This window comes from Desulfuribacillus stibiiarsenatis, from assembly GCF_001742305.1.
Taxonomy (GTDB): Bacteria; Bacillota; Bacilli; order Desulfuribacillales; family Desulfuribacillaceae; genus Desulfuribacillus_A; species Desulfuribacillus_A stibiiarsenatis.
On record NZ_MJAT01000012.1, the window covers coordinates 57,672 to 288,357 of the forward strand.

Annotated in this window: 249 protein-coding genes, 13 tRNA genes, 2 riboswitches and 1 other annotated feature (2 of these 265 only partly in view); of the genes, 241 read left to right on the forward strand and 21 right to left on the reverse strand. The window is 37.8% G+C overall.

All coding sequences use genetic code 11. The annotated features are described in order from the left end of the window. The 9 genes in view from BHU72_RS05860 to BHU72_RS05900 are tightly spaced (at most 40 nt apart) and all read left to right on the forward strand, a layout consistent with a single transcriptional unit that may run on beyond the window. A protein-coding gene (locus BHU72_RS05860) for a methyl-accepting chemotaxis protein (RefSeq protein ID WP_069701707.1) crosses the window boundary here: on the forward strand, positions 1–1,341 show its 3' portion. 219 nt of this gene lie to the left of the window's left edge; only the last 1,341 of its 1,560 coding nucleotides appear in the window; its start codon lies off the left edge, out of view; its stop codon occupies positions 1,339–1,341. 11 nt (positions 1,342–1,352) lie between these two features. Beyond that, positions 1,353–1,613 (forward strand): STAS domain-containing protein, encoded by a 261-nt coding sequence (locus tag BHU72_RS05865; RefSeq protein WP_069701708.1) that lies wholly within the window; start codon positions 1,353–1,355, stop codon positions 1,611–1,613. Positions 1,614–1,628: 15 nt separating this feature from the next. Then, a complete protein-coding gene (locus BHU72_RS05870) occupies positions 1,629–2,009 on the forward strand; it encodes a response regulator (protein ID WP_069701709.1) in 381 nt (126 codons plus the stop codon). A gap of 36 nt (positions 2,010–2,045) precedes the next feature. Continuing rightward, positions 2,046–4,199, forward strand: coding sequence for a chemotaxis protein CheA (locus BHU72_RS05875; protein ID WP_069701710.1), 2,154 nt, complete (start codon positions 2,046–2,048; stop codon positions 4,197–4,199). Next, positions 4,190–5,038, forward strand: coding sequence for a CheR family methyltransferase (locus tag BHU72_RS05880; protein ID WP_069701711.1), 849 nt, complete (start codon positions 4,190–4,192; stop codon positions 5,036–5,038). Before BHU72_RS05875 ends, BHU72_RS05880 begins: the two co-directional genes overlap by 10 nt. 7 nt (positions 5,039–5,045) lie before the next feature. Then, positions 5,046–5,639: a chemotaxis protein CheD gene (locus tag BHU72_RS05885; RefSeq protein WP_069701712.1), complete on the forward strand. Its 594-nt coding sequence runs from the start codon at positions 5,046–5,048 to the stop codon at positions 5,637–5,639. Positions 5,640–5,649: 10 nt separating this feature from the next. Further along, positions 5,650–6,708, forward strand: coding sequence for a protein-glutamate methylesterase/protein-glutamine glutaminase (locus BHU72_RS05890; RefSeq protein ID WP_069701713.1), 1,059 nt, complete (start codon positions 5,650–5,652; stop codon positions 6,706–6,708). Between the two features lie 40 nt (positions 6,709–6,748). Beyond that, positions 6,749–8,884, forward strand: coding sequence for a methyl-accepting chemotaxis protein (locus tag BHU72_RS05895; protein WP_069701714.1), 2,136 nt, complete (start codon positions 6,749–6,751; stop codon positions 8,882–8,884). A gap of 14 nt (positions 8,885–8,898) precedes the next feature. Further along, the gene (locus BHU72_RS05900; protein ID WP_083248286.1) at positions 8,899–9,462 is read left to right on the forward strand and encodes a chemotaxis protein CheW; all 564 of its coding nucleotides are present in this window, start codon (positions 8,899–8,901) and stop codon (positions 9,460–9,462) included. Between the two features lie 303 nt (positions 9,463–9,765). Here BHU72_RS05900 and BHU72_RS05905 read toward each other — a convergent pair whose 3' ends face one another. After that, positions 9,766–10,641, reverse strand: coding sequence for a YqhG family protein (locus tag BHU72_RS05905; protein WP_069701715.1), 876 nt, complete (start codon positions 10,639–10,641; stop codon positions 9,766–9,768). Beyond that, the gene (locus BHU72_RS05910) at positions 10,625–12,328 is read right to left on the reverse strand and encodes a DEAD/DEAH box helicase (RefSeq protein WP_083248287.1); all 1,704 of its coding nucleotides are present in this window, start codon (positions 12,326–12,328) and stop codon (positions 10,625–10,627) included. The genes BHU72_RS05905 and BHU72_RS05910 overlap by 17 nt, the downstream gene beginning before the upstream one ends. A gap of 176 nt (positions 12,329–12,504) precedes the next feature. Beyond that, a riboswitch (glycine riboswitch) is annotated at positions 12,505–12,607 on the forward strand. Between the two features lie 198 nt (positions 12,608–12,805). Between BHU72_RS05910 and gcvT the strand changes: the two genes are divergently transcribed. From gcvT to efp, 12 genes are all read left to right on the forward strand, one after another. Continuing rightward, positions 12,806–13,915: a glycine cleavage system aminomethyltransferase GcvT gene (gene gcvT / locus BHU72_RS05915; protein ID WP_069701716.1), complete on the forward strand. Its 1,110-nt coding sequence runs from the start codon at positions 12,806–12,808 to the stop codon at positions 13,913–13,915. A gap of 93 nt (positions 13,916–14,008) precedes the next feature. After that, positions 14,009–14,401 carry a glycine cleavage system protein GcvH gene (gene gcvH, locus BHU72_RS05920; RefSeq protein WP_069701717.1) on the forward strand — a complete coding sequence of 131 codons (393 nt, stop codon included), beginning with the start codon at positions 14,009–14,011 and terminating at the stop codon, positions 14,399–14,401. A 1-nt stretch (position 14,402) separates the two neighbouring features. Beyond that, a complete protein-coding gene (gene gcvPA / locus BHU72_RS05925; RefSeq protein ID WP_069701718.1) occupies positions 14,403–15,749 on the forward strand; it encodes an aminomethyl-transferring glycine dehydrogenase subunit GcvPA in 1,347 nt (448 codons plus the stop codon). Then, a complete protein-coding gene (gcvPB, locus tag BHU72_RS05930) occupies positions 15,746–17,200 on the forward strand; it encodes an aminomethyl-transferring glycine dehydrogenase subunit GcvPB (protein ID WP_069701719.1) in 1,455 nt (484 codons plus the stop codon). The genes gcvPA and gcvPB overlap by 4 nt, the downstream gene beginning before the upstream one ends. Next, the gene (lipS1, locus tag BHU72_RS05935) at positions 17,201–18,100 is read left to right on the forward strand and encodes a LipS1 family lipoyl synthase (RefSeq protein ID WP_069701720.1); all 900 of its coding nucleotides are present in this window, start codon (positions 17,201–17,203) and stop codon (positions 18,098–18,100) included. It abuts the gene before it with no gap. Beyond that, entirely contained in the window at positions 18,097–19,095 is a 999-nt protein-coding gene (lipS2, locus tag BHU72_RS05940) for a LipS2 family lipoyl synthase (protein WP_069701721.1), read from the forward strand. Before lipS1 ends, lipS2 begins: the two co-directional genes overlap by 4 nt. 41 nt (positions 19,096–19,136) lie before the next feature. Continuing rightward, positions 19,137–19,949 (forward strand): lipoate--protein ligase family protein, encoded by an 813-nt coding sequence (locus tag BHU72_RS05945; RefSeq protein ID WP_069701722.1) that lies wholly within the window; start codon positions 19,137–19,139, stop codon positions 19,947–19,949. A gap of 64 nt (positions 19,950–20,013) precedes the next feature. Continuing rightward, complete coding sequence (locus BHU72_RS05950; RefSeq protein WP_069702026.1) at positions 20,014–20,355, forward strand: ArsR/SmtB family transcription factor; 342 nt, start codon at positions 20,014–20,016, stop codon at positions 20,353–20,355. A gap of 45 nt (positions 20,356–20,400) precedes the next feature. Continuing rightward, the gene (locus BHU72_RS05955) at positions 20,401–22,662 is read left to right on the forward strand and encodes a vitamin B12-dependent ribonucleotide reductase (protein ID WP_069701723.1); all 2,262 of its coding nucleotides are present in this window, start codon (positions 20,401–20,403) and stop codon (positions 22,660–22,662) included. Positions 22,663–22,779: 117 nt separating this feature from the next. Then, positions 22,780–23,229, forward strand: a complete 450-nt coding sequence (gene aroQ / locus BHU72_RS05960; RefSeq protein WP_069701724.1) for a type II 3-dehydroquinate dehydratase — start codon at positions 22,780–22,782, stop codon at positions 23,227–23,229. A 12-nt stretch (positions 23,230–23,241) separates the two neighbouring features. Continuing rightward, complete coding sequence (locus BHU72_RS05965; protein ID WP_069701725.1) at positions 23,242–24,324, forward strand: M24 family metallopeptidase; 1,083 nt, start codon at positions 23,242–23,244, stop codon at positions 24,322–24,324. Positions 24,325–24,334: 10 nt separating this feature from the next. Continuing rightward, positions 24,335–24,892, forward strand: a complete 558-nt coding sequence (efp, locus tag BHU72_RS05970) for an elongation factor P (RefSeq protein ID WP_069701726.1) — start codon at positions 24,335–24,337, stop codon at positions 24,890–24,892. Positions 24,893–24,993: 101 nt separating this feature from the next. On the opposite strand, the gene BHU72_RS05975 is transcribed toward efp, so the two are convergent. The 3 genes from BHU72_RS05975 to BHU72_RS05985 all read right to left on the reverse strand — a co-directional run bounded on the left by BHU72_RS05975 (position 24,994) and on the right by BHU72_RS05985 (position 27,599). Beyond that, positions 24,994–25,449, reverse strand: coding sequence for a DUF441 domain-containing protein (locus BHU72_RS05975; RefSeq protein WP_069701727.1), 456 nt, complete (start codon positions 25,447–25,449; stop codon positions 24,994–24,996). A gap of 119 nt (positions 25,450–25,568) precedes the next feature. Continuing rightward, positions 25,569–26,306: a phosphosulfolactate synthase gene (locus BHU72_RS05980; protein ID WP_069701728.1), complete on the reverse strand. Its 738-nt coding sequence runs from the start codon at positions 26,304–26,306 to the stop codon at positions 25,569–25,571. 96 nt (positions 26,307–26,402) lie between these two features. Continuing rightward, entirely contained in the window at positions 26,403–27,599 is a 1,197-nt protein-coding gene (locus tag BHU72_RS05985) for an MFS transporter (protein WP_069701729.1), read from the reverse strand. Positions 27,600–27,715: 116 nt separating this feature from the next. On the opposite strand from BHU72_RS05985, the gene BHU72_RS05990 reads away from it, so the two are divergent. The 33 genes from BHU72_RS05990 to spo0A all read left to right on the forward strand — a co-directional run bounded on the left by BHU72_RS05990 (position 27,716) and on the right by spo0A (position 56,416). Continuing rightward, positions 27,716–27,976 carry a YqhV family protein gene (locus BHU72_RS05990; protein ID WP_069701730.1) on the forward strand — a complete coding sequence of 87 codons (261 nt, stop codon included), beginning with the start codon at positions 27,716–27,718 and terminating at the stop codon, positions 27,974–27,976. Positions 27,977–28,036: 60 nt separating this feature from the next. Continuing rightward, complete coding sequence (locus BHU72_RS05995; RefSeq protein ID WP_069701731.1) at positions 28,037–29,275, forward strand: HD-GYP domain-containing protein; 1,239 nt, start codon at positions 28,037–28,039, stop codon at positions 29,273–29,275. 69 nt (positions 29,276–29,344) lie between these two features. Then, the gene (locus BHU72_RS06000; protein WP_069701732.1) at positions 29,345–29,668 is read left to right on the forward strand and encodes a CD1247 N-terminal domain-containing protein; all 324 of its coding nucleotides are present in this window, start codon (positions 29,345–29,347) and stop codon (positions 29,666–29,668) included. Positions 29,669–29,771: 103 nt separating this feature from the next. After that, positions 29,772–30,746 carry a stage III sporulation protein AA gene (gene spoIIIAA / locus BHU72_RS06005; protein ID WP_069701733.1) on the forward strand — a complete coding sequence of 325 codons (975 nt, stop codon included), beginning with the start codon at positions 29,772–29,774 and terminating at the stop codon, positions 30,744–30,746. Further along, on the forward strand, positions 30,739–31,254 hold the full coding sequence (gene spoIIIAB / locus BHU72_RS06010) for a stage III sporulation protein SpoIIIAB (protein WP_069701734.1): 516 nt from the start codon (positions 30,739–30,741) through the stop codon (positions 31,252–31,254). Before spoIIIAA ends, spoIIIAB begins: the two co-directional genes overlap by 8 nt. Positions 31,255–31,266: 12 nt before the next feature. Further along, positions 31,267–31,467, forward strand: coding sequence for a stage III sporulation protein AC (gene spoIIIAC / locus BHU72_RS06015; protein ID WP_069701735.1), 201 nt, complete (start codon positions 31,267–31,269; stop codon positions 31,465–31,467). 12 nt (positions 31,468–31,479) lie between these two features. Next, on the forward strand, positions 31,480–31,866 hold the full coding sequence (gene spoIIIAD, locus BHU72_RS06020; protein ID WP_069701736.1) for a stage III sporulation protein AD: 387 nt from the start codon (positions 31,480–31,482) through the stop codon (positions 31,864–31,866). A 12-nt stretch (positions 31,867–31,878) separates the two neighbouring features. Further along, complete coding sequence (gene spoIIIAE / locus BHU72_RS06025; RefSeq protein ID WP_069701737.1) at positions 31,879–33,054, forward strand: stage III sporulation protein AE; 1,176 nt, start codon at positions 31,879–31,881, stop codon at positions 33,052–33,054. 97 nt (positions 33,055–33,151) lie between these two features. Then, positions 33,152–33,841, forward strand: coding sequence for a stage III sporulation protein AF (spoIIIAF, locus tag BHU72_RS06030; RefSeq protein WP_069701738.1), 690 nt, complete (start codon positions 33,152–33,154; stop codon positions 33,839–33,841). A 9-nt stretch (positions 33,842–33,850) separates the two neighbouring features. After that, positions 33,851–34,438 carry a stage III sporulation protein AG gene (gene spoIIIAG, locus BHU72_RS06035; protein ID WP_069701739.1) on the forward strand — a complete coding sequence of 196 codons (588 nt, stop codon included), beginning with the start codon at positions 33,851–33,853 and terminating at the stop codon, positions 34,436–34,438. A gap of 12 nt (positions 34,439–34,450) precedes the next feature. Further along, on the forward strand, positions 34,451–35,014 hold the full coding sequence (locus tag BHU72_RS06040; protein WP_069701740.1) for a SpoIIIAH-like family protein: 564 nt from the start codon (positions 34,451–34,453) through the stop codon (positions 35,012–35,014). 141 nt (positions 35,015–35,155) lie between these two features. Next, positions 35,156–35,656: an acetyl-CoA carboxylase biotin carboxyl carrier protein gene (gene accB, locus BHU72_RS06045; RefSeq protein WP_069701741.1), complete on the forward strand. Its 501-nt coding sequence runs from the start codon at positions 35,156–35,158 to the stop codon at positions 35,654–35,656. Between the two features lie 10 nt (positions 35,657–35,666). Then, positions 35,667–37,007 (forward strand): acetyl-CoA carboxylase biotin carboxylase subunit, encoded by a 1,341-nt coding sequence (accC, locus tag BHU72_RS06050; RefSeq protein ID WP_069701742.1) that lies wholly within the window; start codon positions 35,667–35,669, stop codon positions 37,005–37,007. A gap of 81 nt (positions 37,008–37,088) precedes the next feature. Beyond that, entirely contained in the window at positions 37,089–37,499 is a 411-nt protein-coding gene (locus BHU72_RS06055; protein WP_069701743.1) for an Asp23/Gls24 family envelope stress response protein, read from the forward strand. 96 nt (positions 37,500–37,595) lie between these two features. Further along, on the forward strand, positions 37,596–38,162 hold the full coding sequence (gene amaP / locus BHU72_RS06060; protein ID WP_069701744.1) for an alkaline shock response membrane anchor protein AmaP: 567 nt from the start codon (positions 37,596–37,598) through the stop codon (positions 38,160–38,162). A 9-nt stretch (positions 38,163–38,171) separates the two neighbouring features. Further along, positions 38,172–38,393, forward strand: a complete 222-nt coding sequence (locus BHU72_RS06065) for a DUF2273 domain-containing protein (protein WP_069701745.1) — start codon at positions 38,172–38,174, stop codon at positions 38,391–38,393. Positions 38,394–38,472: 79 nt separating this feature from the next. Next, a complete protein-coding gene (gene nusB, locus BHU72_RS06070; protein WP_069701746.1) occupies positions 38,473–38,880 on the forward strand; it encodes a transcription antitermination factor NusB in 408 nt (135 codons plus the stop codon). Then, positions 38,873–39,850 (forward strand): tRNA (adenosine(37)-N6)-threonylcarbamoyltransferase complex transferase subunit TsaD, encoded by a 978-nt coding sequence (locus BHU72_RS06075; protein ID WP_069701747.1) that lies wholly within the window; start codon positions 38,873–38,875, stop codon positions 39,848–39,850. Before nusB ends, BHU72_RS06075 begins: the two co-directional genes overlap by 8 nt. Before the next feature lie 68 nt (positions 39,851–39,918). Then, on the forward strand, positions 39,919–40,773 hold the full coding sequence (locus tag BHU72_RS06080; protein ID WP_069701748.1) for a sulfide/dihydroorotate dehydrogenase-like FAD/NAD-binding protein: 855 nt from the start codon (positions 39,919–39,921) through the stop codon (positions 40,771–40,773). Further along, positions 40,764–42,167, forward strand: a complete 1,404-nt coding sequence (gltA, locus tag BHU72_RS06085; protein ID WP_069701749.1) for an NADPH-dependent glutamate synthase — start codon at positions 40,764–40,766, stop codon at positions 42,165–42,167. Before BHU72_RS06080 ends, gltA begins: the two co-directional genes overlap by 10 nt. A gap of 151 nt (positions 42,168–42,318) precedes the next feature. After that, positions 42,319–43,167 carry a bifunctional methylenetetrahydrofolate dehydrogenase/methenyltetrahydrofolate cyclohydrolase FolD gene (folD, locus tag BHU72_RS06090; protein WP_069701750.1) on the forward strand — a complete coding sequence of 283 codons (849 nt, stop codon included), beginning with the start codon at positions 42,319–42,321 and terminating at the stop codon, positions 43,165–43,167. Positions 43,168–43,235: 68 nt separating this feature from the next. Continuing rightward, complete coding sequence (gene xseA, locus BHU72_RS06095) at positions 43,236–44,510, forward strand: exodeoxyribonuclease VII large subunit (RefSeq protein ID WP_245671864.1); 1,275 nt, start codon at positions 43,236–43,238, stop codon at positions 44,508–44,510. Beyond that, entirely contained in the window at positions 44,494–44,739 is a 246-nt protein-coding gene (gene xseB, locus BHU72_RS06100; protein WP_069701751.1) for an exodeoxyribonuclease VII small subunit, read from the forward strand. Before xseA ends, xseB begins: the two co-directional genes overlap by 17 nt. A 2-nt stretch (positions 44,740–44,741) precedes the next feature. Next, on the forward strand, positions 44,742–45,632 hold the full coding sequence (locus tag BHU72_RS06105; protein ID WP_069702027.1) for a polyprenyl synthetase family protein: 891 nt from the start codon (positions 44,742–44,744) through the stop codon (positions 45,630–45,632). Positions 45,633–46,845: 1,213 nt separating this feature from the next. After that, positions 46,846–47,487 carry a hypothetical protein gene (locus BHU72_RS06115; protein WP_069701753.1) on the forward strand — a complete coding sequence of 214 codons (642 nt, stop codon included), beginning with the start codon at positions 46,846–46,848 and terminating at the stop codon, positions 47,485–47,487. After that, entirely contained in the window at positions 47,447–49,345 is a 1,899-nt protein-coding gene (gene dxs / locus BHU72_RS06120) for a 1-deoxy-D-xylulose-5-phosphate synthase (protein ID WP_069701754.1), read from the forward strand. Before BHU72_RS06115 ends, dxs begins: the two co-directional genes overlap by 41 nt. Positions 49,346–49,411: 66 nt before the next feature. Further along, the gene (locus tag BHU72_RS06125; protein ID WP_069701755.1) at positions 49,412–50,314 is read left to right on the forward strand and encodes a TlyA family RNA methyltransferase; all 903 of its coding nucleotides are present in this window, start codon (positions 49,412–49,414) and stop codon (positions 50,312–50,314) included. A gap of 86 nt (positions 50,315–50,400) precedes the next feature. Next, positions 50,401–50,901, forward strand: a complete 501-nt coding sequence (locus BHU72_RS06130) for a hypothetical protein (RefSeq protein WP_069701756.1) — start codon at positions 50,401–50,403, stop codon at positions 50,899–50,901. 4 nt (positions 50,902–50,905) lie between these two features. Beyond that, positions 50,906–51,754 carry an NAD(+)/NADH kinase gene (locus BHU72_RS06135; RefSeq protein ID WP_069701757.1) on the forward strand — a complete coding sequence of 283 codons (849 nt, stop codon included), beginning with the start codon at positions 50,906–50,908 and terminating at the stop codon, positions 51,752–51,754. A gap of 78 nt (positions 51,755–51,832) precedes the next feature. Further along, positions 51,833–52,279 (forward strand): transcriptional regulator AhrC/ArgR, encoded by a 447-nt coding sequence (gene ahrC / locus BHU72_RS06140; protein WP_069701758.1) that lies wholly within the window; start codon positions 51,833–51,835, stop codon positions 52,277–52,279. A gap of 21 nt (positions 52,280–52,300) precedes the next feature. After that, a complete protein-coding gene (gene recN / locus BHU72_RS06145) occupies positions 52,301–53,998 on the forward strand; it encodes a DNA repair protein RecN (RefSeq protein WP_069701759.1) in 1,698 nt (565 codons plus the stop codon). 155 nt (positions 53,999–54,153) lie between these two features. Then, a complete protein-coding gene (spoIVB, locus tag BHU72_RS06150) occupies positions 54,154–55,407 on the forward strand; it encodes a SpoIVB peptidase (protein ID WP_083248290.1) in 1,254 nt (417 codons plus the stop codon). Positions 55,408–55,606: 199 nt separating this feature from the next. Then, positions 55,607–56,416, forward strand: coding sequence for a sporulation transcription factor Spo0A (spo0A, locus tag BHU72_RS06155; protein WP_141709265.1), 810 nt, complete (start codon positions 55,607–55,609; stop codon positions 56,414–56,416). 63 nt (positions 56,417–56,479) lie between these two features. On the opposite strand, the gene msrB is transcribed toward spo0A, so the two are convergent. Together msrB and BHU72_RS06165 are read right to left on the reverse strand one after the other, a co-directional pair. Beyond that, positions 56,480–56,908 carry a peptide-methionine (R)-S-oxide reductase MsrB gene (gene msrB / locus BHU72_RS06160; protein ID WP_069701760.1) on the reverse strand — a complete coding sequence of 143 codons (429 nt, stop codon included), beginning with the start codon at positions 56,906–56,908 and terminating at the stop codon, positions 56,480–56,482. 249 nt (positions 56,909–57,157) lie between these two features. Continuing rightward, a complete protein-coding gene (locus BHU72_RS06165; RefSeq protein WP_069701761.1) occupies positions 57,158–57,598 on the reverse strand; it encodes a universal stress protein in 441 nt (146 codons plus the stop codon). 218 nt (positions 57,599–57,816) lie between these two features. On the opposite strand from BHU72_RS06165, the gene hcp reads away from it, so the two are divergent. The 14 genes from hcp (at position 57,817) to fur (ending at position 73,092) form a co-directional block, all read left to right on the forward strand. After that, complete coding sequence (hcp, locus tag BHU72_RS06170; RefSeq protein ID WP_069701762.1) at positions 57,817–59,463, forward strand: hydroxylamine reductase; 1,647 nt, start codon at positions 57,817–57,819, stop codon at positions 59,461–59,463. A 413-nt stretch (positions 59,464–59,876) separates the two neighbouring features. Next, a complete protein-coding gene (locus tag BHU72_RS06175; protein WP_069701763.1) occupies positions 59,877–61,178 on the forward strand; it encodes an HD-GYP domain-containing protein in 1,302 nt (433 codons plus the stop codon). A 14-nt stretch (positions 61,179–61,192) separates the two neighbouring features. Continuing rightward, a complete protein-coding gene (locus BHU72_RS06180; protein ID WP_069701764.1) occupies positions 61,193–62,383 on the forward strand; it encodes a THUMP domain-containing class I SAM-dependent RNA methyltransferase in 1,191 nt (396 codons plus the stop codon). A 325-nt stretch (positions 62,384–62,708) separates the two neighbouring features. Continuing rightward, complete coding sequence (locus tag BHU72_RS16635; protein ID WP_495657303.1) at positions 62,709–63,881, forward strand: anthranilate synthase component I family protein; 1,173 nt, start codon at positions 62,709–62,711, stop codon at positions 63,879–63,881. Beyond that, positions 63,878–64,801: an aminotransferase class IV gene (locus BHU72_RS06190; protein WP_069701765.1), complete on the forward strand. Its 924-nt coding sequence runs from the start codon at positions 63,878–63,880 to the stop codon at positions 64,799–64,801. Before BHU72_RS16635 ends, BHU72_RS06190 begins: the two co-directional genes overlap by 4 nt. A gap of 75 nt (positions 64,802–64,876) precedes the next feature. Beyond that, positions 64,877–65,743: a hypothetical protein gene (locus BHU72_RS06195; RefSeq protein ID WP_069701766.1), complete on the forward strand. Its 867-nt coding sequence runs from the start codon at positions 64,877–64,879 to the stop codon at positions 65,741–65,743. A 175-nt stretch (positions 65,744–65,918) separates the two neighbouring features. Next, entirely contained in the window at positions 65,919–66,473 is a 555-nt protein-coding gene (locus BHU72_RS06200; RefSeq protein WP_069701767.1) for an RNA polymerase sigma factor, read from the forward strand. Continuing rightward, positions 66,473–68,038, forward strand: coding sequence for a Gmad2 immunoglobulin-like domain-containing protein (locus tag BHU72_RS06205; RefSeq protein WP_069701768.1), 1,566 nt, complete (start codon positions 66,473–66,475; stop codon positions 68,036–68,038). Before BHU72_RS06200 ends, BHU72_RS06205 begins: the two co-directional genes overlap by 1 nt. Before the next feature lie 76 nt (positions 68,039–68,114). After that, positions 68,115–68,516 (forward strand): methylmalonyl-CoA epimerase, encoded by a 402-nt coding sequence (mce, locus tag BHU72_RS06210; protein ID WP_069701769.1) that lies wholly within the window; start codon positions 68,115–68,117, stop codon positions 68,514–68,516. A 67-nt stretch (positions 68,517–68,583) separates the two neighbouring features. Further along, positions 68,584–69,975: an acyl-CoA carboxylase subunit beta gene (locus BHU72_RS06215; protein WP_069701770.1), complete on the forward strand. Its 1,392-nt coding sequence runs from the start codon at positions 68,584–68,586 to the stop codon at positions 69,973–69,975. A 90-nt stretch (positions 69,976–70,065) separates the two neighbouring features. Then, complete coding sequence (locus BHU72_RS06220) at positions 70,066–71,190, forward strand: M20/M25/M40 family metallo-hydrolase (RefSeq protein ID WP_069701771.1); 1,125 nt, start codon at positions 70,066–70,068, stop codon at positions 71,188–71,190. Between the two features lie 59 nt (positions 71,191–71,249). Further along, on the forward strand, positions 71,250–71,822 hold the full coding sequence (locus BHU72_RS06225) for an NUDIX domain-containing protein (RefSeq protein ID WP_245671865.1): 573 nt from the start codon (positions 71,250–71,252) through the stop codon (positions 71,820–71,822). 78 nt (positions 71,823–71,900) lie between these two features. Further along, positions 71,901–72,527 carry a stage II sporulation protein M gene (gene spoIIM / locus BHU72_RS06230; RefSeq protein ID WP_069701773.1) on the forward strand — a complete coding sequence of 209 codons (627 nt, stop codon included), beginning with the start codon at positions 71,901–71,903 and terminating at the stop codon, positions 72,525–72,527. 91 nt (positions 72,528–72,618) lie between these two features. Further along, positions 72,619–73,092 (forward strand): ferric iron uptake transcriptional regulator, encoded by a 474-nt coding sequence (fur, locus tag BHU72_RS06235; protein WP_069701774.1) that lies wholly within the window; start codon positions 72,619–72,621, stop codon positions 73,090–73,092. Positions 73,093–73,156: 64 nt separating this feature from the next. Here fur and BHU72_RS06240 read toward each other — a convergent pair whose 3' ends face one another. Further along, positions 73,157–73,570, reverse strand: coding sequence for a c-type cytochrome (locus tag BHU72_RS06240; RefSeq protein ID WP_176720420.1), 414 nt, complete (start codon positions 73,568–73,570; stop codon positions 73,157–73,159). A 294-nt stretch (positions 73,571–73,864) separates the two neighbouring features. Between BHU72_RS06240 and BHU72_RS06245 the strand changes: the two genes are divergently transcribed. From BHU72_RS06245 to BHU72_RS06425, 37 genes are all read left to right on the forward strand, one after another. Then, a complete protein-coding gene (locus tag BHU72_RS06245; RefSeq protein WP_069701776.1) occupies positions 73,865–74,062 on the forward strand; it encodes a DUF4227 family protein in 198 nt (65 codons plus the stop codon). Between the two features lie 81 nt (positions 74,063–74,143). Next, a complete protein-coding gene (locus BHU72_RS06250) occupies positions 74,144–75,049 on the forward strand; it encodes a site-specific tyrosine recombinase (RefSeq protein ID WP_069701777.1) in 906 nt (301 codons plus the stop codon). Positions 75,050–75,080: 31 nt separating this feature from the next. Continuing rightward, entirely contained in the window at positions 75,081–76,253 is a 1,173-nt protein-coding gene (locus tag BHU72_RS06255; RefSeq protein WP_069701778.1) for a phosphopentomutase, read from the forward strand. A 15-nt stretch (positions 76,254–76,268) separates the two neighbouring features. Beyond that, the gene (locus BHU72_RS06260) at positions 76,269–77,084 is read left to right on the forward strand and encodes a purine-nucleoside phosphorylase (protein WP_069701779.1); all 816 of its coding nucleotides are present in this window, start codon (positions 76,269–76,271) and stop codon (positions 77,082–77,084) included. A gap of 48 nt (positions 77,085–77,132) precedes the next feature. After that, positions 77,133–78,464: a pyrimidine-nucleoside phosphorylase gene (locus BHU72_RS06265; RefSeq protein WP_069701780.1), complete on the forward strand. Its 1,332-nt coding sequence runs from the start codon at positions 77,133–77,135 to the stop codon at positions 78,462–78,464. A gap of 77 nt (positions 78,465–78,541) precedes the next feature. Beyond that, positions 78,542–79,876 carry a GAF domain-containing sensor histidine kinase gene (locus BHU72_RS06270; protein WP_218076108.1) on the forward strand — a complete coding sequence of 445 codons (1,335 nt, stop codon included), beginning with the start codon at positions 78,542–78,544 and terminating at the stop codon, positions 79,874–79,876. Next, positions 79,867–80,529 carry a response regulator gene (locus tag BHU72_RS06275; protein WP_069701782.1) on the forward strand — a complete coding sequence of 221 codons (663 nt, stop codon included), beginning with the start codon at positions 79,867–79,869 and terminating at the stop codon, positions 80,527–80,529. The genes BHU72_RS06270 and BHU72_RS06275 overlap by 10 nt, the downstream gene beginning before the upstream one ends. A gap of 46 nt (positions 80,530–80,575) precedes the next feature. Then, positions 80,576–80,953, forward strand: a complete 378-nt coding sequence (locus BHU72_RS06280; RefSeq protein ID WP_069701783.1) for a hypothetical protein — start codon at positions 80,576–80,578, stop codon at positions 80,951–80,953. Between the two features lie 112 nt (positions 80,954–81,065). Further along, the gene (locus BHU72_RS06285) at positions 81,066–82,343 is read left to right on the forward strand and encodes a D-alanyl-D-alanine carboxypeptidase family protein (RefSeq protein ID WP_069701784.1); all 1,278 of its coding nucleotides are present in this window, start codon (positions 81,066–81,068) and stop codon (positions 82,341–82,343) included. A 160-nt stretch (positions 82,344–82,503) separates the two neighbouring features. Next, positions 82,504–82,854: an anti-sigma F factor antagonist gene (gene spoIIAA, locus BHU72_RS06290; protein ID WP_069701785.1), complete on the forward strand. Its 351-nt coding sequence runs from the start codon at positions 82,504–82,506 to the stop codon at positions 82,852–82,854. 21 nt (positions 82,855–82,875) lie between these two features. Further along, positions 82,876–83,298 carry an anti-sigma F factor gene (spoIIAB, locus tag BHU72_RS06295; RefSeq protein ID WP_069702032.1) on the forward strand — a complete coding sequence of 141 codons (423 nt, stop codon included), beginning with the start codon at positions 82,876–82,878 and terminating at the stop codon, positions 83,296–83,298. An 8-nt stretch (positions 83,299–83,306) separates the two neighbouring features. Continuing rightward, the gene (gene sigF / locus BHU72_RS06300; protein ID WP_069701786.1) at positions 83,307–84,029 is read left to right on the forward strand and encodes an RNA polymerase sporulation sigma factor SigF; all 723 of its coding nucleotides are present in this window, start codon (positions 83,307–83,309) and stop codon (positions 84,027–84,029) included. A gap of 58 nt (positions 84,030–84,087) precedes the next feature. Then, entirely contained in the window at positions 84,088–84,693 is a 606-nt protein-coding gene (locus tag BHU72_RS06305; protein WP_069701787.1) for a stage V sporulation protein AA, read from the forward strand. Continuing rightward, complete coding sequence (locus tag BHU72_RS06310) at positions 84,693–85,115, forward strand: stage V sporulation protein AB (RefSeq protein WP_069701788.1); 423 nt, start codon at positions 84,693–84,695, stop codon at positions 85,113–85,115. Before BHU72_RS06305 ends, BHU72_RS06310 begins: the two co-directional genes overlap by 1 nt. Before the next feature lie 37 nt (positions 85,116–85,152). Then, entirely contained in the window at positions 85,153–85,599 is a 447-nt protein-coding gene (gene spoVAC / locus BHU72_RS06315) for a stage V sporulation protein AC (protein ID WP_069701789.1), read from the forward strand. A gap of 1 nt (position 85,600) precedes the next feature. Continuing rightward, complete coding sequence (gene spoVAD, locus BHU72_RS06320; RefSeq protein WP_176720421.1) at positions 85,601–86,617, forward strand: stage V sporulation protein AD; 1,017 nt, start codon at positions 85,601–85,603, stop codon at positions 86,615–86,617. Beyond that, positions 86,617–86,970, forward strand: a complete 354-nt coding sequence (gene spoVAE / locus BHU72_RS06325; protein WP_069701790.1) for a stage V sporulation protein AE — start codon at positions 86,617–86,619, stop codon at positions 86,968–86,970. Before spoVAD ends, spoVAE begins: the two co-directional genes overlap by 1 nt. A gap of 35 nt (positions 86,971–87,005) precedes the next feature. Further along, on the forward strand, positions 87,006–88,064 hold the full coding sequence (locus BHU72_RS06330) for an acyl-CoA dehydratase activase-related protein (RefSeq protein ID WP_069701791.1): 1,059 nt from the start codon (positions 87,006–87,008) through the stop codon (positions 88,062–88,064). Then, complete coding sequence (locus BHU72_RS06335; protein ID WP_069701792.1) at positions 88,006–89,127, forward strand: 2-hydroxyacyl-CoA dehydratase; 1,122 nt, start codon at positions 88,006–88,008, stop codon at positions 89,125–89,127. Before BHU72_RS06330 ends, BHU72_RS06335 begins: the two co-directional genes overlap by 59 nt. Position 89,128: 1 nt before the next feature. Further along, positions 89,129–90,106, forward strand: a complete 978-nt coding sequence (locus BHU72_RS06340) for an acyl-CoA dehydratase activase (RefSeq protein WP_069701793.1) — start codon at positions 89,129–89,131, stop codon at positions 90,104–90,106. Between the two features lie 176 nt (positions 90,107–90,282). Continuing rightward, on the forward strand, positions 90,283–91,599 hold the full coding sequence (lysA, locus tag BHU72_RS06345; protein WP_069701794.1) for a diaminopimelate decarboxylase: 1,317 nt from the start codon (positions 90,283–90,285) through the stop codon (positions 91,597–91,599). A 37-nt stretch (positions 91,600–91,636) separates the two neighbouring features. Then, a riboswitch (FMN riboswitch) is annotated at positions 91,637–91,770 on the forward strand. Positions 91,771–91,879: 109 nt separating this feature from the next. Beyond that, a complete protein-coding gene (ribD, locus tag BHU72_RS06350) occupies positions 91,880–92,992 on the forward strand; it encodes a bifunctional diaminohydroxyphosphoribosylaminopyrimidine deaminase/5-amino-6-(5-phosphoribosylamino)uracil reductase RibD (RefSeq protein ID WP_069701795.1) in 1,113 nt (370 codons plus the stop codon). Between the two features lie 9 nt (positions 92,993–93,001). After that, entirely contained in the window at positions 93,002–93,652 is a 651-nt protein-coding gene (gene ribE, locus BHU72_RS06355; protein WP_069701796.1) for a riboflavin synthase, read from the forward strand. Between the two features lie 21 nt (positions 93,653–93,673). Further along, entirely contained in the window at positions 93,674–94,867 is a 1,194-nt protein-coding gene (locus BHU72_RS06360; RefSeq protein WP_069701797.1) for a bifunctional 3,4-dihydroxy-2-butanone-4-phosphate synthase/GTP cyclohydrolase II, read from the forward strand. 43 nt (positions 94,868–94,910) lie between these two features. After that, complete coding sequence (ribH, locus tag BHU72_RS06365) at positions 94,911–95,381, forward strand: 6,7-dimethyl-8-ribityllumazine synthase (RefSeq protein WP_069702034.1); 471 nt, start codon at positions 94,911–94,913, stop codon at positions 95,379–95,381. Between the two features lie 55 nt (positions 95,382–95,436). Beyond that, a complete protein-coding gene (gene trpS, locus BHU72_RS06370) occupies positions 95,437–96,429 on the forward strand; it encodes a tryptophan--tRNA ligase (RefSeq protein WP_069701798.1) in 993 nt (330 codons plus the stop codon). Beyond that, positions 96,429–97,160 carry a segregation and condensation protein A gene (locus BHU72_RS06375; protein ID WP_069701799.1) on the forward strand — a complete coding sequence of 244 codons (732 nt, stop codon included), beginning with the start codon at positions 96,429–96,431 and terminating at the stop codon, positions 97,158–97,160. The genes trpS and BHU72_RS06375 overlap by 1 nt, the downstream gene beginning before the upstream one ends. A 15-nt stretch (positions 97,161–97,175) precedes the next feature. Continuing rightward, the gene (gene scpB, locus BHU72_RS06380; RefSeq protein WP_069701800.1) at positions 97,176–97,742 is read left to right on the forward strand and encodes an SMC-Scp complex subunit ScpB; all 567 of its coding nucleotides are present in this window, start codon (positions 97,176–97,178) and stop codon (positions 97,740–97,742) included. 272 nt (positions 97,743–98,014) lie between these two features. Then, complete coding sequence (locus BHU72_RS06385; RefSeq protein ID WP_069701801.1) at positions 98,015–98,653, forward strand: DUF2953 domain-containing protein; 639 nt, start codon at positions 98,015–98,017, stop codon at positions 98,651–98,653. Continuing rightward, entirely contained in the window at positions 98,646–99,041 is a 396-nt protein-coding gene (ytfJ, locus tag BHU72_RS06390) for a GerW family sporulation protein (protein WP_069701802.1), read from the forward strand. The genes BHU72_RS06385 and ytfJ overlap by 8 nt, the downstream gene beginning before the upstream one ends. Before the next feature lie 69 nt (positions 99,042–99,110). Continuing rightward, on the forward strand, positions 99,111–100,250 hold the full coding sequence (locus tag BHU72_RS06395; protein ID WP_069701803.1) for a D-alanyl-D-alanine carboxypeptidase family protein: 1,140 nt from the start codon (positions 99,111–99,113) through the stop codon (positions 100,248–100,250). Beyond that, complete coding sequence (locus BHU72_RS06400; RefSeq protein ID WP_069701804.1) at positions 100,247–100,834, forward strand: nucleoside recognition domain-containing protein; 588 nt, start codon at positions 100,247–100,249, stop codon at positions 100,832–100,834. The genes BHU72_RS06395 and BHU72_RS06400 overlap by 4 nt, the downstream gene beginning before the upstream one ends. Before the next feature lie 141 nt (positions 100,835–100,975). Beyond that, positions 100,976–101,515: a spore maturation protein gene (locus BHU72_RS06405; protein WP_069701805.1), complete on the forward strand. Its 540-nt coding sequence runs from the start codon at positions 100,976–100,978 to the stop codon at positions 101,513–101,515. Positions 101,516–101,602: 87 nt separating this feature from the next. Then, on the forward strand, positions 101,603–102,328 hold the full coding sequence (locus tag BHU72_RS06410) for a pseudouridine synthase (protein ID WP_069701806.1): 726 nt from the start codon (positions 101,603–101,605) through the stop codon (positions 102,326–102,328). A gap of 5 nt (positions 102,329–102,333) precedes the next feature. Continuing rightward, the gene (locus tag BHU72_RS06415) at positions 102,334–103,047 is read left to right on the forward strand and encodes a response regulator transcription factor (RefSeq protein WP_069701807.1); all 714 of its coding nucleotides are present in this window, start codon (positions 102,334–102,336) and stop codon (positions 103,045–103,047) included. A 63-nt stretch (positions 103,048–103,110) separates the two neighbouring features. Then, on the forward strand, positions 103,111–104,829 hold the full coding sequence (locus BHU72_RS06420; RefSeq protein ID WP_176720422.1) for an ATP-binding protein: 1,719 nt from the start codon (positions 103,111–103,113) through the stop codon (positions 104,827–104,829). A 70-nt stretch (positions 104,830–104,899) separates the two neighbouring features. After that, complete coding sequence (locus BHU72_RS06425; protein WP_301553496.1) at positions 104,900–105,724, forward strand: histidinol-phosphatase; 825 nt, start codon at positions 104,900–104,902, stop codon at positions 105,722–105,724. Between the two features lie 58 nt (positions 105,725–105,782). On the opposite strand, the gene serA is transcribed toward BHU72_RS06425, so the two are convergent. Next, positions 105,783–107,372, reverse strand: a complete 1,590-nt coding sequence (gene serA, locus BHU72_RS06430) for a phosphoglycerate dehydrogenase (protein WP_069701809.1) — start codon at positions 107,370–107,372, stop codon at positions 105,783–105,785. Between the two features lie 70 nt (positions 107,373–107,442). Further along, positions 107,443–107,677 (reverse strand) — a binding site (T-box leader). Positions 107,678–107,816: 139 nt separating this feature from the next. On the opposite strand from serA, the gene BHU72_RS06435 reads away from it, so the two are divergent. After that, complete coding sequence (locus BHU72_RS06435) at positions 107,817–108,845, forward strand: hypothetical protein (RefSeq protein WP_069701810.1); 1,029 nt, start codon at positions 107,817–107,819, stop codon at positions 108,843–108,845. On the opposite strand, the gene BHU72_RS06440 is transcribed toward BHU72_RS06435, so the two are convergent. Continuing rightward, positions 108,846–108,920: transfer RNA gene (locus tag BHU72_RS06440), tRNA-Gln, on the reverse strand. A gap of 177 nt (positions 108,921–109,097) precedes the next feature. Here BHU72_RS06440 and BHU72_RS06445 point away from each other — a divergent pair. The 17 genes from BHU72_RS06445 to BHU72_RS06525 all read left to right on the forward strand — a co-directional run bounded on the left by BHU72_RS06445 (position 109,098) and on the right by BHU72_RS06525 (position 115,574). Further along, positions 109,098–109,472 carry a hypothetical protein gene (locus tag BHU72_RS06445; protein WP_069701811.1) on the forward strand — a complete coding sequence of 125 codons (375 nt, stop codon included), beginning with the start codon at positions 109,098–109,100 and terminating at the stop codon, positions 109,470–109,472. Between the two features lie 347 nt (positions 109,473–109,819). Then, positions 109,820–110,311, forward strand: a complete 492-nt coding sequence (locus BHU72_RS06450) for an Lrp/AsnC family transcriptional regulator (protein WP_069701812.1) — start codon at positions 109,820–109,822, stop codon at positions 110,309–110,311. Continuing rightward, positions 110,308–111,498 carry an aminotransferase class I/II-fold pyridoxal phosphate-dependent enzyme gene (locus tag BHU72_RS06455; protein ID WP_069701813.1) on the forward strand — a complete coding sequence of 397 codons (1,191 nt, stop codon included), beginning with the start codon at positions 110,308–110,310 and terminating at the stop codon, positions 111,496–111,498. The genes BHU72_RS06450 and BHU72_RS06455 overlap by 4 nt, the downstream gene beginning before the upstream one ends. 288 nt (positions 111,499–111,786) lie before the next feature. Continuing rightward, positions 111,787–111,861 (forward strand) — tRNA-Asn (locus tag BHU72_RS06460). Positions 111,862–111,874: 13 nt separating this feature from the next. Then, positions 111,875–111,951: transfer RNA gene (locus BHU72_RS06465), tRNA-Met, on the forward strand. Between the two features lie 7 nt (positions 111,952–111,958). Further along, positions 111,959–112,033: transfer RNA gene (locus tag BHU72_RS06470), tRNA-Glu, on the forward strand. An 8-nt stretch (positions 112,034–112,041) separates the two neighbouring features. Continuing rightward, positions 112,042–112,117: transfer RNA gene (locus BHU72_RS06475), tRNA-Val, on the forward strand. Positions 112,118–112,149: 32 nt separating this feature from the next. Beyond that, a tRNA-Thr gene (locus tag BHU72_RS06480) sits at positions 112,150–112,225 on the forward strand. 3 nt (positions 112,226–112,228) lie between these two features. Continuing rightward, positions 112,229–112,314 (forward strand) — tRNA-Tyr (locus tag BHU72_RS06485). An 8-nt stretch (positions 112,315–112,322) separates the two neighbouring features. After that, positions 112,323–112,398: transfer RNA gene (locus tag BHU72_RS06490), tRNA-Trp, on the forward strand. Positions 112,399–112,418: 20 nt separating this feature from the next. Continuing rightward, a tRNA-His gene (locus BHU72_RS06495) sits at positions 112,419–112,494 on the forward strand. A gap of 3 nt (positions 112,495–112,497) precedes the next feature. After that, positions 112,498–112,572: transfer RNA gene (locus tag BHU72_RS06500), tRNA-Gln, on the forward strand. Positions 112,573–112,577: 5 nt separating this feature from the next. After that, positions 112,578–112,653, forward strand: a tRNA-Lys gene (locus BHU72_RS06505). A 42-nt stretch (positions 112,654–112,695) separates the two neighbouring features. Then, positions 112,696–112,778 (forward strand) — tRNA-Leu (locus BHU72_RS06510). A gap of 16 nt (positions 112,779–112,794) precedes the next feature. Beyond that, positions 112,795–112,870 (forward strand) — tRNA-Ala (locus BHU72_RS06515). Between the two features lie 121 nt (positions 112,871–112,991). Beyond that, positions 112,992–113,432: a YtxH domain-containing protein gene (locus tag BHU72_RS06520; RefSeq protein WP_069701814.1), complete on the forward strand. Its 441-nt coding sequence runs from the start codon at positions 112,992–112,994 to the stop codon at positions 113,430–113,432. Positions 113,433–113,555: 123 nt separating this feature from the next. Further along, positions 113,556–115,574: a methyl-accepting chemotaxis protein gene (locus tag BHU72_RS06525; RefSeq protein WP_069701815.1), complete on the forward strand. Its 2,019-nt coding sequence runs from the start codon at positions 113,556–113,558 to the stop codon at positions 115,572–115,574. A gap of 72 nt (positions 115,575–115,646) precedes the next feature. Here the strand turns inward: BHU72_RS06525 and BHU72_RS16245 are convergent, their stop codons facing one another. Next, complete coding sequence (locus BHU72_RS16245) at positions 115,647–115,802, reverse strand: DUF1540 domain-containing protein (protein ID WP_083248296.1); 156 nt, start codon at positions 115,800–115,802, stop codon at positions 115,647–115,649. A 496-nt stretch (positions 115,803–116,298) separates the two neighbouring features. On the opposite strand from BHU72_RS16245, the gene BHU72_RS06530 reads away from it, so the two are divergent. The 7 genes from BHU72_RS06530 (at position 116,299) to BHU72_RS06560 (ending at position 121,519) form a co-directional block, all read left to right on the forward strand. Then, positions 116,299–116,874 (forward strand): adaptor protein MecA, encoded by a 576-nt coding sequence (locus tag BHU72_RS06530; protein ID WP_069701816.1) that lies wholly within the window; start codon positions 116,299–116,301, stop codon positions 116,872–116,874. Between the two features lie 118 nt (positions 116,875–116,992). Further along, a complete protein-coding gene (locus BHU72_RS06535; protein ID WP_069701817.1) occupies positions 116,993–118,249 on the forward strand; it encodes a restriction endonuclease in 1,257 nt (418 codons plus the stop codon). Positions 118,250–118,395: 146 nt separating this feature from the next. After that, positions 118,396–118,782 (forward strand): 6-carboxytetrahydropterin synthase QueD, encoded by a 387-nt coding sequence (gene queD / locus BHU72_RS06540; protein WP_069701818.1) that lies wholly within the window; start codon positions 118,396–118,398, stop codon positions 118,780–118,782. A gap of 43 nt (positions 118,783–118,825) precedes the next feature. Then, complete coding sequence (gene queC, locus BHU72_RS06545; RefSeq protein ID WP_083248297.1) at positions 118,826–119,527, forward strand: 7-cyano-7-deazaguanine synthase QueC; 702 nt, start codon at positions 118,826–118,828, stop codon at positions 119,525–119,527. Positions 119,528–119,541: 14 nt separating this feature from the next. Then, positions 119,542–120,096, forward strand: coding sequence for a DUF366 family protein (locus BHU72_RS06550; protein WP_218076110.1), 555 nt, complete (start codon positions 119,542–119,544; stop codon positions 120,094–120,096). Between the two features lie 11 nt (positions 120,097–120,107). Then, entirely contained in the window at positions 120,108–120,851 is a 744-nt protein-coding gene (locus tag BHU72_RS06555; protein WP_069701820.1) for a 7-carboxy-7-deazaguanine synthase QueE, read from the forward strand. Between the two features lie 47 nt (positions 120,852–120,898). After that, positions 120,899–121,519, forward strand: a complete 621-nt coding sequence (locus BHU72_RS06560; protein WP_083248298.1) for a LysM peptidoglycan-binding domain-containing protein — start codon at positions 120,899–120,901, stop codon at positions 121,517–121,519. Between the two features lie 15 nt (positions 121,520–121,534). Here BHU72_RS06560 and BHU72_RS06565 read toward each other — a convergent pair whose 3' ends face one another. Together BHU72_RS06565 and BHU72_RS06570 are read right to left on the reverse strand one after the other, a co-directional pair. Beyond that, positions 121,535–122,230, reverse strand: coding sequence for a metallophosphoesterase (locus BHU72_RS06565; RefSeq protein WP_069701822.1), 696 nt, complete (start codon positions 122,228–122,230; stop codon positions 121,535–121,537). 13 nt (positions 122,231–122,243) lie between these two features. Further along, the gene (locus BHU72_RS06570) at positions 122,244–123,062 is read right to left on the reverse strand and encodes a RecX family transcriptional regulator (RefSeq protein WP_069701823.1); all 819 of its coding nucleotides are present in this window, start codon (positions 123,060–123,062) and stop codon (positions 122,244–122,246) included. A gap of 196 nt (positions 123,063–123,258) precedes the next feature. Here BHU72_RS06570 and BHU72_RS06575 point away from each other — a divergent pair, with 196 nt between their 5' ends. After that, entirely contained in the window at positions 123,259–123,621 is a 363-nt protein-coding gene (locus BHU72_RS06575) for a sirohydrochlorin chelatase (protein ID WP_069701824.1), read from the forward strand. Between the two features lie 91 nt (positions 123,622–123,712). Further along, positions 123,713–125,425, forward strand: coding sequence for a glycosyl hydrolase family 18 protein (locus BHU72_RS06580; RefSeq protein WP_069701825.1), 1,713 nt, complete (start codon positions 123,713–123,715; stop codon positions 125,423–125,425). Between the two features lie 16 nt (positions 125,426–125,441). Here the strand turns inward: BHU72_RS06580 and BHU72_RS06585 are convergent, their stop codons facing one another. Continuing rightward, on the reverse strand, positions 125,442–127,190 hold the full coding sequence (locus BHU72_RS06585; protein WP_069701826.1) for an Rqc2 family fibronectin-binding protein: 1,749 nt from the start codon (positions 127,188–127,190) through the stop codon (positions 125,442–125,444). 299 nt (positions 127,191–127,489) lie between these two features. Here BHU72_RS06585 and BHU72_RS06590 point away from each other — a divergent pair, with 299 nt between their 5' ends. The 20 genes from BHU72_RS06590 (at position 127,490) to spoVM (ending at position 144,788) form a co-directional block, all read left to right on the forward strand. Continuing rightward, positions 127,490–127,837: a PilZ domain-containing protein gene (locus BHU72_RS06590; protein ID WP_069701827.1), complete on the forward strand. Its 348-nt coding sequence runs from the start codon at positions 127,490–127,492 to the stop codon at positions 127,835–127,837. 47 nt (positions 127,838–127,884) lie between these two features. Further along, entirely contained in the window at positions 127,885–128,715 is an 831-nt protein-coding gene (gene dapF / locus BHU72_RS06595) for a diaminopimelate epimerase (protein ID WP_069701828.1), read from the forward strand. A gap of 113 nt (positions 128,716–128,828) precedes the next feature. Beyond that, positions 128,829–129,710, forward strand: a complete 882-nt coding sequence (locus BHU72_RS06600; RefSeq protein WP_069701829.1) for a YicC/YloC family endoribonuclease — start codon at positions 128,829–128,831, stop codon at positions 129,708–129,710. Between the two features lie 53 nt (positions 129,711–129,763). Next, positions 129,764–130,045 (forward strand): extracellular matrix/biofilm regulator RemA, encoded by a 282-nt coding sequence (gene remA, locus BHU72_RS06605; protein WP_069701830.1) that lies wholly within the window; start codon positions 129,764–129,766, stop codon positions 130,043–130,045. Positions 130,046–130,053: 8 nt separating this feature from the next. Then, the gene (gene gmk / locus BHU72_RS06610; protein WP_069701831.1) at positions 130,054–130,668 is read left to right on the forward strand and encodes a guanylate kinase; all 615 of its coding nucleotides are present in this window, start codon (positions 130,054–130,056) and stop codon (positions 130,666–130,668) included. A gap of 19 nt (positions 130,669–130,687) precedes the next feature. Then, the gene (rpoZ, locus tag BHU72_RS06615; protein ID WP_069701832.1) at positions 130,688–130,888 is read left to right on the forward strand and encodes a DNA-directed RNA polymerase subunit omega; all 201 of its coding nucleotides are present in this window, start codon (positions 130,688–130,690) and stop codon (positions 130,886–130,888) included. Positions 130,889–130,987: 99 nt separating this feature from the next. After that, positions 130,988–132,181 carry a bifunctional phosphopantothenoylcysteine decarboxylase/phosphopantothenate--cysteine ligase CoaBC gene (gene coaBC, locus BHU72_RS06620; RefSeq protein ID WP_301553498.1) on the forward strand — a complete coding sequence of 398 codons (1,194 nt, stop codon included), beginning with the start codon at positions 130,988–130,990 and terminating at the stop codon, positions 132,179–132,181. Between the two features lie 5 nt (positions 132,182–132,186). Then, positions 132,187–134,673 carry a primosomal protein N' gene (gene priA / locus BHU72_RS06625; protein ID WP_069701833.1) on the forward strand — a complete coding sequence of 829 codons (2,487 nt, stop codon included), beginning with the start codon at positions 132,187–132,189 and terminating at the stop codon, positions 134,671–134,673. Positions 134,674–134,692: 19 nt separating this feature from the next. Continuing rightward, positions 134,693–135,151, forward strand: coding sequence for a peptide deformylase (def, locus tag BHU72_RS06630; protein ID WP_069701834.1), 459 nt, complete (start codon positions 134,693–134,695; stop codon positions 135,149–135,151). Between the two features lie 38 nt (positions 135,152–135,189). Further along, the gene (gene fmt / locus BHU72_RS06635) at positions 135,190–136,155 is read left to right on the forward strand and encodes a methionyl-tRNA formyltransferase (RefSeq protein WP_069701835.1); all 966 of its coding nucleotides are present in this window, start codon (positions 135,190–135,192) and stop codon (positions 136,153–136,155) included. Between the two features lie 28 nt (positions 136,156–136,183). Next, on the forward strand, positions 136,184–137,008 hold the full coding sequence (locus BHU72_RS06640; RefSeq protein ID WP_069701836.1) for a DUF116 domain-containing protein: 825 nt from the start codon (positions 136,184–136,186) through the stop codon (positions 137,006–137,008). After that, positions 136,968–138,356 carry a 16S rRNA (cytosine(967)-C(5))-methyltransferase RsmB gene (gene rsmB / locus BHU72_RS06645; RefSeq protein WP_069701837.1) on the forward strand — a complete coding sequence of 463 codons (1,389 nt, stop codon included), beginning with the start codon at positions 136,968–136,970 and terminating at the stop codon, positions 138,354–138,356. Before BHU72_RS06640 ends, rsmB begins: the two co-directional genes overlap by 41 nt. Before the next feature lie 24 nt (positions 138,357–138,380). Further along, a complete protein-coding gene (gene rlmN, locus BHU72_RS06650; protein ID WP_069701838.1) occupies positions 138,381–139,421 on the forward strand; it encodes a dual-specificity RNA methyltransferase RlmN in 1,041 nt (346 codons plus the stop codon). Positions 139,422–139,439: 18 nt separating this feature from the next. Then, positions 139,440–140,225 (forward strand): Stp1/IreP family PP2C-type Ser/Thr phosphatase, encoded by a 786-nt coding sequence (locus BHU72_RS06655; protein WP_069701839.1) that lies wholly within the window; start codon positions 139,440–139,442, stop codon positions 140,223–140,225. After that, the gene (gene pknB, locus BHU72_RS06660) at positions 140,225–142,180 is read left to right on the forward strand and encodes a Stk1 family PASTA domain-containing Ser/Thr kinase (protein WP_083248301.1); all 1,956 of its coding nucleotides are present in this window, start codon (positions 140,225–140,227) and stop codon (positions 142,178–142,180) included. Before BHU72_RS06655 ends, pknB begins: the two co-directional genes overlap by 1 nt. 53 nt (positions 142,181–142,233) lie before the next feature. Then, the gene (gene rsgA, locus BHU72_RS06665) at positions 142,234–143,130 is read left to right on the forward strand and encodes a ribosome small subunit-dependent GTPase A (protein WP_069701840.1); all 897 of its coding nucleotides are present in this window, start codon (positions 142,234–142,236) and stop codon (positions 143,128–143,130) included. 19 nt (positions 143,131–143,149) lie between these two features. Further along, positions 143,150–143,800, forward strand: a complete 651-nt coding sequence (gene rpe / locus BHU72_RS06670; RefSeq protein WP_069701841.1) for a ribulose-phosphate 3-epimerase — start codon at positions 143,150–143,152, stop codon at positions 143,798–143,800. Beyond that, a complete protein-coding gene (locus BHU72_RS06675) occupies positions 143,790–144,419 on the forward strand; it encodes a thiamine diphosphokinase (RefSeq protein WP_069701842.1) in 630 nt (209 codons plus the stop codon). Before rpe ends, BHU72_RS06675 begins: the two co-directional genes overlap by 11 nt. 87 nt (positions 144,420–144,506) lie before the next feature. Then, on the forward strand, positions 144,507–144,680 hold the full coding sequence (locus tag BHU72_RS15850) for a hypothetical protein (protein ID WP_176720423.1): 174 nt from the start codon (positions 144,507–144,509) through the stop codon (positions 144,678–144,680). Positions 144,681–144,704: 24 nt separating this feature from the next. Then, on the forward strand, positions 144,705–144,788 hold the full coding sequence (gene spoVM / locus BHU72_RS16520) for a stage V sporulation protein SpoVM (protein WP_069701843.1): 84 nt from the start codon (positions 144,705–144,707) through the stop codon (positions 144,786–144,788). A gap of 183 nt (positions 144,789–144,971) precedes the next feature. Here spoVM and rpmB read toward each other — a convergent pair whose 3' ends face one another. Beyond that, on the reverse strand, positions 144,972–145,163 hold the full coding sequence (gene rpmB / locus BHU72_RS06685) for a 50S ribosomal protein L28 (protein ID WP_069701844.1): 192 nt from the start codon (positions 145,161–145,163) through the stop codon (positions 144,972–144,974). Positions 145,164–145,328: 165 nt separating this feature from the next. Here rpmB and BHU72_RS06690 point away from each other — a divergent pair, with 165 nt between their 5' ends. From BHU72_RS06690 to coaD, 7 genes are all read left to right on the forward strand, one after another. Then, complete coding sequence (locus BHU72_RS06690) at positions 145,329–145,691, forward strand: Asp23/Gls24 family envelope stress response protein (protein WP_069701845.1); 363 nt, start codon at positions 145,329–145,331, stop codon at positions 145,689–145,691. A 13-nt stretch (positions 145,692–145,704) separates the two neighbouring features. Beyond that, a complete protein-coding gene (locus BHU72_RS06695) occupies positions 145,705–147,363 on the forward strand; it encodes a DAK2 domain-containing protein (RefSeq protein ID WP_069701846.1) in 1,659 nt (552 codons plus the stop codon). 10 nt (positions 147,364–147,373) lie between these two features. Further along, complete coding sequence (locus BHU72_RS06700) at positions 147,374–148,237, forward strand: DegV family protein (RefSeq protein ID WP_245671866.1); 864 nt, start codon at positions 147,374–147,376, stop codon at positions 148,235–148,237. Positions 148,238–148,298: 61 nt separating this feature from the next. Then, on the forward strand, positions 148,299–150,347 hold the full coding sequence (gene recG / locus BHU72_RS06705; RefSeq protein ID WP_069701848.1) for an ATP-dependent DNA helicase RecG: 2,049 nt from the start codon (positions 148,299–148,301) through the stop codon (positions 150,345–150,347). 42 nt (positions 150,348–150,389) lie between these two features. Then, the gene (locus BHU72_RS06710) at positions 150,390–150,626 is read left to right on the forward strand and encodes an alpha/beta-type small acid-soluble spore protein (RefSeq protein ID WP_069701849.1); all 237 of its coding nucleotides are present in this window, start codon (positions 150,390–150,392) and stop codon (positions 150,624–150,626) included. Between the two features lie 385 nt (positions 150,627–151,011). Then, complete coding sequence (gene rsmD / locus BHU72_RS06715) at positions 151,012–151,578, forward strand: 16S rRNA (guanine(966)-N(2))-methyltransferase RsmD (protein ID WP_069701850.1); 567 nt, start codon at positions 151,012–151,014, stop codon at positions 151,576–151,578. Beyond that, complete coding sequence (coaD, locus tag BHU72_RS06720; RefSeq protein ID WP_069701851.1) at positions 151,575–152,069, forward strand: pantetheine-phosphate adenylyltransferase; 495 nt, start codon at positions 151,575–151,577, stop codon at positions 152,067–152,069. Before rsmD ends, coaD begins: the two co-directional genes overlap by 4 nt. On the opposite strand, the gene ylbJ is transcribed toward coaD, so the two are convergent. After that, positions 152,040–153,269 (reverse strand): sporulation integral membrane protein YlbJ, encoded by a 1,230-nt coding sequence (ylbJ, locus tag BHU72_RS06725; RefSeq protein WP_069701852.1) that lies wholly within the window; start codon positions 153,267–153,269, stop codon positions 152,040–152,042. The two genes, coaD and ylbJ, sit on opposite strands and share 30 nt — an antisense overlap. A gap of 59 nt (positions 153,270–153,328) precedes the next feature. Here ylbJ and BHU72_RS06730 point away from each other — a divergent pair, with 59 nt between their 5' ends. Together BHU72_RS06730 and BHU72_RS06735 are read left to right on the forward strand one after the other, a co-directional pair. Beyond that, complete coding sequence (locus BHU72_RS06730) at positions 153,329–154,147, forward strand: patatin-like phospholipase family protein (RefSeq protein ID WP_069701853.1); 819 nt, start codon at positions 153,329–153,331, stop codon at positions 154,145–154,147. Beyond that, positions 154,144–155,199, forward strand: a complete 1,056-nt coding sequence (locus tag BHU72_RS06735) for a SepM family pheromone-processing serine protease (protein WP_176720424.1) — start codon at positions 154,144–154,146, stop codon at positions 155,197–155,199. The genes BHU72_RS06730 and BHU72_RS06735 overlap by 4 nt, the downstream gene beginning before the upstream one ends. A gap of 41 nt (positions 155,200–155,240) precedes the next feature. Here the strand turns inward: BHU72_RS06735 and BHU72_RS06740 are convergent, their stop codons facing one another. Next, positions 155,241–156,455 (reverse strand): nucleotidyltransferase, encoded by a 1,215-nt coding sequence (locus tag BHU72_RS06740; RefSeq protein ID WP_069701854.1) that lies wholly within the window; start codon positions 156,453–156,455, stop codon positions 155,241–155,243. Positions 156,456–156,615: 160 nt separating this feature from the next. Between BHU72_RS06740 and BHU72_RS06745 the strand changes: the two genes are divergently transcribed. The 27 genes from BHU72_RS06745 (at position 156,616) to BHU72_RS06875 (ending at position 180,143) form a co-directional block, all read left to right on the forward strand. After that, the gene (locus BHU72_RS06745; RefSeq protein ID WP_069701855.1) at positions 156,616–157,146 is read left to right on the forward strand and encodes a YceD family protein; all 531 of its coding nucleotides are present in this window, start codon (positions 156,616–156,618) and stop codon (positions 157,144–157,146) included. A gap of 44 nt (positions 157,147–157,190) precedes the next feature. Beyond that, complete coding sequence (gene rpmF / locus BHU72_RS06750; RefSeq protein WP_069701856.1) at positions 157,191–157,364, forward strand: 50S ribosomal protein L32; 174 nt, start codon at positions 157,191–157,193, stop codon at positions 157,362–157,364. A gap of 114 nt (positions 157,365–157,478) precedes the next feature. Beyond that, positions 157,479–158,048, forward strand: coding sequence for a transcription factor FapR (gene fapR / locus BHU72_RS06755; RefSeq protein ID WP_069701857.1), 570 nt, complete (start codon positions 157,479–157,481; stop codon positions 158,046–158,048). A gap of 15 nt (positions 158,049–158,063) precedes the next feature. Further along, on the forward strand, positions 158,064–159,068 hold the full coding sequence (plsX, locus tag BHU72_RS06760) for a phosphate acyltransferase PlsX (protein WP_069701858.1): 1,005 nt from the start codon (positions 158,064–158,066) through the stop codon (positions 159,066–159,068). Next, positions 159,058–160,044, forward strand: coding sequence for a beta-ketoacyl-ACP synthase III (locus tag BHU72_RS06765; RefSeq protein WP_069701859.1), 987 nt, complete (start codon positions 159,058–159,060; stop codon positions 160,042–160,044). Before plsX ends, BHU72_RS06765 begins: the two co-directional genes overlap by 11 nt. Before the next feature lie 26 nt (positions 160,045–160,070). Continuing rightward, positions 160,071–161,021: an enoyl-[acyl-carrier-protein] reductase FabK gene (gene fabK, locus BHU72_RS06770; protein WP_069701860.1), complete on the forward strand. Its 951-nt coding sequence runs from the start codon at positions 160,071–160,073 to the stop codon at positions 161,019–161,021. A 3-nt stretch (positions 161,022–161,024) separates the two neighbouring features. Continuing rightward, complete coding sequence (gene fabD / locus BHU72_RS06775; RefSeq protein ID WP_069701861.1) at positions 161,025–161,969, forward strand: ACP S-malonyltransferase; 945 nt, start codon at positions 161,025–161,027, stop codon at positions 161,967–161,969. A gap of 49 nt (positions 161,970–162,018) precedes the next feature. Beyond that, on the forward strand, positions 162,019–162,759 hold the full coding sequence (gene fabG, locus BHU72_RS06780) for a 3-oxoacyl-[acyl-carrier-protein] reductase (protein WP_069701862.1): 741 nt from the start codon (positions 162,019–162,021) through the stop codon (positions 162,757–162,759). Between the two features lie 27 nt (positions 162,760–162,786). After that, positions 162,787–163,020 carry an acyl carrier protein gene (gene acpP / locus BHU72_RS06785; RefSeq protein WP_069701863.1) on the forward strand — a complete coding sequence of 78 codons (234 nt, stop codon included), beginning with the start codon at positions 162,787–162,789 and terminating at the stop codon, positions 163,018–163,020. Positions 163,021–163,145: 125 nt separating this feature from the next. Further along, entirely contained in the window at positions 163,146–164,387 is a 1,242-nt protein-coding gene (fabF, locus tag BHU72_RS06790) for a beta-ketoacyl-ACP synthase II (protein WP_069701864.1), read from the forward strand. 130 nt (positions 164,388–164,517) lie between these two features. After that, on the forward strand, positions 164,518–165,207 hold the full coding sequence (gene rnc / locus BHU72_RS06795) for a ribonuclease III (RefSeq protein WP_069701865.1): 690 nt from the start codon (positions 164,518–164,520) through the stop codon (positions 165,205–165,207). After that, on the forward strand, positions 165,207–166,259 hold the full coding sequence (locus BHU72_RS06800) for an elongator complex protein 3 (RefSeq protein WP_083248303.1): 1,053 nt from the start codon (positions 165,207–165,209) through the stop codon (positions 166,257–166,259). Before rnc ends, BHU72_RS06800 begins: the two co-directional genes overlap by 1 nt. A 56-nt stretch (positions 166,260–166,315) precedes the next feature. Next, positions 166,316–169,912: a chromosome segregation protein SMC gene (smc, locus tag BHU72_RS06805; RefSeq protein ID WP_069701867.1), complete on the forward strand. Its 3,597-nt coding sequence runs from the start codon at positions 166,316–166,318 to the stop codon at positions 169,910–169,912. A 15-nt stretch (positions 169,913–169,927) separates the two neighbouring features. Next, positions 169,928–170,983, forward strand: a complete 1,056-nt coding sequence (ftsY, locus tag BHU72_RS06810; RefSeq protein ID WP_069701868.1) for a signal recognition particle-docking protein FtsY — start codon at positions 169,928–169,930, stop codon at positions 170,981–170,983. 78 nt (positions 170,984–171,061) lie between these two features. Next, positions 171,062–171,403, forward strand: coding sequence for a YlxM family DNA-binding protein (gene ylxM, locus BHU72_RS06815; protein ID WP_069701869.1), 342 nt, complete (start codon positions 171,062–171,064; stop codon positions 171,401–171,403). A 12-nt stretch (positions 171,404–171,415) separates the two neighbouring features. Continuing rightward, positions 171,416–172,756, forward strand: coding sequence for a signal recognition particle protein (gene ffh / locus BHU72_RS06820; RefSeq protein ID WP_069701870.1), 1,341 nt, complete (start codon positions 171,416–171,418; stop codon positions 172,754–172,756). 39 nt (positions 172,757–172,795) lie between these two features. Further along, on the forward strand, positions 172,796–173,065 hold the full coding sequence (gene rpsP / locus BHU72_RS06825; protein WP_069701871.1) for a 30S ribosomal protein S16: 270 nt from the start codon (positions 172,796–172,798) through the stop codon (positions 173,063–173,065). Between the two features lie 21 nt (positions 173,066–173,086). Continuing rightward, positions 173,087–173,314 carry a KH domain-containing protein gene (locus BHU72_RS06830; RefSeq protein ID WP_069701872.1) on the forward strand — a complete coding sequence of 76 codons (228 nt, stop codon included), beginning with the start codon at positions 173,087–173,089 and terminating at the stop codon, positions 173,312–173,314. Positions 173,315–173,383: 69 nt separating this feature from the next. Beyond that, complete coding sequence (locus tag BHU72_RS06835) at positions 173,384–173,785, forward strand: YlqD family protein (protein ID WP_069701873.1); 402 nt, start codon at positions 173,384–173,386, stop codon at positions 173,783–173,785. Between the two features lie 22 nt (positions 173,786–173,807). After that, positions 173,808–174,332 (forward strand): ribosome maturation factor RimM, encoded by a 525-nt coding sequence (gene rimM / locus BHU72_RS06840; RefSeq protein ID WP_069701874.1) that lies wholly within the window; start codon positions 173,808–173,810, stop codon positions 174,330–174,332. Between the two features lie 30 nt (positions 174,333–174,362). Then, positions 174,363–175,094 (forward strand): tRNA (guanosine(37)-N1)-methyltransferase TrmD, encoded by a 732-nt coding sequence (gene trmD, locus BHU72_RS06845; protein WP_069701875.1) that lies wholly within the window; start codon positions 174,363–174,365, stop codon positions 175,092–175,094. 91 nt (positions 175,095–175,185) lie between these two features. After that, entirely contained in the window at positions 175,186–175,527 is a 342-nt protein-coding gene (gene rplS / locus BHU72_RS06850) for a 50S ribosomal protein L19 (RefSeq protein WP_069701876.1), read from the forward strand. A gap of 103 nt (positions 175,528–175,630) precedes the next feature. Then, a complete protein-coding gene (lepB, locus tag BHU72_RS06855) occupies positions 175,631–176,230 on the forward strand; it encodes a signal peptidase I (protein WP_083248305.1) in 600 nt (199 codons plus the stop codon). 27 nt (positions 176,231–176,257) lie between these two features. Continuing rightward, positions 176,258–177,121 (forward strand): ribosome biogenesis GTPase YlqF, encoded by an 864-nt coding sequence (ylqF, locus tag BHU72_RS06860; RefSeq protein WP_069701877.1) that lies wholly within the window; start codon positions 176,258–176,260, stop codon positions 177,119–177,121. A gap of 85 nt (positions 177,122–177,206) precedes the next feature. Further along, positions 177,207–178,025, forward strand: coding sequence for a ribonuclease HII (gene rnhB / locus BHU72_RS06865; protein WP_083248306.1), 819 nt, complete (start codon positions 177,207–177,209; stop codon positions 178,023–178,025). Between the two features lie 42 nt (positions 178,026–178,067). Then, positions 178,068–179,813, forward strand: a complete 1,746-nt coding sequence (locus BHU72_RS06870) for a TP0910 N-terminal domain-containing protein (protein ID WP_069701878.1) — start codon at positions 178,068–178,070, stop codon at positions 179,811–179,813. Positions 179,814–179,870: 57 nt separating this feature from the next. Beyond that, positions 179,871–180,143, forward strand: coding sequence for an EscU/YscU/HrcU family type III secretion system export apparatus switch protein (locus BHU72_RS06875; RefSeq protein WP_069701879.1), 273 nt, complete (start codon positions 179,871–179,873; stop codon positions 180,141–180,143). Here the strand turns inward: BHU72_RS06875 and crcB are convergent. Further along, entirely contained in the window at positions 180,128–180,508 is a 381-nt protein-coding gene (gene crcB, locus BHU72_RS06880; RefSeq protein ID WP_069701880.1) for a fluoride efflux transporter CrcB, read from the reverse strand. The genes BHU72_RS06875 and crcB overlap by 16 nt on opposite strands. After that, positions 180,501–180,899, reverse strand: a complete 399-nt coding sequence (locus BHU72_RS06885) for a fluoride efflux transporter FluC (RefSeq protein ID WP_069701881.1) — start codon at positions 180,897–180,899, stop codon at positions 180,501–180,503. Before BHU72_RS06885 ends, crcB begins: the two co-directional genes overlap by 8 nt. A gap of 61 nt (positions 180,900–180,960) precedes the next feature. On the opposite strand from BHU72_RS06885, the gene BHU72_RS06890 reads away from it, so the two are divergent. After that, positions 180,961–181,323: a YraN family protein gene (locus tag BHU72_RS06890; protein WP_069701882.1), complete on the forward strand. Its 363-nt coding sequence runs from the start codon at positions 180,961–180,963 to the stop codon at positions 181,321–181,323. Here the strand turns inward: BHU72_RS06890 and BHU72_RS06895 are convergent. Then, positions 181,301–182,389 carry an FUSC family protein gene (locus tag BHU72_RS06895; RefSeq protein WP_069701883.1) on the reverse strand — a complete coding sequence of 363 codons (1,089 nt, stop codon included), beginning with the start codon at positions 182,387–182,389 and terminating at the stop codon, positions 181,301–181,303. The two genes, BHU72_RS06890 and BHU72_RS06895, sit on opposite strands and share 23 nt — an antisense overlap. Positions 182,390–182,618: 229 nt before the next feature. Between BHU72_RS06895 and BHU72_RS06900 the strand changes: the two genes are divergently transcribed. The 6 genes from BHU72_RS06900 (at position 182,619) to ligD (BHU72_RS06925) (ending at position 189,308) form a co-directional block, all read left to right on the forward strand. Then, complete coding sequence (locus BHU72_RS06900; RefSeq protein ID WP_069701884.1) at positions 182,619–184,157, forward strand: YifB family Mg chelatase-like AAA ATPase; 1,539 nt, start codon at positions 182,619–182,621, stop codon at positions 184,155–184,157. 415 nt (positions 184,158–184,572) lie between these two features. Then, complete coding sequence (locus tag BHU72_RS06905; protein WP_069701885.1) at positions 184,573–185,049, forward strand: chemotaxis protein CheX; 477 nt, start codon at positions 184,573–184,575, stop codon at positions 185,047–185,049. 76 nt (positions 185,050–185,125) lie between these two features. Beyond that, on the forward strand, positions 185,126–186,496 hold the full coding sequence (gene lpdA / locus BHU72_RS06910) for a dihydrolipoyl dehydrogenase (RefSeq protein WP_069702041.1): 1,371 nt from the start codon (positions 185,126–185,128) through the stop codon (positions 186,494–186,496). A 90-nt stretch (positions 186,497–186,586) separates the two neighbouring features. Beyond that, entirely contained in the window at positions 186,587–187,435 is an 849-nt protein-coding gene (ku, locus tag BHU72_RS06915; RefSeq protein WP_069701886.1) for a non-homologous end joining protein Ku, read from the forward strand. An 11-nt stretch (positions 187,436–187,446) separates the two neighbouring features. Next, positions 187,447–188,397 (forward strand): non-homologous end-joining DNA ligase, encoded by a 951-nt coding sequence (gene ligD, locus BHU72_RS06920; RefSeq protein WP_069701887.1) that lies wholly within the window; start codon positions 187,447–187,449, stop codon positions 188,395–188,397. 14 nt (positions 188,398–188,411) lie between these two features. Continuing rightward, positions 188,412–189,308, forward strand: a complete 897-nt coding sequence (gene ligD, locus BHU72_RS06925) for a non-homologous end-joining DNA ligase (RefSeq protein ID WP_069701888.1) — start codon at positions 188,412–188,414, stop codon at positions 189,306–189,308. A 71-nt stretch (positions 189,309–189,379) separates the two neighbouring features. Here ligD (BHU72_RS06925) and BHU72_RS06930 read toward each other — a convergent pair whose 3' ends face one another. Next, positions 189,380–190,216 (reverse strand): ion transporter, encoded by an 837-nt coding sequence (locus BHU72_RS06930; RefSeq protein WP_069701889.1) that lies wholly within the window; start codon positions 190,214–190,216, stop codon positions 189,380–189,382. A gap of 179 nt (positions 190,217–190,395) precedes the next feature. Here BHU72_RS06930 and BHU72_RS06935 point away from each other — a divergent pair, with 179 nt between their 5' ends. The 46 genes from BHU72_RS06935 to frr form a co-directional block, all read left to right on the forward strand. Further along, positions 190,396–191,211 (forward strand): PAS domain-containing protein, encoded by an 816-nt coding sequence (locus BHU72_RS06935; RefSeq protein ID WP_069701890.1) that lies wholly within the window; start codon positions 190,396–190,398, stop codon positions 191,209–191,211. Next, entirely contained in the window at positions 191,177–191,878 is a 702-nt protein-coding gene (locus tag BHU72_RS06940; protein WP_141709269.1) for a PP2C family protein-serine/threonine phosphatase, read from the forward strand. The genes BHU72_RS06935 and BHU72_RS06940 overlap by 35 nt, the downstream gene beginning before the upstream one ends. 23 nt (positions 191,879–191,901) lie before the next feature. Next, entirely contained in the window at positions 191,902–192,993 is a 1,092-nt protein-coding gene (dprA, locus tag BHU72_RS06945) for a DNA-processing protein DprA (protein ID WP_218076111.1), read from the forward strand. A gap of 100 nt (positions 192,994–193,093) precedes the next feature. Further along, complete coding sequence (topA, locus tag BHU72_RS06950; RefSeq protein ID WP_069701893.1) at positions 193,094–195,178, forward strand: type I DNA topoisomerase; 2,085 nt, start codon at positions 193,094–193,096, stop codon at positions 195,176–195,178. A 20-nt stretch (positions 195,179–195,198) separates the two neighbouring features. Beyond that, entirely contained in the window at positions 195,199–196,518 is a 1,320-nt protein-coding gene (gene trmFO, locus BHU72_RS06955) for a methylenetetrahydrofolate--tRNA-(uracil(54)-C(5))-methyltransferase (FADH(2)-oxidizing) TrmFO (protein WP_069701894.1), read from the forward strand. Positions 196,519–196,729: 211 nt separating this feature from the next. Continuing rightward, positions 196,730–197,275 carry an ATP-dependent protease subunit HslV gene (gene hslV / locus BHU72_RS06960; protein ID WP_069701895.1) on the forward strand — a complete coding sequence of 182 codons (546 nt, stop codon included), beginning with the start codon at positions 196,730–196,732 and terminating at the stop codon, positions 197,273–197,275. Between the two features lie 22 nt (positions 197,276–197,297). Then, the gene (gene hslU, locus BHU72_RS06965) at positions 197,298–198,701 is read left to right on the forward strand and encodes an ATP-dependent protease ATPase subunit HslU (protein WP_069701896.1); all 1,404 of its coding nucleotides are present in this window, start codon (positions 197,298–197,300) and stop codon (positions 198,699–198,701) included. Positions 198,702–198,711: 10 nt separating this feature from the next. Beyond that, positions 198,712–199,491: a GTP-sensing pleiotropic transcriptional regulator CodY gene (gene codY / locus BHU72_RS06970; RefSeq protein WP_069701897.1), complete on the forward strand. Its 780-nt coding sequence runs from the start codon at positions 198,712–198,714 to the stop codon at positions 199,489–199,491. Between the two features lie 318 nt (positions 199,492–199,809). Further along, positions 199,810–200,214 (forward strand): flagellar basal body rod protein FlgB, encoded by a 405-nt coding sequence (gene flgB / locus BHU72_RS06975; protein WP_069701898.1) that lies wholly within the window; start codon positions 199,810–199,812, stop codon positions 200,212–200,214. A 2-nt stretch (positions 200,215–200,216) separates the two neighbouring features. Continuing rightward, positions 200,217–200,678 carry a flagellar basal body rod protein FlgC gene (flgC, locus tag BHU72_RS06980; protein WP_069701899.1) on the forward strand — a complete coding sequence of 154 codons (462 nt, stop codon included), beginning with the start codon at positions 200,217–200,219 and terminating at the stop codon, positions 200,676–200,678. A gap of 65 nt (positions 200,679–200,743) precedes the next feature. Further along, positions 200,744–201,055, forward strand: coding sequence for a flagellar hook-basal body complex protein FliE (gene fliE / locus BHU72_RS06985; RefSeq protein WP_245671868.1), 312 nt, complete (start codon positions 200,744–200,746; stop codon positions 201,053–201,055). Between the two features lie 32 nt (positions 201,056–201,087). After that, positions 201,088–202,623 (forward strand): flagellar basal-body MS-ring/collar protein FliF, encoded by a 1,536-nt coding sequence (fliF, locus tag BHU72_RS06990; RefSeq protein ID WP_069701901.1) that lies wholly within the window; start codon positions 201,088–201,090, stop codon positions 202,621–202,623. A 13-nt stretch (positions 202,624–202,636) separates the two neighbouring features. Continuing rightward, positions 202,637–203,647 carry a flagellar motor switch protein FliG gene (fliG, locus tag BHU72_RS06995; protein ID WP_069701902.1) on the forward strand — a complete coding sequence of 337 codons (1,011 nt, stop codon included), beginning with the start codon at positions 202,637–202,639 and terminating at the stop codon, positions 203,645–203,647. Further along, a complete protein-coding gene (locus BHU72_RS07000) occupies positions 203,640–204,461 on the forward strand; it encodes a FliH/SctL family protein (protein WP_069701903.1) in 822 nt (273 codons plus the stop codon). The genes fliG and BHU72_RS07000 overlap by 8 nt, the downstream gene beginning before the upstream one ends. 25 nt (positions 204,462–204,486) lie before the next feature. Beyond that, positions 204,487–205,779: a flagellar protein export ATPase FliI gene (fliI, locus tag BHU72_RS07005; protein ID WP_069702042.1), complete on the forward strand. Its 1,293-nt coding sequence runs from the start codon at positions 204,487–204,489 to the stop codon at positions 205,777–205,779. Further along, the gene (gene fliJ / locus BHU72_RS07010; RefSeq protein ID WP_069701904.1) at positions 205,779–206,222 is read left to right on the forward strand and encodes a flagellar export protein FliJ; all 444 of its coding nucleotides are present in this window, start codon (positions 205,779–205,781) and stop codon (positions 206,220–206,222) included. The genes fliI and fliJ overlap by 1 nt, the downstream gene beginning before the upstream one ends. A gap of 63 nt (positions 206,223–206,285) precedes the next feature. Beyond that, positions 206,286–207,158 (forward strand): magnesium transporter MgtE N-terminal domain-containing protein, encoded by an 873-nt coding sequence (locus tag BHU72_RS07015; RefSeq protein WP_069701905.1) that lies wholly within the window; start codon positions 206,286–206,288, stop codon positions 207,156–207,158. Between the two features lie 69 nt (positions 207,159–207,227). Then, on the forward strand, positions 207,228–208,868 hold the full coding sequence (locus tag BHU72_RS07020; protein WP_069701906.1) for a flagellar hook-length control protein FliK: 1,641 nt from the start codon (positions 207,228–207,230) through the stop codon (positions 208,866–208,868). Between the two features lie 11 nt (positions 208,869–208,879). Continuing rightward, positions 208,880–209,428 (forward strand): flagellar hook capping FlgD N-terminal domain-containing protein, encoded by a 549-nt coding sequence (locus BHU72_RS07025; protein WP_069701907.1) that lies wholly within the window; start codon positions 208,880–208,882, stop codon positions 209,426–209,428. 26 nt (positions 209,429–209,454) lie between these two features. Then, complete coding sequence (locus BHU72_RS07030) at positions 209,455–209,847, forward strand: TIGR02530 family flagellar biosynthesis protein (protein ID WP_069701908.1); 393 nt, start codon at positions 209,455–209,457, stop codon at positions 209,845–209,847. A gap of 71 nt (positions 209,848–209,918) precedes the next feature. Continuing rightward, a complete protein-coding gene (gene flgG, locus BHU72_RS07035; RefSeq protein ID WP_069701909.1) occupies positions 209,919–210,728 on the forward strand; it encodes a flagellar basal body rod protein FlgG in 810 nt (269 codons plus the stop codon). Between the two features lie 81 nt (positions 210,729–210,809). Continuing rightward, complete coding sequence (locus tag BHU72_RS07040; protein WP_069701910.1) at positions 210,810–211,037, forward strand: flagellar FlbD family protein; 228 nt, start codon at positions 210,810–210,812, stop codon at positions 211,035–211,037. Positions 211,038–211,055: 18 nt separating this feature from the next. Further along, positions 211,056–211,502, forward strand: coding sequence for a flagellar basal body-associated FliL family protein (locus tag BHU72_RS07045; RefSeq protein ID WP_069701911.1), 447 nt, complete (start codon positions 211,056–211,058; stop codon positions 211,500–211,502). Positions 211,503–211,569: 67 nt separating this feature from the next. Beyond that, positions 211,570–212,565 carry a flagellar motor switch protein FliM gene (fliM, locus tag BHU72_RS07050; protein ID WP_069701912.1) on the forward strand — a complete coding sequence of 332 codons (996 nt, stop codon included), beginning with the start codon at positions 211,570–211,572 and terminating at the stop codon, positions 212,563–212,565. Beyond that, positions 212,558–213,883, forward strand: coding sequence for a flagellar motor switch phosphatase FliY (fliY, locus tag BHU72_RS07055; RefSeq protein WP_069701913.1), 1,326 nt, complete (start codon positions 212,558–212,560; stop codon positions 213,881–213,883). The genes fliM and fliY overlap by 8 nt, the downstream gene beginning before the upstream one ends. A 25-nt stretch (positions 213,884–213,908) precedes the next feature. Further along, on the forward strand, positions 213,909–214,271 hold the full coding sequence (locus BHU72_RS07060; RefSeq protein WP_069701914.1) for a response regulator: 363 nt from the start codon (positions 213,909–213,911) through the stop codon (positions 214,269–214,271). 19 nt (positions 214,272–214,290) lie between these two features. Then, positions 214,291–214,914 carry a flagellar biosynthetic protein FliO gene (locus BHU72_RS07065; RefSeq protein ID WP_069701915.1) on the forward strand — a complete coding sequence of 208 codons (624 nt, stop codon included), beginning with the start codon at positions 214,291–214,293 and terminating at the stop codon, positions 214,912–214,914. Continuing rightward, positions 214,911–215,663 (forward strand): flagellar type III secretion system pore protein FliP, encoded by a 753-nt coding sequence (gene fliP, locus BHU72_RS07070; RefSeq protein WP_069701916.1) that lies wholly within the window; start codon positions 214,911–214,913, stop codon positions 215,661–215,663. Before BHU72_RS07065 ends, fliP begins: the two co-directional genes overlap by 4 nt. A gap of 17 nt (positions 215,664–215,680) precedes the next feature. Further along, positions 215,681–215,950: a flagellar biosynthesis protein FliQ gene (fliQ, locus tag BHU72_RS07075; RefSeq protein WP_069701917.1), complete on the forward strand. Its 270-nt coding sequence runs from the start codon at positions 215,681–215,683 to the stop codon at positions 215,948–215,950. A gap of 10 nt (positions 215,951–215,960) precedes the next feature. After that, positions 215,961–216,737 carry a flagellar biosynthetic protein FliR gene (fliR, locus tag BHU72_RS07080; RefSeq protein ID WP_083248309.1) on the forward strand — a complete coding sequence of 259 codons (777 nt, stop codon included), beginning with the start codon at positions 215,961–215,963 and terminating at the stop codon, positions 216,735–216,737. A gap of 26 nt (positions 216,738–216,763) precedes the next feature. Beyond that, positions 216,764–217,852: a flagellar biosynthesis protein FlhB gene (gene flhB / locus BHU72_RS07085; protein WP_069701918.1), complete on the forward strand. Its 1,089-nt coding sequence runs from the start codon at positions 216,764–216,766 to the stop codon at positions 217,850–217,852. 36 nt (positions 217,853–217,888) lie between these two features. Then, entirely contained in the window at positions 217,889–219,925 is a 2,037-nt protein-coding gene (flhA, locus tag BHU72_RS07090; protein WP_069701919.1) for a flagellar biosynthesis protein FlhA, read from the forward strand. Next, entirely contained in the window at positions 219,922–221,175 is a 1,254-nt protein-coding gene (gene flhF, locus BHU72_RS07095) for a flagellar biosynthesis GTPase FlhF (RefSeq protein WP_069701920.1), read from the forward strand. The genes flhA and flhF overlap by 4 nt, the downstream gene beginning before the upstream one ends. Next, a complete protein-coding gene (locus BHU72_RS07100) occupies positions 221,168–222,028 on the forward strand; it encodes a MinD/ParA family protein (protein ID WP_069701921.1) in 861 nt (286 codons plus the stop codon). Before flhF ends, BHU72_RS07100 begins: the two co-directional genes overlap by 8 nt. 18 nt (positions 222,029–222,046) lie before the next feature. Next, on the forward strand, positions 222,047–223,153 hold the full coding sequence (locus tag BHU72_RS07105; RefSeq protein ID WP_069701922.1) for a protein-glutamate methylesterase/protein-glutamine glutaminase: 1,107 nt from the start codon (positions 222,047–222,049) through the stop codon (positions 223,151–223,153). A 149-nt stretch (positions 223,154–223,302) separates the two neighbouring features. Continuing rightward, positions 223,303–223,767, forward strand: coding sequence for a chemotaxis protein CheW (locus tag BHU72_RS07110; RefSeq protein WP_069702044.1), 465 nt, complete (start codon positions 223,303–223,305; stop codon positions 223,765–223,767). Then, positions 223,767–224,384 (forward strand): chemotaxis protein CheC, encoded by a 618-nt coding sequence (locus BHU72_RS07115; protein WP_436796453.1) that lies wholly within the window; start codon positions 223,767–223,769, stop codon positions 224,382–224,384. The genes BHU72_RS07110 and BHU72_RS07115 overlap by 1 nt, the downstream gene beginning before the upstream one ends. Positions 224,385–224,414: 30 nt before the next feature. Next, positions 224,415–224,783, forward strand: a complete 369-nt coding sequence (locus BHU72_RS07120) for a hypothetical protein (protein WP_069701924.1) — start codon at positions 224,415–224,417, stop codon at positions 224,781–224,783. A 32-nt stretch (positions 224,784–224,815) separates the two neighbouring features. Next, positions 224,816–225,589 (forward strand): FliA/WhiG family RNA polymerase sigma factor, encoded by a 774-nt coding sequence (locus BHU72_RS07125; RefSeq protein ID WP_069701925.1) that lies wholly within the window; start codon positions 224,816–224,818, stop codon positions 225,587–225,589. 24 nt (positions 225,590–225,613) lie between these two features. Then, positions 225,614–227,080, forward strand: coding sequence for a flagellar assembly protein A (locus BHU72_RS07130; protein WP_083248310.1), 1,467 nt, complete (start codon positions 225,614–225,616; stop codon positions 227,078–227,080). 4 nt (positions 227,081–227,084) lie between these two features. After that, positions 227,085–227,399, forward strand: coding sequence for a hypothetical protein (locus tag BHU72_RS07135; RefSeq protein WP_069701926.1), 315 nt, complete (start codon positions 227,085–227,087; stop codon positions 227,397–227,399). A gap of 15 nt (positions 227,400–227,414) precedes the next feature. Beyond that, positions 227,415–227,939, forward strand: coding sequence for a DUF6115 domain-containing protein (locus BHU72_RS07140; protein ID WP_069701927.1), 525 nt, complete (start codon positions 227,415–227,417; stop codon positions 227,937–227,939). 167 nt (positions 227,940–228,106) lie between these two features. After that, positions 228,107–228,835 (forward strand): 30S ribosomal protein S2, encoded by a 729-nt coding sequence (gene rpsB, locus BHU72_RS07145; protein ID WP_069701928.1) that lies wholly within the window; start codon positions 228,107–228,109, stop codon positions 228,833–228,835. Between the two features lie 107 nt (positions 228,836–228,942). After that, on the forward strand, positions 228,943–229,599 hold the full coding sequence (gene tsf, locus BHU72_RS07150) for a translation elongation factor Ts (protein ID WP_069702046.1): 657 nt from the start codon (positions 228,943–228,945) through the stop codon (positions 229,597–229,599). 96 nt (positions 229,600–229,695) lie between these two features. Then, positions 229,696–230,433: a UMP kinase gene (gene pyrH, locus BHU72_RS07155; protein ID WP_069701929.1), complete on the forward strand. Its 738-nt coding sequence runs from the start codon at positions 229,696–229,698 to the stop codon at positions 230,431–230,433. Next, positions 230,417–230,686: the 5' portion of a ribosome recycling factor gene (gene frr / locus BHU72_RS07160; protein WP_069701930.1), read on the forward strand. Its footprint extends 285 nt past the window's final position; 270 of the gene's 555 nt are visible here — the first part of the coding sequence; the start codon lies at positions 230,417–230,419; the stop codon falls past the right edge of the window. The genes pyrH and frr overlap by 17 nt, the downstream gene beginning before the upstream one ends.

Here is a 230,686-nt window from a genome sequence, read left to right on the forward strand (position 1 = left end):
GAGTTTACGGGTCAACTGGACCACACGAAATGTGCATTTGGTACATGGTATTTTGATATTCTAAATGGTGAGCAATTATCCACGGCGCCTTTAGTATTCCAGGAAAAATTTCGTGAGATAGAGGAACCGCACAGAAAACTACATGAAACTGCCAGTAATATTAAAGCCATTCGAGCTGATGTAGCAAACCTTGACGCTAATACAATCGCTTTACAAATTTATGAGTTTGAGACGAAAACGCATTTAGCGGAAGTTAGAGCATTACTGGATGAATTAAATGTTATGCTTGGCGAAGACAAACAAGCATTAGCACAAACCGTTGCTTCACAGTATAGCTATGCAAAAATCATACTGATCGTGATGGCAACTATAGCAGTTATATTTGGTGCCATAGTAGCATTTCTACTCAATCGTCAAATTACTAACCCTGTCAATGATGTAGTATCATCCCTTCAAGACATGGCAGAACAAGGTGGAGATTTAACGCGCCGAATTTCTGTGCAGACAAAGGATGAAGTTGGTGATTTAGCGCATTGGTTTAATGCATTCTTAGAAAAGCTTCAAACTGTAATGATTCAGGTAAGAGATTCTACTGATTCTGTTACAGTAGCAGCTGAGGAAATATCTACAGGGAATCAGGATTTATCGCAACGTACAGAAGAGCAAGCAGCTTCTTTAGAGGAAATTTCAGGTAGCATAGAAGAGATGTCGAGCTCTGTAGAAAGTTCTTCTCAACACGCGGATCAAGCAGATCAAATCTCGCAGACTACTATGCAGCATATTAAAAAAGGTGAAATCGTAGTGAAAGATATGCAAGATGCCATGCAAGATATTACGAAGGGTAGTAAGGAAATAGCGGAAATTATTTCTACTGTCAATGATATTGCGTTCCAAACGAACCTATTAGCATTAAACGCTGCTGTAGAAGCAGCCCGTGCGGGGGAACAGGGCCGTGGATTTGCAGTGGTAGCGTCAGAAGTGCGAAACTTAGCAGGTCGTTCGTCCGAGGCCGCGAAAGAAATAGAGAAACTAATCAAGGCTAGTATTGAAAGAGTAGAACGTGGGAACAAACTTATGGATGAAACACAACAAGTTCTTAACGAGATTATTAGAAATACGCAACAAACTACTGACGTTGTTTCTGAGATAGCTGCGGCGCTGCGCGAACAAACGGTATCCGCGATCGATATTCGCAAAGCAATCGATGAACTGAATCAAGTAACGCAACAAAATGCTGCACTCGTACAACAAATTGCGAGTTCAAGCGAAGCAATGAATGGAGAAGCTATTGATTTAACGAAACTAGTAGAGTTATTTACATTAGAAGAGAACGAAGCGTAGGAGTGGTTGATATGCTTACTTTACCTGAATCATTAAATATATATAATGTTGCAAGTTATTTAGATACTTTAAAAGAGGTATTTGAATCTTCTAATTACAGAATTATGTTAGACGGCAGTTTGAATCAGGATATCGATGCCTCAGGGGTACAATTGCTACTAGCAGTCAACAAGACCTGTAATAAAAACAATGGAAGTCTTAAGATTCTAGGCCCTAGTCCGACTCTTAGCAAATATCTTAAAATAACAGGTGCAACTGAATTAATACAATAGGGGGCTTATAACAGAATGAATAAATTGATATTTATCGTGGATGACTCTAGAACAGTACGTGCTTCATTGGAATATACCTTGAAAAAGGATGGATATGAGGTAATTGCTGCAGAGGATGGGCAGGATGGATTGAACAAAATTAATCAATTAAACACGCAAGGGAAACGTCCTGCAATGATTATATCAGATATTAATATGCCAAATCTTGATGGAATTGGCTTTATAACAGAAGTGAAGAAGATACCAAGCATGAAATTTATTCCAGTTCTAGTGCTTACAACAGAATCTCAGGAAGAAAAGAAAATGGAAGGTAAGAAAGCTGGTGCAGCGGGCTGGCTCGTAAAACCATTCCAACCTGAACAGTTAATTGCTGTTGTGAAAAAATTTGTAAAATAATACCCATTTTCATGGAATTGCTAGGAGGTGGACTTTTTGTCAGAAGATTTACTCGAACTCTTCCTTGAAGAAACGCGCGAGAACATTCAAGTCGTTGAAGAGGGATTACTAGAATTAGAAGAATTTCCAGATAACGATGATTTGATGAATAAGGTTTTCCGAGCTATGCACACGGTAAAGGGTGGCGCAGGTCTAGTGGGGCTGGATGTTATTAATAACATTTCGCATCAATTAGAAAACCTACTAGATGCCGTTCGTAGAGGAGATTTACAGCTGAATCCAGATATGATAGGCGTTCTACTATCAGGTTGTGATCTATTAAAGCAAATCATGGATCAAGGTGACTTTGTAGCTACTAGTTTCCAATGTGACATTGACTCTTTGTATGCTAGATTGAAAATATTTCAAATTGTGAAGGCGGAAGTAAAGCCAGCCGGTGTTGCAGCACAATCTCGTAAAAAGAGTAGTAAGAATATCGTAAAAGTAAAACTGAAATTCCGAGAAGATATATTTGAAACGGGCACCGACCCAATTATGCTAATCTTAGAGCTAGAAGAGGTTGGTACGATTTTAGAAAGCTATTGTAACATCACGAAAATCCCAGACATGCAGGAGTTTGATCCGCACGCACTATATACATATTGGACAATAATTATCGAAACAGAAGAGTCAATCGATGATGTAGACAACATCTTCATCTTTGTAAAAGAAGAGAATGATATTTCTGTGGAAGACATTACGGATGAATACGCGAATTGGACAGAAGAAGAAAAGCGCACAGGAGAGCTTCTGATTGAACGAGGCTTAATATCTCAGGAAGATATTGAAGACGCTTTAAGGAAGCAGAAGAAAATAGGTGAGTTGCTCGTTGAAGAAGGTAAAATTTCAAAAGGGCAAATCGAGCAGGTAGTATCCAAACAGCAAGTTGCCAAGAGTCAAGAACAAACCAATACAATTCGAGTAGATACTACAAAACTCGAGAAAATCCTTAATCAATTAGCAGAATTGTTAATTGCTCAATCTCGTGTGAAAGAGCTCGTGCTTGCGAATCAAATACGCCAGACAGATCCAACAAAAGAGATTGCAAGGAATGGAAATGTAATTCGGGAAATTGCTTCAGCATTTGATGAAGTAGATACGATTATCCGCGTCGTCCAGGAAGAAGTAATGAATACGACAATGGTACCAATTGGCGGTACGTTCACACGTTTCCAAAGAATGATTCGAGATTTAGCGAAGGATATAGGTAAAGAAGTAAAGCTAGTCGTTGAAGGTAAAGAAACTGAATTAGACAAAAAAGTTATCGAGCAGATTGCCGATCCTTTAAAGCATTTAATTCGAAACGCGTTAGATCATGGTCTAGAATTCCCGGATGAAAGAGAAAAGAAAGGCAAAAATCGTGAAGGTACGATTGAGCTGAAAGCATCTCACCAAGAGGGAAGTATTGTGATTGAAATCTCTGATGATGGTAAGGGCATTGACGAGAAAGTGATTTTTGCGAAAGCAGTCGAAAGAAAACTGATCAAAGAAGATGCACAGCTAACGAAAAACGAAATGTATCAACTGCTATTTAAACCAGGTTTTACTACGGCGAAAGAAATTACAGATATCTCTGGTCGTGGAGTGGGTTTAGATGTCGTAATTACCAATATCAAACAATTACGCGGCACAGTGGAAATGGATTCCGAACTGGGAAAAGGTACGAAAACGAAAATAAAGCTACCACTGACCTTAGCAATTATCGATGGTATGATGGTCAGAGTTGGGGATGAACGCTATATCATTCCGCTCAATATGATTACGGAGTTTATAAAAGCAGACGAGAAACAAATCTACAAAGCAGAGGGCAAGGGTATTTTTATTCAGTTGCGTGAGGAATACCTACCATTTGCAGGACTATATCAGCTTCTTCATTTAGAATCAGAGTGTAAACATCCAACGGAAGGCATATTAGTCGTACTGCAGAATAACCAACGCAAGCTAGCTTTAATGGTGGATGAAATCGTTGGCCAAGAGCAGGTTGTAATTAAAAGCATGAAAGACAATATGCAGCAGATAGAAGGAGTCGCTGGGGTTACAATTCTTGGAAATGGTAAGGTAGCGATTATTCTTGACGTACCATCGATCTTTAAACTAGTAAAAAAGACAGCCTCTGAGCGAGCCAATATGGGAGAACCTGTATGGCAATAAGTCCTAATGATATTAGTCTATCAGAAAAAGAATATATTCAATTAAGAGATTTCATCTATAAAAAAATAGGTGTGAACTTAACAGAATCTAAGAAAACGTTAATTGTTTCCCGATTATCGAAGAGATTACGTGAATTGAATCTAGCATCGTTTGAAGGTTATTTTCGTTATATAGATACCCATAAAGATGAAGTGCAAGTATTGTTCAATCGATTAACTACCAATGTAACGAATTTCTTTCGCGAAAATCATCATTTCGAGTATCTTACGAAGCAGCATTTACCTAAGATTATGACCAGTGATGCGAAAGACAAAGTCTTACGCATATGGTCTTCTGCTTGTTCCACAGGGGAAGAACCATATACAATTGCCATGGTGATCGATGAGTGTTTATCGAAGTATCCAGGATGGCGCGTGGAGATATTAGCATCAGACATTAACACGGACGCCTTGAAAAAAGCACAAGAAGGTATCTATACGAAGCGAGAAATCCAAGGAATCTCTTACGAAAGATTAAAAGAGTACTTTAAATTAGGCGTAGGACCCAATGCGGGATTACTAAAAGTAAAGGACTCATTACGTAAATATATTACGTTTCGTCAAATTAACCTATCTGCCAATGAATACACGATTCAAGGGAAATTACACGTGATTTTTTGTAGGAATGTCTTTATATATTTTGATAAACCAACTCAGAATCAAATTACTACGCGTTTTGCAAATATGGTATTGGATGATGGTATATTGTTTCTCGGTCATTCTGAATCAATCCAATCAAATGCTAGTGCAAGCGCATGGAATTTAGTGCAACAAACGATTTACAAAAAAAACAGTAGGTGATTTCCAGTTGAAAAAAGGATTAAATAAACAGCTTAACAAGTTAACCTATGAACTATTCGCTGGAGATTACTACGCTACGAATGAACGCGATATCGTAATGAGTACTTTGTTGGGTTCTTGTATCTCCGTATGTCTGCTTGACACTGTGAATAAAGTGGCGGGAATGAATCATTTCATGCTGCCAAGTGCTGTGCGAGGGAATGATATCATTTTCAATGAAGACGCAAGGTATGGTATACAGTCGATGGAAATGATGATTAACGCCATGATGAAAAAAGGTGCTCATAGGTTGTACCTTAAAGCCAAGGTTTTTGGTGGCGGCAAAGTGTTAGACACGACCACGAGTAATGTAGCGAAATCTAATATAGAATTCGCAATTAATTATTTAAAGATGGAAGACATACCAATCCTTGCGAAGGATGTCGGAGGAGAATCCGGCAGGAAGATATACTTTTTCCCTGATACTTTCGAGATTTACCTAAAACGCATTCGCTATAATAAAACTTTGGAGCATGCAGTGGCAAGGGAAAGACAATTCCTTGATTGGATGAAGAAACAAAAGGCAAGCACAAATGATGATAACTTGACTTTATTTGATTGAAGGTGAATTTTTGAGCAAAATCCGAGTGTTAATCATTGACGATTCTGCATTAGTCCGAGAGGTTTTACGTAGAGTTCTATCACAGGACCCGGAAATAGACGTAGTCGGATCTGCTGTTGACCCTATTCAAGCGATTTCGAAAATTAAAGAGCTGAAGCCGCATGTCATTACTTTAGATTTAGAAATGCCAAAAATGGATGGTCTCACCTTTCTTAGAAAGCTGATGAACGTAGTTCCTCTGCCAGTCATTGTAATAAGCTCTAAAGCTCTCGAGGGCAGTGATGCAACGATTACGGCGTTAGAATTGGGTGCCGTAGATTTCATAACCAAACCAGCAGTAGGTGTGGGAGAAGGATTAGCGACGCTGCAAGGAGAAATTACTGAAAAAGTAAAGTGTGCAGCAACAGTCAATATGAGAGCATTATATAATACCAATAGAAAACGCATACTGCCTCCCTCAGAAAATGAAAGCATTTCTCAGAGGTCAACAATTAAGAATACCGATAAAATTATTGCTATTGGTGGATCTACAGGAGGTACAGTCGCAGTTCGGACCATCATGCAGGCCTTACCAGCAAATTGCCCTGCTATACTCATTACCTTACATATGCCAGCAGGCTTTACTAAGTCTTACGCAGAAGGACTTGATAAGGTGTGTCGAATGAACGTCAAGGAGGCGGAGCACGGGGAGCAAGTCAGGAAAGGTTATGCCTATGTTGCGCCAGGTGGAAAGCATATGCTTTTAGCTAAGAAAAACAATTCTTTCACGATTGAAATCACAGAGACACCACCCGTGAATCATCATCGCCCTTCCGTTGACGTAACATTCCAGTCTGTGGCAAACACTTCTGGTAGTAACACGATTGGTGTAATATTAACAGGAATGGGTAGTGATGGTGCCGTAGGATTAAAGACGCTGCATGATCGAGGCGCTTATACAATTGCTCAAGACGAGGCTACTTGTACAGTCTTTGGCATGCCAAAACAAGCGATTGCATTAGGTGCAACAGATATCGTATTGCCGATTCAGAAGATTAGTAATGAAATTGTTCAATTTTTGTCGCAATAATATATAATTCATCATCTAACTAATAAAGGAGCTAAAAAGTATGAATTTCAGAAGTATTAAGTTTAAGCTGATTCTAATTTTCTTAATTATTGGTATCGTTCCAGCATTGGCAATAAGCATCAGTAGTTATTTAGAAGCGCAAAGTAATATTCAAAAAGAGGTTATAAATAAGACACAGATGTATCTTGAACTGGTAAAGCATGACATTGATGCTACTTTTGCAATGAAAAAGAGTAGCGCAGAGAATCTAACAATTTCCTCTCAAGTGTTTCAAGGTTTTGATGCTTTAAGACAAGATAATTGGAATGTTGGTAGTGCACGATGGTTACCATACGAAGCGCAAATCGCTCCACTGTTTGAGAAGGCAGTTAAGGATAATGGTTTAGCATCAATTTTTATCGTACGTCCTGACGGACTCGTTGTATATAGTACGGATTCTAAATTACTTGGATTAAATCTTAGTCAACGCGGTTACATACAAAATGCGTTAAAGGGCGAAACTGGTTGGTCAGACCTTTTTTATTCTGACGCAGTAAAACAAAATATTCTTGCTTTAGGTACACCTATTCAACAAAATGGCACAACTGGCGACATAATTGCCGTTCTGAATATCGTTGTTGATGGGAACGGACTTGATAACATGCTTCATGGAAACTTACAGTCATTAGGTGAAACGGCAGATGCATATCTAATCGATACGGAAGGTCTGTTACTAACGAATACTAAATTTGGAGACTATCAAACGGATGCTGCTTTAAAGCAGACGATGCAAACAGACGCAGTTACACTATTATCTCCACAGATAAAATCTGGTAATTTGAACTTTGTTGAATACCTTGAGTATCTAGATTATGTAGGGGAACCGACAATTGGGAGCTTTGGAGTTATCAAACTTGGGGATACTCCAGTCGGTATGGTAGCGGAAATCTATCAATATGAAGCATATGCTGGAGTTGCCACTATGCGGAATTTTATGTTCGTTGTGATGGCGATTTCTATAATTTTGATAGTGATTGCAGGATTTATGTTCTCTTCAACATTTATTAAACCGATAAAGCACATGCAAGAAGTTTTAGCGCGTTTAGGTAATAATGATTTAACTGTAAGGGCTCAAGTAGATTCGAAGGATGAAATTGGGCAAATGGCTGATGACCTAAATAATACAATTGAAAGTCTTAACGATACAATCTTAAAGGTTCGTGAAACTGTAGAAACAGTATCCCATGGAGCAGGGGAAATTGCTGCAGGAAACCAAGATTTATCGCAACGTACCGAAGAACAAGCATCAGCTTTAGAGGAAATCTCTGCTACCGTAGAAGAAATAACATCCTCTTTAGAAACTTCTGCTTCTAATTCAGTTGAGGCAGATAACATCTCACAAACAACCCTTGGCATTGTCTATGAAGGGGAAAAAGTGGTCGGTCATTTAAAAGAGTCTATGAATGATATCACAAAGGGAAGTCAGGAAATTGCCGAGATTATCTCTACTGTTAATGACATTGCATTCCAAACAAACCTATTAGCATTGAACGCAGCAGTAGAGGCTGCACGTGCTGGCGAACAAGGGCGCGGATTTGCCGTAGTTGCTGCTGAAGTTCGTAACCTAGCAGGGCGATCCGCAGAAGCTGCAAAAGAGATTGAAAAGCTGATTAAGAACAGCATAGTAAAAGTAGATAAAGGGAATGAGCAGATGCAAGATGCTCAAGAAGTGTTACATCGTATTGTAGAAAATACGAAACGCACAACAGATGTTGTTGGGGAAATATCTTCATCCTTAAAAGAACAAACAGTTGCCGTAGCAGATATCCGTAAGGCAATTGAAGAGTTAAATCAAGTAACGCAACAAAATGCTTCACTGGTAGAAGAAATTGCAAGCTCCAGTGAAAACATGAGTAGCGAAGCAATTGGTCTGGCAGAGATTGTGAACATTTTTGATGTGGAAGTATCTGGTTCTAAGAATCAGGACATGAAATCAAAAAAATCTTCAGAGAAAGAATCACCGAAAAAGCAAGAGGTGAAAAAATCTACTCGTAAGAAAGACTTTTCACAAAAGGAAGCTGTTCGCCAAGTAGCAGCAACGGGTAAATCTAAAACAGCACGCCAACAAACGCAGGCGAGTAAAATAGACGAAGATGACTTATTTGATTTCAATGAAAGTGACTTTGAGAAATTCTAAAAGGGGGGAGTGCAATGCCGAATACTGCAGCTAAGCTAAATGACGGGTTCCAAAATTCTCGTTCTGAGTTTAACAAAGAAGGTAATGAACCGCAATTTGTAACGTTTCAGATTGGTCAAGAAGAATATGGTATCGATATCATGCTAGTGCAAGAAATCATCCGCTATGAGCGACCGACTAAAGTGTTTAACGCGAATCCATCGATTAAAGGTGTTATGAACTTCCGCGGGAATGTCATACCAATCATCGATATGCGCAAGAAGTTTAACCTCCCGAAAAGTGAGTATGATGAGCATACAGTCGTAATCGTTATTGAAGTAAATCAGAAAACCTTAGGGATGATTGTTGACCGCGTTTCAGATATTATTAGTTTCCCAGTCAAAGATATTCAGTATGTTGATCGAGAGTTTGCCGAAGATATGATGACTGAACATCTAAAGGGAATGGCGAAAACAGGGAAGAGAATCATAATGCTACTAGATCCTCTTCGAGTGATGTCTTTTGAAGAATACAAACAATTAAAAGAAGTTTCACTGAGTAGTTGTAATTCCGTGTCTGAAGAATCAGATGAAGAGTAAACGGGCTGGCGTACTATCTATACCAGTGTATCTTGAATAATAAACCTTAACGAAGAAAGAGAAGTCGCTGAACTGGCAACTTCTCTTCTTTAGTACATCAGAATTTATAAATTATATCTGATGTACATAGCTTTGCATTAGCAACACATCAGTAAATAAATTACTGTGTTTTTGCGTCAGTGCAACTAAGGCATTCACCTGCGTGTTAAGGACTTGGTGTATGCCAAGTTTTGTTTATATCATATAATCTGATATCTTTTTTCTGTTGTTTAGTAGTTTTTTTAGTGCCGATGATTTTTATCACTACACCATAAATATTAAAACAATCGAGTACGGGCTAATTTCAACGCGTGGACTGAATTGCCATTTTACTTCATCAATTCTTTGCTTCTTTTCGAAATTTAATACCTCTAATTCCTCCTGCAAATCTTTATAATCAGGTAAGCGCTGCTCATCTAACAATAAATCCTGAAGGGATTTTTGCTTTTCTTCTAGCTGTGTATCGAAATAGCTTTCAATTTGCCCGATTTCTTCCATCATCACTTGGCTTGCTTGCTTAGCCCATTTATGATCAATCTCAGTCACGTAATTACATAGGTCTTCTTCCATCATAGTGAAAGCTTTCTCATAAGTGATAGTAGGTTCTTGCAATAGACTATCATGGGGCTTCACTTCACTTAATGGGAACATCGTAATATTATTATAGAAATTCCGAAAAAGCTGCCCGGTTTGCATGTTTATTCCTAAAGAATATAAATGATCTTGTGTCTTGTCTGCAAGTAATGAAACTCTCATATTCATTAGTAAGTACGGACGAAGGGTTGAGCGACTCAGTCGCGATTTTGGTGGGAAATACTGATACAACCTGCCGATTTTTCCTCTTCTTCTGGCAGAGTTTAATATATTATGAAACCGAATGGAACCCATCGTAATGAGCTCACAGTCACTTTTATCTTCTGGTGGGTCGACCTTTGGGTCAAAGGCAAAATGCATAACAGTAGGTTCTGGTTGTTGTCCTAAGGAGTCTAAGTACATCCAATAATAGGGGCGGTGAATTAACTCCTTATCAACATCTACAGGTAATTTTACAGAAAAGATAGGATCGCTTTTATCACTGATAATTTCTGATTTCACTGCTTCGAAATATCGTTTCACAAAATGATCAGTTGAGAATGTCAAGGCATGCGCTCTCCTTTTCTAATTCTTTTTTAGCCTCTAGTATCTTTTCACCGAGTTCATTGATTTTTGCATTTAGCTCCTCTTTATTTTCGGTACGATAGACTAAATCTAATAGACTGGATTCAAGTTTTTGCCCCTTCGGCATATTTAATTTTGCTAAGATGCTATCTAATTCTCCTATGACCATTTCAAACATATTGATTTTTTCCTGTAAAAGAAATAGGATATGTTCTTCAATTGTGTCTTTCGTTGAGAAGTTGTAAATATGGACGTCGCGTGATTGCCCAAGACGATGGACACGTCCTATCCTTTGTTCTATACGCATCGGATTCCAGGGTAAGTCATAATTAATTATGTTATTACAGAACTGCAAATTGATGCCTTCTCCACCGGCCTCCGTAGCTACCATGACTTGCGCACGAGAAAAGAATAAATCCTTCATCCATTCTTTTTTTCCACGCTTGAAACCTCCGCGATATGGTACTGAGGAAATCTTATGATGAGCAAGAAACATTTGCAGGAATTCCTGTGTAGCACGGTATTCTGTAAAGACAATGACTTTATCATTGATATTTTTAATGATTTCTACTAACTTCTCCGCTTTAGCAATCCGTTTGACAGTTCTACAGATATCAATTAGCTTGCGAATTTCAGTGTCGAGGTGTGTTCCTTGCTCGACGGACTTTAACATGTGTACTAATGTTAAGAAAGTAGCATCGGTACTACTGCACACTTCACGTTGTAGAGTTAATAATGATAACATATTCAAATCGCGATGATTTCTAATAAAGTCAGTAATTGCATCGTATAGATTGCGTTCTTCATCAGATAACTCAACGGTAGTTGTATGGACATGGCGAGCGACAAATTCAACGCCTCCATCCCGCCGTTTGTTACGAATCATTACTTTATCGATGAGTTTTTTCAGATCTTCCTTGTTCTTTGGTTTCCGTTTCTTTTCTACAAAGTTTTGTAGGAAGTCTGTATAGTTACCAAGCTGACCGGGCTTCAAAAGTGTAATGAGATTGAATAGCTCATCAAGGCTATTTTGTACAGGTGTTGCCGTTAATAATAGACAGTATTTTTTCTTAATTTTATTAATGTTTTGCCAGTTCTTTGTTTTTCTGTTTTTCAGCTTATGGGCTTCATCAATGATCAACATGTCATATTCATTACTCAAAATAATATCTAAATGGTCTTCGCGCTTTGCAGTGTCGAGTGAAGCGACCACAATATCTGCATCCCAAGAATAATGCTTTCTATGGGCTGTAGCTTGGATTGCAAATTTCTCATTCAATTCTCTTGTCCATTGTAGAACTAGAGATGCAGGAACAAGAATTAGGATTTTTTTTACTAATCCTCTTAACATATACTCTTTTATAATTAAACCAGCTTCGATAGTTTTCCCTAGACCAACTTCATCAGCAAGGATTGCACGACCACGCATTTCACTAATGACTCGTTGTGCCGTTTTAATTTGATGAGGATATGGAATAATTTGCGGTAAATGCTTTAGACACTCTAATTGATGAAAATCTTTTGCCATTAGTATTTTTTCCGCTTCATGGGCAAGCTCTATAAGTGGCCAAGAATCAGAACGTTTCTGCTCCATATATTCATGGAAGTGATCATACAGCTGTCGATTAATGTAAATAGGAAAAAGTTCTGTTTCTTGTAAGACCTGCATGCTCTCTCCTCCTAGATAATCAAATTTCTCGAATAGTCATATTTCTACTAGCTTTGTCATAGTGTTAACGAAATCAATGGTTTTTATGCTTTTCTAGCATTTTAAAAGCTGGCATACAATCCATTGATTGCTTGAAAATTGATATGATATAATCAGGAAGAAAAAAATATTGCGAATGATTGTTTAAAGGAGAGTTGGCGAACTGCCACGCCGAAGGAGCAAGAAGGTTATTATCCTATAATCTTTGAATCTCTCAGGCCCACGTACTTTAACAAGACGCATCTCTGGAGAGTGCTATTGATATAGCCACCAAAGGGGTAATTACAAACTCTCAGGTATAAAGGACAGAGAAAAACGGATGCCGTTTTTCTTATGTCCTTTTTTTAATATCTTTTTTTATGAAAGTACCATGTATTCAAAGAGTATATTGTAACAATGTACACTTCTAAGAACGTATCAAGACATTAGGAGGCGACTATGGAAAACCTGCAAAAAACTCCATTATATCCACTGTATGAGAAGTATGGTGGTAAAATCATTGATTTTCACGGATGGGCATTGCCAGTTCAATTTCAAGGCATCATTGATGAACATCGGGCCGTTAGGACAGCAGCAGGGTTCTTTGATGTTTCTCACATGGGTGAAATCGTCATCAAAGGCAAAGATGCTGAAAGATTTATCAATCACCTTGTAACAAATGAAATTTCGAAAATGAGAATAGGTCAGGCATTATATGCAATTATGTGTTATGAGCATGGTGGAGCAATTGACGACCTCATTGTATATAAACTATCGGACATAGAGTTTCTATGTGTTGTCAATGCTTCAAATAATTCGAAAGACTATCAATGGATGATTACACAGAAGGAAACTGAAAGTTTCGATGTTGAAATTCTCAATCAATCCAATGATATAGCACAGTTTGCCATTCAGGGACCATTAGCAAGCCAAATCTTAAGACAAATGACGGACGCTCCTATCGATACTATTAAAAAATTCCGTTTCGAGCCACATTTAGATATATGTGGCACCCCTTGTCTTGTATCTCGCACAGGATACACTGGCGAAGACGGCTTTGAAATCTATGTAAAGAATGACAAAGCACTAGATTTAGCGGAGAAGGTATTACAAAAAGGAATGCCGATGGGGCTTTTACCGATTGGGTTAGGGGCTCGGGACACATTACGTTTAGAAGCGACTCTTCCCTTATATAGTCAAGAGCTCAGTGAATCGATTACACCAATAGAAGCTGGCCTAGAGAGGTTCGTAAAATTAGACAAAGATGATTTTATTGGTAGGCAAGCATTGTCGGTGCAGAAGCGAGAAGGTGTAAACAGTAAGATTATAGGGTTACGAATGATAGAAAGGGGAATCCCTCGATCTGGGTATCCAGTCTGTGTCGATGACAAACAGATTGGTTATGTGACGTCAGGCACCCTAGCCCCGACACTACAAGAACATATAGGTCTTGCTTATATTGTCAGTGAATATGCGAGCATTGGTCAAACCCTAGCCATCGAAATCCGCGGTAAAAAAGTTCTAGCAGAGGTTATTGAACTACCATTTTTGAAATCTAAAAACAAATAACCAAATAAACAAATCTATTAATAAAAATAATTAACCAAATAAATAAACAAGTCGACAAATAGTCAAATATACAAATTACATGGAGGTATTATGATGAGTGAAGTGAAGGTAGGTCTTACATACAGCAAACAGCATGAGTGGGTGTTACAAATGGAAGGCAATATAGTCAAAATTGGAATTTCTGATTATGCTCAAAATTCGTTAGGTGATATTGTATTTGTTGAACTTCCAGAGGTAGGCCGAGTCGTGAATGCGGGCGAAACAGTTGGTGTCGTAGAGTCTGTTAAAGCAGTTTCTGATATTTATATTCCACTGAGTGGCACAATACTTGCGGTGAATCAAACGCTAGAGGATCAGCCAGAGTTATTAAATGAATCGCCCTATGAATTAGGATGGATATGTGAGCTTGAGATGTCGGATGTTTCGGAGCTTAATTCCTTATTGCAGGCAGAAGAGTACCAGGAGCTTACGAAAGAGGAGGTATAACATGAGCTTCCGGTACATACCCAATACAGATGCAGATAGAAAAGAAATGCTTTCAGCTATAGGAGTAGCATCGGTGGAAGATTTATTTGATACGATTCCAGAGCCTTTACGTTATCAAGGCACACTACAAATTCCACCCGCTCAAAGAGAAGACGAATTGATGTTGAGTATGGGGGATTTAGCTAGGAAGAATGCAACGACAGATGAGTATGCAATGTTTCTTGGTGCAGGTGCGTATGATCATTATATTCCTAGCGTAGTACCGCATTTAGTGAAACGATCAGAATTCTATACGGCCTATACTCCATATCAGCCAGAAATTTCCCAGGGAATATTACAAGCTATTTTTGAATATCAGACGATGATTAGTCATTTAACGGGTCTACCAGTCGTCAATGCGTCAATGTATGATGGTCAAACAGCTCTAGCAGAAGCTGCCACTATGGCTGCAGCCAGCACAGGTAAGAAAAAGATTCTAGTATCCGAGACGATTCATCCGGAATCTCGTCAGGTCATTCAACTGTATTGTAAGGGCCAAGGGATTGAGGTTGAACAAATCCCTTGGAAAAACGGGCAAACAGATCTAGGAGCCCTCCAGAATATGCTTAATGAGAATGTAGCCGCTATGCTCATTCAATATCCCAACTTTTTCGGTGGTATTGAAGATTTACAAGCGATTCGTGAAATTATACATGCACAAAAAGCTTTGTTTGTTATATCAACTAATCCAATCGCGTTAGGCATGCTACGTTCCCCAGGAGATTTTGGTGCCGACATTGTAGTGGGTGAAGGACAGCCATTAGGGAATCCATTGTCATTTGGTGGTCCATACCTAGGTTTTTTTGCGACCACGAATTCGCTGATGCGTAAGATTCCTGGCCGTATTGTAGGTCAAACTTTCGATGCGCAAGGGAAGCGAGGGTATGTTCTGACCCTGCAGGCAAGGGAGCAACATATTCGCAGAGAAAAGGCGACCTCCAATATTTGCTCGAATCAAGCCCTTAATGCTCTTACTGCGACCATCTATTTATCTGCATTAGGGAAGACAGGTTTTCGTGAATTGAGTGAGACCAATATGCAAAAAGCACATTATTTATTTGATAGACTACACACAAACTCTAAAATAGAATTTCCTTTTAACACGCCGTTTTTTAATGAATTCGTGATTCAATTGCCGCAAGACATTGAGGAAGTAAACGCGAAGCTTTTAAAAAGAAAAATCATTGGCGGATATGACTTAGGAAAGGTCGCCATAGAGTTAGAAAGACACATGTTAATTGCTGTTACGGAAAAACGTACCAAACAACAAATGGATCAATTGGTTCAGGCATTGGAGGAGATTCTATGACACATCCCTTGATTTTTGAAATCTCCAAGGAAGGGCGAAGAGCAAGTACTGTTCCGAAGATGGATGTACCTTTTAAGGAATTGAATCAGATGTTGCCTGAGAACTTCATAAGGATACAGCCTGTAGATTTACCAGAAGTAAGTGAAGTGGAGCTAGTGCGCCATTATACTGCACTTTCGAGAAGGAATTTTGGTGTCGATAACGGCTTTTATCCATTAGGATCTTGTACGATGAAATATAATCCGAAAATCAACGAAGATGTTGCAGGTCTTTCGGGTTTTACTAATATTCATCCCTATCAGGATTCTTCCAACGTGCAAGGTGCATTGCAGTTACTATATGAGCTACAAAGAGATTTATCAGAAATCACAGGCATGGAGCAGTTTTCACTGCAGCCTGCAGCTGGCGCACATGGCGAGTGGGTGGGTCTGATGATGATTCGAGCGTATCATGAGGCTAGAGGAGAGAAGCGCACGAAGGTAATAGTCCCAGATACAGCCCATGGCACGAATCCTGCAAGTGCCACAGTCGCAGGATATGATGTCGTAACAATCCGCTCCAATTTATATGGGGCAGTTGACTTGAATGAATTACGAAAGCATTTAGATAGTGATGTAGCAGCCCTCATGCTAACCAACCCTAGTACGTTAGGTTTATTTGAAGAAAATATTACAGAAATTGCCGATATGGTGCATGCTTGCGGTGGATTGTTATATTACGATGGTGCGAATCTCAACGCTATCATTGGGCAAACTCGTCCTGGGGACATGGGGTTTGATGTTGTGCATCTAAATCTCCATAAAACATTCGCAACTCCTCATGGTGGTGGTGGACCAGGGGCGGGCCCTGTTGGTGTGGCATCAAAGCTTGTCCCTTATCTGCCAGTACCAAGGATTGAGAAACAGGAAGAACTATACTTTCTGAATTATGATGCACCACAGTCAATCGGTAAAAGTAAAGGATTTTATGGGAATTTTGGTGTGCTAGTGCGAGCATATGCCTATATTCGAACGATGGGGCCGGAAGGCTTACAAGCAGTTTCTGAGAATGCAGTACTTAACGCCAACTATATGATGAATGAACTGAAAAAGCACTACTACCTTCCGTTTGATCAAGTATGTATGCATGAATTTGTATTATCCGCATCTAATCAAAAGAAACAAGGTGTACGTGCTATCGATATTGCCAAGCGACTATTAGATTACGGTTACCATCCTCCGACAATCTATTTTCCATTGATTATTGATGAGGCGATTATGATTGAACCAACAGAGACAGAGAGCAAGGAAACATTAGACCAGTTCGTTCAAGTTATGATTAAGATTGCACAAGATATAATGGAGAATCCAGAGGAAATATTAGAGGCTCCCAAGACCACTTCATATAAAAGATTTGATGAAACGAAGGCTGCTCGTACTCCAATCGTAAAATGGCAGAAGGAGAATGTATAAATGGAACCAATCCTTCACATCGCTTCTCCATTAGTACAACTCTTGAGCGAAAGTTGGAAGGTTCGACAGATGAATTTTCCCATGACAATTCACTTCGATTACCCAGAGCGGACACCTGCTGTCAGCTTAACAGGCTCTCATTGTGAGCTTGATTGCGCTCATTGTGGAGGTCATTACTTAAAGGGAATGGCAGACAAGCAGACAGCACATCAAGCAATAGCAAGTAAAAGTGCACAGTCCTGTCTAATCAGTGGTGGCTGTAATCACCATGGAGCAGTCAATGTAATGAGTGAGATGCCTTATATCGAGTCATTGAAGCAACAGCTTCACGGTCATAAAACAGTAAATATGCATGTAGGGGTCATGAATCAAGAACAGATTCGCAAGGTCGCCGATGTTGCAGATATCGTATCATATGATCTCGTAGGAGATGATGAAACGATTGCGGAGGTATATGGTACGGATTGTTGTGTCAAGGATTACGAGGATTGCTATGTGGAACTCCGTAAACATACTCAAGTAGTCCCACATATATGTATTGGGCTACGCGGAGGAAAGCTAGGGCATGAATTCCATGCATTAGAGATTTTGCAACGGCATGGAGCGGAATCTATCGTTTTCATTGTATTCATACCTACTAAGGGCACAAGATATGCAGATAGACAGCCACCTGTTATAGAAGAAGTCATAGAACTGATTGCTAAGGCAAGACTTATGTTCCCGAATATTCCAATCTCTCTTGGTTGCATGCGTCCGAAAGGAGCCTATCGTGCGAAGCTGGACTGTTTAGCCATTCAAGCAGGAGTGAATCGGATGGTGATCCCTACTGCACCAGCGAGAATGCTAGCAGAACAACTGCAGTTAACGGCAATAAAGGGCGAGGAGTGCTGTGTGTTATGAGTGAAGCTAACCAACGGATTAAGGTTTCAGCGGGAACATTACAAGCACTTGGTATACGAAAGAGTCGTGTAGATGCAACATCTACAACTGCATATTTGTTATCAGAAGGTGAATGTCAGAATCGATGCTCCTTTTGTGCGCAAGCAACAAGCAGTCAGGCAAAAGCAAATGTATTAGGGAGAATTTCTTGGCCTGAACAGGATATCCAATCGATTGCAGCAAAGATAGAAACCGCGTATCAGCAAAAACGCGTGAGGCGTACCTGTTTGCAAGTCGTACGTAATCCTGAGGCGAAACAGTACATTGAAGAAGTTGTAGGAGCCATTACACAACAATCAACAATTCCAATATGCGTTTCTGCAGATATAAATAGCTTGGATGAAATTCAAGATTTACTAGATATGGGTGTAGAGAAAGTGAGTATTGCTTTGGATGCGGTCAATCCAAAGATTTTTCAATCAGTAAAAGGTGGCTCTTTAGAACATCGCCTCAAACTGCTAACGACTGCTGCGCAATATTTCCCGAATCGTATGAGTACCCACTTAATTGTTGGTTTAGGAGAAACTGAGCAAGAGATGGTGGAAATGATTGATAGACTCTTGCAAAAGCATATAACAATCGCATTATTTGCTTTTACACCCATTAAAGGAACGGCACTACAGTTTCAGCCTGCACCAGTAATTGGACACTATCGAAGAGTACAGATCGCCCTGTACTTATTAATGAACCACAAGACACAGTATGAACATTTACAATTCGATACCGCAGGTAAGATTATCGATTTTGGACTAACGAAACACCAAATAGTAGAGGTTTTATTGGATACGAGCGGCAAGGCGTTTGAAACGACTGGTTGTGATGATTGTAACCGACCATACTATAATGAGAAACCGGGAAAAACTTTATATAATTACCCATACGCATTAAATGTAGAGCAAGTGAAGCAAGCAATATTGGATGCGGAAATCATCGATGTTTCGGACTTGAAAAGTTAAGTTTTAAGAAAAATAGGTTTTACGAAGAGTAGGTGTTATGAATGGAAGAATGGCGGTTAATAATAGACCAGGAGCCACTTGCGGGAAGTATGAATATGGCAATTGATGAAGCGATTCATACCCTTTATACGAGTGTTAACAGACCTACTTTAAGATTTTATCAGTGGGCACGGCCAACAATTTCAATCGGATATTTTCAGTTTTTAGAGCGAGAGATTGATGGGCAAGCGCTAAAAGAGAGAAACATGGATATCATAAGAAGACAAACAGGGGGACGGACCGTCCTACATAGCAATGAAATCACCTATAGTATCGTTATACCAGAACAGCATGCGAAACTGCCCCCGGGGACGAATGATTCCTACCGAAAGATTAGCCAATGCTTGCAAGTAGGCTTTCGCTATTTACAAATAGAAACTTCGTGGAAATCTAATGTGGAAAAAATGCACCATCAGACATCTGCCTGCTTTGATACTCCAGCAAAGTATGAACTTCTCATCGATGGGAAGAAAATTGTCGGGAGCGCACAAAAGCGAGAAGCAGGAGTCATTTTACAGCATGGCTCGATACCGATAAAGAACCACGCGTATGATTTATTCGATGTGTTAAAGTTTGAATCCGTTGAAGAGCGGAAACATATGAGAAAAAGGTATGAAACAAAGGCGTCATACCTTGAAGAAGTTGTGTTAGGAGAAGTGTCTTCAGAACAAGTAATACACGCATTTTGCAAAGGATTTCAGGAGGTTTTCGCAGTGCATCTAAAGGCAGAAAGACTCTTAGATGAGGAAAAAAAGCTCGCCCTATCCCTAGTGGCAAATAAATATGGAACTCACCAATGGAATTATCGACGATAGTGAATTGCTAGAACGAAAGAATTACAGTATGATAATAAAAAATAGGCTAGGGGTGAATGTCCTAATGAATTTGCGTGTAGAAATGCTAAAGGCACTTGCGGATGAAACACGTCTGCAAATTCTATCGATGCTTTACGTAAGGGATTGCTGTGTGTGTGAGTTGACTTACGGATTAGAAAAGACACAACCATCTATATCGCAGCATTTGCGTAAAATGAAACATGCAGGGTTGGTTACGGAAAATAAACAGGGATCTTGGGTAATTTACTCTTTACGAAAAGACATTCCCCAGTGGATTCATTTGCTATTACAAGAAGTGAATAAACCAGAGGAAATATTTCATAAGATACAGCAGAGTGATTTGAATTTACCTTGTTCACTTCAAGGGAAAATCACCAATTGTTAATGTTACCATTTATTAAAGTTACCATTTCCAAGGGAGTGACGTTCTATGGAGCTCAGTCAAAATGCTAGAATCGTATTAGAAAAGCGATATCTAAAAAAAGAAAACGGACAAGTCATAGAAACTCCTGAACAATTACTGAAAAGAGTAGCGCAAAATGTAGCACAAGCGGATTATAATTACCAGAAAAGCCCTGAACAAGTGGCTGAAGTAGAGCAAGGATTTTTTGAAATCATGGATAGTTTAGAATTCCTACCGAACTCTCCGACGTTGATGAATGCAGGGAATGAACTGCAGCAGCTTTCGGCTTGTTTCGTACTTCCTGTAGAAGATTCGATGGAAGGTATATTCGATGCGTTAAAATATGCGGCGTTAATACATAAGAGCGGTGGTGGGACTGGATTTTCATTTTCTCGTCTTCGCCCGAAACATGATATTGTAAGGACAACGGGCGGGGTAGCGAGTGGCCCGCTTTCTTTTATGAAGATTTTTAATACTGCGACGGATGTAGTGAAACAAGGAGGCACTCGAAGAGGGGCCAACATGGCAATTTTAAGAGTGGACCATCCAGACATTATTGAATTTATAAAAGCCAAGAAAAATAAAGAAGAATTTACGAATTTTAATTTTTCTGTAGGAATTACACAATCATTTATGGATGCGGTTGTGAACAGTGAGAATTATCCGTTAGTTCATCCAAAACAGGGACATGTTGTAGAAGAGCTATCGGCACAAAAGGTATTTGACTTACTTGTAGAAATGGCCTGGGATAATGGTGAACCAGGGATTGTATTTCTAGATCGGATTAATCAGGATAACCCAACACCTGCAGTAGGAGATATAGAAAGCACTAATCCTTGTGGTGAACAACCACTACTACCCTATGAATCCTGCAATTTAGGATCAGTAAATCTTAGTAAGTTCGTGAGGAACCAAGCAATTGATTATGATCGGTTGAAGCAAGTGATACATACAGCCATACATTTCTTAGATAATGTCATTGATATGAATCAATATCCCTTGCCAGAAGTTGAGCAAATCACGAAAGCAAATCGCAAGATTGGTCTAGGAGTTATGGGGTTTGCCGATATGCTGATTCAATTAGGCCTGCCATATCAATCGACACAAGCAATTCAGACAGCGAAAGATGTCATGGGATTTATTCGTCAAGAAGCAAGAAATGCATCGAATACATTAGCTGAGAAGCGTGGCATGTTCCCAAATTTCCCTAATAGTATCTATCAGCAAGCAAGCAAGCATCTTCCGTTACGGAATGCAACACTCACTACAATCGCGCCAACGGGTACATTAAGTATCCTTGCCAGTAGCTCTTCAGGCATAGAGCCGCTGTATTCTATCGCGTTTACGAGGACAATTTTAGATGGGCAAAAGCTTGTAGAAGTCCATCCATATTTTAAAGAGTTAGCCGAGCAAAAGGGATTTTATTCAAAAGAGCTCATTGAAAGGATTGCGCGTACTGGATCAGTACAAGGATTCAACGAAGTACCGCAAGACATTCAAGCATTGTTCGTAACGGCACATGATATAACACCAGAAGCACATGTGCGCATGCAAGCGGCATTTCAAGAATATACAGATAATGCAGTTTCGAAAACAGTAAACTTCCCTCATGATGCAACTCAAGATGACATCAGTCAAGCATTTATTCTTGCTTACCAGCTTGGCTGTAAAGGAATTACAGTATATCGTGATGGTAGTAGAAGTGGCCAAGTTCTAAGCACATCGAATACTACTAAACAGACAACTAGCAATAATCCTATCCATACGCCTATCCATCCTATTAGTGAAACGCGTAACGAAAAAGCGATTATAGGTACGGAAGTTCGTCCTAGACCAGATACGACCTTTGGCCGCACGGAAAGAATTCCAACAGCTTATGGCAATATGTATGTAACGATTAATGAAGATGAATATGGAATTTGCGAAGTATTTGCCCAGACCGGGAAGTCAGGTGGCGATGCGGCTGCTAATAATGAAGCAATTGCACGATTGATTTCAATATCTCTACGAGCAGGAATTTCCGTTGAAGAAATTATCAAGCAATTGCGTGGAATTCGTGCATCATCGCCGACATGGTTTCATGGAGGAATGGTGTTATCAGGCCCTGATGGTATTGCGATTGCCCTTGAGCGCTACCTACATTTCAAGAAGACAGGGAAAGAGATGGAGCGTAATATCACAGCCATCGATTTAGCAACAATTCCAGAATGCCCGGAATGTAACGGCAAGCTACAGTACGAAGAGGGCTGCTCTAAATGTGTAAGCTGTGGATACTCAATGTGTCATTAAATTATATTCAGGAAGATATAAAGTTGAAATATATGTAGTTGAAATACACGTAGTTGGATTATTGTAGTTGAATATTTATTCACGTGATAGGTAGAAAAATATCAAGGGGGAAAAACAATGTTCGGGAAAATATTGGTTCTTCACGGAGCAAATCTTAACCGTTTAGGTAAAAGAGAGCCGGAGGTTTATGGTACACAAACATTAGCAGATATCGAACAGAATATTGATCTGTTTGTAAAAGAAAAAGGGTATACCATGGAAGCGTATCAATCGAACCATGAGGGAGCACTAATTGACCAAATCCATAACGCCGAAGGAAAGTATGATGGGATCGTTATGAATCCAGGGGCATTCACACATTACAGTATTGCTATACGTGATGCAATCAGCTCCGTCAAAGTGCCAGTAATCGAAGTGCACCTATCAAACATCTATAGTAGGGAAGAATTTCGTCATCATTCCGTTCTATCTCCAGTGTGTGTAGGTCAGATTACTGGTTTTGGAGCATATAGTTATATCTTGGGTTGCCAGGCATTAATTCAACACTTACAAAAAACAAAAGGATAAGGTGGGGAGATTTTGTTTCAAAATCGACTTGAAAAATTGCGCCAGCTTTTACAGAAGCAATCCCTTGATGCATACATTACTACGAAACAAGAAAATCGCCAATATATATCGAATTTTACCGGCACCAGCGGCTACTTATTGGTAACGGCTAATGATGCGGTACTTTTTACAGACTCACGTTACATGGAACAAGCGAAGGAGCAAATCAACAAAGGCGGTGTTTCCATACGAGTGATCGAACACGATTCGCTGTATTGGAAGACAATTGTTCAATGGCTACAGCAACAGAGTATTCAAGAGCTAGGATTTGATTCTTCTAATACTACTTTTGATACATATACACTCTGGAAAGAGCAATGGAACAACATCGATCTGAAACCTACGAATGACCTTATCGCGATATTACGTATGGTAAAAGATGCTTCAGAAATATCCGGTATCAAACAAGCTACTCAACTGACGGATGAAGCGTTTCAGTCAGTTCTTGGAATGATTCGACCAGGTATCCGTGAAATCGAGATTGCACTCGCCCTTGAATTCTATGTCAAGAAACGTGGTGCACAGCAGCTTGCCTTTGATATCATTGTCGCCAGTGGAAAGCGTTCCGCATTACCTCATGGAGTAGCAACGAATAAAATGATTGAGCCAGGGGACTTTATAACTATTGATTTCGGTATTAAGCTTAATGGGTATTGTTCGGATATGACTCGAACTGTCGTAGCAGGGAAAGCATCCAATAGGCAAAAAGAAATTTATCAGACAGTCTTGACAGCACAGCAGTTAGTACTTGATAATATAAAAGCAGGGATGACAGGGAAGAATGTGGATGAAATTGCCCGAAACTATATTTATCAAAATGGTTATCGTGGATATTTCGGACACGGCCTTGGTCATGGCCTAGGACAAGAAGTTCACGAAGGTCCAAGGTTAAGTCCTACCAGTGATACGATATTAATTCCGGGTATGGTAGTAACCGTAGAACCAGGAATTTATATTCCGAATTTCGGTGGTGTGCGCATAGAAGATGATGTTGTAATAGAAAATAATGGGTGTATGATTTTAAATTCTACCCCTAAGCATTTATTAGAACTTTAGGAGGATTCCAATGATTTCAACAAACGACTTTAAAACTGGTATGACAATTGAACTGGATAATCAAGCATGGCAAATCATCGATTTCCAGCACGTTAAACCAGGTAAGGGAGCGGCATTTGTAAGAGCAAAACTTAAAAATGTCAAAAATGGCTCTGTAAAAGAAAACACATTTAGAGCTGGTGAAAAGGTACCAAAGGCTTCTGTGCAGACAAAGCAAATGCAATATCTGTACAATAGTGCTGATGAGTATACTTTCATGGATACTGATACATATGAGCAAATGAATTTAAGTGCAAAGCAAATTGAGCGCGAACTTAAATTTTTATTAGAGAACATGAACGTATATGTGGTAATTTACAATGGTGAGGTAATTGGCGTTGAATTACCAAATACCGTTATCTTAGAAGTAACAGAAACAGAGCCTGGCATTAAAGGTGATACTGCGACTGGTGCTACGAAGAATGCTACAATGGAAACAGGCGTACTTGTACAAGTTCCTTTATTCATTAACCAAGGGGATAAGTTAATAATCGATACGCGCTCTGGATCATACGTTTCAAGAGCATAATATATAAATCACTCAATATTAAAAGAGAAAAAACTACTGCATCGAAACACGCAGTAGTTTTTTTATGTCAGATGTTACAAATGGCGAAGCTTGTATTCTTTCTATTTTAGGAAGTATTGGAATAGTTTCAAGAAGAATGCTGTTAACCCAGCGGCCATTAAAGGACCGACGGGTATACCTTTGAAAAACACAATGCCTATAATTGATCCTACCACTAATCCAACCATCAATTCTGGATCGTATTTTAATAACGTTAGCCCATGATAATTCATATATGTAGCAATAGCCCCACTTACTAAAGCTAGGATGCCAATCCAAGATGTAAATACATCTACAACATCTTTCGATTGTACTTTGCCGTTTGCAAAAGGCACCAGCACTGCCATCGTTAGAAATAATAACCCAACCTCTAAGCCTCTACGCTCAATCGCAGGGAAGTATCGTTCAAGGCTTGTCAATTTCATAATTAATAAAAAGCTGGCCGCAGTCGCTATAATGTGGGAGCGACCAATCAGACCAACTATTATTAGTATCACTAACGCGATTTGCCCACCCATTGTATCACCCTTATCTTCCTGTCCATTACTATACAATATGCAGAAGATAGTTTATTCATTACATGGATTGGATTTTATGTTATAGCTTAACGCAGTAGATTTTAGCAAGCAAAGAAACTTTATTTCAAACAAGTAAGCATGGTATCACTACGTAACCCTTTACGTAAAGTAGCTACCGATAGAATATCCTCAAAAGCGACATTTCCAAAATGGACATCCACACCTAATACGTTAATTATTGCAACCTGTTGATCCTTGCACGGAGCTTCCCATATAATATATCGTAGCAAGTCAGGTTCTTTAGAAAGTGTCTCAAGAACCTCTTCTTGAATGTTACCTTCATTATCATATAGCCCACTTGTCCCTGATTCACGTCCCTCTAAAATGACAAAATCAGCTCCAGCCTCTAAGTCATGTTTAATCGAATCTAATAAAGAATGGAAGCCTGTTTCTGTCTTTTTGCCAATTTCAGATAGAACTGTTAAGTCAAGTGATTTACCACGACGTATAAATTCATATTTTTCTTTATCAGGAATATCGACTGTACCATGGGAGATTTCCACACCAGTGAATTCGTATGAAATGATTTCTTCAAAAAAGACATCCGTCAGTTGTTTCACATAGGCTGCCTCAAATAGTGTACCTCCTGGGTATGCGATAATCTCATGATCTTTCAAAAGTCTATTCTTTTGTAATAGTGCCTCCGGCTGATATAAACAGCTTGTTCCAAATCCATATTTTACAAATTGCATATATGGTTTAGCAATTGCAATTTGATCTTTCATTTGATGAAATCCAATTCCTTTATCCATAACCATGGTATAGCCGTTACATTGTTTATCAAAAGATGAATACATAACAACACACTCCTAGTATTTCTTAGCAATAGCATATGCAAGAGATGGGTAAGAGTGTGTATTTGACTATATCATTTAGCTCGTGAATTTAGTATCTTAGCCACTTTTCTTTACTTTGATCACGAAGAAAGCAATGGCTGCAGTAATGCCAGCTAGGATACTCATAGCACCAAACATAATCTGGCTAGAAATCTTCATTAGAAAACCGAATACTGGGGGACCGATTGCAACCCCGAAGAATCTTACACTTCCGTATAATGATGTGACTAAACCTCGCTCTTCAGCAGAGATGGAGCCAGTGATAATCGTATTTAAGCAGGGAAGAACTAACCCACTACCGAAGCCTATGATCATTAAAGCAGACATTTGAAAATATGTATTAGTACTTATGATTGCCGCACCACTTCCAACAGCAATGACGATTAATCCTGTGACTGCAATTGATTTCATTTTCTTAGGTTTACTTTTTACTTTTTTACCAGTAACATATGAGGTCGTCGCCATGACAAGTAACGGCAATGCCAGTACAAACCCTTTGTACACACCATCGATATGATATTTCTCTTCCAAAATATCCGACAAGTAAAAAAGTAACCCAAACAAGATGAAAAGCGTGATGGAACCGGCTAAAAATGCTGCTAATAAAGTAGCACCTTGCTTGCTGAAAATTTTTAATATCCCTTTTAAATATTGTTTTACAGGTTGCTTATTGAGATTTCCAGAAGGCTCAGTAACCTTCATCCAAACAATGATGGCAAAAGGAATGCACAATAAAGGAAAAGCGAAGAACACTGCGTACCAGACAATCAGTGCAATTAAAGAACCGAGAATTGGACTTAGTACTTTTCCTAACCCATTAAATGCCTCAATGACCCCAAGTGCTTTACTTCTTGCCGCTCCTGTGAATATATCACTTGCAAGGGCCATCGCGATGGGAGCTGTTCCAGCGGCTCCAACGCCCTGTATTACTCGCCCAGCCATAATAACTGGATAAGAATTCTCTTTAAGAATTACAGCGCCTAATCCTGCGATTACGCCACCTAAAGCATAAACTAACAAGGCAGGTACAATTACTTTTTTCCGTCCATAATGGTCCGATAAATAGCCGGCAACTGGAATGACAATCCCTGCAGGAATTGAAAAAGCTGTAATAATAAGACTGGCTTCAAATTGTGAGATTCCAAGTTCATTTTTCAAGGCTGGTAAGACTGGAATCAACATGGAGTTTCCCAATACCATAACTAAAGGAACTAAACATAATCCAGCTAACGACCATTTCATCTTTTCATCCATGCTATTCCTCCATCTATGATACACAATTACTATGATTCGCTTATTATTTGTTAGTCGAGCATAACTCATGCGTAGCACGAATAAATATTATACAAACTCTAAGATAGGTGATAATAATGGAGAAAATCGCGTTAGGAATGGGATCTTTACGATTACTATCGGGAACAATTGAAGTAACGGCTGCTATACTTATGATTTATTTTGGCACTGTTGAACGAGCGATGATGATTAATGCAGGACTTGCCATAGTAGGGCCGACAGTACTGATATTAGTTACTGCCTTGGGGTTGTTTGGTCTAGCTGGTGAGATATCTTTCGTGAAGTTGGTGTTGGTTTTTTCAGGCGCTATATTGATACTCATAGGTTTATGGAAATAATGCTTTACATACTTTACGCTGCTAATATAGAATTAGAAAAGTTCTATATTAGAATAGGTGATGATAGGATGTGAGGACACGGGAACTTTTACTCTGAAATTAAAGCTTGCTGAAATCATTGATGCTTTTTCCCTTGCCCTTGACCTAGCGGAAGAGAAACAACTTGGTCATGCACGAAGAACTGCTTCGATTGCGCTTTTAATCGCCATGCATTATGGAGTAAAAGGCTACGAGTTGAATAACATCTATTACACCGCAATGTTGCATGACATAGGCTTATCTGAGCCCCTTGGGACGATAACTGCGACTGAGCAAGCAAGTGTGGTCAGGGGACACGCAATTAGTGGTTCTAAGATTGTAGCGAACATTCCATATTTAGAAAATATATCGCCATTTGTGAAGTACCATCATGAGCGTTGGGATGGGAAGGGCGAACCAGAAGGGCTTCGAGGCAAATTAATACCACTAGTTTCCCGTATTATTAATGTTGCTGACAGCATTGAGATGTTTGTCAATACAAAAGGGAGAGATACATATTCCCTGCAGAACTATTTACAAGCAGAAGCGGGGCGGAGGTACGATCCAGAACTCTGTAAAATTGCCTATGAACTTGTCCAATATAATGAGTTTTACGAAACGATGAGTCACCCGATTGCACTGCTTGAAGATTTACGTCCTCAAGATCAAGTCGATGTAGACAATGCTGGGTTATTACTAATAGGCAATGGTTTAGCGCAAGTAGTAGACAATAAGAGTAGCTACACCGCCAATCACAGTATTGAAGTAGCACAATTTTCTGTTGAACTTGGGCGTCATTTAGGATTTAAGGGAGAAAGGCTACATAAGTTAGAAGTAGCGGCTTTGTTACATGATGTGGGTAAACTTGGTATTCCTACGAAGATCTTGCACAAGACCAGCGGATTAACAGAAGCTGAGTTTCAGCAAATTACGTTCCATCCATATTATACAGAAATCATTTTAAGCCAGGTTAAGGGCTTTTCTGAAATCTGCTCTTGGGCATCACTCCATCACGAGAAGCTTGATGGAACAGGATATCATCGCCAATATGTAGCAGAGCAAATTCCTATTGAAGCTAGACTCATTGCAATTGCCGATGTATTTCAGGCGTTAAAGGCTGACCGTCCCTATCGAGCAGGCCTACCCTATGAGAAAATCATGATTATCATGCAAGAGATGGCGGATAAGTTACATTTAGATCCCGAGTTTTATGCTGAATTTACTAGCATAGCACCGAGCTTAATGGAAAATAATAGCGTGAAGAATACGTATTCATTATGAGTAAAAACCTAATTAAGAGGGATACTATGGTTGATTTTCAATATAGATTCCTTTTAAGGAGGTTTTTTTATGTTAGAGCGAATATCTTACATGAAGGGTTTAGCGGAAGGATTAGAGTTAGATTATCACACCAAAGAAGGTAAAATGATTAAGGAAATGATTCATGTGTTAGAAGATATGAGCCATGAAATTCAACACCTTCAAAGTTTATCTGATGAAATGGAAGATTATATTGTAGCAATTGACGACGACTTACATATCTTAGAAGAAGATTTCTACGAAGAAGAAATTGAAGAATTAGGTATGCATGACTATGATTATGAATATGAGAACGAACCTATATATCTTGAGGAAGACCTTGATATAGAAGACTACGAAGACGATATCATGTAAATGCAAGTCCACTAAAATAAAAGCCGCATGGCTTTTATTTTTTTTGTTCATGAAATTGGTCAAGCATGCATAGTTATAATGTAAAGTCCAAGGGAGGGAGAATATGTGGGCACAAGAAGTAGAAGAGATTCTACCGAAAGCGATTAGGGCATTATTTACAATAATGCCAAAAGGAAAAAAAGACGAAATACAAGAAATCAGAATACGCTTACACCAACCATTGGAAGTAAGGTTTTCACAATCGGGACTTTATGTGTCCGGCCCAAGATTCACAACGGATTATCGTGATGCGTACATCTGTACACGGGAAGACTGTATGCAAATGCTTCAGGCGATTAGCAACCATTCCATATATGCAATTGAGGAACAACTTCGCCAAGGCTACGTGACGGTTGCCGGGGGACATCGTGTCGGCATGACTGGGAAAGTCATAGCAGAGACGAACAAAATACGGACAATTCAAAACGTAACGAGCTTTAACATTCGTATCGCGAGGCAAGTGAAGGGCATTGCTACCCACCTACTACCTATGTTGTATGATTCCATACGGAAAAGGCCATATCATACGTTAATTGTTTCACCACCGCAATGTGGGAAGACAACATTATTACGAGATGTGATTCGAGAAATGAGTTTAGGAAATGAGCATTATCATATTCCAGGACATAAGGTTGCCGTTGTTGATGAACGTTCAGAAATTGCTGGTAGTATTAACGGTGTTCCACAATGTGACTTAGGGCCAAGAACAGATGTATTAGATGCTTGTCCGAAAGTAGAAGGAATGATGCTACTCATCCGATCGATGTCGCCGCAGATTATTGCTGTAGACGAAATTGGTACAAGTGCAGATGCATTAGCAATCGATGAAGTCATTCATGCGGGTGTACAACTTATTACTACAGTACATGCGCATAGTATAGAGGAATTGCTCGGGAGACCCACAATCAACGATATGCTGCAAAAGAAAATTTTTGAGCGATATGTCGTTCTAGGTCGAACACCAACTGTCGGGACGATTATAGGGGTCTATGATAAAAATCGATTAAAACTTACACAGAGGGGGGCTGGCGTTGGTTAAGACAGCAGCGATTATACTCGTCATTGTCTCCAGCACCATGATTGGCTTTCTGTTTGCCAATCGATTTGGTCAAAGGGTGAAAGAGTTACGCATTATTTATAGCGCACTGAAATATTTAGAAACTGAAATCATCTATGGCCTTACGCCAATTCCGATTGCTTTTGAAACGATTGGTTCTAGAATTGAGAAACCAATTGGTGAGATTTTCATCCAAATGAGTCAAGCATTGCGACCTTCCGATGTAACAACTGCACAAGTGTGGCTTGCGGCATGGAGGAAGAGCCATGGAATATTGTCACTTCGCGCACGTGATTATGACATTCTATATCAACTAGGGCACACATTGGGGCAAACGGATAAAGAGAATCAGATGAAACATATTAACATGGCCTTAACGTATTTGCAAAGTGAAGAAGCTGATGCACGGAATGACCAACAAAAGCATGAGAAAATGTACAAGTATTTAGGATTTTTGACAGGTATGATGATTGTCATTTTAATGATTTAGGGAGGTTTTAGGATGTACGAGGTCGATGCTATTTTTAAAATCGCCGGTATAGGGATTGCAATTGCGTTTATTCATACAATTCTCAAACAAGCAGGGAAAGAAGAGATTGCACATTGGACAACACTGATTGGGTTTATCATCATAATCTTTATGGTAGCTACCAAAATCAGTGATTTATTCCAAACAATCCGCCAAACATTTCTACTGCAATAAGGGGTGTGAACCTTGGAAATTTTACAAATTGTTTCCTTCGGTTTGGTCGCAACAATTTTAATCATCATTTTAAAAGAACAAAAACCGCAAATTGCTTTTCTACTATCAATCATCACGGGTGTATCAATTTTTATTTTCCTACTAGGGAAAATAGCAGTAATTATACAAACGATTGAAAAGCTAGCGTTTCAAGCAAATATAGATATTGTGTTTCTGGAAACGATTCTAAAAATCATAGGGATTGCCTATATTGCTGAATTTGGAGCACAAATATCACGGGATGCTGGGGAAGGTACAGTAGCGAATAAGATTGAACTAGCAGGAAAGATTTTGATTATGGTACTAGCACTACCAATTATAGCAGTGATTATAGAAACTGTGATTCAGCTGCTCCCTTAAGGAGGAGATTATTTGATACAAAAAGTCACGATAACATTTGTAATGATTGTCATAGCCCTGTGCATGGGTTACACAGCCGTCGATGCGGAATCGGTTACTAACTCCTTAATTGAAGAGCAAATCAATCGATTAGATACGGAAGGAATTGAGCAATACTGGAACCGTTTGCACCAAGAGTATGGGGGATATTTGCCAGATAGTCAATCGCCAAGTATATTTCAAGCACTACTTCCAGGGGAAGAACAATTTAAAATACGAGATGTTCTAAAGGGATTGTTACACTACTTATTCCACGAAATTGTGTACAATACGAAACTACTATCTAGTATTATTCTACTAACAGTTTTTAGTATAGTGCTAGAAAACGTTCAGAATGCGTTTGAAAGAAATGCTGTAAGTAAAGTTGCTTATGCAATCGCGTATATGGTGTTAATTGTACTAGCAATCAACTCTTTTCACGTGGCTGTATTCTATGCCCGAGAAGCAATAGACAGTATGGTCAATTTTATGTTCGCTCTTATACCGCTTGTACTTGGGATTATGGCGGCAATCGGAAATGTGACGTCTGTTGCAATGTTCCATCCGGTCATTGTGTTCGTAGTAAATATCATAGGTACTTTTATAAGTACGATTATATTTCCTCTGTTTTTTTTCTCAGCAGTCCTGAATATTGTAAGTGCTTTGACAGATAAGTATAAAGTAACACATTTAGCTAATTTTCTACGTACCATCAGCTTAGGTTTAATGGGTGTATTTGTAACTATCTTTCTTGGAGTACTATCAATTCAAGGCGCAGCGGGCGCTGTGGCTGATGGGATCACAATCCGTACAGCAAAATTCATCACAGGTAACTTCGTACCAATAGTAGGGAAAATGTTCTCTGATGCAGCAGATACAGTGATTGGTGCATCTTTACTATTGAAAAACACCGTCGGAATTATAGGGATGATCATCTTGTTGTTGATATGTGCCTTTCCGGCCATTAAAATCCTGACACTAGCGGTCATATTCAACTTTTCTGCAGCTGTGATGCAGCCGTTGGGAGATTCGCCGATTATCCAGTGCCTAAGTATCATTGGTAAAAGCCTAATATATATCTTTGCAGCAGTTGCTGTAGTAGGGCTCATGTTCTTTCTAGCAATTACGATTATCATCGCAACAGGAAATCTATCAGTAGTCTTACGCTAGGAGATCACTCAATTCAAGAAATCAATCTCTAAATTACCATTCTAAGATAATAAGAGCAAAGAATAGAAAAATGAAATTTATTGAAGGAGGAACAGTCATGGATTTCATTAGCGCTTGGTTAAAAGGTATTGTACTGATCATTTTATTTGCGACCTTTATGGACTTGCTACTGCCGAGTTCCTCCATGCAAAAATATGTGAAGCTAGTCATCGGATTAATCATTATCGTTACGATGCTTACGCCCTTGCTCATGATTTTGAAAAGTGATTACAGTTTTTCTACAGCAGAAATGTTGGACTGGCAGCGAGGGGAAAGTATTGTAGCAACAGCGATTGATGATGTTTCGCAGAGAATGCAACACGGACAACAAGATATGGCAGTGGTAGCTGTGGAAAACATGATTAAAGACGGTATTGGCATCGTCCTGGAGGCAAACCCCAACTACTCATTAGTGGATGTTGAGATGAAGATTCAGGAAGAACCCAATCAACAGTTCAAATTATCGAATGTAAGCGTATATGTGAAAGCTTCAAAAATTCATGAGAGTCATACGACTACACAACCTATAGAGCACGAGGTAACAGACGATAGTCACGAGCTCAACATTGATGTTCAAGAAGTCTCAGTCATTCAAATAGATTCGATTGAAATATCAAAACCATCCAATCAAACGAGTAAACAAATGAAAGTGAATGATTCAGAAATTAATGAAATAAAGCAATTGTTAAGCAAAAAACTGGAATGTAATCCCAATATTATCGACATTTATCTTGTAAAGGAAGAGTGAGGTGTTACAATGGATTTAAAAGGAAATATGACTCCAATGCGTTGGTTGGTGCTGCTAGGAGCAGTCGGAATGGTTCTATTAATAGTTGTAGCGGATTTTAATGTCTCACAAAGTTTGCCAAAAGAAACTAGCGAGCTTCTCTCCACACCATCAAAATTAACAATTGATACAGCAGGAATGAGAGAATATGAAGAGCTATACGAAAAAAAACTTGAAATAATTTTAGAAAAAGTTGCTGGAGTTGGTCAAGTTTCAGTAATGGTTAACATAGATTCTACAGAAGAGGTTGTTTTAGGATCTAACATCCGTTCAACGAAGAGAAATACTGATGAAACAGACCGACAAGGGGGGAATAGAAAAGTCACAGAATTAACGGAAGACAACCAAATTGTTATTTTGAGAGGTAATAATGGTGGTGAAACCCCTGTCGTGATGAAGAAACTCAAACCTAATATACGAGGTGTCATTGTCGTCGCAGAGGGAGCCAGCAATATTCGTACCCATGCTGTATTGTCAGAAGCAGTTCAACGAGCTTTAAATGTAGGTGCAAATAAAATATCGATTTTACCGATGAATACAAACGAAAAACGTCCATAAGGAGTTGATGAAATGAGCTTTTTTGTATTAAAGAAAGAAAAGATGTTTATCAGTGCGTTAATGGTTCTTACGCTGATGGTGCTTGGTTATTACGTGCAGGGAAATTTAACACAGCCAGTAGATGTAGTGCCTACTGAGGCGACTGCCGATAAAGATAAGGCAAAAGACGAAAATAATAAGGAAGAGAAAAAAGATGGGCAAGTGATTCTATATAACTCTCAAGATGATGCGTTTATCGAATATCGCTTATCTCGCGATTACGAACGCGCTCAATTGCTAGATGAATTACGTGTAGTGATGGCAGGAGTCAATGTCTCACCTGAAGAAGTTGCGAAGGCAAAATCATTATACGATCAAGTTATCGATGTAGCGAACATTGAAGATGAGTTAGAAGAGAAAATCATGGAGTTAGGCTATGAAGATTGCGTATATTTACAAGTAGGTGAAAGAGCACAAGTGATTTTACGTGCCGAAAAAATCTCTACAGAACAATACCTTCAAATCATCGATACGATTGGTGAGTTCACAGGACTTTCTCACGACAATATTGAAGTGAGTTACATTAAGCCTAATTAAGCAATATTAATACGAATTAATGGATAAGCCGGTGCAACCGGCTTTTTCTGTAAGTTTTCTTAAGCATTGCTTTTAATAAAGACAATCATTATAATGTTAATGTAGTTCATTATGTTTACGAACAATTGAGAGGTGGTTTGCATGTTTAATATTTCAGAAATTCGCGAACTTATTAAATTATTAGATAGCACAAATATAACAGAGTTAGAAGTTGAAAATGATGGATCCAAGTTATCTATCAAAAAGAATAAAATTGTAGAAGAGCGCGTAGATAGCGCAATCATACATAATGTATATCAGCCTGTAAAACCATTAGATATGCCAGTAGCATCTGTAGAAACTCCAGCGGCAACGGCGGCAGTTACGGCAGCTCCAGCTACGACACCAGAAAAGAAATCAAATCTACTGGAAATTAAATCACCAATGGTAGGTACTTTCTATTCTTCACCATCTCCAGATGCAGCAGCATATGTTAAAGTTGGCGATAAAGTATCAGACAAGGATACAGTTTGCATTGTAGAAGCAATGAAGCTTATGAACGAAATAGAAGCGGAATGCAGAGGCACAATCGTAGAGGTTTGTGTAGAAAATGGACAGCTTGTTGAATATGGTCAAACCTTATTTAAAGTCAGTGCAGAATAGGAGTGGCTATATGTTCGAGAAGGTATTAATTGCAAATCGAGGAGAAATAGCCGTCAGAATCATTCGTTCATGTCGTGAGTTAGGTATTAAAACGGTTGCCGTTTATTCGCAAGCAGATCAGGATGCATTACATGTACAATTAGCAGATGAGGCATATTGTATTGGACCTACGAGTTCTAAGGAATCGTATTTAAATATGACCAATATCATGAGTGTTGCTACTATTACGGGCTGTGATGCAATTCATCCAGGATACGGATTTATGGCTGAGAATGCTGATTTTGCAGAGGTTTGTGCTTCTTGCGGAATCACTTTTATCGGTCCATCACCTAGAGCTATTGAAACGATGGGGTCTAAGGCAACAGCTCGTGAAACGATGAAAAAAGCTGGCGTACCAATCGTACCAGGTACGGATGGTATTATCACGGATATCGAAGAAGCGCTTAAAACTGCTGAACAAATCGGATACCCTGTCATTGTGAAGGCTACTGCCGGTGGTGGCGGTAAAGGTATGAGGGTAGCGTGGAGTCCAGATGAGTTACACAAAGCGGTCTCTATGGCACAGCAAGAAGCGGCAACGGCATTTGGCAATCCAGGGGTATATCTTGAGAAGTATTTAGAAGAACCGAGACATATCGAAATTCAAATTCTTGCGGATAGCCATGGTAATGTGATTCATTTAGGCGAGCGTGACTGTTCGATACAGAGAAGGCATCAAAAGCTTGTGGAAGAAGCACCATCTCCGGCTATTGAGCCAGAGATTCGTAACCGCATGGGTGAAGCGGCTGTGTCTGCTGCAAAAGCAGTAGATTATGTCACTGCAGGTACTGTAGAATTTCTTTTAGATAAGCATGGACAGTTCTATTTCATGGAAATGAATACTCGTATTCAAGTAGAACATCCTGTTACGGAATACGTCACAGGAATCGATTTAGTGAGAGGTCAAATCCTTGCTGCAGCTGGTCACGAACTTGAAATTCGCCAAGAAGATGTGCAAATTAACGGTTGGGCGATGGAGTGTCGCATTAATGCCGAAGATCCTGACAAAAAATTCATGCCATCCCCAGGAACAATTACAACATATTTACCTCCAGGCGGTTTTGGTGTAAGGGTTGATAGTGCTGCATACCAAGGATATCAGATTACACCTTACTATGATTCGATGATTGCTAAGATTATTGTTCACGGAAAAACTAGGGATGAGGCGATTAATCGCATGCATAGAGCTTTATCTGAGTTCCGTATTGAAGGCGTGAAGACTACGATTCCATTTCATCTCAAGTTATTGAAGAATCCTGCATTTGTTGCTGGAGATTTTAACACAAAATTCTTAGAAATTCATACAATATAATAGGTGATTGCCTATAACGCAATTGAATTAGAGTAGTAGCTGTGATATAATTTGAGCACAGTAAAATCTTGGAGGTGTCAAATGACAATACCATCGGAAATGAAGAATTCCAATGAGTTAGGAAACATCCAAATCGCACCGGAAGTCATAGAGATTATAGCTGGACTTGCTACTGTTGAAATTGACGGCGTAGCAGGTATGAGTGGTGGAGTAGTTGGTGGAATTGCAGAGTTACTTGGAAGAAAGAACCTATCAAAGGGTGTAAAAGTAGAAGTAGGACAACGCGAAACAGCAGTAGATGTATCAATTATAGTGAAGTATGGTTCATCGATACCAGATGTTGCAATAGCAATTCAAGATAATGTAAAACGTGAAATCGAGAATATGACTGGTTTAACAGTAGTAGAAGTCAATGTTCATGTTCAAGGCGTTGACTTTAAGCAAGAAGATAAGAAAGAAGTAAAAAGAGAAGAAGATTCAAGAGTGAAATAAATACACAGAAAACCCCCTGACACCAGGGGGTTTCATTTAGTATGATACGCACATGCTTTGCTAGGTATAGCGAATACATAGGGAAGGAGTAATACAATGAATTTGCTAGATAAGATTGTTTTTTTCTTTTATAATCTAACAGTTGCATTTTTAGCCGTCCTATTTATGATTATCTCACTAAATTTAATTCCAATCTCTATGATTGGTGAATATTTCCATCAGCTATACAATAGTCCATGGCAATCTGTAGTAAGCAATGTTGTAATAGGTCTTATTTTCTTTATCTTTAGTTTGCGATTTATATTTATGAACACAAAGAAAACTAGAAAGTCGGACAACCGTGCTGCAATTACGCAAAGCACAGAGGTAGGAGAAATTCGAATCTCAATCGAAGCTCTTGAGACGATGGCTGAGAGAGTTGGCAGACAAATCATTGGAGTTCGTGAACTTAATGCTAAAGTGATCCCGACGGAAACAGGTGCAAAAGTAGCTGTAAAAGTGAGCTTGGATCCAGAAACGAATATTCCCGAAACGATGACGCTTTTACAAGTAAACGTGAAAGAGTATGTAGAAGGTTTTTCAGGTATCAGTATAGATAAAGTTTTAGTAGTTGTGAAAGATGTACTACCGAAAGCCGTAAATCAAAGATCTCCGTTAAAGTAGGTGTACAGGATGAAAGAGCAATTTACGCAGATACTATATTCACATACTGGGAAAGTCTTTGGAGTCGCTATTGGATTGATTGTTGGTTTTATTTACTTGTTTTTTGGACTGTTCAAAACTATTATTTTTCTTGCCTTTGTCACACTAGGGTTATATATTGGTAGCCGTATTGATCAACAGGAAGATTTACGTGATATTATTGAGCGGTTTTTACCCAATCATTGGCGGTAGTGGTATACCGCTTCTTTTTTTGCTAACAATATAAAGAAAACTTAGTTTAGAATATGAATGAACTTTTGGAGGATATAGGATGATTCGGAGACAAGCTAGAGAGAAGGCTTTACAAATATTATTTCAAATTGATATTAACCAAGGGGAACCACAAGACATTATTAGAGAACGATTTGAATTGGATGAAGTAGATGCGAATCATAGAGAATTTATTGCACAGATTGTAACGGGTACATATGAAAATTTGAACACAATCGATGAAAAGATCAAAAGTATTCTTAAAGGCTGGGATTTAGACAGAATAGGTAAAGTTGAACGTAGTGTGCTGCGACTGGCAATTTATGAGTTAATGTATTCTGATTTAGCACAGAGCATTATCATCAATGAGGCTGTTGAGTTAGCTAAGGTTTTTAGTACCAATAAGTCTGCTGGATTTATCAACGGAATTTTAGCGAAGATGGTAGATAAAGTGGATGGCAATGAATAAAGATTTAGTCATTGGCATCGATACAAGTGCATATACAACCTCACTCTGTGTGATTCATTTAGATACCATGGAAATTGTGTTTGAACGTCGCAAGCTATTGGATGTAGCACAGGGAGAGCGTGGATTACGACAGAATACGGCTGTTTTTCAACATTTGAAAAATCTGCCGTATTTTATTGAAGAACTATTTCAGAATATGAGTTCAGAGAGAATCGCCTGTATTTCGATTACGAATCGACCAAGATGCGCAGAAGGATCTTATATGCCTGTGTTTTTTGCAGGGGAAACGTATGCACGGGTGTTGGCAGCGAGTCTGAACGTACCACTCTATCGATTTTCTCATCAAGAAGGACATATAGCAGCAGGGTTAGCAACTTTAATAGAAGAAATATCCGTTGATACATTTTTAGCAATACATATCTCTGGCGGAACAAGTGAAGTGTGTAAAGTAAACAAAGAAGGTCATCGATATGCTATTGACCTGTTAGGTGGGACCAAGGATTTACATGCAGGTCAATTCGTTGACAGAATTGGCGTGAAACTCGGGTTATCATTTCCTGCTGGAAAGCAATTAGAGTACCTAGCTAGCGAATCGACAGAACATGTGGTATTACCATCAAGCGTTAAGGGTTTTGATTTTAGTTTTTCTGGACCAGCAACCAAGGCGGAACAACTGATTGATCTTGGTCAACACGCAGTACCCGACATTGCACGGGCGGTAGAGAATTGTATTGCTAAGACATTGGAAAAAGTGATTCTTCACGGGAAAGAGCAATTATGTATTAAGCATGTTTTAATTGTAGGTGGAGTCGCATCCAACACAAGGGTTCGAGAACAGTTGGTGCATAGGTTTTCTCATCGGGCGATGCAGGCACATTTATATTTTGCTGATAAGGACTATTCGACTGATAATGCTTATGGCACTAGTGTACTAGGTGCCCTGGAGCATAAAAGTTTAAATTTCCTTTAAGATTGTAATTGACAAAAACACCTAGGTATATAATCATAGTTTTATAGATATAGGAGGGAGAGATTATAATGTTTAAAGTGTTACGCAAAAAAGTTCTTTCTGACACTGGCAATGACCGAGTCGTTTTACTAGATATAGAGGCTCCGTTAGTTGCGAAAAAGCACCAGCCTGGCCATTTTATTATGTTAAGAATTGATGAAAAAGGGGAAAGAATCCCTTTAACAATCGCGGACACAAATTTGGAAACAGGTGCAGTAACAATTATCGCTCAAGAAGTTGGGATTACGAGTAAGCAACTTGGTAGACTTGAAGCTGGAGATTATATACTAGATTTTGTTGGTCCTCTTGGGCAAGCAGCACATTACCCTGAACATAAGCATGTAGTATGCATCGGTGGTGGATTAGGTGTAGCTCCATTATATCCAGAGGTCAAGCATTTGCATGAAATAGATTCCCATGTAACTACGATTATCGGAGCTAGAACTAAAGAAATATTAATTTTAGAAGAAGAGATGCGTAAACACAGTCATCAGTTTTATGTGGCAACCGATGATGGAAGTTATGGCACCAAAGGCTTTGTCACTACAGTTTTACAACAGATGATTGATGATCAACAACCAGTCGATTTAGTGATTGCCATTGGACCAATCCCTATGATGAAGGCAGTTGCAAATCTAACACGACAATATAATATTAAGACACTTGTAAGCTTAAATTCGCTGATGGTTGACGGTACTGGTATGTGTGGTGCCTGTCGTGTTACTGTAGGTGGAGAAACGAAATTTACTTGTATTGATGGTCCTGAGTTTGATGGTCATTTAGTAGATTTTGATGAGCAAATGCGACGATTGAATATGTATAAAGATAAAGAAAAGAGTGCATTAGCTTTAGAAGGTTGTGGAGGTGTAGGCAGATGTCACTAAACAATCAATCAAAACTTGGTGGTCGTCAGCCGATGAGTCTCCTTGAAGACCAACTACGCATATCCGGGTTTGGAGAAGTAGCACTAGGATATACAGAAGAGCAAGCAATTGCTGAAGCAAAGCGTTGTTTACAATGCAAGAAGCCGTTATGCCAACAAGGTTGCCCAGTAAATATTGATATTAAAGATTTTATCGGGCTTATAGCAGAAGGAAAGTTCTCAGAAGCTTGTGAAAAGATTAAAGAAAAGAACAGCCTTCCGGCTGTCTGTGGTCGTGTATGCCCGCAAGAAGAACAATGTGAGATTAAATGTATTGTTGGGATTAAAGGTGAAGCAGTAGCCATCGGTAGACTGGAACGCTTTGTTGCTGATCATGTAATGTCAATGGAACGTGAAAAGGTAGATTGTGCGATTCAGGCAGGTAAGAAAGTAGCTGTTGTTGGTTCTGGTCCCGCTGGTTTAGCTTGTGCTAGTGAACTAGCAAAACTTTGTTACGATGTTACCATGTATGAAGCATTCCATGAGCCTGGTGGAGTATTGATGTATGGGATTCCGCAATTCCGTTTACCGAAAGAGATTGTAAAAGAAGAAGTAGAATTCCTTCGCCAAATCGGAGTAAAGATTGAGTGTAATGTAATCATTGGGAAAACATTGACGATTGATGATTTGTTTGCCATGGGATTTGAAGCTGTGTTTCTAGGAACCGGTGCTGGACTACCATATTTCTTAGGAATAGAAGGCGAAAATTTAAACGGCGTATATTCCGCCAATGAGTTTTTAACAAGAGTAAACTTGATGAGGGCGTACAAGTTTCCGGAATATCGTACACCGGTCCACGTTGGCAATCGTGTAGCCGTAGTTGGCGCTGGAAACGTAGCAATGGACGCTGCTAGAACTGCTAAGCGTTTGGGTGCAGAGGTTCACATCATTTATCGTAGATCGGAAGAGGAAATGCCTGCTCGTAAAGAAGAGATTGAACATGCCAAGGAAGAGGAGATCCAATTCCAGACTTTATCAAACCCACTTCGATTAATTGGTGATGATAAAGGATATGTCACAGGAATCGTTTGTGAAAAGATGGAGCTTGGTGAACCTGATAGCTCTGGTCGTCGTCGTCCGCAACCAATCCCGAATTCTGAATTTACTATCGACATTGACACTTTAGTTGTAGCTGTCGGTCAGGGCCCTAATCCAATTGTTACCCAAGCAACACCGGAGCTACAGGTGAACAAGTGGGGAAATATTATAGTTGATGAACAAACAGGTGCTACGTCAATTCCGGGTGTCTATGCTGGGGGAGACGTTGTCACAGGGGCTGCCACAGTAATTAAGGCTATGGGTGCTGGTAAAATTGCAGCCGTTGGTATTCACGATTACCTGATTGCAAAAGAATAAAAAGAATAGTGAAAAAAAGAAAAGTAAAAAATAACAATAAAATTCTATAAATTTTCTTATGAGCGATACATTTCCCGTGTATCGCTCATTGTGTTGTGTTAAAATATTAAGTAAATGAAATAATTTGTGATATCGGGGGTACATATTTTTCATGGCAACTATTATTGATGGTAAAAGAATTTCTTCAGAGATACGGGAAAGTTTGCGAAAAGAGGTAGAATTATTAAAATCACAAGGGATGCAGCCGGGACTAGCTGTTGTAATCGTAGGTGAGGATCCTGCATCTCAGACATATGTTAGAAATAAAGCAAAAGCTTGTGAAGATATTGGTATATACTCTGAAAAATATGAGCTAGATGCTTCCATTACACAACACCAACTATTAGAAAAAATTGATGAATTGAATAGCGATTCTAGAATTCATGGAATTTTAGTACAACTCCCATTGCCAAAAGGCATCGATGAACAAGCGGTGATTGAAAGAATTTCTGCGGAAAAAGACGTCGATGGGTTCCATATTTTAAATGCTGGCAAATTACTTGTAGGTCAGAAAGGTTTTGTTCCATGTACACCGGCGGGTGTTATAGAAATGATTCGTCGAACAGGCGTATCCATGGCGGGAAAACATGTTGTAGTGATAGGTAGAAGTAATATTGTTGGTAAACCCGTGTCAATTCTTGCGCTCCAAGAAAACGCAACGGTAACGATTTGTCATTCTAAGACAAATAACTTACACGAAATGGTGAAGATGGCGGATATCGTCATTGCCGCTGTAGGTCGCCCACAAATGATAACGGGCGATATGATTAAAGATGGAGCCATTGTTATTGATGTTGGTATCAATCGTGTCGATGGCAAGCTAGTTGGTGATGTGAACTACAAAGAAGCTGAGGAGAAGGCGTCTTTTATCACACCTGTTCCTGGTGGAGTAGGCCCTATGACAATTACGATGCTATTGCAAAACACTGTGGAAGCTTGTAAACGTACAAATAATATATAACGTTATAAATTGAATTTAATGATGATGTAGCAATGAAAGCCATGAAAGCCTTGAAAGCCATGAAAGCAATGAATCGTAATGATGCAGTAAGGAGCATAGGAATGAAAGCGACTGCTTGGAGTGTTAGTCAACTTACTAAATATATAAAAAATATTTTTGAAAATGATTGGCAATTGACACAAGTGTGGGTACAAGGTGAGATATCGAATTTTACGCGTCATTCCAGTGGCCATATGTATTTTAGCATAAAGGACGATAAAAGCGTGATCCGAAGTATTATGTTTGCTGGTAATAATCGAGGATTACAATTTATCCCGAAAAACGGTATGAAAGTAATCATCAAAGGGTACGTTACTGTTTTTGAGCGTGATGGACAATATCAGTTATACGCTCAAGAGATGATTCCCGATGGAGTTGGGAACCTATATTTAGCGTTTGAGCAACTGAAGTCAAAGCTGAAACAAGAAGGGTTATTTGACGAACTCGATAAAAAGTTGATTCCTTTTTTGCCGAAAGGCATAGCCGTGATAACGTCTAACACAGGTGCAGCAATTCGCGATGTCCTTACTACTGTGAAACGAAGAAATCCATTGATTCCAGTATATGTGATTCCTGCGACAGTTCAGGGTGTGAACGCCCCAGGAGAGATTTGTCAAGCCATCTCTCTCGTTGAAACAAAGTGTGCACATCTCGTAGATGTCATACTGTTAGTCCGTGGTGGAGGTTCGATTGAGGAATTGTGGGCATTTAATGAGGAAATTGTGGCGAGAAAAATACACGAATGTTCAATTCCGATTGTAGTAGGAGTTGGTCATGAGACGGACTTCACGATTGCAGACTTTGTTGCAGATTTAAGGGCTCCGACTCCGACTGGTGCGGCTGAACTAGTTTCGCCACCACTACATGAGTTAAATCAAGGAATTATCGATAGAAGTCATCGCTTACAAGATTCTATGCATCGTATTATCAATCGCTTTCACGAACGATTGGCATATATGCAGAATTCGAAGGTGCTAACAAAGCCAGAGCTGATGTTTACAGAGAGAAAAACTCTAGTCGATTGGCTTACGACACAAATGCAGAACGCCATAGAAAATAAAGTTGAAAAATCGATTCATCAATATCAACTGCTCAATCAAAGATTAGACGATTTAAGCCCATTAAAAATCATGGGTAGAGGTTTTTCTATTATTCATAAGATAAAAACGCAAGAACAACAGCAGGAAAAAGAGTTAGTACTCTCTGTCAAACAAGTAAAAGTAAATGAACAGGTGAATGTTACGTTACTTGATGGAGAGTTACAATGCACGGTATGGGGGATTCAAAATGGCAAAAAAAAATGACATTACTTTCGATCAGTCATTAAAGGAACTCGAGGGGATTGTGAAACAGCTAGAATCGGGTGACATTCCTTTAGAAGATGCAATTGAGTTATACAAGAAGGGTATGATTCTATCGAAGCAATGCAATGAGAAGTTAAATGTAGCGGAACAGAAGGTCCAGCAAATTACGCTAGAAAATCAAACGCTAGTATTTCAACCGATGAAAGATAAGGAGGGGGAACTTTGTTAGACGTGACGCTCAAAGCTTATTTACAGGACAAAATCACAATCATTAACGATGCACTAGATAAGTATTTGGAATATAAGAAACCCCATCCTGAAGTAATCTATGAATCGATGCGATATAGTGTGTTTGCTGGTGGAAAAAGGTTACGCCCAGTATTTATGCTTGCTACCTGTGAGGCTTTTGGCGGAGACAGCCAAGTAGCAATTCCAGCTGCTTGTGCTGTAGAGATGATCCATACGTATTCGTTAATCCATGATGACTTACCTGCTATGGATAATGATGATTATCGTAGAGGGAAACTCACAAATCACAAAAAGTTTAATGAAGCCACTGCCATACTAGCAGGCGATGCCTTGCTTACAAAAGCTTTTGGCACAATATGTTTGACAGATGTCAATAAAGTTCATCCGAATGTAATTCATCAAATGCTTTGTGAGATTAGTACTGCTGCTGGGGCCGAAGGAATGGTTGGTGGGCAAGTTGCAGATATGGAAGCAGAAGGAAAGCAAATTGAACTCCAAGATTTAGAATATATTCATGCGCATAAGACGGGTGCATTGTTATCTGTAGCAATTCGTTGTGGAGCAATTCTAGCAAACGCTAGCCTGGAGCAGCAAAAGTATATTGGAATATTCGCCGATCAATTAGGACTCGCATTTCAGATTCAGGATGACATTCTCGACATTGTAGGCAACCAAGAAGTAATCGGTAAAAAAGTAGGCAGTGATATTGATAACAATAAGGCCACATACCCACGGTTGATTGGCCTCGAACAATCAAAAGCAAAAGTGCAGGAGTTGACAGAACAAGCGTTACAGGCGCTTGAACTAGCCAATTGTAAAGATTCAACATATCTTAGGGCAATTGCGAATTACTTGATCTCGCGTGAGTCGTAAAAGGGCAAAAAAAATACAGGAAAACCGTTGGTTTCCTGCAGAGAGAGTAGAAGTTTGTACACAAAAGTGCACTGAGAGGGAAAAATTCGTTAAAGAATTTTTAGTTCTCAAATTAGAACTAATATAAGCTTACTCTGAATTATTGCCTTTTACAATAGCAATTAAGGGCGGTTTTATTACTAGTGAGGCATAAGGTTTCATAGAAGAGTGAAATTGTCCGGAATTCTTTCATTTCTGTTGTTAATCAATCTTTAAAGTCTTTTAGCTGGTCGTAAGATGGGTTCTTGTTCGTAAGCATAGTTATAAACACTTGGTTGTTATTTGTTAAGGAATTTGAACTTTGGTATAATATATAAGTATTAGAGTGGTGCAGTATTCTAGTCAATCAATCCTCATTTGAAGGCGGGGCTAAAAATCCGCCAAAGGGCACATCGATGAAGTTCCTGGTGGCGGCTGCTGACGCCCAGTCGGGGGTCGTTACTGGGAGTTAAGGTTGTGGGGCGATCCACAATGGCATGTGGGCGTTGACCCTACTTCCGCGGAGGCCCAAGTGCGTGGTTGTGAATGATCGGTTCACGAGCATGGCTTGGGGTATGAACCTATGTTGCGAGCCATTTAGATTTAACAGCTTGTGTATAGCGTAGCCTGCCTTGAGTGATAGTAGAGGGGATATATAGAAACCTTGCTTTTCTAGGCCAAGAAAACAAGTCATAGTGCTATATGAAATCTATGTTGCAAAAGAGGCTAGGATGAGGTAATTGGTTGTCGAGGAAAACTCCTAGACTGTCCGAAAGAAGCTTCTTGGGGATTAGAGTGCGGACTAAGTGGCAATCTAGTATGACGATCGGCGACGACGCCAATAGGGGAATAAAGGGAAACCGCCATGTTGGCAACGATTTGGTTCCTCCTATGGGAAAACCAACTGGACCTAAGCCGCAATGTTTACCCAAGAAGCTACCACTCGTGATTTTACATAATAGCGAACTTTATAAGGCATTCACTTCGTCTGTAGACAAAGTGAATGCCGAGTTTTGTTTAATACTATCAGAAAGCATAAGTATTTTAATGAAGTTAGTATAGCTGTGCATTAGCAACACATCAGCAGTAAACTGCTGTGTTGATGCGTCAGTGCAACTAAGGCGTTCTCATCGCTAAAGCTTTGGCGAATGCCAAGTTTTCTTTATAAAACATAGAATGTTAAGGAGTTACCTTTTTGAATGATTTAATAAAGTCTACATTAAAATGGACGGTAAGAATTAGTATAATCACATTTTTTCTAGCTGCATTATTCACAGTACTTTCTAGTATTTTTGTAGAAAGATTGCACTGGTCTTATGGAGCTATTATTGTGCTGGTCATAATTTTGATCGGAGTTATCTTTGATACCATTGGAATTGCAGCTACTGCTGCTTGCGAAAAACCATTTCATGCAATGGCAACTAAAAGAGTTAACGGTTCAAAGGTAGCAATTCGAATTATCCGCAATGCAGATCAGTTTGCGAACTTCTGTAATGATGTGATTGGCGATATTGCTGGGATTATAAGTGGGGCAGCGAGTGCAGCAGTTATTATACAGGTATTGCTCACAATCGATAGTAATAGTACAATATTTGATAATACTATTAAAATTGGTGTAACAAGCTTAGTTGCAGCTTTAACTGTTGGCGGGAAATCAATAGGAAAAACAATCGCAATTCAATATAGTCAAGAAATCATATTTATGGTTAGTAAAATATTAAATATAGTTGAGATGAAGTTAAATATCAAATTTTTTGATAATACTAAGAAAAAGAAGCCGAAACGAGGGAATAGAATTGACCCTACTAAAGACGATAAGCAGTCCAGAAACTGTTAAACAATTGAATGCGAATGAAAAGAGGCAATTAGCAGCAGAAATTCGTGATTTCCTTATAGAAAAAGTATCAAAAACTGGTGGGCATCTAGGCCCAAACCTGGGAGTTGTTGAATTAACAATTGCTCTGCATAGTGTTTTTGAAAGTCCAAAGGACAAAATCGTATGGGATGTAGGTCATCAGTCGTACGTGCATAAAATCCTTACAGGGCGTAAAGACGAGTTCGAAGGTCTCCGCTGCTATAAAGGCATTTCTGGTTTTCCAAAATGTAAAGAGAGTGAGCATGACGTCTTTGAAACGGGTCATAGTAGCACTTCTATATCTGCTGCCCTTGGTATGGCAATTGCAGGACAATTAAGAAATGAGGAATATCATTCAATTGCAGTCATTGGCGATGGTGCGATGACCGGCGGAATGGCGCTAGAAGCTCTGAATCATGCAGGACATGGTGATGCCAATCTGATTGTAATATTAAATGACAATGAAATGTCAATTGCACCGAATGTAGGGGCATTATCTAACTATTTGACTAGAGTAAGAACAGACCCGAATTATTCAAGAGCAAAAGATGATATAGAGTTATTCTTCAAGAAGATTCCTGCCATTGGCAATACAATGCTAAAGACAGCAGAGCGTATTAAGGATAGTCTTAAGTATCTGTTTGTTTCTGGCATGTTGTTTGAAGAGCTAGGTTTTACATATCTCGGACCGATTGACGGTCATAACATAGAAGATTTAGAGATGACCTTTCAACAAGCCAAAAAATGCAAAGGTCCAATTCTAGTTCATATATTAACGAAAAAAGGACAGGGCTATGAGCCAGCAATTGAAAATCCGGATTTATTCCACGGTGTGGGTCCATTCTGCATCGATACAGGGAGACCAATCAAGGAGCCATGTCCACCAAGCTTTACACAGGTGTTTGGTGAAACACTCGTTGAATTAGCTGAGAAAGACCCTAATATTATAGCAATTACTGCAGCTATGCCAACTGGTACGGGTTTAAAGGCTTTTGCGCAGAAGTTTCCAAAGCGTTTTATTGATGTTGGAATTGCAGAACAACACGCTGTAACTTTGGCCGCTGGATTAGCAAGACAAGGTTTTCGTCCTGTGTTTGCAGTATATTCAACGTTTTTACAAAGAGGCTATGACCAAGTATTACATGATGTTTGCTTGCAGAATCTGCCAGTAATTTTTGCCATTGATAGAGCTGGGTTAGTTGGACAAGATGGTGAGACACATCATGGGGTGTTCGATATTTCCTATCTCAGACATATCCCAAACCTAACGATTATGATGCCTAAGGATGAAGAAGAGCTGCGCCAAATGATGTGCACTGCATTATCGATGCAATCACCAGTGGCAATACGATATCCTCGCTTAAACGGATACGGTATACCTCAATCATCGCTGAGTCCATTACTAACCGGAAAGATGGAATCCATTCGTCAAGGAAAAGACCTTACGATTGTCGCTATTGGTCCTATGGTTGAATTAGCAAATGAAGTCGCTAACGTGTTAGATGGAAAAGGGATACACACAACAGTGATCAATGGACGGTTTATTAAACCTTTAGACGGGGCAATGCTACATAATTTAGCTACAGGCGGAAGACCGATTTTCGTACTAGAGGAGCATGCTTTACAAGGTGGTTTTGGCAGCGCAATACTAGAATTCATGGAAAGCGAGCAGCTTGATACAAGTGTTGTGAGACGTTTTGGTATTCCAGACGAGTTTGTCGAACACGGAACTAGAGATCAATTGCTGGAGCAATTAGGATTAACAGCAGAGAAAATAGCCTTTCAGGCTCAAAAGCATTTACTTGAATATAATGCGTATAACAAAACAGCTTCTCTATAAAGGAAGCTGTTTTTCGCAATTGGAGAATGAGTGGCTATAGTATTTCATTACGTTAGGGGTAGCATAATGGCTAAAGAAAGAATCGATACTGCGCTCGTGAACTTAGGCTTTTTTGAAACTCGAGAAAAGGCAAAAGCAGCTATTATGGCGGGAATCGTGTATATAGGGAATGAACGAATTGATAAACCTGGGGAAAAGGTTGATGTATCAAAAGAAATTATCGTAAAAGGAAATATTCATCCTTATGTTGGAAGAGGCGGCCTCAAATTAGAGAAGGCTTTGAAACACTTCGCCTTGGATGTAAGTGGCGTGGTTATGATTGATATTGGTGCTTCCACGGGCGGTTTTACAGATTGCGCTTTGCAGAATCATGCTGCAAAAGTCTACGCCGTAGATGTTGGGTATGGGCAATTAGATTGGAAATTGAGAAATCATCCAGATGTCATTGTTCTCGAGCGGACGAATTTTCGTCATCTTGCGGTAGATGTCTTAACTGTTGGATCGCCTAATTTTGCAACAATTGATGTCTCGTTTATTTCGCTGAAGCTAATTTTTCCTAAATTATCAGAAATCCTAGTCCCTGAATCCAAGGTAGTGTGTTTAATTAAGCCACAATTTGAAGCAGGGAAAGAGCTTGTCGGGAAAAAAGGAATAGTCAGAGATCCCAAAGTACATCAGCAAGTGATTGAGGATGTCATCTCTCAAGCTACTCAATTTCATTTATACCTAGAAGACTTAACATATTCACCGATTACTGGTGGAGATGGAAATATCGAGTTCCTTGCATTATTCCAATTCCGACCGAATCAGTTGCAGAATCAACGGATAAGTTACAACAATCAATGCACAGAGAGTGACGACTATCGATGCACTGAAAATATGGAAGCGGAAACGATCAATCACATAAGGAATTACGAGTCTCTCATAGAGAAAACAATCAATGATGCGCACAATCAGCTTCAGTCGTAACAAATATTTGGAAAAAAAGGATTTCTAACTTTTGCCTCGAATATTCTACTCGAACACTCTAATCGATTGGCATGGAGGAGATCACTTTGCGATTTGAAGACTTTTTAGTTTTGGGTATTATATTTCTCATTGTGCTTTACAATATAAATAAAGGAAAAAATAAAATCACATACTCCAATATCCCGAAATCTGGGGAAGCACTCAAGCTATTACAGGACGAAGGATATGAAGTCATCTCTGGGAAAATACGTGTTCCGCTAGACATCAAATCTGACGGAAAGGATTATCAGTCAAGATTACTCGTCGACTTTATCGTCAATAAAGATGATAGGCAATACGTAGTGAAAATTAAGAATAAGAGGAAGCAAGAGCGACTAAGTGGATCATTTCTCCGGGATGAACTATTAAAATACCAATTAGCTTTTGGTGCGGATGGAGTAATTTATGTTGATGTAGAAAAACAAAAACTTCAAAGTGTATCTTTTGCATTTGAATATAGCAAAAGCTCAATGCTATCCTACTTTAAACTGCCAAAATGGATGTTTGTTTCTATAGCATTAGCCATTGTATTTCTTATATTGAGGTGATGTAGTGAAAAGAATTGGCATTATCGTGAATAAAAGCAAACCAAAGGCATGGATCATAGCTAGACAAATTATTCGTTCTTTAGAGCATCGAAATGTGAAAATAGTTATTGATGAATTTGTAGCAGAACAGCTAGGTCGAAGTGAGTTAGGTATTCCACTTTTCCAGATTCCTAAAGAGGCAGACATTATCTTTGCTTTAGGCGGCGACGGGACGTTATTAGGAATTGCCCGTGACTTTGCCCCTCATAATATACCGATTTTAGGAATTAACGTGGGGAATATGGGGTTTTTATCGGAATCAGAACCAGAAAACTTAGAGCTTGCCATTGATAAAGTTCTCAGTGGGCAGTATTATATTGAGCAACGAATGATGCTTGAAGCACAAGTGGTACGAAATGACGCGGTTATTAAACAGTTTATCGCGTTAAATGATGTAGGCATTGCTAAAGGTGCTTTTAGCAGAATGATTGAAGTCATTATGTTTTTGGAAGACAAATTCCTGCGATCGTTTAAAGGGGATGGACTTATTATAGCAAGTCCAACTGGATCGACGGCATATTCATTATCGGCTGGTGGGCCAATTGTGACACCAGATATTGATTTAATTCTTCTTACGCCAATATGCCCTCATTCTTTAAATGTTCGTCCGATGGTCATATCAGGGCATTCTACGATTCGAACAAAATTAGACGCAACACATGATGATTTAGGCTTAACAATTGATGGGCAACTAGGTTTCAAACTGGAAATAGAAGATGTAATTACAGTCAAAAAATCGGAATATAAAACAAATCTAATTCGTTGGCATGAGCACAATTTCTTTGAAGTCGTACGCCGTAAGCTGCATAATTAACTAGGAAGACTTGATACGCTGTAGAGATAAAGTATGCATCGATACATATAAAGGGAGAGCATAAGTAGGAGGCTGGCCATGAAGGGACAACGACTCTTGAAAATCAGGGAGTTAGTAAAAAATAAAGAAATTGAGACCCAGGATGAATTAGTTTTGGAGCTAAAAGCTATGGGCTTTCAAATCACCCAAGCTACAATTTCTAGAGATATTAAAGAGTTACAGCTGATTAAAGTACCAATTAGCGGTGGCAAGTATATATATTCACTTCCGAGTGAGCAACCATTCAATCCGAAGCAGAAAATTCGCAGAGCATTACTTGATAGCTTCGTATCCATTGATAGCGCGGAAAACCTGGTCGTAATGAAGACATTACCCGGTCATGCAAATGCCCTCGGTTCATTAATTGATGCACTGGGATGGCGCGAAATTGTCGGAACCATATGTGGTGATGATACGATTCTTATCATTGGCCGCGATAAAGAGCTTGCCTCTGAAATTCGCAATAAATTTTTAGAGATGCTGTAATTCCAGGGAAGGTGATATTCAATGCTACAAGCACTTTCAGTGAAAAATTTCGGACTAATAGAAGAGATGACAATTTCTTTTCATCATGGACTTCACGTCTTTACCGGGGAAACAGGTGCTGGAAAATCAATGATTATAGATGCACTAAGCGTCGTTTTAGGGGGAAGGGCTTCTAACGATTTTATTCGATATGGTAGCGAGAGCGCAACTGTGGAAGCACTTTTCTCAGTAAACGAGTCGTACGCAGAGCAATTGAAGCTTTTAGGAATTGAATTTGGGGAAGAGTTAGATTTAGCTGTCAGTCGTGAGATTCGGCATGGGAAAAGCATATGTCGTATCAACGGAAGAATGTTTCCAGTTCATGTACTAAAGGAATCGTTAGCAACTCTTGTGGATATACATGGCCAGCATGAACATCAGAAATTAGTAGATCCTAAACAACATTTAGATATTTTAGATGCATATGGGAAACGGGAAATTACGGAATTACTTAAAAACGTCCAAAAGTTGTATCAAGAATATAACGAGCAAAAGAAGAAGTTAAAAAAATTGCAAGAAACGGATATCAATCAATCTCAACGTCTAGAGTTCTTACAATTTCAATTAGAAGAATTGAAACAAGTGAGTCTTCAGATTGGAGAAGAAGAACAGTTAGAAGCTAAGAAAAAAATATTAGTCAATCATGATAAAATCCAAAAACATGTCCAAGGGATATTGAGCGCCCTAGCAGATGTAGATGATCGAAATGCGGTGAATGCAACATCATTACTAAGTCAATCAATTGATTCGTTACGGGAATTGGTTAAGGTCGACCAAGGGTTCGCCCCCCATATTGACTGTTTAGAAATTGCCACCGTTCAAATTGACGAAGTCACCAGAGCATTATGTTCAATGACGAATGAAAGCGAAGAGAATGATCAAGATATAGATCAAATCGAAAGCAGATTGTATCAATTACAACAAATCAAGCGTAAATATCGTATGGATATTCCAGATCTTCTTTTGCATCAGAAAAATATTGAACAAGAAATATTTACATTGCTAAATAGGGATAGCGTAATACAAGAAGTGGAAGCACAATTCAACATCACATTGGAGCAGTACCACGAGAAAGCGCGGACGCTAATGTTAAAGAGAAAACAGATTGCAAAAGCAATGGAAGACAATTTGAAAAATGAGCTGCTACAACTATTGTTACCTAATGTACAGTTTGAAATTCAATTCCTTACTCATTCTGAGCCTCGCTCCCATGGTACTGATGAAGTTGAGTTTCTCTTCTCAGCAAACGTAGGAGAACCATTGAAACCGCTGACAAAAGTGGCATCTGGGGGAGAACTGTCAAGAATCATGCTTGCTTTGAAAAATATTCTTGCAGAAGTGGATCAAACCCCGACCATGATTTTTGACGAGATTGATACCGGTGTTAGCGGAAAAGCTGCCCAAAAAATTGCAGAAAAGCTTGTCCAAGTTTCAAGGAACCGTCAGGTATTTTGTGTCACTCATTTAGCACAAATAGCTGCAATGAGTGATGTTCATATATTAATAAAGAAAAATAATGATATTAACAAAACATACACGAATTTAGATATCTTAAATGAAGAGCAAATTATTGAAGAATTAGGAAGAATGATTAGTGGTGAACATGTCACAACTAAGACTCTGGAAAACGCGCAAGAGATGCGTGAAATCGCAAAAAACACAAAAAATAAAACGAAATGATGTTCGTTCATTAACGTTTTTGGAAATACTTCTAAGGAAGTATTTTTTTTGTGCTTGTTCCATCATTTAAATAGCATGATGTTTCGAAGGTAAGGAAACTTTAATAGTAAGCTATACAGAAATTAGATGTAGGAAGGTGTAGGGGAGTGTGACACTTGTATAAAAACATAAAAAAAGGCTTTGGATTATTGCTTGTTATGGCGATAATCGCTGTCACTTTTAGTACACCGGTTCAAAATTTCCATTCCATTCCAGTTCAATTCAAAATGTTTGAAGGTCAAAGTACCGACCTCAACTTTTACTCAGTGATTGAGACCCACACGAACAATCAGGAAGTACTTGCGGTGAGTGGAACAGAGTTAAAGACAATTAAAACTGGTGTTTCAGAATTAACCTTTAAACTTTTTGGCGTTCTTCCAATTAAGAAGGTTCATGTACAAGTATTGCCTGAAACGAAGCTATATCCAGGCGGTCATTCAATAGGAGTGAAACTAAAATCAGAAGGTGTTATGGTAGTTGGTTTCTATTTGATTGATGGTGAAGATAAAAAGGTTTCTCCTGGAGAGCAGGCAAATATTAAAGTAGGTGACTACATTCTTAGCATCAATGGTGAGAAAGTAAATGATGTATCAATTATCAGTAAATTCATTGATACAGATAAGCCACTAGAAATGGAAGTAAGAAGAAATGATCGAACGTTTAAAACGGTAGTTGAACCAATGTATGACGCAAAAGCGAAGAACCATCGTATTGGGTTATATATTAGAGACTCTGCAGCGGGAGTCGGAACTTTAACGTTTTTTGACCCAAGAACGAAAATGTACGGAGCTTTAGGACATGTAATTACTGATATGGATACTGGGCAGCCAATTGAAGTAGGATCAGGGGAAATTTTCCCTTCCAAAGTTACATCTATAGATAAAGGGCAAAAAGGTAAACCTGGAGAAAAACGTTGTGTGATGGGGAATGACGATGAGCGTTTGGGAAATATAATATCGAATAACTCATTAGGAATTTACGGTAAGCTTACAGACGTTCCGAAGGATTATTTTGCGCAAGAGCCGTTACCTATTGCTTTGGCTCACGATGTGAAGACAGGACCAGCTAAAATTTACACAGTAGTCAATGGCGATAAAATTGAGCAATATGACATTGAAGTCGTAAATGTCATCCCACAAAGATTCTCTTCAACCAAAGGCATGGTTATCCGTGTTACAGATGAACGCCTATTGAATCAAACAGGTGGGATTATTCAAGGGATGAGTGGAAGTCCGATTATTCAAGATGGTAAGATTATTGGGGCAGTCACGCATGTATTCGTAAATGATCCTACTATGGGATATGGATGCTACATTGAATGGATGTTAAAAGAAGCAAATGATAATGCTAAAGTATTTGATGCAGCGTAATCAATAACCTTTACAAAGTTTCGACAAATATCGGCAAAATCACGTGAAATCACGCGGTTTTTGCCGATATTTTTGTTATTTTTTTTTGCAAAAAATGCAGGGAAAAGGCAAGTGGTTAGAGAAACTGTATGTAAATCATTACGTCTCTTCTTTATATTGTTTATATTTCGCAACGGATAAGAAACTGGGAGGAATTACTGTGAATACAACAAAAATAATACTTGCAGATGATAATCAAGAATTTTGTAATATGTTAGCAAACTATGTGAGTCAACAAGAGGACATGCAAGTTCTTGGTTTGGCTTATAATGGTAATCAAGCATTAGAACTCTTGGAAGATGATTTACCGGACTTATTAATCTTAGATATTATTATGCCGCATCTTGATGGATTAGGAGTTTTAGAGGCATTAAAGGAAAATCCTAAGTATGCCAGTATGAAAGTCATTGTGCTAACAGCATTCGGGCAAGAAAATATCACAAAAAGGGCGATTGATTTAGGGGCCGATTACTTCATCCTGAAACCTTTTGATATGGATGTCTTATTACAAAGAATCCGACAAGTCTCAACCCAAATGCAACAAACGATACAAATGTCGGATAAGCACTCATTTAATTTTACATCCACTAATAATTTTGCTCCGAAAAAGAAAAAAGTCGATGATATCAAAACATCTGTAACAAAGATGATTCATGAAATTGGAGTGCCAGCTCATATTAAAGGATATACATTTTTGCGTGAAGCAATCATCATGGTCTTTAACGATCCAGAATTACTAGGGTGTATCACGAAAATTCTTTACCCAAATATCGCAGACGCACATAATACGACACCACCAAGAGTGGAACGAGCCATACGACATGCCATTGAAGTCGCTTGGAATCGTGGGAATGTGGATATTCTTCGTCAATACTTCGGTTACACAGTCAATGCTACGAAATCTAAGCCAACAAACAGCGAGTTCATTGCGATGGTGGCTGATAAGTTAAGACTTGAGCAAGTAGTGTAAGATAAACCTCTATTTAAGATTATTTAATCCTAAATAGAGGTTTTATGTTTGTTGAATCTTATCTTATTCCTCAGAATCTTTATTTAGCTTTAATGCCGCGGAATTTATACAATACCGCATCCCAGTGGGCTTTGGACCGTCCGGAAACACGTGACCGAGGTGCCCGCCACAGCGACTGCAATGGACTTCTGTACGCTCAATTCCCATCATCGAGTAGTCTTTCTTGATTCCGACATGGTGTTCGTGAACCAGAGAGTGAAAGCTTGGCCAACCAGAACCTGAATCATATTTGTGTTCGGAATGGAAGAGTGGCTGTCCGCACCCGGCACACTGGTATTCCCCTGGCTCTTTACAATCATGATATTGGTTACGAAATGCGGGTTCAGTTCCATGATTTCTTAGTACATGATACGTGGGTGGTTCTAATAGTTGTTTCCATTCTTCGTCAGTTTTCTGAACCTCAAAGTGTTTGTTTTCACGATTAAGTACCATTTTGATTAACCACCCCTAGAGTTTTATCTCAGCGGCGTTTACTAATACTCCCACTTATCTAAGTGAGAGATAAGTGCCGCCAAGCTTCGAAATAAGTGCAACTAGAGTTCAGCCTGGAGTAAAAACTCCATCTGAACTAAGTTTTCTTTATATTGTTTAGTATACACTGATTAAACGTTATAGAAACACCTAACAATACGATAAAGAGTTTATAGGATAGTAAAAAAAGGCCTTGCGGCCTTCTTTAGTTTATTTCAAAACCATTACTGGACATTTCGCTTCGTTGATTAATTGAACGGTAATATTCCCTTTAAACAAGAAGTCAGCAAAAGAACTTTCTCCGTGATGTCCCACGATCAATAAATCCGCTTGGAAAGCATCGGCTTCCTTAATGATTGTCTTAATCGGATCACCTGTTGCAATTTTAATATGGTAAGGAATAGAGTTTTCTTCGAAAATCTTTACTACTTGATCAATGCGTGCTCTTACGTCTTCAAGAATCACATCTTCAACATGCACCCCAGCATCATCTAATAACATACTGACGTTTGATGGCATATTTGGGAACTCAGCTACAGTCAGTATTTGCACTTGACGGTCGTGATCTTCTTTAATTAATTGACAGATCATATTCGCTATTTTTGGACTTATTGGTGATCCGCTAGTAGGAAACAATATACGATTAAACATTAACCCCACTCCTTATGTATGGAAAATCCTTACTTCATTATATTACAACATTTTTTATTTTATTTCACTAAAAAAATGTTGCATAAACACAAAAATCATCACTAGGTATGATTTATCTCACAGCAATCTGTTTTGCTATCCTGTAATATTAGTTTCAGGAAGAAGACATGGTCTCCATGTTTAAAATAAAAAAACAAAATTACAGGAGGTTTTATAGTATGGATATGAAAATGTTTTGTTATCAATGTGAGCAAACGCTAGGTGGAAAGGCTTGTACAAAAGCAGGTGTTTGTGGTAAGGATGCAGATGTAGCAGCTTTACAAGATTTGCTGATTCACAATCTTAAGGGTCTTGCGTTTTATGGTCAAAAGTTAATTGAAAGAGGAGAAAAAATCAACCCTACGATTCAAACACTTATGGTGGATGGAGTTTTCTCAACATTAACAAACGTAAACTTTGATCCTGAGAGATTTTTCACATACAATACTAAGGCAGAAGCATATAAGCAAGAGTTACGTGCACTTGTTGGTAACATCGAAGGAGAAGTTCCAAGCGCTGCGTTATATCAGTCTCCAAATCGTGTAGATTTAATGATTGAAGACGGATTAAAGTTCGGCATTATGGCAGATCCTAGCATGAATGAAGATATCCGCTCATTAAGAGAATTACTAATCTACGGATTAAAGGGTGTTTCAGCGTATGCTCACCAAGCTGCAGCTCTAGGAAAAACGAACGAAGAAGTAAACAATTTCTTCTTCAAAGCTCTTAACGAAACATTAAAAGATGACTTGACTGTGGATGCATTATTTGGATTAAACATGGAATTAGGGCAAGAGAACCTAAAGGTAATGGAATTACTTGATAGCGTGCACACAGGAACATACGGTCATCCAGTACCTACAAAAGTGGCTGTAACTAAGAAAAAAGGACCTTTCATCGTAATTTCTGGTCACGATTTAAAGGATTTACAAATGTTACTTGAGCAAACACAAGGAACTGGCGTAAATATCTATACGCATGGTGAAATGATCCCTGCTCATGGTTACCCAGAATTAAAGAAATACTCTAATCTTGTAGGTAACTATGGTGGTGCTTGGCAAGACCAACAAAAAGAATTTGATAACCTTCCTGGGTGTGTGTTAATGACAACAAACTGCATCCAAAAGCCTCGTCCTAGCTATGAAGATAGAATTTACACTACAAGTGTAGTAGGATGGCCTGGAATTAAGCATATTGAGCAAGTAGATGGAAATAAAGATTTCTCAGCAATCATCAAACATGCAATTGAGCTTGGTGGATACACTGAGGACGAAGAAGAAAAGAACATCCTAGTAGGTTTCGGTCATAACACGACTTTAAGCCATGCTGGTGCAATTATTGAAGCTGTTAAGAGTGGAGCAATTAAGCACTTCTTCTTAATCGGTGGTTGCGACGGTGCGAAGCCAGGAAGAAACTACTTCACCGAGTTCGCAGAGAACACTCCACAGGATACTGTAATCTTGACACTTGCATGTGGTAAGTACAGATTTAATAAGATTGACTTTGGTACGGTAGCAGGTCTTCCGCGTTTACTTGACGTAGGACAGTGTAACGATGCGTTCTCAGCGATTAAAATTGCTGTTGCATTAGCGGAAGCATTCGAATGTGATGTTAATGATCTACCATTATCACTTGTATTATCTTGGTACGAGCAAAAAGCGGTAGCAATTCTTCTTACATTGTTATCACTAAACATTAAGAACATTTTACTTGGACCATCATTACCTGCATTCGTTTCACCAAACGTGTTACAAGTTTTAGTGGATAAGTTCAATATTCGTCCAACTACTAATGCAGAAGCTGATTTACAATCAATCTTAGGATAATCCCCTTATCCTAACGAATTAAAATCACTAGTTAACAACTAAAAAATAGATACTCGTAATAAACCCATGATTCTATATGTAATCATGGGTTTATTTGTTATAATATCAGTAAGTATAAGTTTTTAAATGTAGATAGTATAGCTGTGCATTAGCAACATATCAGCAGTAAACTGCTGTGTTTATGCGTTAGTGCAACTAAAGCGTTCTTAAAGCGAGACTTATGCAAGGCATATAGCGAGACTTATACTTTGCGTGCTTCGCTAAAGGTTGGCGAATGCCAAGTTTTCTTTATAATATTAAAATAGAAGTGGCAGTTTTGATAACTTGAATGACATTAAGAGAGTATAAATTTTAAAATTTCGAAGTTAGTATTATTACTATATAGAGTGAGAAGAAAAGTGGGAGATGATCTTGTGAAACGAGAGCTGAGGGTTTCATTATTTGACTTAGTGACCAGTTTGTCGAATGCGATGGACTTAGTTAGCCAGGATATTGTCAATCATCACAAGCGAGTCGCATATATAGCCTTAAAAATAGCAGAAGAGATGAATTTGCGGGTTAAGGATATTAATAACATTGTTCTTGCCGGTATTCTTCATGACGTAGGAGCTTTATCGTTTCGTGAAAGATTATTTGCAAGGGAATATGAATTTAGTAATGGGAATCTCCATGCAGAGGTCGGGTATCAGCTTCTTAAGGATTTTGCTCCCATGCAGAAAATGGCACAAATGGTTCGTTTTCATCATCTGCCTTGGAAAGATGGTGCAGGACAAAGTTTCGAAGGGGAAGAAGTTCCTATTGGTGGACACATCCTACACTTGGCTGACCGCGTAGAAATTCTCATTAATCGTAGGGAGGAAATCCTTGGACAAACGGAAAACATCGTCTCTATAATACAAAAAGGTGATTCTACGCTATACTGCCCTTCAGTGGTGGATGCTTTTTGTGGTTTAGCAGATAAAGAGTATTTCTGGCTTGATATTGTATCGCCAAATATTGAGCAAATTTTATCGCAAAGTACGGAGATTTCATCGATAGAACTAGATTTAATGGACATATTAGACTTTACAAGGATGTTTAGTCAAATCATTGACTATCGTAGTTCTTTTACAGCTACGCACTCCAGTGGTGTTGGTGCAACAGCGGAAGCAATTGCCCGGTTAATCGGTCTTTCCGAGCGCGAATGTAAGAAAATGCGGATTGCAGGCAACTTACATGACCTAGGAAAACTTGCAATCCCTAAAGAGATCTTGGAGAAACCAGATAAATTGCAAGTCAATGAGTTCAATGTGATTCGAAGTCACACATATCATACGTATCGAGTGTTGGATGCAATTCCAGGCTTCCGAGAAATTACGGAATGGGCTGCGTACCATCATGAAAAACTCGATGGTACAGGATATCCATTCCATATAAAAGGTGAAGATATTTCTTTAGGTGCGAGAATTATGGCAGTAGCTGATATATTTACTGCAATCACTGAGGATCGTCCATATCGAACTGGACTTGAGAAGGAAAAGGTATTAACAATACTTAAGAAAAAAGTAGAAGAAAATGCTTTAGATGAAAGAGTTGTCACTGTCTTGGAGAATCACTATGACGAAGTCAATGACATCCGATTCTGTGCGCAATCGGAAGCATATGCAGACTATCAAGAGTTTGGGAAAGAGAGTGCTGCAACAAAGTTGGATGAGTGTACAAAAACCAATGAATAAGGGGTTTACTATAAATGACTAAATTAGAATTAATTGCGACTACAACCTTCGGCCTCGAAGCAGTGGCTAAAAGAGAAATTATGCTGCTTGGATATGAAATCAAGCAAGTAGAAAATGGTCGTATAACTTTTATCGGGGATGAGTCGGCTATTTGCCGGAGCAACCTGTGGTTAAGAACAGCGGAAAGAGTTCGTTTGAAGATTGGTGAGTTTAAAGCATTATCGTTTGAGGAACTTTTTGAAAAGACTAAAGCACTGCCGTGGGCGGACTGGATTCCTGAGAACGGCCAATTTCCTGTTGATGGAAGATCAGTAAAGTCCAAATTATTCAGTATATCAGACTGTCAGGCTATTACGAAGAAAGCAATCGTAGAGAGTCTGAAAAAAACATACAAAACTGAATGGTTTGAAGAAAATGGTCCAATGTACCGTATTGAAGTTGCATTATTAAATGATATTGCTACTTTAACGATTGATACTACGGGGCTTGGATTACATAAACGCGGATATCGAAAATTGATTAGTGAAGCACCAGTGAAAGAAACGATGGCTGCAGCAATGATTCAGTTATCCAGATGGCACCCAGATCGTATTCTCATGGACCCTTTCTGTGGTTCTGGAACGATTCCGATTGAAGCTGCATTGATAGGTAGGAATATTGCCCCTGGAATCAATCGGAATTTTATTTCAGAAGAGTGGCCGCAAGTCCCGAAGAAATTATGGACAGATGCGAGAAAAGAAGCCCACGATCTTGCCGACTATGATCGTCCACTTAAGATTATTGGTACCGATATGAGTGAAAGAGTAATAAAAGTAGCGCGTCAAAACGCATATGATGCGATGGTAGATTCAGACATCCATTTTCAAACATTGCCGTTTCAAGAAATGCAGACCAAGAAAAAGTACGGCTACATTATTTGTAACCCTCCTTATGGAGAAAGACTTGGAGAAATCGATGAAATGTATGCTCTTTATAAAGAAATGGGACAAGTTTTTAGAAAGCTTGACACGTGGTCGCATTTCATTCTAACGGGCTATGAGAATTTTGAAAGTGCTTTTGGGAAAAAAGCAGATAAAAATCGAAAGCTTTTCAATGGGAATATTAAGACGTACTTCTTTCAATATTTCGGTCCTCGACCACCAAGAAAACTAACGGATTCAAGCGAAGAAGGGGTAACAGAAAATCACGATGATAGCTCAGAATAAGCAGTACCTGATTGACGATAAAACGTATACTCAATGGAAAAGTGAATATACGGTGATTCCTGTGATCAAGAAACTAGCGTTTCATGGGACAGTTATTGATTTATGCGATGCTTTTCCTTCAGAATATCAAATTTTATTACACAGTCCAAGGATCGGTAGATATTCATTTTATGCTGTTCGTAACGTTGCTTTTCTAACGGGGACTGAAAATGGAATTCAAATTAGCAATTCTGAAGGACAAGCTCCTATCAACATTGATGGTGACCCATTATTACTGTTAGAAGACTATTTTGTGAAATACCAAGGTCCAAGGGTATCGGTTGATATGCCTTTTTATGGTGGGTTAATTGGTTTCTTTAGCTACGATATTGCACGATATATTGAGAATTTACCGAACACGGCATCTGATGATCTTCGGCTGCCGTTATACTATTTCTCGCTTGTCAGTGATGGGATTGCTGTTGATCATCAGAACAATGAAATCTATTTATTTGCCAATGCACTAGATGATGAATCCTATCTTGATGTATGTGAGCGAATTGATGAGATAGAAAGTATAATCTTTAGTTCTTCTAATCCATCACATTCAGATAAGGACCAGTATAAAGATTATGCTATCCAATCTAACGATGAAGAAAAGATTATCGATGCATGTAACACGCGTGAGTATTTGGAAGAATCTTTTACAGAAGACGGATTCTGTGATGCAGTTGATAGAATCATTGATTACATAAAGGCGGGTGATGTGTTCCAGGTCAATCTATCGTTACGAAGAGGCTTACGGACACAAAATTCACCATTACAAATTTACCGTGCACTAGTTGAGAAGAATCCTTCTCCATATATGTCGTTTATTCAAACTCCAGAATTTGTAATTGCTAGCTCGTCTCCAGAATTACTTGTGAAGGTTAGAGGTTCAATGGTTGAAACGCGTCCAATTGCAGGTACACGCTCTAGGGGCCTCAATGAAGAGGATGAATCACGTTTAATAGATGAGTTAATGACCAATGAGAAGGAGCTCGCAGAGCACATTATGCTAGTTGATTTAGAAAGAAATGATTTAGGTAGGGTTTGTAAATATGGTACTGTAGAAGTGGATGAATTATTTGCCATTGAGAAATACTCACACGTATTACATCTCGTATCGAATGTTCGTGGTGAGTTAATGGATGATAAGAGTTTGTTTGATATCGTAAGAGCAGTTTTTCCTGGGGGTACAATTACAGGTGCACCAAAGGTCCGAACGATGGAAATTATAGAAGAATTAGAACCAGTAAAAAGAGGCTTATACACAGGATCCATTGGTTGGTTAGGCTTTCAACAAGATATGGAGCTGAATATCGTGATTCGTACAGCGATATTTAAGGATGGTTGGGCTTTTGTCCAAGCCGGGGCTGGTATCGTATACGATTCAATTCCGAAAAGAGAGTATAAGGAATCCATGAAAAAGGCAAGGGCATTATGGGAAGTCTTACATAGTTCAGGAGAATCCATATGAATACAATTCCGAATGAATTTGTGTTATTGAATGGCGAGATTCGATTAGCGTTGGACGCGAAAATCAGTGTATTTGACGGATCGATTCAATATGGATATGGCTTAATAGAAACACTGCGTACATATCGTGGTGTTTTCTTTGCATGGAACGAACATTATCTAAGATTAGTCAGAGGTTGCCAGCAACTTCATATGAAAGTCCCTTTTTCATTAGAGGAAGGTGAAAGATATTTGCTACAATTGCATCAAGCATACACCAAACAAGATATAAATTGTGATGGGGTATATCGAATGACTGTGACTCCTAACCTAGTCCTTAACTGGAATACCAGTCAACAGACTTCATTTTTTATCACTCGAAGAGAACTCCCAAGTCTGCCACACGATATTCATACGACCGGAATCGAAGTCGAGGTTTTACAAACCCTTCGAGCACCAAGTATTACCAATGAGCGAGTAAAGGCACTGCACATGACGGATTTAATTCTCGCAAGAAGAGAGCTACAAGTAAAAAATCCTAAGGCATTCGAAGGTCTTATGTTAAACTCTTCGCAATCGATTGTTGAGGCGACGTTTTCCAATCTTTTCGCTGTGTTGATAGACAATCAGAACAATACCCCTATCTTATGGACTCCTTCTCAAGAAGATGGTCCACTCGCTGGTGTCACCGGTGGAATAGTGAAAGATATTGCACGTACTGTCGGCTTAAAGGTTTTAGAATCGACGATGAAAATTGAGATGTTATCCCAATGTCGTGAGATATTTTTAACAAACTCCGTACATGAGATCGTGCCTGTACAGAGGGTATTATCCCATGGGCAGCAGGTATTTGAGAATCAAGAACGCGATTTCACTGTTTCTCATAAAATCTACCGCCAGTATAAACAGATGGTTGAATCCCAAGTCAAAATATCAAAATAATACATTAATAGAATAAAAATCCTCTCTCCTTCGCATACTAATCATGTCTATTACTACATGAAGAGGAGAACTGATATGGATACGAAATTAGGTATGTGGATAATACTTGTGATTTTAGCTTCATTAGTAACATATAACTTGACTCGTTTTTTCGTGAAAGAAACTATTAACATTTGCTTACGTTATCATATAGTGAGAAAAAATCTTCAGAAAAAGCCGTTACCGCAAATTGGAGGATTTGCTATTGCGTTAACTGCTCTTTTTTATTTATTTGCACTACACAATGGATTTCAATGGGTTTCTGCAATGGCTGTAAAGAGTGAAGTGCAACTGCTTACACAAGTTTTGATTATAAGCATATTAGGCTATGGATTCCTTGGATTGTTTGAAGACGTCGGTGGGAAATTAGATTTAATTAAAGGGGCTAATCAACATTTAGCACATTTGCGCAACGGGTACCTCTCTGCTACTTTGGTGCGCCAAACTTTTGGTTGCTTTTTAGCGCTGTTTATCAGTTCATTTCTTGCAAATGAAACGCTTTTATGGATTTTCGGTGCAATCATTATTGTTCTTTATACAAATATTTTTCATTTGTTGCGAGATCAACCGACAGCAACAGGCAAACTTTTTTTGATGCATCACTTCGTATTTTTCTTCGTATTTCCCCTGAAAGAGATTTGGATTCTAGCAATTCCAATCATCGTTGCAGTCCTCACGTATATACCTTTTGAGGCCAAGCAAAAGATGAACATTGGTAATATTGGTACGGCAATTCAAGGTTCATTATGTGCGATATACTGGAACTTTTCCGTGCCAAACATAACTTACCTAGGAATCATAACTAGTTGTCTTATCATTACTTTTCTACTATTAAAGAGAAATTTCTTACTCACGAATCCAACAAAGAATACAGTAAAAGAGACAAAAGCTACTATACAATAAATGATTACCAAAAACTATTGTATTGCCTAAAAACTAAAGGATGAGATAAAATAACTCCTGTTAAAGTGAAAAATTATGGAATTTATTACATGCTGAAACCTTTTCAGAACACACTTCGTCTAGTATGATAGATTTCATAATTGAATTCCTCACTTTTAAGGAGGCAAAAACTGCAGTGATCAGTGAAGAAATCGTTAATCTAGCAAAACAGGGCGACCGTGAAGCGCTGGTTGTCATTTTGAAAAATAGTGAAAATGCAATCTATCAAACTGCATATTATTTAACGAAGAACGAGGCAGATGCGAAGGATTTAACTCAAGATACTCTTTTACGAGTCTATCAAAAGTTTCATACCTATCAGGGTCAAGCTTCTATTAAAGTATGGGTACAGAGGATTACAACCAATATCTTTTTAGATAAAGTTCGAAAGAAAAAAGCTCAACTGTTCTCCCTTGACAACGAAGCTTATCAATATATTCCAGATGAGGGATACAGTGTTGAAGAACAGGTGGAAGGCCAGATGAAAAGCCAAGAAGTACGTGAAGCCGTACAAAAGCTACCAGAGCAATATAAACTTGTCGTTGTGTTACGCTATTTGCAAGATATGACGTATAAAGAGATAGCTGATATCTTGGAGATACCTGAGAATACAGTAAAGACCCATCTCTTCCGGGCACGAAAACATCTTAAAGAGTTACTACGAACTTCAATGTGTGGGGGGGTGTCATAATGCATTGCGAAAAATATGAAGTTAACATTCAACGGTATTTAGATAATGATTTGACAGAAGCGGAGATTGCGGAGCTTTTACAGCACTTAGAAGAATGTCCCGCTTGTAAACAAGAATATGATGAATTTCAAAAACTGCATCAGCAATTACTCGAACTTCCGCAAGTGACAATGGAAGATAGCTGTATTGATGACATTTTAAGTCGAATTGATTCAGGGGAAATAATACAGCAAAATAAGCAAATGGAAGAAAAGCCCAGTACAGAAGACGTAGTGAAACAACGACCGTTGTTCAATCGATATAAGCAGTATCTAGCACCAGTGGCAATTGCTGCTTCGATTCTGATTGCCATACTCATAAGCAATGGTTCGTTCCTAAATGGCGACCCATATGCAGGGGAAGCACCTCGGGTCATGGAAGACTTAGAGCTTTCGATGGAAGCTATACCAAGCCCAGCTGATCCTGCTAACGAGTTCACTAACGACGGCCGAGATGCTCGTAACTTCAGTCTTTCGATAGCAGAAGAACAAAGTCATATGAAAAAGTTTGGTGTGGATCGATCATTACTAAAAGACATGATGTTTAAGACAGAAGATATCAATCGTGCACCACGTGTCATCCAAACTTGGGTTGAATCATCCAAGGATATCTTCGCGGGACAATCCTATGCACTGAATGGAAAAACATACATTTTCGTTTCTTTAGGGAAGAAAACGACATCTGGTTTTGCGGTAAATATAGACAAAGTATACGTTTTAGAAGATGCATTATACATCTTCACAAAGATTAAAGAGCCTAGATTTAATGAGGTTGTGACAGAAACAACATCGTATCCAACAGCATTGGTGGTTGTGGATGGAGAGTATCAAAATGTGAATTTTAACGACTGGCAAGGGGCAGAAATAGAAGTTTGGATTCCAGAGATTTATGGTATAGAATCGATATCAGAATTCCAGCAGTCTAGCTCTGAACTCATTAAAGTAGCATCTCCACAAGCGAATGCAACTCTTAAGGATTCAATTATGATACAAGGCATTGCACGAACTTTTGATGCGACAGTCTACTATCGTGTCATTACAGAGAAGCAGGAAGAGCTTGCGAGTGGATCGTTCTTTGCTACGAAAGGGATTCCGGATTGGGGATATTTTGAGCAAGAAATATTCTTTGAATTACCGCAAAATCTTGCATCACAAGCGTATGTAGAATTATATGAATTAAGCTTACGAGATGGCGGGAAACTTGGCACGGTGACCATACCTGTAAAATTAGAAAATACTGAGGATCGGCAAGCGATACAGCAGAAACATTGGGTTAGCTATCTAGTCAAAGCAATTGATTCTGGCAAACAACGGATTCAAGTGGAACAATTATCAGTGGATGCTAGAGATATTAAAGCGCCGAATATGATTGATATGAAGAACATTCCGATAATCCGCGATATTTCAACAGATAAAGTAAATACTGCAGTAAAGCATGCAGCGTTTGCGGATATCCAGTTGAACACAGAAATTGGTGCGTTGTTCACACCCGAGGGAAAGCTAATACAAATATATATATTCGACTAACACCGCAAACGCGGTGTTTTTTTTGTTTTTTATACATAAAAATTATAGAAGACTTAAAGTGTTAGGAAGTGTTGCTATGAAACAATTACCTACTATTGATCATATTGGGATTGCCGTTGAAGACCTGGACGATGCGAAATATCTTTATGAATCTCTATTAGGTTTTCAATATATAGGTACATTTACTGTTCCAAATCAAAGGGTAAAGGTTGGAATTCTTCAGGCAGCAAATATCAGAATCGAATTACTGCAAGCAATCGATGAAGATAGCGTAATCCATCGATTTATACAGCAGAAGGGACCAGGTATACATCATATCGCTCTAGAGGTATCTGATATGCAGCATACGATCAAAACATTGAAAGAAAAGAATATTGAATTACTCGAGCCTGTACATGCGAAAGGTGTCAATCATTCACAAATTGTCTTTATCCATCCTAAATCAATGTCTGGGGTGTTATTAGAGCTATGCCAGTAGTTAGCTTTGCAATGAAAAAGCAGGACATTAAAAATTTTTGGACATGAAACATTGATGAGGTGAAACGATGGATAAAATGAGAGAGAAAATTAGAATATTGTGTGATCAAGATAGTTTTGAAGAAATTAATGCATTCGTGACATCAAGAATGAGTCAAGGCGTATATAAACAAAACAGCATGGGGGACGGTGTAATCACGGGTTATGCAACCATAGCGAATCGAAAAGTGTTTATATACGGACAAGATTTCACCTTTTGTGGCGGATCATTAGGAGAAATGCATGGCAAAAAAATTGCGCATTTATATGAGCTCGCGGAGAAATGTGGCTCTCCAGTTATCGGACTCATACACTCTGGGGGTGCAAGAATTAACGAGGGTGTCTTAGCCCTCGATAGCTATGGCCATATTTTTCGCAAAAACGTTGAATTATCAGGGAAAATACCGCAGATATCAATTATTCTAGGCCCTTGTGCTGGGGGAGCTGTTTACTCACCTGCTTTAACGGATTTTGTATGTATGGTAGAGAATCAAAGCCAGATGTTTATTACCGGACCGAAAGTCATTGAGGTAATATCTGGTGAAAAAATCATTGCCAATGATTTAGGTGGAACTAATATCCATGCCAATTCCAGTGGAGTGTGTCATTTAGTGCGAGAATCAGAAGAAGAGATGTTTCATTCGATTCAACAATTACTTGAATATATACCGCAGAATCATCAAGAATATCCTAGGAATATAGAGTACATAGGGGAACTCTATAATGAAATGCTAGAAGCATGTATACCATATGAGAAGAATAAGACTTACGATATGCGGAATATTGTATTAGAGCTAATGGATAATCATAGGTTTTTTGAAATCCAAGCAACCTATGCGAAGAACATTATGATTGGTTTTGGAAGAGTAGGTGGTCACACGATTGCCATAGTTGCCAACCAACCAAAATATCGAGCAGGTGGAATTGATATTGACGCATCCGATAAAGCTGCAAGGTTTATCAGATTCTGCGATTGCTTCAATATACCGATTCTTACTATTATTGATGTTCCAGGCTTTATTCCTGGTCAGCAACAGGAGGCACTAGGGATTATCCGACATGGAGCGAAGTTATTATATGCTTATGCAGAGGCTACTGTACCTAAGATCTCGCTAGTTGTAAGAAAGGCATATGGAGGCGCATATGTAGCTTTAAATAGTAAGAGTATTGGTGCAGATATGGTATTCGCTTGGCCAACAGCAGAAATATCTGTTATGGGACCTCAGGGTTTACAAGCTATAATGAAAGACACTAAGAACAGTCCTGATTCTGATCCAATGATAGCTGCTTCATATGGACTTATTGATGAAATCATAAATCCAAACGAAACAAGAAGGAAACTTAAAAGCGCCTTGATGTGTCTACAAACAAAATCAAATCCACAAAAGCATTCAAAAAAACATGGGAACATCCCATTGTAATAACGTCCTATTATAGTATGGGTACAATTGCAGAGTCCCTTCACGTTGTGATATCATGTGTTTACATTTTTAGAACAGGAGGCAATATTTGTGATCAATGAGAAACGACTTTTAGAGCAGTTTTTAGCATTGGTAAAAATCGATAGTGAGACTAGAAATGAGCGTTTAATCGTCAATGAGTTATTAGAGATAATTCAAAATATGGGATATAATGCAGTGGAAGATGATTCTGCTACAAAAGCACAAGTAGGAGCAGGGAATATTATTGTTACAATACCTGGAACGAAAAAAGCGAAGAGTATTATGTTTACAGCACATGTGGATACAGTAGTACCAGGTAAGAATATTCAGCCAGTCGTTAAGGATGGGTATGTGTATTCTTGTGGAAAAACAATATTAGGCTCAGATGATAAAGCAGGAGTAGCAGCAATCCTTGAAATGGCGCATGTCATTCGTGAGCAGCAAATGGAGCATGGAAATATACTTATAATCTTAACAGTTGGTGAGGAATGCGGTTTATTAGGGTCTAAGAACATCAATCGCGATCTTTTGAAAGCTGACATGGGAGTTGCCTTAGATAGTAACGGGAATGTAGGGCGAATTGTAATTCAAGGGCCAGTGCAGAAGACTTTACAAGCAACAATCACAGGAAAAGCTGCCCATGCAGGAGTAAATCCTGAAGATGGAATTAGTGCAATTGAAATTGCTGCTGAAGCGATTTACCACATGCCCTTAGGTAGAATTGATAAAGAATCGACAGCTAATATTGGAATCATTGAAGGAGGCAAGGCAACCAATATCGTCTGTGAATCGATAACTCTCAAAGGCGAAGCTAGAAGCTTAAATCGAGAAAAATTGGCCAGACAAATTTCAGCTATGGAAGCTGAACTTCATAAAGCAACGGAAAAACGCGGAGCTACTATAGCTTTAGATATTATCGAAGAATATCCAGAGTTTTCGTTTACAGAGCAGGATGAAGAAATAAAGATTGTGAAGAAAGCTATGGAGAACATTGGAGTTATCCCTGAGCTCGTGGGTAGTGGCGGCGGAAGTGATGCTAACATCTTTAACGGATATGGGATTCGCACACTAAACTTGGGTATAGGTATGGAGAATATTCATTCCGTCAATGAACGTATTGAAATTGAACAGATATATCAAGCATCTCGATTGCTTGTGGAAATTGTCAAGGTTGTTGCTGATCATGATAGATAAATAATTGGCTTTGTCGCTAATATATTCTAATGGCAGTAAAAGAGAAGGAGAATCATAGTATGGAAGAAAAACGCATAAAACGCCAACCAGTTTTTGATGGGAAATTGATAAAAGTGTATCAGGATACAGTACTACTTCCCAATGGCAAAGAAGCCAATCGTGAGGTCGTCGAACATCCAGGCGCTGTAGCAGTATTAGCAATTGACGAGCAAGGGCAAATCATAATAGTGAAACAATACCGTTACCCAATGGCACAAATATCTTTGGAAATTCCCGCGGGAAAATTAGAAGAGAATGAAGATCCACTAGAATGTGCGAAACGCGAGTTAACAGAAGAAACAGGATACATAGCAAATGCATGGAAAAAGATCATGACGCCTTATACTTCCCCTGGGTTTGCCAATGAAGTAATCCATATCTATCTAGCGCAGCAACTTGAGCAAATCGGTGCAAGCCCTGACGAGGATGAATTTGTAGAGTGTATTCATATAACGTTAGAAGACGCCTTACACATGATAGACACACAGGAAATACGAGATGCAAAAACGATTACAGCGCTATTATGGTGGAGTACACAAAATTCCCATTTTCAGACAGAGATGAATATATTGGCGGAGTCTATGGAAAGGTGAAATCTTAATACTTATAAATTTCAGTGTCATAATGGTTGTCCTCCATTCATAAAGTAAGAGTAAATGGGAGGGACAAACATGATTAGTAGAATCTTTCAATCGACACATAGATTTGTCAGTAATCATATACTTATCTTTATCTTTCTTTTGGTGCTTTTCTCTATTAGTATCCTCTTTGGTACACTTGTGGTACAAGCATTGCAAAGCAATCAAAAAAACGAGTTATATATGTATTTCAATAGTTTTATTAAATACAGTCATCAACATCAATTATCTACCAATCAAATCCTATGGGAAGCCCTTGGCCAAAATATTAAATTTATCGGTCTTTTATGGATCCTCGGTTTGTCAGTGATTGGATTGCCATTTATTATATTAGTTGTATTTGTGAAAGGATTTTCGATTGGATTTACAACAACGTTTTTGCTTGAACAATACTCTTACCAGGGCATGAAGTTAGCGTTAGGGGCAATATTGCCACAGAATCTAATTATGGTACCAGTCACTATATTGGTAGGAGTGTCAGGCATAGTATTTTCCATACAATTAATACAAAATCGTATCGTACAAGCTGGCGAACCATTGTTTTCGAAATTTTTACAATATATATTAATTATGGTTATAAGTATTGTGTTAGTCCTGCTTGCGTCAATGTACGAAGCATATTTAGCACCATATTTTTATAAACTCTTGGAATTTGTTTGAGTTATTGGTAAAAATATTTTATAATGGACACATAAATGTAGACATTGTAGATATTAGCTGTCGCATTTGCTATCGACTGGAGGGAAGGCCCTTGAATGAGAAACTACATGAAATAAAGAAAATGTTGCAAGAAGATGGTTATAAACTTACTCCACAACGGGAAGCAACTGTCCGAATTTTACTAGAAAAGGATAAAGAACATTTAAGTGCAGAAGACATTTATATGCTAGTGAAAGACAAAGCCCCAGATATAGGACTAGCTACTGTGTATCGTACATTAGAATTATTAAGTGAGCTGCGTATTGTACATAAGTTGAATTTTGGTGATGGAGTAGCTAGATATGAAATCACCAGCGATGATGAAGGACATCATCACCACCATATTGTTTGCCTGGAATGTGGGAAGTTAGAAGAGTTTGAAGACGATTTATTAGAGGAAATTGAGAAAAGAATCGAGTCTACTAAAAATTTCCAAATAGTAGATCATAGACTTAGCTTCTTTGGATACTGCAAAGACTGCAAAGACAAGCCTAAGAGCGAACGCCCGAAGATGAAAATTGAATAAATACATACATTCGATTATGCGAAAAAACAAGCAGGAAATGAATCCTTGCTTGTTTTTTGTTATTTCAATAGATTTCCTGCTTGAGGGTAAATAAGTGCTCTTTGAGAATATCTTTTAGATATAAATATAGAATCTCGATTTCCTGGTCAGAAAGAATGTGCCCGTAAACTGGCATGTGTCCTTGGCCGTAGTTGATGACTTGAACAGCCTGGTCAATGGGTAGTGGAGTCAAGTTTACTTGGCGGCTTTCAAAAGATACAGTGAGTTGTGGGACGAGATCATGACAATTTCTACAATTTTTATTGAAGAGATCTTGCCCTGTATTCGTTGTAACTTCTGTCTCTATAGATGCTTTGCATATATTCGTTGGTTGAAATTCAGAAATATGTATTTCTTGAATCTCAGGTGGAATAGAAACGTTTTCTTCGTATCGAAGAGAAGAGCTAGACGCTGAGTAAGAACCTAAAACATAAATCACTATACATAGAAATGAACCGTATAGACCCAAATATTGAAGTTTCCTCAAGATTTCACCCGTCTCTTTAAGAAAGTGGTACTGCATAATCATTAACTTTCTAACTTAGAACACTATTAAGTCTACAAGAATTATAAAAAAGTGTAAATGATTATGAACTATAAATCATATTTAGCAAATGCCTTAAAAAGACTTCTAGTTTAATTTCTATCGAATATTTATAAATGGATAACGGTAGAAAGGACTGTTTCCATGAAACGACTAAAAATATTTAAATGCTTTGTGAAGGACAGCCTAATGTTTTTTGTAACTTTTTTCACATTAACGTTTGTCATCTACCTAGTACTGAATTTAACAGTAGGATATATAATGCCGTACGATCGCTATCAAGAACCGTATGGGAGGGCTGTTAAAGTCGCTTCTCATGAAGATTCGACGCAACCAATGGAGCGCGTTCTCTATCATTGGAAACATTTTATGATATATGGTGAATAAATGAACTTGCAATAAAAAGAAGGAAAAGTACATTGATGTGTTGAATTATGTTAATAAAGAAGTATTAAAGGAGTATGTGTTATGAATACCTATTGCACAATAGAATTAGAAAAGTGTGTCGAGGACTTTTTTGAATATTTAACACAAGAAAGAAACCTTGCTAAGAATACATTAGACTCCTATTCGCGTGATATTAAGCAATACATCCTATTTGTAAATACGAATGGTATGAGTAGTCAGTGGCATGGGAAACGTGCTGTCTATGATTATCTTAAATTACTTCAAAAAATGGGTAGAGCAGCGGCTACTGTAAATAGGAACCTAGTATCTTTAAGGGCGATGTTTCAATATTTATTGCGTAAGCAAATTGTTGAGCAAGACCCAACTTTAGACTTCGAATCTACGAAAGTAGAGAAAAAACAAACATCAGCTTTAACAATTGAAGAAATTAATGAAATTCTAGTAAAGCCTGATATGAGCACTTCTATGGGAGTACGTGACAAGGCGATGTTAGAATTGTTGTATGCAACAGGTCTTAAAGTTTCAGAACTTGTTGCCTTGAATATCTTTGATATAAATATCACTTCAGGATATATTTATTGTCGTTCAACAGGTAAAGAAAGAATTATCCCAATGGGTAAGAATGCGACTTTAGCGCAAGAGCAATACCTACAAGAACGAAGAAGACACTTTTTACGATCTGACGAAGAACAAGCCTTTTTCCTCAATAATCACGGTCAACGATTATCCAGACAAGGGTTTTGGAAGATTCTAAAAAAATATTCAGATATTGCAGATATTAGTAAGGAGATTACACCCCATTCGTTACGTCAATCATTTGCAACGCATCTGATTGAAAGTGGTGCTGACTTACATGCTGTAAAGGAAATGTTAGGTCACTCCGACATTGCCTCGACGCAAGTATACAAACATCACGTGAAACTAAAACTAAAGGAAGTATATAGCAGTCATCATCCCCGAGCTTAAACTTGGGGATGTCTTTCATAGGAGGGTTCGTATGAAAAGATTTGAAAGAGTCATTTTGCTGGTTTTGGATAGTGTTGGAGTGGGTGCACTTCCTGATGCGAATAAATACGGGGACGAAAGTGCGAATACGTTGGCAAATGTCGCGACATACGTAAAGGGATTACATTTACCTAATTTACAGGCACTTGGGCTAGGGAATATCATTTCTATACAGGGATTACAACTAAGCGAAGAGCCACAGGGACATTATGGGAAAATGGCAGAAGCATCTGTCGGGAAAGATACAACTACAGGACATTGGGAGATTGCAGGGTTGAAGACGGACATTCCTTTCAATACGTATCCGAATGGCTTTCCAGAGGAGATTATCAAACCTTTTTGTGAGGCGATTGGTAGAAATATTCTAGGAAACAAGACTGCTAGTGGAACGGACATTATTAACGAACTAGGCGAAGAGCATATGCGAACAGGAGCGCCAATTGTATATACTTCTGCTGATAGCGTGTTCCAAGTAGCTGCGCATGAACAAGTGATACCATTGGATGAGTTATATCGTATATGTAAAGTGGCGAGGGAGCTATTAGTTGGCGAGTATTCTGTTGCAAGGGTTATAGCCAGACCATTTATTGGTAGTGCTAATGCCTTTCAACGGACACCGAATCGGAAGGATTTGTCCGTATTGCCCCCTCAGCCTACAATCTTAGATCATGTGGTAGAATCGAATCATGAAGTGATTGGAATAGGAAAAATATACGACATTTTTGGTGGACAAGGGGTTTCGACAAGCTATAAAACCGTTAGCAATTATCACGGTTTAGAAGTGTTAGAGCAAGAACTCATGAAGGATACGAAAGGCCTTATATTTACGAATCTCGTTGATTTTGACATGATGTTCGGCCATCGTAATGACCCAGTAGGGTACGCAAAGGCTTTAGAGGAAGTAGATGATTTTATACCTAGAATCCTTCGGAACCTAAATGACACAGACCTGTTAATCATCACAGCAGATCATGGTTGTGATCCTACACACGCAGGTACGGACCATACGAGAGAATATGTTCCGATTATTGTCTATCACAACAATATAGCGGTAGGAAACGATTTAGGGATTAGAAGTTCTTTCTCAGATATTGCTGCTACGATTTCGGAGGCATTACAAGTGAAACGACCAGCCAATGGAACAAGTTTTTACGCTAATATTTAGGAGGATATTATAGAGATGACTTATATCGAACAATTAAATGAAGCAGTTGAATATATTCAAAGCAAACTCACTCAAAAGCCAGAAGTTGCATTGATTTTAGGCTCTGGACTAGGAGTATTAGCAGATAATATACAGGGAATAGAACTCCCTTATAACGAAATACCGCACTTCCCAGTATCTACTGTTGAAGGGCACAAAGGTCAATTCGTGATTGGAGAACTTGAAGGCAAACAGGTCATAGCCATGCAAGGAAGATTTCATTACTATGAGGGGTACGATTTAGCAGCAGTAACTTTTCCAATTCGTGTGTTGAAACTGTTGGGAGTAGATACAATGATTGTGACAAATGCTGCTGGTGGGGTGAATAAAGAATACCAACCAGGGGATTTGATGTTGATTGCAGATCATCTTAACCTGACAGGGCAAAACCCTTTAATAGGCCATAATTTGAATCAATTCGGACCTCGCTTTCCTGATATGTCAAATGCATATGATAAGCAACTAAGAGAAAAGGCTAAAGTCATTGCCGAATCTCAAGGACTCCATGTAAGAGAAGGAGTGTATGCTGGAATGACGGGGCCTAGCTATGAAACTCCAGCAGAAATACGTATGCTCCGAACAATCGGCGCAGATGCCATTGGGATGTCGACAGTACACGAAGTCATTATTGGTGTTCATAGTGGGATAAAGGTGTTAGGAATATCATGTATCTCAAATATGGCTGCTGGAATTTTACCGCAACCATTATCGCATCAAGAAGTGATTGAGACAACAGAACGAGTGAAAAATCATTTTATACAATTCGTTCGAAGCTTTATTGCTAATATGTAATATTAAATGCCTAGAAAATAACATAACCTGTAAAAAGGATGATTCCTCATGCGAATGTACGACATTATTGTTAATAAGAGAGATGGCCTTCGACTCACAGAAGAGGAAATTCACTATTTCATACAGAATTATGTACATGGTAAGATACCAGATTATCAAATATCAGCATTATTGATGGCTATATACTTGAACGGAATGACTTCTGAAGAGACGGCTCAATTAACATTGGAAATGGTGAAATCCGGTGATACAATCGATTTGAGCCGAATTAGTGGATTGAAAGTAGATAAACACAGTACTGGAGGCGTTGGTGACAAAGCAACTTTAATTGTTGCTCCAATTGTCGCTGCTTGTGGACTACCAGTAGCAAAGATGTCTGGACGGGGACTTGGACATACGGGTGGAACCATTGATAAACTAGAATCTGTCACAGGATTTCGTGCGGAATTAACAGTTGATCAATTTATTGAACAAGTCAACGAAAAGCGATTAGCGATTGTAGGACAATCAGGGAATTTAACCCCTGCAGATAAGAAGCTATACGCTCTTCGTGATGTAACAGCTACTGTTGATTCAATCCCTCTTATTGCTAGCTCTATCATGAGTAAGAAGATAGCAGCTGGTGCGGATGCCATCGTATTAGACGTTAAAGTTGGTAGTGGCGCTTTTATGAAAACGTTCGATGAGGCTGTTAAGCTATCGAAAGAAATGGTTGCAATCGGAGAAAATCTAGGGCGTTCTACTGTAGCCATAATTAGCGATATGGATCAGCCATTAGGATATGCTGTCGGGAACTCTTTAGAAGTATACGAAGCAATTCAAACACTTAAAGGCAATGGTCCTCAAGATCTTTTAGAAGTGTGTATCAAGCTCTCATCCTATATGTTATTATTAGGTCAACTTGCTAACAATGAAGGTGAGGCCGAAGTAATGGCAACACAGGCGATTGATGATGGCAGTGCATACGCATGCTTTTTAGAGTTTATGCAGGCCCAGGGTGCAGATTTACAGATTCTAATTAACCAAGAGGAGTCTTTAATCTCAAAAGAAAATTGCAAGATAATCACAGCAAAACATTCAGGATTTATTCAGCATATTTCAGCATCACAAATTGGACACGCCTCTATGATTTTAGGCGCAGGCCGAGAAACGAAAGAAAGTGCGATTGATTATTTTGCAGGCGTTAGGCTTTTAAGAAAGCCAGGAGAGTTTGTGCAAGTGGGTGAGCAGATAGCAGAGGCATATTCCACTAAAGCTGATATTGGGCAAGCACTATCCTTGATTCAGCAAGCATACATAATTGGAGATCATAGCATCGATCAACCAGCATTGATCAAAGCAATTATTACAAAAAGAGAGATAGAGAGTAGAAAAATCTAAAAAAAATTGAGGAAAAACAATATGTTAGGCAGGTTTTTGCGATGAAGAATAATCCTATAACCATCCTCCTGATCATAGTGGCAATATTTGTGGCTTTAATAGAATTTCTAAGGTATCAAATTACAATTAATATTGATGCCCAAAGCTTCCCGCCGTATTATATTGCGCTAGTTACAGGTGTTCTACTTGCTGTAGGAAACTATATTATACTGAACAAACTTCTTAAAAAGTACATAGAACAACAGGCAAAGTTAAAGCAAACAGAGTCTCTATATAAGTTAGGGATTGAGCTAGGCTCTTTTCGAGATGTAGCAAGTAATTTAGAAATAGCGGTGAAACAAGTGTTAGACTTATTGAAGACAGACTTTGTTGCTCTTGCCTTATATAATCAACGAAAAAACGAAATACAATGGCGCTTTGTAGCTGGTAATAAGACGGATAAACACAAGATGATTCGCCATAAGAAGGGTGAAGGTGTAGCGGGTCTTTGTATAGAACGAAGGACGATAGTGAAAGTAGAAGAGTATCCTCACAAGATACCATTACCTACCGCTGATAACATGCCAATTATGAAAGTGGAAAAACTAGTATCGGGGATTGCTGTTCCTTTAACATATGAGGAGCAGATTTACGGAGCGATTTTCATTGCTCATCGTAAATTTTATCAATATAATGATGATGAAATCTTTATTCTGTATGGAATTGCCAATCAACTAGGCGTATTATTGGAACATTCGCGTTTATATCAAGAGATAGAAAGCCTAGCAACTGTTGCAGAGCGTGAAAGATTAGCACGGGAAATACACGATGGGGTTGCACAGACCATTGGATATGTAAAGTTACAATTAAAAAAGCTACAACGACTTCTAGAAGAAGAAAAAATTTCAGATGCGAAAGTTATTATGAAGGATATTACGGACGCCATTGAACAATCCTATGAGGAAGTCAGAGACTCGATTCACGGATTAAAAGATAAAGAGCTTTTCTCTAAAGGCTTGCATCATTGGATTGGGGTTCATGCGAAGAATTATGAAAACCAACATAAAATTCAGGTAGAAGTTGATTTCTTAGATCAGACGACAAGTCAGTTATCGGAGATAGCAAAAATTCAAATTGGACGAATCATTCAAGAAGCGTTAAATAACATTCGCAAACATGCTCAAGCTACTCAGGTAAAGATAACAGTGGGTAGGGATGAGAATAATCAAACGTTCATAGAAATCGCAGACAATGGTAAAGGATTTGACTGTAATGGATCCCCAGAAGGACATTATGGGCTGACAATCATGGAAGAAAGAGCGAATTCAATTGGCGGGACAATGGTGATAGAGTCTGCCAAAGGTAAAGGAACGAAGGTCATTGTAAAAATTCCACATAGTGAAAATGAGAGGAGAGATTTTTCATGGATTTAATCCGCGTGTTGTTAGTTGATGATCACATATTATTTCGTAAAGGTTTAGTTAATATCTTAAATGAAGAACAAGGCATAGAGGTTGCCGGTGAAGCTAGTAATGGTGAAGAAGCAATTGAAAAGGCTAGAGAGCTCATGCCAGACGTCATCTTAATGGACATCAATATGCCTAAATACAATGGTTTAGAGGCGACGAAAATTATTAAGTCGGAAATGCCATACGTGAAAATCGTCATGCTTACAGTTAGTGATGATGATGATAAGTTATTTGAGTCCATTAAAGCAGGCGCACAAGGCTACCTTTTGAAAAATTTAGAACCTGAAGATCTTGTCACATACTTATTAGGTGTGATGCGTGGGGAAACACCGATTTCTGGCTTGATGGCTACTAAGATATTTGAACACTTTACAGATGGTCAATTTTCTAGTGAGCCTAAGATAGAGCGCGAAAAGAAGCCTTTGACAAAAAGGGAAATTGAAGTATTACAACTAGTTATTCGCGGTGCGACGAATCGAGATATAGCGACTGAATTACATATTTCTGAGAATACAGTAAAAAATCACTTACGTAACATAATGGAGAAACTTCATATGCAAAATCGCATCCAGGCAGCAACCTATGCATTAAAAGAAGGCTTGATAAGGGATGTGTAGGCTTCAGTGAACCAAACAACAACTTTTGTTAATGGAGTGAAATAGTATGGAGAAGCCGATTCGTGTAATGATGGCCTTTACAAATCCATTATTGGTACGAGCGATCCGGGATGTACTTGGAAATCTAGCTGCTTTTGAATTACAAGAGGGAAAGCTATCCGCGATTTCCTGCGACGATATCGAAGAGATAGATGTCATTCTTTGTGAAACAGAATCTCTAGCTTTATTTGAACAGCAACACGTATGTCTAGCACCTAAGACGTTAGGAATCAGTGTGTGGAATAATATGATTTCTGTTTCCAAAGGAGATTTGCAATCCTATGATGAACTAGATGAAATCATTGCATATATTGAAAAGATTGCCGCTCTGAAAAACGTTGAAGAGCGCTGTACGGATTGTAATACTGATAAGGTAAAGCATTAAAAAAAACACTGCATAATAGCAAAATTTCTAAAACGCACATTTTGTGCGTTTTTTTTTGTTATAAAAAATCCTAAGTCGGTACAAACTAATATTTGACAAAGGAGGCAAAGATATGAGGAAATATACAAAAATTATAGTAGCTAACTTATTATGTTTTATCTTAATCGTCTCAAATCTTACAGTTGTTAGCGCAGAAGCTAATAAAACGGAAGGTGCATTAGCTGAGCTTGCATCAAATGCTAAATCAGCTGTCTTAATGGATTCTTATACTGGTCAAATTATGTTTGAGAAAAACAGCCATCAAAAGCTTCCACCAGCATCTATTACAAAGGTAATGTCGATTCTATTAATAATGGAAGCATTAGAACAACAAGCTCTTTCTCTTACTGATGTAGTAACAGCAAGTGAAAACGCATCTGCTATGGGTGGTTCACAGATTTTTCTAGCGACGAATGAGCAAATGACAGTGGAAGAAATGCTGCGAGGAATTACTATTGCATCAGGGAATGACGCAACAGTAGCTATGGCAGAGCACTTAGCTGGCACGGAAGCAGAATTCGTCAAAATGATGAACCAAAAAGCAAAAGAACTTGGTATGAAGAACACGAATTTCATGAATAGTCATGGGCTACCACATGAATCACATTATACAACAGCGTTTGATATAGCGATTATGTCACGAGAGCTATTAAGGAAGTATCCACAAATTACTATGTATACGAGTATTTACAGTGATTATTTAAGAAAAGACACAGATCGTCCTCTATGGTTAGTCAATACAAACCGTCTCGTGAAGTTTTACGAGGGAGCTGATGGATTAAAAACTGGATATACGAGTGAAGCGAAGTACTGCTTGTCTGCCACAGCCAAAAAAGACAATTTACGCGTCATTGCAGTCGTGATGGGTGAGCCAACTTCGAAGATGCGGAGTCAAGAAGTATCAGAGATGTTCAATTATGCGTTTAGTAAATATAAGAGCGAGCCAATTATTAAAAAGGGTGAATTCGTTAGTGAGCTTTTTGTAAATAAAGGGCAATCGAATCGAGTAAACATTGTAGCTGAAGATGACCTACTTCTGTTACTTAAGAAAAGTGAGAATACATCTACATTTACGAAAGAGATTTTCGTGCCTGAACATATAAATGCTCCTGTGAAAAAAGGGGAACCAATCGGATACATAGCCATCCAAAATGGAGACAAAGAAATGGCAAGAATTTCACTAGTTGCCGAAACAGATATTGAAAAAGCAAGCTTTATGAAGATGAGTATGAGGTCAATCGGTTATTGGTTTAAGCCTAGTGCTAAGTTACTTGGAAACAAAGCTGAAATCGGAGAAACACAATTGGAAGAGAATGAGAAACAACAAACAGAACCGTCAGCTAATAAATAGGGTTCAAATCGGGACGCAAAACTTGTCGCGAAGTGTCGAAATTGACACTTCGCAATTTTCGTTCCTTGACGAATTAGATAATGTTTTGACTAGTTTTGTCGACAGGCAGGAAAACAAAAAATCAATGTAGAATGGAGGATAGAAAAGGAGGAATACATATATGAATTTAACGGTCAGCCATAAGAATTCCCAAGACAGTCTAATAGTTTATTTAAGTGGTGAATTAGATCAACATACTGCCGATATAGTTCGTTCAGCGATTGAAAAAGAATGGACGAAGAAGCTAGCGAAACACATAGTACTGAATTTAGAGAATCTGACGTTTATGGATTCTAGTGGTCTAGGTGTCATTTTGGGCAGATATAAGCAGGTCAATAATGATGGGGGAAAACTAGTAATTTGCTGCATTAATAGACAAGTAGATAAAATAGTGGAGCTATCTGGATTAAAGAAGATCATGAGTTTCTACGAAACAGAAACAGATGCACTGAAGGCACTTGGGGAGGAGTAAACAGTGGAACAGACAAATAAAATGCAGTTAGCTTTTTCTAGCATATCGGGGAATGAGAGTTTTGCAAGAGCTACAGTAGCTGCTTTTGCAGCAAAATTAGATCCGACAGTGGAAGAACTTGAAGATATTAAAACGGCAGTATCGGAAGCAGTTACGAACGCAATCATTCATGGGTACAATCGTCAGTCAGGTTTTGTATATATAGAAGCAACAATTGATAGTGATGGAATAGAAATAATAATCCGTGACGAAGGTTGTGGGATTCAAAATGTCGATGAAGCAAAAGAAGCAACTTATACTTCGCGACCAGACTTAGAACGTTCAGGAATGGGTTTCACAATCATGGAGCACTTGATGGATGAAATGGAAGTATTATCAGTGTTAGATAAAGGTACGCAGATTAAGATGCGTAAAAAGATTAAAAAGACTGCTCCAACGAATTAGGTGAGGATATGTACTTAAAAGATGAAGAGTTAAAAGAATTAATTGTAAGGAGCCAGGCAGGTGACCACGAGGCAAAAGATCGAATCGTAAATACGAATTTACGATTAGTTTGGTCTGTTGTGCAACGCTTTATTAACCGTGGGTATGAACCGGATGATTTATTTCAGATTGGCAGTATTGGACTGATTAAAGCGATTGATAAATTTGACTTATCCTATGAAGTGAAATTCTCTACGTATGCGGTTCCTATGATTATCGGAGAAATTCAAAGATTCATTCGTGATGATGGATCTATAAAAGTTAGTCGTTCGATCAAAGAGCTATCGCAAAAAGTAAAAAAAGCTAGGGATCATTTATCAAAGACCCTATCGCGAACTCCGAAGATTAGCGAAATAGCGGAAGAGCTTGGTGTTACATCGGAAGAAGTAGTGTTTGCGTTAGAAGCAAATAAACAACCAAAGTCTATCTACGAAACCGTTTTTGAAAACGACGGGGATCCAATATTATTAATGGACCAAATCACTGATACCGATGAGAATAAATGGTTTGACAAACTAGCATTAGCAGAAGTAATAAAAGATCTTCCAGAACGAGAAAAACTCATTATATATTTGCGATATTTTAAAGATCAGACGCAGACTGAGGTAGCCAATCGTCTTGGAATTTCCCAAGTACAAGTCTCAAGACTAGAAAAGAAAATACTCAATCATATTAAAGAACAAATTAGTTGAATAGGATCATAGTCTTAACAAATACTAAACCTACAGTTTTCTGACTGGAGGTTTTTTTATGTCCGAAATTGTCTTGCAGATGAAACAAAAGATTGTGATTGCCCCTCAAGTGATAAATCTATATGTAAAAGATATTGCAAGGGTTACTGCAACCAATGCATGTATAGTTGGTGAAGTTAAAGTCTATACTTTAACTGAGGAAGATGGAAATATCTGTGTCATTTCTGCACTCGATGTCATAAAAGAAATATCGATTGCAATACCGAATTCTAATATTAATTTAATAGGTGCAGACCATATAATCGTAGAGAAGACAAATGAGAAGAAATCTACAAATGTCTTTTTCGTAGGATTAGCATGGCTAGTTTTGTTTTTTGGTGCTGGACTCACAATCATGAACTTTCATGAAGATGTAAGTATGAAGGAAGTCCATCAAAATTTACATTTTCTTTTATCCGGGGAAGAAAATGATAACCCTTACTGGCTACAAATTCCATATTCTTTAGGGGTTGGCCTAGGGATGATTATATTTTTTAATCACTTATTTAAAAAGAAGATTACAGAAGAGCCTAGCCCTTTAGATGTTGAAATGTTCTTATATCAAGAGAATGTGGATAAATATCTCATAAAAAAACAAAAAAACAGTAGCAAGGATTCTAATTGATGGTCATTATCATAACGGAAATCTTAGTCGGATTTGCCAATGGAATTGCTGTTGGTGGGGCTTTAGCGGCTGTATTGACGGTATTAGATATCCTGCCTAGACTGGCACAGTTAACAAAAACGGAAAGTACAGTCAATCGTTATGCAACAGCTACTATATTTGGAGCTGTGACATGGACCGTATGTGATTTTTTCACTTTGCAAATCCCTACCGGATTTATCGGACTCTTCACGTTTGGATTATTTAGTGGAGTATTTATCGGGCTACTAGCCGCAGGGTTAACAGAGGTCTTTAATTTATTGCCAGTCATGACGAAACGCCTGAGAATGACGGATTATATGATTCATTTTGTATTTGCTCTAGTATTAGGGAAAGTCTCTGGGGCATTATTCTATTGGGTTATATATGTGAATATCAAATGAATCACAATCACCAACATCAAGATGTGGAGGTAGAACAATGGAGAATAACCCTCAAAAGTATCAGACCTTAACGAAGCAATTATCGCCTAAGCCACCGATTCTACGAAACGTAGCTGTAGCCTTTGTTGTCGGAGGTCTTATCTGTATGTTTGGACAATTTGTACAAAACATTTTTCTTACGTATTTTAATTTTACACCAGAAACAGTGGGGAATCCTACGGTTGCAGTCATGATTTTCATTGCTGCCTTACTGACTGGCTTAGGAGTTTATGATAAATTAGGACAATTTGCAGGTGCGGGTTCAGCAGTTCCCGTGACAGGCTTTGCCAATTCTATTACCTCTGCAGCAATGGAGCATCGATCAGAAGGATTGGTGTTGGGTGTTGGTGGAAATATGTTTAAGCTCGCAGGATCAGTTATAGTATTTGGTGTTGTCGCTGCTTTCTTCATTGCTTTAATCAAAACGCTATGGAGGATGATCTAACTTGGGGAACAAAATAGGGAAACAGACATGGCACTATTCCAATGTTAACGTCATAAGCTATTCAAGTGTAGTTGGTGAAATGGAGTCTAAGGGGCCTTTAGCGAGTGACTTTGATGAACGATATGAAGATCAATATATGGGCCAAGACTCTTGGGAAAAGGCAGAAAGATTTCTGCTGGAAAGAAGTATAGACATTGCAATCAAAAAGGCAAATCTCGCAAAAACAGATATTGATGTGTTTTTAGCTGGAGATTTATTAAACCAGAATATAAGTGCTGGTTTTGCAGCTAGAACCTTAAGTCAACCGTATTTAGGCATATACGGCGCTTGCTCTACATCCATGGAAGGATTGTCACTTGCTTCCGCCATTGTAGAAGGCGGCTTTGGTAAATATGCGTTAGCCGCGACGTGTAGCCATAATGCTACGGCAGAAAGACAGTATCGTTATCCCACTGAGTATGGTGGCCAAAAACCTGTTACAGCACAATGTACAGTCACAGGTGCTGGATCCATTATTGTAGGTGCAACCCCAACGGATATTGCAGTTACATATTCGACGATTGGGAAGATTCAAGATTTAGGGGTAAAAAATCCGTTTGACATGGGGTCGGCCATGGCACCTGCAGCAGCACATACGATAGCTACACATTTACGTGACACAGGCAGATCTCCCGATGATTACGACTTGATTATGACAGGTGATTTAGCAAGCGTTGGACATCCAATTGCTAAAGAGTTATTAAAGCAAGAAGGAATTGCTTTATCTAATCAATTTTTAGACAGTGGGCTTCTGATTTACGATTTAAAGAATCAAGAAGCATTTGCAGGTGGAAGTGGCTGTGGTTGTTGTGCAACAGTCACCTATGGACATGTACTAAAGAAAATGGCAGCTGGAAAATTGAATAAAGTGTTAATAGTAGCAACAGGTGCCTTGTTAAGTCCAGTAAGTTATATGCAAGGAGAATCGATTCCTTGTATTGCACATGCAGTAGCAATTGAAAGGAAGGTGAATCCATAATGGGTACTTATTGGGCAGCGTTTTTAGTTGGAGGCTTAATCTGTGTCATAGGACAACTCATGATAGACGTTATTAAAATGACGCCAGCACACGTGATGAGTACTCTTGTAGTTGCTGGAGCAATTCTTGATGGATTTGGCTTATATGAACCACTGATTCAATTCGCTGGTGCAGGTGCGACAGTACCGATTACGAGCTTTGGTAATGCTTTAGTTCATGGTGCGATGGCGGAAGCAGAACGAAATGGATTGATTGGAATTGTTACGGGTATCTTTGAAGTTCCTAGTGCTGGGATTTCATCCGCAATTATCTTCGGGTTTTTCATGTCGCTCATATTTAAACCCAAGGGTTAATACATATAGGGAAAATACTAATAGGGGGGATATTAATGCTTAGAGTCGGAATACCTAAAGCGTTTCTATATCATAAATATTATCCAATGTGGCATACATTTTTTACGAAATTAGGCGTAGAGGTGGTTACGTCCTCGAATACGACAAAAGAAATTCTTAAAGAAGGCGTCATGAACACCATTGATGAGGCATGCTTGCCATTGAAACTGTACATGGGTCATATATTAGAACTATCAAAAATGAAAGTAGACTACATTTTTATCCCAAGATTCATTAGTGTCGAGCAATATCGATTTCTTTGTCCGAAATTTCTAGGGCTTCCGGACTTAGTGAAAAGCTCATTAAGAGAGCATGACCTGCCGCCTATATTAGAGCCAACCATTAACGTAAGGATTAACAAGAATGACTTTTATATGGAAGTATTGAAGTTAGCATCTAAGTTCAACAAGAGTCCAATTACTATCTATCAAGCAGTTTCTGCAGCCGTTGATATTCACAAAAAATTTAAAGCAGCCATTCACTCCGGTATGGACTATTCCAAAGCTTTACATCACTATAGTAAAGGGTTTCCGACATTGAAAAGTCAAGAGAAACGAAGCGATCAATCTTTAAGCATAGCTGTCATTGGCCATTCGTATATCATCCATGATTATCAAGTATCGATGAACTTGATTGAAAAATTAGAAGAATCTGGTTGCACGGTCAAAACAACAGAGATGTTAACGGAAACACAAATTGATGAAGCAACGAATCATTTACAAAAAGATTTGTTTTGGTCTTTGAACAGAGAATTAATCGGTGGAGCGTTCCACCATCTAGATCATAAAAATATTGATGGACTTATTCTAGTGAACGCATTTTCTTGTGGGCCGGATGCAATTACTAAGGAACTGATTGAGAGAAGATATAAACGCGAATCTGATATTCCAATCTTATCAATCACTGTAGATGAACACACGGGGGAAGCTGGGTTCATTACTCGCTTAGAGGCATTTATCGATATGATTAAGAGAAAAGCTAAAGGAGGTACAGTTGATGAAAGTGACATTTCCGCACATGGGCAGCTTTTACGTCGGGATGAAAGCGTTGTTTGAAGCATTAGACATAGAAGTGATTGTACCACCACCAATCACTAAGAAAACAATGAATTTAGGGAATGTACATGGTCCGGAGTCAGCGTGCTTGCCTTTAAAGATAAATCTTGGGAATTTTCTTGAGTCCATCGAAAAAGGGGCAGATACTGTTGTCATGGCAGGTGGACATGGACCATGCCGATTTGGATATTATGCGCAAGTGCATAGGGAAATTCTTAAGGATTTAGGTTATGACATTAATGTTATTGTCATTGAACAACCCCGTACCGGAAGACAAGAGTTCTTCCGAAGTATTAAAGCAAATTTCCCCAATAAAAGCTGGTATGCGATTCTTTCAGCCGTTTTTCACGGTTGGCAAAAAATTAAAATGTTAGATGAATTAGAAGAAATCATACTACGTAACCGAGCGTTCGAAGTGGAGTCAGGTGCTCATTCGAAGTTTTGGAAAAAGGCCGTTCGTTTAATTGATCAGACCAATGATAAAGAGTTAATGAAAAAGCTTTTTGGAGATCTTAAGCAAGAAGTAGAAGATATCCCGAAAAAGTGGAATCGTGAAGTATTACATATTGCGATTGTCGGAGAAATATATTTATTACTCGAACCATCGGCCAATCACAATGTGGAAGAAAAGCTCGGGAATTTAGGAGTAAGTATTACGCGTACGGAGTACGTAAGCGATTATATTAGCGAAAATGTATTTAAAACCAAGAATACAGGTGGCCACGAATTGTTTGCATCACGCTATTTGAAAAACAAGATTGGCGGTCATGGATATCATACCGTTGCAAATGCAGTGAAATATGCTCGCAAAGGGTATGATGGCATCATCCAAATTATGCCTTTTACTTGCACTCCAGAAATCGTGAGTATGTCAATCTTAAATGAAATATCGGAAAAAGAAGACATTCCTATACTCTCACTAATATTTGATGAACATTCTGGAGAAGCCGGTGTTGACACTAGAATTGAAGCATTCGTAGATTTAATTCGACGCAAGCAAAGAATAGCAGATGCCAATCCAAACCTGACAACACGTGAAAATTTAAGCTTGGAAGGAGTATAATATGAATATATATCTTGGAATTGATGTAGGATCAGTTAGTACTAATATTGTTGCTTTAGATGAATTAGGGAAAGTGATTGCATCCTTATATTTAAGAACGCACGGTAGACCTATTCAGACTGTGCAAAATGGTATGAAATTAATTATGAAAGAACTGCCAGAGGATGTAACAATTGCTGGTGTGGGGACTACCGGTAGTGCGAGAAACCTGACTAGCATTATTGCTGGGGGCGATGTTGTAAAAAATGAAATTACAGCCCATGCAGTAGCGGCACAACACTTGATTCCCAATGTAAGAACAGTGATAGAAATTGGCGGACAGGATTCGAAGCTGATTTTACTAGAAAACGGTATTATTACAGACTTTGCTATGAACACAGTATGTGCAGCGGGTACTGGCTCTTTTCTAGACCAACAGGCTGCAAGACTAGGTATACCAATTGAAGAATTCGGAACCTATGCTCTGCAATCGAAGGCGGATGTGAGAATTGCGGGTAGATGCGGCGTATTCGCAGAATCTGATATGATACACAAACAGCAAATTGGATGTAACATTGATGATATTATATACGGACTTTGTAAAGCATTAGTTAGAAACTATATTAATAACCTTGCAAAAGGCAAGAAGATAGTAGGTCCTGTGATATTCCAAGGCGGGGTGGCGGCGAATGCTGGATTGAAAAAAGCATTTGAAGAAGAGTTAGGGATAGAAATTCACATCCCTGAGTATTTTAATGTCATGGGGGCCATTGGAAGTGCTATTTTGGCGAAAGAAGAAGTAATGGTAACAAAGCGTACTAATTTCCGTGGATTCGAGTTAACAGATCGACAATTTGCTACCAAGGGCTTTGAATGTAAAGATTGCCCGAATGTTTGTGAAGTTATAGAGACAGTTATGGATGGTAACGTCATTGCATGCTGGGGCGATAAGTGTGGCAAGCATCAGAACAGCATAAAGCCAGACTATTTGAAAGCTTAAAGTTGAATATATAGAATTCATTGAAATATTTTAATCTTAATGTTAAAATAATTCACATGAATTCTTTCGTCATATATGAAACTTGGCGTAAGCCAAGTTTTCTTTAGTACCTAGATTTAAATCAATATCTAGTCGATTCAACGATACGAATAAATTGGGAGAAAAGGGGCGGTATTATGTATTTACATGGTACAAGCAAAATTAATGATAGAGGTCATCTGGATATCGGAGGCTGTGATACGGTTGATTTAGTGCAACAGTTTGGGACTCCTCTATATGTTTTTGATGAAGCTTTAATTCGCAAACAAATTCAGAATTATCACCAAGCCTTCCAAGAGTGTGGAGTGAAGTATCAAGTAGCCTATGCAAGTAAAGCTTTTTCTACGGTTGCTATGTATAAATTAGTTGAGCAAGAAAATATGTCTTTAGAAGTAGTGTCTGAAGGGGAATTACATACTGCAGTAAAAGCAGACTTCCCTAGAGACCGCATCCATTTTCATGGAAATAATAAAACCGTTTCCGAGATACAATACGGATTAAAAGAGAACATCGGTTGCTTTGTAGTTGATAATTTAGTGGAATTAGAGTTGCTAAATAAGGTAGCTCAAGAGATGGGTAAAGTAGCCAAAATTTTAATGCGTATTACACCAGGTGTTGAAGCACATACCCATGAATATATTCAAACAGGACAAGCAGATTCTAAGTTTGGATTTGATTTGAACAATGGTCAAGCGCGTCAAGGTGTTGAAGTTGTTCAAGCGCTAAAGAATCTTGAATTGATAGGTTTCCACGCACACATTGGATCGCAAATTTTTGATGTACGTGGGTTTGAAATGGCAGCAGAGAAAATGGTTGCATGGTATGCACAAGTGATTAAGGACTTTGATATCACAATTCGCGTTCTGAATCTTGGCGGAGGATTTGGTATTCGCTATAATAAAGCAGACGCACCTCTACCTGTCGCTGATTATATTAAGGCATTAGCACAAGCAATCCGTAATGATGTTGAGAAATTTGGAATTGACATGCCAGAGATTTGGGTAGAACCAGGTCGTAGTATCGTAGGCGAAGCTGGTACAACACTGTACACCATCGGAACCTCTAAAGATATCCCTGGAATCCGTCGTTATGTTGCAGTCGATGGAGGTATGACAGATAATCTTCGACCAGCAATGTATAAGGCGAAGTATGAAGCTATGATTGCTAACAAAGCAACAATAGCAGCAAAAGAAAAAGTATCGATTGCTGGTAAGTGTTGTGAAAGCGGAGATATGTTAATCTGGGATATAGACTTACCAGAAGCTACACCAGGAGATATATTAGCCGTATCATGCACGGGAGCATATGGTTACTCGATGTCCAACAACTATAATCGAATTCCACGCCCTGCTGTTATATTTGTCTACGATGGACAAGCGGATCTTGTGGTGGAGCGTGAGAGCCTTGATGATATTGTGAAGAACGACCGCATTCCACAAAGATTTAATCGATAGTAATCGATTGTAATAAGTTCTACTAATTTCATATTTTTTTGACTGTAGGGGCAGGGTGAAATTCCCGACCGGCGGTAACAGTATGAACTGAAGCCCGCGAACTACTTCATTGTAGTTGATTTGGTGAGAATCCAAAGCCGACAGTAAAGTCTGGATGAAATATCAGTCAAAAATCATGTAGAGCATATGTCTATTAATATGCTTTTCACATTGTATGATCAGCCCCAGAAATTTTTCTGGGGCTTTTATTGTCAGGACTAGTAAACAAAGGGGAGTACCAATGAACGATATTGATTATATGAACTTGGCCCTTACATTGGCAGAATCTGCCGAAGGTAGGACTAGCCCAAACCCGATGGTAGGGGCTGTTATTGTTAAGAATCAGCAGATTATTGGTATGGGAGCACATCTAAAAGCAGGAACTGAACATGCTGAAATTCATGCATTAAATATGGCAGGAAGTGCCGCTCATGGAAGCACAATGTATGTCACATTAGAGCCGTGTAATCATTTTGGCAAAACACCTCCATGCACACAAAGGATTATTCAAGAAGGTGTTCGGAAGGTGTATATTGCTACCCTCGACCCAAATCCATTGGTTTCTGGAAGAGGTGTTGCAGCGCTACAAGAAGCTGGAATTGAAGTAGTTGTTGGTTTACTAGCAGAAAAATCAATGAAAATGAATGAAATATTCAATAAATATGTAGTTTCAAAGATTCCATATATAGTCTTAAAAGCAGCAATTACGCTTGATGGCAAAATCGCTTCAAAATCTGGAGATAGTAAGTGGATAACCAACGAACTATCAAGAAACAAAGTACATCAATTGCGTAATCAGTTAGATGCGATTTTAGTTGGTGTGAATACAGTAAGTTACGACGATCCAATGCTGACGACTAGATTAGGTGAGGGTGGTCGGAACCCAATTCGCGTTATTCTCGATAGCCATTTAACAATTCAAGAGGATGCCCAAGTGTTAGACACTGATATTGCACCAACTCTAATTATTTGTACAGAACAGCGGGATCATGAGAAGGAGCAGAGATTGCTAGAGCGAGGCATCCAGATTATTATCGCTAAATCGCAGGATGGACAAGTGGATTTGCGAGATTGTCTGATACAACTTGGAGCTAGAGGGATTACAAGTATATTAGTAGAGGGTGGTAGTCGAACACACGGAAGCTTTTTGCGACAGCAGTTGTTCGATAAATTAGTCTTGTTTATAGCGCCAAAAATCATTGGCGGTAATGACGCTATATCTGTATTTGGAGGATCTAGCTTTCCTTCGATGAAGCAGGCGATTGAGTTGAAAAATATTGAAACGCGACATTATGGAGAAGATTTATGTATAATAGGCTATCCTAACTATATAACGGATGTTCAGGAAGGGTAGGTCGTAGAGATGTTTACTGGAATTATAGAGGAGATTGGTTATATACAATCCATACAAAACGCACAAGGTTTAGGGCGTAGAGTCACCATTCAAGCGAAAGAAATTTTACGAGATGTAAACTTAGGCGATAGTATTGCAGTGAATGGCATTTGCTTAACAGTTACCCAGTATAATCAGCAACAATTTTCAGTGGATGTAATGCCGGAGACAATGGAGCATACCAATCTTGGATTATTAAAAGCCAATAGCCCTGTGAACTTAGAGCGAGCCATGCAAGCAGGAGGCCGGTTCGGTGGACATATAGTAAGTGGTCATGTGGACGGCGTTGCAACTCTAGCTGAAAGAAAAACACTAGCAAACGCGATTATTCTCACCTTTCAAACGTTGGAAAATATGTTGCGCTACATGATACCAAAGGGTTCAATCACAATCGACGGCATTAGTTTAACTATTATTGAGGTTACGCATCAATCGTTTTCAGTGTCTATCATTCCACATACGAAAGACATCACCACCCTTGGCAAGAAAAAAGTAGGAGATATCGTCAATATTGAATGTGATATGATTGCGAAATATGTAGAACGCTTAGTAAGCTTTAAGGAACCCAAAGAATCAAAGAAGATCGATATGGACTATCTAGCAAAAATGGGTATGATATAAATATGAATTGGGGGTCACAGCATGTTTAACAGAATAGAAGAAGCCATTCAAGATTTACAAGAAGGTAAGATTGTCATTGTCGTAGACGATGAAGACCGTGAGAATGAAGGGGATTTTGTTTGTCTAGCGGATAAGGCAACACCAGAAAATATAAATTTTATGATATGTCATGGTAAGGGATTGGTCTGTGTACCAATTCATGAACAACGCGCCAAAGAATTAAAGCTGCAACCAATGGTAGAAACGAATACAGACAGCCTTTGCACAGCATTTACCGTATCGATAGATGGACCACTCTCAACTACAGGTATATCTGCATACGAACGTGCACAAACAATTGCTGATATGTTAAATCCAGAGATTAAGCCAGAGGATTTTAAGAAACCAGGGCATATTTTCCCGTTAGTCGCTAAAACTGGTGGTGTATTAGTACGTGCTGGTCATACAGAAGCGGCAGTAGATTTAGCGAAACTTGCTGGAGGGTATCCAGCGGGTGTAATCTGTGAGATTATTAATGATGATGGTACAATGGCCAGGGTACCACAGCTTCAAGAATTGGCTCGAAAATTCGACCTGAAGTTCATTACGATTAAGGATCTCATCAGTTATCGCGCATCGAATGAACAACACGTGGAAGTTGCAGCAGAAGCGAATCTTCCCACTGAGTTTGGTGAATTTAGGGTATTAGTATATAAGAATAGCTTTGATAATAAAGAACATTTAGCGATAGTAAAAGGTGATGTATCAGATGGTGAGCCAGTTCTAGTAAGAGTTCATTCAGAGTGTCTTACGGGAGACGTGCTAGGATCTTTACGTTGTGATTGTGGTTCACAATTAAAAGAAGCGCTTAAGAAAATCGAAGAAACTGGACGAGGCGTATTGTTATATATGCGTCAAGAAGGCAGAGGCATTGGCTTAACCAATAAAATTAAAGCATATAACCTTCAAGATGAAGGTTACGATACAGTAGAAGCGAATATTAAATTAGGCTTTGCTGCTGATTTAAGAGATTACGGAATTGGCGCTCAGATTCTTAAGGATCTAAAAATACATGGGATTCAACTCATGACGAATAATCCGAAAAAATTAAAAGGATTAGAAGGATATGGACTGCAAATTGTGGAAAGAGTTCCATTAGAAGTCGGATCATGCACATGTAATAATCATTATTTGCGTACGAAAAAAGAAAAACTTGGCCATATGTTACAATTCTAAGATTTATAAGCTAGATTCCACTACGATACAAGAAAGGTTGATAATAATGAAAATATATGAAGGTAATTTAATAGGACAAGGACTGAGAGTAGGCATTATAGTCGGCAGATTTAATGAGTTTATTTCTTCTAAATTGTATACTGGTGCGGTTGACGCTTTTAAACGTCATGGTGTAGAAGAAGATGATATTGAAGTTGCATGGGTGCCAGGGGCATTTGAAATTCCATTAATTGCGCAAAAAATGGCAGACTCCAAGAAATATGATGCCATTATTACTTTAGGTGCTGTCATCCGTGGGTCTACACCTCACTTTGATTACGTATGCAATGAGGTGGCGAAAGGGGTAGCTTCTACAAGCTTAAAAGCAGGACTACCAATTATCTTCGGTGTATTAACGGTAGACTCCATTGAACAAGCGATTGAACGTGCAGGCACAAAAGCAGGGAATAAAGGTTGGGAAGCGGCAGTATCTGCGATTGAAATGGCTAACTTAAGCCGTAACTTTGATATATAAGGATAGATTGTTATCGAGTAAAAGACACGGAATACCAAACTGAGGGGGTAACAAAATGACAGATGTGAAAAAAACGCTCATGAGTGGAATGCGTCCTACGGGTGAACTTCATTTAGGGAACTATTTAGGAGCCTTAGAAAATTGGGTAAAGTTACAGAACGAATACAACTGTTTCTTTTCAATAGTAGATTGGCATGCATTGACCACTGCATATAAAGAAGTGGAACAACTGGATATGAGAATTTTTGATATGGCTTGTGATTGGTTAGCAGCAGGACTTGACCCGAAGCAATGTGCTATTTTCCGCCAATCAGATATTAAAGAGATTGCTGAGCTCCACTTACTCTTTTCTATGATTATTCCGTTATCTTGGTTAGAGAGAGTACCGACGTATAAAGACCAATTACAACAATTAAAGGAAAAAGAAATCAATACTTATGGATTCCTAGGTTATCCATTACTACAAGCATGTGATATTCTTGTCTGTCAAGGAGAAGTAATTCCGGTAGGGGAAGATCAAGTTCCGCATATTGAATTAACGAGAGAAATCGGTAGAAGATTCAATCATTTATACAATTCGGAAGTATTCAAGGACCCAATTGCCAAACTTACAGAGAATAAAGTGCTTCCAGGCTTAGATAATCGCAAGATGAGTAAAAGTTATCAAAACTATATTCGCTTAACGGCTAGCCCTGACGAAATCATGCAAAAAGTACGTTCTATGGTAACTGATCCAGAGCGTATTCGCAAAGATGATCCAGGCAACCCTGAAGTATGTAGTGTATATGCATATCACAAAATTTTCAATACGGACCAAGCTCAAGAGGTTGCAACTGCTTGTAAAGCAGGAACGATTGGTTGTATGCAATGCAAAAAAATATTAGCTGAAAAATTAACACTTCTCATTCAACCAATCTATGAGAAAAAACAAGAGCTAGTCGCAAATCCAGATTACGTAAAAGATGTGCTCAATGATGGTGCGAAGAAGACGAGAGCCATTGCATTACAATCACTAGAAAAAGTTAGGGAACTGATGGGTGTAAGGTAATGGCCTATAGTGTACGCCTTGACTCGTTTGAGGGGCCGCTCGACCTACTCCTGTACTTGATAGAGCAAGCAGAAGTAGACATCTATGACATTTCTATTGCTGAGATTACACAACAATATTTAGACTATTTAAAAGCGATGAAAAGCTTAGAATTAGATATCGCCAGTGAGTTTATCTTGATGGCTGCTACGTTATTGTCTATGAAAAGTAGAAAGCTATTACCAAAACCTATACAGCTACAACCGCTAATTTCTGAATATGTAGAAGAGATTGATCCGCAAGTTGAGCTTATGAACCGTTTGATTGAATATAAGAAATATAAGAAGATTGCTGAGTATCTTAGAGAGAAAGAGAGTAAGAGGAGTTTATATTTCAGTAAATTACCATCAAACCTGGAGCAATTCTATCAAGAACAGACGGAGCAAAAGATTGATACAATCTCAGTATACGACCTAGTCAGTGCGTTCATCCATGGGATCCATCGGAAGTATCAAGTGGATCCAATTGCAACGATTCAAAAAGAGGAAGTTTCTGTAGATGATAAAATCTCGCAAATACGCTCATTTCTATCGATTAACGATTCCATAGCTTTCTCTAAGCTAGTATCAAGAAAGAGTGTTAGTGAAGTAGTGGTAACTTTACTAGCGATTTTGGAGCTGATGAAGACTCGGGAAGTTACTTGTATTCAAGATCAGTTATTTGAAGACTTTATCATTATGGTGATGAAATAGGGTGGGGGAAACGTAATGGATGACATAGAGAAGAAAAGAGTCATAGAAGGCGCCCTTTATTTATTTGGTGAAGATGGGTTATCTCTGAAACAAATTTGCTCTTTACTTGATACGGATGAGGATGATGCCCTTGATTTAGTACTAGACCTACAACAGGATTTCATTCGCGACAGTAGAGGGCTACAAATCATCGAAATCGCTGATAGTTTCTCTCTTGTCACATGCATAGAACATGCACCATACTACGAGAAACTTGCGAAAGAGAATCAACAAACCGCTTTGTCACAAGCTGCCATTGAAGTGTTATCGATTATTGCGTACAAGCAACCGATGACCCGGGCAGAAGTGGAAGAGATACGTGGCGTTAAGTCTGAAAAGGCAATTAACTCATTATTGCAGCGGAACTTAATTGAAGAAGCAGGAAGAAAAGAAGGTTTGGGTAGGGCAAGACTATATAAGACAACGAGAGACTTCCTTGACTGTTTCGGGCTACGAGATATTACTGAGTTACCGAGTATACCTGAACTTACACTGGAAGAAGAAGAACAAATTAGAAATCTATTTCAAGAAGAGCGTGAATAGTCACGTTCTTTTTTTAGTACATCAGAATTTATAAATTTTATCTGATGTACATAGCTCTGCATTAGCAACACATTAGTAAATAAATTACTGTGTTTTTGCGTCAGTGCAACTAAAGGTATTCTTAAATCGAGTCTTAATGCAAAGCATATAGCGAGACTTATGTACCTGTGTGCTTCGCTAAAGCTCGGCGAATACCAAGTTTTCTTTATTCTAAGTTTAGCACATAGATAAAATGGGTAATAATGTAATATTACTTTTTACGGAGGATATATATGCCCTGGTATTGGTTGCTCTTAATTTTCTCACTCTTTATTACTTTCCTTATCATGGTTACTAACACAAAGGCCGAGATTTACTTCCAAAGACACGGGGAAGACAATGATTATCTTTTGATTACTATTACCATTTTATATTTTATTAAATTGAAAAAAGAGATTGCAGTAATCGATCTCAATAAAAAGGGCAATGATTTAGGAATTCAGCTCAAAGATCAACAAAGCTCACCGCTTGGGTCAGATTTAATTAACATTAAGTTTGAATCGATTAGGAGGGTATTGGAAAAAATCAATCAAATCGTGAAAAGATTACATCATGTCATTCAATCAATGAGGAAAATTTTACGTGGTTTTAAAGTCACAACATTTCATTGGACAACACATGTAGGCATTAATGATGCAGCAGTTTTAGGGCCAGTAGTTGGCGGAATTTGGGCAATTAAAGGTACGATTATGCAATACTTCTTTTTTTTCTTTCCACTTAAGGAAAAGCCGAAGGTGCACGTCAATCCGGACTACTATCAATATTTATTCAAAATGCAGTTCCATTGTATATTCCAATTTAAGGTAGGCTATGCTATATATGCTGGAATAAAATTATTTTATCTATATTGGAAAGGGGTACGTCATGTCTAATCATCCAATTCAAAACTTAATGTCAAATGCAATGGAAAATTTGAAAACCATGATTGACGTCAATACAATCGTAGGTGATGCGGTAGAAACTCCTGATGGTAGTATCATTATTCCTGTATCAAAAGTGGGTTTTGCTTTCGCAGCTGGGGGAACAGAATTTGATATCGGAGAGACGAAAGGGCAACAAGGATATCCATTCGGTGGTGGTAGCGGTGGAGGAGTATCCATTTCTCCCGTAGCTTTTCTGGTCATAAATCGTGGTGAGATTCGATTACTACCCCTTGATAACAACATTCAGCTTTTAGATCGCATTGTCGATTTGACACCAGAAGTAATAGACAAAATACAAAAAGCATTTAGCAAGGAAGAGAGCAAGCCTCAGTATTGATGGCTTGTTTTTTTTCGTTCTAGCCCTCGAATATAGGACATATATTGCAGTAATGGGAGGGGTCGATTTATGCGTAATTTCAAGTCGAAATTGACAAAAAACAAGATCATTCTAAAAACAATTGTAATTTTATGTATGCTAGCGTTTTTAATACAGCCGGTAAATGTTATGGCTGTCGCCCTGAGCGCTCAAACAGCAGTGTTGGTAGATGTTGAGAGTGGAAGGGTACTATATAGTAAAAACGAGAATCAAAAAATGTTAATCGCATCTTTAACGAAGATTATGACTGCCATTGTAGCTATAGAGAATGCAAAGCTAGAGAGTCAAGTAAAAGTGAGCAAAACTGCATTTGGTGTAGAAGGATCATCGATTTATCTAAAGCTCAATGAAAAAATGAAATTACATGATATGCTATACGGCCTTATGCTACGATCGGGAAATGATGCGGCCACGGCGGTAGCAGAGCATGTTAGTAGTAGTATGGATAAGTTCGCCGAAGTAATGAATGGAAAAGCTAAAGAGATAGGAATGAACGGTACAAATTTTTCTAATTCCCATGGCTTAGACTGGGGAGAAGGGAATTATTCAACGGCAAGTGATATGGGGAAATTGCTGGCATACTCTTTAAGAAATCCAGTGTTTAAGGATATTGTCAGTACCAAAGTAAAAAAGGTTCCATGGGAAGGCGAATCCTATGACCGTGTATTTTATAACAAGAATAAAATGCTTTCTCTCTATCCGGGGGGAGACGGGGTTAAAACGGGATACACCAAGAAAGCTGGGCGCTGTCTAGCTTCATCAGCTTCAAAAGACGGCTGGCAGCTCGCGACGATTGTACTAAATGCACCTGACTGGTGGAGAGACTCTGCAAGATTACTAGACTATGGTTTCCAAAACTATCAGAGACATTTACTTATAGAAACAGGCAAACCTGTAAAAGATGTCCCTGTGTTATTAGGGAAAGCTGCAAGAATTAATTTAATCGTAGAAAAAGAAATGCACTATCCAATTAAAGAAGATGAGAAAGATAAATTCTCTTATGTGTGGAATATTCCAGATACCGTAAAAGCACCTGTGAAGAAAGGGCAGACTATCGGAAATGTGGTAGTGCTCTTTGAGGAGCAAGAAATCGCGAATGTGGCATTATATAGTAACACCTCTGTTGATAAACTAAGCTTCTTTGAGAGAATTCGGGGATACTTTCAATGATTAATGGAATTTGGTTATTCTTTTTAGTTGTTGGGGTAGGGTTTGCTGGGGTAACTGGAAACATCGATAAAGTCACCAATTCAGTATTGCAAGGTGCAGAGTTAGGGGTTGGCGTTAGTATAGGACTTATAAGTATTCTTGTGTTTTGGCTGGGAATCGTTAATATTGCAGAAAAAGCTGGATTGATAGAAAAACTATCAATTATCCTTGGGCCAATCGCAAGATTTTTGTTTCCAGAGATTCCTAGAAATCATCCGGCCATGGGATATATATTATCGAATATGAGCGCAAATATGCTTGGTATTGGTAATGCAGCCACACCATTAGGTATTAAAGCTATGGAAGAACTGCAAAAGATTAATCCTAATAAAGAAACAGCGAGTAGAGCCATGTGTACCTTACTTGCATTAAATACATCAAGTATAACGCTAATTCCGACTACTATTATTGGTTTGCGATTAAAGTTTGGTTCTGTGAACCCAGCTGAAATCATTATTACTACAATCATTGCTACTATGATTTCTACAACGGTAGCAATTATGGCGGATAAATATTATAGAAATAAAGAGAGACATATAGCATAAACGCCGTTATTTTTATACTATCAGATTTTATAAATTTAATGTTGATAGTATAACGGCAACTAAGGCATTCACCTGCGTCAAAAAGGACTTGGTGTATGCAAGTTTTGTTTATAATGTTTTGCTATATTAGGGGGATGTATCGTGTATGATTCCGTTGCTAAGATATCGTCCTGGGCAATACCAATCATTGTAGTTGGGATTCCACTGTATGCCTATGCGATAAAGAAAATACCCGTGTATGAGATTTTTATTGACGGTGCCAAAAATGGTTTTACTACTGCAATTTCAATATTGCCGCACCTAGTAGGAATGATGGTTGCAATCACAGTGTTCCGTGAATCTGGCGCTTTAGATTTTTTTCTGTTGCTTTTAGAACCAGTACTAAAGCCTATTATGATTCCTAAAGAAGCGATCCCATTAGGATTAATTCGTCCAATATCGGGAAGTGCAGCATTGGGGATTACTACAGATATTATGAATACCTTTGGACCAGATTCTATGATTGGTCGTATCGCATCTACAGTGCAAGGCAGTACAGATACTACCTTATACGTGCTTACGGTGTATTTTGGTAGTGTCGGTGTCAAGAAAATTCGTTATGCTTTGAAAGTAGGATTATTAGCAGATGTTGCAGGATTTATTGCAGCCGTATACATTTGTTTATTGTTTTTCGGTAGCTAGAGGGATTGAGCAATCAATCCCTCTTCTTGCATGATATAGCTTAATAGTTTATTATTCTATCATAAGCTACTCGAAATGAGGAAGACAATGGAACGATTACAGAAATATATGGCAGCTTGTGGTGTGGCTTCACGTCGTAAGTGTGAAGAGTTAATTGAATCAGGACAAGTTACAGTCAATGGACAAACGATTACCGAATTAGGCTTTCGTGTGGACCCTATCATGGATCTCATTCATGTGAATGGACAACCCTTACATAAAGAAAACAAAAAATATATCATGCTTCATAAACCACGGGGATATGTAACAACTGTTACAGACCCGCAGAATCGTAAAACAGTGATTGATTTACTTGATAATATTGAAGAAAGATTATTCCCTGTTGGCAGACTAGATTATGACACTAGTGGACTATTATTATTAACGAACGATGGGGACCTAGCATATAAGCTGACGCACCCAAGTTTTGAGTTAGAAAAAGAGTACGTTGCAAAGGTCCTAGGAAAGCCGCATGAAAATGCTTTAAATGCTCTTCGCAAAGGTGTTATGCTTGAGGATGGAATAACAGCTCCCGCAAAGGTTGAACTTCTCGAATGTGATGCGAATTTTTCTAAGATTAAAATAATCATCCACGAAGGTCGAAATCGTCAAGTGAGAAGAATGTTTGACTATATTAAACATCCAGTCAGAAGGTTAATGAGAGAAAAGGTTGGATTTCTCACACTCGAAGGATTGGACATTGGGAATTATCGTGACTTAACTTCGGAGGAAGTAACTCGCTTATTTAATGAATTAGCTAAGGAAAGAGAGTGAAATCTATGGATGCAAATAAAATATTAATAGTCGATGACGAAGATCGTATTCGTAAATTACTAAGGATGTACCTTGAAAGAGAAGGTTATGAAATAGACGAAGCGGAAGATGGTACTACTGGTTATGACAAGATTATAGGAAATGAATATGATTTGATTTTGTTAGATATTATGCTACCTGGTATGGATGGATGGGAGATTTGCCAAAAAGTCAGGAAGCATAAGTCTGTTCCGATTATTATGTTAACAGCAAAAGGCGAAGAAGAGAATCGTATTCAAGGCTTTGAAATTGGGGCAGATGATTACGTGGTTAAGCCCTTCAGCCCAAGGGAAGTAATCATGCGTGTCAAGGCTTTGTTGAAAAGGTCATCTGCGACAGCCTACCTTGCAGGTGACACACAGTCGTCCAATGTACTCATTTTTTCTAATATTATTATTGATCACGATGCTCACCTTGTGCAAATCGATAATCAAGAAGTTAGTTTAACCCCTAAAGAGTACGATTTACTATATTATCTTGCGAAAAAACCGGAGAAGGTATTTAGTCGTGAAGAGCTTTTAAAAGAAGTATGGAATTACGATTTTTTTGGTGACCTTAGAACGGTAGACACCCATGTAAAACGCCTTCGCGAAAAAATAGGAAATATTTCACCAGAAGCTGAGCAACGGATTGCAACAGTATGGGGAGTAGGTTATAAATTTAAAGCAGGGAAAATATAAGGAGAACCCATGATAAGAAAGAGCATTATTTTTAAGTTATGGATATCTATATTGATGCTCATGATGTTTACTATTGTTTTTCTTGGTGTTTTTGTTGGTAAGTATTTTGATGAGCTATATTATTCCTTTGAGACAAGGAGTCTAGTATCGAAGGCCAATCATATATCAGAAGTGATTGTATTTCGCCAGGATAAGAAACTAGCTTCTGAGATTACGTGGGAAATTGCTAGGGAAGCAAAAGCTTCTGTCTTTATAGAAACGCAATGGGAATTTATCGGTTCTGTGGATACGGGTGTTAATTTAGAAGAGATTCCAGAAGAAGTTAAGCTCTCGCCGACAGATATCGAACGGATATATCAAGGACAGGTAGTTGTAAGACGTGGATTTCTCCAAGATCAACAGTCGGAGATTTTAGCTGTCGGAGTTCCTTTGGTGAATCAAAGGCGTGAAATTTTTGGTGCTGTAACGTTATACAAGCCAACACAACAAATTTCAGAAATCATTAACCAGGCGGAGATGTTGATTGTATACACTGCTACAATTGCTCTGCTTCTTAGTATTGTACTAGCAATCTATTTATCCAAGCGGATATCCGATCCACTACTACAAATGAATGATGTTGCAAGGAATATGGCAGAGGGTAAATTTAACCGCCAAATTCACGTGAAAACGGACGATGAGATAGGGACGTTAGGTCATTCGATGAATGTTCTTGCTCTTGAATTAGATAGTTCTATTCAGGCGTTAAATAAAGAGAAAGAACAATTAAATAGTATTCTATCATCGATGTCAGATTCGGTAATGACCATTAGTAAGGATAAGAAAATCATAATATCTAACCCACCAGCTACCAAACTCTTAAAGCAATGGGTAATGAACTACCGTACAGGACAACAGTATTATATTGATAGGCTTCCGAAGGAACTTGCCGACATGATTGTAGAAGCTTTCAATAAGGAAGAAGAGTTAAATCATGATGTGAATATACTAGGAAGAACATACGCTGTCGCAGTCGACCCACTATATCAGAATTCTAAGCAAATTAATGGAATCGTTGCGGTATTAAGGGATGTAACGGAAGAGAAGAGAATGGATAAGCTTCGTAAAGACTTTGTAGCGAATGTTTCCCACGAGTTACGTACGCCGTTAGCGATGCTTCAAGGTTATAGTGAAGCATTATTAGACGATATAGCAGAGGATCCCAAGACGCGCAAAGAATTAGCAGAAGTAATTAATGATGAGGCGCTTAGGATGAAACGCTTAGTCAACGATTTATTAGATCTTGCAAAATTAGAGGCCAGACAAATTGAATTAGATAAAACAACAATTGAAATGAGGGAAGTCTTAGATTCATTGTTAAAAAAATATACCCGTTTACATCCGAATAAAGAATTTGCATTTCAAACGAGTGGCCATGATATTTACTGTTATGTGGATATTGCACGTATAGAACAAGTGTTGATTAACTTAATCGATAACGCGGTTCGTCACACGGGTGATCATGGGAAAATCACCGTCGAATTATTTCAAAATGATATGGTTACGATTACGGTGCAGGATAATGGTTTTGGTATTCCAGAAGAAGATTTACCTTTTATATTTGAAAGATTTTATAAGGCAGATAAAGCGAGAACGCGTTCGAAATCTGGAACCGGTTTGGGATTAGCGATTACCAAAAATATCATTGAGGCTCATCTTGGTGAGATAAGTGTAAAGAGTCAAATAGATGTAGGCACAACATTTATCATAGAATTACCGAAGTTAAGTGGCGAACAATGGTAGAACTTTTTTCGTCGGAAAGAAGGTTTTTTTGTCAGAACCTCGAATAGTATAAATAGCCTATAAGAAAGTGGTGATTACGCTGCTAACGGACTATCATGTGCATATAGAACAAGGGAAATATGACTTAGAGTGGTTGCGGAAGTTTGTAAATAAAGCCAAGGAGCAAGGGATTGATGATCTTGGTATAAGCGAGCATGCATACAGGTTTAAAGAGACTAAGGACATTCTATTTAACCCATGGGTCGAAAAGCGACAAACCGAAAGTATTGAAGAATATTTACATCTGCTTTTTTCAGCTAGAGAACAAGGGATGCCTATAAAAATTGGCATTGAGATGGATTATATTCCTGGTAAAGAGGATGTAACGAAATTGTTTCTTGATCAATATCAATGGGATTATGTCATTGGCTCTATTCATTGGATTGATCAATGGGGCTTTGATTTAAGTGAAATGAAAGAAGAATGGAATAAGCGCGATGTAACGGAAGTTTATATCACATATTTCCAAAACCTAAAGAAGATGGTAGATAGTAAACTGTTTGATATAGTAGGGCATTTTGATGTGATTAAGATTTTTGGCCATGTACCTGAAATGCGAGAAGAGTTACTCGTTGTCATTGACGATGTGATTCAAAGTATTAAGCAAAATAATATGGTTGTAGAAGTAAGTACTGCGGGATTTAGAAAACCAGTAAAAGAGATTTATCCGAAACCACAATGGCTTGAAAAGTTTTTTGCTAATGAAATTCCGATTTGTTTATGCTCGGATGCACACGCTCCTAATGATGTGGGAAGCGGATACTCAGATGCATTACAAATCATATCAGAGATAGGATATAAGCAACTAGCAGTATTTGAACAACGCAACTTTCAGCTGAAGGATATTAAATCTTAAACAAAAAAACAAGCACTCAATCATAACTGGTTGAGTGCTTGTTTATCACAATATACTGCTAGTTTTGTAAATCTACATTGAAAATGCTATTTATACCACTTACGGCTTCTAATTTTTTTACTACATCTTCTGGAATACGTTTATCAACACCTAGAACCATAACTGCGTCTCCGCCAGCTACTTTTCTGCCCACTTGCATTGTTGCAATGTTGATATCAGCTTCTCCGAGCATGGTACCTACAATCCCGATAATACCTGGTTTATCAGTATGCTGTGCTAAAAGAAGATTACCTACAGGATTTGCATCTACAGTATAACCATTGATGTTTACGATTTTAGCTCCGTATCCATTGAGCAGGGAGCCAGCTACTTGAATGTACTCATTCGCTGTTTTTACAGAAATGCTAACCAAGTTAGCAAATCCTTTACTTGTATGAGTTTTGCTTTCCACGATTTCAACATGTTTAGACTTTGCTGCTTTGTAGGCGTTAATATAGTTCACGTCATCTGCTAGATGGTAAGATAATAATCCGCGAATAATATAACGGCTTAGTGGTTCGCATTTCAAGTCTGCAATATTTCCTGCGTATGTGATTTCTAACTTTTCGATTCTACCTGTACTGATTTGCGCAGCTAATGAACCTAATTTCTGTCCTAACTTGAGGTAAGGTTTTAATTCAGCAAAATCTTCTTCTGGAAGGATTGCTAAATTGACTGCATTCTTAAAACCTTTGCCATGAAGGACATTCGCTACTTCCTCCGCTACGTCGATAGCAACATTCAATTGTGCTTCCTCAGTAGAAGCCCCTAAATGAGGTGTTGCTACAAGCTGTGGAAGCTCCAGAAGAGGATTCCCAACAGCCGGTTCTTCTTCAAATACATCTAAAGCTGCTCCAGCTACGATACCTTCTTTGATAGCGTCATACAAAGCCTCTTCATTTACAATTCCTCCACGGGCACAGTTAACGATTCTAACACCCTTTTTCATCTTTGCAAATTGTGGCTTGTCTAACATATATTTCGTTTCTTTAGTTAACGGGGTATGGAATGTTACAAAGTCTGCCTTTTCAAATATTTGTTCAACAGAGGCTAGAGTAATGCCTAATTGCTCAGCTCGTTCTTGCGACATAAATGGGTCAAAGCCCAAAATGTCCATGTTAAACGCCTTCGCTCTTTTCGCAACTTCAGCACCTATACGTCCAACACCAACAACACCTAATACTTTTTTGTTTAATTCAACACCTGTAAAGTTCTTGCGATCCCATACGCCATGCTTTAATTTGCCATGTGCTTGAGGGATGTTACGTGCCATGCTGATTAACATTGCAAAGGCATGTTCAGCTGTAGAAATTGTATTTCCATCAGGTGCATTGATAACAAGGATACCACGATCCGTAGCTGCATCAAGATCAATATTATCTACCCCGACACCAGCTCGTCCTATAACCTTAAGATTTTTCCCTGCGTTGATAACTTCAGCAGTAACTTTTGTTTGGCTTCTAACTAATAATGCATCAAAATTTCCGATGATATTCAATAGTTGTTCTTTTTCTAAGCCTGTTTGAATGGTAAGATCAACCATAGGATCTTCAATTAAGCTTTTTAAACCAACATCTGAAATAGGGTCACTAACTAACACTTTAAACATGAATACATTACCTCCTATAGTTATCAAAATCTAATAAAAAAAGCCCATACGTGCGCCTTTATGCTTTGCATAAAGGGACGTAGGACATTGCCTCCGTGGTACCACCCTTGTTCGTCTAAACTTCACAGTTTCAGACCTTGGTAGGTTATTACAACCTTGCATTATAACGGAATGCACCGGGTTACCCTAATATTATCTTCAGGTAAACAGCTCGTAATTGCTTCGTTAATAGTTTGTATCGATTTGCACCAACCATCGACTCTCTGGGAACAAATATATTAACAATTATTCGTCATAGCTGTTCGATTATTTTGAATATTTGTTTTAGATATTGTATAAAAATGTATCACGGTAGAAGTATTTCGTCAAGTATAAATCTACCTCATAAAGCAAGTTTTCATGAATAATATAATGTAAATAGATTTGTTTTGAGGGGGTTAATCAATGAAGAAAATGTTAATCAGTACACTGGTCATTATCTTCTGTATCTTTTCTTTTTGGACAGGAATTCATAGAATCATGGACACGAAAGAGGGATTCCACTATATTAACCCTAACTTTGCATTAGTGGAAAAAGCGCTGTTTATAAAGGCTCAGGAATATGGAAATAAGTCTATGTTGAACAGTAGTATAAAAATAATGCAGGAAAATGGAATCCGAAGTGTATTTCTGGAAATGCCGTCCGAACCAAACTTGGAAACATTAGTAAATACAGCAACTATATTGAACAATTATGGCCTTACAATCGGTGTCTGGTATAACTATCATCAAATCGTTTCTTTATCCCGTGAAGATATTTGGAATCAAATACAACGTGTTCAACAAGAGCTTATCGTAACGACGATTCCGGTTTATGCATTCGTAACACTCGAAACAAACGATTTAATATCCTATCGTGATGCATATTTAAAGAAAATTAATGAATTTACAAAAGAGCTAAAGGAACGACAAGCATCTCATCGTTTGAACGTACCAGTAGGGTGGATAATACCCGCCAGTGAAAATCAAAAGCTTTTTCAAACGTATCATGATAACTATACTAAAAAATTTCATTTCCATGTTTTGGACGTTGCTGATCAATTAGCCATTGTTCCGAACGGGAAGCTACCGTTTAAGAACCAAGTGCTAAATGAAATCGTGTATGGGTCTAAGAAAAGTAAAACTGCTCATCTTGCACTAGATGGTAATTATCTGAAACATAACATTGGGAAAATGGAAGAATTATTAATGGATGTATTTGAAATTCAAAGGATTGATAAAGAAAGTAAACTTATTATACTAGATCAGCAGATACTACATCAGATGATTAACAATCGATATGATCTCAATCAAGATCACGTTGTAAACTATAAAGATTTATTTGACTTTGTCATAGCATACATTACACGATCAACGACAAAACAACACGATTTTAACCAGAACCGTGTTGTTGATTATTATGACTTGTTAGCGTTGTTTATCAATCTTAAGTAGTGGCTGGGAAGGCAGGGATTGAACCTACGAATACCAGAGTCAAAGTCTGGTGCCTTACCACTTGGCAACTTCCCAATGCATTATTATTACAATACTAGAATATCCTGAAGAGTTTAGTTCATGCATTCCAATATATAACAGCCTAATTGTTATAAAACACTTTTGTTATATAAAGAAATGTGTTATACTATATACATAACAGATTGTGCTACATAGTAAGAAAAAACTTTGCATTATATAGGAGGGTCTTTCATGAAATTGCGTCAAGACTTACACAAGTACCCATATAATCAGGATCCTGTTTATAAAACTTATGATCATAATTTTGCTCTAAATATATTAAAGCACCCTGATGAGATTCAGATGTTTGAAGAGCTTATGGGTTCCCATGACGAGGTTTTAACTGAATTCGTTAAAGTCTGCTGTAGTCAATGCGACTGTAAATTTTTCTCGCCGCAGGTGATTGTAAATCCTTACGGTTACGGAACGGAGGGCGCTATGGTATTGGATCAACACCATTCGTGTCATCATTGTGGGGCATCTTCAAATATAGAAGAAAGCATTTTCAAACTACTTGGACGGGTAAAGGAATACTTAATGGAAGATACTTTGGATTACGTAGGGTAAAGACTTTGGAAAAGCTGTTCTATGAACGGCTTTTTTTATTACACTATCAGAAAGTATAAGTTTTAAATGTAGTAATATAGCTGTGCATTAGCAACACATCAGCAGTAAACTGCTGTGTTTATGCGTCAGGCAACTAAGGCATTCTTAAAACGAGACTATGCGAAGCATATAGCGAGACTTATGCGCTTGTGTGCTTCGCCAAAGCTTGGCGAATGCCAAGTTTTCCTTAAATTTCTAACTTATATTTCATGAATAGAAACACCTTGACAATCCAATATATCTATAATACGCTACCTGATAAAATAGCCAAATTTACTGAATTCTTTGATAAAAAGGGGAGTAGGGTTATGACTGAGATTCATTTACAAATTGCACAATTAATTCGCGATAATAGTAAGATTACCCATAACGAAATAGCAAAAATGCTTGATTTAGAGGAACAAAAAGTAACAGAGCTAGTCCGTGAGATGGAAGAGAACGGTACAATCGTTAAGTATACAGCGATGATTAACTGGGAAAAAGTATCTTCTGAGCAAGTGATTGCAATGATTGATGTAAAAGTAGCGCCCAAAAGAGGGCAGGGATTTGATGCTTTAGCTGAACGCATCTATAGATTTCCTGAAGTACAATCAGTGTATTTAATGTCTGGAAGTTATGATCTTTCTGTAGTCGTCGAAGGGGATAACTTGAAACAAGTTGCTGAATTTGTTCGTTCTAGGTTAGCTCCATTAGAGGATGTTGTATCTACTACCACTCACTTTATCTTGAAGAAGTATAAAGAAAATGGAGTAATTTTTGATAACTCCAAAAATGATGAGCGTTTGGTGGTTTCGCCATGAACATACAAGACAAATTATCACCAACAGCAAAAGAAATTCCTCCTTCCGGCATAAGGAAGTTTTTTGATTTAGTAGTAGCTACTGAAGGTGTCATATCGCTAGGTGTCGGAGAACCAGATTTCATCACGCCATGGCATATTCGTGAGAGCTCCATTCATTCGTTAGAGAAAGGTATTACATCTTATACATCGAATGCTGGTTTGTTAGAACTACGAGAAGAAATTAGTAAGTATTTAGAAACGGGTTTTTCACTTAAGTATTCACCGCAAAATGAACTAATGGTTACTGTCGGGGCTAGTGAAGCCATAGATATTGCATTACGTGCATTAGTTTCTTCTGGCGATGAAGTATTGGTTGTTGAACCTGCGTATGTTTCCTATTCCCCTTGTGTCATCCTTGCTGGAGGAACCCCAGTATCTGTGCCAACATTTCAAAAAGATGATTTCAAATTAATGCCGGACGCACTGGAATCTAAAATTACAGCGAAGACGAAAGCAATTATCATGTGTTTTCCTAATAATCCTACTGGAGCAATTATGGAAAAAGAAGATCTTGAAAAAATAGCAAAGATTATCGATAAACATGACCTCATCGTAATATCAGATGAGGTATATGCAGAATTGACTTATGGCAAACGCCATGTAAGTATAGCGAGTCTTCCAGGTATGAAAGATCGAACAATTAATATAGGCGGACTATCTAAATCTTTTGCTATGACTGGCTGGAGAATTGGATACGTGGCAGCTCACCCAGAAATTATTGGAGCGATGTTGAAAATCCATCAATATACGATTTTATGTGCTCCTATCATGGGTCAAGTCGCAGCTTTAGAAGCAATGAAAAATGGTCATAATGAGATGAAAAAAATGATAGAGCAGTATGACCAAAGAAGGCGATTGATTGTTAAGGGATTTCAGGAGATGGGGCTTTCATGTCATACTCCAAAAGGTGCATTTTATGCGTTCCCATCGATTCAAGCAACAGGGTATGATGACCACGTGTTCGCAGAAGAATTATTAAAAGAAACAAAGGTCGCAGTAGTGCCGGGATCGGTATTTGGTGAAGGTGGTAAAGGCTTTATTCGTTGTTCGTATGCAACGTCGTACTCAAAAATCTCAGAGGCTTTAGAACGAATCGAGAAATTTGTTACACCACGACTTAATGGGACTTGTGACAAGGTCATCTAACATTATCAGAAATATTAAATTTTGATAAATAAGTAGCTTTGTATTACAATAAATCAGTAATATTATATTTTGTGAAAAATGTTGAATGATAATGAATACAAGAGATATAATACAATAAAAGCGCTTTTTAAGCGCTTTTATTGTTAGAAGATGAGTTGCATTTATTAATCGAGAATGGTAATATAACAATTGTCGCTGTTTTGGACACGCGCAACATTGAATGAAAATAATAGTTGACAAATCTGCGAGCCACATTATATAATAGTACTTGCAGCTTAAAAATAATATTCCTTCGTAGCTCAACGGTGGAGCAACCGGCTGTTAACCGGTAGGTTGTAGGTTCGAGTCCTACCGAAGGAGCCAAAATGCATGATATGGCGGTGTAGCTCAGCTGGCTAGAGCGTACGGTTCATACCCGTGAGGTCGGGGGTTCGACTCCCTCCGCCGCTACCATATTTAAGGCCCGTTGGTCAAGCGGTTAAGACACCGCCCTTTCACGGCGGTAACAGGGGTTCGATTCCCCTACGGGTCACCATTTTGAATGGACGGTTAGCTCAGCTGGGAGAGCACCTGCCTTACAAGCAGGGGGTCGGCGGTTCGATCCCGTCACCGTCCACCAGAGTTTTACTCATAAACAAACACATTAAACACGCCGATGTAGCTCAATTGGTAGAGCAACTGACTTGTAATCAGTAGGTTGGGGGTTCAAGTCCTCTCGTCGGCACCAAATGGATGGATGCCCGAGCTGGCCAAAGGGAGCAGACTGTAAATCTGCCGGCACTGCCTTCGTAGGTTCGAATCCTACTCCATCCACCATTGTTTGTAGGGGAGTAGCTCAATTGGTAGAGTAGCGGCCTCCAAAGCCGACGGTTGCGGGTTCAATTCCTGTCTCCCCTGCCATTATTATTACACAAAGCATGGTGGGTGTGGCGAAATGGCTAACGCATCGGATTGTGGTTCCGACATTCGTGGGTTCAATCCCCATCACTCACCCCATGTTGGGAAGTCGCCAAGCGGTAAGGCACCAGACTTTGACTCTGGCATTCGTAGGTTCGATCCCTGCCTTCCCAGCCAAGTGCGAGCCATTAGCTCAGTTGGTAGAGCACCTGACTTTTAATCAGGGTGTCGCTGGTTCGAGTCCAGCATGGCTCACCATTTATATTACTAAGAAGTACAAATTGAATCTAAATCACACATGCGGGTGTGGCGGAATTGGCAGACGCACTAGACTTAGGATCTAGCGGGCAACCGTGGGGGTTCAAGTCCCTCCACCCGCACCACATTGCTGTTGAATACGGGGCTATAGCTCAGCTGGGAGAGCGCCTGCCTTGCACGCAGGAGGTCAGCGGTTCGATCCCGCTTGGCTCCACCAAAAAAACTGTACATTATATGTGCAGTTTTTTCCTATTTTAAAACTTGCATAAATCCATTGGTTGGAGAGAAAATAGAAATAACCCATAAGTGGTAATATCATCTGAAAGAGGGATTTCATAATGAGAATTAGTGGAATGAGAACTGGTTTTATGATGGGAAGCATGATTGGATTATTTGCAGGAATGTTTCTTTCATCAAAGGCAGGACATAAAGTGAAAGAGGAATTTGAAAGAACATATTCAGAAACAAAAAAACAACTAAGAAATTTTGCTGGTGAAACTGCAGAAAACGCGACTGACACATGGGATAACATTCAACAGAGAATGTATAACACTGTAGATGAAACTATGGACCACATGAAGCATATGAGAAGAGATATGGAAATTGGTAACACAGGTATGAGTGACGCAGGTATGGGTAACATGGGTAGTATGAAAAACATGAATGGAATGACAATGGACACTTTTGAAAATACCATTAAAAACGATAAAAGTAAAACAGATGCTTTAGTGCAAGCATTCTTATCTTCCGAAGGAATTAAAACTAAAAAGAACAAATAAGGGATTGATTATTCAATCCTTTTTTCTTTAACTTCTTTACGACCAAAAACTTTACAGTACATGTAAATCGTTATAATATATAATTAATAAGTAGTGTAGTTTAGTGAAAAGGGGCTAACAACAATGGGCGGGATACGAGGTAGATTATTATTGTTTTTTGGCACTCTAGTCGCAATTATCTGTATAGGTTTAGGTGTAGGGGCAACAATTATTGCATCTATGGCACTAGAATCGGAAATAGAAAAAGCAATACCGCAGAAAGCGGTGGATGCATCCAAGTTAATTACAAGTATGATCGACGCGCAGTTTACCTTCTTAGAAGGGGTAGCAAAGATTGAAGTGATACAAGACCCGACAATACCTATAGAAGAAAAGATATTAATTATGCAGGAAGAACATGCAAAGAGTAATTTCTCGCGGCTATTATATGCGGATACCGAAGGGAAGGCCTATGCTTCTGATGCGTATTTACGGACCAACGCCGTAGTTAATGTATCCGCCCGAAATTATTATCACAGCGCACTAAGTGGAAAGCGTAGTATAATGGAACCAACCCTAAGTGTGAATCCTGATGACAACGGAGCAATGATTATCGTTTATGCAGTACCGATTTATCATAACAACCAAACAGTAGGAGTACTAATTGCAGTAGGACAAGCTGCATTTTTGAACAACATTGCTGAGAGTATACATTACGGGAAAACGGGTTATTCATACATCGTGAATAAAGACGGTGTAGTCATAGCACATCGAAATGTGGATTTTGTAGTTAATCAATTTAATCCAATTGAGGAAGCGAAATCCGATGTAAGTTACAACAGTTTAGCAGCACAATTTAGGAGAATGATCAATAAAGAAAATAGTTTTGGAGAGTATAAAATCAATGGTGTCGATATGTATGTTGGTTTTGCTCCTGTAGAGAGTAGTGATTGGTCAGTAGCTGTAACGATAGATCGTGCAGAAGTATTAGAAGCCATCCCAGTATTACGCAATACTTTAATTGTCGGTAGTATAGTAGCACTTATAATCGGACTTATGGCTGCGTTTCTAATTGGAAGAAGTATATCGGCACCAATTAAAAATATAACGGAAACGGTTAAAATCATTTCAACCGGCGATCTAACGCCAGTTGTACCACAAGATATTATGAATAGAAAGGACGAAACAGGTGAAATAGCTGTAGCTATCAACAATATGAAGGATAACCTTAAGGGAATCGTGTCAGCAATGACGTTAAATTCCCAACAGGTTGCAACATCATCGGAGGAATTACTTGCAAGTGCCGAGCAAACAATGGACGCAACCCATCAAGCTGCTCAATCGGCACAGGAAGTGGCAGAAGGATCCGAACGACAAGTAATTAGTGCTGATGAGACGGCGAAGGCAATGGAAGAAATGACAATTGGGGTTACTAAGGTAGCTGAATCGTCGATGAATATAGCAGAGTCTGCTAGCGATATGACAGGAAGGGCCAAAGAAGGAAATCTTGCATTAAAGCAAACTATCATAAAAATGGATGCCGTAAAGGAAGGGACGGAATCAACAGCCGCAATCATTAAGACACTTAACGAACAATCCACAAAAATCAATGATATCATCCAAATCATTACAAACATTGCAGATCAAACGAATCTATTAGCTTTAAATGCAGCTATTGAAGCAGCAAGGGCTGGAGAAGCGGGCCGTGGTTTTGCGGTAGTAGCGGATGAGATTCGTAAGCTAGCGGATCAATCCTCTTCTTCTGCAGGACAAATTAAGGAGCTTATTCACATAGTTCAACAACATACACAAAAGGCATTTCATTCGATGGAACAGAATCAGAACGTTGTATCCGAGGGAACACAGATGATTGAAAATGTAGAAATCATCTTTGCAGCTATTATGGAATCAATCCAGAATGTATCTGGTCAGATTGAGGAAATCTCCTCTGTTTCGGAGCAAATGTCTGCCGGTGCAGAGCAAGTCTCTGCCTCTGTGCATGATCTAGCTGGTATTGCTAGAACCTCCGCCGATCATATGCAAGGACTGGCTGCCACTTCAGAGGAACAGCTAGCAACAATGGAAGAAGTTACGAAGCTTTCTGAGAACTTATTGAACATGGCAGATGAATTGAAACATATTGTAGAGAAATTCAGAGTATAATGGAGCAGGGAGTTTACTCCCTGCTTTTCGTATTTACCGCTTGCCCAACAAGCCTTAAATTAGCTAATTCTCTTAATCCTTGTGTTCGAAACTCATACAATCAGTACTACGGAAGTCACGCGCAATTGACTCATGAGTGCTGATTTGAACTTTTTTCTTACTGCAGCGATCCCTAGTGGTATGATGCTTGCAGGTGACAACGGTACAAAAAATTTTGTTTCCAAACATATATAACTTCCTTCCTTAGTAGCGTAGATTTTACAATTTGACTACTCTAATGTCCATCTAAGTACCATTTCAATTATCTATTTCCGTAACGTCCAATCATTATTCTTTGACCTTACATATTATAATAATATCAACTGGGTCTTGTGAACAAATTCCATTGAATGGGTTATAGGCAGGACTACTGACTGTGAATACTGCATAATAATTATTGAAAGAATGCTTTAGTATATGACATCCATTGGTTTCCTAGTATTTTATTATCAAGATTTGAACAATTTTATTTCTCTTTTGTACTGTTTTTGTGTAAAATGGATATAAGGACAAGTTTCCTAGGTTTATCTATCGTAAAATCTGTTAATAACTGATGGAATAGGTTGGTTAGGAGGTGGGCGACATCAAGTGCGAATATTTTTTAGAATGCCGCTCACTTTTTGCGTATGCAAGGCATATTCTAAATTAAAGTGAGCAGCCTTTCGTTAAGACAGGAGGGAAGCAAATGCGTGTTGAACGTTTGAATAAAGATAAAGTGAAAATTTTTATGAGCTATGAAGATTTAACGGAACGGGGCGTTGCGAAAGATGATATCTGGAGTGATGCACCAGAAGTACATGAACTATTAAACGATATGATGGATGAGGTTTACGATGAATTAGGTTTTGAAATCTATGGTTCCGTAGCAATTGAAGTATACGCTTTACCTACTCAAGGAGTTATTGTAATTATTACAAGAGGTGACGACGTAAGCAAAGAGCAACACGCAGTATATCAAGTGGATGTACGATTAGGAAATCATAGTTACATTACCTTCGCTTTCGAAAACTTTGACCACTTAGTGAACGCAGCAAAGGATCTCAATCGATTTGTAGAAGAAAAAGGTGCAGTCTATTCTTATAATGGTCAATACTTATTGTTGCTTTTGGAAGAGGATTTTAAAGTAGACCAATATGAATCTATTACAGCTATTCTTTCTGAATATGGTTCCATTTCATCTCTAACAAAGGACTTCCTAGCGGAATACGCTAAGCCGATTATTCAAGAAAATGCTATTAAAACAATTAAAGAGTATTTTTAATAAAGACAGTCATGTACACTCACTAGGGTGAAAACATGGCTGTTTTTACTAACTTCATATAAAGAATCCTGTATAAATCGTTGTAAAACGTTAACAATGATTAAAAAGGAGGTAAAATATGAAGTTACAACATATAAGTTTGAGTATATTTGCAGTAGTCTTATTATCGGGTATTATTCTATATGATATCGCCCTTGCAGTCGTTGGCTTACTTGGTATTGCATTTAGTGGTTGGGGATTTGTGTATCCTGATCGTGCAAACTTTTTAATCTATAGAGTTCAATCAAACATCGCTAAGGAAAGACTTGAAAAAGAATATCGCGAGTATCAACATTTATTAAATAAAGCAGAAGGTTACATCATTCGTTTTGCAGACACGTTTGATATGAAGTTCCCGTTAGAATGGAGTATCGATAAGAAGGGGAACGTGATGAATGCCGCCGAGAACGAATTAGGTGTAGATAAACTAATAGAGCCGTTCAAACATTTTCAAGAACTCCTACAGGACGAGGGCATGGAAATCCCAGATTATGTTGTACAGTTAGAGATTAACCGTATGGTCGATGACATGCGCTATAATGAATTTAAAATACTTCTCGAGAAACTCATAGGTGAACAACCTACTCCGAAAAATATTGTAAAAACATTTGCGCAACAAATTGGGACAACACCAGAAGAAGTACGCTATATGAATCGTGTATTCACAATAGATTTTCTGCTGCGATATTTAACGCAAAGATTCTCGCAGCGCGACATACAACTACAATTACAATTAGATATTACAAAGCCAGAAAAAGCTAAAACAGATGTACAGTTATCGCTGAAGCACTATTCGCAAGATTTAGAAAAAGAACGTCGCGTCAATACGATGCGCGGGATTTTGTATGGTAAAATTCAACCGACCAGTCATAAAGAAGTAGCCCAATGGCTTGCTTTCAGCAATAAGGAACTTGAAGAAGACTTGAGAGAATTGTTTGTACGTATGGGCTATGAAGTCAAAGAGCCAAGCACAAGAGTTCAAGGAACAGATTTCTTACTTAAGCGTTTACAACAAAAGCTTTCGATAAAGAACGCCTTTGTAATGGACGATACTACTGTATCAGCAAAGACAATCCAAGAGGCATTTGCAGGCATGAAGTATTGGGATTGCGAGATTGGAATTGTCGTTTCTAACGGTAAGTTTTCAGATGAGGCAATTGATCTTGCAAGAAAATTAGGTATTGAAATGTGGGATGCCGACACTTTGCAAAGAATGTTAGATAAATACTGGAATAACGATATTGAGTATTGGCAATTGTTAAAGCACAAAAAAATAGATTCTTTAGAAGAAAAAACTAGTGATGCGCCTCAGGTATTGCAGAGTTATAGTCACTAACATATACTATATATAGCAAAAAAAATCGCTGATTAAGCGATTTTTTGTTTATTTAGACTCATAATGAACTTTCAAATACTTTTGATTGAAGGTAACACTAGGGTATAATAGTATAGTATTACATTGATGTTTATGGAGGATATGACATGTATGAATTAAAGATAATTACTCATTTCGACTCGGCACACTCTCTGCGTGGATATAATGGAGATTGTGCGAATCTCCACGGACATACTTGGACGATTGAGGTTTACGTAGAAGGAGATCAGTTGAATGAGATTGGTTTATTAGTAGATTTTAAAGAAGTCAAAAAATACACGAATGAAATTATTAAAAGATTTGATCACCAATGTATTAATCAAATACCTGGGTTTCGGGAAAATGAATTAAATCCGACGGCTGAGAATTTAAGCAGATATATATATGAGGAATTAGCAAAACTGATGAGTCATATTGACATTCAATTGAAAAAAATATCTGTATGGGAGTCACCAAATGCTTGCGCTACATATTTTCCCAACGGTAAATCATAGTAAATAAAAAAATAAAGCCATTGATTGATGGGAGGGACACGAAATGGGAGAAGAAATGGGACAAGCTGCGGTTATATTATTATCTTCAGGGATTGATTCGTTTACATCGTTAGCGATAGCAAAAGAAAAGGGATACGAAGTTCAGTTAGCACTCACTGTCAACTACGGGCAAAAGGCTGCCTTAAGGGAGATTATGTTTGCAGAACTCATCTGTAAGCATTATGGTGTACCACATAAGGTATTAGATGTACAGGGAATCATGAACGGGGTTACATCAGGATTAACGACGAACGATGTGCCAAACATAGCACAAGATCAATTGGATGATATGGATTTGACGACTAGAACCGCTAAGAAAGTTTGGGTCCCAAACAGAAATGGACTACTGATTAATATTGCGGCCACGTATGCAGAAAATTTAGGTTGTGAATGGGTAATCACCGGTTTTAATCGCGAAGAAGCAGTGACCTTCCCGGATAATTCGGATGATTTCGTACATGCGATTAACCAATCATTGTATTACTCGACAAGCAATCATGTACAAGTGATTAGTTTTACACAATCGATGACAAAACAAGAGATTATCGATACAGCAGTGAATTTACAAGTGCCCTTGGAATATGTATGGAGTTGCTATCATGGCAATGAGCTTATGTGTGGGACTTGTGAATCTTGTCAGAGGTTAAAACGAGCGATTTCCAAGTATCCAATGTTAGTAAGTAGTATTAAATTTACGACGGAATAACTTAGAGGTGTATGATGAAGTATTTATGGCATGATGAAAGACTAACGTATGATGGAACACAACTTTCTTCGTTATTTGCGTATCGAAATTTTTCTATACAGGGTAATAGCATTATTGGTTTTCAAGGACCATGTCATGTTTCTATAGAAGAAATGGTCGACTTAGCTGACGTGAAACAGAACGCACATATCTATAGTTTAAAAATGGTGCATTTTATTGTGGAAGTTTTTGAAATGGATTTAGTGAAGACTGTATATATTCAAAGAATTCTTGTTAGTCTTGTGAAAGAGATTTTAGAGAAGTTAAGTGTGCAAGGTGTAGTTCGTCGTGGAGATGATTTATATATCGCTGATAAAAAACTGTCCGTATCGATTGCAACACTGAGCCCTGTAAGTACAATGATTCATTTTGGCATTAATGTTTCAAGTGAGGATACGCCTGTGCCAACATTAGGACTCAATGATTTAAATATTGATGCTGTTGTATTTGGGGAAATGCTACTAAAGGAATTTTCCGATGAAGTTGAGAGTGTAAATATGGCAAGATGTAAAGTAAGAGGTGTACTGTAGGGGGTGTTCGCTTGACAAAATTTACAAATGTCGTGGAAGTATTTTCAGGAATCCAGGGTGAAGGTCCTATTGTAGGTTACCGTCAGATTTTCATTCGCTTCACAGGCTGCCAGCTCAATTGCCAATATTGTGACACGAATTTTGCGATTCAAGAACAGGCTTTGATTGAAGAGAGCCCAGGACGACGTAATTTCCTAAAGGTATCCAATCCGTTATCCGATTTTGATCTATATACTTTTGTAAAGGTCTTAAATGAACAATTAGAGCATCACTCCATAAGTTTAACGGGCGGTGAACCTCTATTGCACGCAGATTTCTTGCAGTCATTTCTACCAATGGTGCAACCAATAGGGGTCCAAGTCTATCTAGAGACCAACGGGTTATTAACAGAAGAATTACAAAAGGTCCTTCCTTGGATTGATGTCATAGGTATGGATATAAAGCTCGAGAGTGCCACTCAAGAAGTAACACAGTGGGAAGTACATAAAGAATTTTTAGAATTAGCAAAAGACAAAAATGTGTTCGTAAAAGTAGTCTGTTCCGAAAAATCAACTAAAGACGAAATTCAAAGGGTGGCTCGTTTAGTACAAGCAGTTGGTGTTGATATTCCTTTGATTTTGCAGCCAGTGACTGCTTTTCAAAGCTGCCATTCACCAACACCTCAACAAGTGATTGATTTTATGGATACAGCATTACTGACGCATAAGTTAGTGAGAGTGATCCCGCAAACACATGTAATGTTACAGCAATTATAACTGATTTTAGTAATTCGTTTGCATATTTAGCAGGATTTATCATTTTTATGACGAAAACTATACATGAGACTGTATCGGGTGGTGGAATCATGGAAGTACCAATGCAACAGACGAATCTAGAAACAGATAAGGCGAAGCTAGATGCAAAGGGATCTAGAGTTTTAAAATATAAGGATCAGGGAAACAGCATGAGGTTTATATTTTTAACGATGGTATTGTTTGGAGTAGTAATTGCTTTAGTGATGTTTCAAGGCCAGATTACGACCTTATTCACTCAAGATACAGAATATGTAGCCAATCGTGTGGATGTAATTGAAGGGCAAACGATTCGATTAACTCAAAGTGTAAGAGACCAACAGCAAGCAATCCATAGTTTTGAAGTGCGATTTGCAGATAATAAGAATCAAACCGAGCAAAAATTTCAAGAGCTTGAACAGCGCATTCTTCAAATAGAAAAGGAAATGCAAGGCTTTCATCTAGCACAGGTAACTTCTTATAAAGTGAGACCTGGAGACACCCTATGGAGTATCACGGTGCGACATTATGGAACTGGGAAATATATGTTGCCGTTAGCTCAGTATAATAATCTGAGTAATCCACGACATGTTGTTTCTGGCTCAATATTGAAAATACCGCCAGCATCCTATTTTAGTGGGCTTAAAAAATAACAGCAAAGATATATATTATTTGTATAAAAGCTTAGGGATAAACTTGATATAATCGCATGAAATAAGAAGGAATTCAATACCCCAATGAGTTCCTTCTATTCTTATGTCATGACCATAACTATGTAAATGTCCATAGACGACCTTTTGCACATGGTAGGATTCTAATAATTCTATCATTTCATTTCGTTCGTGCTTGTCGTTTGTAGGCATATAGTGGAGCATTACCCAGATTGAATTCGGGTTTAAGCGTTTCGTATATTGTAATGATAACTCTAGCCTTTGTACTTCGCGCTGATATACTTTGCCGTCGTGTTCGGTGAATTCTCTATCGTTTGGGCATACCCAACCACGTGTCCCAGCGATGGCAATCCCGTCTGGTAATAAAATACTATCATTTTGTAGAGCGAAAAACCCCTCACCAAAGTAATTTCTGACTTTGCTCACGGTACTCCACCAATAATCATGATTACCGCGTACAAGTATTTTCTTACCCGGTAGATCCTTGAGATATTCTAGATCAGGGGCTAATTCGTCGAAGTTCATAGCCCACGAAATATCACCAGGAATCAGTACGTAATCATCATTATTAATAAGCTCGTGCCAATGCGCCTGGATTTTCATATGATGATCTACCCAGTGGTTTCCGAAAACATCCATAGGCTTGTCTGTGCCTAATGATAAGTGTAAGTCACTAATACCGTAAATTGCCAATCAATCCACCTCCTTAATCAAACGTTTCCTCTGTTGTCAGCTCCTGCAGAAACCTATTGATATCAACCTCTTGAAAACCCTTTGCGTATAAGTATCGTTTCATGCGACTTGTATATTCCCAGTTTGCATACTTGCTATATTTTTTGTGTGCTTTCATGCCAATGAGCTTCAAGGTAGTTACGTCATGGATGGAATCAAATATATCACGACAGTGATATATTGCTTTCTCAATAATGTCTAAAGAAAACCCTTTTCTTTGTAAATCAAGTAGCACTTTTCGTTTCCATTGTATTGCTGAATGTTTATTGTCTTTTACTATATTGTTTATATAAGAAATTGCGTTTTCTAGTTGCTTGGAATCCGAATATATGGAAAGCGCTTTTTGAATGGTATCTGGATGAATCCCTTTTTCATGTAGTGCTCGTAGGATAAGCTGAGGCCCTTTTTTTCCAGCTTGTAAATATTGTCGGACGTAGGCGTACGCATACTCTGAGTCATTCACATAAGATAATTTTACTAATTTATCGATAATCGTATGAATTACCAGGTCATCATAACTTTTACGTTGTAAATAGTCTCTAATTTCTTGGATGGTACGCATCTTCGCGCCAAGATATCGTAATGCTAACTGATATCCTTTTTTTATGCGGTCTTCCTTTGATATTGTTTCCAAAAACTGTTCATCGAATAAGGTATCTTTCTTGATTCCATATTCAATAATAATATCCTGATCTACCGCAGTTAAATATACATCTTGACCATTTTGTTCAGTATATAAGTTGTAGCGTTCTGGATTGTTTTTTTGTTGCTCTATTTTACTTATTATTGGCATGGAAAGGTCACCTCAAATTGCAAAAATCGACCATTTGATAAAAGATGTTTTAGAATGGAAGTATTATATCACATTTTACTTGTGATAAAGATATTGTTTTCAAAGAAGCACTGGGTTATAATGAAAAGCATTCTGAAAAGTGAGTCATTCACGACTGTTTGTGGAACTTGTAAGGATACGATATGGAGGTCATGAAATGAAAGTATTATTAGTATTAGGTCATGGAAGTAGAACGATAGAGGCTCAAAACATTTTTAATAGATTAGTAGATTTGATCCGGGAAAAAAGTGATTTTGAAATCGTAAAGGGTTGTTCGATGGAGAATAGTACGCCTACGTTTGAAGAAGCTGTTGAGGAACTAGTGGAATCTGGTCATCATCATATTGTATTAGCGCCGCTATTCATATACCGCGGAGTACATATCCAGGAGGACATTCCTAACACAATACTAGAATTAAAGAAGAAGTACCCAAATTTAGAGTTCCATATGACAGATGTCATAGGTGCAGATGATAGAATTGCAGAGATTATGATCGATAGAATACGTGATAGCTTTTAATTGATACCAGTATTTGATGGTTGCTGTGATATGTGTTAATTATATACAATCATTATATAATGTCGTGTATTGAGAAAGGAATTATGAATATATGCTATCTAGAAAGCTTATCAGTATGCTATTAGTTCTTACGTTTATTACGTCTATTCCTGTGACGGTTTTTGGGAACGAACAAAAGTTGAATATGAGTTATGTGTATTTTGGGGATACGAACTCTTTTATTCAGCAAGTAAATAATACAAATGGAGCTCTTCAAACCGTTTCTCCTAGTTATTTTGACTTGAAAAGTGATGGGTCATTGCATTTGAAAGTAGATGCTAGATTTGTACAAGAAATGCACAAGCAGAATATTAAAGTAGTGCCTTTTCTTAGTAATCATTGGGATCGTGAATTAGGGCGTAAAGCTTTACTAAATCGCGAAAAGCTAGCAAAGCAAATTGCGGATGCAATTAAAACCTATAATCTCGACGGGGTCAATGTTGATATTGAAAATGTTACTAGAGTCGATCGAGATAATTATACGGATTTAGTACGTCAATTACGTCAATTGCTACCAGATAAAGAGGTATCCGTTGCAGTGGCGGCAAACCCTAATGCTTGGATTGAAGGATGGCATGGATCATATAATTACACAGAGTTAGCAAAGTATAGTGATTATTTAATGATTATGGCATATGATGAGAGCTATTATGGTAGCAAACCAGGACCTGTCGCTAGTAGTTCATTTGTTGAACGATCCATTCAATACGCGTTAAAGCAAACGACTGGCGATAAGATAGTCCTTGGTATACCTTTTTACGGTAGGTACTGGCGTCATGAGTCAGATAAAGGCGGGCACGGAATTTCTGCCAATACAGTCGATGTATTAATAGAGCGGTATAATGGAAAGGTGTTTTTTGACGAAAAGAGTAAGTCGCCGTATACAACATTCACGATTCATTCTTGGCAGCCTGTTACGAAGTTAAGTAATCGTACGCTTGAGCCTGGGACGTATACAGTTTGGTACGAGGACTTCCGTTCGATTCAGCATAAAGTAGAGCTTGTTCATAAGTATAATCTAAAGGGTACTGGTAGCTGGAGTTTGAATCAAGCTCCTAAGGGGATTTGGGACCAATACGTCACATGGTTAAACGGAACATACTATGACATTCGCAATCATTGGGCAAATCATGATATGAAATCTATGATAGATAAGGGTTGGATGGTAGGAAACCAGCATACTCAGTTTCTACCGGAAAATAAATTAACCCGTGCGGAGGCAATTGCCGTATTAGTTAGAGCACTAGGATTAAAGGATAAACATTTAGAACTATATGAGCATTCAAAGTTTGCAGATATTAGTAATCACTGGGCAAAAGAGGAAATTGAATTAGCATTTCGCTTCGGTTTAGTCGAAGGGATTGATGACTACACGTTTGCTCCTAAAGACCTGTTAACACGCGAGCAAATGGCTACATTACTTGCTCGAGTTTTTGACCTAGAGAACTCACAGTCAGGCTCAAATTCTTTAATAGAAGGGGTTTCTAACGAATCTATAGCGATATCAGATGCAGAATCAACTGCTTCTACTACCAATAAAACAAATGTTGAAGTATCGCAGATAACACAAACATTATTCCCAGATCTTATATTCGGGCATTGGTCGTACTCTAGTGTTACAGCGATGGCTCATAAACAAATTATTCAAGGCTATGATGACGGATTCTTCCATCCTAAACGCAATGTAACAAGGGCGCAGTTTGCTGCCGTGATGAATCGTATAGCTAAAGACGACGCTACGAATAAGATTCTCGTCTTGAAATAATATAAAAACCTTAGTGCTATTTTTGCACTAAGGTTTTTATTGTGTGTAAGTCTGGGTTAATGTATAGAGTCTTCTGTTGTTCATAAATCACGTAACCAGGTTTTGATCCACTTGGTTTTTTTACATGCTTTACTAATGTGTAATCGACAGGTACTTGTCCAGATTCACGGGCTTTACTAAAGTATGCAGCTAAATGGGCTGCTTCTAACAGCGTTGTATCATCATATTGAGTGCTGCGAATGACAACGTGGGAGCCAGGAATATCTTTTGTATGTAACCACGTATCTAATTTATCTGCCAACTGTGTGGTTAATACATCGTTTTGTTTGTTGTTTTTCCCCACCCAAATATCAATTCCTGAACTAGATACATATTTTTGTGGTATTATTTTCTGCTGCTTTTGCTTCTTCTTGTGTTGTGTGGTCTTATTATCAAACCAATAACCTTCTTCTTCTAACTCCTGTCGAATCTCAGCCAAATCATCTAATTCCGTCGTCTCAAGTTGCTGTAAGATTGATTCTAGATAATCGATCTCTAATCGAGTGACTTGTATTTGTTCAGTCACAACGGGGATACTGTTCTTTTGCTTATTATATTTTTTAAAGTAGCTTTGGGCATTTTCGTTAGGAGTTAGACGGGGATCTAGTGGAATTATAAGCTCCGACTGTTCAGGATCGTAATAGTCTATGACGATTACTTGCTGTAACCCCTTCTGCATTTGATATAAATTGGCTGTTAAAAGTTCGCCCATTAATCGATATTGCTCTGCTTGCTCTGCTCCCTCTAATGTCCTAACTAATTTCTCAAGTTTGTTTTTTGATCGTTTTAAAGAAGAGTTTACTTTTTGGAATATAGAATGACTTTCTCTTTGCACTAGAAAATGTTGTGCCTTGTTCTGATAGAAAGCATCGATACAAGCATTAATAGATGCAAAACTATTGACTTTTGCATCTTTATACAATGGTTGTAAGTCTACAGCAGAAAAAGCAATATATTTTCCATTGTTTTGTTCAACAAGACAAGGCTGATAGTCATGCTGTTTCAATTGTAATTGTAAGTCGTTCGCTACATTGATTAGTTGGTCCGGTTGTTGATGTGATTTCTCCCATAAGAGCTCTGATATCATTGGGCTGATTCCTTGAAAATGATGAAGAAAGAATTGTTTCCACAAGACAGCTTCTCCCGAAGACTCTTTACTTTTCCAAGCTGTAAGTAGGGTTTCCAGAGACTCTGTGTTCATTTCCATCACGTTAAGCTTATCTTGGGTAGGAGGCAACGTATATTCTTTACCTGGAAGTAATTCACGAAAGCTATTGACTTGCCTGTTGACGTGGTGAATACTATCTAGAATGATTTTCCTAGATGGATCGATGAAAAGAATATTACTATGTTTGCCCATAATTTCTACAACAAGCCAGAAACGTGCAGTATCCCCGAGTTCATTTAAAGCTTCAAATTCAATTTTAATCATTCTTTCGAGTTTCCACTGTTCAATTCTGCGCACGTAACTACCTTCGAGATATTTACGTAATAGCATGCAATACATTGGTGGAATCTCAGGATTCGTATACTTTGTATTCGTCAGGTGAATCCGCGGATGGGTTGGGTCACATGAAATAAATAATTGATGACTTTTTCCGCGAGCGCGGACTTTAATAATCAGTTCTTTTGCTAGTGGTTGGTAAATCTTTTCAACCTTTCCACCGTGTATTGTATCTATTAATTCATTCGTGATAGCCCGGATTACGATACCATCAAATGCCATACAAATCATCCTTTCAAAAAACTAAAGCTAACATATTACTTTTGGATTATATATTATACCATGTTTTAGCGATAATCGATAACAATCAAAATTTATGTTGTTTGTGTTGTTTGTTTTGAATGAAGCGAAATACATAAAGAATAAAAATATAGTGTACGCAAAAAGGATTTTCTCAAATGATTGCGAAATATATATACTAATTCAGAATATTTGCGTGCGTATCTTCTGTGCTTGCATTATAATGGGAATGGAAAGAGATGCTGTATCTGTGAGAATACTTATACGGGATGGTGTTTTCTATGGAAAGACGGAGACTAGATCGATTTGGTATGAACATACCAGTTATGTTAGAGGTGCATCAGTGGGAAGGTGATGGATCTTTTAAAGGGCAGAAGATTGAAGGCATTCTCAGTGATATTTCTGAGAAAGGTTTGGGCATCATCTCAAAATACCCTTTAGCAATAGAAATGTTTGTTCAAATTACAATTGTCAATGAAGAACAGATTTTACCGCTTATAGGGAAAATTATAAGAATAGAGATTCTAGAGCCAAATGAGCAATTTAAGTACGGTTGCATCTTGTCAGGAACATCTTTAAGCAGACAACTTGCGTTACAAGACTATATTCATAATAAGTTCGGAGCTTAATAAAAGATTATAAAATATATTGGATTGGAATAAAGGAGAGAATCAAATTGAAATTCACGAAAATGCATGGTTTAGGGAATGATTTTGTTGTAGTTAATGAAAAAACTGTACCTACAGATGTACTGGATTTAGCAGTCAAAGTATGTGATCGCAATTTTGGTGTAGGGGCTGACGGTTTAGTATATATTCTACCATCGGAAATAGCGGACTTCCAAATGCGTATCTTTAACTCTGATGGAACGGAAGCGGAACAATGTGGAAATGCGATTCGTTGCGTTGCTAAATATATCTATGATTATCAATTAACGGCTGCCACGGAAATAAACTTAGAGACGAAAGCCGGCATACAGGCTGTCTCGCTTACAGTTGTGGATAGTAAAGTAACGGCTGTGCGAGTCAATATGGGCTCTCCAATCTTGGAAGGCGAAAAGGTTCCAACAATTTTTAATGAGAATCCTGTGATAGAAAAGGAAATCATGATTGATGGCACCTCTCTATGCTTCACTGCTGTTTCTATGGGAAACCCACATGCCGTGATATTTGTTGATACAATTGAAAATCACTTTGTGAAAGGTCTAGGACCTATCATTGAGAAACACGAGTATTTCCCACGTAAGACGAATGTCGAATTTGTTGAAATTCTGAACCAATCAGAAGTGAATATGCACGTATGGGAACGTGGGTGCGGCGAAACCTTAGCCTGTGGTACTGGGGCATGTGCTACTGCTGTTGCGGCTTACTTAACAGGACGGACAGGGCCAAGTGTAACGGTGCGTTTAAAAGGTGGAGACTTATTTATTGAATGGGATCAAGAACAGAATGTTGTTTACATGACTGGACCTTCGACGGTAGTTTTTACAGGAACATGGCTTTTATAGTATTATAATAAGGCGAATTAGCTAGTAATGCGCGGAAAACTGGCCAAAAGGTTAGTTTTCCTTGTATTTATTATGATATTTAAGTAAAATAAGGTATTGAGAGAAGGATACATATGTTAAAAAGTATGACTGGCTACGGGAGATCAACTCAATCTTTTCTTGGCTACAGTGTTACTGTTGAGATGAAGGCTGTGAATCATCGCTACAAAGAGGTTGTGATTCGAATGCCTCGCGATATCATTTCATTAGAAGAGCCAATCAAAAAGCGAATTGGTGATCGTGTAAAACGTGGTAGAGTTGATGTATTTATAACCATTGAGCAAGACAAAGGTTTACAAGAATCAATTCAAATCAATCCTGATATCATCGCAGCATATATTATAGCAGCCAAGAAAATTGCCGAAGAGCATCCAGATGTCAAAAATGACTTATCAATACTTGATATCATGAGACTTCCTGACGCCGTTTCAGTGAAAAAGTTCGAAATTTCAGTGGATGAGTTTGCTGAGCCATTAGGATTACTCGTTGAACAAGCCCTTGTCGAACTCTTAGAGTTTCGAAAAAATGAAGGGATAAGTCTTGAGCAGGATTTCCAAAATCGTCTAGCAGTCACAGAAGAGTATGTATCAAGCATCGAAACTACAATCCTTTCATCAATTACTGAATATACTGATAAATTAAGAAAAAGATTAAATGAATTATTAGTAGACATCAACATTGATGAAGATCGTTTAGCACTTGAAGTCGTTATATTTGCCGATCGGACGAACATAGATGAAGAACTTACGAGGTTGAAAAGCCATATATATCAATTTCGCAAGTTTTTAAAAGAGGAAGACGCTATTGGCAGGAAGTTAGATTTCTTAGTACAAGAAATGAATCGTGAAATCAATACCATTGGTTCAAAAGCAAATCATATAGATTTAAGTAATTATGTAATTGAAGTCAAAAGTGAATTGGAAAAAATAAGGGAACAAGTTCAAAATGTTGAGTAAATAGTGAAAATTAGGTAAAAATAGAGTTTGTCTATTGATTAGGAGGAGTCATTATGAGTATTAAGCTTATAAATATTGGGTTTGGTAATATCGTATCTGCCCATCGAATTATTTCCATTGTAAGTCCGGAGTCAGCACCTATTAAACGTATCATACAAGAAGCAAGAGACCGTGGTATGTTAATAGACGCAACTTATGGTCGTAGAACACGAGCTGTCATTATAACGGACAGTGATCATGTGATTCTATCGGCAGTTCAACCAGAAACAGTGGCTCATCGCCTGACATCAAAAGATACTTCTTCTTCATCAGCTGCTGATGAAAGTGATGAATAGAGGTAAGTATGAATAGAGAAGAAGGATTATTAATTGTTTTATCAGGGCCTTCAGGTGTGGGAAAAGGTACTGTTTGCAAGCAAATTCGTTGTAGACAGAAATTGCAACATCTAAAATATTCGGTATCTGCGACAACTCGAGCTCCTCGAGAAGGAGAAGCCAATGGGGTCGATTATTTCTTTAAACAAAAAGAAGAGTTTGAAGATATGATAAATAATGGCGAGTTGCTTGAATGGGCGAAATATGTAGATAATTATTATGGAACCCCGTATAGTTTCGTACAAGATCAGTTAAAAGCAGGGTATGATGTAATTCTTGAGATTGAAGTACAAGGTGCTTTACAGGTACGGAAGCGTGTTGGGAAAGAAGGAATCTTTATATTTTTAGTTCCTCCGAATGTTGAGGAGTTAAAACGTAGAATATTAGAACGTGCTTCTGAAACAGATGAGTCGATGAACAGGCGTTTAAAAGCGATGGAACAAGAAATGAAACTGATACAGCATTATGATTACTGCGTAGTCAATGATGATATCCAACTCACTTGTGAGTTAGTCGAGTCAATTGTGAATGCAGAACATTGTAAAGTGGAACGAAACAAAATCAAGTATGAACAATGGTTGTAAGCGAATAGGGGGTTAAAATATGTTATATCCATCAATTGATAAATTGTTAACAATGGTAGACAGTAAATATACGTTAGTAGTGGCAGCTTCAAAAAGAGCAAGAATTCTTAATGAAGGTGAAGAGTCTCTATTATTATCCACGCATAACAAGAAAAATGTAGGAATTGGACTTGAAGAAATCTATAACAAAAAAATTAACTGTGTACATGAAAATAAATAATCAGTAAAAGGCAGCCACAGGTTGTCTTTTATTTTTATCCTTATATTAAAAATATGTTACACTAAAGATATATAGTATGTGACGATGGAGGGATACGTTGTGAAACGAGTAGTGATTGGAGTTACTGGTGGAATAGCAGCCTATAAAGTAGCAAATATCTGTAGTAAACTAAAACAAAATGGGAACGATGTGCGAGTCATGATGACGCAGTCAGCAACAGAGTTCATAACCCCTCTAACGTTTCAATCCTTGACCGGAAATCGGGTAATTAGTGATACATTTGAAACACCTGATGCAGGTGTCAGCCATATTGAATGGGCAGAATGGGCAGATTGCATTCTAATAGCGCCAGCCACAGCGAATATCATCGGAAAAGTTCGGCACGGAATCGCGGATGATTTCGTCTCTACAATCCTTATGGCTACCAGAAAACCAGTACTTTTTGCACCGGCAATGAATGTTCATATGTATGAGAACCCAATTGTTCAGAGTAACATTCAAGAGTTAATGCGGTATGGTTACCATTTTATTGAACCTGATGAAGGTTATCTAGCATGTGGTTACCACGGAAAAGGTCGTCTTGCGGATGAAAACAAAATAATTAATGCTGTAAATCAATTAATCAATATAGATGCACCGAACAATCTTTCGTTGCATGGGAAGCACATTCTAATTACGGCAGGTCCAACGCAAGAAGCAATAGACCCTGTACGTTATATATCGAACTATTCTAGTGGCAAGATGGGTTATGCTTTAGCAGAAGCCGCCGTCATTCTTGGCGCTAAAGTGATGTTAATATCTGGGCCTACAAATTTGGCAGTGCCAAAGGGGGTCTCCGTAATCCAAGTCATTACGGCAGAACAAATGCTAAATGCTGTACTGGAAGAATTGCCGAGACATGATATTGTTATCAAATCAGCGGCTGTCGCAGACTATCGACCAAAGCAATTTGCATCGCAAAAAATAAAAAAGACCGATGGGTTTATGACGATAGAACTTGAAAAAAACTCTGATATTCTATTGGAAATTAAAAATCATAAACTGCCTCATCAGGTGATTGTTGGTTTTGCGGCAGAAAGCGAAAATGTTATAGATAACGCGAAAAGTAAATTATTGCGAAAAGATCTTGATATGATTGTGGCTAATGACATATCACATGGTGATAGTGGTTTCATGGTCGATAATAATAAAGTAACAATCCTAACGCGAAGTGGACAATCCATAGATTTACCGCTTCAGTCCAAACAGATAATAGCGAGAAGGATTCTTGAACAAATTCAAAATAAAGAGTGATTAGAATGTATGCTAAAGTGATGGTAGACGTGCCTACGAAAGGTGAAGGCTATTATACGTATAAAGTCCCTAATGAACTACAGAGTTCTCTTATGAAGGGAATGCGCGTAATCGTACCATTTGGTAGGAAAAAGGTTGAAGGTTTTGTTACGGATATACAAACGGATTTAGTTGATATAGACATATCAAAGATTAAGATGATTGACGAATTATTAGATGATCTTCCTGTTTTAAGTGAAGAAATGTTGCAATTAGGACAGTGGATGTCGGAACGGTATTTCAATCGGAAAACGACAGTTTGGCAATCCATGCTTCCTGCGGGTATTAAATCTTCTGCTCAATTGGTTATCAATAGCACGATCACAGCGGAACAATTACAAGATATTATTATTAGTGAGCTCGAGAGAGAAATCTTAAATTACTTAATATTTCATCCGAATTCTCGATTGATCCAATTGCAAGAAAAGTTTAAAGACATTGAGCAAACCCTAGAACATCTAAAGAAAATGAATTATATAGAAGAAAAAAAAGCATTCTCGATTCAATCTAGGCCCCAAGTTCTACAATATGCAAAGTGGAATTTAAAACCGATTGAGTTTCATACGTTAGACGAACTCAATAGTGATCAGGATAAAGTGCTTGATCAAATGTTTAAGAAGGCACCCAAACAAAAAGCAATCGCAAAGTTATTATTGATGCCTGAATATGCGAGCGGAATGGCAGTCACTTCGATAATACAAAAGCTTGGTTCTACTAGGCAAACACTGAAAGCAATGGAGAACGCAGGGTATATCACTATTACTGAAAAAGAGATATTAAGAACCCCAGATTCCCAACCTTTTTTGCCTCAAACTAACATTTCGCAACTGACGGATGAGCAAAAGCTAAGCTTACAACAAATCAAGGAAAGTATTGACCAGCGCACGAAGGATATCTTTCTCTTACATGGCGTTACAGGTAGTGGAAAGACAGAAGTTTACATTCAGGCTATTGACAGTGTACTTAAGAAAAAACGACAGGCAATTGTGTTAGTTCCAGAAATATCTTTAACCCCTATCATTGTCGACAGATTTAAGCAGCGCTTTGGTGACAAAGTAGCCATTATGCACAGTCGATTAAGCGTTGGAGAAAGATATGATGAGTGGAGAAGAATACGAAGTGGACAAGCAGAAGTAGTGATTGGTGCTCGTTCAGCGATATTTGCTCCATTTCATAATATCGGGATTATAATCATAGACGAAGAACACGAGGCAAGTTATAAGCAAGAAGAGACACCACGTTATGATGCTAGAGAAATCGCTATTTTTCGGGCGAAATGGCATGAAAGTGTAATTGTATTAGGCAGTGCTACTCCGTCAGTAGAGTCTTATTTCTGCGCTCAAACTGGTAAATATAAGCTTTTGGAGCTTAAAGAAAGAGTACATCAACAAGAAATGCCTGAAATGCTCATTGTTGATATGAGGAAAGAACTTTCTAAAAACAATTACAGCTCCTTTAGTCACTTACTACAAGAAGAATTAATCAGTACCTATGAAAATGGGCACCAATCTATTCTATTTCTAAATCGTAGGGGACATTCAAATACCGTAATCTGTCGAGATTGCGGGAAAGTGAGTTATTGCCCGTTTTGTCATGTATCGATGACTTATCATCATAAAGCAAGTAAGCTTCAGTGTCATTATTGTAATCATCAAATAGACCACGTGAATCGATGCGAAACCTGTAAGGGTGATAACTTACAACTATTTGGATTAGGCACTGAAAAAATAGAAGAGCAAATTCGTGAACTATTGCCCACAGCAAAAGTGTTACGAATGGATGTCGATACGACCAAGAAAAAAGGTTCCCATCAAGCAATCATTCAACAGTTTCATAGTGGCAAAGCAGATATTTTGATAGGGACACAAATGGTAGCAAAGGGGTTAGATTTTCCTAATGTCGCTACAGTGGGTATTATTTCTTCTGATGTTGGATTGAATCTTCCTGACTTTAGAGCTGCGGAGAAGACATTTCAACTCATTACTCAAGTCGCTGGAAGAGCGGGGAGGCACCATGTACAAGGGAAAGTCATTGTGCAGAGCTATAACCATGACCACTATAGTATCCAACACGCCATTCATTACCGATACCAGGAGTTTTATCAAGCGGAAATTGAAATGAGGAAAAAGTTAGGTTATCCGCCATTTAGTCGATTGGTATATTTCACTGTGACCCATAGTGCAGAACAGACTGCAAGGGATTTCGCTAAGAAGTTTGTCGATATGTTAGAACAAATCAATCAACAGCATGATTCGAGAATCTTCATTCTTGGTCCAACGCCGTCCCCTATTTCAAAAATTAAAAATCAGTTCCGATTTAGCATTATTCTTAAATATGCACAATGGAACGAAACAAGTCAAATGATACAAACTGCAGTTGCAGGAATTGCAGATATCATGTATAAAAGTAATGTTATACTTAATATTGATGTGAATCCGCAAGTGTTATTATAAAATTATTGGAGTGATTGTAATGGCAATTCGTATCATACGAAAAAATGAAGATCCAGTATTGCGAGAAGTATCAATTCCTGTTCAAAATATCAACAAAAATGTCCATAAATTATTAGATGATATGGCGGATACTATGTATGATGCTGATGGTGTTGGCTTAGCTGCCCCACAGATTGGTATCCTAAAACGTGTAGTTATCATCGATATTGGTGATGGAATAATTGAGTTAATTAATCCAGAAGTTATTGATGCATCGGGTGAAATGCCTGGACCAGAAGGATGCTTGAGCTTTCCAGGACTTACTGGAGAGGTATGCCGATCAGAGTTTGTTAAAGTGAAGGCATTAGACCGAAATGGTGAAGAATTTACAGTCGAAGGCACAGGACTATTAGCGAGGGCTTTACAACACGAAATCGATCACTTGAATGGTGTTGTATTTCTCGATATAGCAGAAAACATCTATGAGAATAAGAGATAACGAAATAAGAAATATCGAATTGACAAGGAGGTAATAGAATGCGCATTTTGTTCATGGGTACACCTGACTTTGCGGTTCCTTGTTTACAAGCATTAATTGACAATCAATATAATGTGATTGGCGTCGTTACACAACCGGACCGTCCAAAAGGAAGAAAATTACAATTAGCTCCACCGCCAGTAAAGGTTCTGGCTGAACAATATAATATTCCTGTATACCAACCAGAAAAAATCTCTAAAAGAGAAGAAGTGGAACGTTTTCAACAGTTAGATATTGATTTAGTGGTTACTGCCGCATTTGGACAAATCTTGTCGAATGATTTTTTGGCAATCCCGAAGCTTGGTTGTATCAATGTGCATGCGTCATTATTGCCTAAGTATAGGGGAGGAGCACCCATCCATTGGTCAGTGATTAATGGAGAAACTGAGACTGGTGTTACCATTATGTATATGGTTCAGAAATTAGACGCTGGTCCTATGCTTACTCAGAAGAAAGTTGCTATTTTACCTACTGATACCACGGGTATTGTCTATGAGAAAGTAACACAGGCAGGCGCAGAATTGTTAATAGAGACATTACCAGATTTGATCGCAGGTCGTCTTAATCCGGTGGAACAGACAGAAAGTGAAGCTACATTTGCATATAACATTTGTCGTGAAGATGAACGAATTGATTGGGACAAACCAGCAATTACAATATATAATCAAATTAGAGGGTTAAATCCATGGCCAGGAGCTTACACATACTATCAGAATCAAGTGTTGAAGGTATGGGCTAGTGAAATTTACCCGATGAATAGAAATCAGAGCATGGAAGAAAATGATACTAAGGAAGATATACCAGGGATGATTGTCAGAATTGATAAAAATGGCATTGTCGTGGCTACTGGTGCAGGTTATCTATTGTTAACAGAATTACAACCTGCGGGTAAGAAGAAAATCCTTGGGAAAGACTTTGTGAATAGTGGGAAAGTATTGATAAAAGATATTTTAGGGAAAGAGTAGAATTAAAGGTTTAGAAAGGAAGTTATTCATGGATTTTAACGCATACGCTCCCAAACGAATTTTCATAGGACTTGTATTAGGTGCTGTATTACTGTTTAGTGGACTCATTTACTATGTATGGCATGTAGGGATGAATCAGGATACAGAATTATATAGAACTATTTTCACTGCGATTATCGTCGCCAGTTTAATTCTTATGGGGTTTATAGGGCTTGTGTTTGGAGGTATGATCATTACCATTGTCCGATCGGAATCTTTTTCAGTGCCATTAGTTCAAAATCTTATGCGATTTACAATTAGCTATTTCTTTCCTTTGGCACTGCAAATTGGGAAAATATTAAGAATTCAAAAGAAACATATCATGCAATCATTTATTCAAGTGAATAATCAAATGGTGTTAGCGAAAAAAATTAAAGTTCCAGCCGAAAGAATCCTTTTACTACTACCACATTGCGTTCAGAACGCAGATTGCAAACATAAAATCACTCGAGATATTAACAACTGTGTTATGTGCGGAAGATGCCCCGTCAATCAATTGATGGAAATTCGAGATAAACATCATGTTCATTTACGAGTTGTAACTGGTGGGACGTTAGCAAGGCAAATAGTAAAATCAGTAAGACCTAAGGCGATAGTAGCAGTAGCTTGCGAAAGGGATTTAGTCAGCGGTATTATTGACAGTCTACCTTTACCAGTGTTAGGTGTATTGAATGTTCGACCCAATGGACCATGTTTTAATACGCAAGTAATATTCGAAGAAATCGAAATAGCGATTGAACAGCTTAAACAAGACGTAATCTGGAGTGAACAGGATGAATCGGAACAAAAGCACAAACAAAAAGAACACGCGTAAGGTTACCAATGCAAGAGAAAAAGCTTTAGATATATTGGTAAAAATCGAAGAAAATAGCGGGTTTAGTAATCTAGTGTTACAAAACGAGCTAAAAGATACTCCCTTTGATAAGAGGGATCGTGGCTTAATAACGGAACTTGTATATGGCACAATCCAAAGAATGAATACAATTGATTTCATAGTGAATCACTTCTTAACTAAGAGAAAAATTGAAACACTTGATACTTGGTTAAAACAATTACTTCGCATGGCGGCATATCAAATACGTTTTTTGGAGAAAATTCCAGAACGGGCAGTTGTCAATGAATCAGTAGAAACAGCAAAACGCTGGGGTCATCAAGGAATATCATCGTTCGTTAACGGGGTATTGCGAAATCTCATTCGATCACCAGAACTGCCTTTGTTGCCAAATAAGGACCGAAAACCGATTGAGTATTTTTCATTGTCGTACTCCTTTCCAATCTGGATGATCGAGAAGTGGATCGCGCAATATGGATTAGAAAAAACAGAAACAATGCTAGAAGTGATGGTTCAACCTGCGCCATTCACCATTCGACATAACACATTAAAAACAGAACCAAGTACCTTTGAAGGCCTTCTAAGTGAAACGCAACTTCAGTGGGAAAAGAGTCCCTATGTGAAAGAAGCATATTATGTAAAGGGAATAGGTGATGTTTCTCAAAACAAACTATTTACCGAAGGGTACTTTACAATACAAGATGAAAGTTCCATGCTAGTTGCAACAGTCTTGTCTCCAAAGTCAGATGAGCTAATTCTTGATGCATGTTCAGCACCAGGTGGCAAAACGACTCATATCGCTGAGATTCAAAGGGATAAAGGTAAAGTTATTGCCAATGAAATACACCCACATAAGATTTCTTTAGTTGAACAATTGGCGAAACGTCTCGGAATCCAAAGCATAGAAACACATCTTGGTGACTTTTTGGAGTTTGAGTCTGAACAGCTTTATTCAAGTGTCCTTTTAGATGCACCATGCTCAGGGTTAGGTGTCATTCGCAGAAAACCAGAGCTAAAATGGAATATAAAAGAGGAATCAATTGCTGATTTAATTCAATTGCAACAACGCCTAATTCGCCATGCTGCAAAATACGTTCGACCTGGTGGAACTTTAGTCTATTCTACTTGTACTATAAATCGAGACGAGAATATTAATATCATAGAACAATTTCTTGCAGAACACTCTGAGTTTCAACCTGCAAGAATTCAAGAGTACATACCAGAATCAATTCAATCAAAAATTAACATGAGTCATGAGCATATGGTTCAGATTTTCCCTCAAGACATGAATTCAGATGGATTTTTTATTGCGAAACTACGTAAGCTTTAAAAACAAATATACGGAGGTCTAACTTTGAAACAACTATTATTTGGAGATTTAACATTTGACGAAATGTCAGATAAAGTAGTAAAAATGGGACAAGCGAAATTTCGTGCGGCACAAATATATGAATGGATCTATCAGAAACGTGTGAACCAAATTGATTTAATGACGAATTTACCGAAAGTATTTCAGCAACAGCTGACGGAAGAGTTTATATTCCCTGGCGTAAAACAGGTAATGAAACAAGTATCTAAAGATAAAACAATCAAGTGGCTCTTATCAATGCAAGATGACGCAAATATAGAGACCGTATTAATGCCGAGTAATTATGGCAATACGGTTTGTGTGAGTACACAGGTTGGATGCAAGATGGGATGTTCTTTTTGCGCTTCTACAATTGGTGGAATTGAACGCAATTTATCGTCAGGAGAGATGGTAGAACAAGTTTTGCATGTACAACGTTTTCTTGATTTCCAAAAAGAACGGGTTAGTAATGTCGTGATTATGGGCTCTGGGGAGCCGTTAGATAATTACAATGATACAATAAAATTTATCCAGGTGATCAATCATGATAAGGGATTAAATATTGGGCAGCGTCATATTACCCTTTCTACCTGTGGAGTTGTTCCAAGAATTTATGATCTAATAAAGGATGCACCACAAGTAACTTTATCCGTTTCCTTACATGCTCCTAATGATGAATTACGATCTGAGATCATGCCGATTAACAAAAAGCACCGATTGGTGGACGTAATACAAGCATGTAGAGATTTTGTAGATATGACAAGAAGACGCATAACCTTCGAATATGCTTTAATTGAAGGCAAAAATGACCTACCAAAGCATGCGAGAGAATTGGCTGAGTTACTTAATCACCTTATGTGCCATGTGAATTTGATTCCTGTCAATGAAGTTGCTGAGAGAGATAATAAACGCACAAATGATAATGGTGTAGAAAAATTCAAGCAAATTTTAGAAAAAGGTGGCATTTCAGTCACGGTAAGAAAAGAACGTGGGGCGGATATTGCAGCAGCTTGCGGTCAATTAAGGGCTCAAGCAACGAAACAATAACCAAAGGTGGGAGCAGGAATGGAATGGGCCGCGAAGAGTGATGTAGGATTAGTTCGCAAAACCAATGAAGATAGTTTTCTTGTGAGAATACAAGATGGGAAACAGTCAATTGCTATTGTAGCCGATGGTATGGGAGGACACCAAGGAGGAAAGATTGCTAGTAAGATCACAGTAGAGACAATATTAGAAGGTATCGATCAGTTTTATCCAGAAGATCGTGACCAAATTTATGAGATAGATTCTACTGTAGCGATTAAAAGAGCAGTCAAATTCGCGAATCAACGCGTCTACGATACGGCACAGGAAGATAAACAGCTTGCGGGTATGGGAACAACAGTCGTGATCGCATTATTGAACGCTGAACAAGTGGAAATAGCACATGTAGGCGATAGTCGAGCTTATATAATCTCTAAAAATGGATTAACGCAAATTACCGATGATCATTCGCTAGTCAATGAACTTTTGGCACAAGGTAAGATTACTGAGGAAGAGGCAATCCATCACCCGCAGAGAAATATGATCACAAGAGCATTAGGAACAAGCGCATCCGTTATTATCGATATTGCCAAGCATGTATGGGAATACGAGGACATCCTACTGCTTTGCTCCGATGGTTTAAGTGAATCAATATCGTCGGAGGTAATCCTTCAAACATTCTACGAAGGTCATAGCTTAGAAGATGCAGTAAATTCACTATTAGAAAAGAGTCTACAAGCTGGCGGAAAAGACAATATTACGATTGTAGCGATTAAAAACTTATCAAATCATAACGATGAGAAATTCATAGAGAGGGGGAGTAACTGATGAATAACAAAAGGCTTGGGAATCGATATGTTCTTTTGGAGAAAATCGGAAGTGGCGGAATGGCTGTCGTATATAAAGCTACTGACGCGATTCTCAATCGGACTGTCGCAATCAAATTACTCCGAAGTGAATTCTCTCATGATCCTGAATTTGTTAAAAACTTTGAAAATGAAGCTCAATCAGCTGCAAGTTTGTCCCATCCAAATGTCGTCAGTATTTTTGACGTTGGCAAAGAAAAAGATGATCACTACATCGTAATGGAGTACATTGATGGTAAAACATTAAAAGAAGTCATTCAAGAACGTGCACCTCTTCCCACTGCAGAAGTGATAGAGATTTCTAAACAAATCTCTGAAGCATTAGATCATGCCCATCAACACGGTATTATACATCGTGATATTAAACCGCACAATATACTGATTAACAAGTTTGGCAGAATTAAAGTTACTGACTTTGGGATTGCTAGAGCGGTGACAACGTCAACTCTTACGTATCAAACAGAATCAGTTCTTGGTTCTGTGCATTATTTCTCTCCGGAACAGGCCCGCGGGGGTGTCTCTACTGAAAAGTCAGATATCTATTCCTTAGGTGTTGTAATGTATGAAATGCTAACGAACAAACTCCCGTTTTCTGGTGATAGCCCAATCAGTGTAGCATTAAAGCATTTACAAGATGAAATTACAGAACCAAGCATACATAATCAAAATATACCGGATAATTTAGAAAATCTAGTTCTTAGGACTTTAGCGAAGGACCCTTTACACCGTTATCCTTCAGCTGAGAAATTACTGAAAGATTTAAAACATGTACTCGATCCCAAATACTCGATAGAGAAATTAAGTACGATTGTGGAACAAGGGGAGCCGACTAGAGTAATACCTGTAATTAAAGAGACCACTCCTCGAAGAAATAGAAATGATATTCAGAATAACACTGCTAATGCAGAAGATGTGTCATCTCAATTACAAGAAGAACATAAAAGCATAATTGATCATACGGGATTTAGAATAGGTGTAGCAGTTTTCTTTGTTGCTTTGTTAGTGTTCGTGTCGCTCTATGTATATCGATCATTTACCGATATATTGTATGTTCCAGAGGCTCGAGTACCTGTTGTTGAAGGTGAGTTACTTTCAGAAGCTATACTAAAGTTCGAAGAGTTGGGCTTTGAAGCGAGCAATATCGTCGAGGAATATAGATATGACCAAGAAGTGCCAGAGGGACATATTATCCGACAAGATCCTGTGGGCAACTCACGCGTAAAGGTAAATTATTCTCCATTGACGCTCTTTATAAGTAAGGGTAAGGAGAGGACCACAATTCCTAACGTTATCGGGAATACCGCTAGTAGAGCTAAATTTTTATTAGAGCAACAAGGTCTACAAGTCGAAGTGATTGAGGAATTCAATGAAAAAGTGAATTCAGGGGAAGTATTTAATCAAGTTCCTTCAGCAGGAGAAGAAGTAATCCCAGGGGATACAGCGGTCACTATTCATGTTAGCAAAGGGTTAGAATCCTTTAAAATGCCTAATTTAATCACCCTATCTCTAGCAGAAGCAGAGAAACAATTACAAGTGAATGGTTTAGTGCGTGGAACCATATTCCAAGAACCAAGTTATGTGGTTCAGCGTGGTGAAGTGATACGACAAGCACCAGTGAAAGCTGATGATGCCGTAACAAAAGGACAGATTATCGACCTATGGATTTCTAGTGGGTATCCAGCGGATGCTAGGTATTATGAGGAAGCGATTTTCGTGCGTCCTACACAGATAGGTACTAAATCTGATGTTGTAATTAAAGTCAGTGATGCACGTGGTAAGGCCCAGGTATTCTATCAGAGAACAATCGTTGACGAAGAATTATTTAACGTACAACTGGTGTTAGCGCCGCAAACGATTGGTGTCATTGAAGTATATTTAAATGGAGTATTCGTTGATTCGAAAGCGGTATCTTATTGATACCGCTTTCCTACAATATCATGGAGACTTTTATTGATTGAAGGGAGATAGCTATGGCTATAGGCACTATAGTAAAGGCATTAAGTGGATTTTACTATGTACAAGATCAATCGGCTGGTGATATTTACGAATGTCGAGGGCGAGGTATTCTGAAGAAGAATAGTGTTTCCCCGTTAGTTGGTGACCGTGTAAACTATACACCAACAAGCCATCAACAAGGAATGATTGAAGAAATTATGCCTAGAACAAACGAATTCTTCCGTCCAAAAGTAGCAAATGTAGATCAAACGATTCTCGTTTTTACTCATAAAGAGCCAGCTTGGAATCAGCGACTGCTTGATCGTTTTATAGTTATGGCTGAGTCTGTAGGCGTAGATTCTTTAATTGTCATTAACAAAATTGATTTATTGAATGATTCAGAGATTCTAGAGGTTTACTCGAACAAAGAACTATATGAATCTATAGGCTACTCTGTCATTTTAGTATCTACGAAAAGTCAAGTAGGTAAAGAAGAACTCGCATTAGCACTTAAAGATAAAATATCGATGTTTTCTGGTCAATCAGGAGTAGGGAAATCAAGTTTGTTAAATTTCATAGAATCTGGGTTAGAGTTGAAAGTTGGAGATGTAAGTTCAAAATTAGGAAGAGGTAAACACACCACACGTCATGTGGAGCTTTATGCCCTCTCAAGTGGTGGATTTATCGCAGATACTCCAGGATTTAGTCAAATTGAATTGACGAATATCGAAGATGTATCGGAGTTAAAGGAATATTTCGTAGAACTATTTAGTCGTGGACAAGGATGTAAATATCGCGGTTGTACGCATATCACAGAAGACGGCTGTCAGGTTATTTCTGATGTAGAGAAAGGCGAAATTCAAAAATTTCGTTACGAGCATTATGTTGAGCTCTTTCACGAAATTAAAGAACAATTACAAAATAAATATTAGGGTAGTGGAGGTTTTTTAAATGAAAATTCAAATAGCACCATCGATATTATCCGCGGATTTTGCAAAATTAGGACAAGAAATTCAAACAGTTGAACAAGCTGGAGTCGATATGATTCATGTTGATGTAATGGATGGACATTTCGTTCCGAACATTACGATTGGTCCTTTAGTCGTTCAGTCCATTAAACCAATTACATCGTTGCCTTTAGATGTGCATTTGATGATTGAAAATGCGGATCGATATATACCAGATTTCTGTAAAGCGGGAGCTGATATTATTTCTGTTCATGCAGAAGCAAGTCCGCATTTACATCGTACGATTCAACTTATTAAAAGCTTTCAGGTGAAAGCAGCAGTGGCTTTAAATCCAGCAACATCCCTGGACGTTATTGAATATGTTATAGAAGAACTAGACATGGTGTTAATTATGTCTGTGAACCCAGGTTTTGGTGGACAATCATTTATTCCTAGCTCACTTAGAAAGATTGAAAAATTAAGAACAATGATCGAAAACAAAGGTCTGAACGTGGATATTCAAGTTGACGGTGGAGTCAATGAACATACAGTAAGAGATGTTACCCAGGCAGGAGCCAATATTTTAGTGGCAGGATCTTATTTATTTGGCAAATCTGATTTGAAACAAAGGGTGAACCTGTTACGTGGAGAATAAATTAATACACGTTAAAATGATTACAGGAAGGTACGAAGGGATTATCGATTGCACGGACAAGGATGTTTTGATTGCTGTAGATGCAGGGATTGGAATTTTAAGGGCACAGAATATTCCGCCTAAGTACTTAATTGGAGATTTAGATTCAGCTTCTCAAGAAGATGTAAAGTGGGCCAAAGAAAACGGTGTTACGATTGTTCAATTAGAAAGAGAAAAAGATGAAGTAGATACAGAAGTAGCTCTCCGCTATGCAATACAGTATCAGCCAAATTCTATTACTATATATAATGATTTAGATGGTAGGTTTGACCATGCCATGGCATTAGTATATCTATTGCTTATTCCTCTAGAAAAAGGAATTGCTTGTCATATCGAAGGTACCTATAATCATATTTATTTAGTACAAGATAAACTACAATTGTCAGCAAGTCACTCCTATGTATCGATTTTACCATTTACTCAAACTGCCAAGGCAAGCGCTATCGGATTAAAATATTCTTTGCCAGATTTGTTGCACGTAAGCCGTCCAATTGGTATTAGCAATGAATTTATTGAACAAGTTTCGGAAATTACGGTAGAGCAGGGAATAATTTTAGTTATTCTGAGTAAAATTGTATAAATAAACAAGTTCTTGGGCACATTTTTTGTTTATTTCGAATATATTTTATTAAGAGTCATTGTGCCGAAAATCGCAAGGGGTGCTGACATGACTTTCCGTTATCGAAATAAAAATAAAGCTCTTAAGAAAAGTATGGGGTTAGTCTCCGTGGTTCTAGGTTTAGCTATAATAATCTACTACATGCCCGTATGGATGTGGCCTATGATTGCAGGGATTGGACTTATCGGTCTAGGGTGTGTTTTATTTTATAACGCAAAGTAATGTAGACTTTAAGGAGGGGTAGACTTGCGCTTTTATACGATTAAGTTGCCAAGATTTTTAGGAGGAATCGTAAAATCCTTTATTAGCATGTTTCAAAAAAGTGGCTAACCTATTGAAAAAAGACTTCTGCCTATTCCTTGAAATAGGCAGAAGTCTTTTTCTAACTCAGATAAACAAAACTTGGCATACACCAAGTCCTTAAGACGCAGGTGAATGTCTTAGTTGCCGTTACTTATAATCAGAATTTATTAAATTCTGATTATGTAAAAAACCTTATTCGGCTCGATGGTATTAGATAGCTCGACTAACTTTACCAGATCGAATGCAACGGGTGCAAATGTTCACGCGCTTTACTGAACCATTCACTACTGCACGAACCTTTTGAATATTAGGTTTCCATTCACGCTTCGTTTTTCTATTTGAGTGACTCACATGATTTCCTGTGCGAGTTTCTTTTTCACAAATATCACAACGCTTTGCCATGTTGTTCGCACCTCCTTACGTTAATACCGTAACCTTGACTTTAAAAACACTTTCCTATCATAGCACAATAAAAAAAACAGTGCAACAGGAGATAATAAAAATGTTAGACTTTTTCTTGCAAGCAATATGTAGTAAAATGAAGTCAAACTCTTTGGAGGTGTTTGAATGTCGTATTCTATAAACAATGAAAATGGAGTCGTATATATTGGAGAACAAGTCATTGCGGCAGTTGCTGGTATGGCTGCAATTGATAGTTATGGGATTGTAGGTATGGCCAGTAGACATCAAATTAAAGATGGTATTGCCGAATTGCTAAAAAAAGATAATTTAGCAAAGGGAATCGAAGTGAAATTTGAAGATGGAAAAATACGATTAATTATACATATAGTTGTTAGCTATGGTGTGAAAATTTCAGAAGTAGCACAAAATGTGCAAGAGAAGGTTAAATATGTATTGGAAAATTTAACAGGGGTACCGGTAGAAGAAGTAAGTGTTATTGTACAAGGAGTTAAAGTTTCAGCAGAATAAGGGGAGAAAGAGAATGCCGATAGTAATACGTGGTGAACATATATATTCAATGTTACTAAGTGGTGGAAAAGCTCTTGGAAACCAAGTGGCTAGTGTAGATGCTTTGAATGTATTCCCTGTACCTGATGGTGATACAGGAACGAATATGAATCTATCCTTTGTATCTGGAATACAAGAAATACAAGCGCATAGCACCGCTCAAGACTCTTTTGGAGATATTATGAGTCATTTTGCTCGCGGAATCATGATGGGAGCTAGGGGAAATTCAGGAGTTATTCTATCGCAAATTTTCCGTGGGATTAGTCAACACACGAAAAAAATGACGGAAGTAAATGGTGAAGATTTTGCCTTAGCGCTAGAAAAGGGTGTTGAGGTAGCTTATAAAGCAGTAATGAAGCCAGTAGAAGGAACAATTCTGACAGTTATTAGGGAATCTGCGAAAACGGCTGCAAAGTTTTCACGCAGAGCAAATTCTGTCGAAGAAGTACTAAAGGCTGCCATCGAACAGGCAGAATTGACTTTAAGTCAGACTCCTGAGATGCTTCCAGTTCTAAAAGAAGTAGGTGTGGTGGATGCTGGAGGGAAAGGTCTAGTTATTATCTTGCAAGGGATGTATGAAGCTTTAACTGGTGAACAAATAGAATATCGATTCGAGCAACAATCCAGTACGAGTCTTCCACAGCAATCGAATGCAAACGATGATACTGATGGGTATGGATATTGTACAGAATTTATTATCAAGAACTTTACAAGAGATGTTAGTGAATTAGAGATACGGAACACGCTGTCAGAACAAGGAGACTCCCTTTTAGTTGTTAAAGATGATGATTTTGTAAAAATTCACATCCACACACTTGATCCAGGTAAAGTATTATCTTATGCAGGGAATGTAGGGAGTTTACATCGTATTAAGATTGATAATATGACGGAGCAGCATAATCACCTATCCCTAAAATCCGAAGCGTTGCAAACGCAAGAACAAGCGAAAGAAGCATCAGCTAAACAGAAAAAGAATTATGGGATAGTAACTGTTACCAATGGCGAGGGGGTCAGAGATATTTTCCTATCCATTGGCGCTGACGAAATAGTATTTGGTGGTCAGTCCATGAATCCTTCTACTGAAGACTTGGCAAAGGCGGTTAAAAATATTAATGCAGATACAGTATTTATTTTACCGAACAATAAAAATATCATCTTGGCATCTGAACAAGTGGTTAATGTTATTGAGGATAAACAAGTAATTGTTATACCAAGTAAGACGATTCCCGAAGGAATCGCAGCTATTCTTGCTTTCCATGAAGACCAAGAGGTAGATGATAACATAGAAGTTATGAAAGAAGCGATGACTTCTGTTGTTAGCGGACAAGTAACATATGCAGTTAGGGATACTCAAATTAATGGTAATACTATTCAAGAAGGCGATTTTCTAGGGATTGTCGGTAGTGAAATTGCTGTGAATGGTCAGGACTTAATGGGGACGACACTACAGCTGTTAGACCGCATGATTGACAAGGATGCCCATGAGATTATCACAATTTTCACTGGTTTTGAAGTAGCTGCTGACCAAACAGAAGTATTGAAATCTCAAGTTGCTGAAGCGTTTCCTGATTTAGAATTAGAAGTTAAAGAGGGTTTACAGCCGACGTATTACTTTATCATTTCTGTAGAATAGGGGGAGCTTGATGAGTATTAAGATAGTAATTGATAGTACGGCTGACCTTACGGATGAAGTGCTTCAAGAGTATGGAATTGAACGAGTTTCTCTAAAGGTTCATTTCAAAGAGCAAACGTATAGAGACTGGGTAGATATTCAACCCAAACAGTTCTATCACTTACTTAGTGAAGCGAAGGACTTACCAACGACTTCCCAACCGTCACCTGGAGAATTTATTGAAATTTATAAACGTCTTGCAGAAACAGAACAAGACATTACGATTATTTCCTTACATATCGGTGCGAAATTGAGTGGTACATTTCAATCTGCTATCTTAGCGAAGTCGATGTTGCCGGAAATTGATATTAATGTGATTGATACAAAACAAGCCACATGCGGAATTGGTCTTTTAGCAATTACTGCAGCTAAAGCAGCAAAGGCTGGCAAAACAAAAGAAGAAATATTAGCAATTATAGATAATATTATTGGAAACCAACGTACACTATTTATGGTTGACACTTTGGATTATCTTCATAAAGGCGGAAGAATTGGAAAAGCAAGTGCACTCATTGGATCCTTATTAAATATTAAACCAATTCTTTCATTAGATGAAGAAGGCGGAGTTATGCCTGTCGATAAAGCTAGAGGTAAGAAAAAAGCGGAAAAGACAATTTTACAAATCCTTAAAAATAATTATGGAGATGTACCATTAACAGTCGCATTATGCCATGCCAATTGTTTGGAGACGATTGAAGAATTTGCACAACAAATGCGCTCGGAATTCTCAATATCTGATATTATTTACTGCGATATTGGCCCTGTTATAGGAACACATGTAGGTGCTGGAACCTGGGGCGTAATTGTTCATGAAACACATTTTTCGGAATTATAAATTTTATCATTAGATTAGGGCCGTCACTTTTTGACGGCCTTTATGCATCGAGGTGATTATAATGGATGTACACTTAGATCATCCTATAACAGTAATCAAAGGGATTGGTCCAAAAACATCTCAACAATTTGCGAGCTTAGGTATTTATACAATCAAAGATTTAATCGAGTACTTTCCTTTTCGATATGATGACCGCAAGCTTTCCTCAATAGAAAACTGGGAAGATGGCAGTAAAATTACCATCATTGGCACAATCAATTCTTCCCCGCATATAGTGAAGATGGGCAGGAAATCTAAAATTACAGTGTCTGTTAGTTTAGATAACGATACGAGTATTCGAGCAACATGGTTTAATCAAATATTCGCACAGCACAAATTACTGCCAGATACGACTCTATGGATTACTGGAAAATACTCCTTGAAATATCATCAAATTACTGTCAGTCATTATGAAATATTAGATGCACACAATGCACCAAAAGCAACGGGGAAATTGGTATCTATTTATCCGGCAACTAAGTACCTAAAGACGGAAGAAATTAGAAGGTGGATTCAGAAAGCTTTAGAATACTCGTGCGATACTATTATTGACGACTTACCGCAATATTTAATAGATAAATATCGCTTAGTAAATCTAAACATTGCTTATCAATGGATTCATCATCCGTCAAATCTAGAAGAATACCGTCAAGCAAAAAGAAGGCTAGTGTTTGAGGAGTTTTTTCAATATCAAGTACAAATACAGCTGTTCCGAGAAAAATATAGAAACGAACATCAAGGCATCTCCCATCTGTATAATGAAAAGTTTATTAAGTCATTTACTTATGAGTTACCTTTTCAATTAACAAAACCTCAAACAATTGTGATGCATGAAATATTAAATGACATGAAAAGTAATAAACCTATGTTACGATTGTTACACGGTGATGTCGGGTCAGGAAAGACGATAGTAGGCATCATAGCATTATTAGCAAACTGGACAAGTGGTTGTCAAGGCGTACTAATGGTACCGACAGAGATACTAGCGGACCAGCATTTTCAGTCAATAATTGATACTTTGAAGCATATCGAAGTCCGAATTGGTTTGTTAATTGGAAGGCAGACTAAAAAAGAAAAACAAATAATTTTAGAAAAAATAGCAAACGGAAGTTTAGATATTATCATTGGAACCCATGCTTTAATCCAGGATAGAGTTGTATTTAAAAAGTTAGGATTAATTATTATTGATGAACAACATCGTTTTGGTGTACAGCAAAGGACTCTTCTGCAGAAAAAAGGTGAATATCCTGACATATTACTAATGACTGCTACACCAATTCCACGAACAATGGCAATGACAATATTTGGTGACATTGATGTTTCTGTAATTGATCAATTACCTGCGGGACGGAAGAAGGTTGTTACAACTTATTATTCTGATAGTGATCAAGAAAAGGTTTGGAATAAAGTGCAGGAGTTATTATCGGCGAAACAACAAGTTTATATTGTATGTCCATTGATTGAAGAATCGGATGTGCTAGAGATTGAAGATGTGGAATCTATCTATATAAAAATAACGGACCAATTCAAAAACGAGATGGTTGGTTTATTGCATGGCAGAATGAGCGATGCAGAGAAACAAGCGATAATGAAGGGTTTTATCGAAGGCTCGATTGCTATATTAGTTGCCACTACCGTAATAGAAGTAGGGGTCAATGTACCCAATGCTTCTGCAATTGTGATTTATAATGCTGAGCGGTTTGGCCTTGCGCAACTTCACCAGCTACGTGGGAGAGTTGGAAGGAGTAATCTGCCAGCATTTTGTTTTTTGCTAGCGAACACTAAAGGTGATTTAGCAAAACAGAGAATGGAGATTATGGTCTCCTCGAATGATGGTTTTTACATTGCAGAAAAGGACTTGCAACTGCGAGGGCCTGGTGAAATTTTAGGGTTCAAGCAAAGTGGGCTCCCTCGCTTTAGAATTGGAGATATAATAGATGACTATAAAATCATGGAAGTAGCCCATTTAGAAGCAAAAAAGTTCATACAACAGTATGGTGCATCAGCAGAAAATCACCCTTTCATAAAGTATCATCGCAAAGGACAAAAAGGAAGTAACTTCCTGTTATAACTTTTAGGCTATGGGTTAACCTATGCTTAAGGAGGTGATAACATGGGAGTTGGACAAGAGCGTTCAAGTAACTGGTTAGTAGTACCTGAATCTTATCAAGCAATGGATAAGTTCAAGTATGAAGTTGCTAGCGAATTAGGTATCCAAACACCGTCAAACGGTTACTGGGGTAACATGACATCTCGTGATTGTGGAGCTGTTGGAGGACATATGACTCGTAAGCTTGTACAAATGGGTGAGCAACAACTTATGAACTCTAAAGGCGGTTCTTCATTCTAAGTTTAATAGTAAAATGGAAATTTAGAAAAGCGAGTTCGTTTATGAACTCGCTTTTAAATTTGCAAATTTAAGCTTTTATAATTCCTAGATACAAAAAAAATAAATAAAAAAAGCCCCTAGATATATCATCTAGGGTAAATTGACAAATGATTTCCATTTGTCTAATGGGAGAGGAGAAACCGGAGGAAGAACTTATGGGGAAAAGTCTTCTCCGCGGTTGTCCGACAGCAACCAAATTGCTACTGTCTTTTCTATTATGAACGAAATCCCTTTTTATTATACATTTGGCAAAATAAATTTCTAATTTTACCATTATATTATTTTTATGTTATCATTAATTGTTGTTTTTAAGTTAAAACTAATTTCGGATGACGGATGTGATTATATGAGGATTATTTCTGGCGAAAAGAAAGGACTACGCTTAAAGGCTGTGCCTGGAATGAATACTAGACCTACTACAGATCGAGTAAAGGAATCTGTTTTTAATATTATAGGGCCGTATTTTGCTGATTGCTATGTACTTGATTTATTTGCTGGATCGGGGGCGTTAGGGATTGAAGCAGTAAGTAGAGGGGCGGCACGGAGCGTTTTTGTCGATAATGCAACAGTAGCTATTAACACTATCCAAGAAAATTTACGGCTTGCCAATGTTATTGATAGAGCAGAGGTATTGAAATCGGATTGGAAAAGTGCATGTGATAAGCTTGCGTCTAAAGGGTACTCGTTTGATTTAGTATTTCTCGACCCTCCGTATCAACAGTTTGAAAATCAGATAGAGACGATACTACAGACATTATTAGACAAAGAACTATTGAATCGTCATGCTAAGATCATATGTGAACAAGATAGTAAATCCAATCTACCGCTGCAATTCATGAATTTGAGCGGCAAATATTATAAATATGGTAATACTGGTATCACTGTATTTTACAAAGAGGAGAATGAGGAATGAAAATAGCTGTTTACCCAGGGAGCTTTGATCCTGTTACCTACGGTCATTTAGATATTATTGAAAGAGGAACTAAGATTTTTGATAAGGTTGTTGTAGCGATCCTTGAAAACCCTAGCAAAAATCCACTTTTTACAATTGAACAAAGAAAAGAGCTTTTACGGCGGGTAACGGAAGGGCTTGGGAACGTATACGTAGATAGCTTCACTGGTTTACTTGCTGACTATATGATTGCACATAAGGCAAATGTGATTGTGAAAGGATTACGTGCAGTTTCAGATTTCGAATATGAATTACAGATGGCTTCGATTAACAAGAAATTGGCCCCAGAAATAGAAACGTTTTTCATGATGACCAATAATAAATACTCGTATTTAAGCTCTAGCGCGGTAAAAGAATTAGCTAAATATGGTGGGGATATTAATGACCTTGTACCTCCTCAAGTGATTGATGCATTCGCAAAACTATTTACTACTTCGAACATTCTTAAATAAATGAATCAGCATGCTCACCAAAAACAAAAATACTAACATTCCGAAAATAAGCATCCCCATGTAAATCCAATAATCTATTACTCGATAAGCTTGCATAGGATAATGGAATAATGCGGTCGGTATGACATGAGTGCTGATGATTTTGCCCATCGGCTCCCATAATAATAGGGTTGTAATCGCAGCTAACGAAGCATGTATGATTCTTGAAATTACATATGGTTTATATCTTATATCAGAAGTACTTAACAAGGCAGCTACTTGAGCATGTACGCTTAGTCCATTCCACGCTAACAGAATACTTACTACCACAATTTTTTGTATAAATAATGTGTTCGTGAGACTAGCCTCTTGACTGCCAAGTGTTACTTCAAAGAAACCAGTGATTAATGAAGTTGATAATTCTGGGGATATTCCCACAAATATGATAATACCTTGTAACATGGTAGATAGTAAGGAAGTAACATGAACTTCCTTAAGAATTGATATTAGCACAGACATTACAATCATGAAGCCGCCTATCAAACCCAGTGTATGTAGAGAACTTGTAACTGCATCTCCTAAGAGTCTTCCGAGCGGACGACGATCAACCATCCTTGCCCGATGCATCGATTGTAAGGCGCGAAAAAGCAGTGCGTCATTCGTGCTAGACCCCTTGCTCGAAGGAATTTGCTCGCGATCGTGAAAGCGCATAATGATACCAACGAGGATAGCGGAAATGTAATGTGCCGTAACGATAATTATGCCGATTGAAGGATTATAGAAAAATCCAACAGAGATGGCTCCGAACATAAAAAGTGGATCAGAGGTCGTTGTGAATGACACTAAACGTTCACCTTCTGCTCTCGAGAGTAATCCTTGTTCGCGTAAACGGGTTGTTAACTTTGCACCTATTGGATAACCAGATGAAAAGCCCATTGTCATGACAAACGCGCCGGCCCCTGGGACATTAAAGATAGGACGCATAAATGGTTCTAAGAGAACACTCATGAAATGAACAACTCCAAGCCCCATCAATATCTCGGAAACAATAAAAAAAGGTAGTAATGCAGGGAACACGACTTCCCACCAGGTTGATAAACCTCGTAGTGAGGCTTGGAAAGCAACATCGGAGAAGATAATTAATGATATTCCGAAACAGAACGCGAGTAGGCCTAAGATTGCTGTTTTCCAATAAGATTTATTCGAAATGTAATAATGCATAATATTTCCTCCAATGTACATGTTATAGAGAATATATTTTTGAATATAAAACTTTATACATGTCTAATGAACAAAGAGGTGAGAGTTTGGGGAAAGCGAAAATTGGTCTTGCGTTAGGTTCAGGCGGTGGCAGGGGGCTCGCTCATATAGGCGTCCTAAATGCGCTCAAGGAAATGGCAGTACCCATCCATTGTATCGCTGGAAGTAGTGTAGGTAGTATGATAGCGGCTTTTTATGCAAATAACATGGATCTGCATATGGTGGCTAGATTCTTAGCTACTTTAAAGAAGAAGCACTGGTTAGATTTATCTGTCCCAGGTCTTGGAATGATATCAGGAGAAAAATTTAAAGAAATAGCTAAACTACTGACTCATAATAAAAATATTGAAGACTTATGTATTCCTATCGCAATCGTAGCAACAGATCTAGAAAAGGGAGAAAGGGTCGTTTTTCAAACAGGACCTATATATCGGGCTGTGCGAGCAAGTTGCTCAATACCGGGAATATTTGCACCTGAATGTTACGAAGGCCGTCTTTTAGTGGACGGCGGTGTAATTGATCGTGTTCCCATCAATGCTGCTAAAGATTTGGGTGCAGATTTTATCATAGCCGTAGATGTGGGCCCTGACAAGAATGCTACGAAGATTGACAATATGTTTGATGTAATTGCGCAGACCATCGATATTATGGAAAAAGAAATATTGTCTATACGTTTATTAGACGCCGACGTAATTTTACGCCCACAGGTTGGGCATATTGGAATCATAGACTTTGATCATGTAGAGGAATGTATACAAGCTGGGTACGAGGAAGCATACAAACACCAAGAACAGATTATGCAATTCGTTCAGATGGAAATAGAGGGGGAAAATCTTTGAAATCTTTGAAATCATTTCTGCCAAAAGGTAATGTCAAAAATTATTTAGGAATTCTGATTGTAGTCTTAGCTATTATTGGTTATCAAGTGAAAATAGATTATTATATTATGCGGCCGGGAAGTGCGGAACATTTAAGACCTATTATTCAGGTCGAAGGAGCCACCGGCACAGAATCAGGTAAACTAATGTTAACGACGGTATCCTCAATCCCTGGTAATGTATTATTCTATCTTGTTTCAATGCTTGATCAGAATACAGAGCTAGTAGAGAAAGAAGAGATTGTCGGACATTACGATATGGATGATGAGCTATATCGCCAAATCATGTTGTTATATATGAGTCAATCACAACAAGAAGCAATTTATAATGCTTTTTTACTAGCTGGAGAGCCAGTAGAATTTATAGAGAAGGCTGTATTAGTTCGGGATATATCCGTGGAATCAAAAGCATACCAGATATTAAGGCCAGGGGATAAAATTGTAAGCGTAGATGGTATTGAAGTGAGGAATGCTGAACAGATTATTGAATATGTAAAAACAAAAAAACCTGGAACAACAGTCCAAGTTAACTTTATGCGAAACAATGAAGCTCGTGAAGAGATGATCGAACTTATTAGTCACCCTGAATTCGAAGAAGCTAGAATTGGAATTATGATAATGACAGATCGAGAACTTGTTACCGATAAGAAAGTTGACATTGATACGGGGAGAATCGGCGGTTCCTCTGCTGGCATGATGTTTACCTTAGAAATTTTTAATCAGTTGACACCTGAAGACATTACAAGAGGGTATAACGTAGCTGGTACAGGTACAATTAATGCAGACGGGCTGGTAGGACAAATTGGAGGAGTGAAACATAAAGTAAAGGCTGCGCATAAAGCAAAAGCAGACATTTTCTTTGTACCAAAGGACATCCAGCCTTATGATACCAATGAAAAAGATGCAATTGCCACGAATGAAGAAATTGGCAGCCCATTAACTGTTGTACCTGTTAAACATGTGAGTGAAGTCATAGAATATTTACAAGAAATAGATGCAAAAGTAAAAAAATAATATGAGATTCGTGAATGATAATATTAAACATGTAAAGTTTTTTACTGTTGAATCGGTGGTTTGGAAAACTCTCGATGGATTAGCTGAGATAGTGACCAATCGTCCCTTCGATGCTGTTGTTCAATTAAACTATATATGCGATTCGCAACATGATCGTAATCTGCGTAAAGGAGCTGCTGTTTCCCCCATTTAGTAACTAAGGGAATGGCGCTCTTTTTTTTGGCAATCTGTAGGAGCTGCCGACCTTGATCCGTAAAGCCTAAAATTCTGGCGTAAGGTGTAACTTGTAAGGATGCAAGTTTTGACTTCTTCATATCTAACAAAATATGTACTAACATTCGCTGAATCCTTGTCCAAGTAAATCGTTTCACCTTAAGCATTTCTATAAGCTCGTTTACACTGTTTGCATTGCCGACTATTTTTTTTAACCGATACTCCATTCCTTCATCTACATCAATAATATCCCTTAATTCTTCTATATTCATTGAATAAATCTTGTAGAAAAGCAAATCTTGAAAGTGGTCCCAATGTAACATCGTACGATATGTATTAGAAAATAGAGCTGTTATAGCGTCAGGGACATATTCTTTAATTTGTTCTGAAGAACCAGTATTGGCCAATTTTCGGATTGCAGTTGCGCTTGCTATCGAATCACTTGTAATTGTTTCTTGATGGTACTCTGCCGCAATACGTTGAATCGTAACTGGGGTAATACTGCTTTTAAGTTTATGCAAGGCCAATAGATACATTAAACCGAGAGTATTGTTTGGTTGAGCAGTCGAATTTCTTTGATATAGTGGAATACCAATCATTGCAAGGGCTTCATGCATTGCTTTAGGGTATGATAATCCAGCGCTAAGAAATTTTTGCAAATAACCTTTGAACTCTTCTGGTTCATCTGCTAATATAGAGCTTACACTCTGAAGTTCTTGAATACTTCCTGACTCACTGCCAAAACATAATGAATGAACACATTGTAATTGGTCCAGAAGACTTACAGCACCAAAAGCAAAGGTTTGAGCATTTTGAGTGGCGTAAACGGTAGGTAACTCGAAAACTATATCTGCACCGTGCTTTAAAGCAACAGCGGCCCTAGACCATTTATCGGCGACTGCAGGTTCTCCGCGTTGCAAAAAGTTACCGCTCATGACGGCGACAATGACATCAGCGCCTGTTACGCGTTTGCTTTCGTTGATATGATAAAGATGGCCATTATGAAATGGGTTATATTCAACAACAATCCCTGTAACGTTCATGGGAATCTCCTAAGGATAGTATTTTTTTTCATTTTAACTTTAACTGTAATACAATAGCAGGAAAAAGCAAGTCAAAATAAATTATAACAACAAAAGATACGGTTGACAATTTATTGCCAGACCGTTATAATTACTCTTGTTGTCTTATGAGGTGAGACGATTGAAGATTCGAATTGATGAGGCTTATGAAGTAACGCGAGAGCATGAGCATATTGAAACAACGATTGAATTAGGAGAATTATCAGGGTACCCAAATATTGTGAAAATCTCTCCAGTACATGTTGTTATAGATGTAATGAATCCTAAGTCTGGGAACTACCGTGTTACTGGTGAAATTAATACCGAAGTGAGTTTGACTTGTAGCAAATGCTTAGATCAAATCACGGTTGCAATGAATCCAAAGCTAAATGAATTGTTTGTCCAAAATGAGCAAGTGATCTCTGAGTTTGAAGAGGACTCTAAAGATGACTATAACTACATAGTTGGACAAGAGATTGATTTAATACCGTTTATTACACAGGAAATTTTGTTGAGTTTACCTATGAAGCCAGTTTGTAAATCGAATTGCCAAGGGCTATGTCCTGTTTGTGGGATTAACAAAAACGAATTTACATGTAGTTGCAAAACGGAACGTATTGATCCTCGGTTAGCGGGTCTAGCTGATTTGCTAAAGAATCAGTCTAGTGACTAATTAGATTTTAAAAATTGACTTCGTATTTTAAGGAGGTGGAAAGTATGGCAGTACCTTTTAGAAGAACGTCGAAAACGCGTAAAAATAAGCGTCGTACTCATTTTAAACTTTCTGTACCTGGTATGGTAGAGTGCCCACAGTGCCACGAAATGAAACTATCACATCGTGTATGCAAAAGCTGTGGCTTTTATAAAGAACGCGAAGTTGTTAGTAAGTAAAGCAAAGGACATTCCTTTGCTTTTTTTCTTGCTTTTTTTTTAGATTTTCATTATACTGAATTATGACCTAGTAATAAAACGTAGCTCATAATAATATAGGGAAGATGGGGTAGTATGAAAAAACTCTCCAAACAAGAAAGGCATATACTATTATGTCGGAAAATTGAAGAAATTCCGTTCTTAACAGATGAAGCGTTAGCTGAAGAATTTGATGTAAGCGTTCCCACGATACGCCTGGACCGATTGACGTTGGGTATCCCTGAATTACGGGAAAGAATGAAGCACATGGCGGAAGAAAACCTCAATAAAGTGAAATCCCTACATATAAACGAAGTAATTGGTGACGTATTAGACTTGCAGCTAAATAGTAGTGCCATTTCGATTTTAGAAATACAAAAGTCTCATGTTTTGCAAAAAAATAAAATTGCGCGAGGCCATTATTTGTTTGCGCAAGCAAATTCTTTGGCTGTAGCTGTGATTGATGCAGATGTAGTAGTAACTGCTTCTGCAAATATTAGATTCCTACGCCCAGTGTACCTTGGGGAGAAATGTGTCGCTAAGGCAGCTGTGGTTTCGGAAAACTCGTTAAAAGGTAGTTTCACGGTGAAGGTAACAATATTTGTAAATAATGAACAGGTATTTGAAGGAGATTTTAAAGTGGCCAAATATTTAGATGGTAAATAATAGGAGGTCAATGAAATGCGAATTGCAATTGATGCAATGGGTGGCGACCACGCCCCGAAAGAAATAGTTTATGGAACTATTGAATCAGCCCAGAAGAATCCGCATATAACTTTTATAGTAGTGGGACAAGAAAACAAAATACGAGAATATATTGATAAAGACCTCAAAAATGTAGAAATTATACATGCCACGGAAGTAATTGAAGTAGATGAGGAACCTGTGAAAGCGTTGAAGAAAAAGAAAGATGCTTCCATGGTTGTAGCTGCAAAGCTTGTCAAAGAAAAACGAGCGGATGCAATGATCACCGCAGGGAATACAGGTGCTTTTATGGCTTCAGGACTGTTGACGATTGGGAGGCTACCAGGTGTTGTACGACCTGCTTTAGCTCCGGTATTTCCATCGACAAAGGGTTCAGGTACGTTAGTATTAGATGTCGGTGCCAATATGGATGCGAAACCTGAATACTTAGTGCAACATGCAATGCTTGGTAGTATCTATATGAGCAAGATGCTTGGCATTACGACACCCCGCGTCGGTCTTCTGAATATAGGCAGTGAACCTAGTAAAGGGAATGAGTTGCTTAAGGCCGTATATAAAATGCTAGAAGAGTCTAATTTGAACTTTATTGGCAATATTGAAGCTAGGGACATCATGGAAGGATCTTGTGATGTGTTAGTATGTGATGGATTTACAGGAAACATTTTATTGAAAACAGCAGAGGGTGTCGCTTCTACAATTTTTAATAGCTTGAAGCGAGAAATTAAAGGTTCTGTTTTCAGTAAACTCGGTGGTTTATTGCTACTACCGGCGTTTAAACGTTTGAAAAAAGGCTTAGATTATCGCGAATACGGTGGCGCACCTTTGTTGGGAGTGAAAGGCGCTTGTATTAAGAGTCATGGTTCGTCAGATCGAATGGCAATTATGAATGCGATTAATCAGGCCAAAATGTTTATAGAAAAAGGTACTTTAGATGAAATGGCTAGGGAGTTAACGAACAGGAGTGACACGATTGAAGAATAGAAATGTGGGTATCATTGGCACTGGATCATTCCTGCCTGCCAAAACGATAACTAACAAAGACTTAGAAACATTGGTGGATACAACAGACGAATGGATACGCTCTAGAACAGGTATAGAAGAAAGACGCATGGTAGAAGAGTCTGTGGCAGCATCAGATTTAGGTGTAGAGGCAGCTAAAAAAGCCTTAGAAGATGCGAATATATCCGCTGAAGAAATCGATCTTATCATTGTAGCGACTTTAACTCCAGACTATACATTCCCAAGTACGGCTTGTATCGTGCAAGAGAAATTAGGCGCGAAGAAAGCAGCCGCATTTGACTTATCTGCTGCTTGTTCAGGTTTCATATATGGACTTGCAACAGGTGCTCAATTTATTGCAACAGGACTTTATAAATACGTCTTAGTCATTGGTAGTGAGACTATTTCTAAAATTCTGAATTGGGAAGACCGTGGTACTTGTGTGTTGTTTGGTGATGGGGCAGGAGCATGTGTATTAGGGCCTGTAGAAGATGGTAAAGGATTTCAGTCGTTTGTTTTGGGTTCTGATGGAAGTGGAGCTGAGTTACTAAGTCAACCATCTAGTGGCTCGAAACTTCCGATAACCAGTGAAACGATTGCAAACAAAGAGAATACGTTGAAAATGGTTGGAAGTGAAGTGTTTAAGTTCGCAGTGCGTGTAATGGGCCAAGTGTCAGAAGAAGCAGTTGAGAAAGCTGGACTCAATAAAGAGGATATAGATTTTTTTGTACCACATCAGGCAAACATTCGAATCATTGAACCAGCAATGAAACGCTTAGGCTTAGGTATGGATAAAGCGTATATTAATCTACACAAATATGGAAACATGTCTTCGGCATCAATACCTGTGGCTTTAGATGAAGCTTTACAATCAGGTAGTATTAAAAAAGGCGATAATGTACTTTTAGTAGGATTCGGTGCCGGCTTAACATGGGGTGCCACAGTTGTAAAAATGTAATGATTCGTTATTATGGAGGGTGCTAAATGAAAACTAGAATTACGGAATTATTAGGAATTCAATATCCAATTATTCAAGGTGGTATGGCTTGGATTGCAAATGGTGACCTTGCTGCTGCAGTATCAAAGGCTGGTGGACTTGGAACAATCGGTGCTGGTAGTGCTCCGGCAGAATGGGTACGTGGCGAAATTCGCAAAATTAAACAATTAACAGATCGTCCATTTGCAGTTAATATTATGCTACTATCACCGCATGCTAAAGATGTAGTAGATGTTGTCATTGAAGAGAAAGTACCTATCGTTACTACAGGTGCAGGTAATCCAGGAATTTATATGAAACAATTGCAGGAATCTGGTACGAAGGTAATTCCGGTTGTTCCATCAGTAGCATTAGCGAAAAGACTCGAAAAGCTTGGCGTAGATGCAATTATCGTGGAAGGAATGGAAGCAGGAGGACATATCGGCGAATTAACAACAATGGTTTTAGTTCCTCAGGTTGTAGATGCTGTTCAGATTCCCGTGATAGCAGCAGGAGGAATTGCTGACGGTAGAGGTGTTGTGGCTGCCCTTGCATTAGGAGCAGAAGGGGTTCAAATCGGAACACGTTTTATTGTAGCAAAGGAGTGTACGGCTCCTCATATTAATTATAAACAAGCAATAATTAGAGCGAATGATCGCGATACAGTAGTTACAGGTCGACCTACAGGACACCCAGTACGTGTAATTCGTAATAAATTATCAAGAGAGTTTATGGAACTAGAAAGAAGCGGTGCATCTGCTGAAGAACTAGAGAAATTTGGCATTGGCAAATATCGAATTGCTGTTGAAGGCGACATTGATAAAGGTTCAATCCTTGCAGGACAAATTGCAGGCATGGTCACCAAAGAAGAAACAGTGGCAGAAATCATTCAAGATATTATGGCGACGACAGAAACTACATTAAATCGTGTCCGTAATGCAGGTATGGAGGCACGCTAGTATATGGGTAAAGTAGCATTTGTTTTTCCAGGTCAAGGGTCACAAACGATTGGCATGGGAAAAGAATTCATCGAAAATATTTCTATTGCACAGGAGTTGTTCGAGAAAGCTGATGAGGTATTAGGTTTTTCTTTAACACAATTATGTTTGGAAGGTCCAGAAGAAGACCTGAAGAAGACATATAATACACAACCAGCCTTATTGACAGCTAGCATTGCTGCTTTATATGCGATGGAAGCCATGGGCTTACATGTAAAGCCAGATTATGTCGCGGGACACAGTTTAGGTGAGTACTCTGCACTTGTTGCAGCGAAAGGACTTAAATTTGAGGATGCTGTTCAATTGGTGCGAAAGCGTGGGCAAGCAATGGAAGAGGCAGTCCCTCAAGGGCAAGGTGCGATGAGTGCTATTATGGGTATGGATCGAGAGTTGTTACACCAGATATGTGAAGAAGTTTCTAATGACGGTCATTTTGTCCAATTAGCGAATATTAATTGTCCAGGACAAATTGTTATCTCAGGACATGTTGATGCAGTGCAAGAAGCTGGTGAAAAAGCGAAAGCACAAGGTGCAAGAAAAGTGATTCCATTAGTAGTAAGCGGCCCTTTCCATTCTAAATTAATGGTTCCTGCGCAATTGAAATTGAAGGAAGAAATCGCACAACTAACAGTAGAAGATTTGCAAACGCCTTTAGTAGCAAATGTGACTGCTAATGCAGTCACAAAATCAGAACAAGTTAGGGAATTATTAGTGGAGCAAGTGACATCTTCTGTCCTTTGGGAAGACTCAATCCTATATCTAATTCAACAAGGGGTCGATACATTTATAGAAATTGGTCCTGGTAAAGTTTTGTCCGGACTGATTAAGAAAATTGATCGCTCTGTGCAAGTGTTTAACATTGAAGACATGGCTTCATTACAGGTTACGAAACAAGGGTTAGGACTCTAATCAGAGATACACTCAAATTTGAGAGAGTAGTGAATTGAGGAGGGATTATATGCTAACAAATAAAGTAGCACTTGTCACGGGAGGATCTCGTGGTATTGGTCGTGCCGTAGCTCTGGAATTAGCTAAAGAAGGTGCAAAGGTAGTCGTCAATTACGCGGGGAACGAAGCTAAGGCAGCAGAATTACTAGAAGAAATCAAAGCATTAGGCGGCGAAGGCGCAATTTATAAAGCTGACGTATCAAAGGCAGAAGAAGTCAATAATATGGTTGATTTCACATTAGAGACATTCGGTTCTATTGATATTTTAGTGAATAATGCAGGGGTTACTAGAGATAATCTCTTAATGAGAATGAAAGACTCTGAATGGGATGAGGTCATTGACATCAACTTAAAGGGAGTGTTCTATTGCTTAAAAGCAGTAACACGACCGATGATGAAACAGAAATCAGGCTGCATTATTAACATTGCATCGGTTGTGGGGATATCTGGTAATGCGGGTCAGGCGAATTATGTAGCAGCAAAAGCAGGTGTTATTGGTCTTACAAAAACCGCAGCTAAGGAATTAGCTCCAAGAGGAATTACTGTGAATGCTATTGCGCCAGGCTTTATAGAAACAGATATGACTGACAAATTAAATGAAGAAATTAAGTCACTAATCGCAAAACAGATTCCACTTGGGACGATGGGAAAGCCGGAAGATATAGCGCATGCAGTAGCGTTTTTAAGCTCTGATAAAGCAAGATATATTACTGGCCAAGTACTAGTAGTTGACGGCGGAATGGTGATGTAATTATAATACTTGAGAGGAGGTGAACTCATGTCTGATGTATTTGGTCGAGTAAAGCAAATTATCGTTGATCGTTTAGGGGCTGACGATGCAGAAATAACTTTAGAAGCTTCTTTTAAAGACGACTTAAACGCAGATTCTTTAGATGTTGTTGAACTAGTTATGGAACTAGAAGACGAGTTTGATATGGAGATTTCTGACGAAGATGCTGAAAAGATTACAACTGTTGGGGAAGCTGTAAGGTACATTGAAGCAAAAATCTAGTTATTACATATGTCCCGTAATCTAATTGCGGGACTTTTGTATAATCAATCAAGAATATATCTCTCAAAAGAGTACTCATATATGTTTATATTTCTACTATTGACTTGAGAAGAAGAGGTGAATCAATGAAAAAGCGCGTAGTAGTAACTGGGTTAGGTGCGTTAACGCCGATTGGCAATGATGTAGAAAGTTTTTGGGAAGGACTAAAAACTGGAAGGTCTGGTGTTGGTCTAATCGAGAAATTTGATACGACAGAATATCCGACTAAGATTGGAGCTGAAATTAAAGGCTTTAATCCGGAGGATTTTATCGACAAAAAAGAAGTAAAGCGTATGGACCGTTTCGTTCAATTTGCTGTAGCAGCTGCTAAAATGGCAATACAAGATGCGAATTTAACGATTTCTGATGAAAATAACGAGCGCATTGGAGTATATATTGGTTCTGGAATTGGTGGTCTAGAAACCTGGGAAAACCAATATAACGTACTTCTAGAAAAAGGGCCGAAGAGAGTCAGTCCATTCTTAATCCCAATGATGATTGCAAACATGGCTTCTGGAGTTGTGTCGATACAGGTTGGCGCGAAGGGACCGAATAGTGCAGCTATATCTGCTTGCGCAACGGGTACACATTCGATTGGTGATGCGTTTAAAATTATTCAACGTGGCGAAGCTGATGTAATGATTACAGGTGGTACAGAAGCAAGTATTACACCGCTAGGCTATGCGGGTTTCTGTGCAGCTCGTGCAATGTCTACTCGTAATGATGAGCCACAAAAGGCAAGTCGTCCATTCGATAAAGATCGTGATGGTTTTGTCATGGGTGAAGGTGCTGGAGTAATCGTTCTTGAAAGCTTAGAGCATGCTTTACAACGTGGTGCAACAATCTATGCGGAAATGGCAGGATACGGACTTAGTGGCGACGCATATCATTTAACTGCTCCCGCTCCAAATGGTGAAGGCGCAGCTCGTTCGATGAAAATTGCGATTGCTGATGCAGGAATTACTCCTAATGAAGTAAGCTACATCAACGCACATGGAACTTCAACAGAATTCAACGATAAGTTCGAAACGATGGCAATCAAGACAGTGTTTGGCGATTATGCGTATGAAATTCCAGTAAGTTCCACGAAGTCTATGACTGGCCACTTATTAGGGGCTGCAGGTGGAATCGAAGCAATTGCTTGTGTAAAAGCAATTATGGAGGATATCGTACCACCAACTATTAATTATGATACACCAGATTCTGAATGTGATTTAGACTATGTACCAAATCAAGTGAGAAAGCATACTGTAGAAGTTGCTATGTCAAATTCATTAGGATTTGGTGGTCATAACGCTACGATATGTTTGAAAAAATATAAGCCATAGTTTAAAATGGATATAGTTGTCAATCAATTGAATAAACTCGAGTTAAGGAAGTACAGAAATGTGCTTCCTTATTTCAATCAAGTTAGCATAATTTAGATGGCATAGAGTTAGAAAGTAAGGGTGTGTTTTTATGAAAAGATTTGAACTATTACAACATGAGCTTGGAATTCAATTCATTAACAAAAAATTGTTGTATCAAGCATTTACTCACGCATCATATATTAATGAGCACCGTAAAGAATTGAAACATGACAATGAGCGGTTAGAGTTTCTAGGGGATGCTGTATTAGAGTTGACAATCAGTGAGCATTTATTTAAATCGTATCCGAAAATGAAGGAAGGGGATTTAACAAAGCTTAGGGCTGCGATAGTTTGTGAATCTTCTTTAGTCTCTTACGCAATGCAATTAAATTTCGGAGCGTATATTTTATTAGGACGTGGCGAAGAGAATACAGGCGGACGTAAGCGACCAGCATTATTAGCAGACGTCTTTGAAGCTTTTATAGGAGCGCTCTATCTAGATCAAGGTTTAGGGAGTGTTAGTCAGTTCTTAGAAAAACACGTGTTTCCATCAATATCACAGGGCCAGTTTAAAGAAGTCCGAGATTATAAGAGTGCATTACAAGAATATGTACAAGAAAAGGGCATCGGGTTAATAGAATATCGTATTATCAATGAGAAAGGTCCTGCGCATCAAAAGACATTTGTCTCTAGGGTTTTTCTAGATGGACAACCTATTGGTGAAGGGATGGGTAAAACAAAGAAGGAAGCTGAACAAGAAGCGGCAAATGTAACTTTGAAAATTATCATCAAATCATAATGTCAGGTGAATATATGAGCGATAACAAAAAAGAAAAGAAAGTTTCAATATTTGTTCCTCATTTAGGCTGTCCACATGATTGTGCTTACTGTAATCAAGAGAAAATTACAGGCTTAAAGAAATCAGTTGTTCGTTCCATCGCCGAAATTGAACAAGAGATTAAAAAGCAGTTGGAATCGATTGATTGTAATCAGAATCATGTAGGTATAGCTTTTTTCGGGGGCAGCTTTACAGGGCTGCCACATGACTATCAAATACAATTATTAGAGCTCGGGACGAAATACGTTAATCATTATTCTTTACAGGGAATTCGCTTTTCTACTAGACCGGATTATATTAATGCAGACGTACTTAAAAACTTACAAGGTTATCCAATTGAGGCAATTGAACTAGGGGTACAATCTTTAGATTCCCAAGTATTACAATGCTCAAATCGAGGTCATAGTGTTCAAGATGTGTATCAGGCTGTATCACTGATACGAGAAACTCCGTATTTATTAGGCATTCAATTAATGGTAGGATTACCATTTGACTCATTAGAGATCTCAATTAAGACGGCCCAGGAAGTAATTCGTCTTGCGCCAGATTTTGTGAGAATTTATCCGACACTTGTTCTACAGGGCACAGAGCTAGAGCAATTATATCAAAAGGGTTTATATACACCATGGTCATTACAAGACACTATCGAAAACACAGCAAAAATGGTACGATTATTTTATCAGTCGAATATCCCGATTATTCGGTTAGGACTACAAGCATCGGAAGAGTTGCAAGAAACAGGTGCTGTCATTGCAGGTCCATATCATCCGAACATCCGACAATTGATTGAATCTCAGTATTTCCTTGACCTATTATTAGAGTTATCTACGGATAGTTTTTCCGGTAATGATGACCTCATCTATATATCCATTCATCCATCGGATGAGACTGCATTTCGCGGACAAGGAAACCAAAACCTACAATCGTTCATGGATAAGTTTCGTAAGAAGATTATTCTTGTCAAAGATTCTACACAACGGAAGAAAACATTTTCAATCATTGAATCATTATAAGAGCACTAGAACAGGGCTTTACTATAGTAGATAGCGAGAAAAGTGGGGGAACAGAGTTGTTCTTAAAAAGATTAGAAATCCGTGGTTTTAAATCTTTCGCTGATAAAACTGAACTTGAATTTCCGCAAGGAATTACTGCTGTTGTTGGGCCAAATGGAAGTGGAAAAAGTAATATTTCAGATGCAGTGCGTTGGGTTTTAGGTGAGCAAAGTGCAAAGTCGTTACGTGGGCAAAAGATGGAGGACATTATTTTTGCTGGTAGTGACAGTCGTAAGCCAATCAACTTTGCCGAGGTAACATTAGTACTAGACAACGAGCAACAAGCTCTGCCAATTGACTATAGTGAAGTAGCAGTTACTAGAAAGGTGTATCGCTCAGGGGAAAGTGAGTATCTATTAAACAACCAAACCTGCCGTCTGAAGGATATCCATGAGCTTTTTATGGATACAGGGCTTGGTAAAGAAGCTTATTCTATTATTGGACAAGGTAGAATTGAAGAGGTCTTAAGCAGTAAATCCGAGGAACGTCGAGGGATATTCGAAGAAGCGGCCGGTATAGTAAAGTTCAAGTCTCGAAAAAGAGAAGCAGAGAAAAAGTTAGAAGAAACGGAATTGAATCTAGTTCGTGTACATGATGTGATGATGGAATTAGAAGATCAAATTGAACCATTAAAGGAAGCATCTGAGAAAGCGGAGAAATTTCTACAGTTGCGTGCAGAGTTAAAGCAACTGGATATTGCCCTACATGCCCATCAAATAGAAGTATTTGATCAGGAATGGAAACAATTCACAAAAGAAAAAGAAATCCTAGAGGAACAGCTTTCTTCAATTTCAATCAGTAGCCAATCGAGAGAAGCAGAATGCACACAATTGAAGTGGAATTTATCTAAGTGCGAACAGCTATTAGACCAATATCAGTCGACATACACAGACATTTCCACACAATTAGAAAAGACGATTGGTGACAAAAAAGTATTGATAGAGCGTAAGCAAAATATTGATACGAATATTCAACAATTTACGAGTGAAAGTGAACAATTGCAATTTTCTTATGATATTAAATTACAACAAATTCAAGAAAATGAGGCTTATATAGCCCAGACTAAACAGCAATACAAACAGAAGAAGAGCGAATTAGAACTTCAATTACATGTATTGAAGAATCAGGAAAATGACGTAATCAGTAAAGACGCTTTATTAGAGAAAATGAAAAGCGATATTATTGATAACCTACAAAAACAAGCAACTAATCGAAATGAATCTAAGTATGCTGAACAAGCAAATGAAAAGATACGTGTAAAAGTAGAACAATTACAACAGCAAAGCAGGCACCTTAAGCAGCAAATTGAAGAACTAAATAAGCAACAAAAGTCTTTTCAAGAGCAGTTACATAACGTAACAGCATCGATGGCTACTGCAAAGGAACAATATTCGAAACAAAAGAGTACTCTAGAAACAGCACAGGCGGCCTATCAAGTTTCCCTAGATGAATATCAACAAAACGTACAACTATTTCATAGGAAAAAAGACAGACAAAAATTACTGAATGAGATGGAAAATGAATATGCAGGGTATTTTCAAGGGACGAAGGAAATTTTACAGACGAAGGATCGGGACAAAGCATTACAGCGCGATATTAAGGGTGCTGTCGTAGATTTAATTAAGGTTCCTCAACCATATGAAACAGCCATAGAAACTGCCCTGGGGAATGCGTTACAACATATCGTAGTGTCAGACGAAGTAACAGCGCAAAAGTGTATACAACTGTTAAAGTCTAAAGCTCGTGGAAGGGCGACTTTTCTACCGTTAACGATTATTAAAGGAACCCAGAGAACGTATCCAGAGTGCCATGGATTGGATGGATTTGTTGGCTATGCTGCAGAGTTAATTTCATATGATAGCATGTTTCAGGGAATTATTCACAATCTATTAGGTAATGTTATGATTACCAAAGATATAAAAGCAGCTACTGAGATTGCCAAAAAAATCGGTTTTAAATGCAGAGTTGTGACTTTAGATGGAGACTATATTAACCCTGGTGGTGCAATGACAGGTGGAGCTCAGCAAAAAGGTACAAGCTCTTTAATGAGTAGAAAAAATGAGATCACGCAGCTACAAACGGAGCTATCTGATCTGAAGATTCGTTTAACTGAGGCTGAACTAGAGAATAATAGTAAAAAAACGCATATTGAAAATCAGCAACGTGAGTTGGCAACGCTACTAAATCAAATTGATGAGTTACGTCATCAAGAAATAGGCTTTCATGCAGAGGCTCAAAAACTTACGCAAGAAATACAACATCGTACAGAAAATCTTTCGATCTGTATGGAAGAAAACCAGCTACATCAAGCAGATGTCATAACCAATGAGAATAAGATTGCAGAAATTGATCAACTATTATCGCAATTGATTCAGGAACATCAAACACTTGAATTAGATTTACAACAGCACCAAAAAAAGTTAATGGTAGAGCTTTCCCAAAAGGAAACAATGTCAACATCAATCACAGAGCTAAGGATTGATTTAGCAAAATTTGAAGAACAACTAAACACTCTACAAGATAATCACAAAAGAAATCAAGAAGAACTACAAGAACTCTTCATTAGAAAAAGTAAAATTGCAAATAGCCATAGTGATTTAGTGCATCAATTTGGAACAATTGACACAGAAATGGATCGGCTCGATCAAATGACAGAACACCTATTAAGAGAAAAGACACGACTAGAGCAAATGATTCAAGACGAAAGAGTCGGTCGAAAACGTTTACAGGATCATGTCAATGAACTTGAGGCTACAATTGCCAATCTGTTAGAACAAAGCAAAGCATACGATAAACAAATCCATCAATTAGATTTAAAGGCGAATCGTTGCGATGTAGAGCTAAATAATGCGTTACGACAATTGGAAGAAGAATACGAAATTAGTTACGAGAAAGCTAAAAAGGATTACCCTCTACAAGAGGAGTTATCCGTGATGAAACCTAAGATTAAAGGGTTAAAGGATAAGATTCATGCGCTAGGCGAAGTCAACACAGGTGCAATCGAAGAATACCAAAGAGTATATGAACGATATCACTTTTTGAAATATCAAAAAGAAGATTTACAAGAAGCAATTAATAAAATTTATGATGTAATTCAAGAAATGAATGTTGAAATGGAAAGACGATTCATAGAAAGCTTCAAGCTTATTAAAGATAATTTCTCAGATGTATTCCAGAAAATGTTCGGTGGGGGAAGAGCAAGTTTGCAATTATCGGATCCATCCAACATATTGAATACGGGCATTGAGATATTTGCAGAACCTCCAGGCAAAAAACTCCAACATTTATCACTGCTATCGGGTGGAGAAAGGGCATTGACTGCGATTGCGCTATTATTTGCAATCTTACGCGTGAGTCCAGTTCCGTTTTGCATTCTTGATGAGGTGGAAGCAGCACTTGATGAAGCAAACGTCTCAAGATTTGCCAACTATTTACGTAAGTTTAGTGAACATACACAGTTTATTGTTGTAACTCACCGAAAGGGAACTATGGAGGCAGCAGATATCTTATACGGAGTGACAATGGAAGGTTCCGGGGTATCGAAAATGATTTCTGTTAAGTTAGAAGATGCAGTCAAAATGAATTTAACTGGAGAACAGGTGGAAGCGTCATAGGAAGGGGATCATATTGTGGGATTATTTCAAAAACTTAAAGAAAAGCTTTTAGATACAAAGCAAGATATTGAGGAAGTAAGTTTAAAGTTTAAAGAGGGGCTTTCGAAGACCCGTGATTCTTTTGTTGGTAAAATGGAAGACTTATTGAGAAGAAGTAAAAAGATTGATGAAGAGTTCTATGAGGAATTGGAAGAGATTTTGATTGGTTCAGATATTGGTGTTAACACGGTATTAGAATTGATGGATGAACTTCGTGATGAAGTCAAAGAAAAGAGAATCAGTGACGCCACTGAGCTTCAACCTATCTTGTCCAACAAACTTAAATCGATTTTAAAGGATCACGATAATGCATTAAATTTTCAACAAAACGAGATGACTGTAATTGTAATCGTTGGCGTGAATGGCGTAGGTAAGACAACAACGATTGGCAAGCTAGCACATAAGTTTAAACAGCAAAATCTAAAGGTAGTATTAGCTGCGGGAGATACATTCCGTGCTGCAGCCATTGACCAATTAAAGGTTTGGGGTGGCCGAGTAGGCGTTGATGTCATTGCTCAGCAGGAAGGTTCTGATCCAGCAGCAGTGATGTATGACGCAATTCATGCAGCAAGAGCACGCAAAGCTGACGTCCTAATTTGTGATACTGCTGGACGCTTGCATAATAAAGCGAATCTAATGAATGAATTGAATAAAGTGTATCGAGTGATTGGGAAAGAAGTGCCTGGAGCACCTCATGAAGTACTTCTAGTTTTAGATGCTACTACAGGACAGAATGCACTCCAACAAGCGAAAACTTTTGGTGAGACTGCAGGTGTAACAGGAATCGTCTTAACAAAACTAGACGGTACTGCTAAAGGTGGAATTGTAATTGCTATTAGTAAGGAACTAAGCATACCAGTAAAGCTAGTCGGCCTTGGCGAGAAGATGGAAGATTTACAAGAATTCGACCAACAAAAGTTTGTCGATGCCTTATTCCCAACTCAAGTCTTTGAAGAACCATTGATAGATGAGAACGACGACCTATATACAGAATTAGAGTTGCAAGATGAATCAGAAGAAAAAAATCAGTAAGGTGTAAAGATTTTTACTTGACACTAATTTCTTTATTGTGTATGATACTTGAGGAGCTTAAAGTGAGGAGGGACTTCCTTGTTAGAAAAGACAACAAGGGTTAACTTGCTTTATGATTTTTATGGATCACTTCTATCAGATAAGCAACGTGATTTCTTTGAACTTTATTATCATGACGATTGGTCGTTAGGAGAAATTTCAGAGAAATATGAGATTTCTAGACAAGGCGTTTATGATAATCTTAGAAGATCCGTGAGATCCTTAGAAGAATATGAAGAGAAGCTGGGCCTGTATCAAGAAGATTTACGTAAAACAGCAATACTTGAAACTATAGAAGATTGCATTAATCAAACGGGATTAGACCCAAGTGATAAAGATAAATTGATTGTGTTGATGAAAAGTCTGCAAATGAATGACTGAGGAGGGCGGCATATGGTTTTTCAGGGACTAGCCGACCGGTTACAACAAACCTTTAATAAATTAAAGAAAAAAGGTAAGATTACCGAAGCTGATGTTAAAGAAGCATTGCGCGAGGTTCGTTTAGCGCTGTTAGAAGCGGATGTAAACTTTAAGATTGTTAAACAATTTATAGATAAAGTAAAAGACCGCGCTGTTGGACAAGAGATTTTAGGCAGTCTAACGCCTGGTCAACAAGTGATAAAACTTGTGAACGAAGAACTTACTGAGCTAATGGGTGGAACCCAAAGCAAACTGACAATTAGTTCAAGTCCACCAACTGTAGTCATGATGGTAGGCTTACAAGGTGCTGGAAAGACTACATCCAGTGGTAAGCTAGCAAATTATCTTAAAAAGCAAAACCGTCGCCCGTTATTAGTTGCTTGTGATATTTATCGTCCAGCGGCTATTAAACAAATCCAAGTGTTAGGTCAACAATTAGATATCCCTGTATTCAGTATGGGAGATAAGAATAGTCCAGTTAATATTGCAAATGCAGCAATTGAGCATGCAAAACGTCATGGTAACGACTATGTCATTATCGATACAGCTGGTCGCTTGCATATTGATGAAGCTTTAATGGATGAACTAATCGCTGTTAAAGGTCAAGTATCGCCTGATGAAATACTTTTAGTAGTAGATGCAATGACAGGTCAAGATGCGGTAAATGTAGCAGAATCCTTTCATAAGCAACTTACACTATCAGGTGTAGTATTAACAAAACTTGATGGTGACACTCGTGGTGGTGCTGCCTTATCTGTTAAAGCAGTTACAGGATGCCCTATTAAGTTTGCGGGTATGGGTGAAAAGTTAGATGCACTTGAGCCTTTCCATCCAGATCGTATGGCATCTAGGATTCTTGGTATGGGCGATGTGTTATCTCTCATTGAAAAAGCCCAAGAAGGTATGGACCAAGATAAGGCTAAAGAGCTTGAAAAGAAAATGCGTAATGCAGAATTTACTTTTGATGACTTTTTGGATCAAATGGAACAAGTAAGAAAAATGGGTCCATTAGACCAAGTTCTTGGTATGTTACCTGGAGCTAATAAGATTAAAGGTATTCAAAACATGCAAGTAGATGAGAAACAATTAGCGAGAGTAGAAGCGATTGTAAAGTCTATGACTAAGCATGAAAAGCAGAATCCCGAAGTCATTAACGCTAGCCGACGTAAACGTATTGCGGCAGGTAGTGGTACCCAGGTTTCTGATGTAAATCGCTTGTTAAAGCAATTTACAGATATGAAGAAAATGATGAAGCAATTTACATCCGTTCAAAAAGGAAAAGGGAAAAAGAAATTTAAGCTTCCGTTTTTCTAAAATATAATGAAGTGATTCTAAAGAGGAGGTGAAATAATAGTGGCAGTTCGTATTCGTTTAAAGCGTATGGGTGCAAAAAAAGCTCCGTTCTATCGCGTAGTAGTATCTGATTCTCGTTCTCCTCGTGATGGACGTTTCATTGAAGAAATCGGCACATACAACCCTGTAACTCAACCAGCACAAATCAACATCAGTGAAGATCGTGCTTTACATTGGTTACAAACAGGTGCTCAACCTTCAGATACAGTTCGTAACTTGTTCAGTAAGTTAGGAATTCTACAAAAGAACCATGAAATGAAACAAAAATAGTTTGCCAGAGGGGGTATTCCCGTGCAAAAATTAGTAGAAGTAATTGCTAAGTCTCTGGTTGATTACCCTGATGAAGTCCGTGTTAAGGAAGTTGTCGACGGAGATTCTATCGTTTTTGAACTCAGTGTTGCTCAAAGTGACATGGGGAAAATTATCGGGAAACAGGGTAAGACAGTTAAAGCTTTGCGCACTGTTGTAAATGCAGCTGCAGTCAAAGATAACAAAAAAATTTCTGTTGAAATTATTTAGTCATTCTTACAAAGGGTTGGGTTAATTCTCAACCCTTTTAAGTTATTTTAAACATATATAGGTGATAATATGTTAGTGAAAAGATCTGTAAGGGTTAAAATGATTATGACAGACGAAACTCGTAAAGAGATCGAAGAGAAATATTTAGGAGAATTACATCAGATTCGAATAGAGTTAGAACAATTAGAATTTCAAAATAAAAAATTAGTAGCTGAAGCAAGGCGGAAATCGATTGATGCTAAAGATATTATCTATAAATTTGACCAAGAAAAGAAAAAACGTGCCCTTCGATTAGAGCAATTAGAAATTAAAATTAAGGAAATCCTAAAGATTGAGAATGGCGTTGAATTAGCATACAGTACAGTGGACAGTTATGTCACTGTTGAAATAGGTAGTAAGTGGGAAACATTAATAGAGAGTCCCGAAATTATACTTAAGGATGGAATTGTAGTAGAAATTAGAAATCCATAACATATAAAAGGTGATAAACATGATGAAAACATACCAAGGTAATAAAATATTTAGAGTCGGTAAAATTGTAAACACTCAGGGAATTAAAGGTGAACTAAGGATTGTTCCGGTCACGGATTTCCCAGATCGATTTCAACGTGGTGAAGAATTTATTGTAGAAGATGCAAAAGGCCAGCAATTTGTAACAATCGTTGAAAGCGCTCGTCCACATAAAAACTTCATCCTCCTCAAATTTAAAGATATGAACTCTATCAATGATGTGGAGAAATGGAAGGGTGGAGAGCTCTTTGTAACGGAAGAGAATTTAGCGCCACTGGAAGAAGGAGAATATTACTTTCACCAACTAATTGGCCTACAAGTCTATACAGAAGATCAGGTTCATGTTGGAACATTAGATGACATTTTGCAAACAGGTGCTAATGATGTGTACGTGGTGAAACGTCCAGGTCAGAAGGATTTACTCTTACCTGTAATCGATGAATGTATTCGTGAGGTTAACTTAGATAAAAACCAAATCATCGTATATATTATGCCAGGGCTAGAATAAATCATTACGTAAGAAAAAGATGGTGATTCTATGAAAATCGATATATTAACAATATTTCCAGAGATGTTTACTGGAGTTTTGCAGTCTAGCATCTTAAAACGAGCCCAAGAAAGCCAGGCTGTTTCTATACATACAATTAATTTTCGTGATTATGCTACGGACAAGCATAAAACAGTCGATGACTATCCTTATGGTGGGGGGGGGGGAATGGTTTTAAAACCAGAGCCTATTTTCCGAGCGATTGAATCCCTCAATCATGCAGCGGATACTCGAGTAATTTTAATGTGTCCCCAAGGGGCAACCTTTACTCAGGAGAAGGCTGTAGAGTTTAGCAAAGCAGAACATCTGATTTTCATTTGTGGTCACTATGAAGGATACGATGAGCGTATCCGTGAACACATAGTGACTGATGAGATATCGATTGGTGATTATGTACTTACAGGTGGGGAATTGCCAGCAATGGTTATTATCGATAGTGTTGTTCGCCTCCTACCTGGTGTTCTAGGCAATGACACCTCAGCTGTATATGATTCATTTAGTACTGGCCTCCTTGAACATCCACATTACACTAGACCATGTGATTTTAGAGATATGAAGGTTCCTGAAGTGCTTACTGGTGGGAATCATCGTTTGATTGATGAATGGAGAAGACAACAGTCCCTCATTCGTACTTTAAAAAGAAGACCAGAATTATTAGAAAAAATGGAATTATCCCCAAAAGATAAGGAATTTATAGAAAAACACCTTGTATCTGAATTGTAATTATGATACAATACTCTTTGTGATTACGATGGTCCTCTGCTCTAGATACGATTTGTGGCATGAACATCTGTTGAAGGAAGGAGTGTTTAGAATGAACGTACTTAGCCAAATAACTAAAGAACAAGTTAAGAGTGAAATTCCATCTTTTAAGCCAGGGGATACGGTTAAAATTCACGTAAAAGTTATTGAAGGAACTCGTGAACGTATTCAGGTTTTTGAAGGAGTAGTAATTAAGCGTCGTGGTGCAGATATTAGCGAAACTTTCACAGTTCGCAAGATCTCCTACGGAGTAGGTGTGGAGCGTACTTTCCCAATCCATTCACCAAAGATCGAAAAGATTGAAGTTCTTCGCCGCGGACGTGTTCGTCGTGCGAAACTTTACTACTTACGTAATCTTACAGGTAAAGCTGCTCGTATTAGAGAAATATTATAAGTTGAAAGGGAGCTCGTTAGAGCTCCTTTTTCATTGTGAAATATAAAGATATTTGTTAATATATATAGATGAAATATTTATAGCATTTAGGAGGAAACCACACATGCATGAATCAGATTCCAACCGACCAGATGAAATACAGGACACAATCAATCCACATGATGGGAATAATGATTCTATCGCGAAAAGCATTGGGAAAGAGTTTGTCGATTGGGCTGTAACCCTTGGAGTAGCAGTTGTGTTAGCACTTCTTATTAGACACTTTTTATTTGCTATTTTTATCGTTGATGGAGAATCCATGTACCCAACGTTAAAAGACTCTGAATGGTTGATTGTCAATAAAGCGATTTACGTGGTAGGTGAGCCACGAAAGAATGATATTGTAGTTTTCCACGCAACGGCAACAAGGGACTATATAAAGAGAGTCATAGCTGTCGAGGGTGATGAATTGGAGATGGTAAATGGGGAAGTCTATGTAAATGGTAATTTATTAGACGAACCTTATATAAATGAACCAATGTCTTACCATAATAATTATGATAAAATAGTAATTCCTGAGAATAAAATTTTTGTAATGGGTGACAATCGAAATAAAAGTGCAGATAGTCGCATGCATGATATCGGGTTTATTGATGTAGATCAAGTGGTCGGAAGAGCAGAATTAGCCTTTTGGCCAATCAATGACATCAGAAGAGTGAAGTAAGGATATCGCATGGTCTGTCGATAAAGGATGGTTTGTTTGACAATACAATGGTTTCCCGGCCATATGGCCAAGGCAAGAAGAGAAATATCAGAAAAACTTAATGTTATAGATGTCGTCATAGAGCTTTTGGATGCAAGATTACCATTATCCAGTCAGAATCCAATGATTCAAGATATTATTAAAGAAAAACCGAAAATCGTTCTTTTGAATAAAGCGGATATTGCGGATCAGTCTGTAACGAATCGTTGGGTGTCTTATTTTGCTGCACAGGATATTACCGCAATACCTGTGAACTCACAAACGGGCGATGGACTTCAAAGGGTGCCAAAAGAAGCTATGAAGACCGTTGAGCAAAAGGCGCAAAAGCTACTAGATAAAGGATTTAATCCAAGGGCAGTGCGCGCAATCATTATTGGTATTCCAAACGTCGGAAAGTCGACCTTAATTAATAAATTAGCGAATAAAACAATTGCTAAGACAAGTGATAAGCCAGGTGTAACCAAGAAGCAGCAATGGATTAAAGTAGGTACGGAGATGGAGCTATTAGATACTCCTGGAATTCTATGGCCTAAATTTGAGGATGAAGCGATTGGGTATCGATTAGCAATTAGTGGTGCAATTAAAGAAGAGGTATTTGACTTTGAGACTGCAGGTTACTATTTAGCGCAATTCTTATCTGAAAACTACAAAGATTTAGTAAAAGACCGATATAACCTAAAAGAAGTACCAGAGGCCCCGATGGAAGTTTTAGAGGAAATCGGGCGAAAACGTGGTTGTCTACGTAGTGGCGGTATTGTCGATACATCTTTAGCGGGTGAAATACTGCTACGTGATTATCGAAGCCAAAAATTAGGTCACATATCCCTTGAATTTCCACCAAACCCTCAGTAGATGAGGGTTTTTCTATAATACATTACTAATAACAGAAACTAATAGAAAAAATATAAAAAGAAGTAATAGTAAATGAGGTGTTATTTTGACAGAACCGAATAACTCTTTAATTATCGAACAACAATTGACGATAAAAGAAGTAGAGAATCGCATACGATCATTCTCTTATGATAAAGAAAACCTTGACCAAGAGAGTGTCGAGTTTTTGCAGAGATGCCATCTTGATGAAAGAAAAGGTATACAGTCAATTATTCGTTCGTATCTAAAACAGCAACAAAAACATCAGCAAGAACTGTTGCGTTCGCATAATATGTATAATTTCGAGATGGAATTATGGCATAAAGGTATCGTAACCATAGCGGGAACTGATGAGGTTGGTAGAGGTTGTGTGGCAGGGCCTGTTGTTGCAGCTGCAGTCATTTTGCCTTTGGAGCCGATGATTCTTGGATTAAATGATTCTAAGAAACTTACGCCTATACAAAGGGAAGAGTTAAATGTGCAAATTCGATTGCAAGCGATTGATATAGCGATTGGCGAGGTAGATGCCCAGACAATCGACAAAATAGGCATTGTTGCTGCTACTTTTGCTGCTATGAAGCAAGCAATCCATCAATTAATGTTCAAACCAGATTATATATTAGTGGATGCATTTGCAATTCCAGGACTTGATATCCCTCAATCGAACATAATTGGAGGAGATGGTAAAGCAGCATCCATTGCTGCTGCATCGATTGTCGCTAAAGTCTATCGTGACCAAAAGATGGTCGAATACCATGCTCAATTCTCTGACTACGGGCTTAATCAGCATAAAGGTTATGGGACCAGAGAACATATGGAAGCAATTAGAACCTATGGATTCACACCACTTCATAGAAAATCTTTTTTGAAAGAAATTACTTTTTAAGTTTCAGTGATTCTAGAAGCAACCTATAGTGAGGGATTATGTATGAATGTATTCCAAGTATTTCAATCACTAACACCTTCCCACTTTCAGAAGGAACAATTGATATTACATAACGGACAAATTGTGAATGCGACATTGATGGACATGTTTGCGAACGGGGACGCGAAGATTTCAATTCATGGGCATCTTATTCGGGCTAAACTCGAATCCCCTTTGGTTAAAGGGGAACATATTTTCATGCAGGTACAAAGCTTTCAAGACGGTGTAGTCCATATGAAACTATTGAATGATCCAAAGCAGGCAACGCAACTACCTGGTAACAACGTCAACGAATTGTTAAAGAGTACACAGTTACCCCAGAATTCTGAATGGCGTAATATAGTTCAAGAGATGATGAATCGACAGCTTCCTCTTTTGCCAGAAATATTGAATAATGGGGTAGAAATCTTAGGGAAAAAACCGACTGTCCCTCAACAACAAGCATGGTTTACTATGCTTGAACGAGGACTCCCTATTTCGAAGGAAACTTTCCAATCCATTCATCAATTATTAAATGGCCCTAAAGTCGATGGACTAGTCTCTGATATGCTTTCTAAACTACAACAAATGCAAACACAATTCAATAATCAATCACAAACTCAATCACAAACTCAGCTGCAACAAGCACCAATATCTCAGTCAACACAGCAGGCACCAAACACGACACATGCTCAAAGTGCAGCCCAAGGAACTCTATTAGTACAAACTAGTCAACAATTACAACAACTCTTAAGTCTAACGAATATAGAGAATATCACAAAGGTGACACAACCAGAGACTCATGTGAATCAAAAACCTCCGAATCATGTGCTTTTGGATATATTGCGTTTAGTTGGATATCAGCATGAAAAAGAAATATTAACCAATCGTACAGTTGCACCCCAAGGCCAAACTGAAACGTCCCAACAAACAAACAATCAAGCATTACAACCAATAAACCAACAAGCAAATGTACAAGTCAATCAACAGAGTGCGTTGCCATTAAACACAAAATTGCAATCAAATCAACTGGGAATAACATTATCATATACAAATCAAAACATTCATAATAATCAACCAATCACTCAAACAAATGAGCCAGTAAATACACAAACAAATAATCCAGCCAGCACACAACAACCAGGACTAAACCTAAGTCAATCTGTAATAACTAACCAAAATGCTGCAGCTTCTATAGCGAATCAAAATCAAGATCTGGTACAAAAAAATACCATTGAAACGTTGAAGAGTTTATTAATCCAAATCGTAAACCAACCGACAATCCCTGAACCCATTAGGGAGAGTGCAACCCAACTGCTAAATCATATTACAGGGCAACAACTGATGTCGTCTCCGAGAGATAACCTTAACGTGTATCAGAATTTATTCGTACAGATCCCTATTAGTTGGGGAGAGCAGAAACAAGATACTTTGTCGTTACAAATTCAAGGCCGTAAAGATAGACGTACTATTGATCCGGAAAACTGTTCTATTTATTTGGATTTAACACCTCCTAATATAGGGGCTCTAGGCGTCTATGTCCACGTCGTGAATAAAGTTGTATCAGTCAAGCTCTTTACGGAGAACACAGCGTTAGAAAAATTGATAGATATTGCAACCCCTTCATTAAAAGAAGGTCTGAAAAACATAGGATTCCTATTATCATATATTAAACTCGAGGATACTACGAGAAACCCTGATGCAAAACCAAATGTAGCCAAATCAAAGTATAATCAGCCGCCGAAGTCTGGGTTCGATATCCGTGTATAAATCTGCAAACCGTATGCAATAAGAAATCACCTATGAAATCATGGAAGGGGTTATACGATGAAAGAAACAAGAATGAAAAAGGCAGCAGCTATTCAATATGACCCTGATAAGCATAATGCACCTGTGATTATTGCAAGCGGAGAAGGAAAACAAGCGGAGCGTATTTTAGCGTTAGCGAAAGAAAAAAATATTCCTTTTCAAGAAGATGCTATTTTAATAGAAGCGCTAGTAAAGTTAGATATTGGGCAAGAAATACCACCCGAGCTATATCAAATCGTAGCGGAAGTCTTAGTATTCGTAAAAAATCTGAATCATCAAGCTACGAAATAACCGAACAAAAATCCAAAAATACTCATCAGAATTGTTATTATAAGATAAGCAATCATTTTGCGATAAGCCTTTTGTTCCCATAGCTGAATTGCTTCTACACTAAATGTTGAAAAAGTTGTAAACGATCCTAAAAAACCGATGGCTAAGCCGATATATACAGTTTGCGATAGGAAATCAGGATTATGTTCATGATAACTAGCTAGTAGGCCTAACAGAAAACTACCGAGAACGTTTATTAGTATTATAGCTATCGGGATTCTAGGTGTGGGATATCGATTCATAATGAATAACCCGAGTTGATATCGCGATAATGCACCAAAGGCACCAGCAATACTTACGATGATGAAATGCTCGATATTAAACATAGTTGGTAGCCCCTTTTGGTTGTTGGCTTGCCATGCGCTTTCCAAGGGCCATACCGATAAAAGCAAATATTAAACCTCCGAACAAACTGGTAAACAAATAAATCATTATTAGAAATAATGTTTGTTGTTGAAATAGATGAACTACATCCAATACAAATGTAGACATCGTAGTAAAACCACCACACACTCCTACTCCGAGACCTCTTTGCCAGTGTAGTGGAATACTCTTGATAAGAACATACCCTGTTAAAATCCCTAAAAGTAGGCTACCAATCAAATTTTCTGATATAGTCCAGATAGGGAATTCTGTGAACGACAATGCATGATTCATCAGGTAACGGCAGCTGGCTCCTATAGCTCCACCTATGAGAATAAAAATAGAAGATTTCATAATGTTTTAAACCAACCTTTTCAAAATACTATTTAATATAATAAGAAAGCTAGGGAATCTAATGAATCATAAAGCACTAGGTACACTAGGAGAATCTATTGCAAAAACATATCTTGAACAAGAATCGTATCAGACTGTAGCTATGAACTGGAGACACCGTTTCGGTGAAATCGATTTAATTATGCTAGATCCTAAAGGGGTTTTAGTCTTAGTAGAAGTAAAACTGCGTACCACGGCATTCAAAGGAACTGGACTTGATTCCATTGATTATCGGAAACAACAGAAACTTTATCAATTGTTTCAATTATTTTTAATGAAACATCCTAGATATCAGAAATTACCTGTCCGAATGGATGCAATAAGTATCACATATAACCGTAAATTACAAAAGGTAGAAGATGTTATTCATTTGCAAGGGATTTAAATAAGCGATATTGCTCCCTCGCAATTAAACGAATCTCATATAATAATATACTAATCTCCATTAGTGCCTGCATATAGAAAGGATCCCCAGCATGTTCATTATGCCATGCTTCTAATTGAAGTTCTAGTGAGTCATCGAATACACTTACTTTCTCCCAATTTCCCTCTAATTTCTGCTGTAAAACTTGCCTGTGAATCAGCCCAGAATTTCTAAAAATTTGTTCGTTAGCATTCTGAATTCTATCGATTACTCTTTGAAACTCGTTGCTATACGGAAGTTTTTTTCGAGTAGCAATTCGTTTGGTTCGCTCTTGTTCCATATCGGATAATAAAATGATTTTATGTAATAATTGTGTATTGAATTGCTGTAAATCCTCAAGACATTGTGAACTTACATGGAATTCATTTGCTTGCGTTGAATATGGAAGTACCCGGATTTCTTGTTTGAATAGATTTAGGGAATCCCTTAGCGGATCTATTTGCTTTTGTAACTCTAAAATATTATGGTTTTGAGCTTCATCAGGATCCATTCTTTGCAGTATATTCGTTATTTTATGATATAAAATGCCTGTGACGTCATCGTGAAATTTCATGATATTATCCACTATCGATTTTCTATGATCTGGGGGAGCTAGGAACACATTGACAAAGAGTGCTACGATAAGACCAATAAAGATTACGGAAATACGCGAAAAGGCATGTTCGTAAAAATAATCATTTTGTGTATCGATAATAAAGATGACAGTAACAATTCCGATTAGAATTACAGAATTCCATCGCAATCGTAGAGCGATGATGATAATTAAGATGCTTGATATTCCCATAGCCACAGCAGAATTTCCTAAAGTCATGGCGAGAATTAAGCCAATAATAATTCCAGTAAAAGTAATGCCTATTTGTTGTAGGGCATTAATATAGGATTGGTAAACTGTAGGTTGCAGATTGACTACAGCAGACACAGCAGCAAAAATAGCAGGTTCAATGCCAAATAGATGGCAAATACCCACAGCAATCGTAATGGCTAATCCTGTTTTTAAAGTTCTCCCGCCCAACTTTATTTGATTCAAAGTAAATTTCCCCCCGTTTCACGTATCTCACATTAGTCAATTATACCATGATTTTAGTGCAAGGAAAAATAATGAAAGATGCTTGGAAATATAATGAATATTTCCTAAGCAATAACAGGAATTGACAAACTTCGAGGCGAATATATGAAATATAAGTTTTTTTGGCGAATAGGCGAGTAAGGTTGACAAGAAATAATAGAACAGAGCTGACACAGTTGGAGGACTTGTAATGGCACACCAAAAAAATCAATATGTTAAACTTTATTCTGCAACCACAATGGGTGTAGACGGCTTTATTGTAGAAGTAGAGGTAGATATTCAAAATGGTCTTCCGAAATTTGATATTTCCGGATTGGCAGATTCCACGATTCGTGAAGCCAAAGAGCGTGTGCGCTCAGCAATTGTTAACTCAGGATATGATTTCCCACTTGGTCGTATTGTTGTGAATCTAGCACCAGCAGATTTACCGAAGGAAGGCACTCACTTTGATATTGTGATAGCACTAGGGATATTATTAAGCTCTGGGCAAATACCAATATTGGAAGACTTGTGCGACATTACATCATTTGTCATGGCTGGGGAACTTGCATTAGACGGGAGTGTACGTAAAGTAAAAGGAATTCTCCCGATGGCCGAAAAAGCAGTTAAAGAAGGATTTCAGCACATTGTGATTCCAGATGGCAATTTACCTGAAGCACAATTAGTTCAAAGTATAATGCAATTTCCTGTTCAATCGTTACAACAATTGATTGAATTCGTTCAAAACAAAGACAAAGTAGACTTTAGTTCCATGAATATCGCAATTGATAGTTTGAGCGATTATGAATACTGTTTCAGCGAAGTGATAGGTCAGCACCATACTAAAAAAGGGATTGTCATTGCATGCTCGGGTGGACATAATGTAATCATGGTTGGCTCACCAGGCACTGGCAAGTCAATGCTTGCAAAGCGAGCCTCAACTATTCTACCACCACTTTCTTATGATGAATTGTTAGAAGTGCGGAAAATTCGGAGCGTAGCTGGACAATTTCAAGAACTAGAAATTTTGCATAGTACACGACCGTTTCGATCGCCTCATCATACGATTACGGTGTCAGGGCTCGTAGGAGGGCAAAGTCCACCCAAGCCAGGGGAAATTACGTTAGCTCACAATGGCATTCTATTCTTAGACGAGCTGACGGAATTTTCCCGTAAGACGCTTGAAGTTCTTCGGCAGCCTTTAGAAGATGGAAAAGTTGTAATTGTCCGTGGGAAATATTCGATTCAGTTTCCGGCACAGTTTATGCTCATAAGCGCAATGAACCCATGCCCATGTGGCTATTACGGATCGAAGAAGAAACAATGCGGTTGTAAAGAATGGGAGAGAAAGAGATATATCAATAAGATATCAGGACCGTTACTCGATCGATTCGACTTACAATTAGAAGTTAGCGAAGTAGATGTGGAGGAATTTAATACTACTCAACAAGAACAAACATCCGATGAGCTGAAACAACAAGTGATTCGCGCTAGGGAATACCAGCTTAACAGGCAAGGGAAGCTGAATCACTCTTTAAATAGTAAAGAGTTAGAAAAACACCTGAGAATGGATTTTCAGACAGAAGCTTTCATAAAACATGTGTATAATCAAATGGGCTTAAGCATGAGAGGGTATCATAAACTATTGAGAGTAGCCAGGACGATAGCGGATTTAGAAGGAAATGATGCAGTTCTGACAAAGCATATTGCGGAGGCACTGACATACAGGGCAGTAGAGAAATATATGTAGAAAAAAAGAGTTAGCTGTAAGCTGACTCTTTTTTTATGAGATAAGAAAGTATAACTTTCTTATCTCAAATAAGTGCAAATAAGGCATTCTTAGAGCGAGACTTATGCAAGGCATATAGCGAAACTTAGCTTCACCAAAGCTAGGCGAATGCCAAGTTTTCTTTAAGTTCTCCTTGTTTACTTTCACTTTTTATCAAGTTCAAACTATTTCAACAAGAATCTATTTCAAGTTCAGCTTTTTAATAGTAAATTATTCTGGAGTTTATTATTATTTTTTTAATGTTTATTTGTTATAATACAAGAAATAACAAGGAACATTTATGCTCAGATAAAGTTTGAATAAAGTATGAAGATTGAAACGTTTCATGATATAATCAATGATATGTAATTGAATGATTCAGGTCAGGAGTGTTCTTATGAAAGCTGAATTTATTAATCCGTTTATCAAGTCGTTTAAACGAATCTTTAATACACAATTTAACCAAGAGGTTGAGATTGGGGATATCTCAGTTACGAAACAACCCATCATATCGAAGGATTTATGTGTCATAATTGGCATTACAACAGATTTGTCTGGACAAATCGTATTTGCTATGTCTGAAAGTACAGCTAAATATATTTGCAGTACGATGATGATGGGAATGGAAGTTGCAGAAATCGACGAGATGGCGCGCAGTGCAATTCAGGAATTCTATAATTGGGTGTGTGGTCATTCGGCAGAAGATTTCTTAACAATTGACCCACCACATACAATTGATATAACACCTCCTATGTTTAGCATAGGACAAACTCAAATGTACGCTGCTGCAGGTCTTATTTTGCTTGTACCACTAAAGCTTCAAAATGATGGAGTCGTGGAATTGTACGTATCTCTTAAATCGCGTGTGATTTAATTAAAGTAACTCTTTATTATCGATGTCAATTTATTTAATCGATGGAGGTGAGTGTACTTTGCATGAAAATCAAAGGATGATTGATACTGAAATTGCAGTAATCGGTGCTGGACCTGGTGGCTACATAGCAGCAATCCGAGCGGCGCAATTAGGGAAGTCTGTCACATTAGTAGAAAAACATCATATTGGTGGGATTTGTTTGCACCATGGATGTATTCCATCAAAAGCGCTTGTAACAATAGCAGAAAAGTACAATCAGACAAAAGATTTACAGTATCTAGGGATACATTGTGAAAACGTGCGTATTGATTTCGCTGAATCTCAAAAGTGGAAACTGTCTGTTATTCATCAGTTAACAGAAGGTATCCAATTCCTATTGAAAAAATACAAAGTAAAGACCATTTACGGTCATGCATCTTTTGTGAATAGGAATACGATCTTAGTCGAATCAGACGGCCATTCCGCTCATATACATTTTCAAGATTGTATCATATCAACTGGCTCCGTCCCAATTGAGATACCGAGCATTCCATTTGGAGGAAATATTTTATCATCTTCAGAAGCGCTTGCACTAGAAGAGATTCCAATGAGCATGGTCGTTATCGGTGGTGGTTACATAGGAATCGAGCTTAGTCAAGTGTTTGCAAGGCTAGGGACTAAAGTAACGATTTTAGAAGGTTCACCTTCGATATTAACTGGCTTCGAATCTCGAATAACAAGCTACTTGAAGAGGAATTTAAAGAAATATTGCGTGGATGTGGTTACGAATGTAAAGGCAACAAGCAGTTATACCAGTGAGAATTCTGTAACGGTAGAATATATTGATGGAGATTCGGGCAAGGCCATTACTGCAGAGAAGGTTCTTGTGACTGTAGGGCGCAAACCGAATACTGAAGATTTGCACTTAGCAAATGCACAGATTAATGTTGACGATAAGGGATATATTATCGTAGATTCGTTACATAGAACAAGTTCCTCGAATGTGTATGCGATTGGCGATGTCACACAAGGCATTGCATTAGCACATCGAGCTTCCTATGAAGGGAAATTAGTCTCCGATTATATAGCAGGTGTCAAACGCAAGAAGTCATGTAGTGTTTTACCGACAGTCGTTTTTTCAGATCCGGAAATCGCTTCTGTGGGGTTTTCAGAACAACAGGCGAAAGAGAAAGGTTATCCTGTAAAAGTGGTTCGCTACTCTTATGGTGCTAATGGACGGGCGCTCGTATTAAATGCAGCAGAAGGTTTTGTAGCGATTGTTGTCAATCAGGAGAATCAAAAAATTCTAGGTGCACAAATCGTTGGGATTGAGGCATCGAATTTAATTGGTGAAATCAGTTTGGCCATCGAATTAGGGGCATCGATACAAGATATAGCATTGACAATCCATGCTCACCCTACATTATCTGAACTACTTATGGATGCTGCAGAACAATTTAACGAATAAGCGATAAACACTAATTCCTTGGATTAGTGTTTTTTTTATTTGTTTTTGCAAACAATAAGTAAAAGAAATTGCAAAAATGGTGGTGTATCGATGCAGACGATGTGGAAAGGTTCAATTAGCTTTGGTTTAGTGAATATACCAGTGAAGATGTTTACGGCAACAGAAGATAAAGATGTCCGTTTTCGGCAACTACATAAAGAAGATCATTCTCCGATTAAATATATTCGCTCGTGTCCCAATTGTGGCAAAGAGTTAGCAAATGATGAAATAGTCAAAGGTTATGAATATCAGCCTGGGGAATTTGTAATTATGAATGAGGATGACTTTAAGGCAATCGCTCCTGAAGCTTCAAAATCAATTGAGATTATCGATTTTGTAGACCTGAAAGAAATTGATCCGATTTTTTATGATAAAACATATTATCTTGCTCCAAATGAAACTGGTGATAAGGCGTATACACTTTTAAGGAATGCTATGAAAGATATGGACAAGATAGCAATTGCTAAGATTATCATTCGTGATAAAGAAAGCCTTGCAGTCGTACGTATTTATAAACAATGTATTGTTTTGGAAACAATTTTTTACCCGGATGAAATACGGAGCGTAGAATATGTCCCAGGTGTTCCTAAAGATTCTGCATTAATTAACGATAACGAATTAAAAATGGCGAAACAAATCATTGAAAATTTATCTACGAACTTTGAGCCTGAGAAATACACGAACGAATACCGACAAAAGCTGTTAGATTTGATTGAATCAAAGGTAGAAGGAAAAAACATTACGAAAGCTCCTGTCGCTGCTAAGAACAACGTTGTAGACTTAATGAGCGCATTACAGGCGAGCTTAGAAGAAACCCAAAAGCGATCATCACCGAAAGAACAGAAGTCTGCAAAGAAAAGAGCAACAAAAAAAGAAAAAGATGCTATTGCAAGCTCATAAGGATGATCGATATGTTTCCTAAAATTATATATCCAATGGAGCCACAAAGCTCTGAAGTAGTTCCGACAGATGCTAATTATTTGCATAGTGTAAAATGGGATGGTGTGCGTCAGTTAGTATTTGTGAGTCAAGAAGGAGTACGGATTCAAAATCGTCAAACTCATGACCGCACGAGTACATACCCGGAGCTTCACCAGTTAAAGCAAATATCAAATGGGAAAGAAATGGTTTTTGATGGAGAAGTAATTTCTTTAAAAGACGGTAAACCTAATTTTTCAAAAGTTATGAAAAGAGATTTTGTGCGATCGGAAGCAGTTGCAAAAAAATTAAATAAAACGTATCCGATTACATATATGATTTTTGATTTGCTTTACATTGATGGTAAAAATTTGATGCAAAGAACCCTCGGGGAAAGGTTGGAATTATTGCAACAGGTCATTCAGGAACAAAACGAGAATATTCAAATTGTGTCTCATATTAATAATGGTGAAGCGTTATATCAGACGACCCAATCAATAGGACTTGAGGGAATCGTGTCTAAGCATAAAGAAAGTTTTTATCATCAAGGAGAAAAACGAAAAGATTGGTTGAAAATAAAGCATATTAAGGATATTAACGTTGTAATCGGTGGCTACACAGTTAAGAATGAGCTTCTAAATTCATTAGCTGTTGGAGTTTACCATCAAGTAGAAGGAATCAATCATAGGAAATTCATTTATATAGGAAATGTCTCTACAGGCTTAAATATGCAAGAAATACGGCTACTCAATCAAGAGTTGAAAAAAGTACATGTTTTGACATCGCCGTTTGTTAATTATAAAAAAGATAAACTAAATCAATACTGGGTAGAGCCAATGTTTACTTTAAAAGTAAATTACTTAGAATTTACAGATGAAGGTAGGTTGCGTCATCCTACAATTCAGGGTTTTCTTACAATACCAGCACAAGATTGTATACTTTAGAAAGGGGTGAGTATGTGGATTATCAATTAACAATCAATAACAAAATTATTAAAATTACAAATCCGAATAAAGTATTGTGGCCTAAAGATCAAGTTACAAAGTTACAATACGTATCATATATCATGAAGATGGCTGATTATATTCTCACATACTCTAAACATCGCTATTTAACAACGATTCGATATCCAGACGGAGTAGAAGGCAAAAACTTTTATCAAAAAAACATTCCAACTCACGCTCCAGAATGGATTGAGAGTAAGGTTTGGAATGGCACCAATTATATATTACCCAATGAAAAAGAAACGTTAGTTTGGTTGGCGAATCTAGCATGTTTAGAATTGCATGTTTCCTTCAATACCTGGAAAAAAGATGATTTCCCCACTGAGTTAGTATTCGATCTTGACCCGACGGATGTCACGAGGTTTGAGCATGTATTAGAATTGGCTTTACACTTGAGAGATATTCTATTGCAACTAGGACTCACATCTTACCCTAAAACGTCAGGTGCGTCTGGATTGCAAGTGTATGTACCCATCCAACCCAAATACCCTTATGAGCTGACCAGACAAATTGGTAAATTTATAGCGGAATACATGCAACATATGTACCCTAAGGATATTACGGTAGAAAGGCTAGTAAAAATGCGTGGGAACAAGCTGTATGTTGATTATCTACAACACTGGAGAGGGAAAACATTGCCCGCTCCCTATAGCGTGAGGGCAAAAGAGACACCAAATGTATCAACTCCAGTCACGTGGAAAGAGGTAGAAAAAGGCTTTATACCATCTGATTTTACAATTTTTAATGTTCCTAATCGATGTGAAAAATATGGGGACTTATTCCATTGGAAAGAGCGACAGTCATTAGATATTATTCTTGATTTTTTAAATAAAGAGCGAATTGATACATAAGATTAATTTGTATTGAAGTAAATTTGTATAAAGGAAAGGAAGGCCTCCATTGAAGCCTTCCTTTCTTTTTTTTAAGAATTTGATGTATCACGATTCCCTTGACTGTTTATGAGTAATTGCTTAATTTCACTAACTTCTTTTCTTAAAGAAACAACTTCTTTTTCTAATGAGACTGGTTCATTATTTTCTAAATCATCACTGTCCTCGGCATCTTCTTTGTGGGAAATAACAGCCACCTCCTGCACATTATTTACGATTACACCTATAAACAAGTTAATGATAATAAATGTACCAACTAATATAAATGCAACGAAATACCACCATGCCCATGGAGCATCCACTAAAATTGGCCGCATTACGCCGCTTGCCCAAGACTCAAGAGTAACAACCTGGAACAACGTAAGTAGAGTGGAGTGTAAAGATCCAAAATACTCTGGTGCAATATCCTTGAACAACGAGGTTCCTATGACGGCAAATATATAGAATATAATACCCATAAGTATCATGATATTACCGATAGCTGGTATGGTTCGGAAGAGAGCTGCAACGAGTTTTTGTAAGGACGGGATTACGGTAATCGCACGCAATACCCTTAATACTCTCAAAACACGAAGAACTGAAATTAAGTGCCCCCCAACAAATAAATGACCACTGGCTACGATGATAAAGTCAAAGACATTCCAACCACTGCGGAAAAAACCAGAAGGCTTAAGTGCAGTCATACGTAGGACTATTTCTAATGTAAAAGCCCATAGAAAAACGACTTCCATCCAATGGAAAAATTGCTGATTCGGATCTAAAATGTTTGGATAAGTTTCAAAACCAATCACAACGGCATTTAGAATAATAAGACTAATGACAGAACTATTAAATAATCGATGACTTACGATGTATTGAATTGATGTCATAATGTACCCCTTTCTCTTGCTACATAAGAGTTTATCAAAACTTCAATCGGGATGGTAGCGTAATATTTTCGTCAGATTGTAAAAAATCAGTTAAATTTTATGAATTTAGGAGGAATTCCATAGTAACGATGTTGAATGATAACATTATGGTTCTTTTGACTAAAGGAGATTTTATATAAATGAAATTGTTAATAATCATAACCGATAATAAACAAAAAAACGATTATAAAGCTTTATTTCCTAATGAAATGCTATATACTTTACAATTTTATATAGCAACAGATCTGGAAAGATCCGAGGTGATTCATCAATGTATCAGTGAATCAGATGCAGCAATCGTTGACGTCAGTACTTCCGAAGAAAGCCAGTGGCATATGTTTTTCGAATCGATAGTAACTAGAGATTACTTTGCTCCGTATCCAGTGCTGTTTGTGCTAAAAGATGTCGAAAATTTTGATTATAATTGTACTCAACATGCAATGATTGATTTTATCAAGCCACCATTAATGCAAAAAGAATTAGAATTGAAATTGCGCCTATTCAATCAAAATCGTAACACGTTACAACAATGTCTAGATTTGAATAGTACTGCATTACAGGCTGTCGCTAATGCAGTAGCAATTACGAATCCAAATGGAAAGATTATTTGGGTAAATCATGCTTTTACTAAGCTTACAGGTTATGAGAAAGAAGAAGTAATTGGCAACTTTCCAAGAATATTAAAATCAGATAAACAAAATTCTATGGAATATGAACGATTATGGAAAACGATTAAAAATGGTGAGGTATGGCAGGGTGAGCTAATCAACAGAAGAAAAAATGGAACCGAATATATTGATGAAATGACAATAACACCACTCTTGCACGATGATTCGAATACGATTAGTCACTTTGTTGCGATAAAAAAAGATATTACAGCAAGAAAGATGCATGAAAAACAATATAATGCCGATATAGAACTTGCCAAAGCAGGTGCAAAAGGGCGCCTTAAGTAGAGCGATATATGACCATTTAATCGATATCGACGGATTACATATTAACTCAGAGCAACTAGCGGGAGATATGTACGCATGGTATAAGATCGATAAATATAGATATGGGATTATTCTATATGATGTTATGGGCCATGGATTATCAGCAGCATTAGTATCTATGTCCATTCGCTCACTTCTTCGTGGAATTATCTCGAAGTATCAAGAACCTACACAAGTGATTCGTGAATTGAATTATCACATTTACAACTTATTCCAGGACAATGAAAGGTTTTCTAGCTTCTTCTTCACTACATTATACATATTAGTAGATAGTTACAAAAAAGAAATCCAATATGCTAATGCTGGCCATCCGCCAGGGCTCTTGCTATCGAATGATGGTACTTTGCAAATACTAGATAAAGGATGTATTCCATGTGGTATTTATTCGAAAATCTCTATTGATAAAGGAGTCTTTCATTATCAGCCAAAAGCGAAGATTCTAATATATACAGATGGTCTTATTGATAGTGTAGACAGCTTAGGAGTAAAACCAACATCAGTAGTAGAGCAATGCTTTTCACAACAAAGAGGCACTAACAGTCGTAATACAATACAAAATATTAGACAACTAATTAAAGAGAATAAAAGAAACGACGATATATGCATTGTGTGTGCGACTTTAGCATAATGTCATTTTAAAGGGTGGTCATGGTGAAGGAACGAGAGTGGCTTCTATTTTTTCAACAATTGAATGGTATTGGGTCTATTACGATGAAGAAAATCTATGATTATTTCGGCAGCTTTTCCTCTGCAGCATTGGCAAAGCACGAGCAATTTCGAAACGTAGGATTATCTAGTCGCGTCATTGATGAAATTGTATCAAAGGTGGATGGTGGCCTAGATGGTATTGAGTCATTTACATTAGAATGCCGAAAACGGGAAATCCATATCTTAACGGTATTGGATGATGATTATCCGACTTTACTTAAAGAATTATACGATCCACCATGGGCATTATTCGTTAAAGGAAATCGTCACATTCTTAATGAACATTCTATTAGTGTAGTAGGAACAAGGGAGCCGAGTTTCTACGGAAAATATGTGTGTAACGAACTTGGAAAAACACTTGCCTTGCATGAGATACCTGTAATTAGTGGATTAGCTAAAGGGATTGACCGTTATATTCATGAAGCTGTCCTTCGTCAAAAGGGAAAATGTGTTGCTGTAATAGCTTCAGGCTTTGATAATATCTATCCATCAGAGCATAAAACTTTGGCTGCTAACATCATTGAGAACGATGGATGTTTAGTTTCCGAATATGCATATTGGATTAAGGCTAAGCCAGGCCAATTTCCAGCCCGTAATCGAATTATCAGTGGATTATCCTTAGCGACAGTTGTCGTAGAGTCCAAAGAAAAGGGTGGGGCATTAATAACAGCTGATCAAGCATTGGAGCAAAATCGAGAAGTATTTGCAGTTCCAGGAAATATCAACTCTCCAAATAGCGTAGGAACGAACTATTTAATTAAGCAAGGAGCGAAAATGCTCACAAGGTGGGATGATATCTTTGATGAGATTCAAGAATTTCAGAAGAAAAATTGCAATGATAGTATAAATATTCAACAAACAATTGATATTAGTAAAGAAGAACAGGAATTATTAACTTTGATACCATTCCAAGAGATACATATAGATGACTTGCAAATGCTTTATCATCAGCCAAATTTATTCGTTCTACTAATACAACTACAGTTGAAGCAAAAAATAGAATCCTTACCAGGACATTACTATATTAGGATTTAAAATTTGAAAAATAGGAAATAATTGTTTGACATATGTATATACTTGTTCAATAATAAAAAACAGTACGTATTTTAGCGCGGCAAATTAAGGGGGAACCCGATTGGCAGAGTCATTAGTAATTGTAGAGTCGTTAGCAAAAGCAAAAACTATTAGTAAATATTTAGGCAAAAAATTTATTGTGAAGGCTTCAGTAGGACATTTAATTGATTTACCTAAGAGTCAAATTGGTGTGGACATAGAGCACGAATATAAGCCAAAATACATAACAATTCGTGGTAAAGGTAAAATCTTAAAAGAATTACGTGATGCTGGCAAAAAAGTTAAGAATATTTATCTTGCAGCTGACCCCGATCGCGAGGGGGAAGCGATAGCTTGGCATTTAGCTCAGGCTTTAAACATTGATGAATCGAAAAAATGTCGTGTAGTTTTCCATGAGATTACAAAGCAAGCCGTCAAAGATGCATTCAATCAACCACGAACTCTTAACATGGATTTAGTAGATGCGCAACAAGCACGTAGGGTATTAGATAGATTAGTCGGTTATAAAATTAGCCCGTTATTATGGAAGAAAATCAAAAAGGGGCTAAGTGCAGGCCGTGTACAATCCGTTACACTAAACCTAATCATACGTAGAGAGCGTGAAATTAACGCTTTTATCCCAGAAGAATATTGGACAGTTACCGCACTTTTGAAAAAAGGCACCAAGAATTTTGAAGCTAAATTCTATGGTTATGATAATAAGAAATTGGAACTGAATGATCAGAGCCAGGTTCAAGAATTGCTTAAACATATTAAAGGCCATGATTTTGTCATTCAAGAAGTGAAGCTTGGGGAGAAAAAGCGAAACCCTGCAGCACCATTTATTACTTCAACCTTACAACAGGAAGCCGCTCGCAAATTAAATTTCCGTTCCGCACGAACAATGAGAACAGCACAGCAGTTATATGAAGGTGTTGAAATTGGGAAACAAGGGACAATTGGGTTAATCACGTACATGCGTACTGACTCGACTAGAATTTCGGATGTTGCAAGGGATGAATTTAAACAGTATATCATTCAAACCTATGGTGAAGATTATTATCCGAAATCTCCTAGAGTATTTACTAAAAAAGCTGCACAAGATGCCCATGAAGCAATTCGTCCTACATCCGTTGAGTTTCACCCGGAAGCTATTAAACAATATTTATCTAAAGATCAATACAAACTATATAAACTAATTTGGGATCGTTTAGTAGCAAGTCAAATGACAGAGGCTACTTTGGATACGATGTCCGTCTTCATTAGAAGCAATCAAGCAACATTCAAAGCGACAGGTTCAAAAATAAAGTTTCCAGGTTTTATGACTCTTTACACGGAAGGGTCCGATGATGATTCAGAGGATAATGAACGTTTTCTGCCAGAATTAAAAGAGTCGGAAAAAGTGAAACAAGAAAACATAGATCCGCGTCAACACTTTACACAGCCGCCACCACGATATACAGAAGCACGGCTAGTTAAGACTTTAGAGGAACTAGGAATTGGTCGACCAAGCACCTATGCACCAACAATTGAGACAATCCAAAAAAGAGGATATGTAACACAGGAACATAAGAATTTCGTAGCGACAGAATTAGGAACTATAGTCAATGAGGTATTAGAAGAATACTTTAAAGATATTATAGATGAGACATTTACAGCCAGCCTTGAAGAGCAATTAGATGATATTGCTGTGGGCAAAGTAGAATGGGTAAAGGTTATAGATTCATTCTATCAAGATTTTAAGGACCATCTTCATGTAGCAGAACAAGTGATGGAGAAAATTGAAATTCAAGAAGAGGTTTCAGATATTCCATGCGAGAAGTGCGGTAAACTGATGGTCTATAAAATGGGTAGGTTTGGGAAATTTCTGGCTTGTCCTGGTTTTCCTGATTGTCGTAATACAAAAGCTATTATTAAAGATACAGGTGTTTCTTGCCCGAAATGTGATGGCGTAATTGTTGAGCGTAAAGGAAAACGTAGAAAGACTTTCTATGGTTGTTCTCAATACCCTGATTGTGATTTTATACTATGGGAAAAGCCATTACCGAGAGCATGTCCTAAGTGTTCTGGTATTTTAACACAGAAGACAACGGGTAAAGGAAAGAACCAAAAACAAGTGGTTGCTTGTATTAATGAAGAATGTGACTTTACTGAGTCAGTCAATTAGCAAGAATGATGGAGGATGAAATGAAACAAGCAAACGTAGCAATCATTGGTGCTGGTCTGGCAGGAAGTGAAGCGGCATGGCAGATTGCAGAAGCAGGATATAAGGTTGACCTATATGAGATGAGACCTAAGAAATCGACTCCAGCTCACCATACGGAATATTTTGCAGAATTAGTCTGTAGTAACTCTTTACGTGCAAATAGTATCACGAATGCAGTAGGTTTAATGAAAGAAGAAATGCGCTTACTTGGATCGTTAATAATGGATGTAGCCGACCATAATCAAGTACCTGCAGGTGGAGCATTGGCAGTAGACCGAACAGGATTTGCCTCTGAGGTAACAGAACGTATTAAAAACCATGAGAATATTACTGTCCATTATGAAGAAGTCGTTCAACTACCGGAAGCTGAATTTGTCATTATTGCAACGGGACCTTTAACTTCTGATAGTTTCTCACAGACAATTGCAGAAATGACAGGTAAGGACTACTTGTATTTTTATGATGCTGCAGCACCTATCGTTACTAAAGAGACGATTGATTTTGAAAAAGTGTATATTGCTTCTCGATATGATAAAGGAGAGGCGGCATATATTAATTGTCCAATGACAGAAGAGCAATTTGACGCGTTTTATGATTTTCTAATCCACGCTGAAACAGCACCTGTTAAAGAGTTTGAGAAAATGCAAGTCTTTGAAGGCTGTATGCCAGTAGAGGTTATGGCGAGTCGTGGTAAACAGACCTTGCTATTTGGTCCTATGAAACCTGTAGGACTGATAAACCCTCATACAGGGAAAGAACCTTTTGCTGTAATTCAATTACGGCAAGACAATATACAAGGGACTTTGTATAATATCGTTGGTTTTCAAACACATTTAAAATGGAATGAGCAGAAGCGATTATTATCGTTTATTCCAGGTCTAGAGAATGCTGAAATTGTTCGATATGGGGTAATGCATAGAAATACCTACATACATTCACCGACTGTCTTGCGTGCTACCTACCAATGGAGAGAAAACCCAAAGTTATTTTTTGCTGGACAAATAACAGGTGTGGAAGGATATGTAGAGTCTGCGAATGCCGGCTTAGTAACAGGTTACAATGTAAAGCGCATGCTTGAAGGAAAAGACCCTATCGTGTTTCCAATAGAGACATTGACCGGATCATTGGCAAATTATATTTCAACTTATGATGGGAAATCTTTCCAACCGATGAATATCAATTATGGATTGCTACCCCCACTTCCAGGCAAAAAAATAAGAAGTAAAAAAGATCGCTATCAAGTGTATGCAGATCGATCATTAGAAGTAATTCATTCAATGATTGCACGAGCGGACATATAATAGTACTTTGATTGTTTTTTAGCGAAGGCTATGATAACATAATTACATCAGAAAATTCAGAGAATTAATTTGAAATTTATTCTATGGGTTAATAATTTTTAAGAAGTGTTGGTTATAAACACTTCTTTTGTCTTGTTAATCGTAATATTACTGTAGTATAGATATAAATTATTTATTAAATGGTGTGAAATCAATTCAGGAGGTGGCTTTTTTGGAGCAGTCATTTCATGCAACGACAATACTAGCTGTCAATAAAAATGGTTTTTCTGCGATGGCAGGAGATGGCCAGGTTACATTTGGTAATGCTATGGTTATGAAACATGGTGCAAAGAAAGTTCGACGATTATACAAAGGGAAAGTTGTAGCAGGCTTTGCGGGTTCAGTTGCTGATGCATTTACATTATTTGAAAAATTTGAAGCTAAATTGGAAGAATATCATGGGAATATAGAAAGAGCGGCAGTAGAACTGGCAAAAGAATGGCGCATGGACCGTGTTCTTAGAAAGCTAGAAGCGATGCTGATTGTAATGAATAAAGAGAAGCTTCTATTAGTGTCAGGTAATGGAGAGGTTATTGAACCAGATGATGGAATCTTAGCGATCGGTTCAGGTGGCACATATGCATTATCTGCTGCTAGAGCACTGAAAAATCATTCCTCTTTAACGGCTGAACAAATTGTTAAAGAATCTTTATTAATAGCTGCGGATATTTGCGTCTATACGAATAATAACTTGACGATAGAAACGGTAACGGAATAAATTTTATCTGCCGAGGTGAAATATGAGCGAGAAAAACGTTAATTTAACTCCGAAAGAGATTGTAAATCGACTTGATCGATATATTATTGGACAGAAAAATGCTAAGCGTTCTGTAGCAATTGCCCTAAGAAATAGATATCGTCGTAGCCTTCTTGATGAAGATATGCGTGATGATATTATTCCTAAGAATATCTTAATGATAGGTCCGACGGGAGTGGGTAAAACAGAAATTGCTAGAAGACTCGCGAAAATAGTAGGAGCGCCTTTTGTAAAGGTGGAAGCTACTAAATTTACTGAGGTTGGTTACGTGGGTCGTGATGTAGAGTCGATGGTTAGAGATTTAATTGAAACATCGATTCGAATGGTGAAGGAAGAAAAGATGGAAAAAGTGCAAGAACAAGCTGTCGTACAAGCGAATGAACGTTTAGTTCAATTGTTAGTGCCATCACCAAAGAAAAAGCAGATGAAAAACCCTTTTGAAGCGCTAGGTTTATTTGCAGGAAATCAAGAGCAACAAACGACCTCAGACGATGATATGAATCAAAGGGAAATTGATTATCAAAGAACAGGGGTTCGTAAGGAGTTAGAAAGCGGGAACCTAGAAGATAAATTATTAGAAATGGAAGTAGAAGACTCTACACCCAATATGCTTGAACTTCTAGCGGGATCAGGTAATGAGCAAATGGGTATGAATATGCAAGATATGCTCGGGAATTTGATGCCAAAGAAAAAGAAAAAGCGTCGTTTGACAGTGAAGGAAGCTAGGAAAATCTTAACCCAAGAAGAAGCCCAAAAGTTGATTGACATGGATGAAGTTCATGCGATAGCTATCAAACGAGCAGAAGAATTGGGTATTATATTTATAGATGAAATTGATAAAATTGCAAGTAAGGAAAGAGGCCCTGATGTTTCTCGAGAAGGTGTACAGCGAGATATCCTACCTATTGTAGAAGGATCTACTATCATGACGAAATACGGTGCCGTAAAAACTGACTTTGTACTTTTTATCGGTGCTGGAGCATTCCATTTATCAAAACCGTCAGACTTAATACCAGAGTTGCAAGGGCGTTTTCCAATTCGCGTAGAACTCGCTTCTTTGACTAAAGATGATTTTATTCAAATTTTAACAGAACCAAAGAACGCCTTATTAAAACAATACACGGCGCTTTTACAAACGGAAGGAATTAAGGTAGTATTTGAACCAGATGCGATTGATAAAATTGCAGAATTAGCAACAATCGTAAATAATACGACAGAAAACATTGGCGCAAGAAGGCTCCATACTTTATTAGAAAAGGTTTTAGAGGACTTGTCTTTTGAAGCGCCAGATATCACATTAGAGGAAATTAAAATTACTGCTCACTACGTAAATGATAAGCTTCAGGGAATTGTGAAGGATCAAAACATGAGTCAGTATATTTTATAGGGGGCACAAGATGGAGCTTTTAAATAAGACAAGAAAAATTAATAGTTTATTACAAAAATCAGCAGGGCAAGCAGTAAATTTCATGGAGATGGCAGCTGTTTTAAGCGATGTCATTGATGCGAATGTTTATGTAATTAGTCGTACAGGCAAAATTCTTGGTTATGCGATTACGAAGGAATATGAATGTACGATTATGCGGGACGAAGTTTTATTAGATAAGAAGTTCCCTGGAGATTATAATGAAAAGCTATTAAAAGTTACTGAAACCGAAGCGAATGTTCAAGACTTGAGTCCAGAGTGTGTTTTTTCTAAAGATGTAAGTTGCATCTTCGACACTAAGTACACGACTATAGTCCCGATTATTGGTGGAGCAGATCGTTTGGGGACATTGGTATTAGCAAGATTCCAAGGATCATATGAGAGAGATGACATGATTTTAGCTGAATATGGGGCAACGGTTGTTGGCATGGAAATTTTACGTGAAAGAACTATGGAAATAGAAGATGACGCCCGGTCCAAAGCGGTTGTATCTATGGCAATCAATTCATTATCATTTAGTGAACTAGAGGCAGTAGAGCATATTTTTGAAGAATTAAAGGGAACAGAGGGGTTACTAGTAGCTAGTAAAGTTGCTGATCGTGTAGGGATCACTCGCTCTGTAATTGTAAACGCTTTAAGAAAACTGGAAAGTGCTGGGGTTATAGAATCTCGTTCTCTTGGAATGAAGGGAACATATATTAAGGTTTTGAACGAAAAATTAGTGCCAGAAATAGAGAAGATGAGGAATTAAGAGCATATACAAAGTGCCAATCGACCTATGGTCATTGGCATTTTTTTATTCTAATCTTAACATAACTGGATAGATTTGTGATTATTGTTGCTCTTGTTAAACCATCGATTCAGTTATACAATATGTATATACTTTTGATATATACTATTTTAGGGAAAATATATTTAATTTGAAAAAAAATATTCAAAATATTGTTGGAAAGTAAGAAATATGATATATAAATAAAGGGTTTTTAAAATTTATGTCGAAATTTGACTAGATACTTATTATTAAATTGGAAGCACATATTGAATTAGTACTTACTTGGAGGGAATTCTAGTGAACATTTTTAACAATTCCTCTTTTTCTTCTGTAGAAAAAGCTTTAGATGCTGCTCAGTTAAGACAGACTGTGATAGCCAATAATATTGCAAATGCTACGACTCCTGGATTTAAAAAGTCCAGTGTGAAGTTCGAAGAACATCTTCAACAAGCATTATCGAAAAAGGGGATATCGGGCAATCGAACACATGCAAAACATTTGCCGATAGGCGCATCCAGACTCGCTGATGTCAATCCAAGGATTGTGCTTCATAAAGATACTAAGCTTAATAATAACGAAAATAACGTAGATATTGATACAGAAATGACAGAATTAGCAAAGACACAACTTTGGTACAATGCTTTATCTCAAAATATTAGTGGTAAATTTCAAAAGCTTAAAACCGTCATAGGAGGTAAATAATAATGTTTCGTAGCTTAGATATAAGTGGCTCAGCATTAAGTGCACAACGCCTCCGTATGGATTTAATATCGGGTAATATTGCAAATGCCAATACGACTAGAGCAAAGGTAGAAAACGGAGAAGCGATTCCATACTCAAGAAAGCTTGCTGTATTTCAACCCACTCAGAAACAGAGTTTTCAGACATCGTTAAAGAATGCCATGAGTGCACATGCTGGCGGAGGAGTTAAAGTGTCTAGAATTATTGAAGATAAGACACCTTGGAAACTTGTATATGATCCTGAACATCCAGATGCTATTAAAGATGTAAATTCACCGCAATATGGATATGTAAGAATGCCAAACGTAGACATAGCTACTGAGATGGTAGATTTAATATCTGCCACTAGGTCTTATGAAGCCAATGTGACTGCGTTGAACGCATATAAAGCGATGGCAATGAAAGCGTTAGAAATTGGTAGATAAAGGTAGATGGTATATATCTAATAGTTTGGTTCGATGTTGAGAAAGTAAACACAGGAGGAGTAATAGTGATCAATAAAATTGGTATGTTAAATCCTGGGATTAACCCATTGCAAAAAATTACACCAAAAAATATGCAGGAAATTAACGCGACGAATCAAACAAGTTTTGGTGATATGTTAAAGCAAGCAATCGATCAAGTGAATCAACTTGAGAATCACTCAAGCGAAATGGGTAAATTGTTGGCTGCCGGAAAGATAGACAACCTACATGATGTGTTAATAGCAGGTCAGAAAGCAAGTGTAGCTGTAGAATTAACGGTACAAGTGAGAAATAAAGCAGTAGAAGCATATCAAGAGGTAATGAGAATGCAAGTATAACTTTGTCGTAGCTAGCAGGGTGAGGTGAACTAATGAACGAAAAAGTAAAAGTTTCCATGGACAAAGGAATCGGCTACTGGCAAGGTTTAGAGAAAAATCAAAAAATTAAAATAGCGGCTAGCGCTGCTTTTATTTTAGCTGCATTTGTCTTTCTTTCAGTTTGGGCGATGACACCTGAATATACTAGTATTGTGACGAATGTTTCTGATACTGAGGCAGGCGAAATCATCAAAGAATTAGAAAACCTAGGTGTTCCATATAAATTAGAGGGCAGTTCTATACTCGTTCCACAATCTAGAGCAATCAAGGCACGTTATGATTTAGCCGCAAGTGGCTATCCGAAAAGCGGCTCTATTGATTATGGGATTTTCACTGATACTGGTTTTGGTATGACCAAGGACCAGTTTTCAATCTTGAAAAAAAGTGCTCTAGAAGGAGAACTTGAGAAGACAGTTAAGAAAATTGTAGTAGTAGAAGATGCTCGAGTGCATCTGAATATTCCAGAACCATCAGTTTGGGTACGTGGTGAAACTGAAGAAGCATCAGCTGCTGTATATTTGAACCTTAAAACGGGTGTATCATTAGATGACAACCAAATAGCGGGCATAGAGCAGCTTGTAGTTATGAGCGTACCTGGAGTCGCTCGCGAAAATGTTATATTAATTGATCAAAACGGAAGACGATTACTATCTAGTAATTCCGGCAATGGACAATCTATCTCTGATGTTTATAGTAGTCATATCGATATAAAGAGTAAAATAGAGGGACAGATTCAGAAAAGTTTAAGAAACTCATTAGAATCAGTCATGGGCGTCGGAAATGTCGTTGTGGATGCTGTAGCAAAGATTAATTTTGACCAATTAAGTAAAGAAGAAAGTCTTGTTTCTCCTGTAGTAGGTGATCAAGGAATCATAATAAGTAAACAAGAAGAAAACGAAAGTTCAACTACAGGTTCGCAAGAAGGCGGGGTTCCTGGAACCACTGGTAACGATCCTGCGACATATGAAGCTGGCGATGGGCAAACAGGCACTTATGAACGTAACTTTTTAATTGAAAATAGAGAAGTAAACCGCACTCATATTGTTACTAAAGCACAACCATTCCGTGTAGAAGATTTATCTATATCTATTATTCTAAACGATCGTGAAGGTCAAGAAATTTCTGATGCTCTCATTCAAAACATTAACACAATGGCTAAAAATGTTGTTTTAGCAACAGCTACTGAGAATTTAAATCCAGACGATGTTAAGATTTCAGTATTGGCTTATAAATTTGATACTTCTTTAGCAGATCAGCTAGCTGCTCAAGGAATGTCTCCATTAGAAATGTTATATGTAGCGGGCGCTATTGTTGGTGCTTTGGTTGTAGCAGGTGGAGCATTCACATATTGGAGAAGAAAGAAGAAGGAAGAAGACGTGCAGGAATTAGTACCTCAAGCCATTGAAGAAAACTACGACATTGAGTTAAATGATGAAGGACAGCAAGTGAAGAAACAATTAGAAAAACTAGCGTTGTCAAAACCAGAGGACTTTACAAAACTACTTCGCACATGGCTGATGGAAGATTAGGAGTTGATTATATATGGCACGTGGCGGTGGCTTAACGGGAAAACAAAAGGCTGCAATTCTTATGGTTTCCTTAGGGCCAGAAGTTTCAGCTCAAATATTTAAACATCTAAGAGAAGATGAAATAGAACAATTAACTCTTGAAATTGCGAACTTACGCAAAGTAGAGTCAGAGGATAAAGAAACAATTTTAAATGAGTTTCATCAAATTTGTGTCGCGCAGGAATATATTGCTCAAGGCGGTATTGAATACGCTAAGGATATTCTACAAAGGGCATTGGGGCAAAATAAGGCAGTGGAAGTCATTAATAAGCTAACGGCTTCCCTACAGGTAAGACCGTTTGACTTTGCTCGAAGAGCTGATCCTACACAAATTCTTAACTTTATCCAAAATGAGCACCCACAAACAATATCATTGATTCTCTCATATTTAGAATCGAAACAATCGGCTGCAATCCTTTCTGCATTACCGCATGATAAACAAGCAGATATTGCGAAGAGAATTGCTACGATGGATCGCACTTCACCAGATATCATCTCTGAGGTTGAACGAGTGCTAGAGACAAAACTTTCATCGACAGTGACAGCCGATTACACTTCTGCTGGTGGAATTGAAGCTGTTGTAGATATCTTAAATGGTGTTGATAGAGGTACTGAACGAACTATTCTTGATGCGTTAGAGATTCAAGATCCAGAACTTGCAGAAGAAATTAAGAAGAGAATGTTCGTATTCGAAGATATTGTTACTCTTGATGATCGTTCTATTCAACGTGTTATTCGTGAAGTTGAGAATGCAGACCTAATCTTAGCGCTAAAAGTTGCTAGTGAAGAGGTACGAGATGCATTGTTCAGAAATATGTCTAAACGTATGGCTGATAATTTTAAAGAAGAAATGGAATTTATGGGACCTGTACGTTTGAGAGATGTTGAAGAATCTCAAACGCGCATAGTTGCCATTATTAGAAAGCTTGAAGAAGAAGGAGAAATAATCATCGCCCGTGGTGGAGGAGATGAGATAATTGTCTAGTAAGCTTTTCAAAGCTGGTACATTGAAAACTATCAGCGAAGCTCGCGTAATTGAGGCAAAGCCGCTTCCGGTATTTGAGGATTTTAACGAGGAAGACACACAAGAAGATGAGTTAAGCGCTATAGAAATTCCTAAAGAAATCCAAGACCTTGTTGACAAAGCAAATCAACAAGCAAAACATATAATTGACTCAGCGAAACAAGAAGCTTTATTAATTGTAGATGATGCTGAATTGCAAAAGCAATCGTTATTACAGCAAATACAGGAAGAATCGAATCGATTATTTGCTGAAGCAAAGGGTGTTGGACAAAGGGAAGGTTTCGAGGAAGGTTATCAAAATGGATTAGAAAGTGCTACAGTTGAGTATCAGTCTCGCATGGAACAAGTGAATTATTTGCTACAACAAGCAGTACATCAACAACGTGCAGAACTTCTAGAAGCACAATCCATAATTATTGACTTGGCATTTACAATTGCCAAGAAAATAGTATTCCAAAACCCAGAACTTTTAAAAGAACAAATTGTTACAAGTGTAGCTCGTACATTATCTAAGGTTCGCGATAATGATAAAGTTGAAATTATAGTGAATCCTGAAGATTTTGATATAGTTCAAAATGCTCTACCATCTTTGAAAAGTGTCTTATCTGGAAAATCGGATATTGTACTGCAAGTGGAGCCCGAAGTTGAAATGGGTAGCTGCATGATTCATACAGAACTGGGTACTGTCGATGCTAAGCTCTCAACTCAATTTGATGAAATTAAAAAAGCACTACAAAGTTTAGAACTAGGAAGTGATAGTATTGCTGAAGCTTAATCACAAGCTTATCCATGAAAAGGCAATGCATGCTATAACAAGAGTAGATCCAATTCGTCTAAATGGGAAGGTAACACAAGTAATAGGTTTAACCATTGAAGCGAAAGGACCGAATGCTTCTTTAGGAGAACTTTGTATTATTGAATCAAACAATAGTGTGCAACGAATTTATGCAGAAGTAGTAGGATTTAAAGATGATAAGGTACTTCTAATGCCGTTGGGAGAATTAGGTGCTATTGGACCTGGTTGTCAAGTAATTGCAACTGGTAAACCATTCGAAGTACAAGTTGGTTATGAACTTTTAGGTAGAGTTCTAGATGGCCTAGGGAACCCTATAGATGGTCTACAGTTCTATAACAATCTGGATCGGTACAGTATCAACAATACGCCTCCAAATCCGCTCCATCGACCAAAGATTCGAGAGGCTATGTCTGTCGGTGTACGAGTCCTTGACGGCTTAAATACAATCGGTAAAGGACAAAGAATTGGACTTTTTGCAGGTAGTGGTGTAGGTAAAAGCACATTACTTGGGATGATTGCTAGAAATACTGAGGCAGATATTAATGTCATCGCTCTTATTGGTGAGCGTGGTAGAGAAGTAAGGGAATTTATTGACAAGGATTTAGGCCCAGAAGGACTAAAACGTTCCGTATTAGTTGTCGCAACATCAGACCAACCTGCTTTAGTTCGCATGAAGGGCGCAATGTTAGCAACTGCGATTGCTGAATATTTTAGAGATCAAGGTCTTCAAGTTATGCTCATGATGGACTCTTTAACTAGATATGCAATGGCTGGACGAGAAGTAGGGCTCGCGATTGGCGAACCACCAGCAGCAAGGGGATATACGCCTTCGGTATTTGCTACATTACCAAGATTGCTGGAGCGAGCTGGGACGTCGGCTAAAGGAAGTATTACTGCGTTTTATACGGTTTTGGTAGATGCTGATGACATGAATGAACCAATAGCAGATGCAGTTCGAGGAATTCTTGATGGGCATATCGTACTATCGAGAAAGCTCGCTCATAAAAATCATTTTCCTGCTATAGATGTGTTACAAAGTGTAAGTCGTGTTATGAATGATATTGCTACTCCAGAACATTTACAAGCATCCAGTAGACTAAAAGAGCTATTGGCAATTTATAGAGAGTCTGAAGATTTAATCTCCATTGGTGCTTACAAAAAAGGCAGTAATCGCAAGTTAGACACTGCTATTTACTATAAAGACCGTATTGATGATTATTGTAAGCAACAAATTCATGAAGTGACTAATTTTGAACAGTCTGTATCCAATCTCACTGAGTTATTGGAGAAGGTATAATGAAACCATTTCAATATCAATATCAGAAAATATTAGATCTTAAATCTAAAGAGGTTGATTATGCAAAGGCAGAATACGCGAAATCATTAAAAGAGCTAGAAAATGCTGAACTGCTTTTGCAGAAATATAAAGCTGAAGAAGAAACGATTCAAAGAGAGCTGGCGAGTAACACAAGTTCTTCAACCCATAAAATATGTAATTACTATCAATACTTTATGAAGCTTAAGAACATGAAAGAAAATCAAACCTTACAAGTGCAAGAAAAAGAAAAACTAATGAGTACAAAACAGAAGGAATTAACGTTAGCGTTTAAAGAAGAAAAAAAATGGATGAAGTTAAAAGAGCTACAAGAATCGGAGTATAACGCAGAACAAACGAAAAATGAGCAAAATACTTTAGATGAAATCAGTATTCAAAGATTTCTTATGAAAAAAAAATTATAACTGCCGATATAATATAGAAGAATGTATATAAAACGAAACATAGCAATAATAGGTGGTGAGTAAATGGCGGAAAACACAGAAGTTAGAAGTTACAGTAAACTAGAATGGCTATTTTATATCATCATTCTGCCTATGCTATTTACTGCTGTATTATCAGGTGTTTTTATGTCGTTTTTAGGATACGATGTCGGTGGTACAATTAGAGATACATTTTCTTCTGTTCCAGTAATTCGAGATATATTACCAGAAGTTCCTGAAACAGAACTACCATTAGATGAAAAAGTTGTGAAATTAGAGACTGAAATCAAAGACTTAGAAGATAGTATAAGTCAAAAAGACGTATTGATTGAAGAGTTAAATGCTTCTATTGAACAAAGAAATTTAACAATTACAGATTTAGAGCAAAAAATGCAAGAGATTAACAATCTTCTTGATGATAAAATGGCAGATCGTAAGTCATGGGAAGATAAGATTGCGGAACTTTCAAAAATGTATTCTAGTATGCCTCCAAATCGTGCCGCGCCGATTATTTCGGCTTTGCCCGAAATGGAAGCTATTCAAATATTAAATGCTATGACAAGTGGTGATCGTGCGAAAGTCATGGAGAAAATGACACCTGCTAAAGCTGCTTCAATCACATCACTTTTGGCAACTAGACCTGACTCAGATTATGAGGAAGTAGCTGTATTATTAGCGAAAATTGACCAATTGAATTTACAGCTAGAAGATAAACAGAAGCGTGAAGATAGAGCAAAAGAATTAGCTAGATTATACTCTACAATTTCTGAAGATAGATCGGCAGAGATACTATCATTAATGACTAACGGAGAAGCTGTTGATATATTAAAGCAGATGACGCTGGCGAAAAGAAGTGCTTTGTTAGAGAAGATGCCTTCTAATCGTGCGGCACAGCTTACTCAACTACTGCTTAATTAAAAAATCAGTTTAGATATGAAATTCGAAAGAATTCATATACATGATTACACTTGAAGGGAGGTGAAAACGATGAATACAGGTCTAAATGGTTTGATTTTTACAGAAGTATCATTACAAGGTGCGAATCATGGTGGTAGTTCTAAAAATAGTAAGGCTCTAACTAGTGATTTTGCTCAGCTTCTTCAATTAGCAAATGATGCAATCAGTGGCAAGCAAGGGATTCAATATGGAGAAGACATGGAGATTTCTGTTGACTTCAGTATGTTAGCGTCGCTTATTTCAACTAAATCATCTTCAAAAGAGAGCAATGTCCAAGGAATTGATTTTGCAAAACAACTTTTATTAGCAGATCAACTATTGAAGTCACCATTACTATACGATTCACACGAAATGAATGATTTATCTATGGATCAGGGATTAGCCGCATTTTCTAGAGAAGAACTTAAGGAGATTTTAGCTGCCATTCAACAATTACTTACCAATGACAGCGAAGAAACCTTAAAAGCTGAGCTTTCAAAAGAAGAATTTGATTTAGCAACTAAAAACTTTGGAGATATGCATTCGCTTTTGTTAATTGTTGAAACGGTTATCTCACACTTTGTAGAAAGACAAAGCAATAGCCAAACACCACAACAACAAGAAGGAATAAGCCAAAGCAAATTGCAACAGTTACTATTTGCTAACCCAAACCACTTTTTCAAGAATCATCCAATTGTTCAAACAAATAGTAATTCTCCAATGGCTGATATGAAGTTCGCTGAACGCATTGTAGCAATGGAGTCAAATGCGACTAGCACTAATGAAAATATCATAAAAGTGTTAAAACAGTTGATTCATCAATCTGAAACGAACCGTTTCAAACTAGAGAGCCAAGGAAAAGTAGTAACTCAAGCTATAGCGCCATTGCTGACAACTCTTACTCTTGTGCAACCGAAACTAGTTCAAGTAGAAACAACGAATCTAGTGAATCAAGACGTGAAACTTGATGTTGAGGGAGTCAAGCTGACTAACAACTTATCTGGATCTCAACAACAATGGAATTCGTCAGAGGAAAGTCAGTCAAAGCAATCGCTCAATGTGCTATCTTCATTAGATAAGTCAAGTGATAATATGGGATTAAATGGCTTCTCAAGTATCTTAGGTGACAGTGCAAAGGCAACAACAGTTTCTAATACAACGCAAATCAATTATACATCCCAGAGCGAGTTTGAAAATCAATTACAGGAACTAATGTTGAACCAAGCGAAACTAGTAAAAAAGCCTAACGGTATACAAAGTATGGTTGTGTCATTACAGCCAGCTCATTTAGGGGCATTAAAGATTTCTATCACATCTCATCAAGGGCACATGACAGCAAGTATTATTACTACTACTAACAGCGCTCGAGAAATGATTGAAGGATCAATCAATAACTTACGAATTGCTTTGGTAAATCAAGGTATTACGATTGATAAAATTGATGTCCAGCACCAGACTTCATCATCAAATTCAAACGTGACGCAGAGTGCTAGTGCTCAATCGCAACTTTTCCAACAACGTAAAGAACAAGAGACTCAGTATGAGCAACAAAACAAAAAAAACAAGCAATCTGAGCGCTTTAGTTTTGATGAATTAGAAGAGCTAGCTTTAGATTTTATCAACGAAAACCAAATTGACAAGAAATTTATTCACAACAATGATTACTCAACAAGTATCAATATAACAGCTTAGGAGTGGATTGAATGACGACTGTTAATTCGCCAATCTACACAGATCGATCCTCGATTCAGACGAAAGAACGGGAAATCAAGAAAGAGCTTGGAAAAGATGACTTCTTGAAAATTCTTGTAACACAATTGCAATACCAGGATCCAATGCAACCTTTAGAGGATAGAGAGTTTATCGCTCAGATGGCGCAGTTTAGCGCATTGGAACAGATGACGAAAATCGCAGATTTGCAAGCTACGAATAATAGCATGCAACAATTTCAAGCTTTTCAGCTAGTTGGTAAAAATATAGAGGGTATATCTAACAACTCGGTGGTTAAAGGTGTTGTTACTGAAGTTAGAATGAAGGATGGGTTAGCTGTATTAAAAGTGAATGGTGTTGATATATCTATGAAAGATATTCTGAGTGTATTTAATACTACACAACAAGAACAGCAAATAAACCAACCAACGCAACCGACACAACCATCTGAGCCAACTCCAACTGATAATGATGGAACTACCCCTGAAGAAGATACTGATTATCCTCAAGAAGAGGAAATTTCAGACTCTACAGAACAATAATTATGTGAATTAGGGTGATTGAGTTTATGGAAAAAATATGGTTTCATCAACAACCTATTCAGCCCGTTAAGAAAACTGACTTAGCACCTGCAACAAAAATCCAAAATCAACAGAACCAGACACAATTTAGAGATGTATTCCAAAAAACATTAAATCATGTGCAGCAACCTATAAAGTTTAGTGCCCATGCGAGTAAACGAATTCATGAGCGAGGAATTACAATTTCTGATGATGATATGTCAAGACTTGAAGAAGCAGTAACAAAAGCTGCCAATAAGGGTTCAAGAGATGCTTTGATTTTAATGAATGATGTTGCTTATGTAGTGAGTGTAAAAAACAAGACAGTAGTAACGGCAGTTGATGATCAAACAAAGAAGGACAATGTATTTACAAATATTGATAGTGCGATTTTTTTATAGAGGCTGGACCTTACGGGGGCCTCACGACCCGCTGAATGAATGATGCGGGATCACAGAGGAGGATATAACAGATGTTACGTTCACTTTATTCAGGAATATCCGGTATGAGAGGTTTTCAAACAAAACTTGATGTTATCGGTAACAACATTGCCAACGTAAATACTGTTGGTTTTAAAGCAAGTCGCGTTATGTTCCAAGACGTATTAAGCCAGAGGCTTTCTGGTGCTACTGCTCCAGAAGAGGGAGAGCGTGGAGGAAGAAATCCACAACAAGTAGGACTAGGTAGTGGAATTTCAAGTATTGATACACTTCATTATGAAGGAAGTCCGCAAACTACGGGTGTAGGAACTGACTTGTATATTAACGGCGATGGATATTTTGCTGTACAAGATGGTGCAGATGGTGAAATTTTATTGACAAGAGCTGGCAACTTTACTATAGACTCAGTTGGTTTTTTAGTTACATCGGATGGTATGTTTGTCCTAGATAGCGGAGGAGCACAAATTCAATTAGGTGCTGAAGTACAATCTTTCAGTATTGCTGCTAACGGTAACATTATTACTGTTGATGGTGATGGTGGAATAGAAGAACTAGGGCCTATCGGTCTAGTAACAGTAGCTAACCCTATGGGTATGGAAAAGGTTGGCGGCACAAGATTTAGAGTTACTGGCAACGCAAACCCAGATGGTGCTATTGAATTTAAAGAGCCAGGAGTTGATGGTGCAGGACTTCTAATCGCTGGTAGATTGGAAATGTCGAACGTTGAGTTAACAAGTGAGTTTACTGAGATGATTATTGCACAAAGAGGATTCCAGGCGAACTCAAGAATCATCACGACTTCGGATGAGATTTTACAAGAAGTAGTTAACTTGAAGCGATAATAATTTAACAGCTAGGTAGCGGCATTATAATGCCGCTGCCTACTGCTGTTGGTATTTGAAGTTCACGAATGGAGAATGTATATGATTCAAGTGTCAAGATTAAATGGTAGCGTGTTTTTTATTAACCCAATTCATATTGAAAACTTTGAAGAAACTCCAGACACAGTTATCACTTTGACAAATGGAAAAAAACTAATTGTTCGTGAAAACGCGGAGAGCCTGATTGAGCAGTTGCGAGCTTTTTATCACTCTGTTGGTGGTCTTAAAGTTGTAATACAGTATCAATCACAAGAGCATCCTAATGAATAGTAGCTGGAGGTACTAGCCGTGTTCCAAAACAAATTGCTCAATATTTCATTGATTATCTTAATTGCAATTTCATTGTTTGCCATAGTGGGTATTTTAGCTTATATGTTAATATATGATGGTTCTCAACCAGAAGAGGAAGAGCAACCAAAACCATATACTGGTGCGGAAGTGCAGGAATTAACATTGACAACCGAGAAACTAACAACTAATTTGGCGGACGGAAGATTAATAATATTAAGTTTGTCATTTATGGCAGAGAATAAGAAATCTAAGGATGAGTTGCAACAAAGAATGGTGCAAGTAAAAGATATGTTAATTACTTCCCTTCATTCACAAACTCGAAAAGACTTTGAGACCACTGAGGGACTAGAGGCTTATAAACTATTAATTCTTCAAAGGACTAATGAATTATTAGATAAAGGGACTATTGTAGATGTTTTTTATATTGATAAAGTCATACAATAGATTTCATAACTTAACACAACAATAATCATAATCGAAATATAGATTGATGAGAAAAGTGGGTGGTCTTGTGAGTGAGGTACTCTCTCAAAGTGAAATTGACGCCCTTCTTACCGCATTATCCTCTGGTGAATTAGATGCAGAGGAAATACGTAAGGATGAAGTGCAAAAAAAGGTTAAAACTTATGACTTTAAAAGAGCGTATAGATTTTCAAAGGATCAGACAAGAAGCTTAACGCGTATTCACGAGAATTTCGCAAGGTTACTTACGAGTTATTTTTCTGCTCAGTTTAGAACTTTTGTGCAAATCACTGTAGCTTCCGTTGACCAATTACCATATGACGAGTTTATTCGCTCAATACCTAAAATGACGATTTTAAATGTCTTCGAAGCTGTTCCATTAGAAGGACGACTGGTGATGGAAGTAAATCCAAATATTGCGTATGCAATGCTAGATCGTTTAATGGGCGGCCAAGGTATTAGTGCAGAGAAGTTTAGAAGTCTTACGGAAATTGAAACAATTGTCATGGAGAGAATCTTTAATAAAGCATTAGAGAATTTCGCAGAGGCTTGGAGAACAATTATAGACTTAGATCCGGAACTAGATATACTGGAAACAAATCCACAATTTATGCAAATAGTTTCTCCAAATGAAACGGTAGCGGTTATATCATTTCAAACAAAAATTGGCGAAGCCACCGGGATGATTAACCTTTGTCTTCCGCATGTTGTATTAGAGCCGATCATGCCGAAACTAACGGCACATCATTGGTTTGCATCTCAAAAGAAATCTAGATCAGATAAAGAAGTCTTTCATATTCAGGAACGCGTTAAGAAAGCATCAGTAACGGTAAAGGCAGAATTAGGTGCTTCTATCATCTCTATAGGTGAGTTCCTCAGTTTGAATATTGGAGATGTCATTCAACTTGACAATATGTTTGAAGATGATATCAATGTTCGTGTTGGGAATTTAGTAAAGTTCAAGGCGCAGCCAGGGTTGTCTAAGAAACGTGTTGCTTTACAGATTACTGAAGTTCTAGAGGAAGGTGTTGAAGAAAATGGGTAGAGATATGCTTTCTCAAGAAGAAATAGATGCATTATTAAAAGCGGGATCCTCTGATGACGATGAGCAAGCATCATATACTAGTTCAACTGAGAGTTCAGCAACTTCAGCTGCATCAAACGTTCAAGTTGGGAATTTCTTGAATGAATTTGAACGAGATGCCTTGGGGGAAATCGGAAATATATCTTTTGGGAGTGCGGCAACAGCGCTATCTACATTATTAGGTCAAAAGGTAGATATCACTACACCAACAGTTTCAGCTATAGCAAGAGAAGAAGTTGTCAATGAATTTCCAATGCCACATGTAGCTGTGAATGTGGGTTATACTAGCGGCTTTGAAGGGAACAACTTGCTTGTCATTAAAGTGAGTGATGCGAGAATTATTGCTGACCTCATGATGGGTGGCGACGGTCATCCGGATCAAAGTCAAGAATTATCTGAATTACACACGAGTGCCGTAGCTGAAGCAATGAATCAAATGATGGGATCGGCGGCTACAGCAATGTCAACGATTTTTAACGATTTCGTAAACATTTCCCCGCCAGAGACCAAAGTATTAGATTTTGAGAAATCTGAAGGTCTTCACATGCTGCCTGATGAAGATATTTTCATTCGCATTTCGTTTCGACTAATTGTAGGGGACTTAATTGATTCCTACTTAATGCAATTAGTTCCGATTCATTTTGCTAAAGATATGGTAGCAAGATTAACATCTGGGATGGATAGTGAGCCAGCTCCTGCACCGAAAAAGGAAGAGAAGCCAGTTGCTGCAGCGACTCCAGTTCCTCCACAGCCTCAAGCTCCAACTTACCAAGAGCAACCAATGGCTGCACAACAACCAGCTCAAGGATATCCAGCACAAGAGATGCCACCTCAAAATATGGGGTATCCACCGAATTATGGGTATCAACAACCGCCAGGATATCCTCAAAATGGATATCCACAGCAACCGTATTATAATTATCCACCTCCACAACCTCAGACTTTTGGAGGGATACAACCGAATCTTCAACCTGCGCAATTTACAAGCTTTGACCCACAAAAAGGTAAATTTGCTGGTGAAGGAAACCTTAATTTGTTACTAGACGTTCCGTTGCAAATTACAGTAGAATTAGGAAGAACAAAGCGACAAATTAAAGATATTTTAGAGTTGAGTCAAGGTTCAATCATAGAACTTGATCGTTTAGCTGGTGAACCGGTAGATGTTCTAGTTAACAATAAACTTATTGCAAAAGGTGAAGTAGTTGTTATAGATGAAAACTTTGGGGTTCGTATCACGGATATCATAAGTCAGATTGAACGTGTGCAGAAACTTCAATAGTTTACTTGAAGGAGGAGGGGATGAAATGACAGCAAGAATAATGATTGTTGACGATGCAGCCTTTATGAGGATGATGATTAAAGATATACTCTCGAAAAACGGCTTTGAGGTTGTCGCTGAGGCTGCTGATGGTGCACAAGCAGTCGAAAAATATAAAGAACTAAAACCAGATTTGGTTACAATGGACATTACTATGCCTGAGATGGATGGAATTGCTGCCTTAAAAGAAATTAAAAAAGTAGACCCTTCTGCCAAAGTTTTAATGTGTTCGGCAATGGGACAACAGGCAATGGTTATAGATGCGATTCAAGCTGGTGCAAAGGATTTTATTGTCAAGCCATTTCAAGCTGATCGAGTTTTAGAAGCAATTAATAAATCATTAGGATAAATTAGAAAGTGGTGAAGCGGTGAACAACTATGGTAAACTCATCATAGCAATCCTTTTTACTACTATGTGTATTTATATATATATGCCAATCTCAGCAGTAGCGTCCGATAATGTATATGATAGTTTACTAGGCGATAAAAATTCTAATGAAACAAAAACACTTGATCAAATACCTGGGTCGACTGAAGAGACTTCAAGTAATACGAGTAATGAGGTTAGTTCGACTTGGATGTTTCTCACTGCATTTTTCAAATTAGTATTAGCCACAACTGCGATAGTTGCTATCATATACTTTGGAGCTAGAATTATATCGGAAAAAAGAAAACGTTCACAAAGCTCACAAAACACTCAAACACTTGGAGTACACGCACTTGGGCAAAACAAGACACTTCAAATTATTAGAGTGGGGAAAAAAATTTATGTCATTGGTGTAGGGGATAATATTAATTTAATTAAAGAGCTATCGGAAGAAGAGGGAACAGAGTTTTTTGCAGACATGGAAGAAAGCTATGACACTGATGCTTCAAACAATAGCATGCCCAGTCAATTTGAGAATATCTTCAAGAAAAAATTGACCGAGCTAAAAGATCGGAAGAATTCCCTACAGCATGATCAACGTGAAAATGAGAGGGAGTATCTATGAGAAAACTACTGCTCATTACTTTACTAATTTCTATTACTCTCTTTCCCAATGTGAGTCATGCTACGGAGATACCAGGAATACCTGGTCTTAATATTGGATTAGAAACAACTGATAATCCTGCGGATGTATCGGTAACTTTGCAATTAATTTTTCTTTTAACGATTCTATCAATTGCACCAGCTATTCTAATTCTCATGACTTGTTTTACTAGAGTCGTTGTTGTGCTTTCCTTTACTAGGAATGCACTAGCGACTAACCAGATGCCACCGAATCAAGTGATTATTGGACTGGCATTATTTATTACTTTTTTTATAATGACACCAGTTTTTGCTGAGGTGAACGATACGGCATTACAACCTTATCTAGCTGGAGAGCTTGAACAAGTTGAAGCATTAGAATTAGCAGCCAAACCTTTTAAAATATTTATGGCAAAACATACAAGACAAAAGGACTTATCGTTATTTCTAAACTATGCCCAAATTCCACCGCCGAATACAATTGATGATATACCGATGACAGCGCTTGTTCCAGCGTTTGCTATAAGTGAACTAAAGACAGCCTTTCAAATAGGTTTCATGATTTTTATTCCTTTTTTAATATTGGACATGATTGTAGCGAGTGTGCTTATGTCTATGGGTATGATGATGTTACCACCTGTAATGATATCTCTTCCATTTAAAATTCTATTATTTATTCTTGTTGACGGCTGGTATTTAATTGTCCGGTCGCTTCTCATTAGCTTTAATTGAAAAGGAGGAGATACGTTATGTCGCCAGACTTTGTAATTAAATTAGGACAGGATGCAGTAGTAGTTGTCTTAAAAGTTGCAGGCCCTATGCTAGCAGTCGGTCTAGGTATTGGTTTAATAATAAGTATTTTTCAGGCAACTACTCAAATTCAGGAACAGACATTAACATTTGTTCCAAAAATTGCTGGCATTCTGATTTCATTAATCGTATTTGCACCTTGGATGATCAACGTCTTATTGGATTTTGCTCTTGAAATATTTGAAAATTTGCATCTATTTATAGGATAGGAATGATCTTATGGAGATGCTAAACCAGCTTCCTGTATTCATGTTAGTATTTACGAGAATTTTATCGATGTTTATGATAGTACCTTTTTTTAGTGGAAAAGGAATTCCTGCAACTTTTAGAGTAGGTACTGCATTTTTCCTCGCCATCATAGCATATTCTACAATTTCTACAGAACAAGAATTGATACCTTTAGATGGCGCATATATTTTTTTTGTTTTTAAAGAAGTAATCATAGGTTTGATTATGGGATTTTTAGCTGCGATGTTCATGGCAGCATTACAAATTGCAGGACAGTTTATTGATGTTCAGATGGGCTTTGGTATAGCGAATGTAGTCGACCCTCAGACAGGTACACAAGTTCCGATTATGGGTTTCTTTAAATATTATCTTGCAATCCTAATATTTTTATCATTAAATATTCATCATGTGATAATTCAAGCATATATTGATAGCTTTCTAAAAATCCCGATTGGCCATTTATATTTAGATGGTCGATATGCTGAATATATTGTTAGCGCTTTTAATGTAATGTTTGTCAGTGCGATTAAGATAGCTGCACCTATTGTGTTTATACTATTATTAACTACGATTTCATTAGGGATTACGGCTCGGACAGTTCCCCAAATGAACGTTTTCGTAGTAGGTATGCCATTAAAAATTGCGTTAGGTCTTCTTCTTATGTATATAACACTTCCAACATTTCTTTTTATGCTAGACACCTTGTTTATGGATATGGTTGAGAGTATTTATATAATGATTCATATAATTGCTAATAGTAATCCGTGATTTTATATTAGTAGGGAGATAACACAATGTCTGAATATCTTATTCAACTAAATCTCCAACATTTTGCCGATGAAAAAACTGAAAAAGCCACACCTAAGAAAAGACAAGAAGCGCGTGAAAAAGGTCAAGTAGCAAGGAGTAACGAAATCAACACTGCGTTAGTCCTTCTTTTTTCGTTCTTAATTTTAAAATTCTTTGGCCCATTTATGGCGAACAATGTCCTTACCATTTTCCAGACGAATTTATCAGAATATGTTCTATGGGAAGCTAACACCGATAACTTAAAAGTAATTACGATCGATATGCTGTATACTAGTTTCCTAGTAGTTCTTCCTGTAATGCTAGTAGCGATGGTAGCAGGAGTTTCGGCTAACCTAATTCAGGTCGGATTTATGGTTACAACTGATCCGTTAAAGATGAAACTAGAAAAGATTAATCCAATAAGTGGGTTAAAACGGATGTTTTCCGTGCGTTCCTTAGTCGAACTTTTCAAGTCTATCTTAAAAATTGCTATTATATCATCCGTAGCTTTTTTATCTGTATATTTTCAGAAAGAGACATTGTTTCATTTAAATCGATTAGAACTAATTGAAATCATTGGTTTTACAGCTGATTTGGCAATTGATATTGGTTGGCGTGTCGCTTTAGTCCTATTGATTCTATCCATTCCTGATTTTGTATACCAAAAATATGAGCATGAAAAGTCGATTCGGATGTCGAAAAAAGATATTAAAGATGAATACAAGAAATCTGAAGGTGACCCTAAAATTAAAGGGAAGCGTAAAGAAATTCAAAGAAAAATGGCGATTCAAAGAATGATGAGTAATGTTCCTAAGGCCGATGTTATCATAACAAACCCGACGCACTTTTCTATTGCAATACAATATAACCCTGACGAAATGATTGCTCCTATTATGATAGCTAAAGGAACAGATCACCTTGCTTTGAGAATCAGAGAAATTGCTACTGAATACGATATACCACTTGTTGAAAATAAACCACTCGCACAAACCCTATACAAAACTTTAGAGGTTGGCGATGCAGTTCCTGAATCCTTGTTCCAAGCTGTTGCTGAAGTACTAGCTTATGTATACAAGTTAAAGGGAAAGGTTTAATATATATATATAAATAGTAAGAAAGGAGATCATTACGTGCGCGTATCAGATTATGGAATAATAATTGCTTTAGTAGGCATTGTAGTAATGATGGTTATTCCATTACCTACGGGCTTACTAAGTATCATGTTAATATTGAATATTAGTTTGGCACTATTGATACTCCTAATCTCAATACAAACTACAGAGCCATTGCAATTTTCTATATTTCCTTCTGTATTATTAATAGCAACACTTTTTCGCCTAGCTCTTAACGTATCAACAACACGTTCAATTTTATCGGAAGGGTACGCTGGAAAAGTAGTAGAGACATTTGGAGAATTCGTAGTCGGCGGAAATGCCGTAGTCGGGTTTATTGTATTCTTAATTCTAGTAATAGTCCAATTTCTTGTTATTACTAAGGGTTCTGAGCGTGTTGCTGAGGTAGCTGCCCGTTTCACCCTTGATGCAATGCCAGGAAAACAGATGAGTATCGATGCAGATTTAAATGCTGGAATCATAACTGAAACAGATGCGAAAAACCGTCGTGAAAAAATACAAAATGAAGCCGATTTCTACGGGGCGATGGACGGAGCATCTAAATTCGTAAAAGGAGATGCGATTGCCGGAATTGTAATTGTGCTTGTAAATATTATCGGTGGATTTATTATCGGTATGGTTCAATTAAACCTAACATTTACTGATGCAATGTCTAGATTCACATTGCTATCTGTTGGGGATGGACTTGTCAGTCAGATTCCTGCATTACTAATTTCTACTGCAACTGGCTTAATTGTAACTAGAGCTGCTACAGGTTCCAATCTTGGACAAGATTTTGCAAATCAGGTGTTTTCCTATCCAAGACTATTCTATGTAGTTGCTGTTGTTATTCTGTTAATGGGGTTAGCGACACCGATAGGAATGTTACTTACATTGCCTATCGCTGCTGTTATTGCATACTCAGGTTATAGACTACAATTGGAAAGTAATAAAGAAGAAACTATAGTAGAAGATCAAGAAACAGAATCTAGTACAGAAGACATTAGAAGTCCAGAAAGTGTGTTAGATTTATTACAAGTGGATCCGATTGAGTTTGAATTTGGTTATGGTCTAATACCTATAGCAGATACGAATCAAGGTGGAGATCTTTTGGATCGTGTAATTATGATTCGTAGGCAAATAGCTTTAGAAATGGGCTTAGTTGTACCAGTGATTCGAATTCGTGACAATATTCAACTAAAGCCTAATGAATACGTTGTAAAAATTAAAGGAAATGAAGTAGCGACAGGAGAACTGTTATTAGATCATTACTTAGCAATGAGTCCTGGAATTGATGATGAGGATATTCACGGTATAGAGACCATGGAACCAGCTTTTGGTCTACCTGCATTATGGATCAGTGAAGACATGAAAGAGAAAGCCGAATTATCTGGTTACACAGTTGTTGACGCACCATCCGTTGTTGCAACACACTTAACGGAAGTCATTAAGAAACACGCGCATGAATTATTAGGACGACAAGAAACCAAAGCATTAGTCGATAAAGTGAAAGAGAATTACCCAGCAGTTGTAGATGAGTTAGTTCCTCAAGTCATGACTGTTGGAGATATTCAAAAAGTACTAGCTAATTTGTTGCGTGAAAAGGTTTCTATAAGAAATTTATCAACCATATTTGAATGTTTAGCGGATTATGGACAAACTGTAAGGGACCCAAATTTATTAACGGAGTATGTCAGAGCGTATTTAAAAAGACAAATTACGAATCAATTTAAAGACGGGAATGAGCCGTTGAGAGTATTAACAATGAGTCCAGAAATTGAAAATATAGTTGCAGAGAATATACATCAAGATGATCAAAATTCATACTTGGCGGTTAATCCTGAGGTATCACAGCAGATTTATCATGCAATCCACAAGCAGGTTGCACGTTTAGTGGAAATGGGACAAGCCCCGATACTATTAGTTGCACCAAATATTCGCTACCACCTAAAGAGACTTATTGAACCTGTTTTGCCAGATGTGATTGTTCTATCGTATAATGAATTAGAATCCTCTGTGGAAGTACAAAGTGTTGGGATGGTGGAATTATCATGAGAGTAAAAAAATACATTGTAGATAATATGCCTGAGGCATTAGTGTTAATTCGAAAAGACCTTGGTCATGACGCCGTTATCCTTGATCAAAAGAAAATTAAAGTAGGCGGTTTTTTAGGCATGTTCAGTAAGCAGAAATTAGAAGTAATTGCTGCCATTGAACCAAAGGTAAAGAAAAATGTGATATCTCCTGAGAAACCATTAGTACCTCCTATCTTTGTTACAGAGTACTCAAAACAACAAACATTAAACGGAAATGTTCAATCTAATCAAAGCCAAGAGACCGAATCAAATCCTGTTGCCATTAATTTTGAATCACTAAGGGAGCCTATTGTTTCCAAACCACAGGTTCAAACTCCAGCTTCTACTCGGGTAACGGAAGAGAAAATGATGGAAGAGATACAAGAAATCAAAGGAATGTTTGTACGAATGATGTGCAAACATTCTAACGATGATTTCCCGGAGAATATTAAAAAGCTTTACAATCATTTAGTAGAAAGAGATATTGAAGAAGCTCTAGCTAGTTCAATTATTTCAAATATCATGGAAAAGTTAGGTTCACCTAGACACGTAGCACAAACATATCTTAATGAAATATTACAAAATGAAGTTGCTAAACTTATTGAAAAAAATTATAAGTCGCAACCACCGATTACCAAACAGCAGATTTACGCATTTGTTGGACCAACTGGTGTTGGAAAAACTACGACAATTGCTAAACTAGCTGCTTATTATCTATTAGAAAAGAAATTAACGGTAGGTTTAATTACTGCTGATACATATAGAATTGCAGCTGTTGATCAACTTCGAACGTATGCCAATATATTAAACATACCGATTGAAATTGTAATTACTCATGATGATATGAAAAAAGCTATTTATAATTTAAAAGAACGTGATATCATATTAATAGATACTGCTGGAAGAAATTATCGTAAAGATATGTATTTAACAGAATTAAAAAGTCTTTTAAGTGTTGCGCAGCCAGATGAATCATATTTAGTACTCAGTATGACAACGAAACAAAAAGACATGAATGACATTGCCAATAGTTTTAAAACTGCAAATATAAATAATATAATTTTTACAAAGATTGATGAAACTAGTTCGTATGGAGCTATATTAAACATGCTACAGAATCATAATAAAACACTATCTTTTTTGACGAATGGCCAAAATGTGCCTGAAGATATTGTGTTTATAAACCCGAAAAACCTAGCGAAACTGATAGTGGGTGAGCTAAATGAATGATCAAGCAGCTAGATTAAGGCAACTAGTATCACAAAATAAAGCAAAAAAAGCTCGCGTAATTACAGTGACAAGTGGTAAGGGGGGAGTAGGTAAATCTAATTTTACCCTCAACTTTGCATTGTGTTTAAAAGAATATGGGAAAAAAGTTGTAATTTTAGATGCCGATTTAGGCTTGGCTAATATAGATGTACTTTTAGGTGTAAGTACAAAGATGAACTTAGCGAATATTATTTATGATCATGTTACGATATGGGATGTCCTGTATAAAAGTGAATATGGAATTGACATTGTAGCAGGGGGGTCGGGGATTCAGGACTTACTTAGCTTGAATGAGAGTCAACTTGAGCACTTCCTGAAACAAATCGATCTCCTAAGTAATTATGCAGACTATATACTGATTGATACAGGTGCAGGACTATCAAAAGAGACTGCAAGGTTAATAGTAGCCGCAGATGAAGTCATATTAGTTACTACGCCTGAACCAACTTCAATTACGGATGCATATGCAATTGTCAAAATGGTACACAATATTTCACAAGATATAAAATATCGATTAATCGTAAATCGTGTTATGAATAATATTGAAGGTAAAGCCACAAGTGAAAAATTGCAATTAGTAACAAAAAGATTTTTGAATATTGATTTATCATTCCTCGGTCTTCTACCTGATGATCAAAATGTATTACAAGCTGTTAAGAAACAAAAACCATTTTACTTAATGCATCCGACGACTGATGCATCGCAGGCTATGAGGGATGTTACAAATGAATTTTTAAATCATAAGGTAGAAAGTGATGATAAACAACAAGGAATCACTAGCTTTATGAGCAAAATGTTAAGGCTTCTAAGATAACGAAGGGGTGAATCATCAATGGATAATAACTATATAAAAGTTCTAATCGTTGATGACTCCGCATTTATGAGAAAGATGATTACTGATATGATTCAATCTGATGAACATTTGCAAGTAGTTGGCACCGCAAGAAATGGAGAAGAGGCATTATCGAAAATTGAATCATTACAACCGGATGTAATTACGTTAGATGTTGAAATGCCGAAAATGGATGGGATTACTACACTAAAAGAGATTATGAGAACTTCACCATTACCTGTGATTATGTTAAGCAGTTTAACCCATGTAGGGACAACAGAGACAATCAAAGCGTTAGAGCTTGGAGCATTTGACTTTATAGGAAAACCTTCTGGACCAATTTCCTTAGATATAGAAAAGATTAAAGCAGAACTCATTGAAAAAATCCACTTAGCATCTGCTAGTAAGAATAGAATTTTAAAATTACCAAGAATGTCGATTAAAGATAAGGTGTTAACAAAGCCTCCGGATATCAACTATAAATCTAAGAAAATTGAAGAAAAAAATATGACTATGAATACTTCTAAAGTTGACACGATTATTGCTATTGGTACATCTACAGGTGGTCCAAGAGCTTTACAAAATGTAATTACTAAGCTCCCTAAAGATATTCAAGCTAGTATTGTCATTGTACAACACATGCCACAAGGTTTTACGAAATCCTTAGCAGAAAGATTGGACTCGATTAGTGAGATTAAAGTTTTTGAAGCTGAGGATAAGATGATTTTACAGAATGGATGTGCATATCTTGCCCCAGGTGCACATCAGATGAGCATTTCACAAAATCGTAATGGCGAATATCAAATAAGAATTGATATAGAGGCTGAACCATACTCTGGCCATAAACCTTCTGTTGATTATCTATTTCTTTCAATTGCTGAGTTACTCCCAATGAAAAAGATTGTCGTAATCATGACGGGCATGGGTGGTGATGGATCGAAAGGGTTAGTGGCTATTAAACAAAAATCAGCTTATGCAATAGCTGAAGACGAGAGCACCTGTGTTGTGTTTGGGATGCCTAGGGTTGCAATAGCTACTGGACTAATAGATGATATAGTGCCTTTAGAGAAAATTGCATCTGAGATTATAAAACATGCGAAAAACTAATGATGTGAAAAGAGGATAATCCACTTTAGTTATAGAAATAAATATACAAATAGTGATTTTATAAAGGAAACGTATAATAAGATTTCTTGATAGGAAATAGAATATTTGTAAAGGGGGAGTTCTGTTTGGTTGAAAATATCAATCAATCAATGAGTATGGAAATCAAAGTCATTGTTTTTCGACTAGATTCTGAGGAATACGGCGTAGAAGTGAACCAGGTAAAGTCAATCGAAAGAGTCCAAAATGTCACCAAGATTCCCCAAAGTGCAAATTTCGTTAAAGGAATCATAAACCTTAGAGGCAATGTTACTCCAATTATTGATTTAAGAACACGCTTAGGAATGGAGTATCTTGAAGCGACTGATAGCTCTAGAGTTATCATTGTAGGTGTAGAAGGTATGCAAATAGGGCTTATTGTAGATTCTGCGAATGATGTAATTGATATTCCAGGCAATCTGATTGAAGCTCCACCTAAGGTTGTAGGAAATGTAGATGCTGCTTATTTAAGAGGAGTAGCAAAACTAGACGATAGACTGCTAATTTTACTTAACTTAGATAAGGTATTAGATACAGTAGAAATAAAAAAACTTGAAGAGATAGGAAAATCAATATGATCGATCCAATCAAAAATATAAATGAATTTCAACTCGATGTCCTCAGAGAAATTGGTAATATTGGAGCAGGGAATGCTGCCACAGCGTTATCAAAACTATTGAAAAAGCCAGTGGATATGAATGTACCACGAGTTCAAATCTTATCGTTTCATGAAATCGCTGAGTTTGTAGGTGGTGAGGAAACAATAATTGTCACTGTGTTTCTAAGAGTAGAAGGCGATATACCAGGAAATATGTTTTTTATCTTAGGAATGGATTCAGCAAAATCATTAATTCGTGATATTGTTGGCCCAAGTCAAAATGACGAAGAATTTTCAGAACTTGAATTATCTGCTTTACAAGAAATAGGAAATATTCTTGCTGGTTCCTACCTCACATCTCTTTCGGATCTTACGAAGATGAACTTGCAACCAAGTGTTCCTGCATTAGCGATTGATATGGCTGGTGCAATCTTGAGTTATGGGTTAATAGAACTAGGGAGAAGTGGAGACTATGCACTAGTAATTGATACAGAAATACAACCAGGTACAGAAAAAAGCGAAAAATTAAATGGACATTTCTTTTTACTTCCGGACCCTGAATCATTCGAAATATTGTTTACTTCTTTAGGGGTGTAAGATTTGTTTCATATTATAGGAGAACAGCCAATGAAGCTTCGCATTTTCGTTTCTATTTCTGCATTTGTACTAACTTTTTTAGTGAGCATTTATAGTAACGTTTTTTTTACAGCAATTAAGAGAAGTATTTTTTCTTTTATTCTTTTTTACATTATTGCAACAATAATTGAAAAACTACTAGAGAAAGAAATCATGGCGTTTGATCAGGTAGAGAATTGTCAGCAAGATTTAGATGCACAGTCTAGCGTTTCAGGGGAAACATCAGATGCTAATAAAGTTAATAATAATGAAGATATAGATTTTCAGCCTCTTAAATATGATGAACTAGATATAGATAATATGGATCCAGAAATGATTGCAAAAATTCTTAGGAATTTCGATGATGATAAAAAAAGCTAACAGTCAAGACTTACTAATGGGATGGATATGCCATGGGAAATCGATATTCAACACCTCAAATTAACGAATATTGGGAAAAGTGGAGTACTGATAAGAATCAAGAGACAAAAGAGAACCTCATTGTCTCTTATTTGCCATTAGTGGAATATGTCGCTGATCGTGTCTCCATAAATTTACCGGCTTCTATTCAGAAGGACGATTTAGTTAGTTTAGGACATATCGGGTTGATTGAAGCGTTAGAACGTTTCGATTTAGGCCGAGGTTGGAAATTTGAGACTTTTGCAATTTGGAGAATTAAAGGTGCTATTATTGATGGTTTAAGAAAAGCGGACTGGGTGCCTAGAGGAGTAAGAAAGAAATCTAAAGAACTTGAGGAGGCATTTCATACCTTACAATCCTCTCAAAAGGAACCTGTAACAGACGAACAAATGTCTGAATATCTTGGAATTAGTATGGAAGCATATTATCAACTGTTGCAGGATGTACAGATGACAACGTTTATATCAATTGATGATTCAGTGGGAGAAGATGGCAATGCATTCAGGGATGTTATTCCAGACGAGAAAGTAATTTTGCCTGAGATGCAATTAGATTTGAATGAATCGAAAAATATTTTAATAAAAGCTCTTGAGAAATTACCAGAGAAAGAAAAAATTGTTGTAAGTATGTATTACTATGAAGATTTAACTTTAACTGAAATTGCAAAGGTCTTATCAGTATCAACGAGTAGAATTTCACAATTGCACACAAAAGCTATTTTACGTTTAAGAGGATTTTTAAGTAGACAGAAAAAGCAGTTGTTTTAAATTGTTCTAATTGGAGGTGATACGATGGATAACCAGGCAAATAACAACCCTGCTCTAACTAATGATGTTGTGGAAGAAAAAGTTGATAAAAAACCTTTCGATTGGAATCAAGGTATACAAATAAAGGTAACGAAAGATAAGTTAGAAGCTGTAATGGTTATTGATGCTAAGTGTGATGAAGATACAGTAGAGCCAGATATACTTAAGAATGCTTTGAACAAGGCCAAAATATCTTATGGAATTATTGAAGAATTACTTTTGGATATTAGTAAAAACGTATTAACATTTCGTGGCAGTTCATTAACGATTGCTAAAGGAGTTCCGTCAGAGAATGGCATAGACGGTTATATTGAATTGTTAAGAGATGACTTAGATAAAAAGAGTGCTCCGTTGCTACTTAAAGATGGAAGGGTTGATTTCTATCATGTGAAAGATATCCCGACTGTTTTGCGAGGTGAAGAGATTGCTAGAAAAATTCCTCCGGTTCCAGGGAAATCTGGGACAGATGTATACGGTCACGAAATCAAGCCGAAGGTAGGAAAAGATCCACGATTCCCAGTAGGGAAAAACGTTGTGGTAAACCAAGAAGGTACTTCTATTTATGCGCTCATCGATGGACAAGTATCCATTACAGAGCGTGGAAAAATCAACGTCTTTTCAGTGTATGAAGTACATGGCGATGTTGACTTTTCTACAGGAAACATAGACTTTGTAGGTTCCGTGTTAGTGAATGGTAATATCTTAACGGGCTTTTCTGTAAAAGCCAAGGGGGATATTCGTGTCAAAGGAAATATTGAAGGAGCAAATGTTGAAGCCGAAGGAAGTATTGAAATACTAGGTGGCATCATCGGATATAATAAGGGGAATGTAAGGTCGAAACAAAACTTAAAAGCTTCCTTTATTCAGAATGCAAATGTAACAGTAGATAATACTATAATTGTTACAGATAGTATTATGCATAGTCACGTAAATGCTGGTAAGATGGTCTCTTTAGAAGGTCAGAAAGCTTTAATCGTAGGTGGTCTTATACGTGCCGGCGAAGAGGTAATAGCACGAGTCATTGGAAATTCTATGGCAACACCTACTGAAATCGAAGTAGGTGTACATCCAGAATTGCGTAGTGAACTTGTTGAGATTCGTGAAAAGCTAAAGGACATTGCTGCTAACTATGATAAATCAGATCAAGCTTTAGTTATGTTAAATCGGTTGAAGGATGCCGGTAGAATTACTCCTGATAAAGAAGTCATTCGTGAGAAACTAGAAAGCAGTTTAAATTCCATGAAAGAGTTCAAGCAACACGCAAGTATCAGAATGCAGGAAATAGAGCAGATTTTACAAGATTCTTCTAATGCTAGGGTTAAGGTTGGCGCCAATATTTACCCTGGCGTTAAATTAGTCATTGGAAATGAGATTAAGTATATTAGAGATTTAACTAGTCGAGTGATTTTTTATAAGAGTGACGGAGAAATTACTTTTATGCCGATGAGGTGATGATATGAGCTTAAAAGCAATTGACCTTCAAATGTCTATTCCCCGTGCCCATGATTTAGGTAAGATTCAGGAGCAACTGCAGCAGCGCCCGGTGAATGATCAAGTTCAGCTATCTGAGGATCAAAGAAAAGAAATTGCGAAGCAACAACAAAAAACAACAGAGGCTTCAAAAACGGATAAGGAAAAAATTAAAGATCAAAGCAAGAATAAAAATCAACAGGAACTTGCTGAACAAAATTCTGCTACAAAACAAAAAAAGATGGCTTCCAAAAAAAATATTCATCCTTATAAAGGTCACACGTTAGATATATCATTATAATTAGGTGGGAAGTACATGGACTCTATAGTCTATTCCTTTGGGCTAGCTGTGATTTTTGGAGCTTTAATTATTTTTTTTCAAGATCAAAAGAAAAAGAATAGAAAACAAGAATCACTAGATATCCAAAAAATAGAAGATATTATTGATAAGTATTTTTTAGAATTGCAAGAGGAAAGTGCGAAGCAACATGAGGCTTATGTTAAAGATATCAATTTCCTACAAAAAAACTTAAAAGCTTTAGAAAAGAAAATAGAGAAACTTGAAAAGTATAAACAAATCGATGTATCAGTTGATGACTCTGAGTTAAAGATGGTATCAAAACAAATAAATACGATCAAAGTAGAAGATCAGCTGGATCAGCAAGTGTTGCTAACAGCAAAGGAAGATAATAAGAATCAGTCACAAGTAGATGTGCCGCATCAACTGGTAATTAAACTACACAATCAAGGATATTCGGTAGAAGAAATAGCCAAACAAGTAAATTTAATGTGTGGTGAAGTTCAATTAATGATAGGGATTGCCAATATAGAAAAAAGATAGTGCAAATGAAACCGTTTTTATGTTTCGTTTGCATTTTTTATTTAATTATGATATAGTGATTAACGGTGTAAAAAACACGTTTTTTGGACTACAATGCTGGTGCTACCTATGTAGTGGCATTATAGGAAGATGAAAAACGGAAGAAAAAACCAAGGAGGAATATGTTTATGTCAGTAATATCAATGAAACAATTATTAGAAGCTGGAGTTCACTTCGGTCATCAGACCCGTCGTTGGAACCCAAAGATGGATCGCTATATCTTCACAGAAAGAAATGGCATCTATATTATTGACCTACAAAAGACTGTAAAGAAAGTTGAAGAAGCTTACAATTTTGTTCGTCAAATTGCTGAAGAAGGAAAGACAATTTTGTTCGTTGGAACAAAGAAACAAGCGCAAGAGGCTGTTAAAGAAGAGTCTGAGCGTTCAGGACAATTCTTCACAAACCAAAGATGGTTAGGTGGAACGTTAACGAACTTCCAAACAATTCAAAAGCGTATTCAAAGATTACATCAACTTGAGAAGATGGAAGTAGACGGCACTTTTGAAGTGTTACCGAAAAAAGAAGTAATTCAATTAAATAAAGAGAAAGACCGTTTAGTTAAATTTTTAGGTGGAATTAAAGGTATGAAGGGCCTACCTGGCGCTTTATTCATTATTGACCCTAGAAAAGAAAGAATTGCTATTGCTGAGGCAAAAAAATTAGGAATTCCTATCGTAGCAATTGTAGATACTAACTGTGATCCAGATGAAATTGATTATGTAATTCCTGGAAATGACGATGCTATTCGTGCTGTTCGACTAATTACTGCTAAAATGGCAGATGCTGTTATCGAAGGTTCTAAAGGGAACGTTGAAAACTTCGAAGCTCAGCAAGAAGCTCAAGTAGCTCAATAATAAATATAACTTTTATCATTTTAATATTGGGTAGGTGGGACTTGCCTGCCTACCCAATATTTTCTTATACGACGAAAAATATTTCTACATATCTAAGGAGGATACATATAATGGTTAGTGCAGCACAAGTAAAAGATTTACGTGAAATGACTGGTGCAGGGATGATGGATTGTAAGAAAGCGCTAGTTGAAGCAAATGGGGATATGGAACAAGCAACAAAGATATTAAGAGAAAAAGGACTAGCCGCTGCTGCAAAGAAAGAGGGACGTATTGCTGCTGACGGATTGGTAGAAGCATACATCCATGGTGGAGGTCGTATTGGAGTCCTAGTCGAAGTTAACTGCGAAACTGACTTTGTAGCTAAGACAGATGACTTCAGAAGCTTTGCAAAAGATATTGCGATGCATATTGCTGCTGCAAAACCTATATATATTTCAAGAACTGAAGTGCCAGAAGAAGAAATTACAAAAGAAAAAGAAATTTTAAAAGTACAAGCATTAAATGAAGGAAAGCCTGCAAATATTGTAGACAAAATGGTTGAGGGTAGAATAGATAAGTATTTCAAAGAATTCTGCTTATTAGAGCAATCATTTGTTAAAAACCCTGATTTATCAATTGAGCAATTGTTGAATGAAAAAATTGCTAAAATTGGAGAGAAGATTTCTATTCGTCGATTTGCTCGCTATGAACTAGGAGAAGGAATTGAGAAGAAACAGGATAATTTCGTAGAAGAAGTTATGGCACAAGCAAAAATTCAACAATAATTGTTTAAAGGGAACACCTTATTTGTGTTCCCTTTTTCAAAAGATTTAGACATACAGTTCATAAGATGTTACATAATATAGACAGGAGGACATTTGGTGAATAAACCTAAGTACAACAGAATCGTCCTTAAATTATCAGGTGAAGCTTTAGCGGGAGAGCTAGGCTATGGCATTGATCCGAAGGTTATGCAATCGATTGCAAATCAAATAAAAGAAGTTATTGCACACAATGTGCAAATAGCTGTAGTAGTTGGTGGGGGCAACATCTGGAGAGGAATAGCTGGTAGCGCTAAGGGCATGGACCGTGCGACTGCAGACTATATGGGGATGCTTGCGACTGTAATGAATTCATTGGCTCTTCAGGATGCACTTGAAAATGAAGGTGTATTTACTCGAGTTCAAACATCGATTGAAATGAGACAAGTGGCTGAACCATACATTCGCAGAAGAGCTATGCGTCATCTGGAAAAAGGCAGAGTCGTTATATTTGCAGCTGGTACCGGTAATCCGTTCTTCTCAACTGATACAACAGCCGCTCTACGTGCAGCTGAAATTGAAGCTGATGTAATCTTAATGGCTAAGAATAATGTAGATGGTGTTTACACAGCTGACCCAGCAATTGATATCAATGCAACGAAATATGACGAGTTAGATTTTATGGACGTTATTAACCAAGGGTTAGCGGTTATGGATAAAACGGCTGTTACATTATGTATGGAGAATAAAATTCAGATTATAGTCTTTAACATATCTGAATGTGGTAATATATTGAAGGTAGTCTTAGGTGACAAAATCGGTACAGAGGTGAGAAATAACAATGAGCAGTGTAATTAAAGAAACTGATGAAAGAATGGGAAAGGTATTATTGAGCCTAAAGAAAGATTTCACAACAATTAGGGCTGGTAGAGCAAATCCTTCTTTATTAGACAAAGTCGTTGTTGAGTATTATGGTTCTCCAACTCCTATCAACCAAGTCGCGAATATTTCTGCTCCAGAAGCACGTTTATTAACGATTCAGCCTTGGGATCGCAGCATGATTTCTGAAATTGAAAGAGCAATCCAAAAATCAGATTTGGGATTATCGCCG

Excerpts from the sequence above, each read along its gene's own strand:
- BHU72_RS07015 (WP_069701905.1), top strand. The coding sequence starts at position 206,286 with ATGGCGGAAAACACAGAAGTTAGAAGTTACAGTAAACTAGAATGGCTA.
- lpdA (WP_069702041.1), top strand. The coding sequence starts at position 185,126 with ATGATTGATACTGAAATTGCAGTAATCGGTGCTGGACCTGGTGGCTAC.
- BHU72_RS06340 (WP_069701793.1), top strand. The coding sequence starts at position 89,129 with ATGAATATATATCTTGGAATTGATGTAGGATCAGTTAGTACTAATATT.
- BHU72_RS05895 (WP_069701714.1), top strand. The coding sequence starts at position 6,749 with ATGAATTTCAGAAGTATTAAGTTTAAGCTGATTCTAATTTTCTTAATT.
- lipS1 (WP_069701720.1), top strand. The coding sequence starts at position 17,201 with ATGGAACCAATCCTTCACATCGCTTCTCCATTAGTACAACTCTTGAGC.
- fmt (WP_069701835.1), top strand. The coding sequence starts at position 135,190 with ATGCGCATTTTGTTCATGGGTACACCTGACTTTGCGGTTCCTTGTTTA.
- efp (WP_069701726.1), top strand. The coding sequence starts at position 24,335 with ATGATTTCAACAAACGACTTTAAAACTGGTATGACAATTGAACTGGAT.
- BHU72_RS06710 (WP_069701849.1), top strand. The coding sequence starts at position 150,390 with ATGGGAGTTGGACAAGAGCGTTCAAGTAACTGGTTAGTAGTACCTGAA.
- BHU72_RS07030 (WP_069701908.1), top strand. The coding sequence starts at position 209,455 with ATGGAAAAAATATGGTTTCATCAACAACCTATTCAGCCCGTTAAGAAA.
- BHU72_RS05900 (WP_083248286.1), top strand. The coding sequence starts at position 8,899 with ATGCCGAATACTGCAGCTAAGCTAAATGACGGGTTCCAAAATTCTCGT.
- rsmB (WP_069701837.1), top strand. The coding sequence starts at position 136,968 with ATGAATCGGAACAAAAGCACAAACAAAAAGAACACGCGTAAGGTTACC.
- flhF (WP_069701920.1), top strand. The coding sequence starts at position 219,922 with ATGAGAGTAAAAAAATACATTGTAGATAATATGCCTGAGGCATTAGTG.
- BHU72_RS06875 (WP_069701879.1), top strand. The coding sequence starts at position 179,871 with ATGAAAGAAACAAGAATGAAAAAGGCAGCAGCTATTCAATATGACCCT.
- flhB (WP_069701918.1), top strand. The coding sequence starts at position 216,764 with ATGTCTGAATATCTTATTCAACTAAATCTCCAACATTTTGCCGATGAA.
- BHU72_RS06690 (WP_069701845.1), top strand. The coding sequence starts at position 145,329 with ATGTCGTATTCTATAAACAATGAAAATGGAGTCGTATATATTGGAGAA.
- accB (WP_069701741.1), top strand. The coding sequence starts at position 35,156 with ATGTTTAATATTTCAGAAATTCGCGAACTTATTAAATTATTAGATAGC.
- gmk (WP_069701831.1), top strand. The coding sequence starts at position 130,054 with ATGAATAGAGAAGAAGGATTATTAATTGTTTTATCAGGGCCTTCAGGT.
- BHU72_RS06250 (WP_069701777.1), top strand. The coding sequence starts at position 74,144 with ATGAATACCTATTGCACAATAGAATTAGAAAAGTGTGTCGAGGACTTT.
- BHU72_RS06190 (WP_069701765.1), top strand. The coding sequence starts at position 63,878 with ATGAATACAATTCCGAATGAATTTGTGTTATTGAATGGCGAGATTCGA.
- fliF (WP_069701901.1), top strand. The coding sequence starts at position 201,088 with ATGAACGAAAAAGTAAAAGTTTCCATGGACAAAGGAATCGGCTACTGG.
- BHU72_RS16245 (WP_083248296.1), bottom strand. The coding sequence starts at position 115,802 with ATGTTTGGAAACAAAATTTTTTGTACCGTTGTCACCTGCAAGCATCAT.
- fabD (WP_069701861.1), top strand. The coding sequence starts at position 161,025 with ATGGGTAAAGTAGCATTTGTTTTTCCAGGTCAAGGGTCACAAACGATT.
- BHU72_RS06280 (WP_069701783.1), top strand. The coding sequence starts at position 80,576 with ATGGAGAAGCCGATTCGTGTAATGATGGCCTTTACAAATCCATTATTG.
- BHU72_RS05950 (WP_069702026.1), top strand. The coding sequence starts at position 20,014 with ATGAATTTGCGTGTAGAAATGCTAAAGGCACTTGCGGATGAAACACGT.
- spoIIIAA (WP_069701733.1), top strand. The coding sequence starts at position 29,772 with ATGTGGGCACAAGAAGTAGAAGAGATTCTACCGAAAGCGATTAGGGCA.
- BHU72_RS06215 (WP_069701770.1), top strand. The coding sequence starts at position 68,584 with ATGGATAAAATGAGAGAGAAAATTAGAATATTGTGTGATCAAGATAGT.
- BHU72_RS06065 (WP_069701745.1), top strand. The coding sequence starts at position 38,172 with ATGAAAGAGCAATTTACGCAGATACTATATTCACATACTGGGAAAGTC.
- BHU72_RS06800 (WP_083248303.1), top strand. The coding sequence starts at position 165,207 with ATGTCAGGTGAATATATGAGCGATAACAAAAAAGAAAAGAAAGTTTCA.
- rpmB (WP_069701844.1), bottom strand. The coding sequence starts at position 145,163 with ATGGCAAAGCGTTGTGATATTTGTGAAAAAGAAACTCGCACAGGAAAT.
- BHU72_RS06590 (WP_069701827.1), top strand. The coding sequence starts at position 127,490 with ATGGAAAGACGGAGACTAGATCGATTTGGTATGAACATACCAGTTATG.
- hslU (WP_069701896.1), top strand. The coding sequence starts at position 197,298 with ATGAGCGAGAAAAACGTTAATTTAACTCCGAAAGAGATTGTAAATCGA.
- spoIIM (WP_069701773.1), top strand. The coding sequence starts at position 71,901 with ATGATTAGTAGAATCTTTCAATCGACACATAGATTTGTCAGTAATCAT.
- BHU72_RS06550 (WP_218076110.1), top strand. The coding sequence starts at position 119,542 with ATGAAGTATTTATGGCATGATGAAAGACTAACGTATGATGGAACACAA.
- BHU72_RS06655 (WP_069701839.1), top strand. The coding sequence starts at position 139,440 with ATGGAATGGGCCGCGAAGAGTGATGTAGGATTAGTTCGCAAAACCAAT.
- BHU72_RS06640 (WP_069701836.1), top strand. The coding sequence starts at position 136,184 with ATGGATTTTAACGCATACGCTCCCAAACGAATTTTCATAGGACTTGTA.
- BHU72_RS06255 (WP_069701778.1), top strand. The coding sequence starts at position 75,081 with ATGAAAAGATTTGAAAGAGTCATTTTGCTGGTTTTGGATAGTGTTGGA.
- BHU72_RS06535 (WP_069701817.1), top strand. The coding sequence starts at position 116,993 with ATGAAGTTACAACATATAAGTTTGAGTATATTTGCAGTAGTCTTATTA.
- gcvPB (WP_069701719.1), top strand. The coding sequence starts at position 15,746 with ATGACACATCCCTTGATTTTTGAAATCTCCAAGGAAGGGCGAAGAGCA.
- BHU72_RS07140 (WP_069701927.1), top strand. The coding sequence starts at position 227,415 with ATGGACTCTATAGTCTATTCCTTTGGGCTAGCTGTGATTTTTGGAGCT.
- BHU72_RS07100 (WP_069701921.1), top strand. The coding sequence starts at position 221,168 with ATGAATGATCAAGCAGCTAGATTAAGGCAACTAGTATCACAAAATAAA.
- acpP (WP_069701863.1), top strand. The coding sequence starts at position 162,787 with ATGTCTGATGTATTTGGTCGAGTAAAGCAAATTATCGTTGATCGTTTA.
- BHU72_RS06265 (WP_069701780.1), top strand. The coding sequence starts at position 77,133 with ATGCGAATGTACGACATTATTGTTAATAAGAGAGATGGCCTTCGACTC.
- BHU72_RS06560 (WP_083248298.1), top strand. The coding sequence starts at position 120,899 with ATGACGAAAACTATACATGAGACTGTATCGGGTGGTGGAATCATGGAA.
- spoIIAA (WP_069701785.1), top strand. The coding sequence starts at position 82,504 with ATGAATTTAACGGTCAGCCATAAGAATTCCCAAGACAGTCTAATAGTT.
- fapR (WP_069701857.1), top strand. The coding sequence starts at position 157,479 with ATGAAAAAACTCTCCAAACAAGAAAGGCATATACTATTATGTCGGAAA.
- rpe (WP_069701841.1), top strand. The coding sequence starts at position 143,150 with ATGAAAATTCAAATAGCACCATCGATATTATCCGCGGATTTTGCAAAA.
- trpS (WP_069701798.1), top strand. The coding sequence starts at position 95,437 with ATGACAGATGTGAAAAAAACGCTCATGAGTGGAATGCGTCCTACGGGT.
- fliQ (WP_069701917.1), top strand. The coding sequence starts at position 215,681 with ATGTCGCCAGACTTTGTAATTAAATTAGGACAGGATGCAGTAGTAGTT.
- spoIIIAG (WP_069701739.1), top strand. The coding sequence starts at position 33,851 with ATGGATTTAAAAGGAAATATGACTCCAATGCGTTGGTTGGTGCTGCTA.
- ligD (WP_069701887.1), top strand. The coding sequence starts at position 187,447 with ATGTTTCCTAAAATTATATATCCAATGGAGCCACAAAGCTCTGAAGTA.
- fabF (WP_069701864.1), top strand. The coding sequence starts at position 163,146 with ATGAAAAAGCGCGTAGTAGTAACTGGGTTAGGTGCGTTAACGCCGATT.
- BHU72_RS06335 (WP_069701792.1), top strand. The coding sequence starts at position 88,006 with ATGAAAGTGACATTTCCGCACATGGGCAGCTTTTACGTCGGGATGAAA.
- BHU72_RS06835 (WP_069701873.1), top strand. The coding sequence starts at position 173,384 with ATGTTAGTGAAAAGATCTGTAAGGGTTAAAATGATTATGACAGACGAA.
- BHU72_RS07110 (WP_069702044.1), top strand. The coding sequence starts at position 223,303 with ATGAGTATGGAAATCAAAGTCATTGTTTTTCGACTAGATTCTGAGGAA.
- BHU72_RS06080 (WP_069701748.1), top strand. The coding sequence starts at position 39,919 with ATGTTTAAAGTGTTACGCAAAAAAGTTCTTTCTGACACTGGCAATGAC.
- BHU72_RS06000 (WP_069701732.1), top strand. The coding sequence starts at position 29,345 with ATGTTAGAGCGAATATCTTACATGAAGGGTTTAGCGGAAGGATTAGAG.
- ku (WP_069701886.1), top strand. The coding sequence starts at position 186,587 with ATGCAGACGATGTGGAAAGGTTCAATTAGCTTTGGTTTAGTGAATATA.
- BHU72_RS06055 (WP_069701743.1), top strand. The coding sequence starts at position 37,089 with ATGACAATACCATCGGAAATGAAGAATTCCAATGAGTTAGGAAACATC.
- ffh (WP_069701870.1), top strand. The coding sequence starts at position 171,416 with ATGGTTTTTCAGGGACTAGCCGACCGGTTACAACAAACCTTTAATAAA.
- BHU72_RS06040 (WP_069701740.1), top strand. The coding sequence starts at position 34,451 with ATGAGCTTTTTTGTATTAAAGAAAGAAAAGATGTTTATCAGTGCGTTA.
- BHU72_RS07125 (WP_069701925.1), top strand. The coding sequence starts at position 224,816 with ATGGGAAATCGATATTCAACACCTCAAATTAACGAATATTGGGAAAAG.
- BHU72_RS06225 (WP_245671865.1), top strand. The coding sequence starts at position 71,250 with ATGGAAGAAAAACGCATAAAACGCCAACCAGTTTTTGATGGGAAATTG.
- BHU72_RS05980 (WP_069701728.1), bottom strand. The coding sequence starts at position 26,306 with ATGTATTCATCTTTTGATAAACAATGTAACGGCTATACCATGGTTATG.
- BHU72_RS05985 (WP_069701729.1), bottom strand. The coding sequence starts at position 27,599 with ATGGATGAAAAGATGAAATGGTCGTTAGCTGGATTATGTTTAGTTCCT.
- BHU72_RS05870 (WP_069701709.1), top strand. The coding sequence starts at position 1,629 with ATGAATAAATTGATATTTATCGTGGATGACTCTAGAACAGTACGTGCT.
- BHU72_RS07105 (WP_069701922.1), top strand. The coding sequence starts at position 222,047 with ATGGATAATAACTATATAAAAGTTCTAATCGTTGATGACTCCGCATTT.
- BHU72_RS07025 (WP_069701907.1), top strand. The coding sequence starts at position 208,880 with ATGACGACTGTTAATTCGCCAATCTACACAGATCGATCCTCGATTCAG.
- BHU72_RS06310 (WP_069701788.1), top strand. The coding sequence starts at position 84,693 with ATGGTCATTATCATAACGGAAATCTTAGTCGGATTTGCCAATGGAATT.
- spoIIIAC (WP_069701735.1), top strand. The coding sequence starts at position 31,267 with ATGTACGAGGTCGATGCTATTTTTAAAATCGCCGGTATAGGGATTGCA.
- BHU72_RS06695 (WP_069701846.1), top strand. The coding sequence starts at position 145,705 with ATGCCGATAGTAATACGTGGTGAACATATATATTCAATGTTACTAAGT.
- BHU72_RS06420 (WP_176720422.1), top strand. The coding sequence starts at position 103,111 with ATGTTTACTATTGTTTTTCTTGGTGTTTTTGTTGGTAAGTATTTTGAT.
- BHU72_RS07130 (WP_083248310.1), top strand. The coding sequence starts at position 225,614 with ATGGATAACCAGGCAAATAACAACCCTGCTCTAACTAATGATGTTGTG.
- lysA (WP_069701794.1), top strand. The coding sequence starts at position 90,283 with ATGTATTTACATGGTACAAGCAAAATTAATGATAGAGGTCATCTGGAT.
- BHU72_RS05995 (WP_069701731.1), top strand. The coding sequence starts at position 28,037 with ATGATAGGATGTGAGGACACGGGAACTTTTACTCTGAAATTAAAGCTT.
- gcvT (WP_069701716.1), top strand. The coding sequence starts at position 12,806 with ATGGAAAACCTGCAAAAAACTCCATTATATCCACTGTATGAGAAGTAT.
- BHU72_RS06520 (WP_069701814.1), top strand. The coding sequence starts at position 112,992 with ATGAGAATTAGTGGAATGAGAACTGGTTTTATGATGGGAAGCATGATT.
- BHU72_RS06375 (WP_069701799.1), top strand. The coding sequence starts at position 96,429 with ATGGCCTATAGTGTACGCCTTGACTCGTTTGAGGGGCCGCTCGACCTA.
- BHU72_RS06575 (WP_069701824.1), top strand. The coding sequence starts at position 123,259 with ATGAAAGTATTATTAGTATTAGGTCATGGAAGTAGAACGATAGAGGCT.
- BHU72_RS06700 (WP_245671866.1), top strand. The coding sequence starts at position 147,374 with ATGAGTATTAAGATAGTAATTGATAGTACGGCTGACCTTACGGATGAA.
- BHU72_RS06385 (WP_069701801.1), top strand. The coding sequence starts at position 98,015 with ATGCCCTGGTATTGGTTGCTCTTAATTTTCTCACTCTTTATTACTTTC.
- BHU72_RS06530 (WP_069701816.1), top strand. The coding sequence starts at position 116,299 with ATGCGTGTTGAACGTTTGAATAAAGATAAAGTGAAAATTTTTATGAGC.
- BHU72_RS06935 (WP_069701890.1), top strand. The coding sequence starts at position 190,396 with ATGAAATTGTTAATAATCATAACCGATAATAAACAAAAAAACGATTAT.
- rsgA (WP_069701840.1), top strand. The coding sequence starts at position 142,234 with ATGGCTATAGGCACTATAGTAAAGGCATTAAGTGGATTTTACTATGTA.
- BHU72_RS06905 (WP_069701885.1), top strand. The coding sequence starts at position 184,573 with ATGAAAGCTGAATTTATTAATCCGTTTATCAAGTCGTTTAAACGAATC.
- gcvPA (WP_069701718.1), top strand. The coding sequence starts at position 14,403 with ATGAGCTTCCGGTACATACCCAATACAGATGCAGATAGAAAAGAAATG.
- rnc (WP_069701865.1), top strand. The coding sequence starts at position 164,518 with ATGAAAAGATTTGAACTATTACAACATGAGCTTGGAATTCAATTCATT.
- BHU72_RS05990 (WP_069701730.1), top strand. The coding sequence starts at position 27,716 with ATGGAGAAAATCGCGTTAGGAATGGGATCTTTACGATTACTATCGGGA.
- BHU72_RS05975 (WP_069701727.1), bottom strand. The coding sequence starts at position 25,449 with ATGGGTGGGCAAATCGCGTTAGTGATACTAATAATAGTTGGTCTGATT.
- BHU72_RS16635 (WP_495657303.1), top strand. The coding sequence starts at position 62,709 with ATGCCTTTTTATGGTGGGTTAATTGGTTTCTTTAGCTACGATATTGCA.
- lipS2 (WP_069701721.1), top strand. The coding sequence starts at position 18,097 with ATGAGTGAAGCTAACCAACGGATTAAGGTTTCAGCGGGAACATTACAA.
- codY (WP_069701897.1), top strand. The coding sequence starts at position 198,712 with ATGGAGCTTTTAAATAAGACAAGAAAAATTAATAGTTTATTACAAAAA.
- sigF (WP_069701786.1), top strand. The coding sequence starts at position 83,307 with ATGTACTTAAAAGATGAAGAGTTAAAAGAATTAATTGTAAGGAGCCAG.
- remA (WP_069701830.1), top strand. The coding sequence starts at position 129,764 with ATGAGTATTAAGCTTATAAATATTGGGTTTGGTAATATCGTATCTGCC.
- scpB (WP_069701800.1), top strand. The coding sequence starts at position 97,176 with ATGGATGACATAGAGAAGAAAAGAGTCATAGAAGGCGCCCTTTATTTA.
- trmFO (WP_069701894.1), top strand. The coding sequence starts at position 195,199 with ATGAAACAAGCAAACGTAGCAATCATTGGTGCTGGTCTGGCAGGAAGT.
- BHU72_RS06740 (WP_069701854.1), bottom strand. The coding sequence starts at position 156,455 with ATGAACGTTACAGGGATTGTTGTTGAATATAACCCATTTCATAATGGC.
- trmD (WP_069701875.1), top strand. The coding sequence starts at position 174,363 with ATGAAAATCGATATATTAACAATATTTCCAGAGATGTTTACTGGAGTT.
- fliI (WP_069702042.1), top strand. The coding sequence starts at position 204,487 with ATGCATGCTATAACAAGAGTAGATCCAATTCGTCTAAATGGGAAGGTA.
- flgG (WP_069701909.1), top strand. The coding sequence starts at position 209,919 with ATGTTACGTTCACTTTATTCAGGAATATCCGGTATGAGAGGTTTTCAA.
- def (WP_069701834.1), top strand. The coding sequence starts at position 134,693 with ATGGCAATTCGTATCATACGAAAAAATGAAGATCCAGTATTGCGAGAA.
- hcp (WP_069701762.1), top strand. The coding sequence starts at position 57,817 with ATGGATATGAAAATGTTTTGTTATCAATGTGAGCAAACGCTAGGTGGA.
- BHU72_RS06395 (WP_069701803.1), top strand. The coding sequence starts at position 99,111 with ATGCGTAATTTCAAGTCGAAATTGACAAAAAACAAGATCATTCTAAAA.
- fliR (WP_083248309.1), top strand. The coding sequence starts at position 215,961 with ATGGAGATGCTAAACCAGCTTCCTGTATTCATGTTAGTATTTACGAGA.
- BHU72_RS06400 (WP_069701804.1), top strand. The coding sequence starts at position 100,247 with ATGATTAATGGAATTTGGTTATTCTTTTTAGTTGTTGGGGTAGGGTTT.
- ribE (WP_069701796.1), top strand. The coding sequence starts at position 93,002 with ATGTTTACTGGAATTATAGAGGAGATTGGTTATATACAATCCATACAA.
- ylbJ (WP_069701852.1), bottom strand. The coding sequence starts at position 153,269 with ATGCATTATTACATTTCGAATAAATCTTATTGGAAAACAGCAATCTTA.
- fliY (WP_069701913.1), top strand. The coding sequence starts at position 212,558 with ATGGGTAGAGATATGCTTTCTCAAGAAGAAATAGATGCATTATTAAAA.
- BHU72_RS06260 (WP_069701779.1), top strand. The coding sequence starts at position 76,269 with ATGACTTATATCGAACAATTAAATGAAGCAGTTGAATATATTCAAAGC.
- BHU72_RS06305 (WP_069701787.1), top strand. The coding sequence starts at position 84,088 with ATGTCCGAAATTGTCTTGCAGATGAAACAAAAGATTGTGATTGCCCCT.
- BHU72_RS06455 (WP_069701813.1), top strand. The coding sequence starts at position 110,308 with ATGAACATACAAGACAAATTATCACCAACAGCAAAAGAAATTCCTCCT.
- rpsB (WP_069701928.1), top strand. The coding sequence starts at position 228,107 with ATGTCAGTAATATCAATGAAACAATTATTAGAAGCTGGAGTTCACTTC.
- BHU72_RS06435 (WP_069701810.1), top strand. The coding sequence starts at position 107,817 with ATGAAGAAAATGTTAATCAGTACACTGGTCATTATCTTCTGTATCTTT.
- BHU72_RS06445 (WP_069701811.1), top strand. The coding sequence starts at position 109,098 with ATGAAATTGCGTCAAGACTTACACAAGTACCCATATAATCAGGATCCT.
- BHU72_RS06205 (WP_069701768.1), top strand. The coding sequence starts at position 66,473 with ATGCATTGCGAAAAATATGAAGTTAACATTCAACGGTATTTAGATAAT.
- BHU72_RS15850 (WP_176720423.1), top strand. The coding sequence starts at position 144,507 with ATGACTTTCCGTTATCGAAATAAAAATAAAGCTCTTAAGAAAAGTATG.
- mce (WP_069701769.1), top strand. The coding sequence starts at position 68,115 with ATGAAACAATTACCTACTATTGATCATATTGGGATTGCCGTTGAAGAC.
- xseB (WP_069701751.1), top strand. The coding sequence starts at position 44,494 with ATGGCAAAAAAAAATGACATTACTTTCGATCAGTCATTAAAGGAACTC.
- xseA (WP_245671864.1), top strand. The coding sequence starts at position 43,236 with ATGAATCGTAATGATGCAGTAAGGAGCATAGGAATGAAAGCGACTGCT.
- fliP (WP_069701916.1), top strand. The coding sequence starts at position 214,911 with ATGAGAAAACTACTGCTCATTACTTTACTAATTTCTATTACTCTCTTT.
- BHU72_RS06885 (WP_069701881.1), bottom strand. The coding sequence starts at position 180,899 with ATGAAATCTTCTATTTTTATTCTCATAGGTGGAGCTATAGGAGCCAGC.
- BHU72_RS05880 (WP_069701711.1), top strand. The coding sequence starts at position 4,190 with ATGGCAATAAGTCCTAATGATATTAGTCTATCAGAAAAAGAATATATT.
- ribD (WP_069701795.1), top strand. The coding sequence starts at position 91,880 with ATGAACGATATTGATTATATGAACTTGGCCCTTACATTGGCAGAATCT.
- fliJ (WP_069701904.1), top strand. The coding sequence starts at position 205,779 with ATGAAACCATTTCAATATCAATATCAGAAAATATTAGATCTTAAATCT.
- spoIIAB (WP_069702032.1), top strand. The coding sequence starts at position 82,876 with ATGCAGTTAGCTTTTTCTAGCATATCGGGGAATGAGAGTTTTGCAAGA.
- gcvH (WP_069701717.1), top strand. The coding sequence starts at position 14,009 with ATGAGTGAAGTGAAGGTAGGTCTTACATACAGCAAACAGCATGAGTGG.
- BHU72_RS06930 (WP_069701889.1), bottom strand. The coding sequence starts at position 190,216 with ATGACATCAATTCAATACATCGTAAGTCATCGATTATTTAATAGTTCT.
- queD (WP_069701818.1), top strand. The coding sequence starts at position 118,396 with ATGTATGAATTAAAGATAATTACTCATTTCGACTCGGCACACTCTCTG.
- spoVAC (WP_069701789.1), top strand. The coding sequence starts at position 85,153 with ATGGAGAATAACCCTCAAAAGTATCAGACCTTAACGAAGCAATTATCG.
- spoVAE (WP_069701790.1), top strand. The coding sequence starts at position 86,617 with ATGGGTACTTATTGGGCAGCGTTTTTAGTTGGAGGCTTAATCTGTGTC.
- BHU72_RS05910 (WP_083248287.1), bottom strand. The coding sequence starts at position 12,328 with ATGCAGGTCTTACAAGAAACAGAACTTTTTCCTATTTACATTAATCGA.
- crcB (WP_069701880.1), bottom strand. The coding sequence starts at position 180,508 with ATGTTTAATATCGAGCATTTCATCATCGTAAGTATTGCTGGTGCCTTT.
- BHU72_RS06890 (WP_069701882.1), top strand. The coding sequence starts at position 180,961 with ATGAATCATAAAGCACTAGGTACACTAGGAGAATCTATTGCAAAAACA.
- rsmD (WP_069701850.1), top strand. The coding sequence starts at position 151,012 with ATGAGGATTATTTCTGGCGAAAAGAAAGGACTACGCTTAAAGGCTGTG.
- BHU72_RS07040 (WP_069701910.1), top strand. The coding sequence starts at position 210,810 with ATGATTCAAGTGTCAAGATTAAATGGTAGCGTGTTTTTTATTAACCCA.
- flgC (WP_069701899.1), top strand. The coding sequence starts at position 200,217 with ATGTTTCGTAGCTTAGATATAAGTGGCTCAGCATTAAGTGCACAACGC.
- recN (WP_069701759.1), top strand. The coding sequence starts at position 52,301 with ATGCTACAAGCACTTTCAGTGAAAAATTTCGGACTAATAGAAGAGATG.
- BHU72_RS06730 (WP_069701853.1), top strand. The coding sequence starts at position 153,329 with ATGTCTAATGAACAAAGAGGTGAGAGTTTGGGGAAAGCGAAAATTGGT.
- rpmF (WP_069701856.1), top strand. The coding sequence starts at position 157,191 with ATGGCAGTACCTTTTAGAAGAACGTCGAAAACGCGTAAAAATAAGCGT.
- ylqF (WP_069701877.1), top strand. The coding sequence starts at position 176,258 with ATGGTTTGTTTGACAATACAATGGTTTCCCGGCCATATGGCCAAGGCA.
- BHU72_RS06415 (WP_069701807.1), top strand. The coding sequence starts at position 102,334 with ATGGATGCAAATAAAATATTAATAGTCGATGACGAAGATCGTATTCGT.
- pknB (WP_083248301.1), top strand. The coding sequence starts at position 140,225 with ATGAATAACAAAAGGCTTGGGAATCGATATGTTCTTTTGGAGAAAATC.
- BHU72_RS06180 (WP_069701764.1), top strand. The coding sequence starts at position 61,193 with ATGACTAAATTAGAATTAATTGCGACTACAACCTTCGGCCTCGAAGCA.
- coaD (WP_069701851.1), top strand. The coding sequence starts at position 151,575 with ATGAAAATAGCTGTTTACCCAGGGAGCTTTGATCCTGTTACCTACGGT.
- BHU72_RS06165 (WP_069701761.1), bottom strand. The coding sequence starts at position 57,598 with ATGTTTAATCGTATATTGTTTCCTACTAGCGGATCACCAATAAGTCCA.
- nusB (WP_069701746.1), top strand. The coding sequence starts at position 38,473 with ATGATTCGGAGACAAGCTAGAGAGAAGGCTTTACAAATATTATTTCAA.
- BHU72_RS06525 (WP_069701815.1), top strand. The coding sequence starts at position 113,556 with ATGGGCGGGATACGAGGTAGATTATTATTGTTTTTTGGCACTCTAGTC.
- BHU72_RS07135 (WP_069701926.1), top strand. The coding sequence starts at position 227,085 with ATGAGCTTAAAAGCAATTGACCTTCAAATGTCTATTCCCCGTGCCCAT.
- fabG (WP_069701862.1), top strand. The coding sequence starts at position 162,019 with ATGCTAACAAATAAAGTAGCACTTGTCACGGGAGGATCTCGTGGTATT.
- BHU72_RS06245 (WP_069701776.1), top strand. The coding sequence starts at position 73,865 with ATGTTTTTTGTAACTTTTTTCACATTAACGTTTGTCATCTACCTAGTA.
- ahrC (WP_069701758.1), top strand. The coding sequence starts at position 51,833 with ATGAAGGGACAACGACTCTTGAAAATCAGGGAGTTAGTAAAAAATAAA.
- msrB (WP_069701760.1), bottom strand. The coding sequence starts at position 56,908 with ATGGTACTTAATCGTGAAAACAAACACTTTGAGGTTCAGAAAACTGAC.
- fliG (WP_069701902.1), top strand. The coding sequence starts at position 202,637 with ATGGCACGTGGCGGTGGCTTAACGGGAAAACAAAAGGCTGCAATTCTT.
- BHU72_RS06275 (WP_069701782.1), top strand. The coding sequence starts at position 79,867 with ATGGATTTAATCCGCGTGTTGTTAGTTGATGATCACATATTATTTCGT.
- accC (WP_069701742.1), top strand. The coding sequence starts at position 35,667 with ATGTTCGAGAAGGTATTAATTGCAAATCGAGGAGAAATAGCCGTCAGA.
- recG (WP_069701848.1), top strand. The coding sequence starts at position 148,299 with ATGGATGTACACTTAGATCATCCTATAACAGTAATCAAAGGGATTGGT.
- BHU72_RS05945 (WP_069701722.1), top strand. The coding sequence starts at position 19,137 with ATGGAAGAATGGCGGTTAATAATAGACCAGGAGCCACTTGCGGGAAGT.
- amaP (WP_069701744.1), top strand. The coding sequence starts at position 37,596 with ATGAATTTGCTAGATAAGATTGTTTTTTTCTTTTATAATCTAACAGTT.
- rplS (WP_069701876.1), top strand. The coding sequence starts at position 175,186 with ATGAACGTACTTAGCCAAATAACTAAAGAACAAGTTAAGAGTGAAATT.
- BHU72_RS07120 (WP_069701924.1), top strand. The coding sequence starts at position 224,415 with ATGAAGCTTCGCATTTTCGTTTCTATTTCTGCATTTGTACTAACTTTT.
- BHU72_RS06195 (WP_069701766.1), top strand. The coding sequence starts at position 64,877 with ATGGATACGAAATTAGGTATGTGGATAATACTTGTGATTTTAGCTTCA.
- BHU72_RS06125 (WP_069701755.1), top strand. The coding sequence starts at position 49,412 with ATGGCTAAAGAAAGAATCGATACTGCGCTCGTGAACTTAGGCTTTTTT.
- BHU72_RS06580 (WP_069701825.1), top strand. The coding sequence starts at position 123,713 with ATGCTATCTAGAAAGCTTATCAGTATGCTATTAGTTCTTACGTTTATT.
- BHU72_RS06410 (WP_069701806.1), top strand. The coding sequence starts at position 101,603 with ATGGAACGATTACAGAAATATATGGCAGCTTGTGGTGTGGCTTCACGT.
- ytfJ (WP_069701802.1), top strand. The coding sequence starts at position 98,646 with ATGTCTAATCATCCAATTCAAAACTTAATGTCAAATGCAATGGAAAAT.
- BHU72_RS06360 (WP_069701797.1), top strand. The coding sequence starts at position 93,674 with ATGTTTAACAGAATAGAAGAAGCCATTCAAGATTTACAAGAAGGTAAG.
- BHU72_RS06330 (WP_069701791.1), top strand. The coding sequence starts at position 87,006 with ATGCTTAGAGTCGGAATACCTAAAGCGTTTCTATATCATAAATATTAT.
- BHU72_RS07020 (WP_069701906.1), top strand. The coding sequence starts at position 207,228 with ATGAATACAGGTCTAAATGGTTTGATTTTTACAGAAGTATCATTACAA.
- BHU72_RS06285 (WP_069701784.1), top strand. The coding sequence starts at position 81,066 with ATGAGGAAATATACAAAAATTATAGTAGCTAACTTATTATGTTTTATC.
- BHU72_RS06900 (WP_069701884.1), top strand. The coding sequence starts at position 182,619 with ATGGCACACCAAAAAAATCAATATGTTAAACTTTATTCTGCAACCACA.
- BHU72_RS06450 (WP_069701812.1), top strand. The coding sequence starts at position 109,820 with ATGACTGAGATTCATTTACAAATTGCACAATTAATTCGCGATAATAGT.
- BHU72_RS06570 (WP_069701823.1), bottom strand. The coding sequence starts at position 123,062 with ATGCCAATAATAAGTAAAATAGAGCAACAAAAAAACAATCCAGAACGC.
- BHU72_RS07060 (WP_069701914.1), top strand. The coding sequence starts at position 213,909 with ATGACAGCAAGAATAATGATTGTTGACGATGCAGCCTTTATGAGGATG.
- BHU72_RS06600 (WP_069701829.1), top strand. The coding sequence starts at position 128,829 with ATGTTAAAAAGTATGACTGGCTACGGGAGATCAACTCAATCTTTTCTT.
- fabK (WP_069701860.1), top strand. The coding sequence starts at position 160,071 with ATGAAAACTAGAATTACGGAATTATTAGGAATTCAATATCCAATTATT.
- queC (WP_083248297.1), top strand. The coding sequence starts at position 118,826 with ATGGGAGAAGAAATGGGACAAGCTGCGGTTATATTATTATCTTCAGGG.
- BHU72_RS06585 (WP_069701826.1), bottom strand. The coding sequence starts at position 127,190 with ATGGCATTTGATGGTATCGTAATCCGGGCTATCACGAATGAATTAATA.
- BHU72_RS05955 (WP_069701723.1), top strand. The coding sequence starts at position 20,401 with ATGGAGCTCAGTCAAAATGCTAGAATCGTATTAGAAAAGCGATATCTA.
- spoIIIAF (WP_069701738.1), top strand. The coding sequence starts at position 33,152 with ATGGATTTCATTAGCGCTTGGTTAAAAGGTATTGTACTGATCATTTTA.
- BHU72_RS06870 (WP_069701878.1), top strand. The coding sequence starts at position 178,068 with ATGAATGTATTCCAAGTATTTCAATCACTAACACCTTCCCACTTTCAG.
- BHU72_RS06075 (WP_069701747.1), top strand. The coding sequence starts at position 38,873 with ATGAATAAAGATTTAGTCATTGGCATCGATACAAGTGCATATACAACC.
- BHU72_RS05865 (WP_069701708.1), top strand. The coding sequence starts at position 1,353 with ATGCTTACTTTACCTGAATCATTAAATATATATAATGTTGCAAGTTAT.
- gltA (WP_069701749.1), top strand. The coding sequence starts at position 40,764 with ATGTCACTAAACAATCAATCAAAACTTGGTGGTCGTCAGCCGATGAGT.
- plsX (WP_069701858.1), top strand. The coding sequence starts at position 158,064 with ATGCGAATTGCAATTGATGCAATGGGTGGCGACCACGCCCCGAAAGAA.
- priA (WP_069701833.1), top strand. The coding sequence starts at position 132,187 with ATGTATGCTAAAGTGATGGTAGACGTGCCTACGAAAGGTGAAGGCTAT.
- lepB (WP_083248305.1), top strand. The coding sequence starts at position 175,631 with ATGCATGAATCAGATTCCAACCGACCAGATGAAATACAGGACACAATC.
- rpoZ (WP_069701832.1), top strand. The coding sequence starts at position 130,688 with ATGTTATATCCATCAATTGATAAATTGTTAACAATGGTAGACAGTAAA.
- folD (WP_069701750.1), top strand. The coding sequence starts at position 42,319 with ATGGCAACTATTATTGATGGTAAAAGAATTTCTTCAGAGATACGGGAA.
- rimM (WP_069701874.1), top strand. The coding sequence starts at position 173,808 with ATGAAAACATACCAAGGTAATAAAATATTTAGAGTCGGTAAAATTGTA.
- serA (WP_069701809.1), bottom strand. The coding sequence starts at position 107,372 with ATGTTTAAAGTGTTAGTTAGTGACCCTATTTCAGATGTTGGTTTAAAA.
- aroQ (WP_069701724.1), top strand. The coding sequence starts at position 22,780 with ATGTTCGGGAAAATATTGGTTCTTCACGGAGCAAATCTTAACCGTTTA.